The sequence below is a fragment of the Streptomyces sp. NPDC008125 genome, assembly GCF_042957125.1.
GTDB lineage: Bacteria > Actinomycetota > Actinomycetes > Streptomycetales > Streptomycetaceae > Streptomyces.
In genome coordinates this window covers 310,019-540,704 of the sequence record NZ_JBIBHR010000001.1, presented here as the reverse complement: position 1 = coordinate 540,704, position 230,686 = coordinate 310,019, and the positions used below count along the sequence as shown (strand labels likewise).

184 protein-coding genes, 1 pseudogene and 1 riboswitch (2 of these 186 cut by a window edge) are annotated in these 230,686 nt (G+C 71.2%); of the genes and pseudogenes, 123 read left to right on the top strand and 62 right to left on the bottom strand.

What is annotated here, in order from left to right; all coding sequences use genetic code 11:
* From ACFZAX_RS02230 to ACFZAX_RS02200, 7 genes are all read left to right on the top strand, one after another.
* Positions 1-1,577, top strand: the 3' portion of a protein-coding gene (locus ACFZAX_RS02230) for a DNA gyrase subunit B (protein ID WP_390958193.1). The gene continues 556 nt to the left of window position 1, outside the view; 1,577 of the gene's 2,133 nt are visible here — the last part of the coding sequence; its start codon lies off the left edge, out of view; the stop codon is at positions 1,575-1,577.
* 278 nt (positions 1,578-1,855) lie between these two features.
* Positions 1,856-2,383 carry a DUF1453 domain-containing protein gene (locus tag ACFZAX_RS02225; RefSeq protein WP_390958191.1) on the top strand — a complete coding sequence of 176 codons (528 nt, stop codon included), beginning with the start codon at positions 1,856-1,858 and terminating at the stop codon, positions 2,381-2,383.
* Positions 2,380-3,543: an ATP-binding protein gene (locus tag ACFZAX_RS02220; RefSeq protein ID WP_390958189.1), complete on the top strand. Its 1,164-nt coding sequence runs from the start codon at positions 2,380-2,382 to the stop codon at positions 3,541-3,543. The genes ACFZAX_RS02225 and ACFZAX_RS02220 overlap by 4 nt, the downstream gene beginning before the upstream one ends.
* Positions 3,540-4,253, top strand: coding sequence for a response regulator (locus ACFZAX_RS02215; RefSeq protein ID WP_390958187.1), 714 nt, complete (start codon positions 3,540-3,542; stop codon positions 4,251-4,253). The genes ACFZAX_RS02220 and ACFZAX_RS02215 overlap by 4 nt, the downstream gene beginning before the upstream one ends.
* 96 nt (positions 4,254-4,349) lie before the next feature.
* Complete coding sequence (locus ACFZAX_RS02210) at positions 4,350-4,826, top strand: DUF485 domain-containing protein (RefSeq protein ID WP_390958186.1); 477 nt, start codon at positions 4,350-4,352, stop codon at positions 4,824-4,826.
* Entirely contained in the window at positions 4,823-6,415 is a 1,593-nt protein-coding gene (locus ACFZAX_RS02205) for a cation acetate symporter (protein ID WP_390958184.1), read from the top strand. The genes ACFZAX_RS02210 and ACFZAX_RS02205 overlap by 4 nt, the downstream gene beginning before the upstream one ends.
* Positions 6,416-6,679: 264 nt before the next feature.
* Positions 6,680-7,699, top strand: coding sequence for a substrate-binding domain-containing protein (locus ACFZAX_RS02200; RefSeq protein WP_390958182.1), 1,020 nt, complete (start codon positions 6,680-6,682; stop codon positions 7,697-7,699).
* Between the two features lie 30 nt (positions 7,700-7,729).
* Here ACFZAX_RS02200 and ACFZAX_RS02195 read toward each other — a convergent pair whose 3' ends face one another.
* Positions 7,730-9,145, bottom strand: a complete 1,416-nt coding sequence (locus ACFZAX_RS02195) for a citrate/2-methylcitrate synthase (RefSeq protein WP_390958181.1) — start codon at positions 9,143-9,145, stop codon at positions 7,730-7,732.
* Between the two features lie 268 nt (positions 9,146-9,413).
* Between ACFZAX_RS02195 and ACFZAX_RS02190 the strand changes: the two genes are divergently transcribed.
* On the top strand, positions 9,414-10,631 hold the full coding sequence (locus tag ACFZAX_RS02190; protein ID WP_390958180.1) for a citrate/2-methylcitrate synthase: 1,218 nt from the start codon (positions 9,414-9,416) through the stop codon (positions 10,629-10,631).
* 37 nt (positions 10,632-10,668) lie between these two features.
* Entirely contained in the window at positions 10,669-11,871 is a 1,203-nt protein-coding gene (locus ACFZAX_RS02185; RefSeq protein WP_390958178.1) for a GTP-binding protein, read from the top strand.
* Positions 11,872-11,984: 113 nt separating this feature from the next.
* Here ACFZAX_RS02185 and ACFZAX_RS02180 read toward each other — a convergent pair whose 3' ends face one another.
* Positions 11,985-14,435, bottom strand: coding sequence for a DNA topoisomerase (ATP-hydrolyzing) (locus ACFZAX_RS02180; RefSeq protein WP_390958175.1), 2,451 nt, complete (start codon positions 14,433-14,435; stop codon positions 11,985-11,987).
* Between the two features lie 381 nt (positions 14,436-14,816).
* Between ACFZAX_RS02180 and ACFZAX_RS02175 the strand changes: the two genes are divergently transcribed.
* From ACFZAX_RS02175 to ACFZAX_RS02160, 4 genes are all read left to right on the top strand, one after another.
* Positions 14,817-16,184: an insulinase family protein gene (locus ACFZAX_RS02175; protein ID WP_390958174.1), complete on the top strand. Its 1,368-nt coding sequence runs from the start codon at positions 14,817-14,819 to the stop codon at positions 16,182-16,184.
* Positions 16,185-16,210: 26 nt separating this feature from the next.
* Complete coding sequence (locus ACFZAX_RS02170; protein WP_390958405.1) at positions 16,211-17,593, top strand: insulinase family protein; 1,383 nt, start codon at positions 16,211-16,213, stop codon at positions 17,591-17,593.
* A gap of 213 nt (positions 17,594-17,806) precedes the next feature.
* Positions 17,807-17,975, top strand: a riboswitch (cyclic di-AMP (ydaO/yuaA leader).
* Positions 17,976-17,987: 12 nt separating this feature from the next.
* Positions 17,988-18,752: a peptidoglycan DD-metalloendopeptidase family protein gene (locus ACFZAX_RS02165; protein ID WP_390958172.1), complete on the top strand. Its 765-nt coding sequence runs from the start codon at positions 17,988-17,990 to the stop codon at positions 18,750-18,752.
* Positions 18,753-19,006: 254 nt separating this feature from the next.
* Positions 19,007-19,702: an FCD domain-containing protein gene (locus ACFZAX_RS02160; RefSeq protein ID WP_390958170.1), complete on the top strand. Its 696-nt coding sequence runs from the start codon at positions 19,007-19,009 to the stop codon at positions 19,700-19,702.
* Between the two features lie 166 nt (positions 19,703-19,868).
* Here the strand turns inward: ACFZAX_RS02160 and ACFZAX_RS02155 are convergent, their stop codons facing one another.
* Complete coding sequence (locus tag ACFZAX_RS02155; RefSeq protein WP_390958167.1) at positions 19,869-20,150, bottom strand: HPr family phosphocarrier protein; 282 nt, start codon at positions 20,148-20,150, stop codon at positions 19,869-19,871.
* Positions 20,151-20,640: 490 nt separating this feature from the next.
* Between ACFZAX_RS02155 and ACFZAX_RS02150 the strand changes: the two genes are divergently transcribed.
* The 7 genes from ACFZAX_RS02150 to ACFZAX_RS02120 all read left to right on the top strand — a co-directional run bounded on the left by ACFZAX_RS02150 (position 20,641) and on the right by ACFZAX_RS02120 (position 30,864).
* The gene (locus ACFZAX_RS02150) at positions 20,641-23,601 is read left to right on the top strand and encodes a GNAT family N-acetyltransferase (protein WP_390958165.1); all 2,961 of its coding nucleotides are present in this window, start codon (positions 20,641-20,643) and stop codon (positions 23,599-23,601) included.
* Positions 23,602-23,659: 58 nt separating this feature from the next.
* The gene (locus tag ACFZAX_RS02145; RefSeq protein ID WP_390958163.1) at positions 23,660-24,283 is read left to right on the top strand and encodes a DUF5998 family protein; all 624 of its coding nucleotides are present in this window, start codon (positions 23,660-23,662) and stop codon (positions 24,281-24,283) included.
* A complete protein-coding gene (locus tag ACFZAX_RS02140) occupies positions 24,283-25,470 on the top strand; it encodes an alkaline phosphatase family protein (protein ID WP_390958161.1) in 1,188 nt (395 codons plus the stop codon). Before ACFZAX_RS02145 ends, ACFZAX_RS02140 begins: the two co-directional genes overlap by 1 nt.
* A gap of 62 nt (positions 25,471-25,532) precedes the next feature.
* The gene (locus ACFZAX_RS02135; protein ID WP_390958159.1) at positions 25,533-26,183 is read left to right on the top strand and encodes a thymidine kinase; all 651 of its coding nucleotides are present in this window, start codon (positions 25,533-25,535) and stop codon (positions 26,181-26,183) included.
* 798 nt (positions 26,184-26,981) lie between these two features.
* Entirely contained in the window at positions 26,982-27,932 is a 951-nt protein-coding gene (locus ACFZAX_RS02130) for a substrate-binding domain-containing protein (RefSeq protein ID WP_390958158.1), read from the top strand.
* Positions 27,933-28,203: 271 nt separating this feature from the next.
* Positions 28,204-29,742: an MFS transporter gene (locus ACFZAX_RS02125; protein ID WP_390958403.1), complete on the top strand. Its 1,539-nt coding sequence runs from the start codon at positions 28,204-28,206 to the stop codon at positions 29,740-29,742.
* 153 nt (positions 29,743-29,895) lie between these two features.
* The gene (locus tag ACFZAX_RS02120) at positions 29,896-30,864 is read left to right on the top strand and encodes an AsnC family transcriptional regulator (protein ID WP_390958156.1); all 969 of its coding nucleotides are present in this window, start codon (positions 29,896-29,898) and stop codon (positions 30,862-30,864) included.
* A gap of 72 nt (positions 30,865-30,936) precedes the next feature.
* Here ACFZAX_RS02120 and ACFZAX_RS02115 read toward each other — a convergent pair whose 3' ends face one another.
* Positions 30,937-31,713: a VOC family protein gene (locus ACFZAX_RS02115; protein ID WP_390958153.1), complete on the bottom strand. Its 777-nt coding sequence runs from the start codon at positions 31,711-31,713 to the stop codon at positions 30,937-30,939.
* Between the two features lie 252 nt (positions 31,714-31,965).
* Here ACFZAX_RS02115 and ACFZAX_RS02110 point away from each other — a divergent pair, with 252 nt between their 5' ends.
* A complete protein-coding gene (locus ACFZAX_RS02110) occupies positions 31,966-32,796 on the top strand; it encodes a rhodanese-like domain-containing protein (RefSeq protein ID WP_390958152.1) in 831 nt (276 codons plus the stop codon).
* 70 nt (positions 32,797-32,866) lie between these two features.
* On the opposite strand, the gene sepH is transcribed toward ACFZAX_RS02110, so the two are convergent.
* Positions 32,867-33,910, bottom strand: a complete 1,044-nt coding sequence (gene sepH / locus ACFZAX_RS02105) for a septation protein SepH (protein WP_390958150.1) — start codon at positions 33,908-33,910, stop codon at positions 32,867-32,869.
* A gap of 529 nt (positions 33,911-34,439) precedes the next feature.
* On the opposite strand from sepH, the gene ACFZAX_RS02100 reads away from it, so the two are divergent.
* Entirely contained in the window at positions 34,440-35,555 is a 1,116-nt protein-coding gene (locus tag ACFZAX_RS02100; RefSeq protein ID WP_390958148.1) for a hypothetical protein, read from the top strand.
* Between the two features lie 84 nt (positions 35,556-35,639).
* On the opposite strand, the gene ACFZAX_RS02095 is transcribed toward ACFZAX_RS02100, so the two are convergent.
* Complete coding sequence (locus ACFZAX_RS02095; RefSeq protein ID WP_390958146.1) at positions 35,640-36,956, bottom strand: D-arabinono-1,4-lactone oxidase; 1,317 nt, start codon at positions 36,954-36,956, stop codon at positions 35,640-35,642.
* 257 nt (positions 36,957-37,213) lie between these two features.
* Here ACFZAX_RS02095 and ACFZAX_RS02090 point away from each other — a divergent pair, with 257 nt between their 5' ends.
* On the top strand, positions 37,214-38,341 hold the full coding sequence (locus tag ACFZAX_RS02090; protein ID WP_390958144.1) for a ferrochelatase: 1,128 nt from the start codon (positions 37,214-37,216) through the stop codon (positions 38,339-38,341).
* A 91-nt stretch (positions 38,342-38,432) separates the two neighbouring features.
* The gene (locus ACFZAX_RS02085) at positions 38,433-39,233 is read left to right on the top strand and encodes an inositol monophosphatase family protein (RefSeq protein ID WP_390958142.1); all 801 of its coding nucleotides are present in this window, start codon (positions 38,433-38,435) and stop codon (positions 39,231-39,233) included.
* A 155-nt stretch (positions 39,234-39,388) separates the two neighbouring features.
* Here the strand turns inward: ACFZAX_RS02085 and ACFZAX_RS02080 are convergent, their stop codons facing one another.
* A complete protein-coding gene (locus ACFZAX_RS02080; protein ID WP_327178405.1) occupies positions 39,389-39,562 on the bottom strand; it encodes a hypothetical protein in 174 nt (57 codons plus the stop codon).
* Positions 39,563-39,943: 381 nt separating this feature from the next.
* Between ACFZAX_RS02080 and ACFZAX_RS02075 the strand changes: the two genes are divergently transcribed.
* From ACFZAX_RS02075 to ACFZAX_RS02060, 4 genes are all read left to right on the top strand, one after another.
* Positions 39,944-40,597 carry a response regulator transcription factor gene (locus ACFZAX_RS02075; RefSeq protein ID WP_275491683.1) on the top strand — a complete coding sequence of 218 codons (654 nt, stop codon included), beginning with the start codon at positions 39,944-39,946 and terminating at the stop codon, positions 40,595-40,597.
* Positions 40,598-40,605: 8 nt separating this feature from the next.
* On the top strand, positions 40,606-41,847 hold the full coding sequence (locus ACFZAX_RS02070) for an ATP-binding protein (protein WP_390958140.1): 1,242 nt from the start codon (positions 40,606-40,608) through the stop codon (positions 41,845-41,847).
* A gap of 406 nt (positions 41,848-42,253) precedes the next feature.
* Positions 42,254-42,550: a DUF4193 domain-containing protein gene (locus ACFZAX_RS02065; protein WP_003965732.1), complete on the top strand. Its 297-nt coding sequence runs from the start codon at positions 42,254-42,256 to the stop codon at positions 42,548-42,550.
* A gap of 12 nt (positions 42,551-42,562) precedes the next feature.
* Entirely contained in the window at positions 42,563-43,531 is a 969-nt protein-coding gene (locus ACFZAX_RS02060; protein WP_390958138.1) for a hypothetical protein, read from the top strand.
* Positions 43,532-43,579: 48 nt separating this feature from the next.
* Here ACFZAX_RS02060 and ACFZAX_RS02055 read toward each other — a convergent pair whose 3' ends face one another.
* Positions 43,580-44,068: a DUF3093 family protein gene (locus tag ACFZAX_RS02055; RefSeq protein WP_390958136.1), complete on the bottom strand. Its 489-nt coding sequence runs from the start codon at positions 44,066-44,068 to the stop codon at positions 43,580-43,582.
* A gap of 58 nt (positions 44,069-44,126) precedes the next feature.
* On the opposite strand from ACFZAX_RS02055, the gene ACFZAX_RS02050 reads away from it, so the two are divergent.
* The 11 genes from ACFZAX_RS02050 to ACFZAX_RS02000 all read left to right on the top strand — a co-directional run bounded on the left by ACFZAX_RS02050 (position 44,127) and on the right by ACFZAX_RS02000 (position 56,131).
* On the top strand, positions 44,127-44,711 hold the full coding sequence (locus ACFZAX_RS02050; RefSeq protein WP_390958134.1) for a hotdog domain-containing protein: 585 nt from the start codon (positions 44,127-44,129) through the stop codon (positions 44,709-44,711).
* Complete coding sequence (dut, locus tag ACFZAX_RS02045; protein ID WP_266709948.1) at positions 44,708-45,238, top strand: dUTP diphosphatase; 531 nt, start codon at positions 44,708-44,710, stop codon at positions 45,236-45,238. The genes ACFZAX_RS02050 and dut overlap by 4 nt, the downstream gene beginning before the upstream one ends.
* 1 nt (position 45,239) lies before the next feature.
* Positions 45,240-46,010, top strand: a complete 771-nt coding sequence (locus ACFZAX_RS02040) for a DUF3710 domain-containing protein (protein ID WP_390958132.1) — start codon at positions 45,240-45,242, stop codon at positions 46,008-46,010.
* Between the two features lie 595 nt (positions 46,011-46,605).
* The gene (gene kdpF, locus ACFZAX_RS02035; RefSeq protein ID WP_078075662.1) at positions 46,606-46,695 is read left to right on the top strand and encodes a K(+)-transporting ATPase subunit F; all 90 of its coding nucleotides are present in this window, start codon (positions 46,606-46,608) and stop codon (positions 46,693-46,695) included.
* Positions 46,696-46,701: 6 nt separating this feature from the next.
* Positions 46,702-48,366: a potassium-transporting ATPase subunit KdpA gene (gene kdpA / locus ACFZAX_RS02030; RefSeq protein ID WP_390958129.1), complete on the top strand. Its 1,665-nt coding sequence runs from the start codon at positions 46,702-46,704 to the stop codon at positions 48,364-48,366.
* Positions 48,363-50,489 (top strand): potassium-transporting ATPase subunit KdpB, encoded by a 2,127-nt coding sequence (gene kdpB / locus ACFZAX_RS02025; protein ID WP_390958127.1) that lies wholly within the window; start codon positions 48,363-48,365, stop codon positions 50,487-50,489. Before kdpA ends, kdpB begins: the two co-directional genes overlap by 4 nt.
* A 5-nt stretch (positions 50,490-50,494) precedes the next feature.
* Positions 50,495-51,163, top strand: a complete 669-nt coding sequence (locus ACFZAX_RS02020; RefSeq protein WP_390958125.1) for a potassium-transporting ATPase subunit C — start codon at positions 50,495-50,497, stop codon at positions 51,161-51,163.
* Positions 51,164-51,429: 266 nt separating this feature from the next.
* On the top strand, positions 51,430-53,973 hold the full coding sequence (locus ACFZAX_RS02015; protein WP_390958124.1) for an ATP-binding protein: 2,544 nt from the start codon (positions 51,430-51,432) through the stop codon (positions 53,971-53,973).
* Between the two features lie 100 nt (positions 53,974-54,073).
* Positions 54,074-54,766: a response regulator gene (locus ACFZAX_RS02010; RefSeq protein WP_266709955.1), complete on the top strand. Its 693-nt coding sequence runs from the start codon at positions 54,074-54,076 to the stop codon at positions 54,764-54,766.
* Between the two features lie 198 nt (positions 54,767-54,964).
* The gene (locus ACFZAX_RS02005) at positions 54,965-55,315 is read left to right on the top strand and encodes an OB-fold nucleic acid binding domain-containing protein (RefSeq protein WP_390958401.1); all 351 of its coding nucleotides are present in this window, start codon (positions 54,965-54,967) and stop codon (positions 55,313-55,315) included.
* Between the two features lie 3 nt (positions 55,316-55,318).
* Positions 55,319-56,131, top strand: a complete 813-nt coding sequence (locus tag ACFZAX_RS02000; RefSeq protein ID WP_390958122.1) for a DUF3159 domain-containing protein — start codon at positions 55,319-55,321, stop codon at positions 56,129-56,131.
* A 74-nt stretch (positions 56,132-56,205) separates the two neighbouring features.
* Here ACFZAX_RS02000 and ACFZAX_RS01995 read toward each other — a convergent pair whose 3' ends face one another.
* The gene (locus ACFZAX_RS01995; protein WP_390958121.1) at positions 56,206-57,057 is read right to left on the bottom strand and encodes a phytanoyl-CoA dioxygenase family protein; all 852 of its coding nucleotides are present in this window, start codon (positions 57,055-57,057) and stop codon (positions 56,206-56,208) included.
* 106 nt (positions 57,058-57,163) lie between these two features.
* Between ACFZAX_RS01995 and ACFZAX_RS01990 the strand changes: the two genes are divergently transcribed.
* Positions 57,164-58,255 (top strand): substrate-binding domain-containing protein, encoded by a 1,092-nt coding sequence (locus ACFZAX_RS01990; protein WP_390958119.1) that lies wholly within the window; start codon positions 57,164-57,166, stop codon positions 58,253-58,255.
* 124 nt (positions 58,256-58,379) lie between these two features.
* On the opposite strand, the gene ACFZAX_RS01985 is transcribed toward ACFZAX_RS01990, so the two are convergent.
* Positions 58,380-59,060 (bottom strand): NAD-binding protein, encoded by a 681-nt coding sequence (locus tag ACFZAX_RS01985; protein ID WP_390958117.1) that lies wholly within the window; start codon positions 59,058-59,060, stop codon positions 58,380-58,382.
* Positions 59,060-59,728, bottom strand: coding sequence for an NAD-binding protein (locus ACFZAX_RS01980; RefSeq protein ID WP_390958115.1), 669 nt, complete (start codon positions 59,726-59,728; stop codon positions 59,060-59,062). The genes ACFZAX_RS01985 and ACFZAX_RS01980 overlap by 1 nt, the downstream gene beginning before the upstream one ends.
* 491 nt (positions 59,729-60,219) lie before the next feature.
* On the opposite strand from ACFZAX_RS01980, the gene ACFZAX_RS01975 reads away from it, so the two are divergent.
* The 13 genes from ACFZAX_RS01975 (at position 60,220) to ACFZAX_RS01915 (ending at position 79,385) form a co-directional block, all read left to right on the top strand.
* Positions 60,220-62,268 carry an amino acid permease gene (locus ACFZAX_RS01975; RefSeq protein ID WP_390958114.1) on the top strand — a complete coding sequence of 683 codons (2,049 nt, stop codon included), beginning with the start codon at positions 60,220-60,222 and terminating at the stop codon, positions 62,266-62,268.
* Between the two features lie 253 nt (positions 62,269-62,521).
* A complete protein-coding gene (locus ACFZAX_RS01970; RefSeq protein ID WP_390958112.1) occupies positions 62,522-63,850 on the top strand; it encodes a TRAM domain-containing protein in 1,329 nt (442 codons plus the stop codon).
* A gap of 860 nt (positions 63,851-64,710) precedes the next feature.
* A complete protein-coding gene (locus ACFZAX_RS01965) occupies positions 64,711-65,682 on the top strand; it encodes an alpha/beta hydrolase fold domain-containing protein (RefSeq protein WP_390958110.1) in 972 nt (323 codons plus the stop codon).
* Positions 65,683-66,301: 619 nt separating this feature from the next.
* Positions 66,302-67,183, top strand: coding sequence for an alpha/beta fold hydrolase (locus ACFZAX_RS01960; protein WP_390958108.1), 882 nt, complete (start codon positions 66,302-66,304; stop codon positions 67,181-67,183).
* 338 nt (positions 67,184-67,521) lie between these two features.
* The gene (locus ACFZAX_RS01955) at positions 67,522-69,855 is read left to right on the top strand and encodes an FUSC family protein (RefSeq protein WP_390958106.1); all 2,334 of its coding nucleotides are present in this window, start codon (positions 67,522-67,524) and stop codon (positions 69,853-69,855) included.
* 258 nt (positions 69,856-70,113) lie between these two features.
* The gene (locus tag ACFZAX_RS01950) at positions 70,114-71,856 is read left to right on the top strand and encodes a pyruvate dehydrogenase (protein ID WP_390958104.1); all 1,743 of its coding nucleotides are present in this window, start codon (positions 70,114-70,116) and stop codon (positions 71,854-71,856) included.
* 127 nt (positions 71,857-71,983) lie between these two features.
* Positions 71,984-72,490, top strand: a complete 507-nt coding sequence (locus tag ACFZAX_RS01945) for a dehydratase (protein ID WP_390958103.1) — start codon at positions 71,984-71,986, stop codon at positions 72,488-72,490.
* Positions 72,487-72,861, top strand: a complete 375-nt coding sequence (locus ACFZAX_RS01940; protein WP_390958101.1) for a WhiB family transcriptional regulator — start codon at positions 72,487-72,489, stop codon at positions 72,859-72,861. The genes ACFZAX_RS01945 and ACFZAX_RS01940 overlap by 4 nt, the downstream gene beginning before the upstream one ends.
* A gap of 240 nt (positions 72,862-73,101) precedes the next feature.
* Complete coding sequence (locus ACFZAX_RS01935) at positions 73,102-73,965, top strand: alpha/beta fold hydrolase (protein WP_390958098.1); 864 nt, start codon at positions 73,102-73,104, stop codon at positions 73,963-73,965.
* Between the two features lie 74 nt (positions 73,966-74,039).
* Positions 74,040-76,967 (top strand): FAD-linked oxidase C-terminal domain-containing protein, encoded by a 2,928-nt coding sequence (locus ACFZAX_RS01930; protein WP_390958096.1) that lies wholly within the window; start codon positions 74,040-74,042, stop codon positions 76,965-76,967.
* 53 nt (positions 76,968-77,020) lie between these two features.
* Positions 77,021-77,866, top strand: a complete 846-nt coding sequence (locus ACFZAX_RS01925) for a fumarylacetoacetate hydrolase family protein (protein ID WP_390958094.1) — start codon at positions 77,021-77,023, stop codon at positions 77,864-77,866.
* Positions 77,867-77,946: 80 nt separating this feature from the next.
* Positions 77,947-78,384 (top strand): universal stress protein, encoded by a 438-nt coding sequence (locus ACFZAX_RS01920; protein WP_390958092.1) that lies wholly within the window; start codon positions 77,947-77,949, stop codon positions 78,382-78,384.
* A gap of 467 nt (positions 78,385-78,851) precedes the next feature.
* Complete coding sequence (locus ACFZAX_RS01915; RefSeq protein ID WP_390958090.1) at positions 78,852-79,385, top strand: MaoC/PaaZ C-terminal domain-containing protein; 534 nt, start codon at positions 78,852-78,854, stop codon at positions 79,383-79,385.
* 144 nt (positions 79,386-79,529) lie between these two features.
* Here ACFZAX_RS01915 and ACFZAX_RS01910 read toward each other — a convergent pair whose 3' ends face one another.
* Complete coding sequence (locus ACFZAX_RS01910) at positions 79,530-80,087, bottom strand: winged helix-turn-helix transcriptional regulator (protein ID WP_390958088.1); 558 nt, start codon at positions 80,085-80,087, stop codon at positions 79,530-79,532.
* A 135-nt stretch (positions 80,088-80,222) separates the two neighbouring features.
* Here ACFZAX_RS01910 and ACFZAX_RS01905 point away from each other — a divergent pair, with 135 nt between their 5' ends.
* Both ACFZAX_RS01905 and ACFZAX_RS01900 read left to right on the top strand, forming a co-directional pair.
* Positions 80,223-81,659, top strand: a complete 1,437-nt coding sequence (locus ACFZAX_RS01905) for an MFS transporter (RefSeq protein WP_390958087.1) — start codon at positions 80,223-80,225, stop codon at positions 81,657-81,659.
* Positions 81,660-83,101: 1,442 nt separating this feature from the next.
* Positions 83,102-83,527, top strand: coding sequence for an SsgA family sporulation/cell division regulator (locus tag ACFZAX_RS01900; RefSeq protein ID WP_390958085.1), 426 nt, complete (start codon positions 83,102-83,104; stop codon positions 83,525-83,527).
* Positions 83,528-83,562: 35 nt separating this feature from the next.
* Here the strand turns inward: ACFZAX_RS01900 and ACFZAX_RS01895 are convergent, their stop codons facing one another.
* Positions 83,563-83,832 (bottom strand): DUF2630 family protein, encoded by a 270-nt coding sequence (locus ACFZAX_RS01895; protein WP_390958400.1) that lies wholly within the window; start codon positions 83,830-83,832, stop codon positions 83,563-83,565.
* Positions 83,833-84,366: 534 nt separating this feature from the next.
* Between ACFZAX_RS01895 and ACFZAX_RS01890 the strand changes: the two genes are divergently transcribed.
* The 8 genes from ACFZAX_RS01890 (at position 84,367) to ACFZAX_RS01855 (ending at position 94,761) form a co-directional block, all read left to right on the top strand.
* Positions 84,367-84,858, top strand: coding sequence for a DUF1269 domain-containing protein (locus ACFZAX_RS01890; RefSeq protein ID WP_390958083.1), 492 nt, complete (start codon positions 84,367-84,369; stop codon positions 84,856-84,858).
* Positions 84,859-85,341: 483 nt separating this feature from the next.
* Entirely contained in the window at positions 85,342-86,067 is a 726-nt protein-coding gene (locus ACFZAX_RS01885) for an alpha/beta fold hydrolase (protein WP_390958081.1), read from the top strand.
* Between the two features lie 143 nt (positions 86,068-86,210).
* Positions 86,211-87,038 carry an alpha/beta fold hydrolase gene (locus ACFZAX_RS01880; RefSeq protein ID WP_390958079.1) on the top strand — a complete coding sequence of 276 codons (828 nt, stop codon included), beginning with the start codon at positions 86,211-86,213 and terminating at the stop codon, positions 87,036-87,038.
* Positions 87,039-87,195: 157 nt separating this feature from the next.
* Positions 87,196-87,774 (top strand): ferritin-like domain-containing protein, encoded by a 579-nt coding sequence (locus ACFZAX_RS01875; protein WP_390958077.1) that lies wholly within the window; start codon positions 87,196-87,198, stop codon positions 87,772-87,774.
* 234 nt (positions 87,775-88,008) lie between these two features.
* Positions 88,009-89,115: a helix-turn-helix domain-containing protein gene (locus ACFZAX_RS01870; RefSeq protein ID WP_390958075.1), complete on the top strand. Its 1,107-nt coding sequence runs from the start codon at positions 88,009-88,011 to the stop codon at positions 89,113-89,115.
* A 99-nt stretch (positions 89,116-89,214) separates the two neighbouring features.
* Entirely contained in the window at positions 89,215-90,612 is a 1,398-nt protein-coding gene (locus ACFZAX_RS01865; protein ID WP_390958073.1) for a CHASE3 domain-containing protein, read from the top strand.
* Between the two features lie 464 nt (positions 90,613-91,076).
* Complete coding sequence (locus tag ACFZAX_RS01860) at positions 91,077-93,941, top strand: LuxR C-terminal-related transcriptional regulator (RefSeq protein ID WP_390958071.1); 2,865 nt, start codon at positions 91,077-91,079, stop codon at positions 93,939-93,941.
* A gap of 175 nt (positions 93,942-94,116) precedes the next feature.
* Complete coding sequence (locus tag ACFZAX_RS01855; RefSeq protein ID WP_390958399.1) at positions 94,117-94,761, top strand: response regulator; 645 nt, start codon at positions 94,117-94,119, stop codon at positions 94,759-94,761.
* A 58-nt stretch (positions 94,762-94,819) separates the two neighbouring features.
* Here the strand turns inward: ACFZAX_RS01855 and ACFZAX_RS01850 are convergent, their stop codons facing one another.
* On the bottom strand, positions 94,820-95,185 hold the full coding sequence (locus ACFZAX_RS01850; protein WP_390958069.1) for a response regulator: 366 nt from the start codon (positions 95,183-95,185) through the stop codon (positions 94,820-94,822).
* A gap of 407 nt (positions 95,186-95,592) precedes the next feature.
* Here ACFZAX_RS01850 and ACFZAX_RS01845 point away from each other — a divergent pair, with 407 nt between their 5' ends.
* Together ACFZAX_RS01845 and ACFZAX_RS01840 are read left to right on the top strand one after the other, a co-directional pair.
* Positions 95,593-96,921 (top strand): helix-turn-helix domain-containing protein, encoded by a 1,329-nt coding sequence (locus ACFZAX_RS01845; protein WP_390958067.1) that lies wholly within the window; start codon positions 95,593-95,595, stop codon positions 96,919-96,921.
* A gap of 494 nt (positions 96,922-97,415) precedes the next feature.
* On the top strand, positions 97,416-98,597 hold the full coding sequence (locus ACFZAX_RS01840; RefSeq protein WP_390958065.1) for a helix-turn-helix domain-containing protein: 1,182 nt from the start codon (positions 97,416-97,418) through the stop codon (positions 98,595-98,597).
* A 138-nt stretch (positions 98,598-98,735) separates the two neighbouring features.
* On the opposite strand, the gene ACFZAX_RS01835 is transcribed toward ACFZAX_RS01840, so the two are convergent.
* Positions 98,736-101,039, bottom strand: a complete 2,304-nt coding sequence (locus ACFZAX_RS01835) for an NB-ARC domain-containing protein (protein ID WP_390958063.1) — start codon at positions 101,037-101,039, stop codon at positions 98,736-98,738.
* Between the two features lie 426 nt (positions 101,040-101,465).
* On the opposite strand from ACFZAX_RS01835, the gene ACFZAX_RS01830 reads away from it, so the two are divergent.
* From ACFZAX_RS01830 to ACFZAX_RS01820, 3 genes are all read left to right on the top strand, one after another.
* Entirely contained in the window at positions 101,466-101,756 is a 291-nt protein-coding gene (locus ACFZAX_RS01830) for a LysR substrate-binding domain-containing protein (protein WP_390958061.1), read from the top strand.
* 558 nt (positions 101,757-102,314) lie between these two features.
* Positions 102,315-105,227, top strand: a complete 2,913-nt coding sequence (locus ACFZAX_RS01825) for a GTPase (RefSeq protein ID WP_390958059.1) — start codon at positions 102,315-102,317, stop codon at positions 105,225-105,227.
* Entirely contained in the window at positions 105,220-106,977 is a 1,758-nt protein-coding gene (locus ACFZAX_RS01820; protein ID WP_390958057.1) for a GTPase, read from the top strand. The genes ACFZAX_RS01825 and ACFZAX_RS01820 overlap by 8 nt, the downstream gene beginning before the upstream one ends.
* 389 nt (positions 106,978-107,366) lie before the next feature.
* On the opposite strand, the gene ACFZAX_RS01815 is transcribed toward ACFZAX_RS01820, so the two are convergent.
* Positions 107,367-108,359, bottom strand: a complete 993-nt coding sequence (locus tag ACFZAX_RS01815) for a substrate-binding domain-containing protein (RefSeq protein ID WP_390958055.1) — start codon at positions 108,357-108,359, stop codon at positions 107,367-107,369.
* 345 nt (positions 108,360-108,704) lie between these two features.
* On the opposite strand from ACFZAX_RS01815, the gene ACFZAX_RS01810 reads away from it, so the two are divergent.
* From ACFZAX_RS01810 to ACFZAX_RS01800, 3 genes are all read left to right on the top strand, one after another.
* Entirely contained in the window at positions 108,705-110,429 is a 1,725-nt protein-coding gene (locus ACFZAX_RS01810; protein ID WP_390958053.1) for a discoidin domain-containing protein, read from the top strand.
* Between the two features lie 239 nt (positions 110,430-110,668).
* Entirely contained in the window at positions 110,669-112,003 is a 1,335-nt protein-coding gene (locus ACFZAX_RS01805) for a DUF1996 domain-containing protein (protein ID WP_390958051.1), read from the top strand.
* A gap of 20 nt (positions 112,004-112,023) precedes the next feature.
* A complete protein-coding gene (locus ACFZAX_RS01800) occupies positions 112,024-112,548 on the top strand; it encodes a DUF305 domain-containing protein (protein ID WP_390958049.1) in 525 nt (174 codons plus the stop codon).
* A 287-nt stretch (positions 112,549-112,835) separates the two neighbouring features.
* Here ACFZAX_RS01800 and ACFZAX_RS01795 read toward each other — a convergent pair whose 3' ends face one another.
* On the bottom strand, positions 112,836-113,612 hold the full coding sequence (locus ACFZAX_RS01795) for an IclR family transcriptional regulator C-terminal domain-containing protein (RefSeq protein ID WP_390958047.1): 777 nt from the start codon (positions 113,610-113,612) through the stop codon (positions 112,836-112,838).
* Between the two features lie 192 nt (positions 113,613-113,804).
* On the opposite strand from ACFZAX_RS01795, the gene ACFZAX_RS01790 reads away from it, so the two are divergent.
* The 17 genes from ACFZAX_RS01790 to ACFZAX_RS01710 all read left to right on the top strand — a co-directional run bounded on the left by ACFZAX_RS01790 (position 113,805) and on the right by ACFZAX_RS01710 (position 131,857).
* Complete coding sequence (locus ACFZAX_RS01790) at positions 113,805-114,950, top strand: cupin domain-containing protein (protein ID WP_390958398.1); 1,146 nt, start codon at positions 113,805-113,807, stop codon at positions 114,948-114,950.
* 2 nt (positions 114,951-114,952) lie between these two features.
* A complete protein-coding gene (locus ACFZAX_RS01785; RefSeq protein WP_390958045.1) occupies positions 114,953-115,780 on the top strand; it encodes a fumarylacetoacetate hydrolase family protein in 828 nt (275 codons plus the stop codon).
* Complete coding sequence (locus tag ACFZAX_RS01780) at positions 115,777-116,409, top strand: maleylpyruvate isomerase family mycothiol-dependent enzyme (protein ID WP_390958044.1); 633 nt, start codon at positions 115,777-115,779, stop codon at positions 116,407-116,409. Before ACFZAX_RS01785 ends, ACFZAX_RS01780 begins: the two co-directional genes overlap by 4 nt.
* A gap of 25 nt (positions 116,410-116,434) precedes the next feature.
* Positions 116,435-117,724 (top strand): FAD-dependent monooxygenase, encoded by a 1,290-nt coding sequence (locus ACFZAX_RS01775; RefSeq protein ID WP_390958396.1) that lies wholly within the window; start codon positions 116,435-116,437, stop codon positions 117,722-117,724.
* The gene (locus ACFZAX_RS01770) at positions 117,721-118,914 is read left to right on the top strand and encodes an acetyl-CoA C-acyltransferase (protein ID WP_390958042.1); all 1,194 of its coding nucleotides are present in this window, start codon (positions 117,721-117,723) and stop codon (positions 118,912-118,914) included. The genes ACFZAX_RS01775 and ACFZAX_RS01770 overlap by 4 nt, the downstream gene beginning before the upstream one ends.
* Positions 118,911-119,606, top strand: coding sequence for a 3-oxoacid CoA-transferase subunit A (locus ACFZAX_RS01765; RefSeq protein WP_390958040.1), 696 nt, complete (start codon positions 118,911-118,913; stop codon positions 119,604-119,606). The genes ACFZAX_RS01770 and ACFZAX_RS01765 overlap by 4 nt, the downstream gene beginning before the upstream one ends.
* Positions 119,606-120,358 carry a 3-oxoacid CoA-transferase subunit B gene (locus tag ACFZAX_RS01760; RefSeq protein ID WP_390958038.1) on the top strand — a complete coding sequence of 251 codons (753 nt, stop codon included), beginning with the start codon at positions 119,606-119,608 and terminating at the stop codon, positions 120,356-120,358. Before ACFZAX_RS01765 ends, ACFZAX_RS01760 begins: the two co-directional genes overlap by 1 nt.
* Positions 120,359-120,368: 10 nt before the next feature.
* Positions 120,369-120,977, top strand: a complete 609-nt coding sequence (locus tag ACFZAX_RS01755; RefSeq protein WP_390958036.1) for a TetR family transcriptional regulator — start codon at positions 120,369-120,371, stop codon at positions 120,975-120,977.
* Between the two features lie 350 nt (positions 120,978-121,327).
* The gene (locus tag ACFZAX_RS01750) at positions 121,328-122,302 is read left to right on the top strand and encodes a phosphotriesterase (protein ID WP_390958034.1); all 975 of its coding nucleotides are present in this window, start codon (positions 121,328-121,330) and stop codon (positions 122,300-122,302) included.
* A 52-nt stretch (positions 122,303-122,354) separates the two neighbouring features.
* A complete protein-coding gene (locus tag ACFZAX_RS01745) occupies positions 122,355-123,311 on the top strand; it encodes a phosphotriesterase (RefSeq protein ID WP_390958032.1) in 957 nt (318 codons plus the stop codon).
* A 12-nt stretch (positions 123,312-123,323) separates the two neighbouring features.
* A complete protein-coding gene (locus ACFZAX_RS01740) occupies positions 123,324-124,439 on the top strand; it encodes an FAD-dependent monooxygenase (RefSeq protein ID WP_390958030.1) in 1,116 nt (371 codons plus the stop codon).
* A 5-nt stretch (positions 124,440-124,444) separates the two neighbouring features.
* Positions 124,445-125,356 (top strand): alpha/beta hydrolase fold domain-containing protein, encoded by a 912-nt coding sequence (locus ACFZAX_RS01735; protein ID WP_390958028.1) that lies wholly within the window; start codon positions 124,445-124,447, stop codon positions 125,354-125,356.
* 37 nt (positions 125,357-125,393) lie between these two features.
* Positions 125,394-126,344: an MBL fold metallo-hydrolase gene (locus ACFZAX_RS01730; protein WP_390958026.1), complete on the top strand. Its 951-nt coding sequence runs from the start codon at positions 125,394-125,396 to the stop codon at positions 126,342-126,344.
* 5 nt (positions 126,345-126,349) lie between these two features.
* A complete protein-coding gene (locus ACFZAX_RS01725; protein WP_390958024.1) occupies positions 126,350-128,113 on the top strand; it encodes a CocE/NonD family hydrolase in 1,764 nt (587 codons plus the stop codon).
* A gap of 255 nt (positions 128,114-128,368) precedes the next feature.
* Positions 128,369-128,800, top strand: a complete 432-nt coding sequence (locus tag ACFZAX_RS01720; protein WP_390958023.1) for a hypothetical protein — start codon at positions 128,369-128,371, stop codon at positions 128,798-128,800.
* Positions 128,801-128,819: 19 nt separating this feature from the next.
* On the top strand, positions 128,820-131,153 hold the full coding sequence (locus ACFZAX_RS01715) for a hypothetical protein (protein ID WP_390958021.1): 2,334 nt from the start codon (positions 128,820-128,822) through the stop codon (positions 131,151-131,153).
* 29 nt (positions 131,154-131,182) lie between these two features.
* Entirely contained in the window at positions 131,183-131,857 is a 675-nt protein-coding gene (locus ACFZAX_RS01710; RefSeq protein WP_390958019.1) for a hypothetical protein, read from the top strand.
* Between the two features lie 120 nt (positions 131,858-131,977).
* Here the strand turns inward: ACFZAX_RS01710 and ACFZAX_RS01705 are convergent, their stop codons facing one another.
* The 3 genes from ACFZAX_RS01705 to ACFZAX_RS01695 form a co-directional block, all read right to left on the bottom strand.
* Positions 131,978-132,166 carry a DUF397 domain-containing protein gene (locus ACFZAX_RS01705; protein WP_390958017.1) on the bottom strand — a complete coding sequence of 63 codons (189 nt, stop codon included), beginning with the start codon at positions 132,164-132,166 and terminating at the stop codon, positions 131,978-131,980.
* A complete protein-coding gene (locus ACFZAX_RS01700) occupies positions 132,163-133,035 on the bottom strand; it encodes a Scr1 family TA system antitoxin-like transcriptional regulator (RefSeq protein WP_390958015.1) in 873 nt (290 codons plus the stop codon). The genes ACFZAX_RS01705 and ACFZAX_RS01700 overlap by 4 nt, the downstream gene beginning before the upstream one ends.
* A gap of 644 nt (positions 133,036-133,679) precedes the next feature.
* Positions 133,680-134,579 carry a helix-turn-helix domain-containing protein gene (locus ACFZAX_RS01695; RefSeq protein ID WP_390958013.1) on the bottom strand — a complete coding sequence of 300 codons (900 nt, stop codon included), beginning with the start codon at positions 134,577-134,579 and terminating at the stop codon, positions 133,680-133,682.
* A gap of 114 nt (positions 134,580-134,693) precedes the next feature.
* Between ACFZAX_RS01695 and ACFZAX_RS01690 the strand changes: the two genes are divergently transcribed.
* The 4 genes from ACFZAX_RS01690 to ACFZAX_RS01675 all read left to right on the top strand — a co-directional run bounded on the left by ACFZAX_RS01690 (position 134,694) and on the right by ACFZAX_RS01675 (position 138,712).
* On the top strand, positions 134,694-136,280 hold the full coding sequence (locus ACFZAX_RS01690; protein WP_390958011.1) for an MFS transporter: 1,587 nt from the start codon (positions 134,694-134,696) through the stop codon (positions 136,278-136,280).
* A gap of 51 nt (positions 136,281-136,331) precedes the next feature.
* Complete coding sequence (locus ACFZAX_RS01685; RefSeq protein WP_390958009.1) at positions 136,332-137,333, top strand: IS481 family transposase; 1,002 nt, start codon at positions 136,332-136,334, stop codon at positions 137,331-137,333.
* A 181-nt stretch (positions 137,334-137,514) separates the two neighbouring features.
* Positions 137,515-138,066: an ATP-binding protein gene (locus ACFZAX_RS01680; RefSeq protein WP_390958007.1), complete on the top strand. Its 552-nt coding sequence runs from the start codon at positions 137,515-137,517 to the stop codon at positions 138,064-138,066.
* A 325-nt stretch (positions 138,067-138,391) separates the two neighbouring features.
* On the top strand, positions 138,392-138,712 hold the full coding sequence (locus ACFZAX_RS01675; protein WP_390958005.1) for an STAS domain-containing protein: 321 nt from the start codon (positions 138,392-138,394) through the stop codon (positions 138,710-138,712).
* A 106-nt stretch (positions 138,713-138,818) separates the two neighbouring features.
* Here the strand turns inward: ACFZAX_RS01675 and ACFZAX_RS01670 are convergent, their stop codons facing one another.
* The 4 genes from ACFZAX_RS01670 to ACFZAX_RS01655 form a co-directional block, all read right to left on the bottom strand.
* Complete coding sequence (locus ACFZAX_RS01670) at positions 138,819-139,859, bottom strand: YncE family protein (protein WP_390958003.1); 1,041 nt, start codon at positions 139,857-139,859, stop codon at positions 138,819-138,821.
* Positions 139,860-140,162: 303 nt separating this feature from the next.
* Positions 140,163-140,603, bottom strand: coding sequence for an ATP-binding protein (locus ACFZAX_RS01665; protein ID WP_390958002.1), 441 nt, complete (start codon positions 140,601-140,603; stop codon positions 140,163-140,165).
* A 132-nt stretch (positions 140,604-140,735) separates the two neighbouring features.
* On the bottom strand, positions 140,736-142,796 hold the full coding sequence (locus tag ACFZAX_RS01660) for a phosphocholine-specific phospholipase C (protein WP_390958000.1): 2,061 nt from the start codon (positions 142,794-142,796) through the stop codon (positions 140,736-140,738).
* Positions 142,797-143,037: 241 nt separating this feature from the next.
* Positions 143,038-144,078 (bottom strand): LysR substrate-binding domain-containing protein, encoded by a 1,041-nt coding sequence (locus ACFZAX_RS01655; protein ID WP_390957998.1) that lies wholly within the window; start codon positions 144,076-144,078, stop codon positions 143,038-143,040.
* A gap of 100 nt (positions 144,079-144,178) precedes the next feature.
* Here ACFZAX_RS01655 and ACFZAX_RS01650 point away from each other — a divergent pair, with 100 nt between their 5' ends.
* Complete coding sequence (locus ACFZAX_RS01650; RefSeq protein ID WP_390957996.1) at positions 144,179-144,544, top strand: nuclear transport factor 2 family protein; 366 nt, start codon at positions 144,179-144,181, stop codon at positions 144,542-144,544.
* Positions 144,545-144,568: 24 nt separating this feature from the next.
* Here the strand turns inward: ACFZAX_RS01650 and ACFZAX_RS01645 are convergent, their stop codons facing one another.
* The 17 genes from ACFZAX_RS01645 to ACFZAX_RS01565 form a co-directional block, all read right to left on the bottom strand.
* Positions 144,569-145,819 carry an MFS transporter gene (locus tag ACFZAX_RS01645; RefSeq protein WP_390957994.1) on the bottom strand — a complete coding sequence of 417 codons (1,251 nt, stop codon included), beginning with the start codon at positions 145,817-145,819 and terminating at the stop codon, positions 144,569-144,571.
* A gap of 103 nt (positions 145,820-145,922) precedes the next feature.
* Positions 145,923-147,482: a DHA2 family efflux MFS transporter permease subunit gene (locus tag ACFZAX_RS01640; RefSeq protein WP_390957992.1), complete on the bottom strand. Its 1,560-nt coding sequence runs from the start codon at positions 147,480-147,482 to the stop codon at positions 145,923-145,925.
* A 184-nt stretch (positions 147,483-147,666) separates the two neighbouring features.
* Complete coding sequence (locus ACFZAX_RS01635) at positions 147,667-148,530, bottom strand: ATP-binding cassette domain-containing protein (RefSeq protein WP_390957990.1); 864 nt, start codon at positions 148,528-148,530, stop codon at positions 147,667-147,669.
* A 61-nt stretch (positions 148,531-148,591) separates the two neighbouring features.
* Complete coding sequence (locus ACFZAX_RS01630; RefSeq protein ID WP_390957989.1) at positions 148,592-149,512, bottom strand: sortase domain-bontaining protein; 921 nt, start codon at positions 149,510-149,512, stop codon at positions 148,592-148,594.
* Positions 149,513-149,669: 157 nt separating this feature from the next.
* A complete protein-coding gene (locus tag ACFZAX_RS01625) occupies positions 149,670-151,061 on the bottom strand; it encodes a hypothetical protein (protein WP_390957987.1) in 1,392 nt (463 codons plus the stop codon).
* A gap of 820 nt (positions 151,062-151,881) precedes the next feature.
* The gene (locus ACFZAX_RS01620) at positions 151,882-152,868 is read right to left on the bottom strand and encodes a hypothetical protein (RefSeq protein ID WP_390957985.1); all 987 of its coding nucleotides are present in this window, start codon (positions 152,866-152,868) and stop codon (positions 151,882-151,884) included.
* Positions 152,869-153,135: 267 nt separating this feature from the next.
* A complete protein-coding gene (locus ACFZAX_RS01615) occupies positions 153,136-155,697 on the bottom strand; it encodes a hypothetical protein (RefSeq protein ID WP_390957983.1) in 2,562 nt (853 codons plus the stop codon).
* Complete coding sequence (pstS, locus tag ACFZAX_RS01610) at positions 155,694-157,448, bottom strand: phosphate ABC transporter substrate-binding protein PstS (RefSeq protein ID WP_390957981.1); 1,755 nt, start codon at positions 157,446-157,448, stop codon at positions 155,694-155,696. Before pstS ends, ACFZAX_RS01615 begins: the two co-directional genes overlap by 4 nt.
* 83 nt (positions 157,449-157,531) lie before the next feature.
* The gene (gene pstA, locus ACFZAX_RS01605) at positions 157,532-158,824 is read right to left on the bottom strand and encodes a phosphate ABC transporter permease PstA (RefSeq protein WP_390957979.1); all 1,293 of its coding nucleotides are present in this window, start codon (positions 158,822-158,824) and stop codon (positions 157,532-157,534) included.
* An 86-nt stretch (positions 158,825-158,910) separates the two neighbouring features.
* Positions 158,911-160,008: a phosphate ABC transporter permease subunit PstC gene (pstC, locus tag ACFZAX_RS01600; protein WP_390957977.1), complete on the bottom strand. Its 1,098-nt coding sequence runs from the start codon at positions 160,006-160,008 to the stop codon at positions 158,911-158,913.
* 96 nt (positions 160,009-160,104) lie between these two features.
* Positions 160,105-160,500 carry a hypothetical protein gene (locus ACFZAX_RS01595; protein ID WP_390957976.1) on the bottom strand — a complete coding sequence of 132 codons (396 nt, stop codon included), beginning with the start codon at positions 160,498-160,500 and terminating at the stop codon, positions 160,105-160,107.
* 477 nt (positions 160,501-160,977) lie between these two features.
* A complete protein-coding gene (locus ACFZAX_RS01590; protein ID WP_390957974.1) occupies positions 160,978-162,228 on the bottom strand; it encodes a cytochrome P450 in 1,251 nt (416 codons plus the stop codon).
* Positions 162,229-162,334: 106 nt separating this feature from the next.
* Complete coding sequence (locus ACFZAX_RS01585; protein WP_390957972.1) at positions 162,335-163,702, bottom strand: cytochrome P450; 1,368 nt, start codon at positions 163,700-163,702, stop codon at positions 162,335-162,337.
* Positions 163,699-164,247, bottom strand: a complete 549-nt coding sequence (locus ACFZAX_RS01580) for an ATP/GTP-binding protein (protein ID WP_390958394.1) — start codon at positions 164,245-164,247, stop codon at positions 163,699-163,701. Before ACFZAX_RS01580 ends, ACFZAX_RS01585 begins: the two co-directional genes overlap by 4 nt.
* A gap of 85 nt (positions 164,248-164,332) precedes the next feature.
* Entirely contained in the window at positions 164,333-164,692 is a 360-nt protein-coding gene (locus ACFZAX_RS01575) for a DUF742 domain-containing protein (protein ID WP_390957970.1), read from the bottom strand.
* Positions 164,689-165,135 (bottom strand): roadblock/LC7 domain-containing protein, encoded by a 447-nt coding sequence (locus tag ACFZAX_RS01570; RefSeq protein WP_390957968.1) that lies wholly within the window; start codon positions 165,133-165,135, stop codon positions 164,689-164,691. Before ACFZAX_RS01570 ends, ACFZAX_RS01575 begins: the two co-directional genes overlap by 4 nt.
* The gene (locus ACFZAX_RS01565) at positions 165,132-166,727 is read right to left on the bottom strand and encodes an ATP-binding protein (RefSeq protein ID WP_390957967.1); all 1,596 of its coding nucleotides are present in this window, start codon (positions 166,725-166,727) and stop codon (positions 165,132-165,134) included. Before ACFZAX_RS01565 ends, ACFZAX_RS01570 begins: the two co-directional genes overlap by 4 nt.
* Before the next feature lie 941 nt (positions 166,728-167,668).
* Here ACFZAX_RS01565 and ACFZAX_RS01560 point away from each other — a divergent pair.
* Entirely contained in the window at positions 167,669-169,081 is a 1,413-nt protein-coding gene (locus ACFZAX_RS01560; protein ID WP_390957965.1) for an alpha/beta fold hydrolase, read from the top strand.
* 70 nt (positions 169,082-169,151) lie between these two features.
* Here the strand turns inward: ACFZAX_RS01560 and ACFZAX_RS01555 are convergent, their stop codons facing one another.
* Positions 169,152-169,940 carry an SAM-dependent methyltransferase gene (locus ACFZAX_RS01555; protein WP_390957963.1) on the bottom strand — a complete coding sequence of 263 codons (789 nt, stop codon included), beginning with the start codon at positions 169,938-169,940 and terminating at the stop codon, positions 169,152-169,154.
* Between the two features lie 541 nt (positions 169,941-170,481).
* On the opposite strand from ACFZAX_RS01555, the gene ACFZAX_RS01550 reads away from it, so the two are divergent.
* A complete protein-coding gene (locus tag ACFZAX_RS01550; RefSeq protein ID WP_390957961.1) occupies positions 170,482-171,564 on the top strand; it encodes a beta family protein in 1,083 nt (360 codons plus the stop codon).
* A gap of 97 nt (positions 171,565-171,661) precedes the next feature.
* Here the strand turns inward: ACFZAX_RS01550 and ACFZAX_RS01545 are convergent, their stop codons facing one another.
* The gene (locus tag ACFZAX_RS01545; protein WP_390957959.1) at positions 171,662-172,201 is read right to left on the bottom strand and encodes a MarR family transcriptional regulator; all 540 of its coding nucleotides are present in this window, start codon (positions 172,199-172,201) and stop codon (positions 171,662-171,664) included.
* Positions 172,202-172,247: 46 nt separating this feature from the next.
* Here ACFZAX_RS01545 and ACFZAX_RS01540 point away from each other — a divergent pair, with 46 nt between their 5' ends.
* Positions 172,248-173,198 (top strand): EamA family transporter, encoded by a 951-nt coding sequence (locus ACFZAX_RS01540; RefSeq protein ID WP_390957957.1) that lies wholly within the window; start codon positions 172,248-172,250, stop codon positions 173,196-173,198.
* Here the strand turns inward: ACFZAX_RS01540 and ACFZAX_RS01535 are convergent.
* Positions 173,177-173,358 (bottom strand): annotated as a pseudogene (locus tag ACFZAX_RS01535) (helix-turn-helix domain-containing protein); the annotation flags it as partial. The gene ACFZAX_RS01540 and the pseudogene ACFZAX_RS01535 sit on opposite strands and share 22 nt — an antisense overlap.
* Before the next feature lie 662 nt (positions 173,359-174,020).
* Here ACFZAX_RS01535 and ACFZAX_RS01530 point away from each other — a divergent pair.
* The 14 genes from ACFZAX_RS01530 (at position 174,021) to ACFZAX_RS01465 (ending at position 192,436) form a co-directional block, all read left to right on the top strand.
* Positions 174,021-176,789, top strand: a complete 2,769-nt coding sequence (locus tag ACFZAX_RS01530) for a cellulose binding domain-containing protein (RefSeq protein WP_390957955.1) — start codon at positions 174,021-174,023, stop codon at positions 176,787-176,789.
* A gap of 321 nt (positions 176,790-177,110) precedes the next feature.
* Positions 177,111-177,722, top strand: coding sequence for a hypothetical protein (locus tag ACFZAX_RS01525; protein WP_390957953.1), 612 nt, complete (start codon positions 177,111-177,113; stop codon positions 177,720-177,722).
* A 145-nt stretch (positions 177,723-177,867) separates the two neighbouring features.
* A complete protein-coding gene (locus ACFZAX_RS01520) occupies positions 177,868-178,863 on the top strand; it encodes an MBL fold metallo-hydrolase (RefSeq protein WP_390957952.1) in 996 nt (331 codons plus the stop codon).
* A 321-nt stretch (positions 178,864-179,184) separates the two neighbouring features.
* Positions 179,185-179,580, top strand: a complete 396-nt coding sequence (locus tag ACFZAX_RS01515; RefSeq protein WP_390957950.1) for a cell division protein SepF — start codon at positions 179,185-179,187, stop codon at positions 179,578-179,580.
* Between the two features lie 55 nt (positions 179,581-179,635).
* On the top strand, positions 179,636-180,829 hold the full coding sequence (locus tag ACFZAX_RS01510) for an ATP-binding protein (RefSeq protein ID WP_390957948.1): 1,194 nt from the start codon (positions 179,636-179,638) through the stop codon (positions 180,827-180,829).
* Positions 180,826-181,185 carry a MazG-like family protein gene (locus ACFZAX_RS01505; protein ID WP_390957946.1) on the top strand — a complete coding sequence of 120 codons (360 nt, stop codon included), beginning with the start codon at positions 180,826-180,828 and terminating at the stop codon, positions 181,183-181,185. The genes ACFZAX_RS01510 and ACFZAX_RS01505 overlap by 4 nt, the downstream gene beginning before the upstream one ends.
* A gap of 123 nt (positions 181,186-181,308) precedes the next feature.
* Positions 181,309-181,800: a DUF6099 family protein gene (locus ACFZAX_RS01500; RefSeq protein ID WP_390957945.1), complete on the top strand. Its 492-nt coding sequence runs from the start codon at positions 181,309-181,311 to the stop codon at positions 181,798-181,800.
* 158 nt (positions 181,801-181,958) lie between these two features.
* Complete coding sequence (locus ACFZAX_RS01495) at positions 181,959-182,885, top strand: TIGR03560 family F420-dependent LLM class oxidoreductase (protein WP_390957943.1); 927 nt, start codon at positions 181,959-181,961, stop codon at positions 182,883-182,885.
* Between the two features lie 36 nt (positions 182,886-182,921).
* Positions 182,922-183,932: a homocysteine S-methyltransferase gene (gene mmuM / locus ACFZAX_RS01490; RefSeq protein ID WP_390957942.1), complete on the top strand. Its 1,011-nt coding sequence runs from the start codon at positions 182,922-182,924 to the stop codon at positions 183,930-183,932.
* Between the two features lie 30 nt (positions 183,933-183,962).
* Positions 183,963-185,507, top strand: a complete 1,545-nt coding sequence (locus ACFZAX_RS01485; protein ID WP_390957940.1) for a 3' terminal RNA ribose 2'-O-methyltransferase Hen1 — start codon at positions 183,963-183,965, stop codon at positions 185,505-185,507.
* Positions 185,504-188,206 (top strand): polynucleotide kinase-phosphatase, encoded by a 2,703-nt coding sequence (locus ACFZAX_RS01480; RefSeq protein WP_390957939.1) that lies wholly within the window; start codon positions 185,504-185,506, stop codon positions 188,204-188,206. The genes ACFZAX_RS01485 and ACFZAX_RS01480 overlap by 4 nt, the downstream gene beginning before the upstream one ends.
* A 92-nt stretch (positions 188,207-188,298) precedes the next feature.
* The gene (locus tag ACFZAX_RS01475; protein ID WP_390957937.1) at positions 188,299-189,531 is read left to right on the top strand and encodes an arginine deiminase; all 1,233 of its coding nucleotides are present in this window, start codon (positions 188,299-188,301) and stop codon (positions 189,529-189,531) included.
* A gap of 129 nt (positions 189,532-189,660) precedes the next feature.
* Positions 189,661-190,671, top strand: a complete 1,011-nt coding sequence (argF, locus tag ACFZAX_RS01470; RefSeq protein ID WP_390957935.1) for an ornithine carbamoyltransferase — start codon at positions 189,661-189,663, stop codon at positions 190,669-190,671.
* A 292-nt stretch (positions 190,672-190,963) separates the two neighbouring features.
* Positions 190,964-192,436 (top strand): amino acid permease, encoded by a 1,473-nt coding sequence (locus ACFZAX_RS01465; RefSeq protein WP_390957934.1) that lies wholly within the window; start codon positions 190,964-190,966, stop codon positions 192,434-192,436.
* Here ACFZAX_RS01465 and ACFZAX_RS01460 read toward each other — a convergent pair.
* From ACFZAX_RS01460 to ACFZAX_RS01435, 6 genes are all read right to left on the bottom strand, one after another.
* On the bottom strand, positions 192,387-192,836 hold the full coding sequence (locus ACFZAX_RS01460) for an ATP-binding protein (RefSeq protein ID WP_390957933.1): 450 nt from the start codon (positions 192,834-192,836) through the stop codon (positions 192,387-192,389). The two genes, ACFZAX_RS01465 and ACFZAX_RS01460, sit on opposite strands and share 50 nt — an antisense overlap.
* A 354-nt stretch (positions 192,837-193,190) precedes the next feature.
* Entirely contained in the window at positions 193,191-194,324 is a 1,134-nt protein-coding gene (locus ACFZAX_RS01455; RefSeq protein WP_390957931.1) for an FAD-dependent monooxygenase, read from the bottom strand.
* A gap of 64 nt (positions 194,325-194,388) precedes the next feature.
* Positions 194,389-194,958 carry an ATP/GTP-binding protein gene (locus tag ACFZAX_RS01450; RefSeq protein WP_390957929.1) on the bottom strand — a complete coding sequence of 190 codons (570 nt, stop codon included), beginning with the start codon at positions 194,956-194,958 and terminating at the stop codon, positions 194,389-194,391.
* A gap of 5 nt (positions 194,959-194,963) precedes the next feature.
* Complete coding sequence (locus ACFZAX_RS01445) at positions 194,964-195,380, bottom strand: DUF742 domain-containing protein (RefSeq protein ID WP_390957927.1); 417 nt, start codon at positions 195,378-195,380, stop codon at positions 194,964-194,966.
* Positions 195,377-195,814 (bottom strand): roadblock/LC7 domain-containing protein, encoded by a 438-nt coding sequence (locus ACFZAX_RS01440; RefSeq protein ID WP_266710071.1) that lies wholly within the window; start codon positions 195,812-195,814, stop codon positions 195,377-195,379. Before ACFZAX_RS01440 ends, ACFZAX_RS01445 begins: the two co-directional genes overlap by 4 nt.
* On the bottom strand, positions 195,811-198,690 hold the full coding sequence (locus ACFZAX_RS01435; protein WP_390957925.1) for a nitrate- and nitrite sensing domain-containing protein: 2,880 nt from the start codon (positions 198,688-198,690) through the stop codon (positions 195,811-195,813). The genes ACFZAX_RS01440 and ACFZAX_RS01435 overlap by 4 nt, the downstream gene beginning before the upstream one ends.
* 322 nt (positions 198,691-199,012) lie before the next feature.
* On the opposite strand from ACFZAX_RS01435, the gene ACFZAX_RS01430 reads away from it, so the two are divergent.
* The 7 genes from ACFZAX_RS01430 to ACFZAX_RS01400 all read left to right on the top strand — a co-directional run bounded on the left by ACFZAX_RS01430 (position 199,013) and on the right by ACFZAX_RS01400 (position 206,465).
* The gene (locus ACFZAX_RS01430; protein ID WP_390957923.1) at positions 199,013-201,985 is read left to right on the top strand and encodes a Na+/H+ antiporter subunit A; all 2,973 of its coding nucleotides are present in this window, start codon (positions 199,013-199,015) and stop codon (positions 201,983-201,985) included.
* The gene (locus ACFZAX_RS01425; RefSeq protein WP_390957922.1) at positions 201,982-202,683 is read left to right on the top strand and encodes a Na(+)/H(+) antiporter subunit C; all 702 of its coding nucleotides are present in this window, start codon (positions 201,982-201,984) and stop codon (positions 202,681-202,683) included. The genes ACFZAX_RS01430 and ACFZAX_RS01425 overlap by 4 nt, the downstream gene beginning before the upstream one ends.
* The gene (locus ACFZAX_RS01420) at positions 202,680-204,332 is read left to right on the top strand and encodes a Na+/H+ antiporter subunit D (RefSeq protein WP_390957921.1); all 1,653 of its coding nucleotides are present in this window, start codon (positions 202,680-202,682) and stop codon (positions 204,330-204,332) included. The genes ACFZAX_RS01425 and ACFZAX_RS01420 overlap by 4 nt, the downstream gene beginning before the upstream one ends.
* A 26-nt stretch (positions 204,333-204,358) precedes the next feature.
* Positions 204,359-204,946: a Na+/H+ antiporter subunit E gene (locus ACFZAX_RS01415; RefSeq protein WP_390958393.1), complete on the top strand. Its 588-nt coding sequence runs from the start codon at positions 204,359-204,361 to the stop codon at positions 204,944-204,946.
* Positions 204,943-205,278 carry a monovalent cation/H+ antiporter complex subunit F gene (locus ACFZAX_RS01410; RefSeq protein ID WP_390957919.1) on the top strand — a complete coding sequence of 112 codons (336 nt, stop codon included), beginning with the start codon at positions 204,943-204,945 and terminating at the stop codon, positions 205,276-205,278. The genes ACFZAX_RS01415 and ACFZAX_RS01410 overlap by 4 nt, the downstream gene beginning before the upstream one ends.
* Positions 205,275-205,628, top strand: a complete 354-nt coding sequence (gene mnhG / locus ACFZAX_RS01405; RefSeq protein ID WP_390957917.1) for a monovalent cation/H(+) antiporter subunit G — start codon at positions 205,275-205,277, stop codon at positions 205,626-205,628. The genes ACFZAX_RS01410 and mnhG overlap by 4 nt, the downstream gene beginning before the upstream one ends.
* 90 nt (positions 205,629-205,718) lie before the next feature.
* On the top strand, positions 205,719-206,465 hold the full coding sequence (locus ACFZAX_RS01400; RefSeq protein ID WP_390957915.1) for a CDP-alcohol phosphatidyltransferase family protein: 747 nt from the start codon (positions 205,719-205,721) through the stop codon (positions 206,463-206,465).
* On the opposite strand, the gene ACFZAX_RS01395 is transcribed toward ACFZAX_RS01400, so the two are convergent.
* Positions 206,434-206,883: an adenylyltransferase/cytidyltransferase family protein gene (locus ACFZAX_RS01395; protein WP_390957913.1), complete on the bottom strand. Its 450-nt coding sequence runs from the start codon at positions 206,881-206,883 to the stop codon at positions 206,434-206,436. The genes ACFZAX_RS01400 and ACFZAX_RS01395 overlap by 32 nt on opposite strands.
* Positions 206,884-207,034: 151 nt before the next feature.
* Between ACFZAX_RS01395 and ACFZAX_RS01390 the strand changes: the two genes are divergently transcribed.
* From ACFZAX_RS01390 to ACFZAX_RS01380, 3 genes are read left to right on the top strand one after another with little or no spacing between them, the layout of a single operon-like run.
* The gene (locus ACFZAX_RS01390) at positions 207,035-208,297 is read left to right on the top strand and encodes a glycosyltransferase (protein ID WP_390957911.1); all 1,263 of its coding nucleotides are present in this window, start codon (positions 207,035-207,037) and stop codon (positions 208,295-208,297) included.
* The gene (locus ACFZAX_RS01385) at positions 208,294-209,982 is read left to right on the top strand and encodes a lipopolysaccharide biosynthesis protein (protein ID WP_390957909.1); all 1,689 of its coding nucleotides are present in this window, start codon (positions 208,294-208,296) and stop codon (positions 209,980-209,982) included. Before ACFZAX_RS01390 ends, ACFZAX_RS01385 begins: the two co-directional genes overlap by 4 nt.
* Positions 209,979-211,220 (top strand): hypothetical protein, encoded by a 1,242-nt coding sequence (locus ACFZAX_RS01380; protein ID WP_390957907.1) that lies wholly within the window; start codon positions 209,979-209,981, stop codon positions 211,218-211,220. Before ACFZAX_RS01385 ends, ACFZAX_RS01380 begins: the two co-directional genes overlap by 4 nt.
* Here the strand turns inward: ACFZAX_RS01380 and ACFZAX_RS01375 are convergent.
* On the bottom strand, positions 211,189-212,727 hold the full coding sequence (locus ACFZAX_RS01375) for a hypothetical protein (RefSeq protein ID WP_390957905.1): 1,539 nt from the start codon (positions 212,725-212,727) through the stop codon (positions 211,189-211,191). The genes ACFZAX_RS01380 and ACFZAX_RS01375 overlap by 32 nt on opposite strands.
* A 105-nt stretch (positions 212,728-212,832) precedes the next feature.
* On the opposite strand from ACFZAX_RS01375, the gene ACFZAX_RS01370 reads away from it, so the two are divergent.
* Positions 212,833-214,002, top strand: a complete 1,170-nt coding sequence (locus ACFZAX_RS01370) for a glycosyltransferase (protein ID WP_390957903.1) — start codon at positions 212,833-212,835, stop codon at positions 214,000-214,002.
* A 134-nt stretch (positions 214,003-214,136) separates the two neighbouring features.
* On the opposite strand, the gene ACFZAX_RS01365 is transcribed toward ACFZAX_RS01370, so the two are convergent.
* The 4 genes from ACFZAX_RS01365 to ACFZAX_RS01350 all read right to left on the bottom strand — a co-directional run bounded on the left by ACFZAX_RS01365 (position 214,137) and on the right by ACFZAX_RS01350 (position 219,248).
* Positions 214,137-214,778, bottom strand: a complete 642-nt coding sequence (locus ACFZAX_RS01365; protein WP_390957902.1) for an ATP-binding protein — start codon at positions 214,776-214,778, stop codon at positions 214,137-214,139.
* A gap of 99 nt (positions 214,779-214,877) precedes the next feature.
* On the bottom strand, positions 214,878-215,894 hold the full coding sequence (gene add / locus ACFZAX_RS01360) for an adenosine deaminase (protein ID WP_390957900.1): 1,017 nt from the start codon (positions 215,892-215,894) through the stop codon (positions 214,878-214,880).
* Between the two features lie 23 nt (positions 215,895-215,917).
* On the bottom strand, positions 215,918-217,690 hold the full coding sequence (locus ACFZAX_RS01355) for an adenine deaminase C-terminal domain-containing protein (protein WP_390957898.1): 1,773 nt from the start codon (positions 217,688-217,690) through the stop codon (positions 215,918-215,920).
* 91 nt (positions 217,691-217,781) lie between these two features.
* Positions 217,782-219,248 (bottom strand): cytosine permease, encoded by a 1,467-nt coding sequence (locus tag ACFZAX_RS01350; RefSeq protein ID WP_390957895.1) that lies wholly within the window; start codon positions 219,246-219,248, stop codon positions 217,782-217,784.
* 307 nt (positions 219,249-219,555) lie between these two features.
* Here ACFZAX_RS01350 and ACFZAX_RS01345 point away from each other — a divergent pair, with 307 nt between their 5' ends.
* Positions 219,556-220,680 (top strand): substrate-binding domain-containing protein, encoded by a 1,125-nt coding sequence (locus ACFZAX_RS01345; protein ID WP_390957893.1) that lies wholly within the window; start codon positions 219,556-219,558, stop codon positions 220,678-220,680.
* Positions 220,681-221,059: 379 nt separating this feature from the next.
* On the opposite strand, the gene ACFZAX_RS01340 is transcribed toward ACFZAX_RS01345, so the two are convergent.
* The 5 genes from ACFZAX_RS01340 to gmd are packed head-to-tail and all read right to left on the bottom strand — an operon-like array spanning position 221,060 to position 228,702.
* Positions 221,060-221,887, bottom strand: coding sequence for a glycosyltransferase (locus ACFZAX_RS01340; protein WP_390957891.1), 828 nt, complete (start codon positions 221,885-221,887; stop codon positions 221,060-221,062).
* The gene (locus ACFZAX_RS01335) at positions 221,884-222,630 is read right to left on the bottom strand and encodes a hypothetical protein (RefSeq protein WP_390957889.1); all 747 of its coding nucleotides are present in this window, start codon (positions 222,628-222,630) and stop codon (positions 221,884-221,886) included. The genes ACFZAX_RS01340 and ACFZAX_RS01335 overlap by 4 nt, the downstream gene beginning before the upstream one ends.
* The gene (locus ACFZAX_RS01330; protein WP_390957887.1) at positions 222,630-224,882 is read right to left on the bottom strand and encodes a LamG-like jellyroll fold domain-containing protein; all 2,253 of its coding nucleotides are present in this window, start codon (positions 224,880-224,882) and stop codon (positions 222,630-222,632) included. Before ACFZAX_RS01330 ends, ACFZAX_RS01335 begins: the two co-directional genes overlap by 1 nt.
* The gene (locus tag ACFZAX_RS01325; RefSeq protein ID WP_390957885.1) at positions 224,879-227,692 is read right to left on the bottom strand and encodes a LamG-like jellyroll fold domain-containing protein; all 2,814 of its coding nucleotides are present in this window, start codon (positions 227,690-227,692) and stop codon (positions 224,879-224,881) included. Before ACFZAX_RS01325 ends, ACFZAX_RS01330 begins: the two co-directional genes overlap by 4 nt.
* Positions 227,689-228,702 carry a GDP-mannose 4,6-dehydratase gene (gene gmd, locus ACFZAX_RS01320; protein ID WP_390957884.1) on the bottom strand — a complete coding sequence of 338 codons (1,014 nt, stop codon included), beginning with the start codon at positions 228,700-228,702 and terminating at the stop codon, positions 227,689-227,691. The genes ACFZAX_RS01325 and gmd overlap by 4 nt, the downstream gene beginning before the upstream one ends.
* Positions 228,703-228,817: 115 nt before the next feature.
* Here gmd and ACFZAX_RS01315 point away from each other — a divergent pair, with 115 nt between their 5' ends.
* Positions 228,818-229,801: an NAD-dependent epimerase/dehydratase family protein gene (locus tag ACFZAX_RS01315; protein ID WP_390957883.1), complete on the top strand. Its 984-nt coding sequence runs from the start codon at positions 228,818-228,820 to the stop codon at positions 229,799-229,801.
* 69 nt (positions 229,802-229,870) lie between these two features.
* Here the strand turns inward: ACFZAX_RS01315 and ACFZAX_RS01310 are convergent, their stop codons facing one another.
* A protein-coding gene (locus ACFZAX_RS01310) for an exopolysaccharide biosynthesis polyprenyl glycosylphosphotransferase (RefSeq protein WP_390957881.1) crosses the window boundary here: on the bottom strand, positions 229,871-230,686 show its 3' portion. Its footprint extends 738 nt past the window's final position; only the last 816 of its 1,554 coding nucleotides appear in the window; its start codon lies beyond the right edge, outside the window; it ends in the stop codon at positions 229,871-229,873.

The window sequence follows — 230,686 nt, the reverse complement described above, 5'->3', positions numbered from 1 at the left end:
CCAACGGGCTCCGCCGGACCAAGCGGGTACCCAAGGCACGCACCGGCACCAGGGTGCGGTACTGGGCGGACCGGCAGATCTTCCTCAAGGACGCCAAGCTCAACCTGGAGACGCTGTACCAGCGCGCCCGCCAGACCGCCTTCCTCGTGCCCGGCCTCACCATCGTCGTGCGCGACGAGCGGGGCCTGGACGGCGAGGGCAAGACCGAGGAGACGTTCCGCTTCGACGGCGGCATCAGCGAGTTCTGCGAGTACCTCGCCCAGGACAAGGCCGTCTGCGACGTGCAGCGGCTGACCGGGCAGGGCACCTTCAAGGAGACAGTTCCGGTCCTGGACGAGCGCGGGCACATGACCCCGACGGAGGTCACCCGCGAGCTGGGCGTCGACATCGCCCTGCGCTGGGGCACCGGGTACGACACCGTGGTCAAGTCCTTCGTGAACATCATCGCCACCCCCAAGGGCGGCACGCACGTGGCCGGATTCGAGCGCTCGCTGACCCGTACGGTCAACGAGGCGCTGCGTTCGGCCAAGCTGCTCAGGGTCGCGGAGGACGACGTCGTCAAGGACGACGCCCTGGAGGGCCTTACGGCGGTCGTCACGGTCCGCCTCGCCGAGCCGCAGTTCGAGGGGCAGACCAAGGAGGTGCTCGGCACCTCGGCCGCCAACCGGATCGTCGCCAACGTGGTGGCCAAGGAACTGAAGGCATTCCTGACCTCGACCAAGCGCGACGCCAAGGCTCAGGCCAGGGCGGTGCTCGACAAGGCGGTGGCTGCCGCCCGCACGCGCATCGCCGCGCGTCAGCACAAGGACGCCCAGCGTCGCAAGACGGCTCTGGAGTCCTCGTCCCTCCCCGCGAAGCTGGCCGACTGCCGCAGCGACGACGTGGAGCGCAGCGAGCTCTTCATCGTCGAGGGGGATTCCGCCCTCGGGACGGCCAAGCTCGCGCGCAACAGCGAGTTCCAGGCCCTCCTGCCCATCCGGGGCAAGATCCTCAACGTCCAGAAGGCATCCGTCTCGGACATGCTGAAGAACGCCGAATGCGGGGCGATCATCCAGGTCATAGGAGCCGGGTCCGGGCGGACCTTCGACATCGACGCCGCCCGCTACGGCAAGATCGTCCTGCTGGTGGACGCCGATGTCGACGGCGCACACATCCGCATCCTGCTGCTCACGCTGTTCCAGCGGTACATGCGGCCGATGGTGGAGGCGGGCCGGGTCTTCGCGGCCGTGCCCCCGCTGCACCGCATCGAGCTGGTCCAGCCGAAGAAGGGCCAGGACAAGTACATCTACACGTACTCGGACGGCGAACTGCGCCAGACGCTGGTGGACCTGCGACGCAAGAACATCCGCTTCAAGGACTCCATCCAGCGGTACAAGGGCCTGGGTGAAATGGACGCCGACCAGCTCGCGGAGACCACGATGGACCCCCGCTTCCGGACCCTGCGGCGGATCAACATCGGCGATCTGGAGTCGGCGGAGAAGGTGTTCGACCTGCTGATGGGGAACGAGGTCGCGCCCCGCAAGGAGTTCATCACGAGCTCGGCGGCCACTCTGGACCGCTCGCGCATCGACGCCTGAGCCGTTCGGATCGCTCAGCGCCTCTCCGTGGCAGTGCCTCTCAGGGGCGGTGCCTCTCCGGGACCAGTGTTGCTGAGGGCTCAGCGCCTCTCCACCCGTGGGTGGAGAGGCGCCTCTCCACCCGGGTTCCACCCGGGGGTCGATCCCCCGGTCGCTCTCGGTCCGTAGCGTCGAAGGCGTCCGATCTTTCCGTTCTGCGGAAGGGCGCCATGTCCGGCGTTGTCAGTTTTCTCAGTGTTCCCAGAGTTCTCCGTGTTCTCAGCGTTCTCGTCAGTTCTGTGATCGCCGCCGTTGCCGGCTGGGCGCTGGTGCGCCCGTTCTCCGCACGTCCGCTGTCGGCCCGGTGGCGGCTCCTTCCCGCCATCCTGGCGGTGCTGGCGCTGCGCGGCGGGTCATTGCCCGACGTGCGTCACCACACGCTCTCGGCGGAGGTGCTGGCGGCCGAGCTTGCCCTCGGACTGGTCCTCGGCGTCGGCTGGGAAGGGGCGTCCCGGGTCTGGCGTGAGTCGGACGGCACTGAGTGGTCCAGGGGCACTCGTGCCGCGGCCTTCGTCCGGGCGGGTGGTCTGGTGCACCGCGCCGCGCTCTGGGCCGCCGGGGTGGCCGCAGGGTTGGCACGGGGCAGTGACGGTCTCCTGCTTGCCTTGGCCGTGATTCTTCAGGCGCGAGGAGGAGCCCTGGCCTGGCGCCTGAAGCGCCTCCCGCCCGAGGCGGGACCCGCCGGGGGACCAGAGGGCAGATCGCCCGCCGTGATCCGTCCCGTCGACGGGATACGGACCACGGCCGCGGGAACGGTTCTTTCGTGACCGGGGTGAGCTGGACCTCCTGGCCCTCCCGCGAGGCGCTCATGCGTAAGCAGCGGTTGCCTGCCCGAGCCGTTCTGTCCCTCCTCGTCTGGGCGCCGGCGGCCGCAGGACTGCTCTGGGCGACGCTGAGCGACAGTCGGGCCGGTCCCGCCACACTCCCCGTCGCGCTCGTGGTGACGGCCTGCTGCGTCCTGGTGGCGCGGAGGTACCACCGGTTCACCGGGGAGCACCGGCTGTGGCCGTCATTGGCCCTGCTGCTTCTTCTGACGGGACTGGCGCTGGTCGCGTACGGGGCGGGTACGACGGCGCTCGCGATCGCTCTGTGGTGCGGCGGGACCGTCCTTGCCATGGCGAGGCTCCCACTCCGGGCGGCAGTGCCGGCTGCGGCCCTCACCCTGGCGTGCTTCGCGGTCCTGGTCGGCGGCGGGTGTATGACCACGCTGCTCACGGGTACAGGCCTCTGCCTGGGCGGCTACGTGACCCGGCTGGACGCGGAAGCGAGCGGAAGCGCTCAGAGGCTGCTCGCCCAGGAGCGGGCCGTCCGGGCGGCGGAGGCGGAGAGGGCGGCACTGGACGAACGTCCCCTGATCGCCTGGGAGATCCACGACGTGGTCGCGCACAGTCTGTCGGCCCAGATGGTGCATCTGGAGGCGACCAGACTACTGATCGAGCGTGAGCCCGCCGGCGCGTTCCGTGACCAGGTGCTCGAAAGGGTCGTTTCGGCCCGCTCGATGGCCCGGGAGGGGCTGACCGAGACGCGGCAAGCGCTCTCCGCGCTGCGGGGCGAGATGACACCCGTCGAGGAGTTCCTGCGGGACCTGGTCTCCACCGGACCGCTCGACCTCAGCATCGAGGGGCCTCGGCGGCCTCTGTCGGCCGGAGCCTCGCAGACGGTGCGGCGGGTGGCGCAGGAGGCCGTCACCCATATGCGCAAGCACGCCCCCGGGGCGCATGTTCGGATACGGCTGGAATATCTGCCGGACACGGTGACCTTGGAGGTGCGGGACTCCGGGGGAGGGGCACCGGACGAGGAGCTGACGACTGGTGGGCCGGGCTACGGTCTGACCGGAATGCGGGAGCGCGCCGAGGTCCTCGGCGGGACCTTGGAGGCAGGGCCGGGTGAGGAGGGCTTCGTCGTGAGTCTGCGGGTGCCGGCGTGAGCGCGCGGGTGGTGGTCGCCGACGACCAGGCGGCGGTCCGTGAAGGCGTGGTGATGCTGCTCGGGCTGCTGGGCGTCGATGTGGTCGGGGCTGCCAGGGACGGCGAGGAGGCGGTGGCGCTCGTCGCTGAACATGCGCCTGACGTGGTCCTGATGGACCTGCGGATGCCGCGCTGCGTCGGCGTCGAGGCGACCAGGCGGGTTCGCACGGAGTACCCCGGGACCCAAGTCGTGGTGCTCACCACCTTCGACGACGACGAGTCGCTCTTCGCGGCCCTGCGGGCGGGTGCGCGCGGCTTTCTCACGAAGGATGCGGGCGGCGAGGAGATCGTGCAGGCCATCGCGGCCGTGTTGTCCGGCGAAGCGGGTCTCTCGCCCGCCGTGCAGCGGCGTCTGCTGGAGCGTGTGGCCGCTGGGCCCGCCGCCGTCCCGCTGCCGTCGTCCTCCCGAAGCCGGGGCCAGAGCTCGGAGCAGGGCCAGGGCCGTGAGCTCCCCCTCGGGCTGACGCCCCGTGAGGCGGAGGTGCTGGTGCTCATCGCCGAGGGGCTTTCCAACGCCGAGATCGCACGTCGGCTGCACGTCTCGCACGCCACGGTGAAAACACATATCAACAACCTGTTCGCAAAGACGGGGGTGCGGGACCGGGCGCAGGCGGTGCGTTATGCATACGTACAGGGGCTCGCACGGGCACCTGGTGCAGATGTCACCTGAACAGGTGAAAGCGGTGCATGCCGCAACCGAGATCCACCCTGTCCGGACACTCTTGACCGAGCGGCCGAAAGGGCTCGCGGACAAGGGAGTTGTTCGGTGGAGAAGGAAGCAGGGCGGGAGGTCGCGGCGACGCGACTCGACGACCCGTGGTATGACGCGCTGACCCCCGGATGGGGCGAGCCGGACGGCACGGGGACGGCGACGAGCGACGCGCCGCCCGTACCCGAAGCTCCGCAGAGCGGCCACAGCGCTGCCGACATCTACCGAGAGGTCCAGCGGAGCGAGGCCTTCCGCGAAGTGCGCCGCAGGTACCGGAGGTTCGTCGCTCCGGCGACCTGTGCGTTCCTCCTCTGGTACCTCGCCTACGTGGTCGCGGCCACAGGCGCGCCCGGGCTGATGGCCCGTCCGGTAGTGGGCGCGGTAAACGTCGCCATGGTCGCGGGCCTCGGCCAGTTCCTCACCACCTTCCTGCTGACCTGGGCGTACGCGCGGCACGCGCGTCTCCGCCGGGACGGGGCGGCGCTCGAACTGCGCTGGGAGACACAGGAGCTGACGAGAGGGGTCGAGCGGTGAGCGGGGACCACCAGACACTCGCACTGGTGCTGTTCAGCACGTTCATCGCCATCACCCTCGGTATCACCACCTGGGTCGGTCGCACCCGCAAGGGTTCCGCCGAGGAGTTCTACACCGGGGGCCGGCTGTTCTCTCCTATGGAGAACGGTTTCGCCATCGCCGGCGACTACATGTCGGCCGCCTCGTTCCTCGGGATCTCCGGGCTGATCGCGCTCTTCGGCTACGACGGGATGCTGTACTCGGTCGGCTTTCTCGTGGCTTGGCTGGTCGTGCTGCTCCTGGTGGCCGAACTCGTGCGCAACTGCGGTCGTTTCACCCTCGCCGACGTGGTTGCCGCGCGTATGGCGGAGCGCCCCGTACGCACGGCGGTCGGCGCGTCTTCGGTGACCGTCTCCGTGTTGTACCTGGTCGCCCAGATGGTCGGCGCCGGCAGCCTGGTGGCCCTGCTTCTCGGCGGCACCAGCGGCGCCACCCGCTCCTGGACCGTGGTCGGGGTCGGCGCCCTCATGGTCGTCTACGTCTCACTCGGTGGCATGCGGGCGACCACCTGGATCCAGATCGTCAAGGCGGTCCTTCTCATGGCGGGCACGATCGCTCTCACCGTGGCCGTGCTGGTCCGATTCCACGGCGACGTCAACGCACTGCTCGACTCCGCGGCCGAACACAGCGGCCACGGGCAGGAGTTCCTGGCGCCGGGCCTCAAGTACGGCGGAAGCTGGACGGCGCGCTTCGACTTCATCAGCCTCGGGGTGGCGCTGGTGCTCGGTACGGCCGGCCTGCCGCACATCCTGTCGCGCTTCTACACCGTGCCGACAGCTCGCGCGGCCCGCCGGTCCGTCGTCTGGTCGATCGGTCTGATCGGCAGCTTCTACCTGATGACCATCGTGCTCGGCTTCGGCGCTGCCGCGCTCGTCGGGTCGGCGGCGGTCCGGTCCTCCAGCGAGGCCGGGAACACCGCGGTTCCTCTCCTCGCGCTGGCGTTGGGCGGCGGAGAGGGCTCCGCCGGCGGGACGATTCTCTTCGCCGTGGTCGCGGCCATCGCCTTCGCCACGATCCTGGCCGTGGTCGCGGGGATCACCCTCGCTTCCTCGGCCTCCGTCGCCCATGACCTCTACGCCTCGCTCCGCCGCCCGGGGGGCAAACCGTTCGGCGAAGTCGTGGTGGCCCGGGTGGCCGCCGTGGGGATCGGGGTGGTCGCCATCGGGCTCGGCCTGCTCGCCCAGGACCTCAACGTGGCGTTCCTCGTCGGGCTGGCCTTCGCCGTGGCCGCCTCGGCCAACCTGCCGGCGCTGCTCTACTCGCTCTTCTGGAAGAACTTCACCACCCGCGGGGCCGTCTGGTCCGTATACGGCGGCCTGGTCCCGGCGCTGGTTCTCGTGCTGCTCTCGCCGGTCGTCTCCGGTGGGCCCAACTCGCTCTTCCCCGGGCTCGACTTCCAGCTCTTCCCACTGGAGAATCCGGGTCTTGTCTCCATTCCGCTGGGATTCCTCGCCGGATGGATCGGCACGGTGACCTCCGCCGAGTCGCCGGACCTGGACAAGCACGCCGAGACCGAGGTCAGGTCGCTGACCGGAGCAGGAGCCGTGTGACCCGGACCGGCGTGACCTCATCTGATCCGGGGCGGTGTGGCCCGAGGCAGGCGGTGTGGCTTGAGCGAGGCAAGCCGACCGGAGCCGGTTGGCGTGAGCGGGACCGGCTGGTCCGAGTGGAGCCGGTGGGTCCGCGTAGAGCCGGTGGGTTCGCGTAGAGCCGGTGGGCCGCGTGGAGCCGGGCAGGGCGAGTGGAGCTGAGGAGCGGGTGAGGATTCCGCAGGCACGCAATCGGTTTGCGTGTCTTGCGCTAATCTTGCGCTCATGACGCGACGACTTGCTCAGGTGGCACAGAAGGTTGGGGTCAGCGAGGCCACGGTCAGCCGGGTCCTGAACGGTAAGCCAGGCGTCTCGGACGCCACCCGGCAGGCAGTGCTCTCCGCGCTGGACGTGCTCGGGTACGAGCGCCCGACCCAGCTGCGGGGTGAGCGGGCCAGGTTGGTCGGGCTCGTCCTTCCCGAGCTCCAGAACCCCATCTTCCCGGCCTTCGCCGAAGTGGTCGGCGGCGCCCTCGCCCAGCAGGGACTCACGCCCGTGCTCTGTACGCAGACCAAGGGCGGGGTCTCCGAGGCGGACTACGTGGACCTGCTGCTCCAGCAGCAGGTGTCGGGGGTGGTGTTCGCCGGCGGCCTCTACCACCAGGCCGATGCCGCACACGACCACTACAAGGTGCTCGCCGACCGGCGCATCCCCGTCGTCCTGATCAACGCGGCCATCGCCGAGCTCGGCTTCCCCGGTGTCTCCTGCGACGACTCCGTCGCGGTCGAGCAGGCGTGGCGGCACCTCGCCTCGCTCGGGCACGAGCGGATCGGCCTGGTGCTCGGCCCCAGCGACCACGTCCCGTCCCAGCGCAAGCTCGACGCCGCACGGCAGTTGGCCCGTGAGTACGGGGCGACGATCCCGGACGAACATGTCGCGCGGGCCATGTTCTCACTGGAGGGCGGTCAGGCGGCGGCTTCCCGGCTGCTCGACCGCGACGTCACCGGCATCATCTGCGGCAGCGACCCGCTCGCGCTCGGCGCGGTGCGCGCGGTCCGCCGCCGGGGACTCTCCGTGCCGCACGACGTCTCGGTGGTCGGGTACGACGACTCCGCCTTCATGAACTGCACCGAACCGCCCCTGACCACGGTTCGCCAGCCCATCGAGGCCATGGGCCGGGCGGCCGTCGAGCTGCTGTCCGTACAGATCGGGGGCAAGGCGGTGCCTTCGGACGAGCTGCTCTTCGAGCCGGAACTGGTGGTGCGCGGCTCGACCGCCCCGCCGCCGCGCGATAATTCACGCTGAGCTGTCGCTATTTTGCGCTCCACGGGCCGCTCATTCGAGGGGAGGGGCGGGCGCGTACGGAGCCGGGGCGGGCAGCGGCTGTGGTGGGGGCGGTCCGGCGTACTGGCCGCGGGGCCGCAGGCGCAGCGGCCGCTCCGCGTATTCCTCCAGGGCGTGCGCGATCCAGCCTGCCGTCCGGGCCACCGCGAAGATGGTCTCGCCCGCCTCCGCGGACATGCCCGTGGAGACCGAGAGCACGGCCAGCGCCAAGTCGATGTTGGCGTGCAGAGGTACGTTCCGTGCGGCGGTGGACACCACGTCGCGAGCCGCGGCGAGCGCCGGTGCAGCCCCCGGCATGTCCTCCAGGAGGGTGAACAGGACCCGGGCCCGGGGGTCCTCGCCGCTGTAGAGACGCTGGCCGAGGCCGGGGACGCGCCTCCCGGCCCGTAGGTGTTCGGCGACGACCGGTGCGGCTCCGCCCCGCTCCACGACCTCGCGGAGCATCCGGTGGGCTAGCCCGCTGGCCGCCCCGTGCAGGGGCCCCTCCAGTACCCCGAGCCCCGCCGAGACGACCGCGTACGGATGCGCGTGCGCGGAGGCCGCTACCCGGACGGCGAGGGTGGATGCCGCGAGGTCGTGGTCGATCAGCAGCGAGAGCGCGGTGTCCAGAACGGTGAGCGACGCGGCGTCGGCGGGCCGCGCGGTGAGCGCGGGCCACAACCGGGCCGCGATGCCGGGCCCGTCGTCACCGGCGGCGTCCGCGGTACCGGCCTCCGTGGCGCCGAGCGCGGTACCGCGATGCCCCGGGACACTCGGCCTTGCGGCGGCAGGGGCCGCGCCGCCTGCCGCGATGCCGGTCGCAGCACTGCTCGCAGCGCCTGGCATGCCGGTGGCTGGACGCAGTGCCTCCACCAAGGTCGGGATCAGGCCGCGGGCAGCGCCCAGGACCGAGGCGGGGGACAGATCGAACCGCAGCGGGTCCGCCGCCGACGCCGCGACGACGGCGACCCGCAGCCGGTCCGTCGTGCCACTGTGCGCGGGGAGGGCGGCCACGGCCTGCCGCGCCGCTGCCAGGGCCTGCGCCGGAGCGGAGAAGCGGACTCCCGGCCTGAGCTCGCCCGTCCACAGCCATTCGGCGAGCTCCTCGTAGCCGTGACGCAGGGCGAGTTCACACGCGTCGACGCCCCGGTAGTAGTACCGGTCCTGATCGATGAGGGTGATGCCGGTGCGGAACACCAGGTCGGCGCCGCCCACCGGGACGGGGTCGCGTCGGCCCGTACGCCGGGCCAGGGCCCGGACCTCGTCGGCGTCGAAGGTGCTGCCCCGCCCCCCGGGCGCGCGCACGCTGCTGAGCTGGCCACGGCTGACATAGGCGTACACCGTCTCCGGCTTCACGCCGAGCGCAGCGGCCGTCTCGCGTGTGCTGAGCCGTTCCGCGTCGGGCGGTTCCGCGTCGGACCGTTCCACGCTGGGCCGTTCCGCGCCGGCTCGTTCCGCATCGGCTCGCCCCGCGCCGGACCCTTCCGCATCGGGGCGACTCGCATCGGACCGATCCGTCTTGCGCCGTTCCGTACCGGCCGGGTCGAAGCGGCGTGCTCCTTGGTCCGTCATGTACTCACCGTATCCACTCTTCTCATATTGATTCAATCAATATTGACGCCAGGAAATCAAGCATGGATAGTCAAATCAATAGGCAGGAAGATGCGAGCAGGGACATCCGAAGAGGAGGCCGGCGATGCCGACCGGAACGACCCGCACCACCGAGACCCACAGCCCGACCGGGACCCGCAGTCACGCCGAGCCCCACACCCCCGTCCCGTCCGGTGTCCCGCGCGGTCTCGCGGGGGTCGTCGTCACCGACACGGCCCTGGGTGACGTCCGGGGGGCCGAGGGCTTCTACCACTACCGCCAGTACTCGGCGATCGAACTGGCGGAGACCCGGAGTTTCGAGGACGTCTGGTACCTGATGTTCCACGGCGAGCTGCCCGACGCCCCGGCCCGCGCCGCGTTCGCCGCGCGCCTCGCCGAACTGCGCCACCTCCCGGACGAGGTCCGTAGGGCGCTGCCCGCCATCGCCCGCGCCGGAGCGGTGTCGGGTCCGCTGGCCGGGCTGCGTACCGCGCTCTCGCTGCTCGGGGCCTCCGCCGGACACCGCCCGCTCTACGACATCGAGCCCGGCCGCCGCCGCGAGGACGCGCTCGCCGTCTGCGCCGCGGTGCCCACCCTGCTGACCGCACTGCACCGGCTCGGCGAGGGGCTCGACCCCGTCGAACCGCGCGACGACCTCCCGCACGCGGCCAACTACCTCTACATGCTCACCGGCGAGGTACCCGACCCCCTCCGCGCACGGGCCGTCGAGCGCTACCTCATCTCCACCGTCGACCACGGGTTCAACGCGTCGACCTTCACCGCCAGGGTCGTCGCCTCCACCGGCGCCGACATGACCGCTTGCCTGGTCGCGGCGGTCGGCGCGCTCTCCGGCCCGCTGCACGGCGGCGCGCCCAGCCGCGCTCTGGACACCCTGGACGCGATCGGCACCCCGGACCGCATCGACGGCTGGATCCGCGAACAGGTCCTCTCCGGCGCACGGATCATGGGCTTCGGCCACCCCGTCTACCGCACCGAGGACCCGCGTTCGCGCATGCTGCGGGGGATCGCCCAGGACTTCGGCGGACCGCTCGTCGACTTCGCCGTCGAAGTGGAGCGCCAGGTGGAAGCCATCCTCGCCGAGCTCAAGCCGGGCCGTGAGCTGCACACCAATGTGGAGTTCTACGCCGGGGTCGTGATGGAGCTCTGCGGGCTGCCACGGACGATGTTCACGCCCACCTTCTGCGCGGCGCGGGTGGTCGGCTGGAGTGCCAATATCCTGGAGCAGGCGGCGGACTCGAAGATCATCCGCCCGGCGGCCCGCTATGTCGGGACGCCTCCGCCGCAGCCGGTACCGGCCCCCTGACCGGCGGCTGCTCCACTCTTCGTGAGGATGGTCCGTCTTGCCCGCTTCGGCCACGCCGGGGGATGCCCGAGTCCCGCAGATCCCGGTCATCGTGCTCGCGGGCTTCCTCGGCTCGGGCAAGACCACGCTGCTCAACCACCTGCTCCACAACCGCGCAGGCAACCGGATCGGCGTGATCGTGAACGACTTCGGGGCCATCGAGATCGATGCCATGACGGTCGCCGGGCAGGTCGGCTCGACGGTCTCGCTCGGAAACGGCTGCCTGTGCTGCGCGGTGGATGCGAGCGAACTGGATTCCTATCTGGAGACCCTGACCCGGCCCGCCGTCCGCCTCGATCTGATCGTGATCGAGGCCAGTGGACTCGCCGAGCCGCAGGAGCTCGTACGGATGCTGCTGGCGAGCGAGAACTCCCGGATCGTCTACGGCGGGCTGGTGGAGGTCGTCGACGCGGCCGAGTTCGACCGCACCCGGGAGCGGCACCCGGAGACCGACCGGCACCTCGCCGTCGCCGATCTGGTCGTGCTCAACAAGACCGACCGGATCGACGGAGCCGAACACGACCGGCTGCGCGCCTCGGTCGCCGCGCTGACCGACCGCGCCGCCGTCGTCTCCACCGAGCACGGACGGATCGATCCGGCGCTGCTCTTCGACCCCGCGCTCCGCCCGGACACCGAACGGGCGGCCCGCCAGCTCACCTTCGAGGATCTGCTGGCCGAGGGCCTGTCGGCCGGGGAGGCGGACCCCGGCGATGCGGATCCCGGGGATGCGGGGACCCATGGCGGGGCCCATCCCCACGCCGCGTACCAGAGCGTCGAACTCTCCACCGGAACGCCCCTGGACCCCCGTCGCTTCATGCGGTTCCTCGACTCACGGCCGGAGGGGCTGTACCGGATCAAGGGCTTCGTGGACTTCGGCGCGGCCGATCCCCGCAACTCCTACCTGCTGCACGCGGTGGGCCGGTTCCTCCGGTTCGTACCGCGTCCGTGGGGCCGCGGCGAGCCGCGGCTCACCCAGCTCGTACTGATCGGATCGGGGTTCGACGCGGAGGCACTCCTGCGGGAACTGGAGGGGTGCCGGGTGTTGTTGCCGGACGACCCCGACCCGCTCGACGGCGAACCCGGGGCCGATCCCCGCGACGCGGACGAACTGGAACGCGCCATGTGGGGCGTGCTGCGTTACGTGGCCGACGACCGGCCCGCCGAACGGGGCGGGACGGACGCCGGGCCGGATCCGGCGTAGCGACGCGCGCGACGGGCCGGGCACACCTGCCCGTCCCACGTACGGCCGGAAGACGGGGGCAGGGGCCCGCCCCGCCGCACCCGTCTTCCGTACGATGCCGTCCGCTTCCTCTGTTACACCGGCCCTGCGATCGCGGCGACCGGGTCGGTCAGCGGGATGCCCGAACCGTCGCGGCGGGGGTCGGGTTCGGGCAGCCGGGCAGGGGTGCCGTTCTGCTGTGCGGCCCGGGCGGGCGTGGGGCCGGCCCAGGCGAAGACCAGCACGTCCTCACCCTTGAGGAACCGCTGGCACCGCACCCCGCCGGTGGCCCGGCCCTTGCGCGGGTACTGGTCGAACGGCGTGAGCTTCGACGTGAGCACCGAGTCGTCCAGCGTGCCGTGCGAGCCGGCCACGGTGAACACCGCCGCGTCCGCGGCCGGTTCGACCGCCGAGAAGGACAGCACCTCGGCGCCGTCCGAGAGTTTGATCCCCGCCATGCCGCCGGCCGCGCGTCCCTGCGGGCGCACCTGGGCCGCCGGGTAGCGCAGCAACTGCGCGTCGGAGGAGATGAAGACCAGGTCCTCCTCGCCCGTACGCAGCTCCACGGCTCCGACGATCCGGTCGCCCTCCTTCAGGGAGATGACCTCCAGCTCGTCCTTGTTGGCCGGGTAGTCCGGCACGACGCGCTTCACCACGCCCTGCAGAGTGCCGATCGCCAGCCCCTGCGAGGTCTCGTCGAGTGTGGTCAGGCAGACCAGGTCCTCGCCCTCCTCCAGCGTGAGGAACTCCGGGACCGGGGCCCCGCCCGAGAGGTTGGGTGCCGCGTGGGTGTCCGGGAGCTGGGGCAGATCGATCACCGCGACGCGCAGCAGCCGTCCGGTGGAGGTCACCGCCCCCACCTCGCCCCGCGCCGTCGCCGGTACGGCCGACACGATCACGTCGTGCTTCGCGCGCTTGGCGTCCTCGTCCTCGGCGACCGGGTCGGCGTTGGCCGTCCGGGCGAGCAGACCGGTCGAGGAGAGCAGCACCCGGCACGGGGCGTCCGCGACCTGCAGCGGCACGGCGGAGACCTGAGAACCCGCCGACTCCAGCAGCACCGTGCGCCGGTCGGTGCCGAACTTCTTCGCCACTGCGGCGAGTTCGGACGAGACGAGCTTGCGCAGCTCGGCGTCGGACTCCAGGATCGCGGTCAGCGCCTCGATCTCGGAGCTGAGCCGGTCGCGCTCGCTCTCCAGCTCGATCCGGTCGAACCGGGTCAGCCTGCGCAGCGGGGTGTCCAGGATGTACTGCGTCTGGATCTCGCTCAGCGAGAAGCGCTCCATCAGCCGCTCCTTCGCGGCCGAGGAGTTGTCGCTGTCCCGGATGATCCGGATGACCTCGTCGATGTCGACGAGGGCGACGAGCAGCCCGTCCACCAGGTGCAGCCGGTCGCGCCGCTTGGTGCGGCGGAACTCGCTGCGCCGGCGCACGACCTCGAAGCGGTGGTCGAGGTAGACCTCCAGGAGCTCCTTGAGCCCCAGGGTGAGCGGCTGTCCGTCGACGAGCGCGACGTTGTTGATGCCGAAGGACTCCTCCATCGGCGTCAGCTTGTAGAGCTGCTCCAGCACGGCCTCCGGCACGAAGCCGTTCTTGATCTCGATGACCAGGCGCAGTCCGTGCGAGCGGTCCGTGAGGTCCTTGACGTCGGCGATGCCCTGGAGCTTCTTCGACGAGACCAGGTCCTTGATCTTGGAGATGACCTTCTCCGGACCGACCGTGAAGGGCAGTTCGGTGACGACGAGGCCCTTGCGGCGCGGGGTGACGTTCTCCACGGCGACCGTCGCCCGGATCTTGAACGTGCCGCGCCCGGTGGCGTAGGCGTCCTTGATGCCGCTCAGACCGACGATCCGGCCACCGGTCGGCAGGTCGGGACCGGGGACGAACCGCATCAGCGCTTCGAGGTCGGCGTTCGGGTACCGGATGAGGTGGCGCGCGGCGGCGACGACCTCACCGAGGTTGTGCGGAGGCATGTTGGTCGCCATGCCGACCGCGATCCCCGACGCGCCGTTGACCAGCAGGTTCGGGTAGGCGGCCGGGAGGACGACTGGCTCCTGCTCCTGGCCGTCGTAGTTCGACTGGAAATCGACGGTGTCCTCGTCGATCGACTCCGTCATGAGGGACGTGGCGTCGGCCATCCGGCACTCGGTGTACCGCATGGCGGCCGGCGGGTCGTCGTTGCCGAGGGAGCCGAAGTTGCCGTGTCCGTCCACCAGCGGGAGCCGCATGGAGAACGGCTGCGCCATGCGCACCAGGGCGTCGTAGATGGACGCGTCACCGTGCGGGTGGAGCTTGCCCATGACTTCGCCGACCACGCGGGCGCACTTGACGTACCCGCGGTCGGGGCGCAGTCCCATCTCGTTCATCTGGGACACGATGCGGCGGTGCACGGGCTTCATGCCGTCGCGCGCGTCGGGCAGAGCCCGGGAGTAGATCACCGAGTACGCGTACTCGAGGAAGGAGCCCTGCATTTCGTCGACGACGTCGATGTCGAGGATCTTCTCCTCGAAGTCGTCCGGCGGCGGGGTTTTCGTGCTGCGGCGGGCCATCGCGGCTGCGACTCCTTCACAGATTCTGTCGGGCAACCTGAGGTTCTGACGCGGACCATTGTGGACCGCCCCGCCGACAGTGCCGACCTCGACCCGTCCCAAGCGCCCGGCCGGGACCCGCCGGGACGGCCGTTCCCACGGGTTCCCGGGCCGTCGCGGAGGCCGCACCGGGAGCCGCGCCGGAGACCCTGCCCGAGCCCGGAACAGGCGCTTCGGACCGACCCCCCGCACGCGGCGCCAGCACGACGCGTCAACATCAGTCGTCAAGAACAAACCAACGAGCACAACATCGAAGGAACGGGAACTTCGCCAGGTACCCGTGCGCTTGCTTACAGTGGCAGGTCTGGCAGAAAGTCCAGTACCGCGATCGAAGGGACGTACATGCCCATGGGTCACACGGCCACCGCACAGGCCGGCTCCGGCGGCCTGACAGCGACCGAGCACCGTCTGGCCAATGGCCTGCGCGTGGTGCTCTCCGAGGACCATCTGACCCCGGTCGCCGCGGTCTGCCTCTGGTACGACGTCGGCTCCCGCCACGAGGTGGAGGGACGGACCGGGCTCGCACACCTCTTCGAGCACCTGATGTTCCAGGGATCGAAGCAGGTCAAGGGGAACGGTCACTTCGAGCTCGTCCAGGGCGCCGGGGGTTCGCTCAACGGCACGACCAGCTTCGAGCGCACCAACTACTTCGAGACCATGCCGACCCACCAGCTGGAGCTCGCCCTCTGGCTGGAGGCCGACCGGATGGGATCGCTGCTCGCCGCGCTCGACGAAGAGTCCATGGAGAACCAGCGGGACGTCGTCAAGAACGAACGCCGCCAGCGGTACGACAACGTCCCGTACGGCACCGCGTTCGAGCGGCTCACCGCGCTCGCCTACCCGGAGGGCCACCCGTACCACCACACGCCGATCGGTTCCATGGCCGACCTGGACGCGGCGACGCTGGAGGACGCGCAGACGTTCTTCCGTACGTACTACGCGCCCAACAACGCGGTGCTCTCGGTCGTCGGTGACATCGACCCCGAGGAGACCCTCGCCTGGATCGAGAAGTACTTCGGCTCCATCCCGTCCCACGACGGCAAGAAGCCCCCGCGCGACGGCACCCTGCCCGGCACCATCGGCGGGCAGCTGCGCGAAGTGGTCCACGAGGAGGTCCCGGCCCGCGCGCTGATGGCCGCCTACCGGCTGCCGCACGACGGCACCCGCGAGGCGGACGCCGCCGACCTGGCCCTGACCGTTCTCGGTGGCGGGGAGTCCTCCCGGCTGCACAACCGCCTGGTACGCCGCGACCGTTCGGCGGTGGCCGCCGGGTTCGGGCTGCTGCGGCTGGCCGGAGCGCCTTCGCTGGGCTGGCTGGACGTCAAGACGTCCGGCGGTGTGGAGGTCGAGAGCATCGAGACCGCGGTCGACGAGGAGCTGGCGCGGTTCGCCGCGGAGGGGCCCACGCCGGAGGAGATGGAGCGCGCGCAGGCCCAGTTGGAGCGCGAGTGGCTGGACCGTCTCGGCACGGTCGCCGGCCGCGCCGACGAACTGTGCCGCTTCGCCGTGCTGTTCGGTGACCCCCAGCTCGCGCTGACGGCCGTGGGGCGTGTCCTCGACATCACCGCGGACGAGGTGCGGGAGGTCGCCGCGGCCACGCTGCGTCCCGACAACCGTGCCGTGCTGGTCTACGAGCCGGTCGAACCGGCCGACGAGACCGGTGCCGAGGACGGCGCGGACGCCGACGCCCACGAGGAGGCCGCCAAGTGAGCGACGCCGCCGTGACTGGAGTAGCCATGGACTTCCACCCGCAGCCCACCCCGGGCACCGCCCGCCCCTGGGCCTTCCCGGCCCCCGAGCGCGGCACCCTGCCCAACGGGCTGACCGTGCTCCGCAGCCACCGCCCCGGCCAGCAGGTCGTCGCGGTCGAGATCCACCTCGAAGCGCCGCTCGACGCCGAACCCGAGGGCCTGGACGGCGTCGCCACCATCATGGCGCGCGCCCTCTCCGAGGGGACCGACAAGCACAGCGCGGAGGAGTTCGCCGCCGAGCTGGAGCGCTGCGGCGCCACGCTCGACGCGCACGCAGACCATCCGGGCGTCCGGGTCTCGCTGGAGGTTCCCGCCTCCCGGCTGGCCAAGGCGCTCGGCCTGGTCGCCGAGGCGCTGCGGGCTCCCGCCTTCGCCGACAGCGAGATCGAGCGCCTGGTGGGCAACCGCCTCGACGAGATCCCGCACGAGCAGGCCAACCCCGCGCGCCGTGCCGCCAAGCAGCTCTCCAAGGAGCTGTTCCCGGCCACCGCCCGGATGTCGCGCCCGCGTCTGGGGACCGAGGACACCGTGCGGCGGATCGACGCCGCCGCCGTGCGCGCCTTCTACGACGCCCACGTCCGCCCCGCCACCGCGGTCGCGGTCGTCGTCGGCGACCTCACCGGCATCGACCTGGACGCCCTGCTCGCCGACACCCTCGGCGACTGGTCGGGCGACGCCGGCAGCCCCCGCCCGGTGGCGCCGATCACCGCGGACGACACCGGCCGCGTGGTCATCGTGAACCGTCCGGGAGCCGTGCAGACGCAGCTGCTCATCGGCCGTATCGGCGCGGACCGGCACGACAGCGTCTGGCCCGCCCAGGTCCTCGGGACGTACTGCCTCGGCGGCACGCTCACCTCGCGGCTCGACCGGGTGCTGCGCGAGGAGAAGGGATACACCTACGGCGTGCGCGCCTTCGCCCAGGTGCTCCGCTCCACGGCCGGCGGTCAGGACTCCGGCCCCGCCGGTGCGGCGATGCTGGCCATCAGCGGCTCGGTGGACACCGAGTCCACGGGCCCCGCGCTCGACGACCTCTGGAAGGTCCTGCGGACCCTCGCGGCGGACGGGCTGACGGACGCCGAGCGCGAGACCGCCGTGCAGAACCTGGTGGGTGTGGCCCCGCTCAAGTTCGAGACGGCCGCCTCCGTCGCGGCGACCCTCGCCGACCAGGTCGAGCAGCAGCTGCCCGACGACTTCCAGGCCCACCTGTACGCGCGGCTCGCCGAGACCGGCACGGTCGAAGCGACCGCCGCGGTGGTCAACGCCTTCCCGGTGGACCGGCTGGTGACGATTCTGGTGGGCGATGCGGCGCAGATCGCCGATCCGGTCCGTGCGCTGGGCATCGGCGAGGTGACGGTCGTCAGCGGCTGACCCGCCGCCAACCGAACGACCGGGCGCGCCCCGGCCACGACCCCGGTGGGAGAGATCCCGCCGGGGTCGTGGTGTTTGTCCACTTTGCGAGGAAGAGTGGCTGTCTGCCCTGTGGGATGCGCTACAAAACCCCCTGTCCGTTTGGTGATCGAAAGCGCCGCGGCCTAGCGTCGATCCGGCTGTCCGCCGACTGTGTACCGCACTCGCGGTGCCGGACAGTCATCGCCGAGTCCCCGTCAGGCGCGAGCCTGGGGAGCCGGGGACCCACGAAGTCCCTGGGGTGAATCGGGCACCCGCGTCTCGTGAGAGGTGCGAACGCCCGTAGGAGACCTTCCTGCTCCGAACCCGTCAGCTAACCCGGTAGGCGAGAAGGAAGGAAAGGACCCGCTCCTCCATGGCGTTCACCCGTGCCACCGGGACGCATCGTGCCCCGGGCCGTCTGACGCGCTCCACCGCCAGGTTCGCCGGCGTCGCTGCCCTCGCCGCCACCGGCGTCGTCGGCTCGATCGCCTCCCCGGCCCTCGCCGCCGACTCCACCGTCCCGTCGCCCGGCAGGACAGGCCTGATCGAGGCCGTGTCGCTCGGCGACTCCATCGCGGACCGGATAGCCGACCAGGCGGCGGCCCAGCAGCGTGGGGCCCAGGCCAGGGCGAAGGCCGAAGCGAAGGCGAAGGCGGAAGCCGCCGCACGGGCCAGGGAGGCCCGCGAGGAGAAGGCCCGCGCCGCCCGCGCCGCCGAGCGCGCCCGCCTGAACTCCTTCCACCTGCCCATCGCGGGCTCGTACATCAGCACCGGCTACGAGTCGAGCGGCTCGCTCTGGTCCTCCGGCAGCCACTCGGGCGTCGACTTCCACGCCGCCACCGGCACCCCGGTACTCGCCGTGGGCGCGGGGACGGTCGTCGAGGCCGGCTGGGGCGGCGCGTACGGCAACAACATCGTGCTGCGGATGACGGACGGCACGTACACCCAGTACGGCCACCTCTCCTCCCTCGGTGTCCTCGTCGGCCAGCGCGTCTCCTCCGGGGCGCGGATCGGCCTCTCCGGCGCCACCGGCAACGCGACCGGCCCCCACCTGCACTTCGAGGCGCGCACCGGCCCGGAGTACGGCACCGACATGGATCCCGTGGCGTATCTGCGGGCCCACGGCCTCACCGTCTGACCCCCGGCCGCCCCACGCGTCCGGTCCCGCGGTTCCGCCGTCCGACCGCCGTCGGACGCTCCTGATCGTCCCGAAGTCCCGGCCCGTGCCGGGGCTTCGGCATATCGCCCGAAACCCCTCCGGCCGCCGGCTCCGCAGGCAAAAGATATGTGCGAATTCCGGTACGCCATCGGAAATTCACTCAGATTGCAATAGAGTCACGGTGCAGGCTTCGATCGGCCGCGTTTCGCGGGGATTAAGGCGGAGGTTCGGACATGCGCATTCCCGCGCACTCGGTATGCACGGCAATCCGTGACGACATCGTCTCGGGCGTCTACGAACGCGGCAGCCGCCTGACCGAGGAGCTCCTGGCGAGACGGTACGGCGTCTCCCGCGTGCCGGTGCGCGAAGCGCTGCGGACCCTGGAGTCGGAGGGGTTCGTGGTCACCCGCAGACACGCCGGCGCCTGCGTCGCCGAGCCGACGGAGCAGGAGGCGGCCGACCTCCTGGAGGTGAAGCTCCTGCTGGAGCCGCTGGGCGCGGCCCGGGCCGCGCAGCGGCGCACCGAGGCGCATCTCAAGGTCCTGCGCGGACTGGTCAAACTGGGGCAGGAGAGGGCCCGCCGGGGCGAGGGGGAGGACCTGCGCTCCCTCGGTGGCTGGTTCCACGAGACACTCGCCCAGGCCTCCGGCAGCCCCGGCCTCATCGCGTTGCTGACCCAGCTCCGGCACAAGATCGCCTGGATGTACGCCGTCGAGCAGCCGGTCCGTCCCGTCGAGTCGTGGGCCGAACACGGCGCTCTCGTGGACGCGGTGGCCCGGGGCGACGCGGAGCGCGCCAGGGGGCTGGCCGTGCAGCACGCGGAGCGTTCACTGGCCGCGCACCGGCCGCGCCGCCCGGTCCGAGCGGTGAAACAGACCCGGGTGAGCACTTTGCAACATCCTGTAAACACCTCGGGTGCCCGTCATTAACAATCACGCCGTATACAAATAGCAGAGAGAATTGCAGGCGCTTTCTCGCGCTGTCGGAATTCTCGTCCGCACGGCTGCCCGAGAAATGACTGAGCCGCTCCGTCCGTAGGAACGGTGCGGCCCGGTCGAGCGAGGAATTCCGTCACGGGGTCCGGCGGAAGGGGGATCAGACCGTTTCCGGGAGTTCGTCGAGGCCCTCGGCGACCAGCTTGGCCAGTCGGTCCAGTGCGGCGTCCGCGCCCTCCGCCCCGGAGGCGAGCACGATCTCCTCGCCGCCCTCCGCGCCCAGTCCGAGAACCGCGAGCATCGACGCGGCGTTGACCGGGCTGCCGTCGGCCTTGGCGATCGTCACCGGGACCCCGGAGGCCGTGGCGGCGCGGACGAAGATGGAAGCGGGGCGGGCGTGCAGGCCTTCGGCCCATCCGACGTTGACGCGGCGCTCAACCATGGTTCTGCCCTTCGTGGATCTGCGATGTCCTGACCGGTAATTGATTTGTCTAGACCATTGTGTCATGGGGGCATGGGCCTGCGTACCCTCCCGGCGGCGGAGCCGCCCGGTGGGCTTCCCAGCCTGCCCCGGCACCGAATCCGCCGCGACCCGTGCCGGGCCGCGGCGATGCCCGTACGGCCCGGAGCGCCAACCTCGGACGCCGGCCCGGTGGCCGGCCGGAACGGTGGCCGAACAGCCGGTCGAACGATGCCCCTACGGCTGCCGGCCGGTGCCCCGGACGGTCCGTCGGACCGTGGCCGGACGGGTAACCGGACCCGACCGGACGAGCGGCCGCAGGGGCGGTCGGACGGACGACCGGAGGGCCGGTCCCGCGAGCGGTCGTGCAGGCCGTGGTCCGGCCGGCCGGCCACCCGTCCGTACACCCCGTCCGCGCGGGTCGCCCCGCGCGGACCCGTCCCGGAGCACGGGACCGCCGTACGCTTGGCCCATGCAGCCCACGCCGGAGCAGAGTCCGCATCACGCGTACCCCGACCACTGGGAGGCAGACGTGGTGCTGAGGGACGGCGGCACCGCCCGGATCGGGCCCATCACCCCGGACGACGCCGGACGGCTGGTCAGCTTCTTCGAGCAGGTCTCCGACGAGTCGAAGTACTACCGCTTCTTTGCCCCCTACCCCCGGCTCTCCGACCGGGACGTCCACCGCTTCACCCACCACGACTACGTCGACCGGGTGGGGCTGGCCGCCACGGTGGGAGGGGAGTTCATCGCCACCGTCCGCTTCGACCGGATCGACGACCGTGGCCGGCCCGCCTCCGCGCCCGCCGACGAGGCCGAGGTCGCCTTCCTCGTCCAGGACGCCCACCAGGGCCGCGGTGTCGCCTCCGTGCTGCTCGAACACATCGCCGCCGTCGCCCGGGAGCGGGGCATCCGCCGCTTCGCCGCCGAGGTGCTGCCCGCCAACACGAAGATGATCAAGGTTTTCCGGGACGCGGGCTACACCCAGCAGCGGAGCTTCGAGGACGGGTCGGTCCACCTCACGCTCGACATCGAACCCACCGCCGAGTCGCTCGCCGTGCAGCGCGCCCGCGAACAGCGCGCCGAAGCCCGCTCCGTCCAGCGGCTCATGGCCCCCGCCTCGGTGGCCGTGGTCGGCACCGGCCGCGCCCCCGGCGGAGTGGGCCGGACCGTGCTCCGCAACCTCCGGCACTCCGGCTTCACCGGGCGCCTGTACGCCGTCAACCACGCCTTCGCCCCCGAGCAGGCCGGCGTCGACGGGGTCCCCGCGCACCGCTCGGTGGGCTCCATCGGCGAACCGGTCGACCTCGCGGTCCTCGCCGTCCCGGCCGAACGGGTCCCCGAAGCCGTCGCGGACTGCGGCGAGCACGGGGTGCGGGGCCTGGTTGTCCTCTCCGCCGACTACGCCGAGCGGGGAGCCGAGGGCCGCGAGCGCCAGCGCGCGCTGCTGCGCCAGGCGCGCTCCTACGGCATGCGGATCATCGGTCCGAACGCCTTCGGTGTCATCAACACCTCCGACGCCGTCCGGATGAACGCCTCGCTCGCCCCCGAATCGCCCGCGCCCGGCCGTATCGGCCTCTTCACCCAGTCCGGCGCCATCGGTATCGCGCTCCTCTCCGGTCTGCACCGGCGCGGCGCCGCGCTCTCCACCTTCATCTCGGCCGGGAACCGCGCCGACATCTCCGGCAACGACTTCCTCCAGTACTGGTTCGACGATCCCGACACCGATGTCGCCCTGCTCTACCTGGAGTCGCTCGGCAACCCGCGCAAGTTCACCCGGCTCGCCCGTCGCACCGCCGCCGTCAAACCGGTCGTGGTGGTCAAGGGCGCCCGGCACAGCGGCGCCACCCCGCCCGGCCACGCCGTGCCCGTCAGCCGCATTCCCGACGCCACGGTCTCCGCCCTGATGCGCCAGGCGGGCGTGATCCTCGTGAACACCGTGACCGAGATGATCGACGCGGCCCTCCTCCTCGCCGACCAGCCGCTGCCCGCGGGCCCGCGCGTGGCGATCCTCGGCAACTCGGAGTCGCTCGGGCTGCTCACGTACGACGCCTGCCTCACGGAGGGACTGCGGCCCCGGCCACCCCGGGACCTGACCACGGCGGCCGGACCCGCGGACTTCCGCGTGGCCCTGGCCGAGGCGCTCGCCGACCCGGCCTGCGACGCGGTGATCGTGACCGCGATCCCCCTGGTCGGGGGCGAGGGCGAGCTGCAGAGCGGCGACGGGGAGGTGCTGGCGGCAGCCCTGCACGAGGCCGTGGCGGCCCGCACCGCCGGCCCGGCCAAGCCGGTGGCCGTCGTCCACCTGGAGATCGGCGGACTCGCCCAGGCGCTGGCGGCCACGGCGGGCACCCGCCCGCCAGAAGCGGCGCCCCGGGGCGACCGCATTCCCGGACACCCCGCACCGGACACGGATCCGGCGGTCACCCCGTCCTCCCGACCGGCCTCCGGTACGGCGGCGACGCGCCCGCCCGCCCCCGAACGGACGCCCGCCTCCGTACCGCCACCCGCCGCCGGATCGTCCGTGGAACCCGGGGCCCACACGCCCGCCCCCACCGGCCGCATCCCCGCCTACCCGGCCGCCGAGCGGGCCGTCCGCGCGCTGAGCGAGTCGGTCAAGTACGCCCAGTGGCGCCGCCAGGCAGCCGCGCCGGGCAGGGTGCCCGAGTTCCTCGACGACACCATCGACGAGCCCGGCACCGCCGCGTTCATCGACGCGCTGCTCGGCCCGGACCCCGACCCGCGCGGCCGTCCGCTCGGCCACGACGAGGCCCGGGGGCTGCTGGGCCGCTACGGCATCGACGTACGGGCCACGCTCCCCGCCCCCGACGCGGACGCCGCCGTGGCCGCCGCCGCCCTGCTCGGCTGGCCGGTCGCCCTCAAGACCACCGCACCCCATCTGCGCCACCGCGCCGACCTGGGCGGCGTCCGACTGGACCTCGCCGGGGAAAACGCGCTGCGCCGGGCGTACGGCGAACTCACCGAACTCCTCGGCAAACCGGCCGAACTCCAGCCCGTCGTGCAGTCCATGGCACCCCGGGGCGTCGACACCGTGGTGCGGGCCTCGATCGACGCCGCCGCCGGAGCCGTGCTCTCCTTCGGCCTCGCGGGCACCCCCTCCGAACTCCTCGGGGACATCGCCCATCGGCTGGTTCCGGCCACCGACCGGGACGCCGCCGAACTGATCCGCTCCATCCGCGCCGCACCCGTGCTCTTCGGCTGGCGCGGGTCCTCGCCCGTCGACACCCGGGCGCTCGAAGAGCTGCTGCTGCGGGTCTCCCGCCTGGTCGACGACCATCCCGAGGTGGTCTCGGTCACCCTGGAGCCGGTCGTGGTGGCCACGCAGGGGCTGACCGTCCTCGGTGCGAGCGTGCGGCTCGCCCCGCCTCCGGCGCGGACCGACCTCGGCCCCCGCCGGCTCCCGAACTACTGACCGGCCACCCCTCCCGGTAGCGTTTCCGGCGGTCACCGGGGCCCGTAAGATGGGGGTCATGGCAAAGACCGGTACGACGACCCAGGGGCTGCGCGCGGCGATCGAGCGCAGCGGCTACTACCCGGCCCTCGTGGCCGAGGCGGTGGAGGCCGCCGTCGGCGGGGAGCCGGTCGCCTCGTACCTCGTGCACCAGGAGACGACCTTCGACTCCAACGAGGTCCGGCGCCATGCCACGGTCCTGGTCCTGACGGACACCCGCTTCATCGTCAGCCACACCGACGAACAGACCTCCGAGACGGAGTCCCCGACGCCGTACGCGACGACCTCCACGGAGTCCGTGCACCTCGGCCGGATCTCGTCCGTCGTGGTGAGCCGTGTCGTGGCGGACCCCGAGAAGTACGTGCCCGGCTCGCTGCCCCGCGAGGTCGTCCTGACCATCGGCTGGGGCGCGGTCTCCCGGATCGACCTGGAGCCGGCCGCCTGCGGCGACCCCGACTGCGACGCCGACCACGGCTACACCGGCAGCTCCACCGCCGACGACCTCAGCCTGCGGGTCAGCGAGGCCGGCGACGGCCCGGACACCGTGCGGCAGACGCTCGCCTTCGCCCAGGCACTCAGTGAGGCCACGGCAGCCACGGCAGCCACGGCGGCCACGGCGGCCAACACGGCGACCAAGCGCTGATGGCCCAGCCCGCCTGGCAGGACCCCGTACTCCTCCCGCTCGACACCGCTCCCGTGCCCGAGTACGGCACCGGATCCCTCGCGGACCTGCTGCCGACCCTCGTGGCCGGGCAGGAGGTGCCCGGCTTCACCGCGTCGATCCCGGAGCTCACCCCGGCCGACCGCAACTGCGTCTTCCTGATCGACGGCCTCGGCTGGGAGCAGATCACGGCGCACCCGGACGAAGCCCCGTTTCTGCACTCCCTGCTGCCCACCTCGCGCGGCGGCACCGGGCGACCCATCACCGCGGGCTTCCCCGCCACGACGGCGACCTCCCTCGCCTCGGTCGGTACGGGCCTGCCGCCCGGGAAGCACGGACTGCCCGGGTACACCGTGCGTGATCCGGCCACCGGCGGGCTGATGAACCAGCTCCGCTGGAAGCCCTGGACCTCGCCGAAGGTGTGGCAGCCGTACCCCACCGTCTTCAGCCTCGCCGACGCGGCGGGAGTGCGTACGGCCCAGGTCTCGGCGCCCGACTTCGAACAGACCCCGCTGACCAAGGTCGCGCTCAGCGGCGGCTCGTTCCTGGGGCGTCTCGCCGGGGAAGAGCGCATGGACGTAGCGGCCCAGCGGCTCGCCGCCGGGGACCGCTCGCTCGTCTACACGTACTACAGCGAGGTCGACGGCGCGGGCCACCGCTTCGGCACCGACTCCGACGCCTGGCGCGGGCAGCTGATGTACGTGGACGGACTCGCCCGGCGCCTCGCCGAGCAGCTGCCGCCCCGCTCGGCGCTCTACATCACCGCCGACCACGGCATGATCGACATCCCGTTCGACGAGCAGTCGCGCATCGACTTCGACGAGGACTGGGAGCTTCGCGCGGGCGTCGCTCTGCTGGGCGGAGAAGGCCGCGCCCGCCACGTCTACGCCGTGCCCGGAGCACAGGCCGACGTCCTGACGGTCTGGCAGGAAGTGCTCGGCGAGCAGTTCTGGGTGGCGAGCCGGGAGGAGGCGATCGCCGCCGGCTGGTTCGGCCCCGAGGTCGACGAGCGCGTGTACGGCCGTATCGGTGACGTGGTCGCCGCCGCTCACGACGATGTGGTGATCACCGCCTCGTCCAACGAGCCGCACGAGTCCATGATGGTCGGGATGCACGGTTCGCTGACCCCGGTCGAGCAGCTCGTCCCCCTCCTCGAAGTCCGCACCTGACGCTGCCGCCCCACCGGCGCGCCCCACACCGTCCCCCCATGTCGAAAGGCGTTCGACCTCTCATGCCCGAGCTTGTGTTCTTCTCCGGAACGATGGACTGCGGAAAGAGCACGCTGGCCCTGCAGATCGGGCACAACCGGTCCGCGCGCGGCCTTCAGGGCGTGATCTTCACCCGCGACGACCGGGCGGGGGAGGGGAAGCTCTCCTCGCGGCTGGGGCTGGTGACGGAGGCCGTCGAGGCCGCCGACGGCATGGACCTCTACGCGTACGTCGTGAACCAGCTGTCCCAGGGCGGCAAGGCGGACTACGTCATCGTGGACGAGGCGCAGTTCCTGGCCCCGCAGCAGATCGACCAGCTGGCCCGGATCGTGGACGACCTCGGGATGGACGTCTACGCCTTCGGCATCACCACGGACTTCCGTACGAAACTCTTCCCCGGATCGCAGCGCCTGATCGAGCTGGCCGACCGACTCGAACACCTCCAGGTCGAGGCGCTGTGCTGGTGCGGCGCCCGGGCCACGCACAACGCCCGCACGGTGGGCGGCGAAATGGTCGTCGAGGGCGAACAGGTCGTGGTCGGTGACGTCAACCGTCCGGCCAAGGAGGTCGGTTACGAGGTGCTGTGCCGCCGTCACCACCGGCGCCGCACGACCTCCGCCGCGGCCCACGCGGGCGCGCTGTCGCCGGACGTCCTCCCGGTCAACCCGGCCTGACCCCGCAGTAGGCCGCGGCCCGGCAAGGAGTACCGGGCCGTTCTCCGGAGGATGGGTCGGACGGTACGGGGCGCCCCCTGACATGGCGGTCTGGAGCGGCGGGGCGCGAGCGCCGCAGGACTGGGGACGGGCCACGGATCTGGCACTCGACCCGCCGCGCGGAGTCGCGCCGATCCTGCCGGGCATGACGCGCGACGAGGTACTCGCCGCCGCGCCCCAGGCCCGGGGTGGACCCGGGGTGCTGCGGCGCCCGACCAGAAACTCGGCGGCCGTCTCCTGGACTCTCGACCACGTCGGTGTACGGGCACTGCTGGAAGGCGACGGGGCCCATGGCACCGCCGCCGAGCTGTGGTGGCCCGGCGAGGGCCGCACCTCGGGCACGCGCGTTCTGCTGGGGAAGGACGAGGTGTTCACCACCGCCGCCGCGGAGCTTTTCCGGCGCCCCGTCTCCCGCGCCCCGCCTCCCGCGCCCCGCCTCCGCGCCGACGCTCCGTCGTTCGGTGCCCGCCCCCGACCCCGCCGTTCGGCGCGCCCGTCGTTCGGTCCCGTGTCCTGCAAGCACACCTTGCGCGCCGCTCGGGGGTCGGCCGGGCCTTCCGCGCGTTACGTTGTGCGCCGCCGCCGGACGTCCGGGGCGTCCGGGCGACGGCATCGGCTCCTTTCGGCAGGTCCGCCCGGCGGCCCCGCCGTTCCCGGCCGTCCGGGCACGTCCCCGGCCCCGCCGGACCGTATGCCGGACCGGGACCGGCCGCGCGGCCCACCCCTCGTGCCTCCGCCCACCGCAGAAAAGGCCGAACCATGACTTCTTCGCCGCGCAGTGTCCCCGGTCGGCTCGCCGCAGCAGCCGCGCTGGCCGCCCTGGTCGCGGGGTGTTCCCCGGCCGACTCCGGTACGGGCGGGGACGACGGTTCGGCGACGATCGGCTTCGTCAACGGGGCCGACACCGTCTTCCACACCTGTCTGCGGAAGGCGATGGAGCAGTCCGCGCGATCCCGGAACGTCCACCTCGTCGTCGCCGACTCGCGGCAGAGCCCGGTCACCGAGCTCGCCAACATCGAAGATCTGATCGCACGGGGCGTGGACGCGCTGATCGTCCAGACCGTGGACGTGAACACCCTCGACGTGGACGTGGCCAAGGCGCGGGCCGCCGGGGTCCCGATCTTCCTCACCTCGGTGAACGCGGACGACCTTTCGGGGGTTCTCGGCGCGGTGGTCGTGGACCTCGGCCGGCTCGGCGCGCTCGACGCGGGGTGGGTGGAGAGGGACGCGGCGGGGCGGAACGTCAAGGTCGGGGTGATCGCCGGAGCTCCCGGGGCGGCCTCGGACCTGATGGTCGCCGGGTTCGAGCAGGCTCTTCCCGCCAACGCGAAGCTGGTCTCGGACCTCCCGGGGCTGTTCGACCCGGCCAAGGCCCGTGAATCCGCAGGAGACATGATCGAGGCCTATCCGGACCTCGACTACGCCTTCGTGGCGAACGAGGAGATGGCTCTGAGCGCCCGGCAGGTCTTCGACGCCGCAGGCGCCGACGTCAAGATCGTCACGGTCAACGGCACCGACGAGGGACTCGCCGCGGTGAAGGACGGGCGGCTCTCCGCCACGGTGGCCAATTCCGCGGCGGACCTGGGGAAGCTGGCCGTACGAAACGCTCTCGGTCTGATGGCGGGCGAGGCCGTCGAGAAGGTTGCCTCCGCACCGATCCGCCTCATCACCCGGGGGAACGTGGAGGAGGCGCCCGCGTACTGTTCCTGACGGTCCGGAGGGGGTCACCGGCGACGGGTCGGCGCGCCTCCGGCCCGAAGGCTGTCGGAGCCCCGGGAGATGTCGAGAATCCGGCATTCCGTGCCCGTGAACGTCGAGAATCCGGCTTCGGGGCCCATCGGCTGGCTCCGGAGAGGTTCCGTCCGCATAGTTCCGTCTGGCATCGACAGACAGCGGCGGGCGTCGCCGCAGAGGAGATTTCGTGAACAGCACACCCCGGACCGCCGGCCGCGCCCCCGACGGGCGAGCGGCCACACTGATCATGGCCTGCATAGGCGTGTTCGTGGCCTACTTCCCGGTCACGACGGTGTCGGTGAGCCTGCCCGTCATCCAGGGCGCACTCGGTGCCTCCACCTCGGACCTCTCCTGGGTCTCGGACGCCTTCGTCCTGCCCGTGGCCGCCCTGATCCTGACGGCCGGAGTCTTCGGCGACGTGCACGGGCGCAAGAAGGTCTTCCAGGCCGGGCTCGCCCTCTGCGCCGTCGGTGCCGCGGTCTCGCTCTGTGCCCAGTCGATCGCCGTGATCTGGGTCGGGCAGGCCCTGTCCGGGGCCGGAGCCGCAGCCCTGCTGCCGATGACCCTCGCCCTCATCAGCCACGTCGTCCCCGACCACCGCGAACGCGGCAAGTTCATCGGCCTGTGGACGACGTGCCTCATGGGGGCGCTCGCCGTCGGCCCGCTGATCGCCGGCACGATCACCGCGCACGCCCAGTGGCGGTGGATCTTCCTCCTGCCCATCCCGCTCTCCCTCGCCGCCATGGCCGCGGGTGCGCGTCTGCTCGACGAGTCCAGGTCGCCGTACCCCCGCAAGCTGGACTGGCCCGGCCAGATCACCGCGGCCGTGGCCATCACGGCTCTTGTCTACGGGGTCATCGAAGGCGGCGCCACCTCCTTCACCGAGCCGCAGGTCGTGGTCGCCCTGGCGCTCGCGGTGGTCGGCGGGACCGCCTTCGTGCTGGCGGAGCGCCGCAGCGACAGCCCGATGCTGGATCTGCGGATCTTCCGCAGCCCCGCCTTCACCGGCTCGACACTGGTGGTCATGATCAGCTTCCTGGGGCTGATCGGCTTCTTCTTCGTGCTCAGCCTCTACTTCGGCATGGTCCAGCAGCTCAGCACCCTGGAAGCGGGCCTGCGCCTGCTCATGGTCACGATCATGCCGATCCTGCTGGGCGCCGTCTTCGGCCGGCTCACCCAGCGGCTCTCGGCCCGCCTTCTCATCACCGGCGGGCTGCTGATCACCACCGTGGCACTCTGCACGCTGACCACGATCGGCATCGACACCACCTTCGCCTCGCTGGCCTGGCGGCTCGCCCTGCTCGGCATCGGCCTGGGCATCGCCTTCCCCTGCATCACGGCCACCGCGGTGGGCTCCGTGCCGCCGCACCAGGCCGGCATGGCGGCGGCAGGGAACAACGCCTTCCGCCAGGTCGGAGCCGCCCTCGGCCCCGCCATCCTGGGCGCGCTGCTGACCACCGAGGCCGTGGGAGCCCTCCCCGCACACCTGACCGATCAGGGGTTGACGGGGGTGACCGGCACCCGTATCACCGAGGCCGTCGACCGCGGCGGCCTCGAAGCCGTCGCCGGAATGCCGCTGGGCGCCGACACGGGGCGTGCCCTCCACGCGCTCTCGCTCTCCTTCGTGGACGGCCTCCATCTCTGCCTCGTGGTCTCGGCGGTCCTCATGCTCTGCGGCGCGATCGTCGCGGCGGTCACCCTGCGCCCCCGCGGGTCCGCACCCGCCGCCGGAAGCACTCGCGAAGGCGCCGAGGCAGCCGCGGGCGAAGCACGCGCCAACGCCTGACGAACCCGCGCGGCCCCTGGGCCCACCCCGGCCGGTACCCACACCGGGGGAACGCGTTCCCGCCCCCACCGGCATGTCCCGGACGAGCAGGCATGCTGTGGGGGCGGGCCGTCGAAGGGCCCGGACGGCAACGAGACGGAACGGAGAACGACGGTGGCCCTGCCCGACGCCCTGGACCTGAAGGTGATGCAGGCCCTTCAACTGGACGGGCGGGCCTCCTTCGTACGGATCGCCGAAGTCCTGGGCGTCTCGGACAAGACCGTCGCGCGCCGCTTCACCGGGCTCCGCCGCGACACCGGCTTCCGGGTGCTCGGGATGACCGACGAGACCAGGCTCGGGCGGCCGAGCTGGATCGTCCGGCTGCGCTGCACGCCCGATGCCGCGGAGCCGCTCGCCACCGCGCTCGCCCGCCGCGCCGACACCTCCTACATCGGGCTCATGTCCGGCGGCACCGAGGTCATGTGCGCCATGCGGCCGCGCACCCAGCAGGAGTGCGACGAACTCCTGCTCGGACGGCTGCCGCGCACCCCGCGCGTCGTCTCGGTCAGCGCCCACTGCGTACTGAACCCTTTCTACGGCGGCCCGTTGGGCTGGCTCAGCAAGATCAGCGCCCTGACCGCCGCGCAGGAGGAGGCGCTGCGGCCCGGACTCGGCGAGCCTCCCGCCGGGCCCGTGGCCCTGGACGGCGTGGACGAGGCGCTGATCGGCGTGCTCCGCCGGGACGGAAGGGCGCCGATGGCCGAACTCCAGAGCAGGACCGGCCAGTCCGAATCGGTGGTCAAGCGGCGACTGGACCGGCTGCGCCGCACCGGGGTCCTCTACTTCGACGTCGAGTACGACCACGAACCGCTCGGCCACGACGTGGGGGCCATGCTCTGGCTCACCGTGGCGCCGGGCGATCTGGTCAGGGTGGGGAGGATCCTGGCGGACCACCCCGAGGTGCGGTTCGCGGCGGCGGTCAGCGGTCGCGCGAACCTCGTCACCGCCGTCCAGTGCCGGACCACCCAGGAGTTGTACGCGTACCTGACGGATCGCATCGGCGCGATCCCCGGAGTGCGGGACGCCGAGACCGTGCTGACCTTGCGTCAGGTCAAAGCGCTGACCTACGACCCCCACCGCTGACCCGTCCCCGCCGCTCCGGGACCGTCGGGTCGTCCGGGACCGTCGGGTCGTCCGGGACCGACAGGCCGTCGGTCAGCTCTCGCCACTCCGGACGATGGTGAACACGGCGCCCTCCGGGTCCGAGACCGTGGCCAGCCGGCCGCTCGTCCCCTCGCGCGGCGGCTGGAGGATGTGCCCGCCGAGTTCGACGACCCGGGCGGCCGCCTCGTCGGTGTCCTCGACCTCGAAGTACGTCATCCAGTGCGGCCCCCGGTCGCGCGGCAGGGCGTGCCCGACTCCGTGCAGGGCCGCGACCGGACGGCCGTCCAGGTGCAGGGTCTGGTAGTCGAAGTCGGCCGAGACGACCGCCTGGGTCTCGTAACCGAACACCGCCTGGTAGAACTTGGCGACCGAGGACGTCTCCCGGGTGACCAGCTCGTTCCAGACCGGGGTGCCGGGAGTGCCCCAGAGCCGCGTCCCCGCGTGCCGGGCGGCCTGCCAGAGACCGAATACCGCCCCGTTCGGGTCGGAGGCGATGGCCAGACGGCCCGCCGGGCCCGCGTCGAGAGGGCCGACCGCCACCGTGCCGCCGCAGGACCGGATCGTCTCGGCGGTGGCGTCCGCGTCGTCGGTGGCGAGATAGGTCGTCCAGGCGATCGGCAGATGGCGGTCCGGGGGCAGCTGGCCGATACCCGCGATCTCCTCGCCCTGGAGCCGGCCGCGCACGTACGGGCCGAGCTGCTCGGGGCCGGGCTTGAACTCCCACCCGAAGAGCGCGCCGTAGAAGTCCTGGGTGGCGCTCAGGCCATGCACGATCAGGCTCACCCAGCAGGGCGTGCCGGGCATGCGCCGGGAGACAGCCTCGGTCATCGTCTTTCGCTCCTCGGACCATCGGTGGCCGTGCGGCGGATCGGGTCCGGTCCGCCGTCCAAAGGTGCGGTACGGCTCGTCAACGCTGTCCCGACCCGTCCCGATGCTCGCACCACCGGGGCCGGGAGACACACCGGCCGCGCCGCGCGTTCTCGGCAGAACTCGGCCGATTTATCCGCTACGACGGTTTTCATGTCCGCGTCCATGGGGACACCACACGCCGGGGCCGGTCCCTGCGCGAGGATGGCCCTCATGAAGCCCATCATCACCGCATCCGAATACGCGGGCGAGTCGGCGGGGCCCCGCCCGCCCGTGCTCCTCGACGTCCGCTGGCAGCTGGGCGGCCCCAACGGCCGGGCCGCGTACGAGGAGGGTCACCTCCCCGGTGCCGTCTACGTCGACCTGGACACCGAGCTGGCCGGACCGGCCGGAGCCGGTGGCGGCCGTCATCCGCTGCCCGACCCGGAGAGCTTCGGCGCCGCGATGCGCAGGGCAGGAGTCTCCCCGGACCGGCCCGTGGTGGTCTACGACGGCGGCCAGGGCTGGGCCGCGGCCCGCGCCTGGTGGCTGCTGCGCTGGGCGGGGCACGAGGATGTCCGGGTGCTGGACGGGGGGCTCGCTGCGTGGGACGGCGAGCTGTCCACCGACGTTCCACGCCCCCACGAGGGCGATTTCCGGCCGAAGCCCGGGGCGCTGCCGGTGCTCGACGCCGACGGTGCGGCGGCCCTGGCCCGGACCGGCCTCCTGCTCGACGCGCGCGCGGGCGAACGCTACCGGGGCGACGTCGAACCGATCGACCGGGTGGGCGGCCACATCCCGGGCGCCCTGTCCGCCCCGACCGGTGAGAACGTGGGCGAGGACGGCCGCTATCTGCCGGCCGGGCAGCTGGCCGACCGTTTCGCCGCCCTCGGTGCCTCCGGGAGCGGGGAGATCGGCGTCTACTGCGGCTCGGGCGTCTCCGGCGCCCACGAGGTGCTCGCCCTGGAGATCGCGGGCCTGCGGGCGGCGCTGTACCCGGGCTCCTGGTCGGAGTGGTCCTCCGACGAGTCGCGCCCGGTCGCGACCGGACCGGAGCCCCAGTAGACGGACGGCCGAAGGCCCGCACGCGCACCGCGGGGGGGCCTTCGACCGTCCGGGGCCAGCCCCGAGAGCCTCAGTCCTGCTTCTTGCGCCGGGTCCCGAAGACGATCTCGTCCCAGCTGGGCACCGCGGCCCGGCGGCCCGGGCGGACGCCGTCCGCCTCCGCCTGACGGTCGGTGGTCCCGGTGAGCCGGTCCCGGTGACCCGCGACGGCGCGCGGCATCAGCACGTCGGCGTACGCGGACCCGGCGCCCGCCGACGCGGCGGCGGCCGGCGGATCGTCCGCCGCCGGCTCCTCGGCGGCAGGTTCGATCGCCGCGGGCTCCGGCTGCGAGGGGCGCTCCGGTACGACCATGTCGCCCCGGAAGCTCGGTACCGCCTCCAGCAGGCTGGTCAGCGAATCGCGTTCGGCGGCCGTCGGGGCGGAGAACTCCTCCGGTTCGGCGTGCCGGTCCATCTGCCGGTCCAGGGCCCGGTCCAGCGGCCGGTCCCGGGGCAGCCGGGCGATCCTCGGTACGAACGGGAAGCTCGGCTCCGGAGCGGTGACGTCCGACTCACCGATGAGCGAGCGCGCCTCGTCGTCGACGGCCTGGACCAGCCGCCTCGGCGGGTCGTAGGTCCAGCTCGCGGAGTGCGGTTCGCCCGCGACGCGGTAGACCAGCAGTACTTCCCAGGTGCCGTCGTCGCGACGCCAGGAGTCCCACTGAACCGTTTCCTTGTCCGCGCCGCGCAGCAGCAGACGCTCCTGTACCGCGTCGCCGAGCTGGGGGCCGGTGTTCTCGCCGGGACGGCGTACGGGAGTCTTCCGGGCCCGCTCGGCCATGAAAGCGCGCTCCGCGAGCACGGGGCCCTCGAAGCGGCGGACACGGTCGACGGGAATCCCGGCGAACTGGGCGACCTCCTCGGCGGAGGCACCGGCTCGTATCCGGGCCTGGATGTCCCGCGGGCGGAGGTGGCTCTCCACCTCGATCTCGATCTGTCCGAGCCGCGCGCGGTCGTTGCGCACCGCGGCACGGAGACGCTCGTCGATCGGAAGCGTGTACTCCGTGCTGTCCGCAGCCTTGAGCACCAGTCGTGTGCCGTCGTTGGAGACGGCCACGACACGCAGTTCGGGCATGGGGACCTCCCGGGTGGTGCCTGCCGACGTCACGTGCGTCGCTGCTTCCGCTAGTCGAGTGTGGCCTGCCCGGGTGCAGCCTGCCACAACCTTGCCAAGTTGCCCGGCGTGTGTCGGGCCTTGGCCCTGGTACGCCTCCGTGACACGGTTACCCATGGTGACGCAGAACGACCGGTGCGGTCGCCCTGTGCAACGAGTCTCCGTGCGATGCGTCGGCGCCGCCGGTTCGAGTGCCGCCTTCGGCCCCCTCCCGCAGGACCCGGATCACCCTTGCGGGAGTCCGGCCCCAGGGCTCGTCACAGTACTCCATTCGGGCCACCGGGGTGGACCGGCACGCCGTCCGAGTTGTCGACGGGTGTCCTCGGCGACGCTGGTTGACGGCGGGCATGAGGGTGGACCTACCCAATCGCCGTCCGTTTGCCCCTGCCCCGTGTCCTGCTTCACAGAATCACCAGAAACGGAACTATCCACTCCGCACAAAGGTCTCTTCCTGTTGCAGGGTGGGAGAGATGTCAAGCAAGGGCTGGTCATGGTGCAGAAGCCGGAAAGAGACATAAAAACGAAGGAAAGGCGCATAGACCTGAATGTGCCGCAGGTCGCCGGCAGCGCCGTGGCCGCGGTCGCGGCCGCCGTGGCGGCCTCACAGCTGGGGGTGTACGGAACGATCCTGGGCGCGGGCGTGATGAGCATCGTCGCCACCTGCGGAGGCTCCGTCTTCCAGCACTTCTTCCGCCGCACGGGCGAGCAGATCCGCGAAGTCACCGTGCAGGTGACCAACCCGGGGGGCCGTCAGGTCGCCGTACGGACCCGCGAGACGACGCGAGGCCGCCGCGGTGCCACGTACGTCCCGGCAGGTGCCGACGGCGACCCCACCGGTACCCGGGTGATCGACCGTGCGCAGACGATCGACAGCACCCTGCTGACGGAGCGCACCCGGCTGATCGACCGCGCCCGGCCGTCCGACGCGGACCGGACGCGGATGCTCCGCCCGTCCGCCGCGGCGGACACGGACCGGACCCGGTTGTTGCGGGCCGTCCCCGCCACGGCGGGCGAGCCGGACGACGCCACCCGGCAGCTGCGGATCACCGGTCCCGGGCTGCCCCCGGGGGAGGGCGGACCGGACGAGGGGTTCTCGGCGGCGACCACCCACGGCACCGCCCGCCGCAGCCGGCGGAAGCCCGTCGTGGCGGCCGTCGTGGTCTTCGTGGTGTCGATGCTCGGGATCACCGGCTTCGAGCTGGTCTCGGGCAACGACCTCAGCGGCGGCAACGGTACGACCGTGGGCTCCGTCGTCCGGGGCGGCGACGCGCGCACGGCCGATCCGCGACCGCCGGCCGGTACGGAACCCGGCACCGGCGACGAACAGCCCGGTACCGGACCGAGTGGCACTCCCGGCACCGGCACCGGCACCGGTACCGGCCAGGACGGAGACGGCGCGTCGGCCCCCGCGACCACCGACGACGACGGCGCGTCCACCGTCCCCGCCCCCTCGCCGACCGACGGCGCCACCACCCCGGCGCCCTCGCGGACGCCGGCGCCCGAGTCGTCCGGCGACGGCGCGAGCACCGCGCCCGAACAGACCGCCGACGGCACCGGCACGGCCACCGAGGACCCGGCAGCCGGCGGCGACACCGGCGGGGAGTGATCGCACCCGTACCGGCTGCCGACGGAGCCCCGGCCGCCGCCCCGTGAGGGCGGCGGCCGGGGCTCCGTCCTGTGCGGCGGCCCGTCAGTCGCCCAGCACGCGCCGCAGATAGTCGTTGCCGAACACCCGGTCCGGGTCGAGCCGGTCGCGTACCGCCGTGAATTCGCCGAAACGCGGGTAGACCTCCGCGAGGTACGCGGCGTCCCGGGTGTGCACCTTGCCCCAGTGCGGGCGGCCCCCGTGCGCCGTCATGATCCGCTCGACCGCCGTGAAGTACGCCTGGTGGGGCGTGCCCCGGTAGAGGTGGACGGCGATGTAGGCGCTCTCCCGGCCGGACGCCGTGGAGAGGGCGATGTCGTCGGCGGGAGCGGTGCGGACCTCCACCGGGAAGCTGATCCGCAGCGGCGACCGGTCCACCATCGCCTTGACCTCGCGCAGCGCCGCCACGGCCGCCGCGCGCGGAAGGGCGTACTCCATCTCCACGAAGCGCACCCGGCGCGGGCTGGTGAACACCTTGTAGGGGATGTCGGTGTACGTACGGGCCGACAGGGCCCGGCTGGATATCCGGGCGATCGAGGGGATGGCCGCCGGGAAGGCCCGGCCCACCGAACAGGCCACCTGGAAGATCCCGTTGGAGAGGAGCTCGTCCTCGATCCAGCCGCTGATCCGGCCGGGCGGGGCGGTGGGGCCGGCGCTGCGGTTGTTGCGCTTGGTGTTGCAGTTCCCGGTGTGCGGGAACCAGTAGAACTCGAAGTGCTCGTTCTCGACGACCAGCTCGTCGAAGCCGGAGGTCACCGCGTCGAACGTCATCGGCTCCTCGCGGGCGGTCAGCAGGAAGACCGGCTCCACGGCGAAGGTGATCGCGGTGATCACGCCCAGCGCGCCGAGCCCGATCCGTGCGACCGCGAAGACCTCCGGGTTCTCCCGCTCGGAGCAGCGCAGCACCGTTCCGTCCGCGGTGACCAGCTCCAGGGCCCGGATCTGGGCGGCGATGGACGCCGAATCGCGCCCGGTGCCGTGCGTGCCGGTGGAGGTCGCCCCGGCGACCGTCTGCTCCATGATGTCGCCCATGTTGGTGAGCGACAGGCCCTCCCGGGCGAGAGCGGCGTTCAGCCGCTTGAGCGGAGTGCCCGCCTCCACGGTGACCGTCATCGCCTCGCGGTCGATCCCGCGGATGCCGGTGAGCAGGTCGGGGCGGACGAGCACCCCGTCGGTGGCGGCCGCCGCCGTGAAGGAGTGACCGGTGCCGACCGGTTTCACCCGCAGGCCGTCCTCGGCGGCCCGGCGCACGGCGGCGGCGAGCTCCTCCACGGAGGCCGGCGAGACCTCCCGTACCGGCCGGGCGGTGACGTTCCCCGCCCAGTTGCGCCACGCGGTCGTCGTCGCGTCGGTGCTGGTCATCTTCCCCACGCCTTCCCGTCTGCGCCGGCCCGCGAGGCACCGCAACCGGTGCGGCAAGGGCCTTCGTGGTGATCCGCCGACGGTGCGGCGGCCGGGCCCGGGGCAGGGAACGTCACGACCAGGAACGGCATGTTCCCGGCCAGTTGGAGGGGGATCATACTCACGGCCGCGGGGCGCGCCCGCCGCCCACCCCGCCCCGGCGGTCCGGGCGGATGTCGGTTGCGGTGCTCCCGCCGGCGGATGGCAGGATCGGAGCCATGTCCGATCTGCGCGATCCCGCTCCCTACGACGCCCTGCTGCTGCTCTCCTTCGGCGGCCCCGAAGGCCCGGACGACGTGGTTCCGTTCCTCCGGAACGTCACCCGCGGCCGGGGCATCCCCGAGGAGAGGTTGCAGGAGGTCGGCAAGCACTACTTCCTCTTCGACGGCGTCAGCCCGATCAACGGCCAGAACCGGGACCTCCTGGAGGCCCTGCGCAAGGACTTCGCCGACCACGGCCTGGACCTCCCGGTCCACTGGGGCAACCGCAACTGGGCCCCGTACCTGACCGATACCCTCCGCGAGATGACCGAGGCCGGACACCGTCGCATCCTCACCCTCGCGACCAGCGCCTACGCCTCCTACTCGGGATGCCGGCAGTACCGCGAGAACCTCGCCGACGCGCTGGAGACCCTGCGGGCCGAGGGTCTGACGGTGCCGCGCGTGGACAAGCTGCGCCACTACTTCAACCATCCCGGCTTCGTCCGGCCCATGATCGACGGAGTGCTCGCCTCGCTCGCGAGCCTCGGCGACGAGGAGCGCGCCGGAGCCCACCTGGCGTTCACCACGCACTCCATCCCGGTGTCGGCGGCCGACACCTCCGGGCCGGTGGAGGACCACGGCGACGGCGGGGCCTACGTCGCCGAGCACCTCGATGTCGCCCGGGCGATCGTCGGGGCGGTGCTTGAGGAGACCGGCGTCGCGTACCCCTGGCAGCTCGTCTACCAGTCCCGCAGCGGTGCCCCGCACATCCCGTGGCTGGAGCCCGACATCTGCGACCACCTGGAGACCCTGCACGGCGACGGCGTCCCGGCGGTCGTGATGGTTCCCATCGGGTTCGTCTCCGACCACATGGAGGTCCTCTACGACCTCGACACCGAGGCCACCGCCAAGGCCGCCGAGCTCGGGCTGCCCGTCCGGCGGTCCGCCACCGTGGGAGCCGACCCGCGTTTCGCCGCCGCCGTGCGCGACCTCGTGCTGGAGCGCGCCGCCACCGAACAGGGGTACCGCGTGGACCGCTGCGCGCTCGGCGCCCTCGGCCCCTCGCACGACCTCTGCCCGGTCGGCTGCTGCCCGGCGCGCGCGCCGAAGCCGGCCGCCGCGGGCGCCGACAGCCCGTTCTCCTGACCGCGCCGCCCCGGCCCGGACAGCCGGACGGGAACCGATCCGCCGTCATACCGCCGACGCCCGTGCCCGACCCCGACTTCCTGGGAGTACCGTGACCGACCCCCTGCTCGTCGAACTCCTCGACCTCGCGCGGACCGCCGCCACCCGCGCGGGCGCCCTGCTGCGCGACGGCCGCCCCGCCGACCTGGGCGTGGCCGCCACCAAGTCGAGCCCCATCGACGTCGTCACCGAGATGGACATCGCCGCCGAGAAGCTGATCACCGGCTACCTCTCCGAGCACCGGCCCCAGGACGGCTTCCTCGGTGAGGAGGGTGCGAGCCGTGAGGGCACCAGCGGCGTCCGCTGGGTCATCGACCCGCTGGACGGGACGGTGAACTACCTCTACTCCCTGCCGACCTGGGCGGTCTCCATCGCCGCCGAACTCGACGGCGAGCGGGTCGTGGGCGTGGTCGAGGCGCCGATGCGCGGCGAGACCTTCCACGCGGTGCGCGGCGGCGGCGCGTACGTGAACGGCACCGCGCTGCGCTGCCGCCCCGCGCCGCCGCTGGACCAGGCGCTCGTGTCGACCGGCTTCAACTACGTCACCACCGTCCGCACCCACCAGGCCGACGTCGCCCAGCGGCTCATCCCCCGGCTGCGGGACATCCGGCGCGGGGGCTCGGCCGCCATCGACCTGTGCGACGTGGCGGCGGGAAGGCTCGACGGCTACTACGAACGCGGACTCCACCCCTGGGACCTGGCCGCCGGAGACCTGATCGCCCGCGAGGCGGGCGCGCTCACCGGCGGGCGACCGGGGCTGCCGGCCGACGGTGACCTGACGGTCGCCGCCTCGCCGGGCGTCTTCGAGCCGCTCCAGGCCCTCCTCGAAGAGCTGGGTGCCTGGCACGACTGATGCCGACCGGGCCCGGATGCGCGAGAACGCCCGCCGGATCTCCTTCGGGAGGATCCGGCGGGCGTTCTCACGTGATGCGGGTGATCCGCGGGGGTGAGGCTCCTGTGCTGCGGCTCGGTGGTGCGTGCGGCTCCCGGGTGCGGGTCTTTCTCGGGTCAGACGGTGGTGGCGCCGGTCTCGACGCCGTGTTCGGCGGCGAGGCGCAGCAGATCGTCCAGTTCGCTCTGCTCGACGTCCGCGAGGAAGTCGTCGCCCGTCTCGCGGGCACGGGTGAGGTCGGACTCGGTCGTCCTGATGCGGTGAAGCAGACCTGCGGTGAAAGCGTCCATGAAGCGCCCCCTCGGCGTGGGTCGGTGGCACGGGGGTGTGCCGGGATGTCTCGGGCCTGGTCCCGAGTGCCGTCGGTCACGCGGCCCCTCCGGGAAAAGGGGCGGCAGTGGCGAGCCACTTACGTGGCGTGATCGCGGGTGTAAATGCGTCCTCCCCGAGCCCGCAGAGGGAGAAACCTCAACTCGCCCGCGAATATGCCCCCTTCTTCGATTCGTCTCGAACCCGCAGGTCGCCGTGGGTCGCCTTACCGCCGGTTTATGGGCGTTGCGTGCAGGATGGTCGCGAACAGTCGGCCCGACGTGCCCCGACAAGGGGCCGGCCGGGCCCTTCCCGGACGTGCGGAACGTCCGTGGGAACGACATCTGAGAAGGGACAGTGCCGTGCGCGTACTCGTCGTCGAGGACGAGCAGCTGCTCGCCGACGCGGTGGCCACCGGACTCCGCCGCGAGGCGATGGCCGTCGACGTGGTCTACGACGGAGCGGCGGCCCTGGAACGGGTCGAGGTCAACGACTACGACGTCGTGGTCCTCGACCGGGACCTGCCGCTCGTCCACGGGGACGACGTCTGCCGCAAGATCGTCGAGCTGGGCATGCCCACCCGGGTGCTCATGCTCACCGCTTCCGGGGACGTCAGCGACCGGGTCGAAGGACTGGAGCTGGGGGCCGACGACTACCTCCCCAAGCCTTTCGCCTTCAGCGAGCTGACCGCGCGGGTCCGCGCGCTGGGCCGGCGTACGACGGTGGCGCTGCCGCCCGTCCTCGAGCGGGCCGGCATCAAGCTCGACCCCAACCGCCGCGAGGTCTTCCGGGGCGAGCAGGAGATCCAGCTCGCGCCGAAGGAGTTCGCCGTGCTGGAGGTGCTGATGCGCAGCGAGGGCGCGGTGGTCTCGGCCGAGCAGCTGCTGGAGAAGGCCTGGGACGAGAACACCGACCCCTTCACCAACGTCGTACGGGTGACCGTCATGACGCTGCGCCGCAAACTCGGCGAGCCCCCGGTCATCGTCACCGTCCCCGGTTCCGGTTACCGGATCTGAGCGATCCGATGGCCACGTCCTCGACGCCGCTCCCGGCGCCCCCCAAGCCCACCTGGGACCCCAAGCAGCAGGATCCCACCTCGCCCTGGCTGCGTCCCACCATCCGGATACGACTGACACTCCTCTACGGCGGGATGTTCCTGATCGCGGGCATCGTGCTGCTCGCGATCATCTACATGCTGGCCGCGCAGGCCCTGCACGACGCGGGAGGCCCCGCCTTCCAGGTGTCCGGCACCAATGTCCGGATCTCCAGCCCGACGTGTCCGCAGCTGGCGGTCTCGCAGAACAACGACCAGCTCAACGACGGCATCAAGGCCTGCACGGCCTCCCAGCGCCAGCACGCGCTGGACAGTCTGCTGAACCGGGCCCTGCTGGCGCTCGTGGGGCTCAGCATCATCGCGTTCGCCTTCGGTTACGCGATGGCGGGCCGCGTCCTTTCCCCGCTCGGCAGGATCACCCGCACCGCCCGCAGGGTGGCGGGGACGGACCTGTCGCGCAGGATCGAGCTGGACGGACCGGACGACGAGCTCAAGGAGCTCTCGGACACCTTCGACGAGATGCTGGACCGCCTGGAGCGCGCGTTCACCGCGCAGCAGCGGTTCGTCGGCAACGCCTCGCACGAGCTGCGGACCCCGCTGGCGATCAACCGCACCCTGCTGGAGGTCCACCTCTCCGACCCGGCGGCCCCTCCTGAACTCCAGCAGCTGGGCAAGACGCTGCTCGCCACCAACGAGCGCAGCGAGCAGCTGGTGGAGGGTCTGCTGCTGCTCGCCAGGAGCGAGAACCAGATCGTCGAGCGGAAGCCGGTCGATCTGGCCGAGGTCGCCGACCGCGCCATCGACCAGGCACGCGCCGAGGCGGCCCAGAAGGGCGTGGAGATCCGCGGCGGGCGCGGGCCCGCCGTCGTCCAGGGCAACGGCGTCCTGCTGGAGCGGATCGCCCTGAACCTCGTACAGAACGCGGTGCGCTACAACGTCCCGGAGGACGGCTGGGTGGAGGTCACCACCCACTTCGGCCCCGGGCAGGCGCTGCTGGTGGTCTCGAACACGGGTCCCGTGGTGCCCGCGTACGAGATCGACAACCTCTTCGAGCCGTTCCGGAGGCTCCGTACGGAGCGGACGGGGAGCGACAAGGGGGTCGGTCTCGGCCTGTCGATCGCGAGATCCGTGGCGAGGGCCCACGGAGGCCGTATCATCGCGGAGCCCCGAGAGGGGGGCGGCCTCGTGATGCGCGTCACTCTGCCCGTCTGAAAAGCGTGACGAAGCGATCGGGGGGAGGGTCCATTGCTTTCGCTTTGAGCGGAATTTTCGTGATGCGTCCCCGGTTTGTCCCTGTGTGATCGATCACAGGGGCCTCAGGGGGTGCATCTACTCTCCGTGAGCTCCCACCGGGCGTAACGCCGGGAAACGCCCGGGTTTTCGGGGGGTGGTATCACGGGAAGTACACGGGGTGGCACCCGTGTAGCCCGGCATCCGGACCGTGTACGGTCCCCTTCGCCACCCAAGACGACCGCTCGGCAGCGGCCGGTTCGGGTGTCGATTGAGTAACAGACCTTGATGTGAGGCAAAATCTCCGCCTCAGGTCGGGCACAAGTCCGGCCTCTCACGCGTTACGTGCGCTGAGACACCCGCAGACACCCAAGAGGGGGAGAGCGACATGGCAACGGATTACGACACCCCACGCAAGACCGACGACGACGTCGATCAGGACAGCCTGGAAGAGCTGAAGGCACGGCGGAGCGACAAGACCGCGTCCGCCGTCGACGTCGACGAGTTCGACGCCGCGGAGGGCCTTGAACTGCCCGGCGCGGACCTGTCCAACGAAGAACTCGCCGTTCGCGTTCTGCCCAAGCAGGCCGACGAGTTCACCTGCATGAGCTGTTTCCTCGTGCACCACCGCAGCCAGCTGGCTCGTGAGAAGAACGGCCAGCCGATCTGCCGCGACTGCGACTGAGGCAGGCCCGCCGTGACAGGCGACAGACCGTTCCGGAAGCGGCGCTCACGGCGCAGTGAAGGGCCGGAGGCGAATGAGGGCGGTACGGGCCCGGCAGAAGGCTTGAGTGCCCCTGACGGGCGTCACAAGGCCCCGCACGACCCCTCCGGCACGACTGACGACGAGCGGGGCCATCCGGCCTCGCTCGAAGTGGCCCCGGCGGCCGGCCTGCCGGACGGGGCCGGACAGGCCGGGGAGACCGGCGACCAGGGGACCCCGGCACCCCGGGCGACCCTGACCGGGCCGCTGGACGCTTTGAAACGGGGAGTGCACAAGGGCGGGGAGAGCGCGAGGGCGGTCGCCGGACATCTGGCCGACCGGATCATCGACACGGCTCCCCGTGTCCCCGTGCGCGACCTCGCCACGCTCCGCCGCCACTTCCCGGGACTCGGTCCCGAGGAGATCGCGGACCGCCTGATCGCGGGCGCGAGCAAGGCCACCGCGGCCGTGGGCGCCGGCATCGGAGCAGCGGCCATGCTGCCCGTACCCCCTGCCATGCCGGCCGAACTGGCGGCGGAGATCACCGGGGTCGCCGCGATCGAGCTGAAACTCGTCGCCGAACTCCACGAGATCTACGGCAGGCGCCCTCCGGGCAATCTCACCCAGCGCAGCACCGCCTACCTCACGTCCTGGACGGAGGAGCGCGACGTCGACGTCACCCGCCCCGTCACGCTCAACGCGGCCCTGGGCGGCCAGATGAAACGCGAACTGCGCCAGCAGATCATGAAACGCATGGCGCGCGACCTGCCCAATCTCATCCCCCTGATGATCGGCGCGGCCGTGGGCGCGGCGATGAACCGCCGCGACACCAGGAAGCTGGCCGGGCACATCAGGAAGGACCTGCGGAAACACCAGGTCCCCTGGGACCGGCTCACCGCGCTTCCCGCGCTGGAGCAGCCCGCGGAGCCCACCGTCGTCCCGCCCGAGGCGGAGGGCCGCTGAGGGAGCGCCGGCCGCGCTTCCCTCGTCCCCGCTTCCCCCCTCGCGCGCTCAGTCCTGCGCCGCGACCGCTCGGTCCTGCGTCGCGTCCGGCGCCGTGGAGAGCGCCGCGATCAGAGCCTCCGGCTCGCGCGTCGAGAGGTAGAGATAGGGCGTGGGGTCCGCGGGGTCGGTCACCTTCACCCGCACCGCCGTCGGGATGTAGCCGCGCAGCAGCATGAAGGCGCGGGCGTCCGCCTTGTACGTGCGCCAGGCCCGGGCCTCCTCCGCGTCCAGCGCCTCGGCGTCCCCGAGCGCCGAAAGCGGGATCCGCGCCTCCCCGGCGACCAGGGAGTCCGCGACGACCCGGATGCGGACGGAGCCGTAGGAGCTGACCACGACCGCGGTCGCCGCCGTGCCGCCGACCAGCCCCGCGAGCAGGAACAGGCCGCCGAGCGGCAGGAGCATCAGCGCGCAGGCCACCCCCGCCCCGAAGGCGATGAGCCACCAGGTGCGGGGTGCGGTGAGGCGTTCGTCGAAGGGCGGTACGGAAGGCTGCATGGGAACAAGCTTGGCACGGCGAGATACGCGGTCGGGCTCGCGGGTAAGGTCTGCGCGTGTGAGTGGAACATCTGCAGCTCTGACACCCCCGGCCGACGCGGTGGCACCCGTGCGGCATCCCGACGCGCCCGCGCCCGGGCAGCTTCTCGGCTCGCACTACGAACACTGTTTCGGCTGCGGCGGCGGGCAGCCCCACGGGCTGCACCTCGCGGCCCGGGCCGGCGAGGGCGTGAGCGTGACCGCCGAGTTCACCGTCCGCCCCGAGCACCAGGGCGCGCCGGGTCTGGCGCACGGCGGGATGCTCGCGACGGCGCTGGACGAGACGCTCGGCTCACTGAGCTGGCTGCTGCGGGTCATCGCGGTCACCGGCCGGCTGGAGACCGACTTCTCGGCCCCCGTACCGGTGGGGACCGTGCTGCACCTGGACGCACGGGTCGTCGCCGTGCACGGCAGGAAGATCTACTCCACCGCCACCGGCCGGATCGGCGGCCCCGAGGGCCCCGTCGCGGTGCGGGCCGACGCCCTCTTCGTCGAGGTGAAGGTCGACCACTTCATCGACAACGGCCGCCCCGACGAGATCCGCGCGGCGATGGCCGACCCCGACCAGATCAAGCGTGCCCGAGCCTTCGAGGTGAACCCGTGACCCGCCCTCCCGTCGACGTCCTTCTCCGGCGCCTGGATCCGGAGGTCCCGGTTCCCGCGTACGGCCATCCCGGCGACGCCGGTGCCGACCTGGTGACCACCGAGGCGGCGGAGCTTGCTCCGGGGGAGCGCGCGGTGCTGCCGACCGGCGTCTCGATCGCCCTGCCGGACGGCTACGCGGCCTTCGTGCACCCCCGCTCCGGCCTCGCGGCCCGCTGCGGAGTAGCCCTCGTGAATGCCCCGGGGACGGTGGATGCCGGGTACCGTGGAGAGATCAAGGTGATCGTCGTCAACCTCGACCCGCGCGAGACCGTGCGGTTCGAGCGTTTCGACCGGATTGCCCAGTTGATCGTCCAGCAGGTCGAGAAGGTGCGCTTCCACGAGGTCGCGGAACTTCCCGGCTCGGCACGGGCCGAAGGGGGATTCGGGTCCACCGGCGGTCATGCCGCGGTGGACGGTGTCGGGGGCGGTATCACCCCGGGTGGGAACAACTACGCTTCGGTCGTATCCGACCGGGAAGGACAGTGACGTGTTCGGACGTCGCAAGAAGAGTGGTTCCGCCGAGGACGCGGTGGACGAAGCGCGCGAGACCGAGCAGGTCGCCGACGAGCTCGATGGTGCCGACGACGCGGTGAGCGCCCGTCGGACGAACCTTCCGCCGGCCCCGCGGCCGGACGGACCCTGGGACGTCTCCGAGGTCTCCAGGCCCGGCGAGGGCCGGGTCGACCTGGGCGGCGTCTTCGTGCCCGGAGTCGAGGGCATGGAACTCCGGGTGGAGGTGGCCGGGGACGCGATCGTCGCCGCCACCGTGGTGCTGCGCGACAGCGCGATCCAGCTGCAGGCCTTCGCCGCCCCCAAGAAGGAGGGCATCTGGGGCGAGGTCCGCGAGGAGATCGCCTCGGGCATCACCAAGCAGGGCGGGATCATCGACGAGGTCGAGGGTCCGCTCGGCTGGGAGCTGCGCGCCCAGGTACCCGTACAGCTTCCCGACGGGAAGAACGGCGTCCAGCTGGTGCGCTTCGTCGGCGTCGACGGGCCCCGGTGGTTCCTGCGCGGCGTGATCTCGGGCCAGGGCGCCGTGCAGCCGCAGGCCGCCGGCCTCCTGGAGCAGATCTTCCGGGACACCGTGGTCGTCCGTGGCGAGGGCCCGATGGCCCCCCGCGACCCGATCGTCCTGAAGCTCCCCAACGATGCCCAGATGGTGCCCGAGGGCGTCCAGCAGGAGGAGCAGGAGAGCTCCAAGTTCTCCGGCGGCATGGGCCAGCTCCAGCGTGGACCGGAGATCAGCGAGATCCGCTAGGGCGTGTATCGAAAGTCCCGCCTGTCCGACGGCGCCCGGCACGCACGCTCGCCGCGTTGTCGGGATCACCCCGATACATCCAGTATCGGGGCGACCCTCCGCCTTGCGATCGCACGCACCGGACGTCGCCGGACCCGCCCTCCGGGCGAACGGCGCCACTTTCGACACACGCCCTGGATCCGCTCGCGGTCCGCAGGACGGACGCACAGCTTTTCCAGGCAGCTTTCAGCAGCTTTTCAAGCAGCTTTTTCAGGCCGGTGGGCCGCACTCCCCGTGAACGGGGGTGCGGCCCACCGGTCTTTTCCCATGCTTTCGCGGTCGCGGTTCCTCAGGTGGTTTCGCGTGCCACCACGCGCCGCGGCGGGCCGGCCGTCAGGGGCGCGTATCGGCCACGTAAGGGCGCCGTCAAGGGAGCGCCCGTCCTCGTATGGAAGGCATCAACGGCGGCGTCGAAAGCGCCGGCCGGAGGTTTGCTCGTCACGTCCGAGAAACCGAACCTCATCTAGGAGCACACGATGGCCGACGTGGCCTTCGTCGTCACCACGATCGCGGTCTTCGCGCTGGTGGCCCTCATCGCCAGGGGGGTGGCGAAGCTGTGACTGCCGAGAACATCGTCGGCCTCGTCGTGGCCGTCGCCCTGCTGGGCTACCTCGTCCTCGCCCTTCTGTACCCGGAGAGGTTCTAGCCCGCCATGAGTCCCGTCCTTGCCGGTGTGCTCCAGCTGCTCGCGATGATCGTCGCACTGGGCCTCGCCTACCGCCCCCTCGGCGACCACATGGCCCGCGTCTACTCCTCCGACAAGCACCTGCGTGTCGAGAAGTGGATGTACCGGGCCATCGGCGCCAACCCGGACACGGAGATGCGCTGGCCCGCCTATCTGCGCGGCGTCCTCGCCTTCTCCGCGGTGAGCCTGCTCTTCCTCTACCTGCTCCAGCGGCTCCAGGGCAGCCTGCCCGGTTCCCTCGGATTCGTCTCGATCGACCCGGACCAGGCGTTCAACACGGCGGCGTCCTTCGTCGCCAACACCAACTGGCAGTCGTACTACGGCGAGCAGGCCATGGGCCACGTCGTGCAGACCGGCGGCCTCGCGGTGCAGAACTTCGTCTCCGCCGCCGTCGGCATGGCCGTCGCCGTCGCGCTCGTCCGCGGCTTCGCCCGGTCCCGTACCGGTGAGCTCGGCAACTTCTGGGCCGACCTGGTCCGTGGCACCGTCCGCGTCCTGCTGCCGATCTCGGTGATCGGCGCGCTGGTGCTGGTCGCGTGCGGCGCCCTCCAGAACTTCTCCGGCATCCACGACGTCGGCCAGTTCATGGGCGGCTCGCAGCAGTGGAACGGCGGAGCGATCGCCTCCCAGGAGGTCATCAAGGAGCTGGGCACGAACGGCGGCGGCTACTTCAACGCCAACTCGTCCCACCCCTTCGAGAACCCCGACGGCTTCACCAACCTCTTCGAGGTCTTCCTGATCCTCGTCATCCCCTTCGCGATCACCCGCACCTTCGGGCGGATGGTCGGCTCGCTCAAGCAGGGTTACGCGATCCTCGCGACGATGGGCATCATCTGGGTCGGCTTCACCGCCCTGATGATGTGGACGGAGTTCGCCCACCACGGCCCCGCGTTCGACATCGCGGGCGGAGCGATGGAGGGCAAGGAGAACCGATTCGGCATCGGCGGCTCCTCGATCTTCGCGGTCGCCACCACGCTCACCTCCACCGGTGCGGTCGACTCGTTCCACTCCTCGTTCACCGGCTTCGGCGGCGGCATCACCATGCTGGGCATGCAACTCGGCGAGATCGCGCCGGGCGGTGTCGGCTCCGGCCTCTACGGCATGCTGATCATGGCGATCATCGCCGTCTTCATCGCCGGTCTGATGGTCGGCCGCACGCCGGAGTACCTCGGCAAGAAGATCGGCACCCGCGAGATCAAGCTCGCGGCCTGCTACATCCTGATCGTCCCCGCCCTGGTGCTCGGCTTCACCGCCGTGGCGATGGCGCTGCCCACCCCGCCGGACTCCATGACGAACTCGGGCGCCCACGGCTTCTCCGAGATCCTCTACGCCTACACCTCCGGCGCCAACAACAACGGCTCCGCCTTCGCGGGCCTGAACGCCGACACCCAGTGGTTCAACACCACCATCGGTCTCGCGATGCTCCTCGGCCGGTTCGTACCGATGGTCTTCGTGCTGGCCCTCGCCGGCTCACTGGCCGAGCAGAAGCCCGTACCGGAGACCACCGGCACCCTCAGCACCCACAAGCCGCTCTTCAGCGGCCTCCTGGTCGGCGCCATTCTGATCGTCACCGGCCTGACCTACTTCCCGGCCCTGGCCCTGGGCCCGCTCGCCGAGGGGCTGGCGTCATGACCACCCGAACCCCGCAAGAGGACACGATGTCCCCCCTCACCACGGCCCCCGCGCCGCACCCGGACGAACAGGCGGACCCCAAGCCGGCGGCCCGCGTCGGCGGAGGGTTCTTCGACCCGAAGCAGCTGCTCACCTCCTTCCCCGAGGCGGTCCGGAAGCTCGACCCCCGGGTGATGGTCAAGTCCCCGGTCATGTTCGTCGTGCTGATCGGGTCGGTCCTCACCACCGTGCTCGCGGCCACGGACCCCACCGACTGGTTCGGCTGGGCCATCACGGCCTGGCTCTGGCTCACGACGATCTTCGCCAACCTGGCCGAGGCCGTCGCCGAGGGCCGGGGCAAGGCGCAGGCCGACACCCTGCGCAAGGCCAAGACCGACACGATCGCCCGCCGGCTGGAGGGGCCGCGCGAGGAGCGCGTCCCCGGCACCGAACTGCGCATCGGCGACCTGGTCGTCTGCGAGGCCGGCGACATCATCCCCGGCGACGGTGACGTCGTCGAAGGCGTCGCCTCCGTCGACGAGTCCGCCATCACGGGCGAGTCGGCCCCGGTGATCCGTGAGTCGGGCGGTGACCGCAGCGCCGTCACCGGAGGCACGAAGGTCCTCTCCGACCGCATCGTCATCAAGATCACGACGAAGCCGGGCGAGACCTTCATCGACCGGATGATCAACCTGGTCGAGGGCGCGGCCCGGCAGAAGACGCCGAACGAGATCGCGCTGAACATCCTGCTGGCGTCGCTGACGATCGTCTTCCTGCTCGCCGTCGCGACCCTGCAGCCGTTCGCGGTCTACGCGGGCAGCAAGCAGTCGATGATCGTGCTGGCCGCTCTGCTGGTCTGTCTGATCCCGACCACGATCGGTGCGCTGCTCTCGGCGATCGGTATCGCGGGTATGGACCGCCTGGTGCAGCGCAACGTCCTGGCCATGTCCGGCCGGGCCGTCGAGGCGGCCGGTGACGTGTCGACGCTGCTGCTCGACAAGACCGGCACCATCACCCTCGGCAACCGCCAGGCCGCCGAGTTCCTCCCGGTCGCCGGGGTGACCGAGGCGGAGCTCGCGGACGCAGCCCAGCTCTCCTCGCTCGCCGACGAGACCCCCGAGGGCCGCTCGATCGTGGTCCTCGCCAAGGACCGGTACTCGCTGCGCGAACGCCACCGCGGTGAGCTGGCGCACGCCGCCTGGGTCGAGTTCACCGCCCAGACCCGCATGTCGGGCGTGGACGTGGACGGCCGATGTGTCCGCAAGGGCGCGACCGGCTCGGTGGTCGCCTGGGTCGAGGAGCGCGGCGGCACCGTCGCCGACGACGCCCAGGCGCTGACCGACCGGATATCGCAGGCAGGCGGCACCCCGCTGCTCGTGGCGGTCGACGACGCCGACGGTGCCCGTGTCCTGGGTGTGGTGCATCTGAAGGACGTGGTCAAGGAGGGGATGCGGGAGCGGTTCGACGAGCTGCGCCGGATGGGCATCCGTACGGTGATGATCACCGGGGACAACCCGCTGACCGCGAAGGCGATCGCCGAGGAGGCGGGGGTCGACGACTTCCTCGCCGAGGCGACGCCCGAGGACAAGATGGCCCTCATCAAGCGGGAGCAGGCGGGCGGCAAGCTCGTCGCGATGACCGGCGACGGGACGAACGACGCCCCCGCGCTCGCCCAGGCCGACGTCGGCGTGGCGATGAACACGGGCACCTCGGCCGCCAAGGAGGCCGGGAACATGGTGGACCTGGACTCCAACCCCACCAAGCTGATCGAGATCGTCGCGATCGGCAAGCAGCTCCTGATCACCCGGGGCGCGCTGACGACGTTCTCGATCGCCAACGACGTCGCGAAGTACTTCGCGATCATCCCGGCCATGTTCGCGGTGGTCCACCCCGGGCTCGACAAGCTCAACATCATGCGGCTCGACTCCCCGCAGTCCGCGATCCTGTCCGCCGTCGTCTTCAACGCGCTGATCATCGTCGCGCTGGTGCCGCTCGCCCTCAAGGGCGTCCGCTACCGCCCGGCCGGCGCGGACAGCATGCTCCGGCGCAACCTCGGGGTGTACGGCCTGGGCGGCCTGATCGCCCCGTTCATCGGCATCAAGATCATCGACCTGATCATCTCCCTCATCCCCGGAATCGGCTGATCGGCATGAACACCTCCGTAGGAAACACGACCCGGCTGCTGCTGGCCGGTCTGAGGGCCCTGCTCGTCCTCACCCTGGTCTGCGGCGTCATCTACCCGCTCGCGGTCACCGGTGTCGCCCAGGCGCTCTTCTCCCGCCAGGCCAACGGCTCCGAGGTCAGCAGCGACGGCAAGGTCGTCGGCTCCGAGCTGATCGGCCAGCGCTACGACCTGCCCCTCAAGGACGGCCAGGAGACGGCGGACCCGGACCTCACATGGTTCCAGCCCCGCCCGTCCAACGGCCTCGGCAGCAACAGCGTCAACACCCAGTACAAGATCATCCTCTCCGGGGCGACCAACCGCTCCGGCGACAACGAGGACCTGATCGACTGGGTCACCGCCGCCAAGGCCGCAGTCGTCAGGGACAACTCCGTCGCCGGCCACCCCGTCCGCCCCGACGACGTGCCGGCCGACGCCGTCACCTCCTCCGGCTCCGGCCTCGACCCGGACATCTCCCCGGAGTACGCGAAGCTCCAGATCCGCCGCGTCGCCGAGAAGAACCACCTCGGCGTCGACCAGGTGACCAAGCTCGTGGACGACCACACCGGCGGACGCGTCCTCGGCTTCATCGGGGAACCCCGCCTCAACGTCCTCCAGCTGAACATCGCGCTGAAGGAACTCGTCAACGCCGGCTGACGCCGTCGGCACCTGCTCCGGGGCCCGGCGGAGCCCCGGAACCGCCGCGTGTCCCGCCCGTCCCTCCTCCCCGGGACGGGCGGGACACGCGGCGTCGTGGCCGCCGGGCGCTGCGTCGTGAGCGGGACACGCGGTGCGACGCATCAGGGTTGCGTCAATACGCGCACTCTTCTCAACCACCATCCGAAATGCCCGGATCTCCGGGAGTAGCGTCGTCAGTGGCTGCCGCACGGGCCGCAGCCCGAGCAAGAGAAGACAATGGGGCCATGGCACGCGGCAAGCTTCGTATCTACCTGGGGGCGGCACCCGGCGTCGGCAAGACCTACGCCATGCTCTCGGAGGCCCACCGGCGCATCGAACGGGGGACCGACTGCGTCGTCGCCTTCGTCGAGCACCACGACCGGCCCCGTACCGAGGTGATGCTGCACGGCCTCGAACAGATCCGGCGCCGCGAGATCGAGTACCGCTCGGCGGTCTTCACCGAGATGGACGTGGACGCCGTACTGGAACGGGCTCCCCAGGTCGCCCTCGTGGACGAACTCGCCCACACCAACGTCCCCGGCGCCCGCAACGCCAAGCGGTGGCAGGACGTCGAGGAACTCCTCCAGGCCGGCATCGACGTCGTCTCGACCGTCAACATCCAGCACCTGGAATCGCTCGGCGACGTGGTCGAGTCGATAACCGGCGTGCGGCAGCGCGAGACCGTCCCCGACGAGGTCGTCCGCCGCGCCGACCAGATCGAACTGGTCGACATGTCGCCCCAGGCGCTGCGCCGCCGCATGGCCCACGGCAACATCTACAAGCCCGACAAGCTCGACGCGGCCCTCTCCAACTACTTCCGCCCCGGCAACCTCACCGCCCTGCGCGAGCTGGCCCTGCTCTGGGTCGCCGACCGGGTGGACGAGTACCTCCAGCAGTACCGGGGCGAGCACAACATCAGCTCCACCTGGCAGGCCCGCGAACGCATCGTCGTCGGACTCACCGGCGGACCCGAGGGCCGCACCCTCATACGCCGCGCCTCCCGGATGGCCGCCAAGGGCTCCGGCAGCGAGATCCTCGCCGTCTACATCGCCCGCAGCGACGGCCTCACCTCGGCCTCGCCCAAGGAGCTCACCGTCCAGCGGACCCTGGTCGAGGACCTGGGCGGCACCTTCCACCACGTCATCGGCGACGACATCCCCGCCGCCCTCCTCGCCTTCGCGCGCGGGGTGAACGCCACCCAGATCGTCCTCGGCTCCAGCCGCCGCAAGGCCTGGCAGTACATCTACGGCCCCGGCGTCGGCGCGACCGTCGCCCGTGAGTCCGGGACCGACCTCGACGTCCACATCGTCACCCACGACGAGGTGGCCAAGGGCAGAGGACTGCCCATCGCCCGGGGTGCCCGGCTCGGCCGCGCCCGGATCATCTGGGGCTGGCTCGTCGGCGTCGGCGGCCCCGTCCTCCTCTCCGTCCTGCTGCGCAGCATGGAGGACGGCCCCGGGCTCGCCAACGACGTCCTGCTCTTCCTCTTCCTGACCGTGGCCGCCGCTCTGCTGGGCGGCCTGCTCCCGGCGCTCGCCGCCGCCGCCGCCGGGTCCCTGCTGCTCAACTACTGGTTCACCCCACCGACCCACACCCTCACCGTGCAGGACCCGGAGAACATCGTCGCCATCGTGATCTTCTTCGCGGTGGCGGTGTCGGTCGCCTCCGTGGTGGACCTGGCGGCGAGACGTACCCACCAGGCGGCACGGCTGCGCGCGGAGTCGGAGATCCTCTCCTTCCTGGCCGGCAGCGTGCTGCGCGGCGAGACGACCCTGGACGCCCTGCTGGAACGGGTCCGCGAAACCTTCGCCATGGAGTCCGTCGCCCTTCTGGAACGGCAGAACGACGTCGAACCGTGGACCTGCGCCGGTTCGGTCGGGCCCAGCCCGGTGACCCGGCCCGACGACGCCGACGTGGACATGCCGGTCGGCGACCACATGGCGCTCGCGCTCTCCGGCCGGGTCCTGCCCGCCGAGGACCGCCGGGTTCTCGGCGCGTTCGCCGCCCAGGCGGCCGTCGTGCTCGACCGCCAGCGGCTGGTCGGCGAGGCCGAGAAGGCCCGCAGGCTCGCCGAGGGCAACCGCATCCGGACCGCCCTGCTGGCCGCCGTCAGCCACGACCTGCGCACCCCGCTCGCCGCCATCAAGGCCGCCGTCAGCTCGCTGCGCTCCGACGACGTCGCCTGGTCCGAGGACGACGAGGCCGAACTCCTCGAAGGCATAGAGAACGGCGCCGACCGCCTGGACCACCTCGTCGGCAATCTGCTCGACATGTCCCGCCTCCAGACCGGGACCGTCACCCCGCTGATCCGCGAGATCGACCTCGACGAGGTGGTCCCCATGGCGCTCGGAGGCGTACCCGAGGGGAGCGTCGGGCTCGACATCCCGGAGACCCTGCCGATGGTCGCCGTCGACCCGGGCCTGCTGGAACGGGCCGTGGCCAACATCGTCGAGAACGCCGTCAAGTACAGTCCGGACGGCACACCCGTCACCGTGGCCGCCAGCACGCTGGGCGACCGCGTCGAGCTCCGGGTCTCCGACCGAGGCCCCGGCGTCCCCGACGAGGGCAAGCGGCGGATCTTCGAGCCCTTCCAGCGGTACGGCGACGCCCCGCGCGGTGCCGGGGTGGGCCTCGGCCTCGCGGTCGCCCGGGGATTCGCCGAGTCGATGGGCGGCACCCTCGACGCCGAGGACACCCCTGGCGGCGGCATGACCATGGTGCTCACCCTCAAGACGGCGGCCGACCACGTACCCGCGAGCCCGGACCTGTCCCCGCAGGTCACCTCGTGACACCCGAGGTGTGCGGGACGGCTGAGGGGTCCGTCACGCCCCCGACATCCGCGTGCAGCAGACTCTCTTCTCCCTACAGCAGCAGAAAGGCAGGACCGCGATGACCCGGGTGCTTGTGGTCGACGACGAGCCGCAGATCGTACGCGCCCTCGTGATCAACCTGAAGGCGCGGAAGTACGAGGTCGACGCCGCGCCCGACGGGGCCACCGCCCTCCAGCTGGCCGCCGCCCGCCACCCCGACGTGGTGGTGCTGGACCTCGGCCTTCCCGACATGGACGGCGTCGAGGTCATCCGGGGGCTCCGGGGCTGGACCCGGGTGCCGATCCTGGTCCTCTCCGCCCGGCACACCTCGGACGAGAAGGTGGAGGCGCTGGACGCGGGCGCCGACGACTACGTGACCAAGCCCTTCGGCATGGACGAGCTGCTGGCCCGGTTGCGGGCCTCGGTCCGCCGGGCCGAGCCGGTCGGCCAGGACGGTGCCGACGACGTGGTGATCGTGGAGACCGAGGGCTTCACCGTCGACCTGGCGGCCAAGAAGGTCCACCGCGACGGCCGTGACGTCCGCCTCACCCCCACCGAGTGGCACCTGCTGGAAGTCCTGGTCCGCAACAGCGGCCGGCTCGTCAGCCAGAAGCAGCTCCTCCAGGAGGTCTGGGGCCCCTCCTACGGCACCGAGACCAACTACCTGCGGGTCTACATGGCCCAGCTCCGGCGCAAGCTGGAGGCGGACCCCTCGCACCCCCGGCACTTCGTCACCGAGCCGGGCATGGGCTACCGCTTCGAGCGCGGCTGAGCCCGTCGTGCGGGGTCGTGCACCCCACGCGGCCGAGCCTGTCGTACGGGGTCGTACACCCAGGGCCATGCACTCGTCCGAGTGAGATTTCCGGAGCCCCCGAGTAGCTCGCGGGACCGGTACTCTTCGGGTATGAGTGCTGTTCCTCGATTCGACAAGGCCGGGAAGTCGGAGCGGTCCGCCGGACGCTTCCGCCGCATGCTCGACCGCCTCTCCAGCTCCCAGGAGGACCTGGAGTCCGAGGAGCTCCAGGAGGACGCGCACGCGTCGGGGTGCACCCGCATCTCCGAATGCTCGGACCGCCAGATCGTCAAGGTGGCTGGTACGTTGCGGACCGTCACCCTGCGACCGCGTGCCGGAGTGCCCGCCCTGGAGGCGGAGCTCTTCGACGGCACCGCGCCGCTGGACGTGGTCTGGCTCGGCCGTCGCTCCATCGTCGGCATCGAGCCCGGCCGCCGGCTCATCGTCTCGGGCCGGGTCGCCGTGAGCCACGGGCGCCGGGTGCTGTTCAACCCCACATACGAATTGCGACCGCTCGGCAAGGAGTAGCCGGTGACGTCTGACGACAAGCCGACGCACGACGGGGACCGTACCCCGCACACGGACCAGCAGGACGCGGCGAACAAGGCGGTCACCGAGGCCGCCCTCTTCGAGGCGTTCGGAGGGGTCCGGGGAATGGTGGAGACCGTCCTGCCCGGACTGCTCTTCGTCACCATCTTCACCGTCAACAAGAACCTGCACGTCTCGGCCATCGCGGCGCTGGCGGTGTCGCTGCTGCTGGTCGTCGTGCGGCTGGTCCGCAAGGACACCGTCAAGCACGCCTTCAGCGGTGTCTTCGGCGTGGCCTTCGGTGTGGTCTTCGCGATGATCACGGGCAACGCCAAGGACTTCTACCTCCCTGGCATGCTCTATACGCTCGGCCTGGCGCTGGCCTACCTGATCACCACCCTCGCGGGAGTCCCGCTGATCGGGCTGATCCTCGGCCCGGTCTTCAAGGAGAACCTCTCCTGGCGGACCAGGAACCCCGGCCGCAAGCGCGCCTACGCCAAGGCCAGCTACGCCTGGGGTCTCATCCTGCTCGCCAAGTGCGCGATCCTCTTCCCGCTCTACTGGTGGGCCGACACCACGCAGCTCGGCTGGGTGCTGATCGGGCTGAAGATCCCGCCGTTCCTGCTCGCGGTGTACCTCACCTGGGTCTTTCTGGCCAAGGCGCCGGCCCCGATCGACGTCTTCGCCGAGATGGAGGCCGCCGAGCAGGCGGAGAAGGACCGCGAGGCGGAGCGCGAGGCGGAACGCGAGCGCGAGGCGGAGGCCGAGAAGGCCCGGGGCGCGGAGGCCGCGGCGGCGCGGAACTACGACGCCTGAGAGCAGCGGCACCCACCCTCCCCGAAGGTGGCGGACACGTCCTGTGTCCGCCACCTTCGGCGTTCCGGGAGCTTTCAGGCGTCGCCCATGACCAGGCCCTCGATGGTGTGCTTCTGGGTCACGGGCACCAGCACGTCGACGACCGCGCAGTCGAGGTGGCGCCGGACCCGCTCGGGCAGGCTCTCCCAGTACGGCCGGGTCGCGGCGGTGTCGTGCCGCTCGCCGTTCGACGCCTCCGGGCCGTCGACGCCGAGGACCAGCACGGGGCGCGGTTTCGCCGAGTGGTTCGTGGTGCCGCGGTGGACGGTCAGCGCACTGCGGGCCGAGATGTCGCCGCGCTTCGGGTACTTGCGGACGGCTCGCTCCTCGTAGCGCGGATAGTGGGACCGGGGCGGGAACATGCCGTGGCCGAACTCCGGGCTGTCGTCCCACTGGGTGCCCGGGGCTATCTCGAAGGGGCCCATGTCCTCCTCGGTGTCGACGGCCGTCACGTTGAAGGCGAGCGAGGTCAGCCGCCGCTCGGCCCGGGTCTCCTCAGGCATGGGGAAGTCCCGGTGCCACGGCTGGTTGACCGCGCCTTCCATCGGTACGTCGAAGCCCAGCTCGACGATCCGGTAGTCGGGGCCGAGCACGGCCTCGCACACGGAGCGCACCCACGGATGCTCGACGAGGTCGACGAAGCCGCGCAGCTGCTCGGGGTGGATCTCCACGTAGTAGCGGTGCGGGCCGCGTCCGACGGCGCCGCCGGGCCGCCCGAGCGCCTCCTCGAAGGCCACCTCGATGTCCTCACGGAGCCGGTCGGTCCACTCCGGGGTGAACGCTCCCTTCCGCGCGGTGATGCCGTCCGTGTACAGGGCCTCCACGTCCGATGACACGTCGACGTCGAGGCCGGCCGTCGCGGTGCGGGGATGGGCGTGCCGGGTCATGGGTGCCTCCTGAGGGTCGTACGGCGTGCGCCGGTGGACTGTCCGGCAGTTTTACATCGTTGATTGCAACGTGGCAACAGGGGTGGAGGTGTGCCACGATGTCGGAGTGAGCAGCAGCCTGAAGGACGTGGCCCTCCGCGCCGGGGTTTCCCCGCGCACGGTGTCGAACGTGGTCAACGGCTCCGCGCCGGTCGCGGAGCGGACCCGCCTGCGGGTGCAGCAGGCGATCGACGAGCTGGGGTACCGGCCGAACCTCGCGGCGCGCAGCCTGCGGGCCGGCCGTACGGGCATCATCGGCCTGGCCATCCCGGAGCTGCACTCGCCCTACTTCGCCGAGCTCGCCGGCCTGCTGGTGGAGGAGGCCCAGCGGCGGTCCTGGACCGTGATCATCGACCAGACCCTCGGCGACGCCGAGGCCGAGCGGCGTCTGCTGACGGGGGACGGGGGACGTGTGATGGACGGACTCGTCATCAGCCCCTGGGCTCTGGAAGCCCGGGACCTCACGGCCACCGCCCGCGCGCTGCCCGTCGTCCTGCTCGGCGAGCGCAGCCCCGGCGGGCTGGCGGACCGGGTCGCCGTCGACAACGTCGCCGCCGCGGACGAGGCCACCACCCATCTGCTGGAGCGTGGCCGCCGCCGTATCGCCGCCATCGGCCTCCAGCCGCACCTGGAGAACGGCACGGCCCAGCAGCGGGCGGCGGGGTACCGCCGGGCCCTGCGGCGGGCCGGGATCGAGCCCCGCCCCGCGTGGGAGCGCCCGGTGACCGCGCTGCACCGGAGCGACGGGGCCCGGGCCATGGCGGAGCTGCTCGACGGGGGCGAGGGTGGCGGTGGCGGCCCGGACTCCGGATTCGGCTCCGGCTTGAGCTCCGGTTGGGGCGCCGAGGCTCCCGACGCGGTGTTCGCGTTCAGCGACGAGCTGGCCCTGGGCGCCCTGCACACGGCGCACGCGCGGGGCGTACGCGTACCGGAGGACCTGGCGATCGTAGGGTTCGACGACATCGAGGACGGCCGGTTCAGCCACCCGGGCCTCACCACCGTCTCGCCGGACAAGCGCCAGATCGCCGCGCGGGCCCTGCAGTGCCTCGCCGACCGCGTCTACAGCCCCCGCAACGAGCTGCCCGCCTCCGACCTGACGATCCCGCACCGGCTGGTCGTCCGCGGCAGCACCGGCGGCCCCGGGGCGCACGCACGCTGACGGAAGCCGGTGCGCGCGGGGTCTCCGGTACGGGAAAGGGCCGGGACCGAGTGCGTACCACTCGGTCCCGGCCCTCGGCCGCTCCGGCTCAGTCCTCGGCCGGTGCGGCCGACGCCGCTCCGGCTCAGTCCTCGGCCGGTGCCCCTCGGCGTACCGACAGCAGGTCCTCGAGCTGCTCCTCGCGGGCCTGCGCGGCCACGAACAGCAGCTCGTCTCCGGCCTCCAGCGTCTCCTCGGGGCTGGGGGTCAGCACCCGCGTACCCCGGATGATGGTGACCAGGGAGGTGTCCTCGGGCCACTCCACCGCGCCCACCTGCGTACCGGCCACCGCCGACTCCGGGGGCAGGGTCAGCTCGACGAGGTTGGCGTCGCCGTGGCTGAAGCGCAGCAGCCGGACCAGGTCGCCGACGCTCACCGCCTCTTCCACCAGCGCCGACATCAGACGCGGCGTGGAGACCGCGACGTCGACGCCCCAGGACTCGTTGAAGAGCCACTCGTTCTTGGGGTTGTTGACGCGGGCCACGACCCGCGGTACCCCGTACTCCGTCTTCGCGAGCAGCGAGACGACCAGGTTGACCTTGTCGTCACCGGTCGCCGCGATCACGACGTTGCAGCGCTGGAGCGCCGCCTCGTCGAGCGAGGTGATCTCGCAGGCGTCCGCGAGGAGCCACTCGGCCATGGGGACCCGCTCCACCGAGATGGCGGTGGGGGCCTTGTCGACGAGCAGTACCTCGTGCCCGTTCTCCAGCAGCTCGGCCGCGATGGAACGGCCCACCGCGCCGGCGCCGGCAATCGCCACGCGCATCAGTGACCGCCTTCCTCGGGGCCCTCGGCGAAGGCCGCCTCGACCTTCGCGACCTCGTCCGTACGCATCATCACGTGGACCAGGTCACCCTCCTGCAGCACCGTCTGGGACGAGGGCAGGACCGCTTCGCCCAGTCGGGTGAGGAATGCCACGCGCACCCCTGTCTCCTCCTGGAGCGTGCTGATCTTGTGACCGATCCACGCCGCCGAGGTGTGCACCTCCGCGAGCTGCACACCGCCGCTCGGGTCGCGCCACAGCGGCTCGGCGCCGGACGGCAGCAGCCGCCGCAGCATCTGGTCCGCGGTCCAGCGGACCGTGGCCACGGTGGGGATGCCGAGACGCTGGTAGACCTCCGCGCGGCGGGGGTCGTAGATGCGGGCCGCGACGTTCTCGATGCTGAACATCTCGCGGGCCACCCGGGCGGCGATGATGTTCGAGTTGTCTCCGCTGCTGACGGCGGCGAAGGCACCGGCTTCCTCGATGCCCGCCTCGCGGAGGGTGTCCTGGTCGAAGCCGACTCCGGTGACACGACGGCCACCGAACCCGGAACCGAGGCGTCGGAACGCCGTGGGGTCCTGATCGATCACGGCGACCGTGTGCCCCTGCTGTTCCAGGGTCTGCGCGAGAGCGGCTCCGACTCGCCCGCAGCCCATGATGACGATATGCACCCTGTGCCTACCTCGCAGTCCTGGTCGTCCGGCTGACCTGCGAAAACACTGTGCTCACAACTCTCTCTCGGCTTGCCGGGCAAAGAAACGGGGCAACCACGTCCGTCGTTGCCCGGAGATGAGCTTAAGCGGCATCCCCGCGCCCGCTTCACCCGAGTGTGCGTTCGGCCCGGCGCCTCGGCAAAGGCGGAGCGCGCACCGGTGCAAGACGAGCGAAAGCGGCAGTAAAGGCGGAGTAAAGACAGGGAGCGCGAGTGGGTGGAGCGGGTCCGGAGCGCGGCGTGACGGTGAAAAGCGCGGCAGTACCGGGCGGAACGGGCACGCAAGGGTTACCCAAAGCGGCGAAGTGGACGCAATCAGTCACATCGGCTGGAGAAAGCGCAAGGATTTCGTTAAGGATTTTGCGAACTTTTCCGCTGATCGCAGGAGAATGGGGTGCCACGCGGTAGCGGGGGGCGCCGGGCCTTCGAGCAACGCTTACGATCCTCTGCGTGTCCAAACTGACCGACGTGCCCAAGCGGATCTTGATCGGACGGGCCCTGCGCAGCGACAAGCTGGGAGAAACGCTCCTCCCCAAGCGCATCGCCCTCCCCGTCTTCGCATCCGACCCGCTGTCCTCGGTGGCGTACGCCCCGGGAGAAGTTCTCCTGGTGCTCTCCATCGCGGGCGTGTCGGCGTACCACTTCAGCCCGTGGATCGCGGTCGCCGTCGTGGTCCTGATGTTCACGGTCGTCGCCTCGTACCGGCAGAACGTCCACGCCTACCCGAGCGGCGGCGGCGACTACGAGGTCGCCACCACCAACCTCGGCCCCAAGGCCGGGCTCACCGTCGCCAGCGCGCTGCTCGTCGACTACGTCCTCACCGTCGCCGTGTCGATCTCCTCCGGCGTCGAGAACCTCGGCTCCGCGATCCCGTTCGTCGTCGAGCACAAGACCCTCTGCGCGATCGCGGCGATCGTGCTGCTGACACTGATGAACCTGCGCGGGGTGAAGGAATCGGGGAAGCTCTTCGCCATCCCGACCTACCTCTTCGTCGTCGGCGTCTTCGTCATGATCGTCTGGGGTGCCTTCCGCGGGCTGGTCCTCGGCGACTCCATGCACGCGCCGACCGCCGACTTCACGATCAAGCCCGAGCACGGGGGGCTGGCCGGTTTCGCGCTGGTCTTCCTGCTGCTGCGCGCCTTCTCGTCCGGATGTGCCGCGCTCACCGGCGTCGAGGCGATCAGCAACGGCGTTCCCGCTTTCCGCAAGCCGAAGAGCAAGAACGCCGCGACGACCCTGCTGATGATGGGCCTGCTGGCCGTCACCATGTTCTGCGGCATCATCGCGCTGGCCATGGTCACCGACGTCAAGATGGCCGAGAACCCGGCGAAGGACCTGTTCCACAACGGCTCCTCGGTCGGCTCCGGCTTCGTCCAGGACCCGGTGATCTCGCAGGTCGCCGCAGCCGTCTTCGGCGACGGTTCCTTCCTCTTCGTCGTCCTCGCCGCGGCCACCGCCCTGGTGCTCTTCCTCGCGGCGAACACCGCCTACAACGGCTTCCCGCTGCTCGGCTCGATCCTCGCCCAGGACCGCTACCTGCCGCGTCAGCTGCACACCCGCGGCGACCGCCTCGCCTTCTCCAACGGCATCGTGCTGCTGGCCGGCGCGGCCATCCTGCTGGTCTGGATCTACGGCGCGGACTCCACCCGCCTGATCCAGCTCTACATCGTCGGCGTCTTCGTCTCCTTCACCCTCAGCCAGACGGGCATGGTCCGGCACTGGAACCGGCACCTGCGCACCGAGAAGGACCCGAACACCCGCCGCCACATGATCCGCTCGCGGGCCATCAACACCTTCGGCGCCTTCTTCACCGGCCTGGTGCTGGTCGTCGTCCTCGCCACCAAGTTCACCCACGGTGCCTGGGTCGCCCTGCTCGGCATGGTGATCTTCTACGGAACCATGACCGCGATCCGCAAGCACTACGACCGCGTCGCCCGCGAGATCGCCGCCGACGAGACCCCGTCCGACGAGACCGTCCGGCCCTCCCGCGTCCACGCGATCGTCCTGGTCTCCAAGCTCCACCGCCCCACCCTGCGCGCCCTCGCCTACGCCAAGCTGATCCGCACGGACCACCTGGAGGCCCTCTCCATCAGCGTCGACCCGCAGGAGACGAAGGCGCTGCGCGAGGACTGGGAGCGGCGCGGCATCAACGTCCCGCTCAAGATCCTCGACTCCCCGTACCGCGAAGTGACCCGCCCGGTCATCGAGTACGTCAAGGGGCTGCGCCGGGAGAGCCCGCGCGACGTGGTGAGCGTCTACATCCCCGAGTACGTGGTCGGGCACTGGTACGAGCACGTGCTGCACAACCAGAGCGCGCTGCGGCTCAAGGGACGCCTGCTCTTCACGCCCGGCGTCATGGTCACCTCCGTGCCGTACCAGCTGGAGTCCTCCGAGGTCGCGAAGAAGCGCGCCCGCAGGCGCGCCGAGTGGTCCGCCCCGGGCTCCGTCCGGCGCGGACCGGTCGAGCGCCGGCCCAAGGAGCAGGCGAAGAAGCCCTGAGCGGGGGAGGGGCGGCCCGGGCGCAGTTCCGGATGCTGTTGGCGAATTCCATCGGGCGCAGTTCCGGGGCCGCCCCTTCTCCCGGCCTGGCCCCTCCGTGGCGTGGTGAACGGCCGGACGACTCCCACGTAGACTGGTGGGCTGTTGTCCGGCCGCGTGCGTAGGGGCCGGATCGTCGCCCGGCTTCCGCTGCGGAGTACCGCCCGCGACTGTCGCACCCCTGTTCGTCCCCCGATCTCTGGAGCTCCCCCTCATGCCGAACGAATCCACGTTGTCGCTGGTCGGGGAGGAGTACGAGGTCGAGGTCGGCCCCGTCGCGCACGGAGGCCACTGCATCGCCCGGACCGACGGAGGCCGGGTGCTCTTCGTACGCCACACGCTCCCCGGCGAGAAGATCATCGCCCGCGTCACGGACGGCGACACCGACTCCCGCTTCCTGCGCGCCGACGCCGTCACCGTCATCGAGCCGTCGAAGGACCGCGTTCCGGCGCCGTGCCCGTACGCCGGTCCCGGCATGTGCGGCGGCTGCGACTGGCAGCACGCCAAGCCGGGCGCCCAGCGCCGGCTCAAGGGAGAGGTCATCGCCGAGCAGCTCCAGCGCCTCGCGGGCCTCACCCCGGAAGAGGCCGGCTGGGACGGCACCGTCATGCCCGCCGAGGGCGACAAGCTCCCCGCCGGCGAGGTGCCCGCCTGGCGCACCCGTGTCCAGTACGCCATCGACGACGAGGGCAACGCGGGTCTGCGCAAGCACCGCTCCCACGAGGTCCAGCCGATCGACCACTGCATGATCGCCGCCCCCGGCGTCTCCGAGCTCGGCATCGAGAAGCGCTCCTGGCCCACGCTGGCCGCCGTCGAAGCCATCTCCGCCACCGGCTCCCACGACCGCCAGGTCGTCCTCACCCCGAAGCCCGGCGGCCGGCTCCCCCTGGTCGAGCTCGACAAGCCGGTCTCCGTCCTGCGCGTCGAGGAGCACGACGGCGGTGTCCACCGCGTCCACGGCCGCGCCTTCGTCCGCGAGGTCGCCGACGACCGCACCTACCGCGTCGGCTCCGGCGGCTTCTGGCAGGTCCACCCGCAGGCCGCCAACACCCTGGTCCGCGCCGTCATGCAGGGCCTGCTGCCCCGCAAGAGCGACACGGCCCTCGACCTCTACTGCGGCGTCGGCCTCTTCGCCGGTGCCATCGGCCAGCGCATCGGCGAGAAGGGCGCGGTCCTCGGCATCGAGTCCGGCAAGCGTGCCGTCGAGGACGCCCGCCACAACCTGAAGGACCTCGACCGGGTCCGCATCGAGCACGGCAAGGTCGACCAGATCCTCCCCCGCACCGGCATCACCGAGTGCGACCTCATCGTCCTCGACCCGCCCCGCGCCGGCGCCGGCAAGCAGGTCGTCAAGCACCTCTCGGGGCTGGGCGCCCGCAAGATCGCGTACGTCGCGTGCGACCCGGCGGCGCTGGCGCGGGACATCGCGTACTTCCGGGACGGGGGATACAAGGTGCGGACGCTGCGGGCGTTCGACCTGTTCCCGATGACGCACCACGTGGAGTGCGTGGCGATCCTGGAGCCGGTGAAGAAGGACGACTGACCTGCAGGTTTGGGGTCGCACGTTATGTGCGGTGTGCGCGTTACGCGCGATATCTTGACGCGGAAATGACGCCCTCCGAGGCATCTTGACGCTCATTCGACGTCCAGGCCCTGGCCCCGGGGGAGGGCGGTGGTGCGCCCGGCGTGGTGGAGACGCTCCCTCAACCCCGCAAGATCAACCCGCTCGACGTCCACGGTCCTCGCAGCTCCCACAGATCGCGGGTGGTGCGAGGGCTGTTGGAGCCCAAGCCGCGCCGGGCCGTCGAGGAGGCCGGCGCCAGGCTGCTGTTCGTAGGCCGGGGCAGGCGCGGACTCCCGCCGCGGCCCGGACGGTGCGGTATCCGTTCGTCCGTAGGTGTTCCGGCGCCCATTGAGACGAATCGGTCTGGGTCCGCGCTCGTCGGCGTTGGGTGAGTGACCTGGTGGGGGTTGCGTGGACCAGGTCACCGGCTGGTTCAAAGCCCCGCACGTCCGCTCCGTCCTCGATGAGTGCATCCCGTGCTTCCTGATCAACACGCAGGTGGCGCTGGAGCTCAGCAGTCGGTGCCCTCGCGGACGACGGGGCGTGGGCAGGTCCAGGAGACAGCCGATGGACTGATCGTCGAGATGCGGTGAGCGCCGGATGGGACGGCCGCCCCCTGCGGACGCGGGGACGACCCGCAGATCGCACGGCGTGCCAGAAGGCGGGCGGGTGTCGGCTGGGTGGTGCGTGGCCGTACAGCCTCCCGTGGCGACTGGAGGCGTTTTGGGCGCTCTGTACGCACAGCGAGTGCACGCACAGAAAACGTCCGGCATTACGTCACTTCTAGGGTCAGGAGCAGCACAACGAATCACACGTACCGATCACCACAGGAGTCACCCATGTCCCACGGAGTCGAGCGGGTCCCGCCGGTACTGGAACCCGCCGCCCAGGCGTTCGCCGAGGCCACCGACGTCCCGCCCTACCTCGCCGACCTCGGTCCCGTCGAGGGCCGCAAGGCTGTGGACGAGGTCCAGTCGGGCGACATCCAGAAGCCGGAGGTCGACGAGGAGTGGATCACCGTGTCGGGCGGTCCCACAGGCAGTGTGCGGGCCCGGATCGTCAAGCCGGCCGGCACCGACGGTGTCCTGCCGGTGATCCTCTACATCCACGGTGCGGGCTGGGTCTTCGGTAACGCCCACACCCACGACCGGCTGGTCCGCGAGCTCGCCGTCGGCGCCCGCGCCGCAGTGGTCTTCCCCGAGTACGACCTCTCGCCCGAAGCCCGGTACCCCGTCGCCATCGAGCAGAACTACACCGTCGCCCGGTGGATCGTCGAGCAGGGCGCCACCAAGGGCCTGGACGCCGCACGCCTCGCCGTCGTCGGCGACTCGGTCGGCGGCAACATGGCGGCCGCCCTGACCCTGATGGCCAAGGAACGGGGCGACGTCCCCCTGGTCCAGCAGGTGCTGTTCTACCCCGTCACCGACGCGAACTTCGACACCGCTTCGTACCACCAGTTCGCGACCGGGTACTTCCTGCGCCGCGACGGCATGCAGTGGTTCTGGGACCAGTACACGACCGACGAGGCCGAGCGCGCCCAGATCACCGCCTCCCCGCTGCGCGCCACCACCGAGCAGCTCGCCGGGCTGCCGTCGGCGCTGATCATCACGGGCGAGGCCGACGTGCTGCGCGACGAGGGCGAGGCTTACGCGAACAAGCTCCGCGAAGCCGGCGTTCCGGTGACCGCCGTACGGATCCAGGGCATCATCCACGACTTCGTGATGCTCAACACCCTGCGGGAGACCCACGCGGCTCAGGCCGCCATCACCCTCGCCGTCACCACCCTGCGCACCGCTCTGCGGACCGGCTGACCCGCACGCGTCGCCCGCCGTCGGCCGGCCGGAAGGATCGCGGCATCCTTCCCGTGAGGGCCGCCGTGTGACGGGTCGACGACCGGACCGCGCCACGCCTCCGCGGCGTCTCCTCGGGGCGTCACGCGCCAGGCGCGGACGGGCGGGTGCCCGCCGCCCGCCTGCATTCCTCCCCTCGGGGCCGTGGCCGGCCATCCGCGTCGGACAGGCCGGACTCGCCGGCCATGGCCCGGAGGGGCCCCGCCCCCCGCCGGTGCTCGACGGCGGCCGCGGTTGGACCAGGCCCTCCCCCTGCCCCGGCCGTCCTGCCGCTCAGCACTTCGACGGCCACGCCCGGCCATGCGTGGACACCACCTGACCGGGGCCTGCCGAAGTAGCCCTCCTACGACGGACGCGCCCGGCCATGCGTGGACACCACCTGACCGGAGTCTGCCGAAGTGGCCCTCCCCCCTCTCGGACCACGCGGCGCGCACATCACGCGGCGCGCATGCCGCGTCCGGTGACAGCCGTGCCCCGGGCCGGGCCGACAGGCCTGACACCGACTCACCGAACCGACGACGGACCCCGCGTCTCGCGGGCGTCCACTCGTACTCACCGCTTTCTGCAGGAGACACAGACCATGAACCCTCGTTCCCGACGTACCCTCGTCGCCGCGCTCACGGCCGTCTCGGCCGGGTCGCTCGCGTTCGCCGTCCCCACCACCGCCGCCCCCCGCACCCCTGCGGCGGCCGGCGCCACCAGTGCCCCCAGTGTCAAGGCCGCCGCCAAGCCGACCATCGTGCTGGTGCACGGCGCCTGGGCCGACGCCTCCAGCTGGAACCCGGTCATCTCCCGCCTCCAGCACGCCGGCTACACGGTCTACGCGCCGCCGAACCCGCTGCGCGGCGTTGCCTCCGACGCGGAGACCATCGCCGACTTCGTGTCCACCATCCCCGGCCCGGTCGTCCTGGTCGGCCACTCCTACGGCGGCATGGTCATCACCAACGCGGCCACGACGCTGCCCAACGTCAAGGCTCTGGTGTACGACGACGCCTACATCCCCGACAAGGGCGAGACCGTCTTCCAGATCAACTCCGCCCAGCCCGGATCCTGCGTCAGTGTCGACCCCTCGCTGTTCCTCAACCTCGTGCCCTACCCCGGTGCGGCATCCGGGGATGCCGACGCCTACCTCAAGACGGCTTCGGGACCCTCCTACAAGGGGTTCGACAAGTGCTTCGCCAACGGGGTGCCCAGCGCCCAGGCGAGCCTGCTCGCGGCCGGTCAGCGCCCGTTCGCGGTGAGTGCGGGCTCCGAGCCCTCCGGTGCTCCGGCCTGGAAGACCCGGCCCTCCTGGGCTGTCGTCGGCACCCAGGACCACGTCATTCCCCCCGCCGAGCAGCTCGTCATGGCCAAGCGGGCCGGATCCCACGTCGTCAAGGTGCCGGCCGGTCACCTCTCCCTGATCACCCACCCGGGCACGGTCGCGAACACGGTCATCGCCGCCGCCCGGGCCACCGGCTGATCAGCGTCTGCCGCCACCGGACTCGGTCGACGGACCCGCGCGCCGCCGCGGGCGACGGCCGCGCGCCGGTGGTGACCGCTGCCCACCCGGTGGCGCGCACCGTGAGTGTCACCGGGCGAGCAGTGTGACAGGCCGTCCGGGTCGGCCGGGCGAGCTGCCGGCCCGGAGACCCGGCGAGGCGAGGACCTCCGTGTGCAGCGGTTCAGGACCGCACGCGCACGGAGGTCCTCGCGCACCCCGGCGGTGCCCCGCCGCAATCCCTCAGGTGCCCGTCACGGACAGAGGACGGAGCCTCCGTCCGTGACGGGCACCTGCCGACGCTCGCCAAGGAGCCACCTGTGACCGTCCTGGACTCGCTGAGCACCCGTGACGCAGGTCTGGCCGCGCTGCGCCGGTCGGGCCGCGCCGCGATCGTGGTGCCCGGCCTCTTCGCACTGGGTACGGAGGTGCTCGGCAACTCCACGGTGGCGATGTTCTCCGCGTTCGGTTCGATCGCCCTTCTGCTCTTCGTCGATTTCGGCGGACCACTGCCCGAACGGCTGGCCGCGCAGGCCTCGCTCGTCGTCGCCGGAGCGGCGTTGGTGTGTCTGGGCACCCTGACAGCCGAACCGGTGTGGCTGGCAGCCCTCATCATGGGGCTGGTCGCGTTCGGCGTCCTGTTCTCCGGTGTCGTCAGTTCGGTGATCGCCGGTTCGGCCACGTCGTTGCTGGCGGTTTTCATTCTCGCGGTCATGGTGCCCGGACCCGTGGCGTCTCTTCCCGACCGGTTGGCCGGCTACTCGATGGCGGGCGCCGCGTCCTTGATCGCCATCGTTCTTCTGTGGCCGACGCCCGCACGGGAGCCGCTGCGACACGCGATGGTGCGGTCCTGTGCCCTGCTCGCCGACCGGCTGCGTGCGGAAGTCGAGTGCGGGCGGGGCGACTTCGGTGGGGACGGCCGAGCGGCCCTGGAAAAGCTGCTGGCCGAATCGTCCACCGCGGTGGCGGCGCTGCGCACCTCCTTCTTCGGGACTCCCTACCGGCCGACCGGACTGACCACGGCGACGCGCATGCTCGTCCGGCTGGTCGACGAGGTGGTGTGGCTGGAGGAGATCCTCGACCGGAACCCGTTGAACGGTTCCACCTCCCCTCCCGACGCGGTGGTGGGCGACGTCATGCGGGCGGCGGCGGAGCTGCTGGGGATGGGAGCCGCCCGACTCGACTCGCTCGGTGGTGACTTCGCCGATCCGGCGCCGGCGCGGCAGCGGCTCCGGAACGCTTCCGCGGCCATGGAACGCGCGCTGCTGCACACCCCGCCCGCGAAGAACCCGAAGGGGGCGCGGCAGCGGCGGTCGGCCGTCGCGGGATTCATCGGATCGCTCGAACCCAGTTTCCGCGCGCAGGAGATGAGCTCCCTCATCCTGTCGATCACCGAGAACATCGAGTCCGTCGTCGCCGCACGGGATCGCCGGTGGTGGCAGCGCGCGCTCGGCCGCCGGCCGGCGAACATCTCGTCCGCCCTCTCGTTGGCGCAGGAACGGGCCGGAGCCCACGTCGAGCTCCACTCCGTCTGGATGCACAACAGCGTCCGCGGCGCCTTCGCCCTCGGCCTGGCCGTACTCATGGCCGGGCTCACCGGCGTACAGAACTCGTTCTGGATGGTTTCCGGCACCATGGCCGTCCTTCGCTCCAACGCGTTGCTCACCGGTCAGAACGCACTACGCGCACTGCTGGGCACGCTGGGCGGCATCGTCGTGGGCGGAGGGCTGATATTCCTCCTCGGCTCGAACCACGTGATGTTCTGGGTTCTGCTTCCGCCTGCCATCGTCGTCACTGGAATCGCGCCTGCGGCCATCTCCTTCGCCGCCGGTCAGGCAGGGTTCACCGTCGCCCTCCTCATCCTGTTCAACATCATCGCTCCGGAAGGGTGGACGATCGGGCTGGTGCGCTTCGAGGACATCGTTCTCGGCTGCGCCGTGAGCGTCGGAGTCGGCCTGCTGTTCTGGCCCCGGGGGGCCGTGTCCGCCCTTGGCCAGGCCCTGGCCGAGGCGTTCGAGGAGAGCGCCGACTACCTGCGCCGTTCCATCGAGTACGGTCTGGGCCGGGGCGACGAGCTCACGCCGTTCGCCCCAGCGCCGGAGGAGGAGCAGCGCGACGCCGCGGCGGCGGCCCGGAGACTCGACGACGCCTTGCGCGGCTTCCTCGCCGAACGGGGCACGAAAAAGATCGCGTTGTCGGACATCACCGCACTGATGACGGCGGTCGCCGTTCTGCGACTGACGGCGGACGCCGTGGTCGAGCTCTGGGACCAGGACGACGTGGCGCCGGCCGTCGACGACCGTGCGGCGCGGGCCGAGATTCTCCGTGGCGGCTTGCTGGTCTGTTCCTGGTACCAGGAAGCGGCGCGGGCCCTGTCGGGCTACGGCGAAGTGCCTCCGAGGAGGCCACGGGACAACGACGCGGACGAGCAGGTGATCGACGTGGTACGCCGCGAACTCGTCGACGACCACGGTCGGAGCACGAGCACGGCGATCCGGCTGATCTGGACCGCTGACCACATCGCGGTGGCGCGGCGGCTCCAGGGATCGGTAGCGGGCCCGGCACTGAGGGCCGCTGCGTCGCAGCGCCGGATGAAGGTGTGGGCGGTGCGTTGCGGCGGTGGGAGAAGGCCCCCGCACACCCCGCACATGTGACAGGCGCCTGCGCACGAGCCGCCGGCCGGCGTTCCGGCAGGGGCCGGGCGGTACGCGGCCCGGGAGACAGGGCGCGCCTCGCACACGCTTCGACGCCGTCGACGTCTCCGCGGACGACCTGGCGGAGGGTTCGACAGCCTGGCCAGGACAGGGCGGCTGTGCGCTCAGAGTCCTCGTGAGGTGCACGGAAGGCAAATCATCGCGTTATGCGCTTATTAGCCTGGTTCAGCCCGATGATCGATCTGGGTAGGGAGTGAAGTGACCAAGCAGAGCGTTGCTGAGCAGTACGTCGATCTTCTGGCCCGTGCTGGAGTGCACCGCATGTACGGCGTGGTGGGCGACAGCCTGAACCCCGTGGTCGACGCCGTCCGACGACACCGCTCCCTGGAGTGGGTGCAGGTGCGGCACGAGGAAGTCGCGGCGTTCGCGGCCGGTGCCGAAGCGCAGCTCACCGGGAAGCTCGCCGCCTGCGCGGGATCGTGCGGGCCGGGCAACCTGCATCTGATCAACGGCCTCTACGACGCCCACCGGTCGATGGCCCCTGTCCTCGCCCTCGCGGCGCAGATCCCCAGCGGCGAGATCGGCACCGGGTACTTCCAGGAGACCCACCCGGACAGGCTGTTCGCGGAGTGCAGCCACTATTCGGAACTGATCTCCTCCCCCCGTCAGATGCCCCGAGTGGTCCAGACGGCCATCCAGCACGCCGTGGGCCGACGCGGAGTGTCAGTGGTAGCCCTGTCGGGCGATGTCGCCGACGAGGACGCTCCCAGCGGGGGAGTCGAGCTGACCGTACCGCTGGACCGGCCCTCCGTTCGGCCGCCCGACCATGAACTCGCGCGACTCGTCGAGATGGTGGACGCCGCGGACAAGGTCACACTGTTCTGCGGCAGAGGCGTGGCCGGCGCCCATGCCGAGGTGATGGCTTTCGCCGAGAAGATCAAGTCCCCGGTGGGACACGCGCTGCGTGGCAAGGAGCACATCCAGTACGACAACCCGTTCGACGTCGGCATGTCCGGCCTGCTCGGCTATGGCGCCGCGTACGAGGCGATGCACGACTGCGATCTGCTGATCCTGCTCGGCACCGACTTCCCGTACTCGAACTTCCTGCCGCGGAACGTCAAGACGGTCCAGATCGACATACAGCCCGAACGGCTGGGCCGCCGGACACAGTTGGAGCTCGCCGTCTGGGGGGACGTGGGCGAGACGCTGAAGTGCCTCACGCCGGCCGTGCGGGAGAAGAAGTCGCGACGGTTCCTCGACCGGATGTTGCACAAGCACGTCCAGAGCCTGGAAAAGGCGGTCGGCGCGTATACGAGGAACGTCGAGTCGTTCACCCCGATCCACCCCGAGTACGTGGCGTCGGTGCTGGACGAAGTGGCTGCCGACGACGCGGTGTTCACGGTCGACACCGGAATGTGCTGCGTCTGGGCGGCCCGTTACATCACCCCCAACGGCCGTCGCCGCGTCCTGGGTTCCTTCGTGCACGGCTCGATGGCCAACGCTCTGCCCCAGGCGATCGGCGCCCAGTTCCTCGACCGCGGGCGGCAAGTGGTCTCCCTCTCCGGTGATGGCGGATTCTCCATGCTCCTGGGCGACTTCCTCACCCTCGTGCAGTACGACCTGCCGGTGAAGGTTGTGGTCTTCAACAACTCCTCGCTGGGGATGGTCGACCTGGAGATGATGGTCGACGGCCTGCCTCCGCACGGGACCACCTACGCGCACACGAACTACGCGGCCATCGCCACAGCGGCCGGTGCTCGCGGCATCCGGGTGGAGAATCCGGCTGACGTTCGCAGCGCTCTGCGTGAGGCGTTCGCGCACGACGGGCCGGCCCTGGTGGACGTGGTCACCGACCCGGACGCGCTCGCCGTCCCACCCAGGACGACCGCCGAACAGGTCAGCGGCTTCGCTCTGTCGGCGGGCCGTGCCGTCCTCACCGGTGGAGTGGGGCGGATGGTCCACGTCGCCCGGACCAATCTGCGCAACATTCCGCGACCGTGAGCGCGTGAGCGCGTGAGCCGGGCACACCCGGAGGGCAGCAGTCCTTGCTGTTTCGACATCACGACATCACGAGATCACGACATCACGACGGCACGTCGCCCGGTCATCGGAACGAGAGGGAAAGCACATGAGGACCGTAAGAAGAACCCGGAGGGTCGCGTCCGTTCAGCTCCCCCTCGATGCCGCCGCCCACCTGACCGTGTCGGTCGAGGTGATGGACCGCCTCACAGTGGGCGACATCCTCAGAGGGCCGAGCCGTACGCTCACCCGCGCTCGCGCCGAAGGTTTCCACCTCATGGCCGCGGGTGGTCATGACGTCCGGTACGGAGGCGAGGGGGACGTGCGTCGAGGAGAGGCTGAGCCGGCGGTCCGCGGTGCGAACGAATCGCGTTTCGCCACGCTCGCGTGCGTCACCTTTCCGCATTCGACAAGCGAACTCTCCGTCGGTCTCGTGGAGGCGTCCTGCCGGTTCCTGGCAGAGGTGCGCCCCGGGGACACCCTGCGCCCGCGACTCATCGTCACCGGCCTCGCCTCGCAGGACGGAGAGAGTTTCCTGACCGCTCGGTCCGCGATCCATGACCAGGTCGGCAATCTGGTCTTCTCCGGGCAGCACAAATATTTCCTGCGGAGATGACTCCGCGTGCCGCGCCGCGCAGTGCGGCGCCGTCAGGTGTTTGGCCGCGACGTTTCGTCGTACGTCCCGACGACGGCTCCCTCCATTCGGACGAGAAGCCGGAGGAGAGAAAAGTGAAAGCACATGCACGGCCGCTTGCCAGTGTGTGGGAGTGGCAGGCCCGAGCGGCCTGCCGAGGGATGAAGGATTCCGTCTTCTTCTCTCCTTCGGACGAGAGGGGAAACAGGCGACGGCGCAGGCAGGAGGGTGCTCGCGCCGTCTGCCGGGCCTGCGCGGTGAAGCTGGACTGCCAGTCCTTCGCCGAGGCTTCTCGTCAGCGCTACGGCGTGTGGGGAGGCATGACGGAGAGGGAGCGCCGGGGTCAGGAATAGGGAGGTGGAGCCGGCGCCGTTCGCGCGCGTCGAGTACCGGAGGTCGCAGAGAAAGTCCTGCCCGAAGGCGACGAGGGCGACGAGGGGACTGGGCGTCCGAGGGCGACGAGGGGACTGGGCGTCCGAGGGTGCCGAGGGCGCTGAGGGAAAGGGACGTGTGCTCTCACGGACAAGTCGGCGCAAGGACTCTGTACAGAATTGGACCTGTTCCGAAATCCATGACGAGGCAGGACGACTTCCATGAACATCACCCATCACACGGCAGTTCTCAACGGAATCAACCAGCATTGGGTCAGTGCGGGACAGGGGCCGCCGGTCTATCTTTTGCACGGATTCCCGCAGACCTGGTACGGCTGGCGCAAGCAGATTCCGTCGCTGGCGGAGAAGTACACCGTGATAGCTCCGGATCTCCGCGGCTACGGGGACACGGAGAAGCCCGCATCGGGTTATGACAAGCGCACGATGGCCAAGGACGTCGCGGCCCTGATGGACCACCTGGGACACGAAAAGGTCGCGCTGATCGGCCACGACCGCGGTGCGCGCGTGGGGACGCGGTTCGCGAAGGACTTCCGCGACCGCGTCGACCGGTTCGTCGCCATGGACAACATCCCGACCAGGGTCATTGCGGACACCTACGATGTGGCTCTCGCGCGGCAGGGGTATTGGTTCTTCACCTTTCTTCAGGTTCCCGATCTGCCGGAAGCCCTGATCGCCGGCAACGAGGAAGCCTGGCTGACGTACTTCTACCGCAGCTGGTCCTACAACCCGGACATGCTGACGGCCGAGGAGATCGACGTCTACGTCCGCGCCTACCGGCAGCCGGGGGCGGTCCGGGGCTCCTGCATGGACTACCGGGCGGCTGCCGAGGACGTGGCCCAGGACCGCGAGGACCAGGACCAGCTCATCGACTGCCCCGTGCTGACCATCTGGGGCGAGAACTTCAGCGCGGTCGGAGAGGCGTACGACGTCCTCGACGTGTGGAAGGGCATGGGCCGTGATGTCCGCGGAGTCGCCATTCCTCAGTGCGGCCACCTCTGTCAGGAAGAGCAGCCCGAGGTGGTCAACGCCGAGCTCCTGGCCTTCCTGGACGGCTGGAGCGGCTGAGAGCCGACTTGACCGCGCCCGACACCGCTGGGCGACGACACCGAACCACGACATGGAAGGAAAAAGGTAACCCTATGCCGTTGCTCGATCCGAAACCGGGAATGCTCCGTCCCCACACGACTTCGGGGCCGTCGGTCGACAGGGTTGCCGACAGCCGGGCGTCCGGCACCCCGGACGTTCTCCGGGACGCCCTCGCCGCTCGACTGGGCGAGCACAAAGTGCTGCACAAGATCTCGGACCTGGTGAGATACGCGTCGGACGCGAGCCCGTACCGGCTGATTCCGCGCGTCGTCGTCATCGCCGAAACCGTCGACGACGTGGCAGCCGTGCTGCGATTCGCCCGCGAGAACCGCCGTCACGTCGTCTTCCGCGCTGCGGGCACATCCCTCAACGGTCAGGCTCAGGGGGACGACATCCTGGTGGACGTACGCCGCGACTGGACCGGAGTAGAGGTCCTCGACGGCGGCGACAGGGCCCGGATACGGCCGGGGACCACGGTGGGCCGGGCCAACATCACGCTCTCCCGGCACGGCCGGCTCATGGGCCCCGACCCGGCCAGCTCCAGCGCGTGCACCGTCGGCGGCGTCGTGGCCAACAACGCTTCCGGGATGACCGCCGGCACCACCCGCAACTCCTACCGGCTGCTCTCGTCCCTGACCGTGGTGCTGCCCTCGGGGACGGTCGTGGACACCGCGGCCCCGGACGCCGAGGCGCGTTTTCGGGCGGCGGAGCCGGAACTGTGCGCGACCCTGCTCGCGCTGAAGGGCGAGATCGAGCGGGACAGCGCGCTCGTGGCGCGCATCCGCGCCAAGTACGAGCTGAAGAACACCAGCGGCTACCGGCTGGACGCGTTCCTCGACGGCTCCGACGCGGTGGGAATCCTCAGGGGCCTCATGGTCGGCTCGCAAGGCACCCTCGGCTTCATCGCCGAAACCGTCTTCCACACCGTTCCGCTGGACAAGAAGACCTGCACGGCGCTCCTGTTCTTCCCCGATCTGCCCGCCGCCGCAGCCGCCGTGCCGCTTTTCAACCACGCCGGAGCCCGTGCCGTGGAACTGATGGACGGCAACACACTGCGCGCCTGCGCCGAAGTCCACGGAGTACCGGACGACTGGCGGAACCTGCCGCAGGACACCGCCGCACTGCTGGTCGAGTTCCGTGCCGCCTCGGAAGAGGATCACCTCGCCGACCAGCGCGCTGCCGCAAGCGTCGTCGCGGGGCTGCACCTGGTGGCGCCGGTGCCCTCGGTGACCAACAGCTTCGTGACCGACCCCCGCCTGGTGCACACCTACTGGCACGCCCGCGAGGCGTTCATGACGGCCGTGGGAAAGGCCCGGCCCACGGGCACGACGCTGATCACCGAGGACTTCGCCGTCCCGCCCTCGCGCCTGGCCGAGGCGTGCGAGGCGCTGTCGGAGATGCAGCAGCGCTACGGCTACGCCGCCGCGGTGGCCGGCCACGCCGCCCACGGCAACCTGCACTTCCTGCTCGCCTTCGACGCCGCACGGCCCGACGACGTCGAGCGCTACGCGGCATTCATGGACGAGTTCTGCGGCATGGTGATCGACCGGTTCGACGGCTCCCTCAAGGCGGAACACGCTACCGGCCGGAACATGACCCCGTTCCTGGAGGCGGAATGGGGCACTCTGGCCACGGAGATCATGTGGCGGGTCAAGCAGGCGTTCGACCCGCACGGTGTGCTCGCTCCGGGGGTCGTACTGAACCGTGACCCCGGGGCGCACCTCCAGCACCTCAAGACCATCCCCACCATCGAGGCCATCGCCGACCCCTGCATCGAATGCGGCTTCTGCGAGCCGGTGTGCCCCAGCCGTGATCTGACGACGACGCCCCGGCAACGCATCGTGCTCCGCCGCGAGATGATGCGCCAGCCGGCCCAATCGCCCGTCGCGGAGAGTCTGCTGGAGTCGTACGGCTATGACGCCGTGGACACCTGCGCGGGCGACTCGACCTGCAAAATCGCCTGCCCGGTGGGGATCGACACCGGAGCGATGATGAAGCAGTTCCGGCACCGGCGGCACGGCCCTCTCGCCGAACGGAACGCCGAACGGGTCGCCGAACACTTCGGCGCCGTGGAGTCGTCCGTGCGCGTGGCCCTCGGCGCCGCGGAGCACGTCGACGACCGGCTCCTGCACGGTGCCACCTCCCTCGCCCGCAAGGTGGTCACATCCGATCTGGTGCCGGAGTGGATCAACGCGATACCCGGGCCCGCTCCCGCGCACCTGCCCCGGACACGACGGGAAGGCGCCGCAGCCGTCTACTTCGTCGCCTGCGTCAACCGCATCTTCGCGGGACCCGAGGGCGGGGAGGAGCTCCCGCTGCCGGAGGCCGTCGTCAGGCTCTCCGAACGGGCGGGGCGGCCCCTCTGGGTTCCCCCGGACCTCGCCGGCTCCTGCTGCGCGACGATCTGGCACTCCAAGGGATACGACGACGGCAACGCCTTCATGGCCAACCAGACCGTCGAGCAGGCCTGGGAGTGGACGGACGGCGGCAGGCTTCCCCTCGTCGTCGACGCCTCCTCCTGCACCCTGGGCATCGGGCACGAGATCGTCCCCTACCTGACGCCGGAGAACAAGCGCAGACACGAGCAACTCGACGTGGTCGACTCCCTGGTGTGGGCCGCCGGCGAGCTGCTGCCCCACCTCACCGCGTCGCAGAAGGTCGACAGCGCGGTCATCCACCCCACGTGTTCGATGAGGCACCTCGGCGACGTGGAGCAGCTGGACGAGCTCGCGAAGTTCGTCGCCCACGAGGTGAGCGTCCCCGTGTACGCGGAGTGCTGCGGCTTCGCCGGGGACCGCGGCATGCTCCACAAGGAGCTGACCGAGTCGGCCACCGCCCACGAGGCAAAAGAGGTCCTGGCGGGCAGTTACGACGCCTACCTTTCGGCGAACCGCACCTGCGAGATCGGCATGGAGCACGTCACGGGCCGTCCGTACCAGTCGGTCCTGCTGCTCCTCGAACGCGTCACCCGGCCCGTCTGACCCTCTCACCCGATCCGGGCCACCCTTCCGAAGAGCCAGTACATGGAGAGTTCATGCGTATCGCCAACCTGTCCGGACGACTGATCCTCGTCTCGCACGACCGGGCCGTGGACGTGCACGAAGCCAGTGGCCACCGGTTCTCACCCGAGCCCCAGGCGATCTACGAACGCTGGGACGAGCTCCGGACGTGGGCCGCGGGTGCGGACCTCGGCACGGGAACCCCCTTCGACCCCGCCGATCTCGGCGCTCCGGCTCCGGCACCGCGCCAGCTGCTCGCCATCGGTCTCAACTACCGCGAGCACGTCGCCGAGGCCGGATACAGCACGCCCGAAGGCATGCCCCCCGTCTTCACCAAGTTCACCAGCAGCATCACCGGCCCGGTCACCGACGTGGTGCTGCCGGAGGGAGGCAACACGGACTGGGAGGTGGAACTGGTCGTCGTCATCGGCCGTCATGCCCGGCACGTGCGGGCGGCGGACGCATGGGGCCACGTGGCCGGACTGACGATCGGTCAGGACCTGTCCGAACGCGTTCTGCAAATGAGCGGGCCCGCGCCGCAGTTCAGCCTGGCGAAGTCCTACCCGGGCTTCTCGCCCATGGGCCCCTGCCTGGTCACCCCCGACGAGTTCACCGACCCCGACAGCCTCGACCTCACCTGCAGCATCAACGGCGAGCGGGTGCAGCACGGCTCCACGCGGCAGCTCATCTTCCCCGTGCCGGCTCTCGTCGCGAAGCTGTCGGCAGTCCTGCCCCTGGCGCCCGGGGACGTCATCTACACCGGTACGCCGTCGGGCGTCGGACTCGGCCGTACGCCCCAGCGGTGGCTGAAGGCGGGCGACGAACTCGTCAGCTCGATACACGGAATCGGCGAGCTGCGGCAGCGGCTGCTGGCCGCCTGATCCGACCTTCGCGGACGCCCTACCGCGCAAAGCCGCGTCCCCGCTGATGTTCACCCACGTTCGAAGAGGTTCACAGGCTCATGTTCCCTCGCATTCTCGTTGCCGTCGATTCCACTCCGGCACGCCACACCTCCGTCACCATGGTCGGCGAGCTGGCCCGACTCACCGGGGCCACGGTCAGTGTTCTGCACGTGGTGGCGACCGCGGCGGAACTCGCTGCCGTGGTCCCGCTGGAGTCCGACTCGGAAGCCGGGGCCGTCCTCGACGAAGCCGTCTCCGCGCTGCGGGACATGGGGGTCTCCGCCGAAGGCACCCTCGCCAACGCCCTGACGACCGAGGTCTCCGCCGCCATCTCGTCCGCCGCTGCCGAGTTCCAGGCCGATCTGCTGGTCCTCAGCCCTCATCGGCACGGACTGTTCGCGGCGCTGTTCAACCCTCGCGTCAGTGACGCAGTCGTCCACGGCAGCCGTATCCCCGTGCTCCTGACTCCCCGGGACGGCGGGAAGGGCCGGAGTTGAGAGGCACTGCGGGCGCGGGCGACGCACCGTGTCCGCTCGACGGTCCCCTCGTGCCTGCCGGTCGCGGCACGCACTCACGCCGTGGGTGCCCACGAGCTGTTCAGCAACCGGACGCACTCCAGGGAGCGTTCGCCCGTCATCTGGACCCCCCGCTCTTTCGGGGCACACCCGTCCCGACTCGACGTGTGAGGAAAGAGGCGGATTCCCCGAGCGAACGGGATCACGGTGCACGGGGGTCCGGTGCGGGTCTCCGACCCGGACCGGCCGCCACACGGTCGTGTCGACCGGAGCGGACGGAATCGGGAATCCCGCATCACTCGCGTCGCGTGGCACCACCGCCCACTTCGGCGGCAGCGCCGACTCCACCAACATCGATCCGGACCAGCTCACTCTGCGGACCACAGCGCGGCAATGGAAGCGCGCCTGGTGCCCAGTCATGTCATTCACCTCGAAGAAGGGACAACCTGATGGATCGGCTCAGCGGGGAACGGACCGCGGCGGCATCGGACGCGTTCGATCCGGACGCCTTTCTCGTCGTTCCGGCGAGGACGTTCGAGGATCTCCGGGTGGGTGAGGTCTTCCGTGCCCCCAGCCGCACCCTGACGGACGCTCACGCCGCCGCGTTCCAGACGGTCTCCGCGGACAATCATCCGGTGCACTACGACGCGGAGTGGGCTCGTCGGCACGGGCATGCCGCACCGGTGGTCCACGGATTGCAGGTGCTCGCCTTCACCGCTCCCGGCGCCACGCTCTTCCCACATTTCATCGGTGAGGCCTTCATCGCCTTCCTGGAGCTGTCCTGCACCTTCCTGGAGGAGGTGCACTCGGGGGACACGCTGTATCCGGCGCTCACCATCACCGGACTCGAGCACAAGGGCGACGACGGGGTCGTCATCACCGCGGCGACCATTCACAACCAGCGAGGCGAACTCGTGCTCTCGGGACGGCACACGTACCTGCTCCGGCGTCAGCCTTCCGGGGAAGAGCCCGCGCGCCCCTGACGCCGGTCGACGGCGGCGTACGTGCTGACGGTGTGCGGGGGAGGAGCACCCTGCTTCCCCGCCCGCCCCATGACGTGGCCCGAGCCCTGCCCACGAAGGAGTGGCGGGTCCCGGGCCGTGCGCCCGCACCGGCACCACCCGGGCCTACGACGTGGGCCGAGGGGACGGCTCCGTCGTGACGGCGGCTGTGGCCACCGGCTGCAGGAGCCGCTTCGGACGCAGCAGCGCCCGGCTGACCGCATCCGCAGGGTCCGGATCCAGCCCGGGCCCCGGCAGCATCTCGACATCCGCGGGGTGCACGGCCCTCCCGCACGCGGGACATTCGCCGTACGGTCCGAGCTCGGTGCCGCAGTCGGCGTGCCGGAAAATGCGCATGGGCAGCACGTCGTAGTTCTCGCGTCCCCACGTCGACAGGCCGCGCAGAACCGGCCACAGGGCGATGCCGCGTTCCGTGACGACGTATTCGTCACGGGGCGGGGACTCCTGATACCGGCGCTTGTCGAGGAGGCCCTCCGCCGTGAGCGACTGGAGGCGGTTGGCAAGGACAGCGCGAGGGACGCCGAGGTGGACGAGGAAGTCGTTGTAGCGCCGGACGCCGTAGAGGGCGTCCCGCACCACCAGAAGCGTCCATCGCTCGCCCACGACCTCCAGCGCCCGGGCGATCGAGCACTCCTGGTCCGCGTAGTCCCTACCCAATGCCATGTCTCCACTGTAACCAACGCAACGCCAGTCGGTTCAATGATTGAACCTGTGGTGTTAACCTCACTTCGAAGTTCAGTGAATGAACTTACGCGCGTACGCGCCGCGTCATCGCGGCCCGGGAGGGACGGACAGCTCATGAACGGCACCGATGCCGGCACCCAGGAGAAAGCGGCCGACGGCTACGCCCTCGCCGTCGAGCGGGCCAGCGGCAGACGCCACCCCGACGCGCGCCGGCGCCCGGGCATCACCCTCGCCGTGACCAGTGCCGCCACCGCGGTTGCCCTGATGACCTACACCGCGCCGATGGTGACCCTCTCGGAGACGGCGTCCGACCTGCGCACTCCGCTCTCCGCCCAGGCGTGGCTGCTGAACGGCGCCCCGCTGGGCCTGGCCGCTCTGCTGCTGGTCGGAGGCAGCCTCGCCGACGACTTCGGTCGCCGCCGGATCTTCGTCTCCGGCACGTTCGCTCTCGGCCTGGCGACGGCTCTGGGCGCGCTCGCCCCGTCGACCGCGCTGTTCACCCTGGCGCGCATCGCGCAGGGAGCCGCCAGCGCCGCGCTCCTGGCGAGCAGTCTGGGACTGATCGTCCACGCCTACTCCACCCCGCAGGGCAGAATCCGTGCCACCGGTGTGTGGGGAGCATTCGTCAGCGGCGGTATCGCCGTGGGGCCGCTTGTCGCCGGTTCGATGCCCTCCTGGCGCCTCGCGTACGTGGTGCTGGGTGTCGCCGCGCTCGTCGTGGCGGGATGCGGGCTGCGGGGGCTCTCGGAGTCGCGCTCTCCGCGCCCCGGGCGGACCGACGTCGTCGGCGCCCTGGCCTTCGCTGCCGCGCTGGTGGCACTGGTGGCGGCGCTGACTCTGGGCCGGGACGGCTGGGTACGGACCCCCGTCGTCCTTCTGCTGGCCGGAGCGGTTCTGCTGACGGCCGTGTTCGCCCTGGTGGAACGGCGGGTGACGACACCGATGATCGATCTGGCGCTGCTGCGTCGACCACTCTTCCTGGCTTCGTCCGTCGGCGGACTGTTCACCGGCCTCGCGGTGATAGGCCTGTTCAGCTTCCTGCCCACGCTGCTCCAGCAGGCGCTGGGACTGTCGGCGATCAGTACGGCCTGGCTGTTCCTGCTCTGGTCGGGCATGTCCTTCGTGGTCGCGCTCCTGGCGCGCCACCTCGGCGGACGCCTCTCGCACCGCCACCAGATGGTCGTCGGCTTCGTTCTGCACGCGGCCGGAACGCTGGGGATGCTGGGCGCGGTGGGCTCCGGTTCCTGGACGCGCCTGTTGCCGGGCCTGCTGGTGGCAGGGGTGGGCAGCGGCCTGCTCAATGCCGCGCTGCCGCTGTTGGCGGTCGACTCGGTGCCGGTGGCCCGCGCGGCCATGGGTTCGGGGGCGCAGCAGTCCTTCCGCTATCTCGGGTCGTGCGCCGGCGTGGCGCTGACGATCGCGCTCACCGCGTCGGCCCACGACATGGCCGGGGGAGCGAACGAGGCGATGGTGGTGTCGGCAGGTCTGGCACTGGTGGCCGCGCTGGGCATGGCTCTGCTCCGGGAGCGGGGAAGGGCGGCGTCGAACTGAGGCCGACGGGCCGTCCCGTGGCCGAGCAGGGCTCCGCCCTCCTCCACGGGGCGGCCTTTCGGGCCGGCGACCCGCATGCCGCCGCAGGTGAGGCTCACCCGTCAGCCCGGCCAGGCAGCCAACCGCCGTCCCCAGCCCGGCGGGCGCCACCACGCCGTGCGCGCTCACGGGAACGGTCCGCGGTGTCCCTGGTTCTCGTCTCCACTCCCGTCCGGCGGGTCAGCCGCCGGATCACGCCCGGCTGTTCGTCACGCGGGCGTCGACGGGCCGGAGCGCGCCGCGTTCTCCGACGCGGACGGCCGGGACGAGGGCCCCTCGGTCGGGAGTGCTTCGAGGAGTTCGACTGCCAGCACCGCCAGGAGGCCGGCAGCTCGGTGGGCCACGAGTCGACCGCCGGCCGATCGACCGAAGGCGTCGTCGCTGGCGAACCCGACAAGGAACCTGGAGGCCAGAGCCGCGACGCCTGCTCGTCCGGATACGTGCGTCCCCGTCAGGCGGTGCAGTTGTCCTCTGTGGACGCCGAGGTAGGAACACGGTATCCGGAAGAGCCGCAACGCCCTCTCGCCGGGGATGGCCCGTGGCGGCTGGGTACCGACGAAAAGCACATCACCGGCTTTCATGGTGATGAGCGGGTTGCGTGGCGCCGGCACCACGCCGTCGGCGATGCACACGGCCACGTACAGGTTTCCCCCGCGATGCCGCACCGGTCCGGGCAGAACTGTTCGGTGCGCGGAATCGATACCGGAGATCCGGGGGCGTCGGGTCTCCGGCCTGCCCGAGAAAGTCGAGCCGATCATGCCATTCTCCAGTGGTGCTGTTCGTTGTCCGGCGCATGGGTGATGCGCACCAGGAGCGTGTGTGAGGCCGCTGTCTCCGCGTTCGTGAAGGGATGACTCAGAGGTCGTGGAAGCCGTGCGCACCGTCAACTCCGGCGCCGGAGAAGGCGATGGGGGCGGTGGAAGGAAATCCGTTCCGTACTCGTTCCACGACGATCCGGAAGATTCTCAGGCTGTTCTCGTGGAGCTCGAAAAAACATCGGCCATCGAACGGCCACGGCCACACGAGTACGGCTGGTCCGGTGGTGTCGCACGGCGACCGGAGAACAGGCGGATCGCATCCTGATGCGAGACGAGGTCCACTCGCTCCTGCGGAAGATTATTCGCCGAGGAAGTCTGCCTGGAATCCTACTCCGACTCCGGCCAGGAGTGTCAGCGCACCTCTTGGCCCTTTCGCCCTCGGCAGGTTGGCGTACACCGTGACGCAAGGCTGCCCCGCAATCCGGCACGCACCAGGGATGACGGGACAGCCCTTCTGTGCGGCCCCCCCCCTCGCCGGCGTTCCCTCAGAAGCAAGGGCAGATGCGCCGAGCGACAAGGAGCCGCGCGTTCGGCTTTCTATGGTGACGACTGGAAGACCACGTACCCGCTTCTCAGGAGACCACCATGAGTCATCCGCTCACACGGGCCCAGTCCGATGTCACTGCTTTCGTGAGTATCTCGGAGGACCGGCGCGTGCCTCTGCCCAGTCGACTTCGTTACGAACCGACGGACCCTTATGCCGTCCGCCTGTCCTTGGGAGTGCCGACGCTCGGACCGGTCGTCTGGGTCTTCGCGCGCGAGTTGCTGTCCGAGGGATTGCGTCGGCCCAGCGGCATGGGAGACGTGATGGTCTTTCCCCGGCACCGCTGCCTTCCGGACACCATGCGCATAGTCCTGCGGTCCCGCGAGGGCGCCGCCATGGTGGAAATTCCGGCATCAGCGGTAGCGCGTTTCCTGAAAGACTCCTATGAGCTGGTGCCTCCGGGTGCCGAAGGCGCGTACATGGACGTCGACAGCGGAATCGCGCAGCTCACGGGTCGCAGCAACTGAGTGGTTCCGGTCGGGCCGGGAGGCCGCCGCACCGGTCAGGACAGGTAGTGCTCCACCTGGGAGGCCGGTCGTACCCGAGTCTCGTCCGGGTCCTCGCCGGCAGCGGCGCGTGCACGACGCTGCCTCAGGAGATCCCCACACCGGTCGAGTTCCGCCTCCAGGTCCGACAGACGGGCGTGCTCGAACGACTGATCGATCAGACCGGCCTTCAGCCCTTCGCGCAGTGCCTTCTCCTCGCCGATCATCGTAGTGATACGGCCGAGGATCTCGGTTTCGTGATCAGTGCTCGCCTGACGTTCCGATATCGGTTCTGCCTTTCGACGGGTGATTTCCTGCGGTTCTCCGAGCTTGCCCCGTCCTCGGCCCGGCACGGCGTACCTATTCGCTCCAAGGCAAGATCTGTGCACTGCCCGGCAGGTTGTCGCGCAGGTCCTTGCTCACGGCGGACCAAAGACGATGTCCGCCCTCGACGAGGGGAGCTTCCCGCCCTGCGAGCCCTCCGCCCCCTCCGCATATGGCAGGAGAACCAGAAACGACGAGTCCGGAAAGCCGCGTTCGAGATGCGGCCGCCGGACCTCCGGCACCGGCGAAGCGCCGCTCGAACCGCGACCATTCTTCCGGCCGGATCCGACGGATACCCCCCCGGCACCACCTGCACCCCTCAACCACGCCTCGCCCCGGGACGTGCCAGATCTCCGGCGCGGCAGGATACCGCCCGGCTTCTCGTGCCGCTCAGCGCACGAGTGTGTGCCGAGACCGCACGGTAGGTCTGTTCGTGCCGCAGCGGTGGATTCCGTGCCTTTTCATGGGAAGCGCAGAGGTCAGGTTTCGGAAAGGGCATGCAGATGGCCACGTTGACGGTCTGGAAATTCGACGCGCCGGAGAGCGCGTCGCAGGTGGAGAGGACACTCCTCGGTCTGCAGAAGCAGGAACTGATCACGGTGGTGGACGCCGCCACGGTGAGTTGGCCCGTGGATGCGAGGAAGCCCAGAACCAAGCAGCTCACCGACCTGGTCGGGGCGGGCGCCTTGTCCGGATCCTTCTGGGGCCTTCTTTTCGGTCTGATCTTCCTGGTGCCGCTTCTCGGCGTCGTCATCGGGGCGGCCGCGGGCGCTCTTGGTGGCAAGCTGAGTGACGTCGGCATCGACGACGACTTCATCGAATCCGTGAAGTCGCAGGTGACTCCCGGCACTTCCGCGCTCTTTCTGCTGACGCGGGACGAGGTGCTCGATCGGGTGAGGGAGAGCCTGCCCCCGGAGCACGCCGAGCTGATCCGCTCGAATCTCGACCGGGAGCAGGAAGCCAGGCTGCGTGAGGTGTTCGAAGACTGACCGGCTTTCAGGAACCTGAAGGCCCCGGGGCGCGAAGACCGCCACGGCTTCCGCCTCGGCCGTGCCGCCTCCGTCATTCCCGTGAGCATGGCAGGTGGGGCGCTCACGGACAGAGCCCGGGCGCGAAGAGGCAAGTCCCTTGCTGATGCGTTCAGTACGTTTGCAGGCATACCCGCGGCATGCGCCTGGGGCGTGTGTCGAAAGTGGCGACGTCCGCCCATGGGCCGGACAAGCAGGACTTTCAGAACTCCTCAAAAAGGACCCGGTGCCGAAAAGGCCTGGGGTCGCGGGGCCGGGGCGTGCCCCCCATCGGCACGCCCCGTCACGGGGACCAGGTCCGCTTCCGGTTGCTCCGACGGGAGATCCGGATGGTGCCGGACCATCGGCCGGCTCCGGGTCCCCGTGCTTCGACCGGACTCGCTGAACCGAGTTCGTCGAACCGGTCGCACTGAACCGATTTCACAAAGAGAAATGAGACCCGTCATGTCGCGTACACAGAAGCCGACCGTCGTTCTGGTGCACGGTGCCTTCGCGGACGCATCCAGCTACTCCGCTGTCATCCCTGAGTTGCTCAAGAGGGGGCTGAAGGTCGTCGCCCCGGCTGTCCCCAATCGCAGTCTGATCGGGGACGCCGCGTACGTCGCCTCGGTGGTCCGCCAGATCGACGGCCCGGTGGTGCTGGTAGGCCACTCCTACGGTGGTGCGGTGATCACGGTGGCCGGCGTGGAGGAGAACGTCGAGGCGCTGGTCTACCTGTCGGGTTACGCGCTGGAGGTCGGCGAGAGCCTGGGCGAACTGCAGGGCCGGTTCCCGGATTCGGACCTGGCGGCAGCCCTGGTGTACAAGCCGTTCCCCGTCGAGGGTTCCGACACTCCGGGTACGGACGTGTCGGTGGAGACCGACAAGTTCCCGGCGATCTTCGCGGCGGACGTGGACCCGGAGCTCGCGAAGGTCCTGGCTGTCTCGCAGCGACCGCTGGCCGCACAGGCTTTCGCGGACGTCGCTCCGGCCGCGGCGTGGAAGACGAAGCCGTCCTTCGGCCTGGTGTCGTCCTCCGACCACACGATCAACCCCGATGTGGAGCGCTTCGGCTACGAGCGCGCCGGCATGACCACCATCGAGGTCGACTCCTCGCACCTGGTCATGCTCGCGCACCCCAAGAAGGTCGTCGCCTTCATCGAGGAAGCCATCGACGCCACCTCCGAGTAAGGGTTTTCCCGCAATTCCGCGGAACTCCGTCGGCATATTCCGGCACGGTCCGAGGGCCCTGCCCCCGGCTCGCCCGCGGCCATCGCGGGCGAGCCGTCCCGAGTAGAAGGACAACGATGAATTCACCGATCTCGCGTCGCACCATGACTCTGTCCGCGGTGGCCGGCGCGGCCGCCCTCGGCGCCACCGGCGTCGCGCACGCGGCTCCACGGGATACGCCGGCCGCCGCCAAGGAGCCCGCGCGCGGGAAGCGGCTCCCCACCATCGTGCTGGTGCACGGCGCCTTCGTCGACGCTTCCAGCTGGACCCCCGTGGTGCAGCGGCTGCAGCGGCTGGGCCACCGTGTCGTGGTTCCGCCGAATCCCCTGCGCAGCGTGTCCGGTGACGCCGCCTACGTGCGCAGCGTCCTGGACGGCATCGAGGGCCCGGTCCTGCTGGCCGGCCACTCCTACGGCGGTTCCGTCATCAGCCGTGCGGCGGTCGGCTCCGCCCAGGTCAAGGGGTTGGTCTATGTCGCGGCCTTCGTCCCGGACGTCGGCGAGAGCGCTGCCGCGCTGAGCGACAAGTTCCCGGGCAGTTCGCTCGCCGCGACCACGGTGGTCCAGAAGTACCCGCTGCCCGGTGGCGGTGTCGGCGACGAGCTCGTCATCGCACAGGACCTCTTCCCTCTGCAGTTCGCGGCCGGAGTCGACGAGGCGACCGCCCGGACGATGGCCGTCGGACAGCGCCCGATCACCGTGTCGGCCCTGAACGAGCCGGCCACCGCTGCGGCCTGGAAGACGCTGCCCGTGTGGTACCTCATCGCCACCGAGGACCGGAACATCCCGCCGAAGGCGCAGCGCTGGATGGCCGCGCGCGCCAAGGCGCACACGGTCACCGTGCAGGCACCGCACGCGGCCGCGGCCAGTGCCCCGCGTGCCGTCGCCGATCTGCTCGACGAGGCGGCGCGCGCCGTCGCCGCCGGGCACTGACCACGCACCGCCGGACCGCGGAGCGCGGCCGGTTCCGTGACGACGGCGCCCTTGTCGGGCTCTCCCGTGCCGGCCACGTCGGCGGTAAACCCCCTCTCGTGCCACTCGCCGGGCGGCCCGGCTCGCCGCCCCCATCGACGCCATCAGGAGGCGAACCATGACCACCACCGCGGACCAGGCGCTCGGCAGTCAGCCGAAACTGCACCAGAAGGGCTCTCTGATACAGGAGTTCGGGACGGTCAGGCAGTATCCGATCGGCCTGTCCTACGACGCCCGGATGTTCTCCTGCCAGCGGCTCAACAAGTGCCTGGCGGACACCTCGATCCTGTACGGCCTCTACAAGAAGAGTCACTGGCTGATGCGGGGTGCGACCTTCCACCAGCTTCACCTGCTGCTGGACAAGCACGCCGGAGAACAGCTCGAACTGATCGACACCCTCGCCGAGCGCGTGCAGTCGCTGGGGGGTGTCGCGGTGGGCGACCCCCGGCACGTCGCCGAGATCTCGTCGATCCCGCGGCCCCCGGACGGTGTCGAGGAGGTACCGGCGATGCTCTCCCGTCTGTTGGAGGCGCACGAGACGATCCTCATCGAGGCTCATGACGCTGCCGCCCGCGTCAACGGGACGGGCGACGACGGCACCAACGACGTGCTGGTGTCGCAGATCATCCGGACCGGCGAACTCCAGGTGTGGTTCCTCGCCGAGCACCTGGTCGACACCCCTCTGGTGCGCGTCTGACCGGACGCGGAGACCTGCGGCATACCGGTCGGCCGTCGTCGGCCGACCGGTATCGGCGTGCCCAGCACAGAGTCGTGCCCAGCACAGAGATGTGCCCAGCACAGAGTCTTCCGGTGAGCTGCAGAGAGTAGATCGCGCGTTCGTGTGAGGTGCGGGCCCGTGGAACTCGGCAGGGTGTCCGTAGACCCTCGCCGAGAGCGGAAACGCGGCGTCGCCTGGAACGGGAGAGAGCTGATGGAAGCCGGTTGCACCACTGAGTCCGTGCCGGGACACAGAAGATCGGTCCACTTGCGAGATGCCTTGTCGCGGGTGTTCCCCGCGACGGACATTTCCGTCCCCCGCCAGGAATGCCGGGGGTCCCTGAGGATGTCCCGGCTGGGGCCGGTACAGGCCGTCACCATGCAGGGAGTCACCACGCAGGACGACTCCGTGCGGGTATGCCGGCTCGCTCAGCCGACGGCCTCGCAGCGTGACGAGGCTCTGCTGGTCGTCATCCCGGTCCAGGGGGCCGTCGCTGTCGACCAGGGTCACGGAGTCATCCGGGTGAGCCCCGGCGCCACCGTCTTCTGCGACCTGTCCCGTCCGATGCGTATCGACTTCTCCGGGTCCTTCCACGCGACGTGCCTCATCGTGCCGAAGTGGCTCGTGAGTCTGACGGAAGACGAATTGCGTCGGCTGACGGCGAAGCCCATCCACGCGGACACGCCGTCAGGTTCGCTGTTGCTGCCTCTGCTGACCCAACTGGCGAACACCGCACCGGCTCTGTCCTCGGGTACCGGCGAGGCACTCGTGAGCAATGTCGTCGACCTCATCTCCGTACTGGCCGGTGAGTGGCTGCGTGAGGCGACGGACGAAACACCCGAGGCCGCACGCCAGTTGTTGTCTCGAATCCAGGAGTACATCGATCAGCACCTGGGCGATCCGGACCTGTCTCCGGAGGCCATCGCCCAGGCGCACCACATCTCCGTGCGCTACCTCCACAAGCTGTTCCAGTACGAGGACATGACGGTCAGCCGATGGGTCCGACGCCGTCGCCTGCACGCGTGCCGCCGCGAACTCGCCCGCCGCACCCGCACGAGCCAGACCATCGCCGCGGTGGCCCGCGGATGGGGGTTCACCAGCTCTGCCCACTTCAGCCGTGCGTTCCGGACGACCTACGGCATGTCCCCGGCCGAGTGGCGGGGCTTGGTCCGTCAGAAGCCCGGAGCGCGGGTGTCCCGTCCTGCGACCGGGAAGGCCGGGACCGTCGTCGGACCGGTGCCACGTGAACCGGGGCTCCACCCGGCCGAGGTCCTTGGCGGCGGGCTCGTGGAGCGGCCAGGGGGTGTCCGGCGACAGTGAGGGCCGCTCCGGTCAGCACGATATTCGGACGTTTTTTCCCTTGCACGCTGATGCATTGCACACTGTGACCGTCTCCATTCTTCGATCGGCAGGCGGGCCATGTACAAAGACCGGGATCGTAGGAGCCGACGTCTGGGGCTGACGAGCTTCACCGTCGCCGCGAGCAGTCTGCTCGCCCTGCTGATCGGTGTGGGCTTCGCCGTCCTGCTCTGGGCCGTCGCCGACTCCAACAGCGCTACTTCGGACCGACGCGCCTCCCGGGCCGAACTCGTCGAAGCCGGCGTCATGGAACAACTGCTCGTCGACCTGGAGACGGGGCAACGCGGTTACATCATCACCGAGCGTGAGGACTTCCTCGCTCCGTGGGTGGCGGCGCGCAAGGCGCTGCCGGAGGAGACGAGACGGTTCACCGAGGGCGCCACCTCCCCGGAGCAGCGGCGTGCCGCCGAGCGGATCGCACGAGGGGTGCAGGCCTTCCTCGACGGCTATTCGATCCCGCTGGTCGAGATGGTTCAACGCGGCGACTCCCACGCCGTCGACCCGAAGCAGACGGCCCAGGGCAAGGACGACGTCGATGAACTGCGGGCGCAGTTCGACACCTATGTCAAGGATGAGCGCAAGAAGCTGGCGGCGCGTGAGGACACCGCCGCGGCCAACAGCCGTCGGGCCGTGCTCGCCGCCGCGCTGGGGCTCGCGGCATCGACGGTGGTCGTGGCAGTCTTCACGGTGCTCCAGCACCGCGCGGTGGTGAGGCCGGTGCGTGGTGCCGCAGCGGCGGCGCGGGAACTGGCGAGCGGTGACCTGACCGTGCGGGTCGCTCCCAGCAAGGTGGCGGAGATCGGGACGCTGGGCAGCTCCTTCAACAGCATGGCGGCCTCCCTCCAGGAGAGCCGCCGCCGCATCATGGAGAACACCGAGGCCGTGCACCGCCGTACGGCCCGGGATCTGCACGACGGGGCACAGCAGCGTCTGGTGAGCCTGATGATCGGGCTGCGCCTGGCGAGGGAGCTTCTTCCGGACACGGAGGCGTCCGCGGCCGAACTCCTGGACCGGTCGATCGACAACGCGCAGACCGCCATCGACGAGCTGAGGGAACTCGCCTCGGGGATCTACCCCTTGGTGCTGACGGCCAAGGGCCTGGTCGCGGCCGTGAGAGACCTGGCGCACCGGTGCCCGGTGCTCACAGTCGTCGAGAGCGAGGACGAGCGCAGGATCTCCACGACGGTCGAGGCGAACGCGTACTTCGTCGTCGCAGAGGCCGTGACCAACGCGGTCAAGCACGCCCGGGCGTCCCGGATAGACGTCTTCATAGCCTTCGGCGACATGCTGCGGATCGACGTCTCGGACGACGGCATCGGCGGCGTCGACTCGGCCACCCCCGGCAGCGGGATGGCCGGGCTGGCGGACCGGGTGGCCGCCTTCGACGGCAAGCTGACCATCGACTCCCCGTCCGGTGGCGGCAGCACCTTGCAGATCAGGATTCCCCTCCCTGACTGAGTTCCGACCGAGTCCGGACCGAGTCCGGACTCGGTCCGGTGTCTCCGTGCCGCGCCGGGGGTCGGGCCGTGCGGGACCGGGCGGTGTCGGGACCTCCCCGGAGCCCGCCCCACGCCGCCGCCCGGGGGGACGGTCCGGACCGTCTGCGGAGCGGGCGGCGCCGGTGGTACAGCGGGTGCGGGTCGCAGCGCGTGCTGTACCGGGTCGAAGCGCTCACGACTGTGGGGTTCTCCCCACAGTTTCCCCGGGGTGCGCCCCCGTGCACGTCTCAGGTGTCCTTGACAGCCAACGGGCCTGGAGATGGCCGAGTCTTGGGTCACGACCGAGGACACCGACCGTGCCGCCAGACCGATGGCGAAGAACAAGGCTGCCGCTGGTCACCGGCCCGGCGGCAGCTCGCCGACGGAGACGCTCCGGACTCGGCGCCGCCCGGCCGCACGGCTCATGTACCACTGGAGACTGCCATGATCCTGGCCACTGACATCCTGCCGACGACGACCGGTGCCGCGGACCGGGCTCCCGCGACGACCGGGCGTCCGCACCGTCCGGTGGGGGAGCGACTCCGCGAGTCGGTGCTGAGGCTCGTGCACAACGACGAGGGCGGGGTGCGGTGGGTCGAGGGCTGCGCCGGTTCCGGGAAATCCCACGCTCTGGCCCGCGCCGCCGAGGAAGCCAGGCTGGCCGGGGCCCTCGTGCTGTACGGAAAGGGTGTCGCCGGCCCTGGGGTGCCGCCCCTGACACCCCTGCTGGAGGCCCTCGCTCACACGCACGCGGCCGGGAACAGTGGGTCCGACGCCCCGCACCCGGCGATCCGGCGGGCCGAAGACTGTCTCCGGGACTTCGCAGGCGGACAGCCGGTCGTCTTCGTCCTCGACGACGTGGAGTACTGCGACGGCCTGACCCTGCTCGCCGTGCGCACCCTCACCGAGCGGCTCGCCGGGCTGCCGTTGCTGTGGCTCCTGGCCGCGCGGACCTCGCACGACGTACCGGCCGTCACGTCGCTCCGCCACGACCTGCTCACCGGTGGGGCCACGACCGTCGAACTGCGCCCTCTTCTCCCCGGAGCCGTGGACGCGCTGGTGGGGGAGCTGCTGGGGCCGCGGGCCGAGACGGCACAGCCGTACCTTCCGCTGCTGGGGGGCCTGCCGGGAGCTGTCCGCCATCTGTGCGCCCTGCTCAGGGCAGGGTCCGGCCCGGAACGGGACGACGACGCCGCGCCGGACCGGGTGGCCGGAGCTGTCATCGCCCGAAGGCTGGAGCAGTTGACGACCAGCGCGAAGGATCTCGTGCTGATCGCTTCCGCCCTCGACGACGGCACCGGCGTGGGCGTCCGGCATCTGTGCGGCATGCTCGGCCGCGACGAAGCCCTGTTGCTCCCCCCGCTGCGAGAGGTGCTGGCGACCCAGCTGATGCGAGCGGACCGGGGACATCTCAGCTTCTCGCACCCCCTCGTGCGCGAGACAGTGAGGGCCACGCTGCCCACGCCCGTCAGGCACTCCGTCTGCCGACGCTCGATAGGCCTGCGGCTGGCGGAGGGAGCTCCGGCGGCGTCCCTGGCGGCCGGCATCGCCGAGGTCGCCGAGACAGGTGACGAGCAGGCCATGCGCATCCTCCGGGCCGCGGCCCTGGAGGTGGCGCCCTTCGCGCCGGCCGTCGCCGCGACCCACCTGCGCAGCGCGATGCACCTGAGCCGCGCCGCACCTCGCCGACGGCTGCGGCTGGCGGCGCAACTGGTGCCGGTGCTGCGGGAGACCGGAGAGACCGACGAAGCGCTCGCCCTGGCCCGCGACATCCTCCAGACACCGCCCGACCCGGTCACTCACGCGCGGGTGTGCCTCGAAGCGGTTCGCACGGGTGGTCCCTTCCCGGTGCCCGAGGCCGAAGCCCACGTGCGCAGGGCTCTCCACCACCCCGACGTTCCTCAGCCGGTGAAGGACCAGCTCGTGACGGTGACCTCGCTGAGAGGTCTGTTGACCGGCGGGTCCGACGGGGGGCTGGACGCCACCGGACCCGCCCGCCGGACATCACCTGGGTCCACGCACCCGGTGAGCGCCCTCACGCGCCGGACACTGCGGTCGATGAACGCCGGTCGGCGGCACCGGTGGGAGGAAGCCCTCGGGCACAGCGAGGCGGTGCCGCCGATGATCGCCGAACTGGACCCGTCGTACGGGCCCGAGCTGCCGGAAGCGGTTCTGTCGATGGCCTGGCGGGCGACGCTCCTGGGACTGACCGGAGCGGGCCGCGCCGCTGCGGAACTGGTGGACGGCGGTCTGGCGGACTCCGAAAGGAGGGGCCGGCAGGCACGCCTTTCCTTGTGGCGGACCGCCCGCGCCCGGCTTCTGCTGGACGCGGGCAAGCTGTCGGACGCCGCCCGGGAACTCATGGCGGCCGGGACCGGGCCGCGCTCTCCGGGTGTCCTCGCGGCGGGGGAGACGGTCCGGGTGTGCACACGGGCCCGAGTCGCTCTCCATACCGGCGACAGCGCCGTCATGGACGAGTGTGCGGACGTCGCGGACGGCTACCTCACGAGTAACGACCCGCAGCTCCGGCGAGCCGGCGCGTGGATCCGCCTCTTGGCCGCGGACTACAGGTCCGAGACTCTCGCCCCCCACCACCTCCGCGCGGCTGCCGCCCACCTGCGCTCCGGCTTCGTCCACGCCAGCTGCATCGACGCGGGGGACGTGGTCCTGCTGACGGAGGCGGCCCTCGCCGCCGGGCAGCGGGAGGTGGCCGTCGACGCGGTGGATTTCTCCGTGGAGCGTGCCAGGCTCAATCCCGGACTGCCGCTCTGCGCCGCCGCGGCAGCACATGCGCGAGGCGTCCTCACACGCGGTGCCGACCTGCTCGTCGAGGCAGCGGAGCTCCACGGCGAGGCACGCCCCCTGCTGCGGGCGCGTGCGCTGGAGAGCGCGGCGGAGTGCGCCGCTCCGGACGGCGCGCGTACCGCCCCGTCCCTCGCCGGGGAGGCGCTCCGCCTCTACGACGACTGCGCCGCCGCACACGACGGGCGACGCGTGCGCGCCAGGATCAGCGAGCTCGCCGCCCGGCCACTGGCCGCCGCGCGCACCCCGGCCGTGGCGGACACCCCCTGGCGCGGGCTGACGAGATCGGAACTGGGCGTCGTACGACTGGTCGCCCACGGTGCCACCAACCGGGAGGCGGCCCAGCGGCTCTTCGTCTCCCCGCACACCGTGAACACCCATCTGCGCCACGCCTACGAGAAACTGGGCGTGCGCTCCCGAGCCCAACTGGCTCGCCTGTACGCGCGGGAAGTCGACGGCGGTACCTCCGCCCGACCCCTTCCGGCCACCGACGCCCGGCCCCGATGACGTGTGGCGCCCGGCCGGCACGCACGCTCGCCGCGTTGTCCGGATCACTCCGCCGCATCCAGGATCGGGCGGCCCCCGCCGTGCGGTCGCACGCACCGGACGCCGCCCGGCCCGGCCCCCGGCCGAACGACGGCAGTTCGACGGCGCACCCTAGGATGAGTGCATGAGGCAACCACTGCGAGCGGTGCTGGGGGAAGACCAGCCGATCATGCGCGAAGGCATCGCCACGATCCTGCGCAAGGCGGGTATCGATCTGGTCGCGGCCGTCGACAACGCCGTGGACCTGGTGCACGTTGCCGACACGTACCTCCCCGACGTGGTGATCACCGACATCCGGATGCCGCCGAACCTCCAGGCGGACGGCCTGGAAGCCGTTCTGAAGATCCGTGCCGATCGGCCGGAGACCCCGGTCATCGTCCTGTCCCAGTTCCTCGACGCGTCCTACGCGCTCGATCTGGTGGGAGACGACCCCAGAGGAGTCGGCTACCTCCTGAAGGAGAAGGTGGCCAGCCCCCAGATCATCATCGACGCGGTCGAGCGGGTCGTGGCCCGGGACTCGGCACTCGACCCGGACGTGATCTCGGCCCTTCTGGGGCGCAAGCGTCCGCACGACCCGCTGGCCGCGCTGACACCGAAGGAGCACCAGGTCCTGGCGCTGATGGCCGAAGGCCATTCCAACACGGGTATAGCCGAGCAGCTCGTCGTGACCGTCGCGGCCGTGGAGCGGCACGTGACCGGCATCTTTCTGAAACTGGGTCTGAGCCAGGGAGCTTCGGGGCACCGGCGGGTGCTGGCCGTACTGCGTTATCTCGGGCAGTAGTCCACCGGAGAGCGTGCCGGGGGGCCGAGACGGCGGAGAGCGCGGAACGGAGCAGGTGTCAGTGTGCCGAGCGAGCGAACAGTCCCGGCAGATCGGCGTCGAACAGCATGTCCTTCGTGACGAAGGCTTCGATTCCCGCGCTCACCAGTTCCTCCCGCGGCAGGTACAGCTTGTCGGTGGAGGTGAGTACCACGCGGGGCCGGTCGCCCTCGTCGGTCAGCTGCCGAGCCACGCTGATCCCGTCGACGTCGGGCAGGTGGAGATCGAGCAGCAGGCCGCAGGGGCGATGGGCCCGCACCGCGGCCAAGGCCGAGGCGCCGTCACCGGCTTCCGCCACGACACGAAGACCCCGCGACACCAGCAGTCTGGCGGCCATGTCGCGAAAGCCGGGGTCGTCGTCGGCCACGACGATGTCGATGCACATGACCCCAGCATGCGTACCACGGCGGCAGCCGCACCATAGGGGGTTCCCTACAGTTTGTGCACCTTCCTGCGGGACGGTCCCTCCGGACGGCAGATCACCCCGGCCGACCCCGCGGACCGGCCGAAGACGACCGGCTCGCAGACGGCCCGGGGAAAGCCCGGCCTTGATCGTGTCACGAGCTCATGGCGCCGGACCATCGTCGTCGCCTACCGTGTTGTCGCCCTTTGAGCGGTGGTGCGAGTGCCGGGGGCTGGGCCGGGGCTGGGCCGTGGGTGTGGCTGCCGCGTGCTCGGGCTCGTCCGCGGAACGGCGACGGCGGACTGCTCGTACGAGCGCGTCACGGAATGCCGGTGCTCGGACGGGGCGGTTACTGATCAATATGCGTACGCCGTGGGGAAAGGGCATGCGTGAGCACAGCGAAAAGAGAGAGATCGGCTTTCGGCAGTGCCTTGCGGGACATGCGGCTGGCTGCCGCGCTGACCATCGAGGGTCTCGCCGAGGCGTCCGGTGTGAGCGTGCGCGCCATCGGTGATCTGGAGCGAGGACTGCGTACGGCTCCGCAAGGGCGCACGGTGGTCGCGCTCGCGGAGGGGCTGGGTCTGACCCGGCCCGACCGGGAGCGTCTGCTGGGAGCCGCTCGTTCCGGGCGCAGCGAGGGGTACAGCCCGGTCGGGGTGCAGGTGCCGCCCAGCGCCATGAACGACTTCGTCGGTCGTGACCGGGAACTCGCCGGGCTCGCCGAGCTGGGGGAACAGGTCGCCGGAAGTGCCCGTTCGGCGGTGGTGGCGATGTCCGGGGCCCCCGGGGTCGGCAAGACGGCCCTCGCACTGCAGTCGGCCCGCCACCTTGCCCGGTACTTCCCGGACGGCCAACTGGTAGTGCGGTTGCGCGGCCTGGACAGGGACGCGCCGGAGCCGACCGAGATCATGCAGGCTGTGCTCCGAGCGCTTCGGGTGAGCGACCGGGACTTGCTGAAAGCCGGTCCGGAGGGCTGTCCCGAACTCTACTGGCAGGTGCTGGCGGAGCGACGCCTGCTTCTGGTGCTGGACGATGCCCGCGACGAGGCGCAGGTACGCCCGCTGCTACCCGGTTCCGGCGGAGGCATGGTGGTCGTGACCAGCCGTCGCATGCTCACCGGGCTGGAGAGTGTGCGACGCCTCCCGCTGGGGGAGCTCGACGCACGCGAGGCCGCCGCGATGCTGATCACGATGATTGGCGCGGAGCGGGCGGCGGCGGATCCCGGCGCCCTGGAGAGGATCGTTCGGTACTGCGGGTTTCTGCCGCTCGCCCTCAGAGCTGCGGGCGACCGCCTCACTCGCCCGGGGTTGTCGCTGAGCAGGTTCGCCGACCGACTCGCCCCCGAGGAGCGACGCCTGGGCGCTCTGACCGCGGGGGACGGAGGGGTCGCGGCTGCCTTCGGGCTCTCCTACCGCCGGCTCACTCCCACCGCCGCTCGCCTGTTCAGACACCTTGCGCTGGTTTCCGGACGCGACATCGATCCCGTATGTGCCGCCCACCTGGCCGGGCAGCATCCGTTCGAGGCCGAGAACACCCTGGAGGAACTGGTGGAAGCGGGTCTGCTGGGTGTGGAAGGCGATCGCTACCGGCTCTCCGACCTGCTACGGCTCTACGCTGGTTCGCTGTTGACCGCGGAGGAGAGATCGAAGGACGCCGACGGCGCCGGTACCGCCCCGCGTGATCGGCTCCGGCGGACGGCTGTTGTCGACGGCCGCTGACACGGCAGGCACGCGGTCGTCCATGTCCCCGCAGGAACCGCACGTCAGGTGGTGTACGTGAGGGCCGTGATCCGGCAGACTCTCCTGGTACGACCCTTCCCGGGGTCCCGCGCCTCTGTCGGCGCCCCGCGGTTGCTTCTCAGCACCGTGGTGAATCCACGTCCCGCGGTGATTCCTTCGCCGTGTGCCCGATGGCCGTCTTCGTGCGGCATTCCGGCAGGCAGGCCCTCGACGTGACCCGCGTTCCCTCGCGTGGCCTGTTTCTGCCTCTCTTCTGCCTGGAGTGCCCACGGCCCGGCTGGTTGGCTGGTCGCAGCGGGGGACCGGGCCGCAGCGCCGCCGTCCGGATCTGTCGTGGGGGCTTCCTCCCCACGACACGACATCCGCACCGACCGGGCGAAACCCCGCTACTTGCGAGGGGGCGAGCATCTGCCGAGCCCGTGCGCGCGGGTGTCCGCAGTCCCTGCCGGCACGCATGACGAGAGGAGAACCGGATGAGTATCGTGCTGACGACCGCTTCCGTGCCCGAGGAACGCAGACTCGCCTACTGGCGCGAGGCGATCGAGCGGGCGCTGGTGCCCGTGGCCGTCGCTCTGCCCGGGGACCGCCCTTTCGAAGGCCACATCGTCTCCCACCGGGTGGGAGAGGTGCGGGCCACCCGCGTGGAGGCCGACGCGTACCGGGTCAGCCGGACGGCGGCCCACATCACGCGCTCGCCAGAGCCGTTCGTGGCCGTCGCTCTCCAGACGTCGGGCACGGCGATCCTCACCCAGAACGGTGACCAACAGGTCGTCGCGAACGCTGGTGATCTCTTCGTCTGGGACACGACTCGCCCGTACTTCCTGGACTTTCCCGGGCGTTTCTCCACGCACATCGTCCACATCCCGCGCCGCATGCTGGGACTGCCGGGCGAGGATCTCCGCTGCGTCACCGGCAGTGTGTTCCGAACGGACCAAGGATGTGCGGCGGTCCTCAAGCCGTTGCTCGCCATGATCATCTCCTCGGTGCAGGCGTTCTCTCCTCCTGCCGCGAACGGTCTGGCCCACTGTCTCGCCGACGTCTTCGCCGCCCTGGTCGCCGAAACCACCGAGGACGCGGCGTCGGGGGGCCCGAACGCGCGGCACCACATGGTGCAGCGGGTTCGTGAGCACGTCGACGAGAACCTTGCCGATCCCACCCTGTCACCGGAGTCCGTCGCGAAGGCGCACCACATTTCGGTGCGCTATCTCCACCGGCTCTTCGAGGGTGAGGACACCACGGTGGGTCGACTCATCCAGCGGCGCAGGCTGGAGGAGTGCGCGCGGGAGCTGGCCCGCAACGGCCGGACGGCGTCCTCCGTCTCGTCCATCGCCCAGCGCTGGGGTTTCGTCAACCCCACCCACTTCAGCCGGGTTTTCCGGGATGCGTACGGTCTGCCGCCCCGCGAGTGGCGCATGATGCGTCTGGCGGCGGAAGACAGCGGCATCAGGGCCAAGCAGTCCGCTGCCGTCGCCCCGCCGCGCTTCCCCGGGGCGCCCGCACAGGCGGCCGTCGGAGGCGACCGTCCGGGCCGGCCGGGTACGTACGCGAGCGGCTTTCTGTCACGCGTGCCGCTCGAGTCGGGCCGGAACGAGGCGACACGGCGCACGGGCGACTCCGGACGCGAGCGCGAGTCCTCGGGGTGCGGAGCGGGATGACGCGGTCGCGGTGGCCGCCGAAGCGACTCCTGTGACGATTGCGCCGACCACGCCCCCACGCTCCCCACGGCCGGACACGGCTGAGAAGGCGTGGGGGCCAATCGTGCGGGGCGGGGCCCACCCCGAGGCGCACGACCCCTAATCGCTCTCCGGGGAGTCCAGAAGAGCGAGCTGTGCGTGCGCCTCATCGACTCGGGGGGGCGCCGCGTCGGAGCCGAGTGCGAGGCATGCGAGGAAGGTTTCCCGCGCTTCGGTCACGCGTCCGGCGGAAACGAGGACGCGTCCCAGATGGACGAGATGGACGCTCATGAGCCAGTAGTTGCCGGATTCCCGGCAGATGCGCACCGCGCTCCGCAGGTTCGTGAGGGCCTCTTCCTCCCGCCCCAGCAGCGCGAGACTTCTGCCGGTACCGGAGAGGATGTTGAGGCGTGATGATCTCGCGACATGGGGTTCGATCAGGTCGTCGGCCTCTTCGAGGAACGCATGGGTGTGCTGGAACGAGGTGAAAGCGGCTTCGGCGTCCCCAGCGGCCAACAGGTTGATGGATCGGGCGTGGTGAGCCTGGAGACTGCCATGGATGTCACCGGCGGACGCGAAGAGACCGGCAGCGTGGTCGCAGTGACGTGCGGCTTCGCGGTGCTGCTTCACAGTGGCGTGTCCCCACGCGAGGTAGTAGTGCGACCACCCCTGCTGGGATACGTCACAGGCTTCCTCTGCGGTCGCCAACGCCTGGCCGGAAAGGGCGAGGCTCTCGGCGGGGCGGCCCTCGCAGACGAGTGCGGCCCAGGCGCAGTAGTTGAGCTGAGTCGCTTCAGCGGCCTTGTCGCCCAGAGCCTTGGCGCTGCGTGCGCCCAGGTCGAACACCTCGGGCCAGTGACCCCAGAAGATCCACTGGTCGGAGAACCAGTGGAGGGACTCGGCCACCTCCACCACCAGCGCATGATCGCCCTGGTCCGCCGCAGCGCGCAGCGCGGTCAGCCAGTTCACCCCTTGCGTCTGCAGCCAGGTATGGGCCATGTCCGCCGAAGAGAGATCCACCAGCCCTTGCCAGTCCGCGGAAGGCGCACCGAAGCCCGGTTCGAACCAGCGGCCGGCGACGATGGTGGTCTCCAGCAGCCAGCGGTACAGACCGGCCCGGATGCGTTCCGGTTCCCCGACAGGTTCGTCGGCCCGGAGACGGGCGTCCGCGTACAGACGGAGCAGGTCATGCAGCGTGAAGCGGTTGCCATGGGTTCCGAGCAGCCCGGTCTCGACCAGTTCCTCCAACGTGTCCTCCACCGAGGGAAGACTCTGTCCGAGCAGTTGCGCGGCGCAGGCCGATCCCGCGTCGGGGCCGGGAACCAGGGCGAGGCGTCGGAAGAGGCGGGCGGCGTCCGGCGTGAGCTGACGGTAGGAGAGGTCGAACGCGGCCGAAACCCGCCTGTCGCCGGCGACCAAGGCGTCCAGCCGGCGTTCCGCCACGTCCAGTCGGTCGGCCAGCCTGCGGACGGTCCAGCCGGTTCGTGTCGCCAGCCAGCTTCCCGCCAGGCGAAGGGCGAGCGGGAGATACCCGCACTGTCGAGCCACGTCGTCGAGCGCCGAAGACTCGAGGGACGCGCGTCGCGTTCCGATCATGGCGGTGAGGAACGCGACGGCCTCGTGGGGGAGGAGTTCCCCCAGTACGAGCCGGTGAGCACCGTGCAGCCCCGTGAGCATGCGTCGGCTGGTCACCATGACCATGGCTCGGCCGTGCGCAGGAAGTAGTGGCCGCACCTGGATCTCGTCCCGGGCATTGTCCAGGACCAGAAGGCAGTGCTTCTTGGAGAGGAGGTCCTGGTACAACGCGGCGTGCCCCTGGGGGGCGACTGCGGAGAGATCCTTGTCCGGCACTCCGAAGCCCTTGCAGACGCTCAGCACGAGCTCGGCCGTCGATGCCGGCGCCTCACTCATACCGCGTAGGTCCAGGACCATCCTGCCGTCCGGGAAACGCGCCTCCAGCTCCTGCGCGGCGTGCAGGGCGAGGGTGGTCTTTCCCGCACCGGGCGGACCCGACAGTGTCACCACTACCGGACGGTCCGACTCCTGGCCCGGCGTCAGGTCTTTCTGCCCCGTCCGGTCCGTCTGCCCCGAGACCAGAGCCATCAGCGAGGCCAGCTCGTGCTGTCGGCCGACGAAGTCGTTGATACCGCGGGGAAGGGGGCGAACGGCGACAGAACTGTGCGCGCCCACAGCGCCTCGCCGCGCCGCTGCGAGGAGACGGCCGCTCCGGGCCTCGTCCAGTCGAAGGCCTTCGGCGAGGGCGGCGACCGTCCGTCGTTGCGGCGCCGCACGCCGTCCCCGTTCCAGATCGCCAATCCCCCGGAGGCTCACCCCCGAGGCTTCGGACAGGCCCTTCATGGTCATATGGGCGTCCAGTCGCAGCTGCCGCAACAACGTCCCGAACTCCTGGACCTGCCCGTTCACCGTCGACCCTTCACTCCGTGGCTGTCATGCCCGCGCTACTGCGCCCTGCCCTTGAGTGACACATTCTTGCCTGTTCGGACACGATCCCCGGCAGGGGGTCGCGCTGGTGCGTCGCCCGCGGGTAGGCCGCCACCGCGGCTCGGACGCCGACGGGCCGGATCAGCCGGTCGTTCCCGGGTGCGCACCGATGGACACGTTCGTCCCCCAAGGAGCGCGCCGCTCCCCGCGTACTCCCGCGTACTCCCGCGTACTCCCGCGTACTCCCGCGTACTCCCGCGTACTCCCGCGTACTCCCGGACGAGTCACGACGGTCCCGCCGTCGTGACGCTCGGGGACAACGCACGCGGCACGCAGAGGAAAGTCGTGTTCCGGTGCGACGGATACGTTCTGTCCCGGCGCTCGCGGCTTTCACCTCGGACGGCCCCGTTGCCGCATCAGGCCCGGGGAGTCGAGGGGCTGAGCGCGCGCACCCGTCGGTACGCCCGCCACAAGGACCGGGTGGCCACCGTCTTCGAGGTGAACGACATCGTCGCGGCGGCCGAACTGGTCCGCAACGACCTGGGCCTCTGCATCATGCCCAGGTCGGTCGCCGACCGGTTCCCCGACCTCCGTCAGTACCGCATCCGTCGGCACGCGCCCACCTGGAAGGTCATGGTGGTACGCCCGCCCGGGGACCCGTCGCCCGCCGTCGCCGCTCTGCTCCGTCATCTTGCCTGACGGCGGCGCCTCTTCGGTCGCCTCGTATCCAGGGCGGACAACGTGTTCGTGTGAACTGCGGAACCCCGCGGTGAACTTGCTCCGCTTCGACGGACACCATGGGCGCGGCCGTGGGCGTCGACGTGATGGCGGTGGCCCCATGCCGTCGCATCGGCTTGCCCCGGAGCGCGGGCAAGCCGCAGCAGTGGTTGACGACCGACCAGGAGCAGAGCATCGTCGACGAACTGCCCGCCCCTGGACCATGACGTTCGTTTGACGCCCAGGGCAACCGCACGCCGGCCGACGAACCAAAAATGCGCTCCGACCGTGCTTTTCTGTGATTCGTACAGGCTGACATCATTCCGATGACGCACCACAAGGACTGCGTCGCGATCCTGGAGCCGGTCGCGAACCCTGCCTGACCTGCGGGTTTGAATGGTGTGCGGGGCGGGCGTAACGAGCGTTGTCTTGACGCTGCAATGACGCCCGCGACGCTCCCGGGCTCAGGTACCACCGCCCTCATGAGGAGTAGTGATGCAGGACCGGGTGGGGAACGACAGAACGAGCCTCAGAGCCGAAATGCTTTCGTTCCTGCTCGAACCGTTGGGAGTGGACGCCCTGTTCGGGGCGGCCGCTCTCCAGCGCTTCGCCGAGGACGTGGGCGCGGTCGCCCAGGCGTGCGGGCTCGCCGGCCTGCCGCCGTCCGGGAGCACTCTCCCGTGGGTGTGCGACGCGGTGGCCGCCTGCGTCGAGCAGCACGAACTGGTCCGTCTGACAACGGCGGGAGGCCGGACGCCGGTGCGGGACGGGGGAGGGGTCCTCCGGGAACTGAAGCAGCTCGAAGGGGTGCGGACTCACCTCGGTGCGCTGGAAGATGTGCCGGTGGAAGCGCTTCGGGCGGACGCCGCGACGGTGGCGGCCGCGGAACGACTGTTGACCGAAGTCCTTGAGCCGTGCCGTCGTGCGGACCAGGAATGGCCCAAGGAGATCCTGCGCTCCATCCGTGAGATCGACATGGAACCCCTGCTGGCCGACCTGGCTCGTCGATCAGGCGGCCGGAAGGCGGCGGAGGCGCGTGAGCTCGTGCTCGGACGCAGTGTCACGGCGGCCCGGGAGCTACGGAACCGGGAGCTGGTGCCACTGCTGGAGAAGGTGCGGGACCTCGTTGCCGCGGAGGAGTCGTACGAGGCGTTCCTGTCCGAGCGGCCGCAGTGGTGGCGTTGGCTCGCCCCGGACACGCGGTCCGGGCTCAGACCGGATCGACGCGACGCACTGCTCTGGGCGATAGAGGCCCGTGACACCGGTGTCGTGTCCGGAAGCACGGTGGACATGCTCGCGGACCACGGCGTGCGGGCGGTGATCGAGCAGGGGCTCACGGCGGTGCCCGCGAACAGAGTCGTGTTCACGGCCCCGCCCGCCACGAGCTCGGCTGCAAGGATCACGGCAGGGTTGCGGGCGGTCGCCTCCCGGACCGGCATCAAGGAGCTGCGGGCGTTCGAGTCCTGGTACACGAGAAACGTCGCGTCGTTCGATCGCGTGGCGGCGGCCATGGACCTGAGGCGAACCGAACCGCACCTCGGTGAGGCTCTTGAGGCCCTGGTCGGCGAGCTCGCGTCCGGGGCGGTGGACACGAGCCGATCAGCGTACCGGGACATCCAGACCGGTCTCCGGGAGGCGGCCGAGGCCCATCTCTCGCGTACGTCGTACTCCTCGCACGCGATCGAGAGCGAGGACCTCGTCGACGTCATCAGCCGCATCGGGGAGCTCGAACGTGAAGTGCGCGAGGCCGTACGGGTCATGCCCCCGGCGAAAGGCAGGCTGCGCGTGGCCATCGCCGGACGAACCAAGTCGGGGAAGACCACGCTCCGCAAAGCGCTGACCCGCGACGCGGACCGGACCGGGATCGGGCGAGGGGCGCACCGCACCACGCGGGAGTCCTCCGCGTTCCACGTCGGCTCCGTGACGTATCTCGACACGCCGGGCTTCGCCGCGAAGGACGACGACCTCGACGCCACGCGCGCTCGGGCCGCGTGCGACAGCGCCGACGCGGTGATATGGAACTACGCCGACACGCTGCGCGAAGAGGAGGCGGCCGAATTGCAGCGGCTCCTCCGCGCGGGTAAACCCCTGCTCGCTGTCGTCAATGTGAAGGGGCGGGTCGACGAACCGCACCGTCTCCAGCGGTTCGCCGAGAATCCGGAAAGAGAGTTCGCGTCGACGGCCGGTCACACCGTCCGGATCGAGCAGGTCTCCAGAGCGGTCGACGCCGCGCCACCCGTTGTCCTCCCGGTCCACTCCGGTGCCGCGCACGAAGCGTTGTCCACCAGGGACCGGGCACTGGGCGACAAGGCCCTCCGGGCGAGCAGGCTGCCCGAGCTGGAGCGGTCCCTCACCCGGCTCCTGGCCGAGCGCGCGATTCCGCTTCGCGCGGTCCGGCTGGCAGAGGAGGTACGGGCGCCGGTCGCCGCGTTCCACGACCGGCTGGTCGGGGAACTCCCCGGGATCGATCTCGCGCTCGGCGCACTCGAACGCTCTGCGTCGCGTGACCGGGCCGCGGTGGTCAAGGCTTTCCGGACAGCGGACCAGGGCACGCGCGACCGGCTCGAAGCCCAGCGTCACCGCGCCAAGGAACGGTTGTCCGATGTGGTGCGGGACTTGGGCGGCGTGGATCACGCGCAGCGGTGGAGCGACTTCGTCACCGGTCTGGAACTGGAGGGACTCCTCTTCGGCCTCGCGGACGAGTTCGAGCGGGAGGCGCGGAAACGGGGGATGCTTCTGCGCATACGCGCGGGCGCTCACGAACATCAGGACGACGCGCAGCCGCGTGTACGACCGCGTCCGAACCTGAAGGAGAAGGCCGTGAGCCTGGGCACAGCGGCAGCCAAGGGAATGGCGACAACCCTTGTGAGGTCCGTCGCCGCCAAGGGGATCCCCAAGAAGCTCGCGGTCCCTCCTCCCGCGGCGACAGCGGTGTACGCGGTGGAGATCCTGGCCGGAGCCTTGAAATCGGTGAACAGCGAACTCGATCGCGCGCGGCGGGCCAATGACAGGTGGACCAGCGCGACCACGATCCAGGCCGAGGCATCCCTCGACGAGCTGTTCGACGGGCTCGCGGCGTGGTCGGCCCGGATCACCGATCACGCGACGGCTCACGTCGACGCCCGGTTCCGAGCGCGGTCCGCGGACATCAGCGGCACGCGGGAGCGGTTCGAGCGGCTCTGCCGGCTGCGGCCGGTCGTGCGGTCCGCTCTCGACGCGAGCGACCTCGTCCTGGCGCGCCGTCTCCTGACTCTCGCGGGCGGGGACCCGGCAGCGATCCGTCTGGCACGCCGAATGCCGGGAGTCGAGCTTCGTGTCTGGACCGACGCGCCCCGCGTCGCCGACGTACGGGCTCGTCTGCAGCAACAGTTCGTGGACGTCCTCCCCGAACGGATAGGGATCCGCACGGATTCCGGAAGCCTCGGCACCCGCGAAGGAAACACAGATGACTGACGGTAATTCCATGGACGCGCCCGGGAACGACGGGGATCCGCATGCCCCCGTACTCGCTCTGATCGCACGGGCCGAGGAAGTTCTGGACGCCCACCCTCGAACGCGCGGCCTGACCGCGAGCCTGCCTCGTGCGGACATGAGCCCGCTGCGCATCGCGCTCATGGGTCCGTACAGCGCGGGGAAGTCCATGCTCGTCGCGGCGTTGCTCCGGCTCCCTGCGACCGCTGTCGGCGAACTCGTCGACGCGGCGCCCAAGACGCACGAGCCGACGCCGTACGCGTGGAACGGGGTGCAGCTCGTCGACCTGCCCGGGACTCTGTCGGGTATCGACGCGCACTCCGACGCGGCACGACGTGGCGTGCGCGGTGCGGACGCGCTGATGATCGTGACGACGAGCGAACTGCCGGGTGAAGCGGAGACCGAGGCGATTCTCCGGACGCTCGACGCCGACGGGTTCGCCGACCGGTGTGTGGTCGTCGTCAACAAGATGAACGCCGAGAACAGTGATCGCGACGTCGTCCTGGACGAGATGCGCGGGCGCCTCGGATCCTTCGCCGACCGTGTGCCGATCGTCCTGGCCGACGCACGCGACTACGTCGACGCGGTCAATGATCCCGCTCTCCCGGCCGCTCAGCGTGAGTCGCTTTGGGCGGAGAGCGGTATTGATCCCCTCAAGGGCGAGTTGCGGAGGATCATCGCGCCCGGTGTCAGCGGTGTCCGGCCCAGGGCGCAAGCCTTCGAACTCATCCGAGTACTGGAGGACGCCGAGCGGCAGTGGGTGCTGAACGGCGAGGAACTTCGTGCCGTGGAGACCGCGAAGAAGGGCGAGGAGTCGATCGCGCGGGCCAGGGAGCGTGCACTGAGCGGCCTGGAGAGGGAGAGCGAAGCCGTCGCCTCCAGGATCACAACGGCCGGTGACCGGGCCGCTTCCGGTGTCTCGGAGAAGGACGGTGCCGTCCCCGGCCACGTCGCTCGTGCCCTGCAGGACGAACTGGAGTGTGCGATCGCCGAGTTCGACGCGAGATTCGACACGTTGGTGAGGGCGGAGTTCGACGCCCTGGTCGCCGAGTACGGAACCGGTGTTCCCGAGCCCGAATCCTGGGTGAACGACCTCGAAGCACCCGACCCGACGGTGGACGCGTCCTCGGTCGACGCGTCCCCGGACGACACGTCACCGCTGACGCATGGGGTCAAGGAAGCGGCGAAGAGAGCCGCGAAGGAGAGCGCGGCGAAGGCCCATCAGCTGCTCGGGAAGATCGCGGACGGTGGCACCGGGCCGGGAAGCGCGGCCTCCGCCGTCGTGGAGAAGCTCAGCAGGAACAGGGTGGGCCAGAAGGTCCTCGACGTCGGCGGGAAGGTCTCCAACGGGGCGGGGAAGTTCAAACCGTGGGGGAGGACCAAGGCAGTCGGCAAGGTGGCCGGCGCGGCCGGCAAGGCGCAGTGGGCGCTGGCGGTCATAGGGCCGCTGATGGACCTGTCCGGCGTTGCGCGTGACCAGAGCGAGTGGATGGGGGTCAACAAGCGGCGGAAGCAGATGAGGAAGCACTTCGACGAGGAAGCACGCGAACAGCGGACCTTTCTCACCGCCGCCGGCGAGCGGTATCTGAGCGAGTGGATCGACGAGGTGGAACGGTCGCTCGACGGCCTCACGGAGCCGGGCTCAAGAGTCGAAACGGAGCGCGAAGCGGCCCTGACAGCGATCAGGAACCTCCGGGGCGAGGCCGAGAAGCTCGTCGGACCGACCCGCTGACCCGACGGTCCGACGTCCAGCGGTGAACACGGCCCCTCACCGCCACCTCCCGAAAGGTGGCGGGCCGCTCTCCGCCCCGTACAAGCACGTGGCCGGCAGCGAGGCCGGTTCGCTGCGCGATCGTCCCTCACCGTGCTCGCCCGCCCCGCCGCACCGGGAGAACACCGAGTTCGGGGAGGTCGGCCGTCCGACCGATCGGTTGACCGTGAAGCCATCGGCACCGCTGCGGGACCGGGTGCGCCACCGGTTCGACCGGCCGCCCGGAAGTGGTCCGCTGTTGCGCGCAGTTGACCACCACCAGCCCCCTCTCCAGCAGTCCGGCGCGATGAGCGATGAGGTTCTGGGGCCTCGTCCCGGATGCGGGGCCGCTGGAAAGGCGTGCCGGGGGATCAGGTCGATTCACGCACCACGAGTTCGTTCGGCATGATCACCGGTGTTGCGGGGCCGCCGTCGATCAGACCGAGGAGCAGGTGGACGGCGGCGGTCGCCTGGTCGGCCATCGGGCTGCGTACCGAGGTCAGAGCGGGGCTGGTGTAGGCCGCGGCTTCTATGTCGTCGAAGCCGATGACCGCCACGTCGTCGGGGACGCGCCGGCCCGCCCGGTGAAGGGTGCGCAGGGCTCCGATCGCCATCAGGTCGTTGGCCGCGAACACCGCGTCGAGGTCGGGGTCGTCCTCCAGGAGTTGCCGCATGGCTTCGGCGCCGGAGGTTCTCGTGAAGTCGCCCAGTGCCACGATGGAGCGCCTGCCGGTGTCGCGCAGGGTCCGACGGTAGCCGTCGAGGCGTTCGCGCGCCTCGTACAGTTCGAGCGGCCCGGTGATGGTGGCGATCCGGCGCCGTCCGCGCTCCAGGAGGTGACGCACGGCCAGTGCCGCTCCGCCGGTGTTGTCCAGCGCCACGTACGGCACGTCCTGGGCGGAGGTGCGGTTGAAGGACACGACGGGCAGGCCCTGTCGCGCCAGTGCGGCCGGCAGTGGATCCGTACCGTGCAGGGCGACCAGGAGCACACCGTCCACGTGTCCGCCGGCGATGTAGCGCACCACCCTGGTCCGGCTCCGGTCGGACTCCGCGAGCATGAGCACGAGCCGTTTGCCCGCCTTCTCGAGCTCTCTGCTGACGGCCCGTACCACGGCGGAGAAGAGGGGGTCGTCGGAGACGACTCCCTGAGGCGGGTCGGAGACCACGACGGCGAGGGTGTCCGTGCGGCGGGTGACGAGGTTGCGTGCCGTGCCGTTGGGCACGTAGCCCAGTTCGTGGACGGCACGCATGACGACGTCCCGGATCTGCGGGGCGACCGTCGTCTCGCCGTTGATGACACGGGAGACGCTCGATTTGGAGACGCCCGCCCGGGCGGCGACCACTTCGAGAGTGGGGCGTCTCATGCGGGTCCGTCCCCTGTGCCGCCGCACGGGGCCCTGTGCGGGGCGGGTTCTCTCATCGGGGCGACCTCCGGCTCTGCGTCGTGGCGATGGGAGCAGCGTATCCGCAGGCCGGAGTGGCACGGGCGGGGTCCGGGCGCGTCCCGCTCGGCGCCGCCGCCCTGTCGGACGCCGTGGCGCAGGGCTCCTGAGAGACCGTTCCCCCGGCTTCTCCCAGGTTGTGGCGGTGCGGTTTTTTCGAGGTGGGAGATGTATTGACAGTCCTCGCACGCCCCTCCATCCTCCCTTCCAGGGAGCGTTCCCCGGCTCCCGCGCCCTTCCCCCCTCCCCCCACTCGAGGAGTCGCCCGTGCACACGCTGCTGCGTCGATTCGCCTTACTTCTGGCTCTCGTGGCCTCGACTCTCGCTCTCACCGCGCTTCCCGCCCCTTCCGCCCAGGCTGCGGAGGTCCTGCTCTCGCAGGCGAAGCCCACGACCGCTTCAAGCACCGAAAACCCCTTCGGCGCGCAGAGCGCCGTCGACGGCGACCCCGGGACGCGCTGGTCCAGCGGCTTCGCGGACCCGCAGTGGATCCAGATCGACCTCGGAGCCAGTGCCGGGATCAGCCGGGTCGTCCTCAACTGGGAGGCCGCCTACGGCAAGGCGTTCAGGATCGAGGCGTCGAGCGACGCGGTGAACTGGACCGTCCTCCACCAGACGGCCACGGGCACGGGCGGCGTCCAGAACCTGGCCGTCTCCGGTACCGGCCGGTACGTGCGCATGTACGGGACGCAGCGCGCCACGCAGTACGGCTTCTCCCTGTGGGAGTTCCAGGTCTACGGCACCGCCGGCACCGGCAACCCCGGTGGCGACGCCGGGCGGCTCCTCTCCTACGGCAGGCCGGGCGCCGCTTCTTCCTCCCAGGGCGACTCGAACTGCTGGGAGTGCACGCCGGCCAGGGCTTTCGACCGGGACCCGGCCTCCCGCTGGGCCACGAGCCCCACCACGGGATGGACCGATCCCGGCTGGATCTCCGTCGACCTCGGCGCCACGGCACAGATCGACAAAGTGGTCCTCCAGTGGGACCCCGCCTACGCCAAGTCCTTCCAGATACAGGTGTCGTCGAACGGAGCCGACTGGACTCCGATCTATTCGACGACGTCCGGCACCGGCTTCAAGCAGACGCTCGCCGTCTCGGGCACCGGCCGTTGGGTGCGCATGTACGGAACGCAGCGCGCCACCCCGTACGGCTACTCGCTGTGGGAGTTCCAGGTGTACGGCACGGGTGGCGATCCGATACAGGCTCCGCCGCTGCCGAGCGACCCCGCGAACCCGCCGCGGCTCGTGTGGAGCGACGAATTCGACGGCGCGGCCGGCGGCAGGCCCGACTCGTCGAAGTGGAGGGCCGATCCGGGCGTCGGACCCAACAACGAGCTGGAGTACTACACCGATCAGCGCAACGCCGCACTGGACGGGGGCGGGCACCTGGTGATGGAAGCGCGCAAGGAGACCACCGCCGGGGCGTCGTGCCCGACCGACCCGTTGAGCGGCAGCACCACCTGCCAGTACACCTCGGCGCGGATGAACACCGGTGCGACCTTCCAGTTCACCTACGGACGCGTCGAAGCGCGCATCAAGGTTCCCAAGGGCAACGGTCTGTGGCCCGCCTTCTGGATGATGGGCGCCGACTTCCTGACGGGCCGCCCGTGGCCGTACAACGGCGAGGTCGACATCATGGAGATCCTCGGCAAGGACGTGAAGACCGCGTACTCGACCGTCCACGCGCCCGCGTACAACGGCGGAGGCGGCATCGGCTCGCCGTACACACTGCCCGGGAACGCCGACTTCTCCGACGACTACCACACCTGGGCCGCCGACTGGAACAGCAGAGGCATCACCTACAGCCTCGACGGCCGGACCGTCTTCACCCTCGACAAGGACCAGGTGGAGCAGACACGCGGGCCGTGGATCTTCGACCACGCGCACTACCTGATCCTCAACCTGGCGGTCGGAGGCGACTGGCCGGGCCCGACGGACGCCGGAACCCCGTTCCCCTCCAAGATGCTCGTCGACTACGTGCGGGTCTACCAGTAGCCCTGGCGCTGCTGCCCTCCCGTGTCCGTGATGCTCCCGGGCCGCTCCACCCGTCGCGTGTCGCACGGGGCGGCGGCCCGGGCCACCCCGGTCACGCCGGGGCACGGGCCGCTGACCGGCTCCGTCTCCCCGCGTCACCGTGCTCCGTCCGGAAGCAGGTCTTCACCCCTCGGTCTTCACCCCCCAGCCCGTGAGGAAGTGACATGCGCAGATCTCCCGTTCCTCTGTACACACTGTTGGTGAGCGCTCTGGTGGTCGTGCTGACCGCCGCGTTGAGTCTGACCGTCTCGGCCCCCCAGGCGCAGGCCGCGACGGTCACGGTCCAGGCCGAGTCCTACGCGGCCCAGTCGGGCGTCGCCCTGGAGGCGACCGCGGACACCGGCGGCGGGCAGAACGCCGCGTTCCTCGCCGACGGCGACTGGATGCGCTTCGACAACGTCGACCTCGGCGGGGCCGGCCGGCTGACGGTCTCGGCCCGGGCCGCTTCCGCCGTCGGCTCGGGCACGGTGGAGCTCCGCACCGCCGCACTGACCGGACCACTGCTCGCCGTCATACCGGTCTCCCCGACCGGCGGTTGGCAGAACTGGTCCACCCTGACCACCGAAGTCACCACCCATCCCACCGGCGCGCAGACGGTGTTCGCCGTGCTGCGCGGCACGCCACCCGGCGACTTCGTCAACATCAACTGGTTCTCCTTCGCCGGTGCGGGAGACGGCGCGGCGGCCGGCTGGGTCCCCGTCGACCAGGCCAAGTGGAACGCGCAGCTGGCGCAGTTCCGCGCGATGACACCGGCCGCCGTGCCCGCGACCACGGTCCGGGTACCGGAGTTCAACGCCACCTGCACCTACAGCCACTCCAAGCCGGACGACCCCATCGTCCTGCCGGGACTGCCCGGCGCGTCCCACATGCACAGCTTCTTCGGCAACAAGAGCACCGACGCGTTCTCCACCCCCGAGTCGCTGCAGGCCAGCACACCGACCAGTTGCACCCCTGCCGTCGACCTCTCGGCCTACTGGATCCCCACCCTCTACGAGGGCGACAGGGCCGTCGAACCGGAAGGCATGATCGTCTACTACGGTTCCCGCCTCACCGATCCCACGGCGACCGTCCCCTTCCCGCAGGGATTCCGCATGATCGCGGGCAGCGCCAAGACGCAGACACCCACCCCGGCGGGATCACCCGGCCAGTTCTGGTGCGCCGGCCAGGGCGGTGAGACCGGACGGAGTGCCGACGGCAACTGGCCCGTGTGCGCCCCGACCGCCCACCTCACCCACCAACTGGTCTTCCCCGACTGCTGGGACGGCAAGAACCTCGACAGCCCCGACCACAAGTCGCACGTGGCGTTCACGTACGACGGCAAGTGCAGCGGCGCCTACCCCGTCGCCATCCCCAACCTCTCCTTCGTCACCAGCTACCCGACCAGCGGCGGCGCCGGCGGCTTCCGGCTGGCTTCCGGCATGGCATCGTCCATCCACGGCGACTTCTTCAACGCCTGGGACAACGCCGCTCTCGGCCACCGGGTGAAGGACTGCATCAACCAGAAGGCCAAGTGCAACTCCGCCGGCACGTTCTGACCCTGGGGTCGGCTTGCGTCGTGGCTCTGGCGCTTCCGGCTGTCGGCTGCACCGCGCAGCCGACAGCCGGAGCGTCGGCACCGGCCTTCAACGCCACCGACAGCGCGTGGATCCTCCTGATGATCCCCATGGCCGAGCGCGCGCGGCTCCTGACCGACCTGGCGCCCTCCCGCACGACGGACCCGGCCCTGGCCGCCCTGGCGGCGGACACCGGCGCGACACTCCGCGCGGACCTGCGCCGCTTGCGCGCGGTGCTGCGGCTCTCGGGCGTCCCCGACACCCATCCGCACGAGGGGCACGACATGCCGGGCATGGTCAGCCTCGACACCCTGCGGAAGGCGGCCGACGCGAACGGCCCGGCGTTCGACCGGATCCTCACCGACGCGCTGCGCGCCCACTTCTCGCAGTCCGGGATGCTCTGTACCGGTGAGCGAGCCCGAGGCCGGGCGGACCCGGCGAAGGACCTGGCCGCGGCCCTCACGAAGAGCACGGCCGCAGCGTCCGCCCGGCTGGACGAGCTGCGCGGGGCACAGCCAGGGGTGTGACCGCACAGGTCGACGGGGCCGTGTCCGTCCCCTGACGGCCGGGAGGAGGTGCCGTGGGGAAGCGGGCGAGCGCGTCGGCACCTGTACGAGCCCGCAGGGCCTGGCGCGGCAGCGCCGCGCCCACGCCGACGAGCCGCTGGTCGCCGTTCCCGGGCCTGTCCGGAGGACCTGCACGGTCGGGGGCAGCGCCGCCACGGCGGACCCGGCGGCGACCAGGGCGGCTTTGGCGGTGATCAGCCGCTTGCGGCCGGACAGGTCGCCGAGCGCGCCCGGAGGTGCGCCGCGCCTCACCCGCCGGCGGTCAGATCCGCCTCCAGCGCGCGGGCCGCACCGGAGAGGGTGGCGATCAGGGGCCGCAGGTCGTGCGGGTCGTAGCGCACGCTCGGCATCGAAACCGACAAGCCTGCCACCGCTGCCCCGTCCCGGTCGTGCACCGGTACGCCGACGGCGACGAGCCCGCGTTCGGACCGTTCCTGGTTGACGGCGAAGCCGTTGCGACCGATGAGGTCGAGCTCGGACCGGAGCCGCGTCAGGTCCGGCCGGTCGGCGGGGCGGTCCTGGTAGCGCGAGGCGGAGTAGACATCCGCCAGCTCGTCGTCGTCGAGCGCGGCGAGCAGGAGCAGCCCTGCGGTCGTGCGGTGGGCCGGGAACACCATGCCCTCCCGTGATCCGACCCGCAGCGCCTGCCCGCTCTCCGCGCTGGCGATGAACCGGGCGGTGTCCCCGGTGCGGACGGTGAGGTTCACGGTCTCGTCCAGGAGATCCACGAGCCGGTGCAGGTGGGGGAGGGCCGCGGCCCGTAGGCGGGACACCTGGGACTGCGAGTGCGCCGCGAGTTCGAGGACGGGTCCGGCCCGGTAGACGCGGTTCTCGTCCTGTACGGCGAAGTCCCGATAGACGAGCATCGCCAGCAGCCGGTGGGCCGTCGACCGGGCGACCCCCAGCCGCTCCGCGACCCGGGAGACGGTCGTACCGCCCTCCATCTGCAGCATGGTCGCCACCCGAAGGGCGTGGTCGACACTCACGATGGGGTACGGCGGGGGCGTCTTGAGTGGCTTGTCCACGTTGTCTCCGGGTGCGGTCCTCGGGTGCGGTACGCCTGCGGACTGATGATTCTGCTCTCCAGAATCTACATGTTCTCTCTGCGGACCACGGCGCACGCTGAGGCCGTGACCCAGTCCTCCCCCGCCCCAGAAGGCGCACCGGGCGACGTCCACGACGGCATCCGAGATGCCGCCCGAGACGCCGCGCAAGGCATCGCTCCCGACATCGGTCCGGGCTCGCCGGTCCGACTCCACGCCGTCGCGGCCGAAGGGCAGCCCGATGTCACCCCGGCGCTCGAAGAGCTGTACCGGGGCTTCGAGCAGGAACTGCTCGTCCCGCTGTGGACCGAGATCGGCGATCTGATGCCGGCCCACCCGCGTTCCCGCGCCGTACCGCACCTGTGGCGGTGGCAGCGGTTGCGCGAACTGGCGGCACGGGCCGGTGACATCGTGCCGGTCGGGCGGGGAGGTGAGCGGCGCGCGATCGCGCTGGCCAACCCCTCCCTCGGCGGGAGGCCGTTCGCGACTCCGACGCTGTGGGCGGCCATCCAGTACCTGATGCCCGGCGAGGACGCACCCGAGCACCGCCACACCCAGCACGCCTTCCGGTTCGTCGTCGAGGGCTCGGGCGTGTGGACGGTCGTCGGCGGCGACCCGGTCCCGATGAACCGCGGCGACTTCCTCCCGCAGGCCGGCTGGAACTGGCACGCCCACCACAATGCGACCTCCGCGCCGATGGCCTGGATCGACGGCCTGGACATACCCTTCCAGTACGCCACCGAGGCCCAGTTCTTCGAGTTCGGCCGCGACGCGATCGGTGACGCCGAGCGGGCCACGCCCGAGCGGTCGCGCTCCGAGCGGCTGTGGGGCCACCCCGGCCTGCGCCCGCTTTCGGCGGCTCCGGCCGCGCCGGGCAGCCCGCTGCTGTCGTACAAGTGGGAGTACACCGACGCCGCGCTCGCCGACCAACTGCTGCTGGACAGAGAGGGCTTCGGGGGCGCCGTCGAGCCCGGCCACGCCGCGGTGCGCTACTCGGACCCGCGCGACGGCTCCGACGTACTGCCGACGATCCGTGCGGAGTTCCACCGGATCGCCCGGGGGACCGAGACCGCACCCGTGCGCGAGACCGGTTCGTCGGTCTACCAGGTCTTCGACGGCTCCGGCGTCGTGACCGTCGGCGGCACCTCCTGGACGGTGACACGCGGCGACCTGTTCGTCGTCCCCTCCTGGGAGCCCTTCTCGGCCCGGTCCGAGGCCGGTACGACCGACTCCGACTCCGGCGGCCTCGACCTGTTCCGCTTCTCCGACGCGCCCGTCTTCGAGGCGCTCCAGCTCCACCGCACCCAGAAGGACACCTGACCATGAAGCTCGCCACCCTCCGTACCGCCGACGGCACCCGGGCGGTCCGCCTCGACGGTGACGTCCTCGTCGACCTCGGCCGCGCCGACCTGGGCGAGCTGTTCGCCGAGGCCGGCTGGCAGGACAGGGCCGCCGCCGCGACCGGCGCCACCTACCCGGTCGAGAACGCCGACTTCGCGCCGGTCGTGCCGAACCCCTCCAAGGTCATCTGCGTCGGCCACAACTACACCAACCACATCAAGGAGATGGGGCGGGAGCTGCCGAGCCACCCGACCTTGTTCCCGAAGTACGCCGAGACCCTGTTGGGCGCCGGTGACGACATCGTCAAGCCCGCCGAGACCGAGGCGTTCGACTGGGAGGTCGAATTGGCCGTCGTGATCGGCACGCGGGTCCGCCGCGCCGACGAACAGCAGGCCGCCGAGGCCATCGCGGGCTTCACCGTCATGAACGACATCTCGCTGCGGGACTGGCAGTTCCGCACCGTCGAGTGGACCCAGGGCAAGATCTGGGAGGCCACCACCCCGGTCGGCCCCTACGTCGTGACCCCCGACGAGGTCGGCGGTGTCCGCCCCGCATTGGAGGTCAGGACGGTCGTCGACGGTCAGGTCATGCAGCAGGACGACACCGGCACGCTGCTGTTCGACCCCGTCCACCTGGTGCGGTACATCTCGACCGTCATCACCCTGAACCCGGGTGACATCATCGCGACCGGCACCCCGGCCGGGGTCGGCAACGCCCGCGATCCCCAGGTTTTCCTCCTCCCCGGCCAGACCGTGGTCACCGAGATCGACGGACTGGGCGCCTGCGTCAACAAGGTGGTCGCGGCATGACGGCCAAGTCCGGAACGCTCGCCGAGATCCGCACCTGGGCCCGGACGGGCACGCGACTGGTGCTCGACGCCGTCGCCGGCCTGGACGAGGCCGGCTTCACCGCTGACAGTGCGCTGCCCGGCTGGACCCGCAAGCACCTCGCCGCGCACGTCGCCGCGAACGCCGACGCGCTGTGCAACCTGGTGCGCTGGGCGGCCACCGGCGTCGAGACACCCATGTACGCCTCCCCGAAGGAGCGCGGCGCCGGGATCGCCAAGGGCCCCGCCCTCTCCGCCGACGAGCTGCGCTCCTGGCTCGCGGCCTCCGCCCGCACGCTCGACGAGGGGCTCGACGCCCTCACCGAGGAGCAGTGGCACCACGAGGTCGTCACCGTGCAGGGCCGTACCGTCCCCGCCACCGAGCTGCCCTGGATGCGGTCGAGGGAGACCTGCGTGCACGCCGTCGACTTCGGCACGGGCGTCTCGTTCGCCGACCTCCCGGAGGGCTTCCTCACCGTCCTGGCCGGGGAGATCCGCGCCAAGCGCGGACTGACCGGGCTTCCCGACGGCCCCTTGCCCGAGGTCGCCGCCTGGCTGGCAGGCCGTCCCCACTCGCTCGCCGACGCCCCCGGGCTCGGCCCGTGGCTCTGAGGAGCACCTCGTGTCCAACCCGGATGTGATCATCGTCGGCGGTGGCATCGGCGGCCTCGGCGCCGCGTTCTCCCTGACCCGCCAGGGCCTCGTCGTCCGTGTGCTGGAAAGGGCCGCCGCATTCGGCGAGGTCGGCGCCGGCATACAGCTCGCCCCCAACTGCACCCGCATCCTCGACGACTACGGCCTTCTGGACGAGGCCAAGAGCCTCGGTGTCGTCCCGGACACCATGGTCATGCGGGACGCCGTCGACGGCGGCGAGCTGACCCGGCTCGACCTGCGCGACCTGGAGAAGCGTTACGGCTACCCGTACCTGGTCATCCACCGCAGCGACCTGCACGGCCTCCTGCTGCGCGCCTGCAGGCGCGGCGGCGTCGAGCTGGTCACCGGCGCGGAAGCAACCTCGTACGAGAACACCGGGGCGGGCGCCCGGGTGACCCTGGCGTCCGGCGCCGTCCACGAGGCCGGCGTCGTGATCGCCGCCGACGGCCTGCACTCCGTCGCTCGCGGGCTGCTCGTCGACGACGAGCCCGTCTCCTCCGCCTACGTCGCCTACCGGGGTACCGTCCCCGCCGATCTGCCCCGGGCGCGGTCCGTCGACCTCGGCGAGGTCGTGGTGCACGTGGGACCACGCTGCCACTTCGTCCACTACGGCCTGCGCGGCGGCGAACTGCTGAACCAGGTCGCGGTCTTCGAGTCGCCCAAGGCACTCGCCGGCCTGGAGGACTGGGGCACGCCCGACGAACTCGACGCCGCCTTCGCGGGGACCAGCGACTTCGTCCGCGACGGCCTCGGATTCATGTGGCGCGACAAGTGGTGGCGGATGTTCGACCGTGACCCCGTCATGAAGTGGGTCCACGGCCGGATCGCTCTGCTCGGCGACTCCGCGCACCCGCCGCTCCAGTACATCGCGCAGGGCGCGATCATGGCCGTCGAGGACGGCTGGGTGCTGGGCGAACACGTCGCCCGCAACCGGACCGAGGACGACACGGTCGACTGGACCGCCGCGCTCGCCGCCTACGAGGCCGTACGCCCGGAGCACTGCCGCCGCGTGCTGACCACGTCCCGCGCCTGGGGGGAGTTGTGGCACCTCGACGGGGCCGCCCGCGAGCAACGCAACGCGATCCTGCGCGCCCGTGACACCCACGACTACTCCTTCACCGACTGGCTGTACGGTCCCACCGCACTGACCCCGGACGAGGAGCCCCCCATGTTCGCGCCGATACCGCTCTCCTCGGCGGCCGTCGAGGACACCGGAGCCACGACGGCCGCCCGGGGCGGGGCGCTCACCGCGGCGGGGAGCGGTGCGAAGTGAGCGACGCCTACCTGTACGCGGCGACCCGCACCCCCTTCGGCCGGTTCGGCGGAGCGCTGGCCGGCGTACGCCCGGACGACCTCGCCGCCGCCGCGCTCACGGGCCTGCTCGACCAGGTCCCGGACCTCGACCGTGCCGCGATCGGTGACGCGGTGTGGGGCAATGCCAACGGCGCCGGCGAGGACAACCGCAACGTCGGCCGCATGGCCGTGCTGCTCGCCGGGTTGCCGGTGAGCGTGCCCGCCACCACCGTGAACCGGTTGTGCGGCTCCGGTCTCGACGCCGCGATCATCGCCTCGCGCACCCTGGAATCGGGTGACGCGGACATCGTCGTCGCGGGCGGCGTGGAGTCCATGACCCGCGCGCCCTGGGTGCTGCCCAAGCCGGACCGCGCCTTCCCCGCCCGGGATGTCACCGCCGTCTCCTCGACCCTGGGCTGGCGGCTGGTCAACCCCGCGATGCCCGAGGAGTGGACGGTGTTGCTGGGTGAGTGCAACGAACTCCTCCAGGAGAAGTACGCGATCTCCCGGGAACGGCAGGACGCCTTCGCGGCACGCTCCCACCGGCTCGCGGCCCGCGCCTGGGACGAGGGTTTCTACGACGATCTGACCGTGCCCGTCGCAGGCCTCACCCGCGACGAGAGTGTCCGCCCCGACACCACACCGGAGAGGCTGGCGGCGCTGAGGCCGTCGTTCCGCCCGGACGGCACGATCACGGCCGGCAACGCCTCCCCGCTGAGCGACGGCGCCTGCGCCCTGCTGCTGGGCACCGCCGCGGCGGCCGACCGTATCGGCCCGGACCCCGTGGCCAGGATCGCCGGACGCGGTGTGCACGCCGTCGACCCGCGGATGTTCGGCCACGCCCCCGTGGTGGCCGCCGAACGGGCGCTTCGCCGGGCCGGAATCGGCTGGGGCGACGTCGGAGCCGTCGAGCTGAACGAGGCGTTCGCCGTGCAGGCGCTGTCCTGCGTGGACGCCTGGGGCGTCGACCCCGAGATCGTCAACACCCGGGGCGGCGCCCTCGCGCTCGGGCATCCGCTGGGCGCCTCGGGAGGCCGGCTCCTCGGCACCCTGGCCAAGGTGCTGCGGGAGCGGCGCGAACGTTGGGGCGTCGCGGCCGTGTGCATCGGGGTGGGCCAGGCACTCGCCGTCGTCCTGGAGAACGTCGGTGACGAGGTGGGTACCGCATGAGCCGGACGATCACCGCCCGGACGACCGACGAGGCGGTGGCGGGCGTCGAGGACGGCTCGACGGTCCTGGTGGGCGGCTTCGGTCTGGCGGGCATGCCGTTCGACCTGATCGACGCGCTGATCCGGCAGGGCGCCGAGGAGCTGACCGTGGTGTCCAACAACGCCGGCAACGGTGACGTGGGCCTGGCGGCCCTGCTCAGGGCCGGCCGGGTGCGCAAGATGGTCTGCTCCTTCCCCCGGCAGAGCGACTCCTACGTCTTCGAGGAGCTGTACCGGACCGGGCGGGTGGAGCTGGAGGTGGTCCCGCAGGGCACCCTCGCCGAGCGGCTGCGGGCCGCAGGCGCGGGCATCGGCGCCTTCTACAGCCCGGTCGGCGTCGGCACCCCGCTGGCCGAGGGCCGGGAGACCCGGGAGATCGACGGACGCGCGCACGTCCTGGAACTCCCGATCAAGGGGGACCTCGCGCTGATCTCCGCCCACCGGGCGGACGCCCTGGGCAACCTCGTCTACCGCAAGACCGCCCGCAACTTCGGCCCGGTGATGGCCATGGCCGCCACCACGGTCGTGGCCCAGGTCGCCGGCATCGTGCCGGTCGGAGGGATCGATCCGGAGGCCGTGGTGACGCCCGGGATCTTCGTCGACCGGATCGTACGGGCCGAGGCCCGCCGGCTCACCGTGCAAGGAGCCCGCTGATGACCACCACCGTCGTGGAGCGGACGGACCGCGGCCCGCTCACCACCGACGAGCTCGCGGCCCGGATCGCCCGTGACATCTCCGCCGGCTCCTACGTCAACCTGGGCATCGGACAGCCGACCCGCATCGCCGAGCACTTGCCGCTGGATGCCGGGATCGTGCTGCACACCGAGAACGGCATGCTCGGCATGGGCCCGGCGGCGACGGGCGACGCGGTGGACCCCGACCTCACCAACGCCGGCAAGGTGCCGGTCACCGAACTGCCCGGGGCGGCCTACTTCCACCACGCCGACTCCTTCGCCATGATGCGCGGCGGGCACCTCGACGTCTGTGTGCTCGGGGCGTTCCAGGTCTCGCACCACGGCGACCTGGCGAACTGGCACACCGGCGACCCGGACGCCATTCCCGCCGTGGGAGGCGCGATGGACCTGGCCGTCGGGGCACGGAGGGTGCTGGTGATGATGAAGCTGTTCGCCCGCGACGGCACCCCCAAACTGGTGCCCGCGTGCACGTACCCGCTGACCGCCGCGTCCTGCGTGGACCTCGTCTACACCGATCACGGCGTCTTCGAGCCGACTTGCGACGGGGTCCGCGTGCGCGAGACGTACGGCATCTCGGTGGCCGAGCTGCGCGAGCGGCTGTCCGTCGAGCTCCTCGTCCCGCACCGGGAGGCGGGCGGGGGGCGGGTGGGCGCACGGGCGGTGACGCCCGCGCATCCGCCCGCCCGACGGGGAGGGGCATGCACGGCCTAGGATCTCCGGCATGGCGAACCTCCGACAGGCACAGAAGCAGATGACGCGCCGCCTCCTGCTGGAGTCCGGGCTCGAACTGTTCACCTCGAAGGGCTACGCCGCCACCACGGTCGACGACATCGCGACCGCCGCGGGCACGACCCGGGTGACCTTCTACGCCTACTTTCCCTCCCGCAGCGATCTGATGAAGGCGCTCATCGGCGAGCAGCTCAACGAGGCGCTCCAACGGGTCCGTTCCCCCGAGCACGGTTCGACGGCCCAGGACCTGGTCGCCACCGTGGCCGACGGCACGCCGGAGGCCATCGGCGCCTGGCTGCGGACCACCGCCGACAGCTGGCCCGGAATCCGGCCGATCATCCGGGTGGGCAGGGACGCCGCGGCGGTCGACCCGGAGCTGAGGGACCTGGTGGAGCGGTGGCTGGAGGAGGCCATCAGCGACATCGAGGACGGCCTGACACGGGCCGGACGCCTCGCCCCGCACCAGCGCCGCTTCCGGGGGGCGCTGGCCATGGCCGAACTGGACTACGTCGCTCAGCACTGGGGCAGCACCGACTGGAAGCTCACCCGCGAGCAGGTGCTCGACGAGCTGAGCGCCAGCTGGGTACGTCTCCTGACCTGACCTGGCGCGTACCAGGTTCCCGTCCGGTCCACGTTCTCCGTGTTTCCTGCGCCGTTTTCCCCGCGCCGTCCAGGCGGGCACCGATCGCGGGGGAGAGCCGGTCGCCGTCCGGCAGAGTTGTCATGCACCTGTTCAAACGGGCGGTGTCGATGTCTCGCGCCCCCCGTGCCGGCCCCGCTTTCCCGGCCTCCGTACGTCGACTCGGTGCTCTGATTCTCGGCGTTTAAGCAACACTCAGACCATTGTTTTTTCTAGCCGTCCATTTCATTGACGTCATGTAAAGCGAATGGTTACGGTGACGGCAGCCACAGGGTGCGGCGCTGCACCCCCACAGGACACGTGAGGCAAGCATGAGCGTGAACAGCACCATCGTGAACACCGTCCTGGGCCCGGTGCCGGCCGACGATCTGGGCGTCGTCTCGGTCCACGAGGCGCTGCTGTCGGTGCTGCCGGGAGCCGAGTACGCCTTCGACGTCACCGTCGACCGGGCCGGGATCTTCGAGACGCTCGCCGAGAAGCTGCGCGACTTCCGCGCCCACGGCGGCGGCACGGTCGTCGACAGCACCGGGATGTTCCACGGTCGCGACGTCCGGCTCTACGAGGCGCTGTCCCGCGCGACCGGGGTGCACATCGTCGCCTCGACCGGACAGGGCCCCGAGGAGCTGCTCGGGGGTTACTTCCTCACCCCGCAGACCAACCCGCCGTCCCCCTGGCCCGCCGAGAAGTTCGCCGACCTCTTCGAGCGCGAGGTCACCGAGGGCATGGTGGTCCCGCGCGTGGAACGCCGCGGTCCCGCCGGGCTGATCACCACCGCGGTCACCCGCGCGGGCATGACCGCCACCGACGAGAGCCTGTTGCGAGGCGCCGCCCGCGCCGCCCTGGCCACCGGCACGGCCCTCTCCTTCCGGTACGGCCGCGACGCCGTGACCGAACTCGATGTCGTACTGGACGAGAAGGTGCCGGCCGACCGGGTGGCCGTCGGCGGTCTGGACCGCAGGGACGCCGTTGCCGCGGGCGCACCCGCCGACGTCGTCGACCGCGGCGCACACGTCGTCCTCGACCACGTCGGTACCGAGGACGACGAGCACCTCACCGACGCCGAGCGCGCCGCCCTGGTCGCCGGACTCGTGCGCGCCGGGCACGCCGGGCGCGTCCTGCTCTCCGCCGGTGCGACCGGGGTGGCCGAGGGGCACCCCGCGAACGGCGTGGCGTACAGCCACGTGCTGACCGCCTTCGTACCGCTGCTGACGGCACAGGGCGTCGGCGAGGACGACGTGCGGCGCATCCTGCGGACCAACCCGCGCGATTTGCTCGCGGTGCGCTGAGCACGCACGCCCGCCCGAACGACCGTCAAGAACTCTTTCGAAGGTGAGTGTTGTGTCGCGAGTGAACACCGTCCTGGGCCCGATTCCAGCCGAGGAGCTGGGCTTCGTGGCGATCCACGAGCACATCGGCTACGGCATGCCCGGCTCCGAGCTGGACACGCGATGGTGGAAGACGCCCGAGGAGCGGTACCAGGAGACCGTCCCGAAACTCCGCCGCTTCCACGAGCTGGGCGGCGGCACCTTCGTCGACGCGACCGGCATCTGCAACGGCCGTGACACCGACTACTACCGGTCGCTGTCGGCGAAGACCGGCGTCCACATCGTCGCCTGCACGGGCTTCGTCGGCGGCGACACCGCCCTGCCGCACTTCGCCCGCGCCGACGTCGACTACCTGCTGCGGCAGTTCGTCCACGAGATCACCGTCGGCATCGGCGGCACCGGCGCTCTCGCCGGAGTCATCAAGGTCGGCGTGAGCCGGGGCGGACGCATGACCGACCTGGACAAGCGCATCTACCGCGCCGCCGCCCGCGCCGCGCTCGCCACCGGCGTACCCGTCCTGACCCACCTCGCGATCGACGCCGAGAACGCGATCGCCATCTTCGACGAGGAGGGCCTGCCCCTGGACCGGGTCCTGTTCGGGCACGTCGACGACGGGGTGAACGCCGACAAGACCCGTGACGTCTGGATCGCCGACCAGGGTGGGCGCATCGGCTTCGACACCTTCGGCTACGAGACCGAGCTGCCCGACCCGCCGTTCTGGGCCCGCCCCCGCAAGGAGCGGCTGGACCACTTCCTGCGGTTCACCGACGGAGGCCGCCGACTGAAGCAGGTCCTCGCCTCCGCCGACGCCAACTGCAGCCCGCTCGGCTGGCCCGGCGTCGAGGGGCACACCGTGAACTACCTCTTCGAAGACCTCGTCCCCGACCTCCGTGAGGCAGGTCTCGACGAGGCCGCCATAAGGACGGTCTTCGTCGAGAACCCCGCCGACTTCCTGACCATCCAGAAATAGAGAGAACCGACGATGCAACTCTCAGACATCAAGAACCTCAGGATCGCCGTGGTCGGGGCGGGGTACGGCGGCGCCGCGGCGGCCAAGGCGCTCAGCCTGCTCGGCGCCCGCGTCGACGTCTACGAACAGGCGAGCCGGATCGGCGAGGTCGGCGCGGGCATCGGCCTGCGTCCCGCGACCATGAACCGCTTCCGCGCGTGGGGAATCTTCGACACGATCGCCGAGGTGAGCTCGCCGAGCGACTACTTCGAGATCCTCACCGCCACCGGCGACCCGATCATGAAGGAAGCCTGGCCGGCCGCGGGCGAGCAGACCCGTACCCATCTGATCCACCGCGGTGACTTCATCGACGCCCTCCTGGGCGTGCTCCCCGACGGTATGGTGCACCTCGGCCACCGACTGGAGTCCGTCCGGGACGAGGGGGACCGCTCCCTCCTCACCTTCGCGGGAGGCAGGACCGTCGAGGCGGACCTGGTCGTGGGCGCCGACGGCATCAAGTCGGTCGTCCGCCACCGACTGTTCGGCGGGAAAGGCCCCGTCTTCTCCGGCGAGCACGCCTACCGGACGGTGATCTCCGTCGACGACGCCCAGGGCATGGTCGTCGACGACAACCTCCGTATGTACATCGGCCGCGGTACCAAGATCTACCTGCTGCCGCTGCGCCACCGGGGCCAGGTGTCGTTCGACGCCACCGCCCTGAATCCCGACGGCACCTGGGCGCCGAGGGTCGCCAAGGACGACCTTCTCGCGACCGTCGCGGGCTTCGACGAGCGTCTGGTCGACATCGCGCGCGGCCTCGACATGGACGCCGTGAACGTCCGGGCCGTCTACGACATCGACCCCGTCGACACCTGGCACTCGGATTCGGTCGTCCTGGTGGGCGACGCCGCTCACTCGATGCTCCACCACCAGGGCCAGGGCGCGAACTCGGCCATCGAGGACGGCGGGGCGCTCGCCGACGCCCTGCTGCGGGCGGATTCCCCGAAGGAGGCGCTGGCCCTGTACCAGGCAACCCGCAAACCGGTCACCGACGAACTGCAGCGCATCTCGCGCCAGGGCTGGACCGAGGAAGAGATCAGCGACGTCTTCCCCGGCCAGAAGCCCACCGCAGAAGCCCCGAAGGAGTGACGGCCGTGCCCCTGCACCCCGAGATCGCCCGCATCCTCGCCTCCCTCCCCGCCCCGCCCGACGGGCCGCTCGACCCGGTCGCGATGCGCCTCGCGGAGGAGTCGCAGGTGCCACCCGTCGAGGGCCGCACGCCGCTGTACGCGGTGGACGACGTCATGGCGAAGACGTCCGCCGGCGGGATACCGGTGCGCGTGTACACCCCGGACGAGGCCGGTACCCACGGGCTGCTGGTCTACTTCCACGGCGGCGCGTTCTTTCTCGGCAGCCTGGAGACCCACGACCACGTGGCCCGCTCGCTGGCGAAGGAGACGGGGCTCAGGGTCGTCTCCGTCGACTACCGCCGCGCGCCCGAGGCGCCTTTCCCGGCCGGACTCGACGACTGCTACGCCGTGACCCGCTGGGCCGCCGAGCAGTACGGGGACGGGACGACTCTGGCCGTTGCCGGTGACAGCTCCGGAGGCACCTACGCCGCCGCGGTCGCGGCCAGGGCGCACGACGACGGCTTCGACCGGATCACCCACCAGATCCTCTACTACCCGTCGCTGGACCTGGACTTCGACGAGGACCGGTACCCCTCGCTGCGGGAGAACGCGGTCGGCTACGGCATCGAGACGGCCGGGCTGAGGCCGTTCAACGCCTTCTACCTCGACAGCGGCGCCGACCCGGCCGATCCGCTGGTCTCCCCGGTCAAGCGGAGCGACCTGAGCGGGCTGCCCCCGGCCCTCGTCGTCACTGCCGAGTTCGACCCTCTGCGCGACGAGGGCGAACTCTACGGCCGCCGTCTGCGGGAGGCCGGTGTACCGGCGACGGTGAGCCGGTACGCGGGCGCGGGTCACGGGTTCGTCCAGCACTTCTTCTGGCTTCCCGAGTATTACCGGGTCTTCACCGAGACCCGCGCGTTCCTCGACGGCCACTGAACCGCCCGCCGCCACCCACACGTTCGGAAGGAGGACCATGACCCACGACGTCACCGTCCACCCTCTGGTCTCGCCCTGGGGACGCTTCGGTCTGTACAGCTTCTACATCGACGCTCCCGAACCGGCGATCGTCGACACCGGGATCGCCGGCTCGCCCGCCGAGGGCATGGCCCCCGCGCTGGAGGCGCTCGGCCGCCGTATCGAGGACGTGCGCTGGATCTTCCTGACGCACGGCCACATCGACCACGTGGGCGGCGCGCACGCCCTGTGGGAGCTCACCGGCCGCCGCGCCCGGGTAGTGATCCACGAGGCCGACGCGCCGCTGCTCCGCTCCCGGCGGGCGCACGTGGACGAGTACCTCGCGGGACGCGGAAGGTACCTGGACGACCCCGGGGGAGAAGGGAAGGTGACGGCTGCCACGCAGGCCGTCATCTCCGGGGAGATGGAGCCGTCCCTGCTGGTCAGAGGCGGCGAGACGCTCTCCCTCGGTGGCGACGTCACTGTGTCGGTGCACGCTCTTCCGGGCCACACCCCCGGGTCGGTCGCCTATGTCGTGGACGGGCAGCGCTCGGTGTTCACCGGCGATGCCGTCCAGGTGCACGGGGCCGCCAACGGCTTCCCCGGCTACACAGACCCGGCCGCCTACCGCGCCAGCCTCGAACGCCTGCGGGACGAGGTCCGGCCCCGCCGCCTCTACCTCGGGCACCCCTATCGCCGCGCCGACGGCACCCCGTACGGCGTCGAGCTCGACGAGGCGCAGGCGCGGGAGGCCATCGACCAGAGCCTCGCCGTGGAGCGACGCGTCACCGACGCGGCCTGCGGCTGCCCGGCGGCCGGCCCGGAGCATTCCGACTCTCCCTACGCCCCGTTCGCCCGCGTGGCCGAGGAACTCGGCTACACCGGCGACCCCACGCTCGAACCGTCGCCGTTCTTCACCTCGATGCACGGCTACCGCACGCGCAGCCGCCATACGCAGCACAGGAGTTGACACCCATGAACGACTTCCGCACGATTCAGGCCGGCCGGCAGTCGATCGCCGTCCGCAAGGATCTCCGGGTGCCGATGCGCGACGGCGTCACGCTGGCGGCCGACACCTACAGTGCGGTGGGCGACACGCCGCGCCCTGCCCTGGTGGCGCTCAGCCCGTACGGCAAGGAGCTCCAGGCCCTCGCCCTCACCACGCCTCCGCAGCGCCGCCCCAGCCCGATGTGGGACGGCTGCATCGAGGCGGGCGACATCGGGCGCGTCGTCGAGGAGGGCTACGTTCACGTCATCGGCGACCTGCGCGGCTCGGGTGCTTCGGAGGGCGAGCACATCGGCAACTACAACGCCGGAGGCGTCCCGCTCGGGCAGGACGCGTACGACTTCGTCGAATGGGTCGCGGCCCAGCCGTGGTGCGACGGCAACGTCGGCATGATCGGCATCTCCTACTTCGGGACGATGCAGGTCCTGGCGGCGGCGGAGCGCCCGCCGAGCCTCAAGGCGATCTTCGTCAGCGGCGGCCACTTCGACTTCTACGAGACGACGTACCACGGCGGCGTCATGTGGTTCATGCCGCGCGCCGCCCGTGAGGGCCGTGGCGGCGACTCCGGCTGGGCGTTCACCGACGGCGTCAAGTCCCGCATGCTGGAGGCGTTCTCCTCCGAGGAGATACGCGAGAAGGTCGCAGAGCGGCTTCGGGACCCGGACGTGGCCGCCTGGCCCAACCTGGTCCATGCGCTCAACTACCCGAAGAACCACGAGGCGTGGTTCGACATCGTGATGAACGAGGTGGACGGCGACTGGTACGAGGAGCGCAACCCCATCACTCTTGCCCCGCGCGTGGACATCCCGGTCTGGCTCCAGATCGACCAGGGCCGGGGCTGGACGATGGACGGCACCATCGAGCTGTACCAGGCGCTGAAGGGTCCGAAGAAGCTCGACATCGGCCCCTACCCCCCGATGCAGTCGCGCCCCTTCGTCGAGGAGCACGACAAGATGTTCCGCTGGTACGAGTACTGGCTCAAGGGCATCGACAACGGGGTCATGGACGAGCCGGCCGTCAGTGTCCACGTCGAGGGCTCCCGGCAGATCGTCACCGGGACGCAATGGCCGCCGAAGCAGGTCGAGCACCGGTCGCTGTACTTCCGCCCGCGCCGGAAACTCGCCTACGAGCCCGAGCCGATGGGCGCCGAGCACGCGGCCCCCGACGGCTTCTACCAGGCGCCGCTCACGGTGACCGACCAGGTGGAGATCCTCAGCTGGAGCACCGCCCCCTTCACCGGGCCCACCGAGCTGATGGGCCAGGGCGCGGCGCACCTCTTCGTCGAGATCGACCAGCCCGACACCAACTTCATCCTGCGCATGTGGGACGAGGCGCCGGGAGGCGCACGGCAACTCGTCACCTCCGCCTACCTCAAGGCATCGCACCGCGAACTCGACGAAGAACGCACCACCGACGGCGACCCGCACCACCCGCACACCCGCGCGGTGCCCGTCGAACCGGGGAAGATCGAGGAGTACGTGCTGCGGGTCTACCCGTTCGCGGCCGTGTTCCTGCCCGGCCACCGGCTCGTCGTAGAACTCTCCAACGACGAGCCGCTCGCCGACGAGCACAACGCGCTGCTGCCGCCTGACGCCTTCCACCTGCCGGTGGGCCGGCCGGTCACCCACAAGATCTACCGCGACGCCGCACACCCCTCCCGGCTGGTCCTGCCGTTCACCACGGCGGCCGTCCCCGGAGCGGCGCGGCAGGAGCGCGGGACACGGAACACCTGACAGGGGCGCGCGGTGCGGCGCGCGCCCCGACACGACGGCCGGTGCCACCCCGAACGGGGGCACCGGCCGCCGTCGTGTTCGCGTACACCGGCGACGCCCGCGTCCCCCGGCGGGTAATCGGTCGCTTTCGTCCGGAGTCCAGGGAATCCTCACCAGACACCCAGGACCCCGCGTTGATGCAAACGATACGGTGACTGCGTCGGTGGTCGCGGGAATACGGTGGAGCGGCCTGCCCGGATGGACTTGGGGGAATTCGTGACGTTCGAGCAAGAATGGGCCGAGATACGTGCGGCGGCGGCCCAGCGGACCGCCATGCAGATCGACAGCATTCCGGCCGACGGTGGCAGTGGAGGCGGTGGCAGCGGCGACCTGGTGGTCAATGACGACGAGCTCGGCGCCATCGGCAACGAGGCTTTCGGGCTGCGGAACCGGCTGACGAAGGAGGGCAACATCGCCCGTGATTCGACGGCCGAGGCGGCGACGGCGCTGACCAGCGGGAACTTCACGTGCGGTGCCGCCGTGCTGAAGGTGCACGACGCCTGGCAGAACCACCTGAAGACGCTGCTGGATTCCTGTGCGCAGATCTCGAACCACCTCGATTACACCAAGGCCCAGCACGCCAAGGACGAGGCGAGGATCGACGGGGATCTGACGAAGATATCCGTGCTCACGGAATACATGAACTAGGGCTCGGGGGAGCACGCACATGCTGAAGTACGAGGACATAGTCGACGCCCCGGTGGCGAAGCTGAAGGCCGCCGCCGACGACTGGTCGGAGATGGCGGGAAAGCTGGACAAGCTCGCCGCCGACGCCACCAGCGGGATGAAGGCCAAGGCGGACGGGGCGTCCTGGGAGGGCGTCAACGCGGGGGTCACCAAGGAGTTCATCGGCAAGACGGCGAAGGAGTTCTCGGACGCCGCGGCCGAGGCCAAGGGCGTGAAGGCGGTCCTCGAAGACGGCTGCGCGGCCATCAAGAAGGCCAAGGACGAGCTGGTCGCCATCCGGGACCACGACGGTCCGGCGGCGGGCGTCAAGGTGGACGGCAGCGGCAAGGTCGCGGCGAAGAACCCGCTGTCCGAGAGCAACGCGGCCCGGCACGACCCCGACTACCCCGACCTGCTGAGGCAGGAGAGGGAGAACATCGCGTCGTGGCAGAAGAAGATCGACCTCATCGTCGACAACTGCAACGACGACGACCTCGCCTTCAAGAACTCCCTCGACGCCAACTTCGGTGACCGCAAGGACTTCAGTGCCCCGAAGTACACGAAGCTGGACCAGGAGGAGGCGGACCGCGCCGCCGCCCTGGCCGCCAAGGGCCGGGACATCACGCACACCGAGCTCCAGCAGCTCAACGAGCTTCTGAAGGACAACAGTTCGTCGGTGGAGTTCTCCAAGGACTTCTACCAGAAGCTCGGCCCCGAGAAGTCGCTGGCGTTCTTCGGCCAGCTCTCCACGGACACGTACGAGTACGGCAAGGTCGACCCGGAGCGCCTCAAGGACGTCCAGGAGCTCCAGAAGAACCTCGGCCTCAACCTGGCCACCGCCTCGCACGACAAGGAGTTCACCGACAAGTGGGGCCCGGAGCTCCGCAAGTTGGGTACCGAGCGCATTCCGCTGGCCAAGAACGACTACAACGGGCCGTTCGGATACCAGCTGCTCGGCGGCATCATGCGGTACGGGAACTACGACGCGAAGTTCCTCAACCCGATCGCCGAACACGTGGCGCAGCTGCACCAGAAGGACCCGTACATGTTCGCCGACAACAAGGTGGTGAACAGCCCGTTCAAGAACCCGTTCAACCCCTCCGGTGAGAACGGGGCGGGGTACGACCCGGTCTCCGCCATGCTGGAGGCGCTCGGCAACAGCCCCGACGCGGCGAAGCACTTCTTCGCGGACGACCCGACGGCCTACAACGAGGACGGCACGGTCAACACCGGCGCCAAGGCCAACCTCGGCAAGGGCATCGACAACTACCTCGACTTCTTCGGCAACGAGAAGTGGGAGTCCTTCCCCGACGTCAACTCGCTGGACGACAAGGAGCTCAAGGCGTCGCTCGACCAGATGCCCGACGCTCTCGGCCACGCCCTGGAGGCGGCGACGCTCGGCTACCCCGACGGGCAGCCGGACGGCAGCGTGGTGCGGGACGAGGACAACGTCAAGGTCATGCAGGACGTCATGGAGAAGTACGGCGCGGACCCGAAGCTCCTCAAGAACAACGGGGCGATGTCCGACAGCCTGGGCACCATGGGCGCCGGCTACATCGACGACATCAACTGGGCGTTGGACAAGAACAGTCCGGACTCCCCGTTCGCCCCGGGGGATGGCAAGGGCGCGCACCTCACCTTTGCGGACAGCTTGAGCGACGACGAGGGACGGAGCACCACCCGGAAGTTCCTCAGCACTCTGGGCCAGCACCCGGACGCGTACGCGACGGTGTCGACGGCGGAGCAGGTCTACACCCGCAGCGTGCTGGAGGGCCAGGTGGCCCCGGACGGGACGATCGACAAGGGCGCCGCCCGGGCGACCGTGCACGTGGGTGCCGAGCTGCAGGGCATGCTCGACCAGTCCCGGGCCGACCAGGTGGAGGCGACGAACCTCAAGACCCACGAGGAGTACGAGAAGGCGGTCGCCAAGCGTTCGGGCTGGGTCGAGTTCGGGGCCGCGGCGGGCGTCGCGGCAGGCGTCGCCTTCCTGCCCGCCACCGCAGCCGTCGGTGCGGCGGCGGTGCTCATCCCGCTGGCGACCGACACCGCCAGTGGTGCCGTCGAGCAGGTCATGGGCCAGATGGTCGGCGACTTCTCCGACAACTCGGTGGACGCGAACGCGGACAAGCTGGACGACCTCACCCGGGAGGAGAAGACCAAGATCTACTCCGGTGGTGAAAGCATGGCCGAGTCCCCGATGGAGGAGTTCATGCGGAACAACGGCATCGCCACCGACAGCGAGTTCGGTCAGGACCTGAAGGAATCGATGCGGATCGGTTACGGGGTCGGCAACGACCGGGAGAACCAGCAGGGCAACGACCCCGAGACCGACTGATGTCGGTGGACGGCCGAGTACACAGAAGGATGCGGATAGTGATCAGTCGTAGGTCAGCACGCGGAGGGCTCCTCGCGGTGGCCATGGCCGGCCCGTTGTTTCTCGGGGCCACCGGCTGTGGCGGAGACGAGGACCCGGCTGCGAAAGCGGCCGACAAGGCGGTTGCGGGGACGGAACTCTGCGGCGGCAACGCCATGTCCGCCGACGCGGCCAAGGCGCTGAAGGTGATCACGGGGGAGTCGCGGCTGGAGGCCTCGGCGAAGGAGTACTCGATCGCGAAGGCCGGGAGCGCACTGCGGGAGAAGTTCATCGCCGAGGGTGCCGGAACGGGGGACATCTGCCGTGTCTTCACACCCGTCGGTACGCCCGAGATCCAGCTCAGGATCACCTGGAATCTGGAACACGGCGCCCCATCGGGCGACATGGGGCCGGAATACACCGAGTTGAAGATGGGCGAGTCGGCCTGGACCACGCCCGACAAGGCGCTCATCGAGTTCGCGTGCCGGAGCGACAAGCTCGCCGGATCGAACCCGGCCCACATCTCGGTCGAAGTGGAGCGCTGGGGGATGCCCAAGGACATCGATGACGAGAGCGGGGCGTTGAAGGACGCCTACGCGACCGTGACCCACTCCGTCTCCGTGGCCATGGCCAAGGAGCTGGGTTGCGCGGAGAACGGCGGGCTCCCCGCGCAGGTCGTGCTGTAGCGGGGGCAGCCGGAAACGAGCGCGATCGAAGGCGGCCCTTCCTGCCCGCAGGAGGGGCCGCCTGTTGTCTGCGCACGCGGCGCCCCGCGAGGACGTGCGGTCCGGCCCGGGGCGCGGGGCTCAGCGCTGGGCGGCGTAGGTGACGAAGTCGCGCCATGCGGTGGGGGAGAGAGCGAGCTCGGGGCTGCGCTGGTCCTTGGAGTCACGGACGTGGATCGCCTGCGTTCCCTTGGCCACCTCGACGCAGGCGTCACCATCGGAACCGCTGTAGCTGCTCTTGAACCAAGCTCGTTCGTCGATGCTGCTCATAGCGCTCCTCGCAGTTGCTTCAGCAGGTCCCTGGAGTCCTCGGAGTTGAGGGCCTGTGAGCGCAGTTTGGCATACCGCTGGAGGGTGATGCTGACCTCCTTCGGGTCTGAGATCAGCATGCCGCCACGCTGTCCCTCCGCATAGCCGAACCATTTGTTGGCGTGCGACTCCAGCAGCATCAGCGGGCCGTCGAAGCCCGCATGATCCGGCTGGTAACGCGGCATGATCTGCAACTCGACGTTGAACTGGGCCGAATGTTCCAAGAGGCTGTCGAGCAGCTCCCGCATCACGTCAGGGCCTCCGGTACCCCTCTCGACAAGCGCCTGTTCGATGATGAAGCTGAATGCGATGGGCGGCCTGCGCTTGAACAGGTGCTGGCGCTCCAACCGGGCCATGACCTGCTTGGCCACTTGTTCCTCGTCCTTCACCGGCGGCACGCTTTCTGTGACCGCCCGCGCGTACCGCTCGGTCTGGAGCAGTCCGGGAATCACACGGCACTCGTAGGTCCACAGGGTCACCGCTTGAGCCTCCAGCCGCGCCCACTGCCGGAACCAACTCGCCAGACCCGCTTGCCGCGACAGATGCGGTACGGCTCTCCGCAACGCACCCGTGTTCCCGAACACCGGCTCCGCGCCCTCCACGAAGTCGGCGTCCGGCATCCGGCGGCCCTGCTCGATCGAGGCGACCGTGTGTTTGGAGAACCCCACCCGGTCGGCGAACTCCTCGCGGGTGAGGCCGCTGTGCTCCCGCAGGGCCTGGACGAACGCGCCGAACGTACGCAGGCTGTCCGACGCCCCCGGATCGGCACCCGAGCCCACACCTCCCGCCGCCGTCCCCGCAGCGCCGTCGTCCGTGTTCTCGTAGGCCACCCTTGGCCACCTTTCGCGCGCACCCGCCCCGCCGTACCGCTTCTGACTGTGCTGTACCTCCACGCGCGACCGCCACCGAGCGTGTGCGTGGGGCGTCACAGCGTACGTGGGGCGAGGGTGGCGAATCCTGCGGTTCGCCCGAAGTGGGAGGCCGACATGGTGCGCCCCGCTGCCCCCTCAGGTCCTGGAACTCGGGCCCCGGAGCTCGGGGTTCGCGGCCTGAGCTTCGAGCGTCGCCGTCCGGTCTGTCACTCGTACGGGGGGTTGGCAAGAGGCTGCGGGCCGACGCTTGAGCTTCGGGATTCGGGGGTCGGGGCGCGAGATCCGGGATTCGAGCGGTGTTGTACATCCGGGAGGTAGGCAGGGGTTTTTGGGAACCCTCCCTACCTCCCCTCCCCGTCGCGGCCAGCAAGTATGAATCATCGTGAGCGAGTTGCGGCGGAGAGTCACGCCTGCTTACGGTGCGGTGCCCCCAACGAAACGATCCCGACGCGGTGTAACAGCACCGGGCCGGGGTCTCACCAAAGATCGACAACCAAGAAGGACGATCTCGTGGCTATTTAGCACCTTAGCTGTTGTGAGTCATGACGTTGTTGACGCCTGCGAGGGGGGCGCGGAGAGAGGGTGGTGCCGGTCGGTGCTGGTTATCTCTCTTCGGTCCTCGTCCTGGGGCGCGAGGGGAGTATGCCGGGGGAGGCGGTGTAGCTGCCGAGGAAGAGCAGGGCCTCCTCGGCAGGACTTCCGGGCGGGGCCGTGTAGATCACGAGGAGGTGGTGTGCGGCGCCGGGGACCTGGAAGGTCTCGTAGTTGAGGGTTATGTCTCCGGCGGCGGGGTGCCGGAAGCGCTTTGGTCCGTGGGTCTTCTCGTGCACATGGTGGCTGGCCCACAGCTTGCGGAAAGTTTCGCTGCCCAGGGCCAGTTCGCCGATGAGGCGCACGAGTTGCGGGTCGTGCGGTCGGCGTCCGGCTGCCATGCGCAGCATGCCGACGGTGGTACGCGCGGCCTCGTCCCAGTCGAGGTGGATCTCGGGGGCGTCCGGGTCCAGGAAGACGCGCCGGGCCATGTTCCGCTCGTCTGCCGGTAGGTTGGGAAAGTCGGCGATCAGCGCGGCTGCGAGGTGGTTCCAGGCCAGGACGTCGTTGCGGTCGTTCATGATGACGGCAGGGGCCGTGGGGATGGACTCGACGACCTGCCGCAGGGCAGAACGCAGCACGTCGCCCCGTCCGGTGATCGTTGTCGTCGCGCCGGCACGGCGGGGTGGTCGGGCCAGGTCGTACAGGTGGGCGCGTTCGGCGGGGCCGAGCATCAGTGCCCTGCCGAGTGCGTCGAGGACCTCGTCGGAGGGGTGATCGGCGCGCCCCTGTTCCAGGCGTACGTAGTAGTCGGTGCTGAGTCCGACGAGTTCTGCGACCTCTTCGCGGCGTAGCCCGGGCACGCGGCGGCGGCTGGTTGCCGGCAGGCCCACGTCTGCGGGTGTCACCAGGGCTCGTCGGACCCGAAGGTAGTCGCCGAGACTGTTGACGATCTTGCTCGTGCTGGCCATGCGCTCCAGTATGCGGGTGTGGCCGAAGGGTGCGGCGGCCAAAGGGTAGGCCTGTCAGTCCCAGGGAAGCGCGGTCCCTTCATCCGCTGGTGGCCCGGGCGAAGGATCGAGTGCATGTCGACTCACTCTCTCCTCGACGGCTCACGCCGACCCGATCCGGATCACACGCCCAGCGGTAGCAGTCCCGGAGCCGACCCGTCACCGGGACCTGGCCCGGTCCGGCTGGGGGACGACGGCGGGCGCGGCTACTGGCCCATGGTGGTTGCGGTCGCGTCCGCCAGCATGATGCTGCCGTTCTCCGTGACCGGGGCCGCGATGGCCCTGCCGAGCATGGCGGCACACCTGGGCTCTTCGGTCGGTGCCGCGCAGTGGATGCTGAACACCTTCAACATCACCTTCGCTGCCCTGCCGCTGGCAGCCGGCAGCATTGCGGACCGGTTCGGCAGGCGCCGCGTGCTGCTGACCGGCATTGCGCTGGTCGGCCTGCTGTCCCTGTTGATCGCGCTGGCTCCTTCGATGGCCGTGGTCGATGTGGCCAGGGTGATCCAGGGATGCGGGGCAGCGGCGATATTGGCCTCGGGAGCGGCGGTGCTGGCCCACTCCACCTCCGGACGACGCCGCCAGTTGGCCTTCGGGATCCTCGGCACCTCCTTCGGCACGGGCCTGGCGATCGGACCGCTGGTCGCCGGGGCCCTGGTCGAAGCGACCGGCTGGCGGTCGGTATTCCTCCTGGTCGCGGCCATGTCCATACCCGCATGGCTGTGCGCGACCCGGGCCCCGGAATCCCGCAATCCCAACCAGCCTGCCCTCGACGTGGCCGGGCTGGTCACCTTCACCGCCGGGCTGGCCTGTCTGTCTTACGCCTTCGTTCAGGCCGGGGTCGCAGGCTGGAGCGCGCCGAGCACCTTGCTGATGCTCGCCGCGGCCGCGGCGCTGGTCGCCCTGTTCACCGTGGTGGAGATCTGCCTGGCCGACCGTGCGATGTTCGATGTCCGCCTGTTCCGCAGACCCGAGTTCGTCGCGGTGGTCTGCCAGCCCTTCACGGTCACCCTCGGCTTCGTCGTCTTGCTGGTCTACCTGCCCGCCTACCTCCAAGGCGTCGCCGACCGCACCATCTTGGCCAGCGGTCTGCTCCTGCTGCCGATGACCGCCCCGGTCCTGCTCCTGCCGCTGGCCGCCAGCCATCTGGCCGCGCGCACCTCCGTGCGCACGGTCCTGACCGGCGCTTCGGTGCTGATCGTGGCTGGAGCCCTGCTCCTGGCGACCCTGCACAGCAACGGCTCATGGCTGGAGCTGGCCCTTCCCTTGCTCCCCTTCGGCGCGGGAGTCGGTCTGGCATTCGGGGTCATGGACAACGCGGCCGTCAGCACCGTCCCGGTCGAGAACGCCGGAACCGCGGCAGGCATCTTCAACACGATGCGCATCACCGGCGAGTCCGTCGCCGTCTCCGGCGCCGCAGCCCTGCTCACCACCCTCACCGCCACCCGATTGAGCGGCAGCGGCCTCCCCTCCGATTCCGCCACCCGAATCGCCGGACAAGCCATCCAAGGCCAGGTGGCCGACGTGCATCGAACGGTCCTGGCCGCAGGATTCACCAGCGCATTCCACACACTCGGCCTCGTCCTCGCCGCCCTGTCCGCGCTCGGCGCGGTCCTCACCTACCTCGCACTCGCACCCCACCGAGCCGTCAGGCGCCACTGAGCAGCCATATCCCGCCACACCGCACCACGCCCGCCGACCAGAAAGACACCCGTGCCCCATCGCAATGCTCCGTTGTCCGTGGAGGGACGCCGACGGCTCGTCCAGCGCTGCCAACACCGCCCGATCGCTCACGTCGCCGCCGAAATGGGAATCTCCCGTGCCTGCGCCAGCAAGTGGGTCAACCGGTATCGGCAGTTCGGCGAGATCGGTCTCGAAGACCGATCCAGTGCACCGCGTCGCCAGCCCACTGCGACACCCGCCGAGGTAGTCAGCCGCATCGAAACGCTCCGTCGAGAGCGCAAGTGGTCAGCCCGCCGGATTGCCTTCGAGCTGGAAGGTGAGGGCATCACCCTCAGCTGCCGCACGATCACCCGTCACCTGGATCAGCTCGGCCTGAACCGGCGCAGGTTCATCGACCCTTCAGGGCAGACCAACCGGGAACCCCGAGTGATCACGGCGCGTCGGCCCGGTCACATGATCCATGTCGACGTGAAGAAAGTAGGCCGCATCCCTGAAGGCGGCGGATGGCGGATACATGGTCGAGGAAGCGCCGAAGCAAAGGCTGTCGAGCGTCGCAAATCGAAGGGTTCCCGAGCTGGTTATGTGTACCTCCACTCAGCAGTCGACGGCTACTCCCGCCTTGCCTACACCGAAGCACTCCCGGATGAGAAGGCCGCCACGGCAATCGGGTTCATGCACCGGGCGCGGGTGTTCTTCGCCGCACACGGCATCGTTCACTTCCAGCGAATCGTCACCGACAACGGGGCCTGCTACCGCGCGAAGGACTTCGCAAAGGTTCTCCACGGTGCCCGGCATCAACGGATTGCCCCCTACACCCCTCGGCACAACGGCAAGGTGGAGCGGTACAACCGCATCCTGGCCGAGGAGTTCCTCTATGCCCGGGTCTGGACATCCGAACAACAGCGAGCCGACGCGCTGGGCGTATGGAACGTCCACTACAACTACCACCGCCCGCCCACCGCCGCAGGGGACCGGCCTCCAGCATCCAAGCTTCGCACGGGCGTAACCAACGTCGTGGCCTCATACACTTAGCTCTGCCCCGCCCACGCCCGCAGCCTCCCGCCCGTTGCGCACCCCGTGACGAAGCGATGCGAAAGCGTGCCCCGGTGTTCCGTCCGAAGTCGCGTACCGGCGGCCCGGAGGGTACGTACGCCGAGGTGGAGTACGCGCGTCGCCGCTGGTGAACGGGGTCGGGCGGCGCCATCGTGGGGGCATGACTCCACCGCTCGTCCCCGCGACCGGCCACGCGCCGCTCGCCGCCCCGGCGCTCGTACAGCGTTTCAGCTCCACCCCGCGCGGCGCCCGCCTCGCCCGCCGGCTCGTGGTGCACCAACTCGACGTCTGGGGCGTACCGTACGGCAGTGACGCGTCGGACACCGCGGCCCAGCTCGTGGCGGAGCTCACGGCCAACGCCGTCACGCACGGACACGTTCCCGGCCGCGACTTCGAGATCGCCGTGGACATCACCACGGAGAGCGGCGGCCGGACCTTGCGCATCGCGGTGTCCGACGCGCGGGGTGAACTCCGGCCTCCCGCGCCGGACATGCCACCCCCGTTCATTCCACGGCCGGCGGAGAGCGGCCGGGGCTTGCTCCTGGTGAAGGCGCTCGCCGACCGATGGGACGTCGTCGACCGTCCGTCCGTCGGCAAGACGGTCGTGGCCGAGCTGGACCTGCCGCCGGGCACCGGCCAGGGGGGATTGAGGGAACGAACGGCGGCCGAGGGCCGCTCCACCTGGGACCGCACCGGACCGCCGGCCCCATGACGGCCGGAGAGGTGCGCATCCGCGCGCACACCACCGTCGTCGGTGTCCTCGGCGCTCCGATTCTGGCGCGCGACAGGGGCAGGCGGCTCACGCCGGAGTGTCCGGATGCCCGTTGCCGCGAGGGAGCGTCGCCGTTGCCGGGAGGGAGGGTCGCATCCCTTGGTCGGGGCGTGCGGCCGGAGGAGGCGGTGGAGCTCGCGCCGGGCGACGTGAGGGCGGAAGCCCTGCCGGGCATGCCCACCCGGCCGTGGTTCGTCCGGCTGCCCCGGCAGGACACCGGCCCCTCGTGACCTCTCGTCACACATGCTCCGGGCATACTTTTTCCATGGAGAAACCCGACCTTCGACACACCGCGTCAACGCCGGCATCGGTCCTTGCCCCTCGCGGTGAGCTGGACCTCGACTCCCTCGGTCCGCTGACAGCTCAGATCGAGGCCGCCGTCGACGCGCACGAAACGATCATTCTGGACGCCGGCGGGATCACCTTCGCCGACTCGTCGTTCCTGAGGCTGATCCTCACCACTCACGACCGTGCCGATCTTCGCATCGCGAACCCGTCCCCCACCGTGGACCGGCTTCTCCGGATCGTCGGTGCCGACGCCTTCCTCCACCTGTACCCCACCCTCGACGCAGCACGAAACGCCTGAGCACACCGGCGGGCCGGCCACGGAGGCGAGGCGCACCCGGTCCGGGAGCGGCGGAGGTACCGACGGGCCGGGGACACGCGGGCGGGGCCCCGGCCCGTCGGCATGCTCACGTGGGGATCACGTGCAGGACCAGGGTCGCGGGGTCGTCGCGGGTCAGTGCGAACAGCCGGGAGCCGTCGGGGGACCAGATCAGACCGTGCGGCCGGAGTTCCGAGCCGGTGCCCGGGGCCAGGTCGATGATCCGGGACGGTGTGTCGGCGCCGGGCCGGAAGAGGTAGATGTCCTGGCCGTAGGCGTTGTCGACGCCTGCGGCGATCTCGCCGGTGACCGAGACCGAAGCCGCCGTCGGGTAGGTGGTCGTGGGGTACGTGTGCACGAGGGCGAGGTCGCGCAGCCGGAAGGCCAGGTGGTTGTACGGGGCGCCCCCGACGACGAAGAGCGTGCTCGCGTCCGGGCTGAACGCCAGGTCCCAGATGCTGCCGATTCCACCCGGGTTGTCCTGTGTCGTCTTCACGACGGGCTTGCCCGAAGTGACGTCGTACACCGTCACCGTGGACGACGACACGTACTGCTCGGCGGCCACGAGCGTCCCGGGCGCGGACGGCGAGGAGAGCAGCATGGGCGGCCCGCCCCAGGTGCTCTCCGGCACCTGCGCGAGACGTACCTTCGGTGTGGCGCCGGTCAGGGAGAGGGAGCCGATGTTGCTGTCCCAGTCGGCTCCGTAGCTGAACCACAGCGTGTCGCCGACGAGAGCCACGCGCCGGGGGGCGGTACCGGTGCCCGTGCCGTAGCGGGACCTCTCCCGGTAGGTGCCGGTGTCGACGGCGGCTATCGCGTCGCCGCCGCTCAACGCGACGTACAGCGTGCGGGAGTCCGGGGACAGGGCGAGGTCCGCCGCGCCGGGCTTGTTCGTGAGGGTCTTCAGGACCGTGCCGTCGAAGTCGGTGACCAGCACGGAGCTGGTGACGATGTCGGCGATGTAGAGCCTGTGGTGCACGGCGTCCACGGCCATGTCGGCGTGCCACGTGATCGGCAGCACCGTGGAGGTCGGCCCCGGCGTCGCCGAGACAGGGGTGGCCGCACCGGCCATCGATAACAGCAGAAGGGCCAATGCGCCGAACAGGGCTCTGAAGCGGGGGCGTCTCATCGGGTGGTCGTCCTCATCTGTCGGGCGCCGGTGAAAGGGGCACGTGCGCAGGAGCGGGGCACGCGCGGGAACACCTGCACCGCGTACCCGCGCGTGTCCCGCTCATGTGCGTCCCGCCCGCGCGTCCAGGTCGTGCCTCCGGTCGTGCCTCCGACATGCCTCCAGGGCACGCGAAGGCACCTCGCCGCGCCTGCGCCGGCCACGCCGACGACCGTGACCACGCCGGTGGCGGTGTCCACACCGCAGAAGGCGCCGGTGCGGATCGGCAGCGGATCGCTTCGCGTCTGATCCGGGCGGCTTCGTTCAGCTGACCTCTCCGCCGTGACGGGGTTTCGGAGCCCCGGGAGGTACGAAGCACGCGGTGACGGTCTTGCCGGACGTCTGCGGGTGGGTGGTCCAGTCGTCGGCGAGGGCGTCGACCAGTACCATTCCACGCCCTCCGGCCCGCGTGACGTCTTCTGCCTTCTTGGTGGGCGGAAGGGGGTCGGAGTCGTGCACACTCACATGCAGGCAGTGGCTGTCCCAGGTCAGAACGAGTTGGGCATCACTGTGTGCGTGCACGTGTGCGTTGGTCACGAGTTCGGAAACGCTGAGCAGGATCGCGTCCACCGTCTCGGGCGCGTTCTTGGTCCACTCCAGGGACGTGAGGTGCGCGCGCGTCCATTGACGGCCGGCCCGCACGCCTTGCGACACCGGAAACGTCTGAGCCCATCCCATCGCGCGCAGCGAGGTGTCCTTCGTCATCGCTCCCCCTTGTTCGGCCTTTTTCGTCCGTCTACCCCCACTTTCGACTCATCACTTCCCCACGGGTCCCCGACCGTGTGACTCTTCCCCGGCGTCGGCCCGTCGCAGGGGCGCCGACGCCGGGGAAGCGGGTCATACGGTCCTGATCGCCGGGTCCGAGACCCCCGGGGCGCCGGTCTCCACGTGACCGGCGAAGCGGCGCAGGAAGGTGGCGTCGGCGTCCGAGACGACCTGGACGTCGTACCAGCGGGAGGTCGCCCGCAGGTCGAGGGTGTGAGTGACGGTCGCGCCCGGCTTGACCTTGAAGGTCTGGGCCGCCCCGCCGTAGGCGTTGGTCACCGTCAGGTTGACGGCCTTCGTACCGGAGTTGGTCAGGGTGAGCTTCAGGCTCCCGCCCGCCGCGACGTGGCGTGCGGTGACCTCGGGGCCCGCCTTCGCCGCCGGGCCCCGCCAGGTGCGCAGGAAGCCGTTGGGGCCCCAGACCGTGAGGTCGATCCGGTTGCCGGTGGAGCCGCTGGTGCTCCAGGTGTCCGAGAGGGTCTTGCCCGCCTCGACGGTGTACGGCCAGGGGCCGTCCGTCCGGTTGCCCGAGGTGCTGTGGAAGTGGGCGCCGAGCGTGGGACCGGCGGAGAAGGTGAGGGTGAACGTGCCGGTGGAGACCGTGGCCCGGCCGTCCACGTACGGGCTGTAGCCGAGGGCGCGGGTCGGTTTGGAGCCCGCCTCCTGCTTCGGGAGGGCGGCCAGGGCCGGCGGGGTCGGGTGGAAGGACGGGTGGCGGTTCTTGTCCGCCGGTACGTACCCGTCCGTGGAGGGAAGCGCGGCGGGGGCCCTGTCCGCCCTGGTGAAGTCGAAGGCGGAGGTCAGGTCGCCGCAGACGGCGCGGCGCCACGGCGAGATGTTGGGCTCGCGCACCCCGAAGCGCCTCTCCATGAAGCGGATCACCGAGGTGTGGTCGAAGGTCTCGGAGCAGACGTAACCGCCCTTGCTCCACGGCGAGACCACGATCATCGGCACGCGCGGGCCGAGACCGAACGGGCCCGCCGCGTAGTCCGCGCCACCCGCGTACAGGTCCTTCGACACGTCCGCCGTGGACAGGCCCCAGGCGGACGAGGCCGGCGGATACGGCGGGACCACGTGGTCGAAGAAGCCGTCGTTCTCGTCGTAGGTGATGAACAGGGCGGTCTTCGCCCACACCGCCGGGTTCGAGGTCAGCGCGTCCAGAACCTGTGAGATGTACCAGGCGCCGAAGTTCGTGGGCCAGTTCGCGTGCTCGCTGAAGGCCTCGGGGGCGGCGATCCAGGAGACCTTCGGGAGGGTCCCGGCGGTCACGTCCGCGCGCAGCCGGTCGAAGTACGTGCCGCCCGACTTGACGTCGGTGCCGGTGCGGGCCTTCTCGTAGAGCGGGCTCCCGGGCTGGGCGTCCCGGTAACTGTTGAAGTAGAGCAGGGAGTTGTCCCCGTAGTTGCCACGGAAGGCGTCGTTGATCCAGCCCCAGGACCCGGCGGCGTCCAAGCCGTCGCCGATGTCCTGATAGATCTTCCAGGAGATCCCGGCCGACTCCAGCCGCTCGGGATAGGTCTTCCAGCCGTAACCGGCCTCCTGGTTGCCGAGGACCGGGCCGCCGCCCGTACCGTCATTGCCGGTGTGGCCCGACCACAGGTAGTAGCGGTTGGGGTCGGTGGCTCCGATGAAGGAGCAGTGGTAGGCGTCGCACACGGTGAAGGCGTCGGCGAGCGCGTAGTGGAACGGGATGTCGTTCCGCGTCATGTGCGACATGGTGGTGGCCGTCTTGGCCGGCACCCACTTGTCGTACTTGCCCTTGTTGTAGGCCTGTTGGCCACCCGACCAGTCGTGGTTCAGGCCCTCCAGGAACTGCATTCCGAGGTCGTCCACCTGCGGGTTGAACGGAAGGACGTCCTTCGTCCCGTCGGACTGGTGGAAGACGGACTTTCCGTTGTCCTGGAGCACCGGCCGGGGGTCCCCGAAGCCTCGTACCCCCTTCATCGCCCCGAAGTAGTGATCGAAGGAACGATTCTCCTGCATCAGTACGACGATGTGCTCGATGTCCTGGATGGTTCCGGTACTGCCCTGGGCCGGAATGGCGGCGGCCCTCGCGATGCTCTCGTTCAGCATCGTGAGGGCCGCGGTACCACCGGCGATCTGCAAGAACCTGCGACGGTCCAGCTCTGTCATGGGTGACGACTCCGGGGTGAGGGGGGAGGGGCGGTGCGGGGCGCCCCAAGAACAGCGGTCTCTCCTTACGGGGCGGGGGCGGGTTCGTGACACCACGCCGTACGGCCGGCGAACGGAGTCACCGCAGCCGCACCGCAGGGCTCGCCGGCCGTGCCGCTCCAGCTCGGCACGCACCAACTCGCCGACAGCCACCGTGCCCCCGCTCGTCGACGCCGCCCGCCGACGGGCCGGCCGGCAGTGATCAGCATGGTGCAGCAGAGACGCCGCCGCCACCACCTGCGGAGCGCGCACCGGAGGGCGAACGCTGCCTCTTCCCGTTGATGCGGCGCTGCCCGTCCGACGTGTCGTCGTCCCGTGCGCCCGTGCCCGGGGCGGCGAACGACTCCCGTGCGCCCGTGCCCGGCGCGGCGAACGACTCCCGGCAGTGCGCGAGGAGTTCGCGCAGCGCGGGGCTCTTGGCGGGCGCGGCCACCAGGGCCAGTACGGCAGGGGTGTCCGCGTCGGTGAGAGGCACGGTCACCAGCCCCGGCCGCCCGGCCACCATGGACGCGGAGAGCACCGCCACCCCCAGGTCCCGCTCCGCGAGCCGCATCACCGCGTCCGGTGCGGCGGCCCCCAGGGACACCGTGGGCGTGAGCCCCCGGGCGGCCGAGACCTGGTCCAGCACGGTGCGGATGCCGGTGCCCGTGGGCAGGCAGATGAGCGGATGAACGCACAGCTCGGCGAGGGTGACCCCGTCGGCCGCCCGTGCGGCGAGCGGGTGCCCGGGCGGGACGGCCGCGACGATCGGCTCGCTGATCACCTCGTGCCCGTCCAGGTCCTCCGGCGCCCGGCCCGCCGCGCCGATCAGCGCGAGATCGACGTCCCCCTCGCGGACCCGCTGGACCAACCGGTCGGAGTCGTCCTCGACGAGGCCGATCTCAACGCCCGGGTAGGCCAGATGGAAGGTGGACAGCGCCTCGAAGAGCGGCTCCACCGTGCACGCCGTCACCATGCCGACCACCAGCCGGCCCCGGACCAGCCCGTTCATCTCGTCCACCGCGTGCCGCAGCGCCTCCACGGCGTCGAGCACCGCGCGCGCGTGTCCGAAGGCCACCTCGCCCACGGCGGTCAGACCCGCGCTGCGGCCCGAGCGGTCGATGAGGGTGGCGCCGAGATCGTGCTCCAGCTGACGGATCTGGGCGCTGATCCCGGGCTGGCTGATGTGTACGCGCTCGGCTGCCCGGGTGAAGTTGGACTCTTCGGCCACGGCGAGAAAGTACTTCAGCTGTCTGAGTTCCATAACCTTTGATTATAGGGGTGGTTGAGATGATTGATTGGACTTCTTCCACGTCCCGGCAGGACCATGAGAAGGCAGAGATCACGTACCGGAAAGGAACGTCGTGTCCGAGAACGAGAAGGCCCGGAAGCCTGAGGACCTCACCCGCCTGTTCGTGGAACGCGCCAACGCGGGGGACGCCGCCGGACTCGCGGCGCTCTACGAGGAGGACGCGGTGATGGCGTACCCGCCCGGCAGCACCACGGCCGGCCGGGAGGCGATCCGGCAGCTGTGGGAGCAAGTACTCTCCCACGGCCCGAAGTTCGAGGCGGAGGAACCGCTCCCGACCCTCGTCGTCGGTGACATCGCGCTGACCTCCACGCCCCCGAAGGACGGATCCGGTGCCCGCGCCCAGGTGGTCCGGCGCCAGGCGGACGGGAGTTGGCTGCGCATCATCGACCAGCCGGAGTTCCGTCCGCCGGCCGGCTGAGGAGCGTGTGCGAGGGGCTCGGGATCAGCTCCCCTCCACCGCTGCGCCGGTGCCCAGGGGTGCCCGGTGTGCCGTACCAGCGTGGGCCCGGCGTACCGCCGGGCCCATCGCCGTACCGGCGGCCAGGAAGAGCCCGCCGAGCACCAGCCAGCCGGTGAAGCCCCAGGAGAGGATCAGGGTGGTGAGCAGCAGCGGCCCGATCAGGCGTGCGACTGCGGTCCCGGAGCCGTAGAAGCCCTGGTACTGGCCCTGCTTGTCGGCCGGAGCGAGCCCGAAGCCGATCTCCCACGAGCCGGACCCGAGCAGCATCTCCCCGAGGACCTGGATCACCGCCGCCGCCAGCAGCAGCGCGCCGGCCGCCCACGCCGAGGTGCCCAGGGACGAGCACGCGAAGACGAGGCAGGCCAGCAGCAGGACGCAGCCGGCGTGCCGGACCGACCGGGACGCCGAGTCCAGGCCGGTCACCCGGGACGCGATCCGCACCTGGAAGAGCACCACGCTCACGGTGTTGACCACCAGCAGCGCGGAGACGGTCCACCCCGGAGCCTCGGTGCGCCGCACGATCCAGAGCGGCAGCGCCACGCTCAGCAGCGGCATGTAGAGCAGCATGACCATGTTGAGCAGGGACACCACCGCGTACGGCCGGTCCCGCAGGACCGCCAACCGGCGCTCGCCCGCCGGCCGTTCGGTGTGCGCCGCTCCCTCGGGGGCCGGCAGGCGGTGCAGGAGCAGGGCCGAGACCAGGAAGCTGAGCGCGTCCAGCGCCAGCGCGGTCACGTAGGCACTCGTGGTGTCGAGTTGCAGGGCGACTCCGCCGAGCGCCGCACCCAGGGCGAGTCCCGCGTTCACCGTCGACTGGAGGTGGGCGCGGGTCTCCGTACGCCGGGCGGGCTCCACCAGGGCCGCGAGCAGGGCCTGCCGGGCCGCCGCGAGACCGCACTGGGCGCAGGCGTACACGCACACCGCCACCAGGAACGCCGGGTAGGCGTGCACGAAGAGGAAGGAGGCGACCGCCGCCCCGGTGACCAGGGACATCAGGACCGCGACCCCGCGTGGGCCGCGCCGGTCGGCGAGGTGCCCCAACGGCACTCCGGCCACCGCTCCGAGTGCCCAGCCCAGCGTGAGCGCCGCGCCGATCGCGGTGGGGGAGAGCCCGACGACACGGTTGAAGTAGAGCGCCGACACCACGTAATAGGCGCCGTCACCCACCGAGTTGGCCAGCTGGGCCAGGGCGAGCTTCCTCGGCGCCCCTGCCGGAGGGATGATCCGTCTCATGCGCATGCGATTCCTCTCCGATGCCGCAGGTCGTGGCCCGCGTCGCGGTGAAGTCTGCGCCCTGGAGCGGCCGGGCGACACCGGATCGGAGGCTGGACGCGGTTCACCCGAGGCCGATCCGGGCGGAAGGCGAAGCTTCGGGAACCGCCTTCGGCTGCCGCGCGCCCTGGAAGTCGGCCGCCCGGATGAGCAGCAGGGACACCACGCCGCCCACCAGTGCGAGGCCCGCGGAGAGGGCGAGAAGGGTGTTCAGCCCGTCGACGTACCCCGTCACGGCGAGCCGCTCGACGGTCCCCCGCCGCGCCTCGGGGACCAGCGCCGCGGCCCGGTCGATCTCGCCGCCCCGTACGAGGAAGACGATCCGGTCCGTGCGGTCACCGACGCCCGGTACGCCCGCCAGGCCGTCGTGCACCCGGTTGCCGATGACGACGGCGAAGGTGGAACCCAGCACCGCGACCCCCGCGCTCACCCCGAGCTGCCGGAACGTACCGCTGATGCCCGAGGCCATCCCGGAGCGGGAGAAGTCCACGACGCCCACGGCGGTCGAGGCGAGCGGCGGGTTCACCAGCCCGGCGCCGAACCCGCCCAGCACCAGCCCGGGGAGGAAGTGTTCCCAGCCGGAGCGTGCGCCGACCCCGCCCATCAGCAGGAGACCGGCGCCCACCAGGAGCAGCCCGACGCCGATCAGGAAGCGGGGCTGAACCCTGGCGCCGAGCCGGCCCGCGAGCAGCGAGGCGAGGAGCATCGCCAGCGAGGCGGCCAGCAGACGCACGCCCGTCTCCAGCGAGGAGTACCGGAGCACTTCCTGGAAGTGCACGGCGAGGAAGAGGAACATCGCGAACAGCGAGCCGTTCATCGCGAACGCCGCGACGGACGCGCCGACGAAGGTCGGGATACGGAACAGCCGCAGCTCGAACATCGGCTCCGCCACCCGCGCTTCGACGACGAGGAAGGCCGCCAGCAGCACCCCGCCCACGACGAGGGAGGTGAACGCGCGGGAGTCGCGCCAGCCGCCCTCGCCCGCGCGGATCAGGCCGTAGCCGAGGGTCGCGAGCCCCGAGGTCAGCAGGGCGAACCCGGGAAGGTCGGGCCGGCGGGCGAACGGTGAGCGGGACTCGTCCACCCGCAGCACGACGATCAGGACGACCAGGACGCCGACAGGCACGTTGACCAGGAAGACCCCCCGCCAGCTGATGCCGCTGGAGATCAGCCCGCCGGCGACCGGGCCGATCGCGGAGGCGAGTCCGGTGACCATGCCCCACACGCCGAACGCCGTGCCGCGCTCCTTGCCCTCGAAGCTGCCCGCGAGCAGCGCCAGTCCGGTCGCGAACATCACCGAGCCGCCCATGCCCTGGAAGATCCGGGCGAGGACCAGCATCAACGGGGACTGCGCCAGGCCGCACAGGAGGGAGGCGAGCGTGAAGAGGACGACACCGAGGGCGTAGAGGCGTCGGCGCCCGAACCGGTCCGCGAGGGTCCCGCTCGTCAGCAGCAGGGCCGCGAGCGCGAGGGCGTATCCGTCGATCACCCACTGGAGGTCCGAGAACCCGGCGTTCAGGTCCTCCTGCACGTCGGGCATGACGACGTAGACGACGGTGGTGTCCAGCAGGAGCATGAACGTCCCGCCGCACACCCCCAGCAGCGTCCACCACTTCTTCTGCATCTGCGCGCTCCTTCTGCTCGTCGGGCGGACGGAAAGCGCCGCCGGACGGGAATCCGGCGGCGCACTCTCGTCCCCGCGTTCATGCTCGCGAGCGGGGAGTCAGAAGTCCAAGAGCTGGTTTTTCGCGATGACCGAACCTCTGCTTATGGTGGACGGTTCCGAACAGGCCGTGGCGTGCCGCGGCTCAGCCGAAGCGCCCGTTGACGTAGTCGGCCGTACGCGCGTCCCGGGGGGAGGCGAACATGGCCTGGGTGTCGCCGTGTTCGACGATGAGGCCGGGCGTGCCCTGCGAGGCGAGGAAGAACGCGCAGGTGTCCGAGACACGGGCGGCCTGCTGCATGTTGTGGGTGACGATGACGATGGTCACCTCCGACTTCAGCTCGGCGATGGTCTCCTCGATACGGCGCGTGGACGTCGGGTCGAGCGCGGAGCACGGCTCGTCCATCAGCAGGACGCGGGGGCGCACCGCGAGGGAGCGGGCGATGCACAGGCGCTGCTGCTGGCCGCCGGAGAGCGCGCCGCCGGGTTGGCGCAGCCGGTCCTTGACCTCCCGCCACAGCCCCGCCTTGGTCAGGCACTCCTCCACCAGGTGGTCCCGGGCGTCGCGGCCGGCCTTGATGGCGTTGAGCTTGAGGCCCGCGAGGACGTTGTCGTACAGCGACATCGCGGGGAACGGGTTGGGCTTCTGGAACACCATGCCGATGTTGCGGCGGGCCTGCGTGATGCGGCGGCCCCGGTCGTAGATGTCGTCGCCGTCCAGCAGCACCCGCCCGGCCAGGGAGGCCGAACCGATCAGCTCGTGCATCCGGTTGAGGATGCGCAGGAACGTCGACTTGCCGCAGCCCGACGGGCCGATGAGGGCGGTGACCTGGCGGGCGGGCATGGTCAGCGAGACCCGGTCCAGGACCTTGTGGTCGCCGAACCACGCGGAGATCTCTTCGGCTTCCAGGGTGGCGGGACCCTGACCGCGGATGACACGCGGCTGGATCAGGGTGTCGGTGACGTCGTCGCGGCCGACGGCCGCGCCGGTCGTGTCGGTGGTGGTCATGGTGACTCCAGAAGGTACGGCGAGGTGATCTGCGTGTACGTGGGCGTGAACGGCGGTGCGGTCAGAGAAGGTTGGGCAGCAGGGCGGTCAACGCCCCGGCGTCCGCGATGCCGAGGGCGGCGAGCAGCGGTGCTCCGCAGGCCCAGGTCTGCCAGCGTCCCCAGACGCGATGGGCACCCACGGTGAGCAGGGCGGCGACGAGCAGGGCCTGCGTCCACAGGAACACCTGGAGCCACGCGTCCTGCTCGCCCTTCAGCGCCTGCTCGGGCTCGGTGATCCAGCCGGTGCGCAGCACGCGCGGCGGGCTGGGCTGGACGGGAGTGACGAGCTTGGCGTCGACCCGCAGGGTGCCGGAGGGGGTGTACGGTCCGCCGGTCGCGGTGATCAGGGTCAGCCGTCCCTCGCCGGAGGCCAGGGGGGCGGGGAGCGGGTCGCCCGCCCGGCGGACACCGGTCACCTCGTAACTGACCTTCGCCTGGCCGGTGGTCACCTCGATCCGGGAGCCGGCCGGCAGGTTGTGCAGGCCGCCGAAGGGCCCGCCGTACCCCCATTGGCGGCCCATCACGATGGAGGTGCCCGCCTGGCCCGGCAGCGGGGTGTCGCGGCGGTGCCCGGGGCCCGACATCAGCACGGTGGAGGTGGTGCCCTCCGCGACGACCTCCTCCACGTCGAGCACGGGGATGCGCAGCAGGGCGACGGGGGCGCCGGATTCGAGCGCCTTGCCGTCGAAGGTCTGCTGGCCCACCGGGGCCGTACCGAGGGCGAGTTGCTCCCGCAGATCGTCGTGGGCGACCTGCTGGTCGCGGGCGTGCTGGAGGTGGCCGACGACGGTGAGGTTCGCGGCGAACCCGAACAGCACGGCGGCGAGCACGCACAGGGCGGCGCCGGTCACGGCGAGGCCGGGCCGGGAGGGTGCCGCGGCCGGGCGGGGCGGCTTCTGGTCGGGCGGTGCGGCCGGGGGCGGCGGTGCGAGCACGGACACGATGGGTGCACTCCTGGTCGACGGTTCGGGGAGAGGTGGGGTGGTCGGCGCGACGGCCTCCGCCCGGAACGCGGGGACCTCCTCCGCGCCGCCGGGCCCGGACCGTCACATGAGGCGGCGGCCCGGGCCCGCGGCGGACGGGTCGGTCAGGGACGGATCAGTGACGCGGGGCACCGAAGCGGAGCATGCCCCTGCGGCGTACGTGGACGACGAGGGCGGCGCCGGCGGCGATCAGGGCCAGGCCACCGAATGCGGCCGTGCCGAGCTGGGCGCCGGTGGAGGCGAGTACCCCGCCGGAGCCGGAGTCGGTGCCCAGGCCGCCGCCGTCCGATCCGCCCGAGCCGGAGCCCCCGGTGTCGGAGCCGCCGGTGGAGGCGTCGGGGCTGGTGGTGTCGCTGGGGTCGGCGGTGGGGCTGTCGGTCGGGTCGTCGGTCGCGCCGGCGCCCGTGGTGAACGCGAACTCGACGCTCTGCCCGCCGGACGCGTCCTCCGCCAGCGTGAGGGTGTGGTCGCCGTCCTCGATGTCGTCGGGGACGGTGAACGCGTACTCGTTGACCGTGCCCTCCGCGTCCGCGGTCGCGTCGGCCAGGGCGGTGCCGCCGTCGAGGTCGGCCTTGACGGTGGCCGACGCCGTGAATCCGTGCGCGGTGATCTTCAGGGTGTCACCGGGCTCCAGCGCGGGGTCGGCTTCGAGGGTGTTGCCTTCGGAGTCGGTGACCACCAGGTCCTCGGACCCACCGGGGGCGGGAGTCGTGGGGGGCGGGGTGGTGGGGGTGTTCGCCTCCAGGAAGCTGAGGTAGCCGTCCGACTCGGACGGCGCGTACGACTGGGTGTCGGTGGGCGCGAACGCCAGATGGAAGTAGGACGAACCGCTCGTCGCCGGCGCGGTGAGGGTGAACTCTGCCTTGCCGTCCACCACATCGGCTTCCCCGATCGTCACCGGTTCCGCGGTCTCGGTGGCCTTCGCCCCGAGCGTCACCCGCCCGGCCGCGCCTTCCGGCGCCACGTTGGCGACCAGGGTGTACGCCGTGCCCAGCTCGGGCTGGGCGGGAACGCTGGACAGTGTGATGCCGGTGGTCTTCTGCTCCAGGACCGACCAGGAGTCCCCCTCGACCTCGATGAGGACGGTGAAGGCGGGTGCGTCCGCGGCGTTCAGGCCGCAGTTGAGACCGATGGTGTAGACGCCGTCGAGCGACGCGTCGGGGATGGCGTTGAGGAGACGCTGCTTCAGCGTGGGATACGGAAAGCCCACGTTGTCGGCCAGGGTGCCGGAGAAGGCCTCCGTCGTGCTCGGGACGGACTCCAATTTGGCCAGGTTCCCGGCGAAATCGGTGCCGGGAATGTCCACGGCCAGTGCGGAGGCGACGGTGTCCGCCGGGCAGGGGCCGTCCGTCTCGACGCGCGTGACCAGGAGAGGAGTGTCGATGCTGCCGCTCGACGGGGTCAGCTTGAGCGAACCGATGGTGGTGAACGCGTGTGCTTGCGTCGCCGAGGCGAGGACGGCTGCCAGTGCCGCCAACAGCAGGGCACCACTCATCAGCAGTGCCACAGGGGATCTCAGTGGTGTTGGACGGTTCATGGGCGATTCCCCCCAGGGTTTCGATGGATGGATGGAAGGTCGTTCGGGGCAGGTCGTCGACACGCCGTCGTTCGGCCGGACGCCGGGCCGGGCGGCGTCCGGTGCGTGCGCTCGCAAGGCGGAGGATCGTCGTCGTACGGGCGTACGAGGGTGATTCCGGCGACGTGGCGAGCGTGCGGGCCATGCGTCGCCCGGCAGAAGGCGGTGTGGAGCCACGGCCTGGTTGAGGCCGGTCGGCCCGGTGCCGCCGCAGGCGGTGCCGAGGGTGCCGAAGCCGTAGGCGGTGATGGTGGAGGTGGCGGCGCAGACCTTGGAATCAGGACCGTGTTGCCGAGGGCATGCACGACATCGTCGGTCGTGTCCGAGCCGACGCCGGCCAGGACGCGGTACTCGCCGGCCGCCGGGTCCGCGGCGGCGGTCGGAGCGGTCGGGGCGCCGAGACCGAGCGCCGGCGTGACGACGACCGTGCGGGCGCGGAACAAGACCTTCACGTGCTCTCCTTCGCGGGTGTCTTCGCGTGACCGGACTGTCGAGGCCCGGGCCGCGGGGAATACGCCTGGGAGCCGGGCACCCCTAGGGGTGCCCGGCCGTGGTGCTGGGCGGTGCGGTGTGACCAGGGCGTGTGTCGAAAGTGGCGCCGTTCGCCCGGAGGGCGGGTCCGGCGACGTCCGGTGCGTGCGATCGCAAGGCGGAGGGTCGCCCCGATACTGGATGTATCGGGGCGATCCCGACAACGCGGCGAGCGTGCGTGCCGGGCGCCGTCGGACAGGCGGGACTTTCGATACACGCCCTAGTTCAGGCCCGTGATCGCGGTCGCGCCGCAGGCGGTGCCGAGGGTGCCGAAGCCGTAGGCGGTGATGGTGGAGGTGGCGGCGCAGACCTTCGAGGTCGATCCGACGAAGGTGGACGCGATGGTGGCGTCGCTGAGCTTCGCCGTGGGGACGACGTTGTAGACGTCGCGGGTGTAGGTGAAGCCGGAGTTGAGGGCGCCACCGCTGATGGGCGAAGTGCCGTTGACCTTGATCAGGGCGGTGGAGCCGTGGATGTCGCTGACGGTACCGGTGGCCTGGGCGATGTACTGGGCCACCGAGTACGGGGCGATGTCACCGGCGGTGTTCAGGGCGACGCCGTTGTTCTCCTGGACCGTCTGGTCGACGCAGGAACCGACCTGCGCGTCCGTCAGGCCGAGCTTCTCCAGGAAGAAGGAGCGGGTGCCCGAACCGGTCTGGGGGAGCAGCGGGGTGAGGGTCACGCCGTTGAGCGTGGTCGTGGTGCACTGGTAGACGGCCTTCAGCTGCGCCGTGGTGAGGTCCTGGGCGCCGGCGGCGTAGAGCGCGCTGTCGGTGCGGACCGCGACGGAGACCGCGTCCTTGGCGAAGGGGATCCAGGTCAGGGTGGTGCCCGCCGTCTTGATGCCACGGGAGGAGCGGGCGAAGTCGATGCAGTTGACGGTGGTGTCGGCGACGTCTGCGGCGAGAGCGGTGATACCGGCGGAGGAGCCGTTGGGCCGGTTGACCACACAGTTGCTGGCGCGGGTCTTGATCGTCGCCGTGCCGGTGGCGTCGTAGGAGGCGATGATCTTGCTGCCCGAGGAGTTCAGGACCGTGTTGCCGAGAGCGTTCACGACGTCCTGGGTCGTGTCCGAACCGACACCTGCCAGGGTGCGGTACTCGGCGGCCGGCGGGTCGGCGATGGCGGCCGGGGCGGCGAAGGCGCCGAAGGCGAGAGCGACAGCACCGACGACGGCACCGGCACGAACACGAGACGTGACGTTCACTGTTTTCTCCTCCGTGGAAACGGATTCCATGTGTACGGATGGCAAGGAAGGGAGCAGTGGAGCAATCCGGATTTCATTGCTTCCGGCCCGTCGGCCGGCGGTGCCAACACTTCCCGATCGGGACGCGGGCGGCCACAAATCCGAGGGGCGGATCAGATGAATGGATTGTTTCCTGCGCCACCCTTGGAGGTTCCGGGTGTGCTGCCGGGAAATCGCGCCTTCTCGGAGAGGAATTGATCCGGGAAGGCGCGAATCACCGCACCGCTCTCAGCGGACCCCGGCTGCCTCCGTCCCTCCCCGGCGGGTGGAGAGACGCAGCAGGAGAGGTCCCGACAGTGAGGCCGCGCCTCCCAGGACGAGCACGCCGAGCACCACCCAGCGGACCGCGCCGAGCAGTTCGGAGGGGGTGGTGCCGGACCCGGCCGTGGCCGTGGTGGCCCCTCCCGCGGCGGCGGTGCCGCCCGCCGCCGCGGCCCCGGACGCCGCGGACGTTCCGGACGTTCCGGATGTTCCGGTGGACCCGGACGTCCCTGTGGCGCCGCCCGTCGAGCCGGACGAGGCTGATTCCGTACCGCCGGTGCCGTGGCCGCCGCCCGAGGTGGTGCCGCCGGCGCCCTCGCCCGAGGAGCCACCGTCCGCCGAGGTGCCGCCTTCGGCGACCACACCCTTCTCCAGCGCGGTCGCCGCCGCGAGCGCCTGGGTGCGCAAGCTTTGCGGCAGCGGGGCGTACCCCGCCGGCAGTTCACCGGGTGCGGTGCCGGGCGTCTGCCCGTCACCCGCGGCGTACCGGATGACCCTCGCGTAGTCGGTGCGGGCCTCTGCCGACTGGTCCGTGGAGGCGGCCGCGTAGACGACCGAGGTGAGCGGGTAGGCACTGCCGCGTGCCTTGGCGGGATCGGTCGTCTTCACTCCCGGGACGGCGGAGTCCGGCATCTGCGTGACCGCCTTGAGCATGGTGGCGGTCGTCGGCTTCACGAAGGTGCCGTCGGCGTTGGGCAGGGCCGCCACGTCCAGGAGGTACCGCTCGGCGGAAGCGGTGTCCGCGATACCGATCTCATGAGCGTTGTTCAGCTCGGGACGCGTACCCGACAGCGCGAACTGCGTCGTCGCGTTGCAGATGAACGCCAGCCCCGAGTAGCCCCGCCGGATCTTCAGCGCGGCACTGTGCATGTCATTGGCGTACGGCACGAGATCCTGGCTGCCGTAGTTGACGCCCTCGCACTGGGTGGGGGTCGCGGTGGCGTCGCTCTTCGGGTAGTAGTCGAAGGGCTCCTCGGTCAGATCCAATTCCTTGTAGCTGGTGTTGAGGTGCATTCCCCAGGGGTCGGGCTTCCCTTCGAGGAATGCGCGGGCGTCGTCGTTCTGAATGATGTAGCGCCATAGAAGACGCGCGGTGTCGGAATTCTCCAGACCCACGACAAGCCCGTTCGGTGCCTCTCGCCCGGCGGTGATCTCAGGATTCAGCTGAAGGAATTCCGGGTCGGCCGCGATCCGGACGGGGTTGCCGGCGACGGTATCGGGTTCGGGCTGGCCGAAGATGCCCATGCGTACGTTCTCCACGTACGACTCCGTCAGCAGCTTCGCCAGAAGCCGCTGGTTGAGCCGAAGCCGGCTCACGTGGTGGGAGTCCGTGCCGCTCTCGTAGTTCCAGAGGAAGCCGATCGTGAGGCCGCTCACCGCGACCGGTGCGTGCACCAGGGGTGCGCCGTCGCCGTCGGAGTCGACCGGGTCCACCGTGAAGGCGAGGCCGGGCGAGGTGTCCGTGGGCGCGGTGATCGCCGAGCGGGCACTCTCCTCGCCGGCCTGGGTGAAGGTGAACCGATGGGTCCCGCCGACGCAGAGCTTGCTCTGCCACGAGGTCATCGCGTCGGTGACCAACTCGGATCCGATGGTGCGCCGCTCGGGCATGTCGGCGGCGCAGTTGTCACCCACGGGCAGGAAGTCGAGCCGGAACACCAGGCGCTGGTCCCAGATCGTCCGGCTCAGCGCGCTGGCCGCCTGCGGGTCCGCCGAGGACTGCGCCGCTCTTCCGTCCGGGTTGTGTTCGCCGCGCGGCACCGCGACGAGCCAGCACGGCTGGACCGCGCCCGCGGCGTCGCGGCGCGCGCCGCAGCCCAGGTGCGGGGACTCCACGGCGGTCCGCACCTCGAAGGAGGCTTCGCCCGATCCCTCGGAGTCGTTCGGCAGCCAGGCGAGGGTGTTGGTGTCTCCGCCGGTGAAGTAGGTGTAGTCGTAGGCGTCGGTCGTCGTCGCGCCGCTCACCGGCCGGAAGGGCACGAACTTGCCCGAGGACATCGGCTCGTCGGGGAGGCCCTCGTAATCGCCCTCCGCGCGATCGTTGTCCGTCGTCGGCTGGAGCATTCGGGTGGAACCGGGCGTATAGGTCACCGTCGCCCCGAACTCGCACTGCTCGCGCGAGGGCCCGGCGTCCGGATCGTCACCCCAGCACTGCATGAGCTGCATGAAGTTCTGGGCCCTCTCCGTGGTGGCCGGGGCGGCACCCGTCCAGGACACCTTGACCGCCTGGCCCCGAAGGTTCTTGGTCTGACTGACCGTCACCTTCAGTTGTGAGAAGTCGTCGTACGCGCCCTTCTTGCCGGTCTCCGTCACCGCGGAGCTCCGCTGCTCGGCCGCGCTCGCGGGAGTGTCGCCTCCCGGCGGGACCGGAAGGACGGCAAGGACGAGGGCGGCCGTCAGCGCACCCATGCCCGCCATCACCCGGCGCCCGGCCGGTGCGGTCCGTCCAGGCATCCGTACCCGTGCGCCACGCATGAACGGCTTCCTCTCCTTCAGGCCCCTGGCGCGCGGGTCCGTGGTCGTGGCGCTCATGCCGTGTCCCCTCTGCGCCGTGCGCGGGCGGCCATGGTCCGTGCGGTCAGCGGGGGTACGACGACCAGCGCGACGAGCAGCAGTGCGGAGAGAGCCATCAGCGCGCCGCGCAGCCCGAGGCCGCTGCCCGAGGCGAGGGTGACGGGATTGGCGACGACCGAACTGTCCCCGACGACCGCGGAGCCGGTGATCACTTCACCGGTGTCGGGGTCGACCGTGGTGCCCGCGGTGCCCGTGGTTCCTTCCGCACCGCCCGTGGCGTCTGCGGTCGCGTCGGGCTGTCCGTCGCCGTCCGTGGCCGCGCCGCCCGTGCCCGCGGTCCCCGAGCCCTGGCCGCCGGTGGAGCCACCGGCCGTCGAGGTGCCGCCCGTCGAGGTCGTGGTGCCGGTCGTGCCGCCCGCGGAGGATCCGCCGGAGCCGGAGGCGCTGGGCTTGACCGGGGTCGTCCTGGTGTCACCCGCGGTGCCGGTGGTGCACTGCGTGGGGCCCTGCTTGTCGCACGCCTTCGGCTGGGGCGCCTTCTTGGCCAGGGTGTTGGTGCCGTCGCTGGAGAAGGTGGGGTTGCGGCACTTGTTGATGTCGATCGCGGAGGTGGGGGCTCCGGGCACCTTGCGCAGCTGGTCGAAGCCGGCCTGCACGAGGTTCTTCGGGAGCGGCGAGTAGCCGAGCTCCTCCGCCTGCTGCTGGCCGTCGCAGAGGAAGTAACGGCCGAACGTGCCCAGGGAGTTGCCCTTGCCCTTGGTGAAGCCCGCCTCCTCCTTCGTCGGCAGGATCATGTAGCTGTAACTGGACAGCGGGTAGGTGCGGTCGTCGTTGTTGCGGTAGACGCCGTCGAGGATCTGGGTGAGGTAGGAGGGGCTGCTCCTGTCGGTGTTGATCTTCGCACCGAGCAGGCCGACGGCCACGCTGGCGGCGGTCGGTTCGACGTAGAAGCCCGACTTGTTGAGCACCTTGGCGACCGGGAAGCCCGTCTTCAGGGCGTAGGAGTACTCGACGTACGTGATCGCGCCTTCGCCGGACGTCTGCCGCACATGGCCGGCGACACCGTTGGAACCCGATTTGGCGATCATCGAACTTCCGCCCAGGAGCGGGTAGTTCGAGGTCATTCCGCAGCCGCTGCCGCGGCCGGTCTTCTGGCAGTAGGCGTTCCAGACGGACGTCTGCTCCTTGGCCAACCAGGTGGTGAACTGGGCGGTCGTCCCGGAACCGTCGGAGCGGACGACGGGGATGATCTGGCGGGCGGGCAGGGTCAGACCTGGGTTGTCGGCCTTGATCGCGCCGTCGTTCCAGCGGGTGATCGTCCCGGTGAAGATCTTCGCGATGACCGGGCCGGAGAGCCGCAGGTTGGTGACCCGCTTGCCGTTGATCTTGAGGTTGTACATGAACGAGGTACCGCCGGCGACGATCGGCATGTAGGCGTAGCCACGCTGCGGGGGCGAGTCGCGAACGCCCTGCTCCGTCAGCCCGTACGGGATCTCGGAGACGGCGAAGTCCACCACGTTGTTGCGGAACTGCTCACGTCCCTGGGAGGAACCGTTGTCGGTGAAGTTGACCGTCATGCCGAAGTTGGCCTTGACGTTGCGGACCCACTGGGTGACCGCGTTGGCGCTCCAGGTGGAGCCGGAACCGGTGATCTTCGCGTACGAGGCGGCTTCGGCAGAGGGTGCCCGGACGGCCGAGAGCGCGCCGAACACCAGCAGCAGGGCCAGCAGCATCACCCCCGGACGGGCGGGGGCGGTGGCGGGTCTCACGATGAACTCCTTGGCGGCGTGCGGGTGCGCGGCACGCGGGTTCGGGGGGAGCGAACAGGGGTGATGGCCGGACACGGCGCGCGTCACGGTGTCGTGGGGCGGGCGTTCGGACCGGGACCCGGGCTGGGACCGGCGGACGGCTCGGCGGGGCGTACGGAGCCCCGGGCCGCGAACCGCGCCGCGTCCCGGCGGGAGGCGGTGACACGGCGGTGCTCCTGGCCGCGCGAAAGCTGCCCGGGGCCGCGTCCGCCCAGCACCCGGGCGACGACGAACAACAGCAGCACCAGGGCCATGAGCAGCGCGGCGGTACCGAATCCGCGCGAGATCATGTTCGGCTCGGGCGAGCGGACGAAGGTGAACGTGGCCAGCGGCAGCGACACCATCGGCCCGGAGAACGGGTCCCAGTTCATCTCGGCGGTGAAGCCCGCGGTGAGGAGCACCGGCGAGGTCTCGCCGATGCCCCGGGCGGTACCGAGGATGACCGAGGTCGTCAGCCCGGAGCGGCAGGTCGGCAGGATGACGTGCCAGACCGTCCGCCAGCGGGAGGTCCCCAGCGCGTAACTGGCCTCACGCAGGGTGCCAGGAACCAGCCGGATGACGACGTCGGCGGCGCGGATCACGATCGGCAGCATCATCACGGAGAGCGAGAGCGCCGCCGCGAAGCCGGAGCGGTCCATGCCGACTGCGAGGATCACGGTGGCGTAGATGAAGAGACCGGCCACGATGGACGGCAGCGCGGTCATCGCCTCGACCACCGTGCGCACGAAGCGGGCGAAGGGGCCGGGCACCTCGTTGAGGAAGACCGCGCACACCAGCCCGATGGGCACGGTGACCAGCAGTGCGATGGTGATCATGATGAGCGTGCCCACGGCCGCGTGCAGCGCGCCACCCACCGACAGCGGCTCCAGCGGACCGGCGAACCGCATGTCCTCGGTGAAGAAGTTGAGGTGCGCCAGCGCCTTGCGGCCCTCGAAGAGCGCGTAGACGACGACGTACACGAGGATCGCCACCAGCAGCAGTCCGAGCGAGCGGATCACGGCGGCGGCGACCCGGTCCACGACCGCCGGGCCGTCCTCGTCCAGCGAGACCACCAGGGCGTACAACCCCAGGAAGAGGACGTACGCCACGACGACGAACCCGACCACGCCGTTGAACGGGGTGAGCCGGGCGAAGACGAGCCAGGTCAGCGAGAGCGATCCGGCGGCCGAGCCGAGCAGGGCGTACAGGTCGCCGGCGCGCAACGGCGTCAGGGCCCGCCGCCGCTCGCCGGCGGGGTCCTTCGTACGGGCGGGCCCGGGCAGGACGGTACGGGGCGCGGCGCCGGGAGCCGGGTCCGCGCCACCGGACGCGCGGGGCGCTTCAGGGGCCAGGGTCATGGTCGGAACGCTCATTTCTGCGGACTGGGGCCGGGCGCGGACTGCGGGGACCGCGCGGCCGGAGGGGGTCGCGCGGAAGGCGGGGCTCAGGCGTCGCTGGACGCGCCGGAGCGGCTGCGGGCGACGATGGACGATGCCGCGAAGTTGACGATCAGCGTCATGACGAACAGGGCGAACCCGGCCGCCATCAGCGCCGACATGCCGAACTCGCCGGCCTCGCCGTAGCGGAGGGCGATGAGCGAGGAGACCGAGCTGGTGCCGGCCTGGAGCACGTGCCACTGCACGTCGAAGGTGAGCGAGATGACCATGAAGACACCGATGGTCTCGCCCAGTGCACGGCCGAGTCCGAGCATCGTGCCGCCGATGATGCCGCCCTTGGCGAAGGGCAGGACGACGCTGCGGATCATGCCCCAGCGGGTCGCCCCGAGGGCGTAGGCACCCTCCCGTTCGCCGGCCGGGGCCTGCGAGAAGACCTCGCGCATGATCGAGCAGATGATCGGCGCGATCATCATCGCGACGACCAGCCCCGCGAGCATCGACGACGAGGTGTAGACGCTCGGCGGCGAGAGCGGGTCGTCCGGGTCGGCGCCCTCGACGCCGAACACCGGTATCCAGCCGAGGTAGGTGGCGATCCACCGCGCGGTGGGCACCACCTTGTCCTGGAGGAAGAAGAAGCCGAACAGGCCGTACACCACGGACGGCACGGCGGCCATCAGGTCGACCACGCTGATGAGCGTGCGGCGCAGCCTCGGCGAGGCGTACTCGGAGATGTAGAGCGCGGAACCGAGGGCCAGTGGGAACGCGAAGCCGATCGCGATCAGGGCGATGAGGATCGTGCCGACGAGCACGGCGGCGATGCCGAAGTTCCCCGCGTCGGGGGCCCATTGGGAGGTCGTGAGGAAGGACCAGCCGGCGTCCGCCAGGGCGAGCCGGGCCCGGGCGAAGAGGAACCCGCCGACGAGGAGCATCACCAGCAGGACGAGGGTTCCGCAGGAGCGGGCGACCGTACGGAAGACCTTGTCCGGCAGGCCGGGGTCCGCGTACAGCCGGCGCGGAACGTCGCCGCCCGCCGCCGCCGGAGCGGCGGGCGGGCCGGCGACGGGACCGGCGGACGGATCGCCGTCAGCGCTTCCGTGGAGGACGCCGTCGTCCGTCAGGCGTCTGGATCTTTTCAGCGAAGGCACGCCCCGACGCTCGACCGATCCGGTGGACGGACACGTCCTGAGAGGTGAACGAGAGGGGCCCTGGGGGCAACATCGACATTCCTGGCATCGTTCCCATCAAGAGTTACCCCAGAACGCCTCCTCTTCCACCTTCAACCCGGGCAACATCGCGCGAAACCGGTCGTAGGCGGAGCGGCAGGTGGCATGCCGCTCGTAGGCCCTCGGCGAGACGGCCACCACGGTGCCCGACCTGTCCCGCAGCACCCAGACCCAGCCGCCGCCCCCCTGGCGGTGCTGGATCCCCCCGGAATGGTGCGCGTGCGCGGCGCACAGCTCGACGAACGCCGCCCTGCACCGCGCGTGCGAGCCGAACGACACTCCCGCCACCGCCATCGCCCGGCCGTTCGACGCGACCAGCCGCCAGCCGTACCCCCCGTGCGTGTCGATGTCTGTCTGACATCGCGTGCCCGTCGCACCGGCGGCCGATCCCGCCGCCTCCTTCGGCTGTTCCATGCCCCACCCCCTGCCGCCCCTTCACAGAAAAGACCGCAGGGTACGCACCTGCGTGGGCGGCAGAGGCAATCTACTGAGATGCGGGGAACCATGGAGAGGCAAAGGAGACCCCAAAGGTCACGATTCATGACGCGGTAACCATGCGGCCATGCTGGGGAAATCACCCGAGACCGCCCCTTCCGCGCGGGAGTGCGCCGGGGCCGGAGAGGCGTGGGCGGTACGCGGCCGGGCGGGGCGGAATGGGGCCCTCCGGATTGTTTTCCCGGGCCGGAAGTGCGGGTTCGTCCACGGAGTCACCCCGGGGCACGCCTGGGCCCTGGGCACGCCCTTGCGCGAGAGCTGCCCGCACTTCCGGTGCGGGAGGCGGGTCGGAGCCGTACAGGAAGGTGCGTGGGGGAACGCGTACGAGGCGGGCGGGGGCACCTGGTGCTGCCCCCGCCCGCCTCGTACGCCTCCGCCCGCCCCCGTGCGTCCGGCTCAGCCGTGCAGGCGTACCGGCAGTTTCTGCACGCTGTTGCCCACGAAGGAGGCGTGCCTGGGCAGTTCGGGCTCGGGCACGGCCAGATCGAGGTCGGGGAAGCGGGTGAACAGCTGCTCCAGCGCCGCCGTGCCTTCCATCCGGGCCAGCGGAGCCCCCATGCAGTAGTGGGCGCCGTGGCCCAGCGAGAGGTGCCGGGCCTTGCTGTCGCGGGTGATGTCGAAGCGCGCGGCGTCGGGACCGTGGGCGTCCGGGTCGCGGCCGGCCGCCGAGTAACCGGCCAGCACCGGCGTCCCCTTGGGGATCACGGTGCCGTCGAGCTCCAGGTCGCGCGTCGGGTAGCGGAACGGGAAGTAGCTCACCGGACTGTCCCAGCGCAGCGTCTCCTCCACCACGTCCTCCCAGCTCGCCCCGCCCGCCAGGACCAGGGCGAGCTGGTCGCGGTGGGTGCAGAGCGCCCGCACCGCGTTGGTGATCAGGTTGAGGGTCGTCTCGTGCCCGGCGATGATCGTGAGCATCAGGGTGCCGAGCAGCTCCTGCGGGGCCAGCCGGTCACCGTTCTCCTCGCGGGCCGCGATCAGCGCGGTGGTGAGGTCGTCCCCCGGCTCCTCGGCCCGGGCGGCGGCGACCGCGCCCAGTACCTCCACCATCTCCCGGTTGGCGGCCATCGCCTCCTCCGGACCGATGTCCGTGGCGACGATCTGGTTGGACAGCCGGTGCAGCCGGTCGTGGTGTTCGGGCCCCACGCCCAGCAGTTCGCAGATGACACCCATCGGCAGCGGCAGCGCGAAGTGCGTCCGTAGATCGGCGACGCCGTCCCCGGCCGCGGCGGCGGCCTCCAGACCGTCCAGCAGCGAGGCGGTCAACGCCTCGATGCGCGGCCTGAGTTCCTCCACCCGGCGCGGGGTGAACGCCTTGCTCATCAGGGACCGCAGCCGCCGGTGGTCGGCGCCGTCGGCGGTCGTCATCCCCTGCACGGTGGCGAACGTCTTCAGCGGCCAGCCGTCCGCGATCTCACCGGCCTGGAGCGCCGCGAAGTGCGCCGCGTTCTTCGCGACGTCGGGGTGCTGGAGGAACTCCTTGAGCGCGTCGTGCCCCAGCACCGCCATGCCCTCCACCTCACCGGGCAGGATCACCCCGGTGACCGAGGAGCGCTCCAGCAGCCGGGCGTTGGCCGCGTGCGGGCAGCCGCCCGCGGGGTCGAGGCGGTACGGCCCGTCGGCCGCGGAGTTCACCGGTGACGTGTTCAACAGAGCTCTCCAGGTTCGGGGATGAGTGGTCGCGGGGCGGTCCGCCGTGCTCCGCGAAGGGCGGTTCCGGGGCGGGCCGTCGGCGTGGGGCGGCGGCGCGGGTCCGTCAGGACGGCACGGCCGAGGACGGCCGGGGCACGCCGGTGCTCCAGTGCGCCGTCCGGGCCGGCGCGAGGTCCCTCGCCGAGTGCGGGGTGACCTCCCCCTGCGGCAGCTGCGGCGTGCCGAACCGTACCGGGAGCGCCCCCAGGCCCTTGCTCCAAGGAGACTTGATCCACTCCAACTCCGATTCGGGCACGGCGAGTTCCAGATCCGGCAGCCGGTGCCGGATGGTGTCCACCGCGGTCCGGGTGATCAGCCGGGCCGGGTCCTGCGCGGGGCAGGTGTGCGGTCCGGCGCCGAACGCCAGATGGGAGCGGTTGCCGACCACCGGCGCACCGTCGGCCGGCAGGATCTCCGGGTCCGCGTTGGCCGCCGCGAGGCCCAGGATCAGCATGTCGCCGGTACGGATGTCCTGTCCGCCGAACCGCATGTCGCGGGTGGCGTAGCGGGCGGGGAAGTTCTGGGTGGGCGGGAAGCGCCACAGCACCAGGTCGAGCGCGTCGTCCACGCTCAGGTGGCCGCCGGCCAGCGAGGAGCGGAACGCCGGGTCGCACAGGAGGATGCGCAGCGTGGTGGCGATCCAGTTCACCGTGGTCTGGTTGCCCGCGACGAACATCACCACCAGGTTGTGCAGCACCTCCTCGTCGGTGAGCTCCGCCGGGTGGTGCAGCAGCGTGGAAGTGATGTCCTCGCCCGGCTCGCGCCGCTTCTCCTTGATCAGCCCGTAGAGGATGGCACCCATCCGGCGGCTGGCGTCCGCCGAGCCGCTGGTGGCGGAGACGGTGCCCGCGACGGCCTCCACCAGCTCCCGTCCGGTGCGGTCGTCCAGCCCGAGCAGTCCGGTGATCACCCGCAGCGGCAGCGTACGGGCGTAGTCGGCGACCAGGTCCGCCTCGCCCCGCGCGGCGAAGGAGGCGATCAGCCCCTCGGCGGCGGCCCGGACGCTGCGGCGCAGCTCGTGGCCGTTGATCCCGGCGAGCCCGTCCGAGACGGCCGCCCGCATCCTGCGGTGCTGCTGCCCGTCCGCGAAGAGCAGCGCGGGGCGCCAGCCGACCATCGGGAGGATCGGCGAGTCGTCGGGCACCCGGCCTTCGCGCAGCAGACGCCAGTGGCGCGGGTCGTGCGAGAAGTCCCCCTCGTCGCGGGTGAGCTTGAGCAGCTCGCGGTGGCCCAGCACCAGCCAGGCGTCGATGCCCGGAGCCACGGAGACCGGGGCGACCGGTCCATGCGCGTCGCGCATCTGTTCGTACAGCAGGGTCATCCGGTCGCCGTCGAGGTCCGGCCCGTACAGCGGGGTCGCCGTGGACACGGCCGGGGCGGTGGGCCAGGGGCACCGGGCGGCGGAACCGGCCGGGGAATGCGGGGTGCTCATGAAGGCTCCGTGGCGACATGGATGAGGTGGCTGACGAGGGCGATCAGGGCCCGGATCGACGACTCCTCGTCGCGCGCGTCGCACAGGACCAGGGGAGTCCCGGGCAGCAGGTCGAGCGCGTCGCGCAGATCGTCCGTGTCGTGCAGAGGACTGCCGGGGAAGACGTTCACGGCGACGGCGAACGGCAGATCCAGATCCTCCAGGTTGCCCAGCGCGTCGAAGGAGGCGGTCAGGTCCCGGGTGTCGACCAGGGCGAGCGCCCCCAGCGCGCCCTTGGCGAGGTCCCGCCAGGCCGGCAGGAACCGCTGCTGACCCGGCGTACCGAACAGGTAGAGCACCAGGTCGCCGTCGACGGTCAGCCGGCCGAAGTCGAGGGCGACCGTGGTGGTCGTCTTGCCGCTGTCCACGACGGTGTCGACCCGGGCGCCGGCCTGGGTCATCGCGGCCTCGGTGAAGAGCGGCTCGATCTCCGAGACGGTCCCGATCAGCGTGGTCTTGCCCACCCCCAGCGGGCCGACGACCAGGATCTTCGCCGCCCCGGCCACGCTGGACGCGACGTACTTCCCGGAGGAGGGGCGGGCGGGGTTCACCCGGCCGGGAGCGGGTGGCGGACCGGCCTCGACGAAGGCTTCAGATACGGCTTTCGAGACCATCGAGGACCTTTCTGAGCATGGTCACATCGGCGCGTTCGGCCGCGGGAATGGGAGGACGGGTCACGATCAGCCCCCACTGGACGAGATCGGCGAGCAGCACCTGCACGACCGAGGGCGGCTGGCGCAGGTGCGCGGCCACTTCCGCGACCGAGATGAGCCCCTCGCAGTGCGTCAGGATGGCGAGGTGCTCCGGCTGGAGGGACGCCGGGAACGCCGCCTCCGTGGCCATCACCAGCGACTCCCAGGACAAGGGCTCGGCGCCGGACTCCGCACGGCCGCGGGTGATGACGTAGGGGCGTACCGCCGAGGCTCTCGGCTCCTCGGGCCGTCCCGTCATGACGACGCGATGGCCTGATCCCGCGGCAGACTGCTCAGGTGCGCGCCGATCTTCGCCACCAGCAGCTGCATTTGCTGGGCCACCAGACCGACGTCCGCCTCCAGGTCCGTGGCGACACCCAGGTGCGCGCCGACCCCGGCATGGGTGAACAGGACGAACCCGTGGTCCGACTCGAGCATCAGCTGGCGCAGCCCCACACCGGAGCCGAAGAGCAGGGTCGTCGTGGAGCGGCCCGTCATGGTCATCGCCGCACAGGCCGCCGAGAGCGACTCCGCCTCGGCGACGCTGAGACCCGATACCGGGCCCTTGAGGTTCTCCGCGGACGCGTGGCCGAGACGCAGGCCGTCCTCCGAGACGACGACCGCGTGCCGGACGCCGGGGATCTCGGTGAGCGGGCGGAGCATCCAGCCCAGGTCGGGGAGTCGAGTGATGGTTCCGGTCACGACCGGCCTCCGTGCTGCTGGTTCGGGGTACTGGGCAGAGACGGTTCGCCGGACGGCGCCGCCTCGGGTTGATCGGTGGACGGCCGGGGCCGCGCCTCGTTGGCGCCGAGGGCGGCGCGTCCGCGCAGGGTGCCGGAGACCACGCTGGCGATCGACGCGCGGGCCGCCTCCGGCGTCCACGGTGCGGCCTCGGGGGCGGACCGCGCCGGGGGCACCGAGTGCCGGGCCGCCCGCGGCGGCACGGCGTCCGCCGTACGGGCCGGACCCCGCCGGCTGCGGCGGCGGGGGAGACCCGCGGTCTGCGGGCCGTCCTCCGAAGCCGGTTCGGCCGGGACGAGGCCGCCGTCCCGGGTGCCCGGCCGGGTGTGCTCCGCGTACTCGGAGCTCCCGGCGTACACGTCGTGCTCGGCGTCCCCGGCCGGTCGCGGCTCTTCCCGCACCGGGAGTTCCGGGGACTCCGGGCCGCCTTCGGGCCACGCGTCCGGACGCCGGTGCGCCGGGACGCGCACCGCCGGCTCGGTCAGCAGCCGGAACGGTACGAACATCACGGCGCGGGTCCCGCCGTACGCGGACGTCCCGCTCAGCTCCACGTTGAAGCCGAGCTCGCGGCTCCACCGGCCGACACAGGCCAGACCGAGCCGGGGCACCGCACCCAGCCGGGTCAGGTCCAGGTCGTCGTGCAGCTGGCCCCGGGCCTGCTGCAGCACGTCCGGCGGCATGCCGAGCCCGGCATCGTCGATCTCGACGACCGCCCCGGCACCCACTTCCCGCACACTGACGATGACCTGGGAGCGCGAGGGCGAGAACACCGTGGCGTTCTCCAGGAGTTCGGCGATGGCGTGCATCAGCCCCTCGGCCGCCGGAGGCGCCGCGTACAGCGTCTGCCCGCCGTGCACCTCGATCCGCCCGAACTCCACGATCCGCGACTGCGCGCCGCGTACGCAGTCGTACAGCGAGACCGGACGGGTTTCCCGGCGCGCGGGCCAGATGCCGCACATCACCAGGAGCGTCTGCGCCTTGCGGGTCATCTGGGAGGCCGCGTGGTCGGCCTTCATCACCTCGGCCATCAGGCGGGGATCGTCCAGGGAACGTTCCACCTGGTCCAGCACCTGCTGCTGCACCGTGGCCATCACGTGCATGGTGCGCGCCACCGACTCGAAGGCGGCCATCACCGAGTCGCGCAGGACGCGCTCGCGGTGCACCGCCTCGTCGGAGCCGAGGACGTCCACCACCAGGTCGAGCGACCGGGCGAACTCCTCGCCGGTCTCACGCCGTTGCCACAGTGGACCCGGCGCGCCGTCCGCCCGCTGCCCGGTGCGCAGCAGTTCGGTGATGGCCGGTACGCGCACCTGGGCGAGGTGCGCCACTTCCGCGTCCCGGGCGGCGGCGAGCGCCACCGCCTCGGCGCGCCGGGCACGCTCGGCGTTCAGCTTCCGGGTGAGCAGCACCACCGGGGCGATCAGCAGCACGGCGACCGCGACACCGCCGGCCGCCAGCACGCGCCGGGCGTCGCCGGTGACGACCAGGGCCGACACCGCGCAGCCGGCCGCGAGTACGGCGGCGGTCGACCAGACCACCGCGGGGCGGAGCACGGTCCCGTACCTCGGCCGGTCGGTCCGCTTCGCGGGGCGCGCTCCGCGGGCCGGCGGCCTCACCACGTCGGCCTCGCCCCGATGGCCTTGCAGAACACAGCGCCAGCCACGAGGAATGGACCCTTCCAGGACACGTCGAACTCCCTTGCGAGATCAAAGGCATGCAGAGCCTAGACCAAACGGTCTGATTTCCAAGGGGGGTCAGGAAGACTGATCGTCAAGATCGCAACAGTTATGGCGACTTGTCGCACACGTTCTTCCGGACTTCGAGATGTCGGAGGGGCGCCGCTCCTCGTGCCGCCTCTCGTGCCCGCTCATGAGCCGGTCCACCAGCGGCGATGGACCGGCCGGGGGACGAGGGCGGGTGGCGGCGCCCGCCTGGGCGGCGCTCCCGGCACGGGAGTTCCCGGCGGCATCACCCGATACCACTGGGAACTCCACGTACGAGCCGCATTTCCGGCCGGCTTTTTCCGGCCGCTCCTTCCCGTACCGGGTGGCCGGGCAGGAGCGGCCGTCACGGGCGGGGCTGCGTCTCCTTCGTCGCCGTGTACCTGGCGGCGGCCTCGATCAGGTCGAGGACGGCGCGGGGGCGGGAGCCCTCTGAAGGGGGGCGGGCCGATGGTGGTGGAGGCGTGTCCCAAGGAGCCCGGGGCCGGCTCGGGCCCGGGCGCTCGGCTTTTCCCGCGCGGGCGGGGTGGCGCGATCCGGCGCGCGCAGACGTCTTGTCACTGAGTGACACGCGGACCTACTCTCCAGTATGACTCGCCGGTAACCAGCGTGTTCCCGAGGGTTTTTCGGGCTTGGCACACCCCTGTCCGGCCCGGAACCCGCGCAGTATCCCCAGTGCACACCCCGGTGCGGGATCAGGGTCCCGGTGCCCCCACGGCACGAGCCGCCGGTAGCGAACTCTCGTCCTTCCCCCGAACCGAGGAGTGAGCCGCATGGAACGACCGAGCAGCGCCCGTCCCCCTCACACGTCCCCACCGGCGAGCCGCCGCCGGACCGCCCGTCCGCCCCGGCGCGGCATCGTGGGGGTGATCACCGGGCGCGTGCTGGCGGCCGGACTCGCCGCAGCTGCCTGCCTGGGCGCCCAGACGCTTCCCGCGTCGGCCGCCACCGCTCCGGTGGTCTCCCGGGGCGTGGAGATCCCGGCCTTCTACACCCCGCCCCAGACCCTGCCCGCGGGGGACGGCGCGCTGGTGCGTACCGAGCCGCTCAAGCTGGCGCTGAGCCTGCCCAGCCTGGGCGGCCCGCTGCCGGGCAAGGCCACCCGGCTCATGTACAAGTCCACCGACTCCAACGGTTCCCCGGTGGCCGTGACCGGCGCCTACATCGAACCGACGGCCGCGTGGAAGGGGAGCGGACCGCGTCCGCTCGTCGCCCTGGCGCCCGGCACGATGGGGCAGGGCGACCAGTGCGCGGCCTCGCTGGGCCTCCAGAACCCGATCACGCTCAACGGCGACACCGTGTCGATCGGCTACGAGGACCTCTCCGTCTACCGGCTGCTGGCCGCCGGTACCGCCGTGGTCGTCACCGACTACGCGGGCCTCGGAGCCACCGACCGGCTGCACACCTACGTCAGCCGGGTCGACGGTGGCCACGCGCTCCTGGACGCCGCCCGCGCGGCGCGCGGGGTGAGCGGGGCGTCCGTCACCGCCGCCTCACCTGTGGGGCTCTACGGCTACAGCCAGGGCGGCGGAGCCAGCGCCTCGGCCGCCGAACTCCAGCCCACCTACGCACCGGACGTGAAACTGGCCGGCGCCTACGTCGGCGCGCCCCCGGCCGACCTGGCCGCCACCATCAAGGGGATCGACGGCAGCGCCCTGGCCGGCGCCCTCGGCTGGTCCCTGAACGGCTTCCTCCAGAGCGACCCGTCCCTCCAGCCCCTCGCGGACGCCCAGATCAACGCGGCCGGCAAGGCGGCCCTCGCGGACCTCTCGACGATGTGCATCGGCGACGCGCTCTTCGGGTACGGCTTCAAGAAGAGCAGCTCCTGGACGACCAGCGGCAAGTCCCTGAGCCAGCTGGTCGAGTCGATCCCGCAACTCAAGGCGACGCTCGACGCCCAGCGCATCGGCAACCTCAAGCCCACCACCCCCGTACGGGTGGCCACCGGCATCCAGGACGACATCGTGCCGCACGCCCAGGCGCGCCAACTCGCCGTCGACTGGTGCCACAAGGGCGCGAACGTCACCTACGACGCCGTCATCCTCCCCAACCTCGGCGACAAGATCGTCACCAACCACCTGGTCCCGCTCCTCACCGACCAGGGCGACGCCATCTCCTGGCTGACCGACCGGCTGGCCGGCAAGTCCGCGAGCTCCAACTGCTGGACCATGCCGCTGCAGCCCTGACCCCGCACCGAAAAAACCGAGGGTCCCCCCGCCCCGCGCGGAGGGACCCTCGATCGTGCCGCCCGGAGCGTCAGGGCTTACGGGCGACGAGCCCCCACTGGTCGACGCCGGGGCCCTCGGGCTCGCCCTCGGGGCGCCAGAACGTGATGGAGAGGAACCCGGGGTCGACCAGCTCCAGCCCCTCGGCGCAGCCGGTGATCTCCTCGGGCTCGCGCACCAGGTAGGGCGGGTTGTCGCCCGAGTCGTACGCGTCCTGGGCCGCGAGGGTCTCCGGGGTCTTGATGGTGTCGCAGATGACCAGGTAACTGCCCGACGGCATGCGGGACATGTACGACTGGACCACCTTGATCCCGTCGTCGGGGAGCAGGTGCCCCAGCGTCGACAGCAGCAGCACCGCCACCGGCTGGGTGAGGTCGAGGGTCTTCGCCGCCTCGTCCACCACGGCGTCCGTGTTGGTGAGGTCCTCGTCCACGAAGGCGGTGGCGCCCTCGGGCGAGCTGGTCAGCAGCGCCGCGGCGTGCACCAGCACGATGGGGTCGTTGTCCACGTAGACGATCCGGGAGGACGGATCGATGGCCTGCGCGACCTGGTGGGTGCTGTTCTCCACCGGCAGCCCCGTGCCGACGTCCAGGAACTGGCGGACGCCCAGACCGCCGAGGTGGCGGATCGCCCTGGCCTGGAAGGCGCGCGAGGCCTTCGCGATGGCGGCCGTCGCCGGGTAGGCGGCGGTGACCGCGTCCGCCAGCTCCCGGTCGACGGGGTAGTTGTCCTTTCCGCCCAGCCACGCGTTCCACACCCGAGCGGAGTGGGGTATGTCGGCACGGATCTTCTTGCGGAACTCAATGTCGTCAGGGGCCATCGGAATCTCCTACTCGCGCTTCAACGGGTGCAGTTGGCCGGAAGATGACCGGCTGCCCGCACGGCATGACCGTACCTCCACGTGCACCGTGCGCGCGTGTGCCCCCGGGAACCCGTGACCGGAAACGAGTCACGCCTGGTGAAAGGGTGTGTGACGGGCCATCGCGCCGACGGTGCGGCGACCCGCGCGCCGGGGGAACGGGGGCAGGAACCGGAACCGGGTGCGGGGAACGGGGGCAGGAACCGGAACCGGGTGCGGGGAACGGGGGCAGGAACCGGAACCGGGTGCGGGGAACAGGGGCAGCAACCGGAACCGGGAGGCCTCGCGCGCCCGCTCGTGTTCGATTCGGCCAGAGCGTCCGGTTCGGCCCCCTTTCGCGGCCTCAGGACGCCGAGGACCCTTCCCGCAGGAGAACCGTGCCGACGGCGCCCGGGAGCGATCCCCCTGGCGGGGAGAGCCTCCTCGGTACGCACGCGTACGAACGAGCCGCGCCGCCGGAACGGCCGCCAGGGATCGCAGGACCGTCCCCAGGGGAGCCGCCATGCCGAGACTTCTGTACGTTCCCGTACTTCCGGTGCGCAGCCACGCCGCCCGGGCCTACCGCGATCTGCGGCCCGCCGTCCGGGACGGTGTCACCCCTCTGTGGAGCCTGCCGCCCCATCCCGGGGGGCGGGGCGCCTCGCTGGCCGCGGCCGTCCGGAGGGAGGTCGCCGAGGTGAGCCGGGTCCAGTCCGGGGGCCCGGCGTGGCTCGACGCCCCCTTTGCCGACGAGACGCAGATCGACGTACTCGCCGAAGTGTTCGCCGCTTACGTGGAGTTCGGCGCGTTCCGGCCGGTGACCGGGCCGCTGAGACCCCCCGCCCAGCAGGGCGCGGCGATCGCGACGGCGGCGGAGCACGGGCGCCCGCTCGGCCTCCGGGTGCCGGTGCCCGGCGAGTGGGACCACGGGCTCACCGAGGCGGTGGCCCGGCTGGTGGCACGGGCCGGCCGTGCCGTGGAGCTCGACCTGCTGGTCGATCTCGGCGGTGTCCTCGCCGACCGGCCCGGCGCGCCCAAGGAGGCGCTGCGCGCCCTCGACGCCCTGCTCCCGCTCGCCGACTGGCGCTCCGTCGTCACCATCGGCGGAGGATTCCCGCAGGTGACGGCCGAGATGCTGCACCGGGGCGTACGGGAGGAGCCCCGCAGGGACTGGCAGGCCTGGCAGGAGATACGGCGGCACCCCGGCGGCCGGCTCACCGCCCTCGGGTTCGGGGACTACGGGGTCCAGCCGGCCGCCGCCCTCGCCCGCCCGTACCTGCCGGACCGGAGGGGCGGCGGGCCCGACTGGGGATACCTGCGCTACACCACGGACCGGACCTTCGCGCTGGTGAAGGTCCTGCGCAGCGGACCGGACCGGGCGAGGGCCAACCGTGAGGCCGCGCGCGCACTCCTGAGGCTGCCCGACTTCCGTGGCGCGCTGGCCAGTTCGGGGGAGTGCTGGCTGCGCGACTGCGCCCGCTCACTGACCCGCCCCGCCGTGCGCAACGGCTCGGACGGCCCGGGTACGGGCAACGCCGCCACCTGGCTGCGGGTCGGCAACGTCCAGCACATGACCCATGTGGTGCGGAGCCTGGCCGAGGCGTGAGAGGCCCGGTCCGCTCAGGCCTCCGGGTCTCAGCTCCGGCGCGCGGGGCTCAGCTCCGGCCTCCGGGTCTCAGCTTCGGCCTCCGGGTCTCAGGAATTCAGCTCCGGCCGTCGCCGCGCGGGGCCTCCAGTTCGGCGAGCCACGCGGTGAGAGCGCCTTCCAGTGCCTCGGTCCGTGCCGGGGGCAGCGCGGCGAGGAGGCGCCACTCGTTGTGCATGTGGTCGGTGAACGCCCGGTCGATGAGTTCCCGTCCCGGCACGGTGAGGGCGACGACCCGGCCCCGGCCGTCCCCGTCCCCCCGGCGTCGGGTCACCAGCCCCGACCGCTCCAGCCGGTCGATGCGCTTGGTCATCGCCCCGGTCGTCACCATCGTGTGCGCCGCCAGCTCCCCGGGGGCCCGCTCGTACGGGGCACCGGCCCGGCGCAGCGCCGCGAGGACGTCGAACTCGCCCTCGCTGAGACCGTACCGCTGGTACACCACGCACAACTCCCGGGTGAGCAGGGCCGCGAGGCGGTGCAGGCGCCCGATCACGGCCTGCGGGCCGACGTCGAGGTCGGGGCGCTCGCGGCGCCAGGCGGCCTGGATGCGGGCCACGTGGTCGGGAGGCGGGTCCTGGTGCTCGTGGGGCTGCTGCATGACCCCACCCTAGTGAGTAGCTTCCTGGGAAGCTAATATACCTTCCATGGAAGCCAATGTGCGAGGCCTGGCCATCGCCGCCGTGGCGCCGGTGGCCTGGGGCACCACCTACTACGTCACCCGCCACTACCTCCCCGCCGGAGACCCGCTCTGGGGAGCCGCCCTGCGCGCCCTGCCCGCCGGAGTCCTGCTCCTGCTTCTCGCCCGGAGCCGGCCCACCGGCGCCTGGTGGTGGCGGTCCGCCGTGCTGGGGCTGTTGAACACCAGTGCCTTCTTCGTGCTCGTCTACATCGCCGCCCAGCGCCTGGCCACCAGCTCCGCGTCGATGGTGATGGCGCTCTCCCCGCTGGTCATGACGGTGATCGCCTGGGCCCTGCTCGCCCAGCGCCCCCGCGTCGCCCACCTGGCCGGCGGCGCGAGCGGGCTCGCCGGGGTGGTCCTGATGATGTGGGGGCGGACCGGAGGCGGCGGTACCGGCGGCCTGATCGCGTCCGTCTCCGCCATGCTGGTCTCCTCCCTGGGGTACGTACTCTCCCAGCGCTGGAGCTCCGGCGCCGGAGTCCTCGCCACCACCGCCTGGCAGCTCTGCTTCGGCGGGGTGCTCCTGCTGGCGGTGGCGGCCGTACGCGAGGGGGCGCCCCCACCACTGGACCGCCGGGCGCTGCTGGGGTTCGGTTACGTCACGCTCGTCGCCACCGCCCTCGCCTTCCTCGCCTGGTTCGCGGCCCTGCGCCTGCTGCCCGCCGCCACGGTCGGCCTCGTCGGCCTCCTCAACCCCGTCACCGGCGTCCTGCTCGGCACACTCCTGGCGTCGGAGGGCCTCACCCTCCGGCAACTCGCCGGGATGGCGCTGATCCTCGCGGGCGTGCTGCTCGGACGGCCGGGCAGGGCGGCCGTCGAGCCCGAAGTGCCGGCCGCTTCCGATCCCGCCCCGGGAAAGGGCCGCCCGCGGGAGCGGCTTCGAGGCGGGACGTGTCAGCTGAAGGCGCGGCGGTAGGTCTGCGGGCTGACGCCCGTGGTCTTCCGGAACCGGTCGCGGAAGGCGGTGGGCGAGCCGAAACCGACCTGAACGCCGATGCGTCGACCACATGGCGTGTGGTCTCCAGGAGATGCTGGGCCTGGCGGACGCGTGCGCGGTGGAGCCACAGGAGCGGGGTGAGGACGGCAATGACGCGCATGGCGAGAAGTCACCCGAACCTCGGTGGCCATGACGCGGCCTCACTGCCCCGAGTCCGGCGGTTCGGCCGGCTCAGGGCCTTACCCAGCGTCATGGCGCTATCCCCTTGAAAGGTGTCACTCGTGCCACTGGGGCGCGGGCGTGGTCGAGCACCGGGGCGGCGGCGCCCGTGGCGGGTACGGCGTCAGTCGCTGAGCGGTTCCGGCCCGCGCGCGTCATCCGCCGGACCACCTCGGAAGGAGCGGGCGGCTCCGCCTCGACGGGGACGTTCCGGTCGTCGATGCCGACCAGGACGGGTGCATCCTCGATCTCGAACCCGATGTGACGAGGCGTCGGCGTCCCCGATTCGGACACTCGGACGACTCCCCGGTGTTCCTCCTCGCCGGGGGGCCGGCGAGCTGATCGGCATCCCATCAGCCCGGTCGCCGGGCCGCCCCGCCGCTGCGCCGGTCCACGCCCGTCCACCACCTCGGTACCGGACCGGTTCGAGTGCCTGACCCTATTCATCCGATGACCTCATGTCCCACCCCTTCTCCGCGATGCCGTGCGCCGCTACCATCGGGCTGCGCTTGGGAGCGCTCCCACCCCCCGCATCGGCCCACTGCCACCCGTGTGGCGGTCCAGCTCGGAGAGGACTTTTCCGTGCGCTTGAGAGCCAGACCCTTTGCTGCCCTGCTGGCGGTGTTCGCCCTGTCAGCAGGCCTGTCGGGCATCGCCACCCCCTCGGTGGCGCAGCCCCGAACGTCGGGAACCGCCGCCGCCACGGCGGAAGCATCCGATCTGTCGTCGGCTGCCACCCTGGCGGCGGACTCGTACACCTGGAAGAATGTCCGTGTCGACGGCGGCGGTTTCGTCCCCGGCATCGTCTTCAACCGGAGCGAGAAGAACCTCGCCTACGCCCGTACCGACATCGGCGGCGCCTACCGTTGGGACCAGTCGGGCAAGCAGTGGAAGCCGCTGCTCGACGCGGTGGACTGGGACCACTGGGGCTACACCGGTGTGGTGAGCCTCGCCTCCGACCCGGTCCAGCCGAACAACGTCTACGTCGCCGCCGGTACGTACACCAACGACTGGGACCCCAACAAGGGCGCGGTGCTGCGCTCCACCGACCGGGGCGCCACCTGGACGACGTCGGTGCTCCCCTTCAAGCTCGGCGGCAACATGCCCGGGCGCGGGATGGGTGAGCGGCTCGCCGTCGACCCGCACAAGAACTCGGTGCTCTACCTCGGCGCCCCGAGCGGCAACGGCCTCTGGCGCTCCACCGATTCGGGCGCCACCTGGTCGAAGGTCACCTCCTTCACCAACCCCGGAAACTACTCCCAGGATCCGACCGACACCAGCGGCTACGGCAACGACAACCAGGGCGTCACCTGGGTGACGTTCGACGGGCGCGGTGGCAGTTCCGGTACGGCGACGAAGAACATCTACGTCGGGGTGGCGGACAAGGACAACACCGTCTACCGCTCCACCGACGCCGGTGCCACCTGGTCGCGGATCGCCGGACAGCCCACCGGCTACCTGGCGCACAAGGGCGTCCTGGACGAGGGCACCGGCTACCTCTACCTCTCGCTGAGCGACACCGGCGGCCCGTACGACGGGGGCAAGGGGAAGATCGCCCGCTACGACACGGCCACCGGCACCTGGCTGGACGTCAGCCCCGTCGCCGAGGCCGACACGTACTACGGCTTCAGCGGTCTGACCGTGGACCGGCAGAAGCCCGGCACGCTGATGGCGACCGCTTACAGCGCCTGGTGGCCGGACACCCAGATCTTCCGGTCCACCGACAGCGGTGCGACCTGGACCACCGCCTGGGAGTACACGAGTTACCCCACCCGTTCCACCCGCTACACCCAGGACGTCTCCTCGGTGCCCTGGCTCACCTGGGGCGCCAACCCCTCGCCGCCCGAGACCAGTCCGAAGCTCGGCTGGATGACGGAGTCGCTGGAGATCGACCCGTTCGACTCCAACCGGATGATGTACGGCACCGGGGCCACGCTCTACGGCACCGAGAACCTCAAGAACTGGGACACCGGCACCCAGTTCAAGATCACGCCCATGGTGAAGGGGATCGAGGAGACGGCCGTCAACGACCTGGCCAGCCCGCCCTCCGGCGCCCCGCTGCTCAGTGCGCTGCTCGACGTCGGCGGCTTCCGGCACACGAATCTCGACGCCGTGCCCGCGATGATGTACACCTCGCCCAACTTCACCTCCTCCACCAGCCTCGACTTCGCCGAGGCATCGCCCAACACCGTGGTACGCGTGGGTGACGCGGACGCCGCGCCGCACGTCGCGTTCTCGACGGACAACGGCGCCAACTGGTTCGGCGGCTCCGACCCCTCGGGCGTCACCGGCGGCGGCACGGTCGCGGCGGCTGCGGACGGCAGCTCCTTCGTCTGGAGCCCCGCGGGCACCGGGGTGTACCGCACCACCGGCTTCGGCTCGTCCTGGACGGCCTCCACCGGCATCCCGGCCGGCGCCACCGTGGAGTCGGACCGCAAGAACCCGAAGAAGTTCTACGGCTACAAGTCCGGTGTCTTCTACGTCTCCACCGACTCCGGCGCCACCTTCACCGCGAAGCCGTCCACCGGCCTCCCGGCCGAGGGCAACGTCCGGTTCAAGGCCGTCCCCGGCACCGAGGGCGACGTCTGGCTGGCCGGCGGCGCCACCACCGGTACGTACGGCCTGTGGCACTCCACCGACTCCGGCGCCACCTTCACCAAGTTGTCCAACGTGGCGCAGGCGGACTCGATCGGGTTCGGCAAGGCGGCCCAAGGTGCCTCGTACCAGACCCTGTTCACCAGCGCGAAGATCGGCGGGGTGCGCGGCATCTTCCGGTCCACCGACGCGGGCGCGAGCTGGACCCGCATCAACGACGACGCGCACCAGTGGGGCTGGACCGGCGGGGCGATCACCGGCGACCCGCGGATCTTCGGCCGGGTGTACGTCTCCACCAACGGCCGCGGCATCCTCTACGGCGACTCCGCGGCCGGTGACACCGGCACCACCGACCCGGGCACCGACCCCGGTACGGACCCGGGCACCGACCCCGGTACGGACCCCGGGACCGACCCCGGCACCCCCGCCGGCGCGGCCTGCAAGGTGACGTACAAGATCACCAACCAGTGGTCCGGCGGCTTCCAGGGCGACGTCACCCTCACCAACACCGGCGACACGGCGATCGACGGCTGGAAGCTCGCCTGGAGCTTCCCCGGCGGCCAGCAGATATCCCAGGCGTGGAACGCGACGGTCCAGCAGACCGGCACCGCGGTGACGGCCACGGACGCCGGCTGGAACGGCAAGCTCGCGGCAGGATCGTCGGCGTCCTTCGGCTTCACGGGCAGCTGGTCCGGGAGCAACGCCGCGCCGAGCGCCTTCACTCTGGGAGGCAAGAGCTGCACCCTCGGCAGCTGAGGTGAGCGTCGCTTCCGCGTGTACCTCTGCGCGGAAGCGACGCTTCCCTTCACCTCACACAGAGCGCGCGGCTGCGCGGGTGCCCCCTGACGGGGCCCTGTCGCCGGTGGTGGCCGACCTGGGCAGCCGGCAGGTGCCGCTCATCGACGACCTGCCGGCCGGCATCCGCACCAGGGGGCCGGGGGGGCCTCCACCTGGGCCGGCTGCCGGCGCGGGAGTGGCGCGAGGGGGGCGCTTCGAACAGTGCGGGAGGGGCGTGACTGCTTCTCGTACAGGGGCGTGACTGGTTCTCGTACAGGTTCGTGGACCATACTGCCCGCCGTGGAGCAGAGCATAGAGTCCAAGACGAAGCCCGAGTTCGCCGCTGGAACCGACCCGGCGTACATCCCCGGCCTGACGGCCCCCGTTCCGGCACGGACCGGGGACGAGGAGGTGGCCGGCGCCCCGGCGGAGGCGGCAGCCGACGACGCCGGGATCATCCAGGACGCCGTCCCGGCCGAGCCTTCCGCGACCACCGCCACAGGGGTGGACGAGGAACCGGAGGAAGCCGCCGCGGAGCCCGCCGCGTCCGGTACGGAGCCGACGGCCGCCGACGCCGACGAGTCCGGTGACGGTGATGCGTCCGCCGATGCCGACGAGCCCGGTGCGCCGGTCTTCGAGATCAGCGACCGGCGCGGGTCCATCCGCGTGGACAAGGCGGGGATCCGGTTCACGCTCGACGACCAGGAGGCCGAGTTCGCCTGGTCCGAGGTCTCCGCCGTCGAGGCGAGGACAGCCGGCATGGCCCGCCGGTTCACCCTCACCGTCCACGTCTCCTCACGCCGCTGGTTCAACGCCGAGGTGGTCGCGGAGAGCCGGAAGCGGCTCAAGGAGTGGCCGGAAGAGCTCGACGTGGTCCTGGACGCCTACTTCGAGGAGTCGGAGGAGTCCTGACACGGAACGGCGATCGGGAACGCCTGATTCCACCACCAGGAGGGCCGGGAAGCCGCGGAGGCCACCCGGCCCTCCGTCACGCGTGGGTGTGGTTCTCCCCGCTGGGGCGTACGACCCCTCCGGGGCGCGCGGCATAATCGCGACCATGTCGAACATGGGTGGGGACGTCGTCGACCTGGGCCGGGGGCTGTACGTCTGGCTGCCGCCGGAGAGAGGCTGGGGGCTGGCCAACTGCGGTCTGCTCGCCTCGCCGAAGGGAGCGTTGTTGATCGACACCCCCTACGACCGCGCGCTGGCCGGGCAGTTCCTCGCGGCGAGCCAGGCACGGCTGCCCGAGGGCGTGTCGATCGACCGGGTGATCGTCACCCACGCCAACGGTGACCACTTCTGGGGCGCCGGGGTCGTACCGGACGCCGAGATCATCGTCACGCGCGGGGCCCGCGAGCACATCCACTTCGAGCCCACCCCGCAGCAGCAGCACTCCCTGATCGCCTCCGGCGACCCGGAGACACCTCTCGGGTCCTATCTGGCCCGGCACTTCGGGCCCTTCGACTGGTCGGGCACCGAACCCGTCGTGCCGACCACGTACTTCACCGGCGAACTCGAACTGACCCTGGACGGCCACCCGGTACGGATCACGGCGCTGCCGCCCGCGCACACCACGGGTGATCTGATCGTCCATCTGCCGGACCACGGAACGGTGTTCACCGGAGACGTGATCTTCGGCTCCACGCCCGAGCGGCCGGGTGACCACCCGTGCCACTGGGCCGGCCCGCTCGCCCACGTGATCGAGGCGTGCGAACGCGTCCTGGCCACCGGCGCGAAGACGATCGTGCCGGGCCACGGACCCCTGCTCGGCCCGGCCGGAGTCCGTGACCACATCGACTACCTCGGCCACGTACGGGCACGCGCCCACGCCTGCCACGCGGCCGGAATCCCCGCGCCGGAGGCGGCCCGCCGGATCGTCGCCGAGGGCCGCCACCCCGAATTGGGCCTGCCCGAGCGGCTGGCCGTGACGGTCGGCACCGAATACCGGCATCTGGACGGCACCGAGCAGACGGGCGTGTTCGAGGTGATGTTCGAAGTCGCCTCGCTGGCAGAGGACATCGAGCGGGGGCTCGTCGGCCCGTCCCGCAGCTGATCCCGCACCCGCGCACGCTGTCGGCCGACCGCCCCGTCGAGGGCGGGGACATCCGTCCCGGCCCCGGCCGGTCCGCCCCGCCGAACCCCCGCCCCGGCCCGTCCGTCCGTCCCCGCGCAGGGCGACTGGATCGGCCCTGGCCTCTCCGGCTACGTTGATGCCGCGGCCAGAGCCGATCCGGTACACGGCGGAGTCGATCCGGAGGATCGGATTCCCGGCCGTGTCGCTGGTGGGCCGAACGGGTGAGGAACGAGAGGATTGGCCGATGAACAGCGAGCGCAGCCGGCGCACCGTCGACCGGCACACGGACGAGGTGACCCTGTGAGCAGGTACGACAGGTACGACGCCACCGACGCCCAGTGGGAGGGCCTGGCGCAGGTGGTGCCGCTGCGGGGCCGCAACGAGTGGCCGTCACGGGTCGATCATGACGCGATGGTGCAGGACAGGGCCGAGGAACAGCGCCGACTGGTCGTGCTCCGGGTCCAGGTCTTCTCCGACGCCCGCGAGGTGGCCGAGTACCTCGTCGCGCAGATCCCGGTCCTGCTGGACCTGACGGCGGCCGAGACGGACGTGGCCAAGCGCATTCTCGACTTCAGCAGCGGCGTCGTCTTCGGACTCGGCAGCGGCATGCACCGGGTGGACCGGAACGTCTTCCTCCTCGCGCCGATCGGCATGGAGGTGGAGGGGGTGACCCCGGCGGGCATCCCTCAATCGTAGGAAGCTCGTCCGGGCAAAACGGTTCGCCCGCCGGAGCCGTGCGTACGGTCCCGGCATGACCACCACAGCCCCTCCTCCGAGCACCACCCGCGTCTGCCCGCCCCGCGCCGCTCCCGACGCCACGGCCCGGCCCGTCCGCCCCGTCGTCACCGAACTGCGGCTGGCCGCCTTCGCCTCGCACTGGCGCCGAACCCTGCCACTGGGGCCGCTGACCCTGCTCACCGGCCCCAGCGGCAGCGGTACCTCGTCCGCGCTGCGGGCCTATGAGGCGCTGGCCCGCCTCGGCGCGGGCGACGCGCTGGAGGAGGTGTTCCCCGACCCCGTCTCCTGCGTGCCCGAGCGCGCGGCGGCCGACGCCGAGGGCAGGCGCGGGTTCCGCATCGGCTGCACCGTGGACGGTCCGGCGGGGCCGGTCAGGCTCGACGTGGCGGTCCAGGCCGAACCCTCCCTGCGCATCGTGGGCGAGCGGCTCACGGCGGGCGGGCAGACCCTGCTCAGCACCGCGCTGCGCGACCCGCGCCGCCCGACCGTACAAGCCGCCTGGCACACGGCGGGCCAGGTGCCGGTGACCCGGGCCCCCCTCCCGGACGGCCGTCTCGCCACGGCGCTGCTGCCGCTGCGGGTGGCCGGCATCACCGAGGGCCAGTTACGCGTCCTCGCCGCCGCCGAGCAGGTGGTGGTGGGCCTGCACTCCGCCTTCCCCTGCGATCCGCTGCCCCGGGGCATGCGCGGACCGGCCCGCGCCGGGGAGGGGCGGCTCCGCCCCGGCTGCGACAACCTCGCCGCGGTGCTCGCGCGGACCCGTACGCAGTGCGCGCAGCGGCACGCCCGGCTGGTGTCCGCCGCGGCGGCGGGGTGCGCGGGTCCGGTGACCGCGCTGACCACCCGGGACCTGGCGGACGGCACGGTGGAGGCTCTGGTGGGGCGCGGCGCCGGGCGTACCACCCCGATCGGACGCCTCGGCGACGGCGAGCTGCGCTATCTCGCCCTCGCGCTGGTGCTGCTGACGGGGCCTCATGTGCTGGAGGTGAACACACCGGACGAGATCCCCTGGGCCATGCGCGCCCTCACCGTGCTGACGGACGGGTTCGACCGGGGGCTCGACGGGCGCCAGTCCGGCGAGTTGATCCGGCTCGCCGCCGGGATCTGCGCCGACGGGCACCTGCGGATGATCGGCACGGTGGGGGAGTCGGGGGCGGCTCTGGCCGGCCGGGTCGATGGCGCGACAGTGGTAGACCTGTCCGGGTGAACGAACTCGATGTGGCACAGCTCCAGCGGCGGCTCGCCGCCTTCGCCGAATCCAGACAGTGGGGCCAGTACCACACCCCCAAGAACCTGGCCGCGGCCCTCAGCGTGGAAGCCTCCGAACTGCTGGAGATCTTCCAGTGGCTGACCCCGGAACAGGCCGCGGCCGTGATGAGCGACCCGGGGACGGCGCACCGGGTGGAGGACGAGGTGGCCGACGTCCTCGCCTACCTGCTGCAGTTCTGCGAGGTGCTGGGAGTGGATGCGCTGGCGGCGCTGTCGGCGAAGATCGACCGGAACGAGACCCGTTTTCCGGTGCCCGAGGGGCCCGGGGCCCCTGAGCATCACTCTTCGGAGTGATCGACTTATCCACAATCGCCTTCGTATCCACAGATTTCCGAATTCCTCTGTCCTTTCGGTACCGCCTCACTCACTGTGGGTAATGGACTGAGTGACCGGGTTTTTACAGTGACGGGGGATCGGATGGAAGCGGAACGACTGGTCGAGATCGGGCGGCGCGCGCTGGCGGAGAGCCGGGGCGCGGCGGACGTCATGACCGAGGCGTGGCAGGCTCAGGCGCTGGCGCGGGCCATCGGCGGCCGGCTGGCCGTCGCCGGGCCCGCCGAGTTACGCGGTGACGCGCGTGGGCTCGGTGAGATCGGTGGGAGGGACTGGTCCGCGCCGGATTCGCCGGTGTATCTGCCCGGACAGGCGCGTGCGGCCCGCCTTACGGAGGTGGCCGACGTGTCGCGCACCCTCGACGGGCTGGCGCTGCTCCTCGGCGAGGCGGCCATGGCGCTCGTCGGGGTCGCCTGCGACACCGGCGAGGACACCCTCTACTGGCAGTGCATCGAGGCGATAGACGCTGCCGACGAGTCGATGGACCGGGTGCGGGGCATGCTCGGCCGCCTCGCCGAACAGGCGCGGGAGCGGGCGAGGGAACGGGACGGTCCGTACGGCGCGATCCGGGGATAGGGCGTTCGCCAGGGTCGTGCCGGGCTCGGGGACCCGAGCGGTGGCAGGTGGTACCGCGCGGTGCCGGGGACGGCGACCCCGGTCCGGACGGCCCGTGCGAAGGCGGCGCGGAGGGAGCCGCGCGAAGGGAGCCGGGCGGAAAGAGGCAGGATGGAACCATGGATCTGCGCATTTTCACCGAGCCCCAGCAAGGGGCGAGCTACGACACCCTGCTGACCGTCGCCAAGGCCACCGAGGACCTCGGGTTCGATGCCTTCTACCGCTCCGACCACTACCTCCGCATGGGGGCCGGTGACGGCCTGCCCGGCCCGACCGACGCCTGGATCACGCTGGCGGGCCTGGCCCGCGAGACCAAGCGCATCCGCCTCGGCACGCTCATGACGGCGGGCACCTTCCGCCTTCCCGGCGTGCTCGCCATCCAGGTCGCCCAGGTCGACCAGATGTCCGGCGGGCGGGTCGAGCTGGGGCTGGGCGCGGGCTGGTTCGAGGAGGAGCACAAGGCGTACGGCATCCCCTTCCCGAAGGAGAAGTTCGGACGCCTGGAGGAGCAGCTCGCCATCGTCACCGGCCTCTGGGCCACCGAGATCGGCGAGACCTTCAGCTACGACGGCACCTACTACCAGCTCACCGACTCGCCCGCACTGCCCAAGCCGGCCCAGCCCAAGGTGCCGGTGCTGATCGGTGGACACGGCGCGGTCCGTACCCCGCGGCTGGCCGCGCGGTACGCGGACGAGTTCAACATCCCGTTCGCCTCGCTGGAGGACACGGAGAAGCAGTTCGGCCGGGTGCGGGAGGCCGCGAAGGCGGCCGGGCGCGGACCCGACGACCTGGTGTACTCCAACGCCCTCGTGGTCTGCGTCGGCAAGGACGACGCGGAGGTGGCCCGCCGGGCCGCCGCCATCGGCCGGGACGTGGAGGAGCTGAAGGCCAACGGCCTCGCCGGTTCGCCGGCCGAGGTGGTCGACAGGATCGGGCAGTTCGCGGCGGTCGGGTCCTCGCGGATCTACCTCCAGATCCTCGACCTCGACGACCTGGACCACCTGGAACTGATCTCCTCGCAGGTCCAGTCGCAGCTGAGCCGATGAGCCGGTAGGTAAAGCGGAGGAGGAGAAGGAGTACCTGTGCGTCCCGTCCGCGGATCTCTCGCCGACGCCCTCGCCGAGGGCCCGGTGGTGCTCGACGGAGGGCTCTCCAACCAGTTGGAGGCCCAGGGGTGCGAGCTGTCGGACGCGCTGTGGTCGGCGCGGCTGCTGGCGGATGCGCCCGAGCAGATCGAAGCCGCGCACACCGCGTACGCACGGGCGGGCGCACAGGTACTCACCACCGCCAGCTACCAGGCGACCTTCGAGGGGTTCGCCCGCCGGGGGTTCGGACACCGCCGGGTGCGGGAGCTTCTCGGACGGAGCGTGGAGCTGGCCCGCCGCGCGGCCGACCACGCGGGACGCGAGACCTGGGTGGCCGCCTCCGTCGGGCCGTACGGGGCGATGCTCGCGGACGGCAGCGAGTACCGGGGCGGGTACGGCCTCTCCGTCCAGGAGCTGGAGCGCTTCCACCGCCCCCGGGTGGAGGCGCTGGCCGCGGCCGGGCCCGACGTACTGGCGCTGGAAACGGTGCCGGACACGGACGAGGCGCGGGCGCTGCTCCGGGCGGTCGCCGGCACCGGAACCCCGGTGTGGCTCTCGTACACCGTCGCGGGCGGGCTGACCCGGGCGGGGCAGCCGCTGCGGGAGGCATGCGCGCAGGCGGCCGGGAACGATCAGGTGATCGCGGTCGGCGTCAACTGCTGCGACCCCGCCGAGGCCGACGCCGCGGTCCGGTGCGCGGCGGAGGCGACCGGCAAGCCGGTGGTCGTCTACCCCAACAGCGGGGAGCGGTGGGACGCGCGGTCACGCCGGTGGACCGGCGCGAGCACCTACGGCGGCCCGGAGCGGGTCCGTACCTGGACGCGGGACGGAGCGCGGCTGGTCGGCGGCTGCTGCAGGGTCGGTCCGGAGCAGATCACCGCGCTGGGCCACGCCCTGGGCCGTGCGCCGGAGACGGCCGGAGACACGGACGCCCCTGCGGACGCGCGCGGGGACGCCTCGGGCGGGCGCCGGGCGCCGGGCGCCGGGGGCGCGGAAAATTCCTGGTGAGGAGAGGGCAGCCCGCCCATACTCGGACAGGTGTTCATGACGATCAGTACGACCGGCACCCCCGAACGCCCTGCGACCGACCTCGGTTTCCTGCTGCACAAGCATCCCGGGAAGGCGCAGACGTTCTCCACCTCGCACGGCACGGCGCACGTCTTCTACCCCGAGGCGTCCTCCGAGCGGTGCACGGCCGCGCTGCTGCTGGAGATCGATCCGGTGGCACTGGTCCGGCGCGGCAAGGGGAAGGGGCGGGGCGGAGCTCCGGACGCGGCGCTCGCGAGTTACGTCAACGACCGCCCGTACGCGGCCTCCTCGCTGATGTCGGTGGCCATGACGACCGTCTTCAAGTCGGCGCTGCGGGGTGACTGCCGGACCATGCCCGACCGGGCCGGCGCACCGCTGCCGCTGCGGATCGAGGTGCCCGCCCTGCCCGCGCGGGGCGGTGCCGAGCTGGTGGCGAAACTGTTCGGGCCGCTCGGCTGGTCACGGGTGGAGGCGGAGCCCGTACGGCTGGACGGACGGTTCCCCGAGTGGGGCGACTCCCGTTACGTACGGCTCGTCCTGGAAGGGGAGCTGAGGCTCTCCGACGCGTTGCGCCAGCTCTACGTCCTGCTGCCGGTGCTCGACGACGCCAAGCACTACTGGGTGGCGCCGGACGAGGTGGACAAGCTGCTGCGGGCCGGTGAGGGATGGCTCGCCGCGCACCCGGAGCACCGGCTGATCACCAGCCGTTACCTCTCGCGCCGTTGGGGGCTGACCCGCCAGGCCGAGCAGGCGCTGGAACTCGTCCGCCTCGCCGAGTCCGACGACCTCGACGTGGAGAGCGTGGACAACGCGGTGGACGAGGCCACGGACACCCCCGAGCGCCCGGTTCCGCTCGCGCAGCAGCGGCGCGAGGCGATCCTGTCCGCCCTGCACGGTGCCGGGGCGGCACGGGTGCTCGACCTCGGCTGCGGGCAGGGGCAGTTGGTCCAGGCGATGCTCAAGGACGTGCGGTTCACCGAGATCCTCGGGGTCGACGTGTCGATGCGCGCGCTCACGATCGCCGCCCGCCGGCTCAGGCTGGAGCGGATGGGCGAACGCCAGGCCCGCCGGGTCGCGTTGCTGCAGGGCTCCCTCACGTACACGGACAAGCGACTGCGGGGGTACGACGCGGCGGTGCTCAGCGAGGTCGTGGAACACCTGGACCTCCCGAGGCTGCCCGCGCTGGAGTACGCGGTGTTCGGCTCCGCGCGCCCCCGCACGGTGCTCGTCACCACGCCGAACGTCGAGTACAACGTGCGCTGGGAGACCCTTCCGGCCGGGCACGTCCGCCACGGTGACCACCGGTTCGAGTGGACCCGGGCCGAGTTCCGCGACTGGGCGGACGGCGTGGCGGACCGCTACGGCTACTCGGTCGCGTTCACCCCCGTCGGGCCGGACGACCCCCAGGTGGGACCGCCCACCCAGATGGCGGTGTTCACGACGGCCGAGGGCGACACCGCGAGTCGCAGCGCACACGAGAGCAAGAACCGGAGCGAGAACGACAACACGAGCCAGAGCGAGAACGAGAGAGCGAAGGAGGCGAAGGCGGCATGAACGGCACCACTGACAGCAACGGCGACAGCAACAGCGACGAGAACCTCACCACCACTGACACGACCACCAGCACCACCGACACCACCACCACCACCACTGACACGACCACCACCACCACCGACACGACCACCACCACCGACACCGCCACCGGCCGTACGCCCGTCCGGCTCCGTACCCTGCCAGTGCCCGACCTCTCCCTCGTCGTACTGATCGGGGCCACCGGCTCCGGCAAGTCGACGTTCGCGCGCCGCCACTTCAAACCCACCGAGGTCGTCTCCTCGGACTTCTGCCGCGGCCTGGTCGCCGACGACGAGAACGACCAGAGCGCGAGCGCCGACGCCTTCGACGTGCTCCACTACATCGTCGGCAAGCGCCTCGAAGCGGGCCGGCTCACCGTCGTGGACGCCACCAACGTCCAGTCCGAGGCCCGCCGCAAGCTCGTCCGGCTGGCCCGGGAGTACGACGTGCTGCCGGTGGCCGTGGTGCTCGACCTGCCCGAGGAGGTCTGCCAGGCGCGCAACGCGAAGCGGCCCGACCGGGCGCACATGCCGCGCCACGTCGTCCAGCGCCACCGGCGCGAGCTGCGCCGTTCGCTGCGCGGTCTGGAGCGCGAGGGCTTCCGCAAGGTGCACGTGCTGCACACCGAGGAGGAGGCCGACCGGGCGACCGTCGAGCGCGAGCGCCGGTACAACGACCTGCGCCACCTCACCGGCCCCTTCGACATCATCGGCGACATCCACGGGTGCAGCGGTGAACTCGAGTCCCTGCTCGCCAAGCTCGGTTACACGGACGGCAGCCACCCCGAGGGGCGCACGGCGGTCTTCGTCGGCGACCTCGTCGACCGGGGACCGGACAGCCCCGGGGTGCTGCGCCGGGTGATGTCCATGGTCGCCTCGGGGGACGCCCTCTGCGTGCCCGGCAACCACGAGAACAAGCTCGGTCGCTACCTCAACGGCCGCAAGGTCCAGCACACCCACGGTCTGTCCGAGACCATCGAGCAGCTGGAGCGTGAGGACGACTCCGACCCGGAGTTCCGCACGCGGGTGGCGGAGTTCGTCGCGGGGCTCGTCAGCCACTACGTGCTCGACGGCGGCGACCTGGTGGTGTGCCACGCCGGGCTGCCCGAGAAGTACCACGGCCGCACCTCCGGCCGGGTCCGCTCGCACGCCCTGTACGGCGACACCACCGGCGAGACCGACGAGTTCGGCCTGCCCGTGCGCTACCCGTGGGCCGAGGAGTACCGCGGCCGTGCCGCCGTCGTCTACGGCCACACCCCCGTCCCCACGGCCTCCTGGGTCAACAACACGCTCTGCCTGGACACCGGGGCCGTCTTCGGCGGCAAGCTGACCGCGCTGCGCTGGCCGGAGCGCGAAATCGTCGACGTCCCCGCCGAGAAGGTCTGGTACGAGCCGGTCAGGCCGCTGGCGACCGAAGCGCCGGGCGGCAGGGAGGGCCGACCGCTCGACCTCGGGGACGTCCACGGCCGCCGGATCGTGGAGACCCGCCACATGGGCCGGGTCTCGGTGCGCGAGGAGAACGCGGCCGCCGCGCTCGAAGTGATGAGCCGGTTCGCCGTCGACCCCAGGCTGCTGCCGTACCTCCCGCCGACCATGGCGCCGACCGCCACCTCCCACGAGGACGGCTACCTGGAGTACCCTGCCGAGGCGTTCGCGCAGTACCGGGCGGACGGGGTCGCCACGGTCGTGTGCGAGGAGAAGCACATGGGTTCGCGGGCGGTCGCCCTGGTCTGCCGGGACGCCGGGGCCGCCCGTGAGCGGTTCGGTACGGACGGGCCGACCGGCGCGCTCTACACCCGCACCGGGCGGCCGTTCCTGGACGACGCGGAGCTGACCGAGACGCTCCTCGGCAGGATCGGGGCCGCCGTCACCGCGGCGGGGCTCTGGGAGGAGTGGGACACCGACTGGGTCCTGCTCGACGCGGAACTGCTGCCCTGGTCGCTGAAGGCGGGCGGACTGCTGCGCTCCCAGTACGCCGCCGTGGGCGCCGCCGCCGGTGCCGCCCTCCCGCCGGCCCTCGCCGCGCTGGAGGCCGCTGCGGGCCGGGGCGTCGACGTGGCCTCTCTCACCGGGCGCCAGCGGGAGCGGGCCCACGACGCCGCGGCGTTCACCGAGGCGTACCGGCGCTACTGCTGGAACACCGAGGGGCTGGACGGCGTGCGGCTCGCACCGTTCCAGGTCCTCGCGGTGCGGGGGCGTTCGCTCGCCGCCGAACCGCACGACGCGCAGCTCGGGTGGCTGGACCGGCTGGTCGAGCACGACCCGACCGGCCTGCTCCAGGTCACCCGCCGGCTCGTCGTCGACACCGGCGACGAGACGTCCGTCCGCGCGGGCGTCGACTGGTGGCTGGAGATGACCGGAAGCGGCGGCGAGGGCATGGTCGTCAAGCCGCTCGGCGCTCTCGTACGGGACGCCGAGGGGCGGCTCGTGCAGCCGGGCGTCAAGGTGCGCGGCCGGGAGTACCTCCGGATCATCTACGGCCCCGAGTACACCCGGCCGGCCAATCTGGAGCGGCTGCGCTCCCGGTTCCTCGGCCACAAGCGGTCGCTGGCGCTGCGGGAGTACGCGCTCGGTCTGGAAGCGCTGGACCGGCTGGCCGGGGGCGAGCCGCTCTGGCGGGTCCACGAGGCGGTCTTCGCCGTCCTCGCGCTGGAGTCCGAGCCGGTCGACCCCCGGCTGTGACGCACCGCTGTGACGTACCGCTGTGACGCACGCCCCGCGATCGGCAGGCCGTTCGCGGGGTGAAGGGCGTGCCGCCCGGTGAGGATGAGGACATGGGATTCCATGTCGACTCCGAGGCCGGGCGGCTGCGCCGCGTCATCCTGCACCGCCCCGATCTGGAACTGAAACGGCTCACCCCGAGCAACAAGGACGCGCTCCTCTTCGACGACGTGCTCTGGGTGCGCCGCGCCCGGCAGGAGCACGACGGCTTCGCCGACCTGCTGCGCGACCGGGGCGTCGAGGTCCACCTCTTCGGCGACCTGCTCCGGGAGGCCCTGGGCGTCCCGGTGGCCCGCCGACTGGTGCTGGACCGGGTCTTCGACGAGAAGGAGTACGGCCCGCTGGCCACCGAGCACCTGCGCGCGGCCTTCGAGGAGCTGACCCCGGCGGAGCTGGCCGAGGCGCTGGTCGGCGGGATGACCAAGCGGGAGTTCCTGGACCGGCACGCCGAGCCGGTCTCGGTCCGCTTCCACGTCATGGAGCCGGACGACTTCCTGCTCGGCCCACTGCCCAACCACCTCTTCACCCGGGACACCTCCGCCTGGATCTACGACGGGGTCTCCATCAACGCGATGCGCTGGCCCGCCCGGCAGCGCGAGACCGTCCACTTCGAGGCGATCTACCGCTACCATCCGCTCTTCACCGGCCCCGACGCCGGTGTCTTCCACCACTGGTCGCAGGGACAGCACGACTACCCGTCCACCATCGAGGGCGGGGACGTGCTGGTGATCGGCCGGGGCGCGGTGCTCGTCGGGATGAGCGAGCGCACCACCCCGCAGGCGGTCGAGATGCTGGCGCGCGGGCTCTTCGACGCCGGTTCCGCGCACACGATCGTCGCGCTGGACATGCCGAAGCGGCGGGCGTTCATGCACCTGGACACCGTGATGACGATGGTCGACGGCGACACCTTCACCCAGTACGCCGGACTCGGCATGCTCCGCTCGTACACCATCGAGCCGGGCGACGGGCCCCGTGAGCTGAAGGTCACCGACCATCCGCCCGAGCACATGCACCGGGCCGTCGCCGCCGCGCTCGGGCTGGACACGATCCGCGTCCTCACCGCCACCCAGGACGTCCATGCCGCCGAGCGCGAACAGTGGGACGACGGCTGCAACGTGCTGGCCATCGAGCCCGGGGTGGTCGTCGCCTACGAGCGCAACGCCACTACCAACACCCATCTGCGCAAGCAGGGCATCGAGGTGCTGGAGATCCCGGGCAGCGAGCTGGGACGGGGCCGGGGCGGCCCCCGGTGCATGAGCTGCCCGGTCGTACGCGATCCGGTGTAGCGCCGCCGCACGGCGGTTCCCCCGAGGAGGCGGGTCCATCCGCAGCTCTGTATAGCGATGCATTGCCTCGTATACACTTCCAGAGTTACGGTACGCCGAAGATCCCCGTCCGACCCAGGAGCAAGAACCATGGCCATAGACCTCGCAGGCCGTCACTTCCTCAAGGAGCTCGACTTCACCGCCGAGGAGTTCCTCGGGCTGGTCGAGCTGGCCGCGGAACTGAAGGCGGCCAAGAAGTCGGGGAGCGAGGTCCAGCGGCTGCGCGGCAAGAACATCGCGCTGATCTTCGAGAAGACGTCGACCCGCACCCGCTGCGCCTTCGAGGTCGCCGCCGCGGATCAGGGGGCGTCCACCACGTACCTGGATCCCTCCGGTTCGCAGATGGGGCACAAGGAGTCCGTACGGGACACGGCACGGGTGCTCGGCCGGATGTTCGACGGCATCGAGTTCCGGGGCGACAGCCAGCAGGCGGTCGAGGAGCTCGCCGCGTACGCCGGTGTCCCGGTCTTCAACGGCCTCACCGACGACTGGCACCCGACCCAGATGCTGGCCGACGTCCTCACCATGGCCGAGCACACCGCCAAGGACATCCGGAACGACGGCTTCGCCTTCGCCTACCTCGGTGACGCCCGCTTCAACATGGGCAACTCCTACCTGATCACCGGCGCGCTGCTCGGCCTGGACGTGCGGATCGTGGCGCCCGAGGCGTACTGGCCGCACCAGGACATAGTGGCGCGGGCCCGGGAACTGGCCGCCGGCAGCGGGGCGAAGATCACCCTCACCGAGGACATCGCCGAAGGCGTGGCCGGCAGCGACTTCGTCGCCACCGACGTCTGGGTCTCCATGGGAGAGCCCAAGGAGGTCTGGGCCGAGCGCATCGCCGCCCTCGCCCCGTACACCGTGACCATGGACGTGCTCCGCGCCACGGGGAACCCCGGCGTGAAGTTCCTGCACTGCCTGCCGGCCTTCCACGACCTCGGCACCGCGGTCGGCCGGGAGATCCACGCCGTGCACGGGATGACCGAGCTGGAGGTCACCGACGAGGTCTTCGAGTCCGCCCACTCGGTGGTCTTCGACGAGGCGGAGAACCGGATGCACACCATCAAGGCGGTCCTCGTCGCCACGCTCGCGGGCGCCTGAGCGCACGTGAGGGGAACGCTCACGGGCGCCCGGGCGGAACGCCCGCGGGCACCCGAAGCGCACGAGGAGCGAGCCCCTTGTCCCGAGTGCATGGTGATGCATCCAATGGGGTGAACATGCGCGTCGGCGGCTACCATGGTCCGTCTCGTCGGGGTCCGAGCTTGCAGGCTCGGGCCCCCTTGCCATGTACGGCACAGCCCCCCACGGCGTGCCGCGCCCCCCACGGCGCCGCACCCCCGCGGTGCGCCGTGCGTGGTCCCCCCACCGCACCACCAGAGAAGAGAAACGCCGCATGAGCGCGCAGCGCACGATCCGGCCGGGCCCACCCAGCTCCGGGCCGCGCCGCAAGAGCCCCGAACAGCTGGTCGCCGAGTCCGGTGCGGATCTTGAGGGGCACGGCCTCAAGCGCACCATGGGCCTGTTCCAGCTGGTCTGCTTCGGCATCGGCGCGGTCGTCGGCACTGGTATCTTCGTCGGGCTCTCGGACAGCGTCGCGGAAGCCGGCCCCGCGATCGTGATCTCGTTCGTCCTGGCGGCGATCACCTGCATCTTCACGGCGTTCTCCTTCGCCGAGCTGGGCGGTGCGATCCCCGTCTCCGGCAGCTCCTACTCCTTCGCCTACGCCACCTTCGGCGAACGCACCGCGTTCCTCGTCGGCGGCTGCCTGCTGCTGGAGTACGGCGTCTCGGTCTCCGCGGTCGCGGTGGGCTGGAGCCAGTACGTCAACGAACTGCTGCACAGTCTCTTCGGGGTGCAGCTGCCCGAGGCGCTCTCCGGCGGCCCCGCCGACGGCGGCGCCGTCAACCTGCCGGCCGTCCTGGTGATCGCCATGGCCGCGGCGCTCCTCGTGCGCGGAGTCCGGGAGAGCGCGACCGCGACCGCCGCGATGGTGGTCCTCAAGATCTCGATCCTCGTCGCGTTCTGCGCCATCGCCTTCACCGCGTACAGCCACGACAACCTGTCGCCGTTCGCGGGCAGCGGCATCTCCGGGATCACGTCCGGGGCCTCGCTGGCCTTCTTCTCGTACATCGGCTTCGACGCGATCACCACCGCCGGTGAAGAGGTCAGGAACCCCCGGCGGAACATCCCCGTCGCGATCATGATCTGCCTCGGCCTGGTCACGCTGCTCTACTGCGCGGTCGCCGTCGCCGCCATCGGGGCGCTCGGCCCGGATCGGGTCGCCGACACGCCCGCCGCCCTCTCGGCCGTGGTCAACCAGGTCACCGACTCCACCGTGGGCGGCGGCATCGTCGCGTTCGGCGCGGTCGTCGCCATCGCCTCCGTCGTGCTGGCCGTGATGTACGGCCAGACCCGCATCCTCATGTCCATGGCCCGGGACGGACTGGTGCCGAGGATCTTCGAACGGGTCTCGCCGAAGACCCACACCCCGGTCGCCAACACCTGGATCGTCGCCGCCGTCTTCGCGGTCCCGGCCGCCTTCTCCTCGCTCGACGCGGTGGTGAACCTGACCACCATCGGCACCCTGGGCGCGATGGCCGTCGTCAACCTCGCCGTCATCCAGCTGCGCCGCCGCAACCCCGGACTGAAGCGCTCCTTCCGGGTGCCGCTCTACCCGGTCAGCCCGATCCTGGGCGTCGCGTTCTGCCTGTACCTGATGTACGGGACCGGCTGGGAGGCCTGGGCCGAGTTCGCGGGCTTCCTGGTCGCGGGCTCCCTGCTGTACTCCTTCTACAGCCGGAGCCGCTCGCGCCTGGTCAGCTCAGCGGAGCAGGACCCGGCTGGGCAGGCACCACCGGCAGCGTGAACCAGACCGCCTTGCCGTGCTCCGTGGTGCGGTGACCGCAGGCGGAGCTGAGGGTACGGATGAGCAGCAGGCCGCGCCCGTGCTCCTGCCACGGGTCCGGCATGGTGTCCGGGCCCGCCGCGGCCAGTCCACCCGGCGGCTCGGGGTCGCGGTCGTGGACCTCCACCTGGCAGCCGGTCGGCAGCAGCTCCACCACCAGCTCGATGGGCTCGTCGCTGTCGGTGTGCTCGACGGCGTTGGTGACCAGCTCGGCGGTGAGCAGCTCGGCGGTGTCACTGTCCGGGGGTGCTTCGATGTCGTTGAGCGCGCTGCGGACGAGGGCGCGGGCGATCGGCACGGCCGCGGTCGTGTGCGGCAGCTCGATGCGCCAGGAGGCGGGTGCGGGATCGACGGGCGGCAAGACGTCTTCCGTTCGGGTCGCGGGATTCCTTGCGCGGAAGCCGTCGGGTGGCAGAGGGACCGTCGTGGGGTGCGCGCGGCCGTCCACGTCGGGATGGCTTCCGTGTTCCAACCTACGGATCGGGACGTCCACGTACAGGGGCCACCCGACCGGTATGAAAAGGACTTTCGGGCCACACTCTCACGAACCGCCCGACCCGTGGCTGTGAGGACAGTCACTCTACGCGGCACCGGGTGGTGCCCGTACACCCCGTGGGGCCGAAGACGCGCGCTTCCGGGGGCCGGACGCGGGTCGGGGCCCGGCCGTCCGTGCGGACGACCGGGCCCCGTCGGGCGTCGGGTGGGACAGGGCGGATCAGTAGGGCTTGACCAGCACGTGGGCCGCGCCCGGGATGCCGATCTTCAGGAGCTCGTCCTCCTCGGGCGTCGTCGGACTGCCGGTCTCCTGCTTGAGGACCGCCCGCGACAGGCTCTGCACGAACATCGCGCGAGGCCTGCGCCGGGCCTCCCACGCGGCGAGCGCCGCCGGGACGTCCGCCTCGGCGTCCAACGACCGCGCCAGCACCAGGGCGTCCTCCACGGCCATCGCCGCGCCCTGCGCCAGCTGCGGTGCGCTGGCGTGCGCGGCGTCGCCGGCGAGCACGATCCGGCCGACGTGCCAGGGCTCCTCGACGGTCACCTGGGAGATCCGGGAGTACACCACGGCCGCCGGGTCGGTGACGTGCTTCACCGCCTCGGCCACCGGCCCGCCGAACGCGGCGAGCCGCTCCGCCAGCTCCTCGTGGGCCCGCTCCGGGTCCGGCCGGAAGTCCGGCTCCTCGCCGAAGACCGCGCCCAGATACATCAGCTCGTCGGTGATCGGGGTGAGCAGCGCCTTGGCGTCCTCGTTGCCCGCGCTCATCACGACCCCCTGGACCTCCGGCAGCCGCGGCACGGTGACGCGCCAGTTGGCGAAGCCCGTGTACTCGGGGGTGTACGTGTCGCCGTACAGCCGGTTCCGGAGCGGGGAGCCGATGCCGTCGAAGCCGACGACCAGGTCCCAGCGGGCGGACGAACCGTCCGAGAGGGTCACGTCGACCCCGGCGCCGTCGTCGGACAGCTCGGTGATCGTCGTGCGGTAGGAGACGGACGCGCCGGCGGCCGTCGCGGCCTCGGCGAGAATACGGGCCAGCTCGGGCCTGGGTATGCCGTTGTTCGAGGGGGCGTCGTCCATGCGCGGCTGCGGGATCTTGGCCAGCGGGGCGCCGGTCGGGTCGCAGATGGTGAGGATCTCCCACTCGAAGCCCGCTTCGAGGCAGGCTTCCAGGGCGCCGATCTCCCGCATGACGTGCAGGGCGTTGGACGGCTGGATGATGCCGACGCCGAGAGCCTCGACGCCGTCGCGCACTTCGGCGACCTGGACGGTGTGACCGTTCCGGGCGAGCGCGGTGGCCAGGGTGAGGCCGCCGATCCCGCCGCCGTGGATCAGTACGCGCAGGGGTGTTGCCATGTCTGTTCTCTTTCCGAGGAGGTCGAGGGGTTCAGGAACGGGGGACGGCGCGGGCCGCACGCGGTCAGCCGACCGCCGCCGGCAGGGCCATCAGGTGGTCGACCAGGGCCAGCAGCACGTCGCGGCCGAAGGACCGCTCGCGTACGTCCCCGACGAGGAGGGGGACGTGCGGGTCCAGGTCGAGCGCCGCGCGGATCTCCCCCGGGCTGCGGGTGTTGTGCCCGTGGAAGCAGTTGATCGCCACCACGAACGGGATGTCCCGGCTCTCGAAGAAGTCGATCGAGGCGAAGCTGGTGTCCAGCCGGCGGGTGTCGGCGATGACGACACCGCCCAGGGCCCCGTTGACCAGGTCGTTCCACATGAACCAGAAGCGTTCCTGGCCGGGCGTGCCGAACAGGTAGACCACCAGCTCGGGACTGACCGTGATGCGGCCGAAGTCCAGCGCGACGGTCGTGGTGCTCTTCTGGCCGACACCGGCCAGGTCGTCCACGCCGATGCTGGCCTTGGTCAGGAACTCCTCGGTGCGCAGCGGGGCGACCTCGCTGACCGCGCCCACCAGGGTGGTCTTTCCGACGCCGAAGCCACCGGCGATGAGTATCTTGACGGCGCTGGGCGCCGTTTGAGGCGTTGTCATCTTGCTCAGAGTCTCCGGAGTCCGTCACGTACGGCGGCCAGCAGGCCCATGTCGGCCCCGCCGGAGGCCCGTGCCACCGAGAGCGGGGCGCGGGCCAGCAGCAGGCCCTGGGAGACCAGATCCGCCAGCAGGATCTTGGTCACCGAGATCGGCAGGTCGAGATCGGCGGACACCTCGGCGACCGCGGCGGGGTGCACGCAGCGGTCGAGGATCATGCGGTGTTCCGGCTGGAGCCGGCCCGGCCGCAGCGGCGCACCGTGCTCGTCGCGCGTGTCGTGCACGGTCGTCAGCACGGTGATGAGGGTGAAGTCGTCCCGCTCGGGAGCGGTCCGGCCCCGGGTGATCGTGTACGGGCGCACCATGGTGCCCGCGCCGTCGTCCTCATAGGCGTCGATCTCGTCGTCGTCCCAGTAGGGCGTCACACCCGCTGCCCGTCCCCGGTGCCGAAGGCGTCGAACTCGCCGCGCACGGGCGCGGTGAGCTTCTGGCCGACCTGCTGGACCAGGTTGTGCATGGCGAGCGACATCACCTCGGCGTCCACCTCCTGCGAGGCGACGACGGCGAGGTGGGTGCCCTGGCCGGCGGTGATGATGAAGAGCCAGAGGTCGGCCAGCTCCACGATGACCTGGTGCACCGTGCCGCCCCGGAACAGCTGGCCCACGCCCCGGGCGAGGCTCTGCTGCCCGGTGCAGATCGCGGCGAGCCGCTCGGCGTCGGACCGGTCGATGGTCCGCGAGTGGCTCACGACCAGTCCGTCGTCGGACAGCAGCACGGCATTGACGGTCTCGGCCACCGAGTCCACCAAGCCGTCGAGCAACCAGTCGAGGTCCTGGAGCGTGGCCGTTGTGCGTGTCATGACCGTTCTTCTCTCGGGTTGAGGGGCGAAGGGGGAGGGGGAGTCTGCGCGGACGTCCCGTCGGCCGAGCGCGCCTCGCGCGACCGCCGCTGGAACGCTCCGATCGCCGCACCCGCACGCCGGGGAGCGGGCCTGAGCAGGGGGTTCTCGTCCCAGCTCGGGGTCCTGGGTGCGGCGGCCGGACGGCCCGCCGCGGGGTCGACCCGCAACTCGTCGACCAGGCTGGCCTGCCGGACCCGGCGGGGGAGCGGGGGCTCCGAACCGGGTGCCGGGGTGTCCTGGCCGGGCGGGAGCGCCGGATGGCCCAGGACCTCGGGCTGCCGGTCGCCGCCGTGGGCGTGGTTCCCGTACGGCGAGGTGTCCGCGTCCGGGGCCGCGTAACCGCCGGGGTACGGCTGCTCCTGGTACGGCTCCTGGTAGGCGGGACCGGGCTCCGGGAACCGCCCGGCGTGCGGGTCCTGGTCCGGGAAGCCGTGCCCCGGAACCGGGTACTGCCCTGCCGCCGTCATGTACGGCTGTTCCTGCTGGGCCGGGTACTCCTGGTCGCCGGGCGCGTAGGGGGCCGAGGGCCCGTACGCCTGGTCGCCCGGACCGTAGGGCGGCCGGTCGCCGGAACCGTAGGAGCCGTCGAGGGTGCCGTACGACTCCTGCGCGGGGGCGTAGGAGGTGCCGGCGTACGGCTCCGGTCCGTACGGCTCCTCGGGGGCGGCGTACGCGGGTTCCGGGACGGTGTACGTACCCGACTGGACCGGCCGGTCCGTGTCCGGGGCGGCGGGGGGCCGGGCCTCGGACACGACGGGGGGCGCGGACCGCTGGGAGCGGGCGGCGGCGTGGTCGACCAGGGCGGTGACCCCGGCCATCGCCCGGCCCTGAACGCGGGACGGCAGCGCGCCGGTGGAGGCGGGGGCCTCCTCGCGTACGGGCTCCGGCGCGGGGGCCGCGGACACGGCGGCGACCGGGCGCCCGGTCGGGTGGGCGACCGTGAGCTCGTCGGGCACGAGGACGACGACCCGGGTGCCGCCGAACGCCGACGAACGGAACTCCACCCGCAGGTCGTGCTGGTGGGCCAGGCGGGAGATCACGTGGAGGCCGAGCCGGATGTCCTCGGAGTGGGCGAGCACGTCCATCCGGGGCGGCCGGCTCATCAGCTCGTTGGCTTCCGCCAGTTGGTGCTCCTCCATGCCGAGTCCGCGGTCCTCGACCTCGATGGCCAGACCGCGGCTCACCTTCGCGGCGCGCACCTCCACCGGGCTCGGCGGCCGGGAGAACGCCAGCGCGTTCTCGATCAGTTCGGCCAGCACGTGCGAGACCGGGCCGACGGCCCGCTCGGAGAGCCAGGGCGTTCCGTCGAGGTCGAGCACCACCCGCTGGTAGTCCTGCACCTCGCCCTGGGCGGAGCGCATGACGTCCAGCAGCGGAACGGGCTTGCGCCAGCGCCGGTGCGGGGCGCCGCCGGCCAGGATGACCAGGTTCTCCTCGTACCGGCGCAGACGCGCGGTGAGGTGGTCGAGGTCGAAGAGGCCGTCGAGCACCTCGGGGTCCTCGTGCTTGCGCTCCAGCTCGTCCAGCTTCTTGAGCTGCTGGCCGATGAGCTGCTGGGTGCGGCGGGCGATGCGCTGGAGGAGACGCTCGAACCCGCGGTGCTGGTCGGCCTGTTTGACGGCGGCCGCGAGCGCGCTGGTCCGGGCGAGGTTGAGCGCGTCGCCGAGCTGGGTGATCTCGTCGCCCGCCTTGCCCTTGCGGTCCGACTCGATGGCGCGGGCCTCGGCCTCGACATCGATCTTCTCGCCCTGGCCGAGCCGTTCGACGACGTCCGGAAGGGTGCGTTCCAGCTCTTCCGCGCGGTCCTGGAGACGCTTGATGCGGCGGCGCAGGTTACGCGTGAGGCGCCAGGTGGTCAGGACGACCGCGATCACGGCGAGCAGGCCGACGACCGTGGTGACCACCATCTTGACCAGCAGCGACACGATGGTGTTCTTGCCGATCGAGACCACCAGCGAGGTGCGGTGTTCGAGCAGGCCCACCAGTTGGGGGGTGACCCCGTCCATCGTCGAACGCCAGGACTTCTCCGAGGCCGCGATCCGGACGAACCCCTTGGAGTCGGCGTCGCGGGGCGCGAGGATCTGCGACTCCAGCTTCGTCTTCGTCTTCCAGGCCTCGCCCCCGGCCATCTTGTTCCACATCGCCCGCTCGTCGGCGGGGAGGTTGGGGAGCACCTTGGTGGAGTACTGGAAGGACTGGCCGGTGATCTCCTTGCGCAGCTCCGCGAGATCGGCCGTGCTGAGCTTGCCACCGGACCAGCCGCGGGCCAGCAGCGCGTCCGAGCGGGAGACCATCTCCTTGACCCAGAAGAGGTCCACCAGAGGCGCGGACGCCGTGGTCACCTCGCCGTTGTCCACCTGGCTGAGGGCGGCGAAGAGCTGGAGGTCGACCGCGATGAGGTCGGTGTAGTAGCCGTAGACGACCGCCTGCTGTTCGTCGTCGCCCTGGTCCACCAACGTCCGTTGGGCGGGCAGCTGGTTGATGGACTCACGGGCCTTGCCGACGGCCTCGCGCACCTTGGACGGGGCGCTGTCGGCGGAGATGTCCGAGACGGACTGGAACGTCTCGATCGCCTGGTCGGTGAGCTTGCGCTGCCGCTGGAGTGCCTCCTTCGGAGCATCGGGATCGGCCAGCGCCTCTGCGCTGAGCCGCCGTTCCTCCTGCAGGTTGTAGTACACGATGTTGGACGGCTGGCCGGCCTTCTGGGCCAACTGCCCCTGAGCTGCCTGACGCTGGAAGTCGAGCAGGGTTTGACCACTGGTGACCGCCCAGAGGGCCGCGAGGGCGATGCCGGGGACGATGGCCAGGATGAGCAGGGCAGTCCGCAGCGACATGGGGGTCGAGTCGGTGCGCCGAGACGCGCGCGTGCGCAGGGCATTCTCCTTGACGTGGGTGACGGTCTCACGACCAGTCAATTCCGTTGAGAACTTCGACACATAGATACTAGGCACAGTGAAAAAATGAAGAGAAAGTGGGCTCACATGAACAACACCGGTCCCACATATCCCTCACACGCGTAGGTCCGGCGCGGAGGCGCCTGCGGGGACCGCCCGGGTGGACATGGGGCGTCGCCGCACCTCGTGCGGCGTGCCGGTCGGGTGAACCCCGCCGGGGGATATATCCATACTCAGTGCCTCATTCTCCGGACACCCCGCTGTGATCGCGCTCGTCCTCTGCCACTTCGCCCTGGCGGCCTGCGCCGGTCCCCTGGTGCACCGGCTGGGCAGCCGTGCGTTCGTGGTGCTCGCGCTCCCCCCGGCCGCCACCACGGTGTGGGCCTTCACGTTGTGGACGAGCGCCGCCGACGGACGGGCCGACACCTGGTCCTGGAACTGGATCCCCGCGTACGACGTCTCCGTCGACCTGCGGCTGGACGCACTCGCCGAGCTGATGGTGCTGCTCGCCGCCGGGGTCGGCACCCTCGTGCTCCTGTACTGCGCCTCGTACTTCGCCGACGACACCCCCCAACTGGGGCGGTTCGCCGGGAACCTGCTGGCCTTCGCCGGCGCCATGCTCGCGCTCGTCCTCGCCGACGACCTGATCACGCTCTACGTCTTCTGGGAGCTGACCACCGTCTTCTCCTACCTGCTGATCGGGCACACCAGCGAGAAGAAGCAGAACCGCAGATCGGCGCTCCAGGCCCTCACCGTCACCACCTTCGGCGGACTCGCCATGCTGGTCGGGTTCCTCATCGTCGGCCGGGCGGCGGGCACTTACCGGATCTCGGAGATCGTCGCCGACCCGCCCACCGCCTCCGTCGCCGTCCAGGTCGCCGTCGCGCTGGTCCTGGCGGGCGCGCTGTCCAAGTCCGCCGTCTGGCCGTTCTCCCTCTGGCTGCCCAACGCCATGGCCGCCCCCTCCCCGGTCAGCGCCTACCTGCACGCCGCCGCGATGGTGAAGGCCGGCGTCTACCTGGTGGCCCGGCTCGCCCCCGCCTTCGCCGACGTGCCCCTGTGGCGCCCGGTCGTCCTCGTGCTCGGCGCCGCCACCATGCTGCTCGGCGGCTGGCGCGCACTGCGTCTGCACGACCTCAAACTCGTCCTCGCCTACGGCACGGTGAGCCAACTCGGCTTCCTCACCCTGCTGGCCGGGGACGGCACCCGGGACGCCGCTCTCGCCGCCGCCGTGATGATCCTGGCGCACGCCCTGTTCAAGGCCCCGCTCTTCCTCGTCATCGGCATCGTCGACCACGCCACCGGCACCCGCGACCTGCGCCGCCTCTCCGGCGTCGGCCGTTCACTGCCGCTCGTGTGCGCCGTCGGCGTGCTCGCCGCCGCCTCCATGGCCGCATTTCCCCCGATGCTCGGATTCGCCGCCAAGGAAGCCGCGTTCGAGGCACTCCTGCACGGGGACACCGCCGACCTCTGGACCCTCGCGGCCGGCGTGGCGGGTTCCGCGCTCACCACCGCGTACACCCTCCGGTTCGTCTGGGGCGCCTTCTTCCGCAAGCCGGATGTCGCGGACACCCCCGTCCACCGGGTCTCCGCCGCCTTCCTCGCCCCGCCCGCCGTGCTCGCCGTCACCGGGCTCGTGCTCGGCCCCGGGGTCGGATGGACGGACCACCTGTTCGACCAGTACGCCGACGAGTTCCCCGCCACCGCGTACCCCTACCACCTCGCGCTCTGGCACGGCTTCGGCACGGCGCTGCTGCTCTCGGCCCTCGCCTGGGCGGGCGGCGCACTGCTCTTCGCCGCCCGGACCCCCGTCCGTACGCTCTCCCGGCGCATCGCCTGGCCCACCGCGGACAGCGTCTTCGGCCACCTCCTGCTCGGCCTGGAACGCCTCGCCCTCCAGATCACCGGTCTGGTGCAACGCGGCTCGCTCTCCGTCTACCTCGCCACCACCCTGCTGGTCCTGATCGCCGGACAGCTCGCGGTCCTCGTCACCGACCGCCCCTGGGACGACGCGACCGCACCCCGGCTCTGGGACTCCCCGCTCCAGGGCGCGCTGGCCGTGCTCACCAGCGCCGCGGCCCTGCTCTGCCTCACCGTGAGCCGCCGCATGAAGGCCGTGGTGCTCGCCGGGCTCACCGGCTACGGCACCGCGCTGCTCTTCGTCGTCCAGGGTGCCCCGGACCTGGCGCTGACCCAGTTCTGCGTGGAGACCGTCTCGATGATCGTCTTCGTGCTGGTGCTGAGGCGGATGCCGGTCCACTTCCAGGAGAGCGTCAGTTCCTGGCGACGGGCCGTACGCATCCCCGTCGCCCTCGCGGCGGCAGCCACGTCCGGGGTCGCCGTCTGGGTCTCCGCCGCCGCGCGCACCGCCGAACCGGCCGGTGCGGCCATGGTGGAGGAGGCCGCGAGCCACGGCCTCAAGGACGTCGTCGCCACCATCCTGGTCGACCTGCGCGCCTGGGACACCATGGGCGAGTCGGCGGTGCTCGCCGCCGCCGCGGTCGGCGTCACCAGCCTGATCTACCTGCACCGCAGGAGCGAGCAGCCACCCGCCTCCGGCGGGGAGCCCCCCGGCCGGACCGCGCCCGCCGCAGTCGTACCGGTCGGTGTCCCGACGCTCAAGGCGTCCCCGGCCCCCGGCACCGCCTGGTCGCTCTCCCGTGACAGCGAGGGGCTCACCGGACTCCCGCAGGGCGACGAGGGCGCCCCCGAACGCGACTGGCTCGCCGCGAGCTCCACCCTCGCCCCCGAACACCGCTCACTCGTCTTCGAAGTGGTGGCCCGGCTGCTGTTCCACCCCGTCCTGGTGCTCTCCGTCTACCTCCTCTTCTGCGCGGAGAACATGCCGGGCGGCGGGTTCGTCGCCGGACTGGTCGGTTCCGTCGCCCTCATCACCCGCTACCTCGCGGGCGGCCGGTTCGAGCTCGCGGAGGCGGCGCCGCTGTCCCCCGGACTCATCACGGGCATGGGCCTGTTCCTGTCCACCGGCGTCGCCCTGCTCGGACTCTTCGACGGCACGGTGCTGCACGCCTGGACCTACCACGGACACCTGCCGGTCCTCGGCGACTACCACCTGGGCACCTCGGTGCTCTTCGACTGCGGGGTCTACCTGCTGGTCCTCGGAGTCGTCCTCGACATCGTCCGCGCCCTCGGCGCGAAGATCGACCGGCAGATCGAACGGGCCGCCGCCCCGAGGCACCATGGCCCGGCCGAGGCGGGGGGCGGCGCCCGGTGACCGTCAGCGCCTCCCTGCTCGCCACCGCCGTCGTCCTCTGCGCGGTCGGCGGCATCCTCATGCTCACCCGGCCGCTGACCCGCATCCTGCTGGGCGCGGTGGTCATCGGCAACGGCATCAACCTCCTCGTGCTCTCCGGCACCGGCTCGGCCGGCGCGGCGCCCCTGCTCTACGGCGTACCGCTGCGCGAGGTCACCGACCCGCTGCCGCAGGCCATCGCCCTCACCGCGATCGTCATCACCCTCGCCACCACCGCGTTCCTGCTCGCCATGGCCTACCGCAGCCACCAGCTGACCGGCACCGACGAGGTCCACGACGACCTGGAGGACCGGCGCATCGCGCTCCGCGCCGAAGTACGCGGCGAACGCGCCCAGCTCATCGAGGAGTACCGGACCGGGGACACCCCCACCAGCGAGGAGCGCACCCGCTACCTCGCGGAACGCCGCCGCCTGCGCCACCGGCTGCGCGCCGACCGCGCCCTCCAGGCCCGGGGCCGGGACGCGACCGGTGACCTCTGGCACGACGTGCTCGGCGCCGACCCGGAGGACTACGCGGAGGCCGCCGGTAGTCGCCCGCCCCCGGAGGACCCCGCGCACCGCCCCCGCCCGGGAGAGGACTCCTCGGGCCGCTCGGACCCGGGAGACGGCCCCCCGCACCGCCCCCGCCCGGGAGACGACCACCCAGGAGACGCCGGATGAACGCCCTCGTCCCGCTGCCGGTGCTGCTGCCGCTCTGCGCCACCGGACTCAGCCTCGCCTTCGGCACCCGCCTCAAGCGCTTCCAGCGCTTCATCAGCGTCGCCGTGCTCACGCTCGTCCTCGGGCTCTCCGCCGGGCTCATGGCCGCCACCCAGTCGGAAGGGCCGCTCTCCGTCCACCTCGGGGACTTCGCCCCGCCGCTCGGCATCACCCTGGTCGCCGACCGGCTCTCCGCCCTGATGCTGACGGTCTCCTCGGCCGTCACCCTCTGCGTGCTCGTCTACTCCCTCGGACAGGGCATGGCCGACCGGGACGAGGAGACCCCCGTCGCCGTCTTCCACCCCGCCTACCTCATCCTCGTCGCCGGGGTCTCCTGCACCTTCCTCGCCGGAGACCTCGTCAACCTCTACGTCGGCTTCGAGATCATGCTCGTCGCGAGCTTCGTGCTGCTCACCCTCGGCGGCACCGGGCCCCGCGTGCGCGCCGGATCCACCTACGTGATCATCTCGCTCTTCTCCTCGATGCTCTTCCTCACCGCCATCGCCATGACCTACGCGGCGACCGGCACCGCCAACTTCGCCCAGCTCGCCCAGCGGCTTCCCGAACTCCCGCTCGGAGTACAGACTTTGATCCAGGCGATGCTGCTGACGGTCTTCGCCGTCAAGGCCGCTGTCTTCCCGCTCGGCGCCTGGCTCCCCGACTCGTACCCCACCGCGCCCGCGCCCGTCACCGCCGTCTTCGCCGGGCTGCTCACCAAGGTCGGCGTCTACAGCATGCTGCGCACCGAGACACTGCTCTTCCCCGGCAACCGGGTCGGCGACCTGCTGATGGCTCTCGCCCTCGCCTCGATGATCGTCGGCATCCTGGGCGCCGTCGCCCAGACCGACCTCAAGCGACTGTTCTCCTTCACCCTGATCAGCCACATCGGCTACATGATCTTCGGTATCGGCCTCGCCACCCGCCAGTCCTACGGCGGCGCGATCGTCTACGTCACCCACCACATCACCGTGCAGACCACGCTCTTCCTCGTCGCCGGTCTGATGGAACGCCGGGGCGGCACCACCGAGCTCACCCGGACCGGCGGCCTCGCCCGGGCCGCCCCGCTGCTCGCCGTGCTCTACCTCGTGCCCGCGCTCAACATGGCGGGCATCCCGCCGTTCTCCGGATTCATCGGCAAGCTCGGCCTGATGCGCGCCGGTGTGGCCGACGGCAGCGTCTGGGCCTGGCTCCTGGTGGCCGGCTCCACGGCCACCAGCCTGCTCACGCTGTACGTGATGGCCAAGGTCTGGAACCTGGCGTTCTGGCGCGACGCCCCGCCCGGACAGGCGCTCGACGGCACCGTCCTGGAGGCCGACTCCGACGAGGACGACGACGCCGACGAGGGGCCGGACCGCATGCCCGGCACGGGCGACGAGCCGGTGAGCCGGCTGCCCGGACCGGCCGGACGCGCGTTCGCCGCCACCCTGCACGGACGCGCCATCACCACCACGACCCGGCTGCCCCGCACCATGGTCGCGGCCACCGCCGCCGGAGTCGCGATCAGCCTCTCCTTCACCGTCTTCGCCGGACCGCTGACCACCTACACCGACCGGGCCGCCGCCGAACTCCTGCGGCGTACCCCCTACATCGAGGAGGTGCTCGGCCGGTGAGCCGCCGATTCCCGCACGGGCCCGGAATGCCACCGCTCAGCGTCACCCTGGGCAGGAGCGGGCGCCGTGTGCTCGACCTGCCGCTGATCGGCTGGCTCACCCTGATCTGGGTGATGCTCTGGTCCACCCTGACCTGGGCCAACGTCCTCATCGGGGTGGTCGTCGCGGTGGCCGTCTGCCTGGCCTTCCCGCTGCCCCGGGTCGACCTCGGGCTGCGGCTGCACCCCTGGGGCATCCTGGTGCTCGCCGGCTACCTGCTCTACGACATGGTCACCTCCGGGGTGAAGGTGGCCGGGCAGATCTTCGCCCGCGGGCCGCACCGGGCCGCCGTCATCGCGGTGCCGCTGCGCTGCCGGAGCGACCTGATGCTCGCCGCCACCGCCGTCGCCGTCTCCAACGTGCCGGGCGGCGCCATCGTCGAGGTGCGCCGCTCCACCGCCACCGTCTTCCTGCACGTGCTCGACGCCGACAGGCCCGCCGAACTCGAAGCCGCCCGGCGCTCGGTGTGGCGGATGGAGGCCCTGGCCGTACGGGCCTTCGGGACGCGGGAGGAGATCAACCGGGTCGCGGAGCCGCCGCCTTCCCACCCGACGACCGGGAGCACCCCCGCATGACCACGACCGAGAACGTCGACCGCTGGCTGCTGTACGTGGCGGTGGCGATGATCGTCGTCGCCGGGCTGCTGCTGCTCGCGCGCATCCGGCGCGGACCCTCGATGCTCGACCGCGCGCTCTCGCTCGACGTGTGCGCGGCCCTGATCATCGCCGGGCTCGGCACCCGCGCGGCTCTGGTCCGCGACACCTTCTACTTCCCGATCATGCTGGTGCTGGCCTTCCTCGGCTTCACCGGGTCCGTCGGCATCGCCCGCTTCATCGCGGTACGCGACCGGCCGCGCCCGCGCCGTCGGCCGGACCGCCCCACCGGCACGAAGGAGATGGGACCGTGACCGTCTGGCTCACCGTCGTCGACACCGCCGGCGCCGTCGCCATCCTGCTCGGCGCGGCGACCTGCCTGCTCGGCACCTTCGGCATGCTCCGGCTGCCCGACGTGCTCTCCCGCAGCCACGCGGCGACCAAGCCGCAGACCCTCGGCATCCTGCTGGTGCTCATCGGGGTGGCGATGCGGCTGCGCAGCGGGATGGACCTCGCGACCCTCGCCCTGATCCTCTTCTTCCAGATGATGACCGGCCCGGTGGCCGCGCACCTGGTCGCCCGGTCCGCGTACCGGACCGGCCAGATCGACCACGACGACCTGCTCTTCGACGACCTGGACACGCAACTCACCGAGGAGCGCTGATGCTTGGCTCGCCCACGCCTCTTCGGCGCGGTACGCCCGGATACAGAACCGTGTCATGATGCGGGTCAACTGCCGGACGCTGGGGGGCGTATGGGAAGCACGGGTACGGTGCTGCGCGAGTTGCGCGGGGCACAGAAGACGGCCAAGGGCGTCTCGCTCTACTCGCGGTACGTGAACAGGCCCGCCGGCCGGGTGCTCGCGGCGGCTGCCTTCCGGGTGGGTCTGACACCCAACCAAGTCACCCTGGTCAGCGCCGCGTTCACCTTGGCCGCAATCGCGGCCCTCGCGCTCGCCGGCCCCTCGTGGCTGCTCGGGGCGCTCGTCTGGGCCGGACTGGTGGTGGGCTTCGCCTTCGACTCCGCCGACGGCCAGCTCGCCCGGCTCACCGGACGCGGCGGCCCGGACGGGGAGTGGCTCGACCACGTGGTGGACTGCGCCAAGATGATCCTGGTCCACACGGCCGTACTGATCTCCCTCTACCGCTGCGACGACTACAGCGTCGGCGAACAGCGGTCGGAGACATGGCTGTTGCTGCCGCTGGGCTTCCTCTTCACCGCCGTCCTCACCTTCTGCGCCGGACTCCTGCGCGAACAGCTGGGCAGGGCGGCGCAGCGCGCGGGCGCCCCCGCCACCGCCCCCGCCGGACCGGTCTCCCCGGTGCGCGCCGTCGCACTGCTCCCCGCCGACTACGGAGTCTTCTGCCTGGTCTTCCTGCTGCTCGGCGAGCCCACGGCCTTCCTGGCGGGGTACGCGGTGCTCGCCGTCGTGCACGCACTCTTCCTGGCGGCCTTCCTGGCCAAGTGGTTCAGGGAGCTGAGAGCGCTCCGGGCCGCGTGACGAGGACGTCCAGCGCCTTGCGCAACTGGGTGCTGGACGTGTGCACCGTGTACGGGAAGTAGACGACCTCCACACCGACTTCGGCGAAGTCGCGTTCGAGCCGATCCCCCTTCTCCGTACCCCGCCAGTCGTCACCCTTGAAGAGCACGTCGAAGCGGACCTGCTGCCAGGTGTCGATCTTCTCCGGCACGGTCTCCACGAAGGCGGCGTCCACATGGCGGATGCTGCGGACGATCTCCAGTCGCTCCCGCAGCGGGATCACCGGCCGATGGCCCTTGGCGAGCTCGGCCATCTCGTCGGAGACGACCCCGGCGACCAGGTAGTCGCACTGACTGCGGGCATGACGAAGGATGTTGAGGTGACCCACGTGGAACAGGTCGTACACGCCCGGCGCGTAACCCACCCTGTGCTGCACCATCCGTTCTCTCCCCCCAGGTGAACGTCATGTGCTGATGTTTCCAACGACCTTACTGTGAAGAACACTTGTGCAACCCGTGAACGGATAAGCTCGACGCGGGGCTGTTCCCTCGGGGAACAGGGGGCCGTTCCGGGGGGAAGGCGATCGTCCGATGTCCGCTGCCGCACCACACACGCCGCTGCACGACCGCAGAATCCTGGTGGTCTCGACCAACTACGCGCCGGAGCTGACCGGCATCGGCCCGTACGCCACCCAGCTCGCCGAACACTGGGCGGCCACGGCCGCGCGCGCCGACGTGCTCACCGGGATGCCGCACTACCCGTCGTGGCGGACCGACGCGGAGTACCGGGGTGTCTGGCGTGCCACGGAGGAGCGCGAGGGAGTCCACGTCCACCGCCGGCGCCACTACGTACCGCCCCGGCAGACCGCGCTGCGCCGGGGACTCTTCGAACTGACCGTCCTCGGCCACGGACTGCTCGCCCCGCCGCCCGGCCGCCCGGACGCAGTCGTCGCCCAGATGCCGAGTCTCGCGGGCGGGGTCGTCGGCGCCCGGATCGCCCGCCGCCACCGCGTCCCGTACATCCCCGTGGTCCAGGACCTGATGGGCGCCGCCGCCGCCCAGAGCGGCATCCGGGGCGGCGGCAGGGCCGCGTCCGCCGCGGCGGCGGCCGAGCGGTACGCGCTGCGCGACGCGACGCTGGTCGGCGTCATCCACGAGAGCTTCGTGCCCGGCGTGACCGCCCTCGGCGTCGATCCCGCCCGTATCCGGACCGTCCCCAACTGGACCCACGTGACCGGACCCACGGCCGACCGGGCGGCCACCCGCGCCCGTCTCGGCTGGCACCCGGACACCCCCGTGCTGCTCCACTCGGGGAACATGGGGCTCAAACAGGGACTCGACGTGCTCGTCGACCTCGCCCGGCTGGCTCCCGACGTCCGGGTCGTCCTGATGGGCGACGGCAACCAGCGCGAGGCGCTGCGCGCACGGGCGGCCCTGCTGGACAACCTCGACTTCCTGCCGCCCGCCGCCGCCGAGGACTTCACCGACGTCCTCGCCGCCGCCGACGTCCTCGCCGTCACCCAGCGCGCCTCCGTCCTCGACATGTCCGTCCCCTCCAAACTCACCTCCTACTTCGTCTCCGGCCGGCCCGTCGTCGCCTCCGTGGCCGACGGGGGCGGCACCGCCGAGGAGGTCCGCCGCTCCGGCGCCGGTGTGCTGGTGCGGCCCGAGGACCCGGCCGCCCTGCTCGCCGCCGTACGCGAGCTGGCCGCCGACCACGCGGAGGCCGGCCGGCTCGGCGCACGCGGAGCCACGTACGTCGCACAGCACCTGAGCCGCGAGGCGGGGCTCGCCCGTTTCGACGCCCTGCTCGCCGAGGCACTCGGGAACGCACAAGGGAGCACACGCCGATGACCCATCCGATCCGCCCCCTGGACGACCAGGACGAGCCGGCGCTCCTGCGCGACCAGTTCCGCCAACTGCTGCGCTACCGGAGTCTGCTGGCCACCGGGGTGCTCCTCGGGCTGCTCGGCGGCGGCTACCTCGCCGTCGCGGGCGACGAGACCTGGTCGGCCACCGGCGAGGTGCTGGTCCGCTCCGCGACCGCGGACCCCTTCGCCACCGGGGCCTCCGCCGACAAGGGCATCAACATCGGCTCCGAACGCCAGACCGCCGTCAGCGACACCGTCGGCACCCTCGCCTCCCGCACCCTGGCCGCCAAGGGCGACAAGGTCTCCTCCCGCGACCTGCTCGCCGGGCTCCAGGTCACCAACCCGCCGAACACCCTCACCCTCCGGTTCGCCTACACCGGCGCCACCCCGCAGCAGGCGCGCGACCGCGCCGAGGCCCTCGCCACCGCCTACCTCGCCAACCGGAAGCAGCTCACCGAGGACAGCATCGAGAACATGGCGAACGGCTACCGCGCCCAGCTCAAACCGCTGGAGGAGAAGCGCGACCAGCTGGAGGAGCAGATCGGCGTCTCCACCGCCGACGACATCACCAGCGCCCGCGCGAGCCTCATCGTCTCCATCTCCGGACTCAGCCAGAAAATATCCGAGTTGAAGGCACTGGACGCCACCCCCGGCTACCTCAACAAGAAGCCGGTGACGCCCACCGCGCCCACCGGCGCGAGCCTGCCGCTCCTCCTCGGCCTCGGCGGAGTCGTCGGCCTCGCCCTCGGACTGCTGCTCTCCTGGGTCCGCCTGGTCTTCGACCCGACCGTACGCTCCACCCACGAGCTGGTCCGCTCGCTCGGCGCTCCCCTGCTCGGCACCCTGCCCAGGGAGCGTGGCGCGTCCGCGGGCCTGCTCGCCATCGGCCGCGGCGGCAGCCGGCTCGCCGAGGAGTACCGCGCGGTGGCCTTCCGGCTCGCCTACGACCCCGCCTTCGCCGACAACCGCCGGCTGCTGGTCACCGCCCCGCGCGGGGACGACTCGGCCGCCACCGCGGCGGCGGCCAACGTCGCCGCCGCCTTCGCGGAGATGGGCCGCGACGTCCTCCTCGTCGAGGCGGACCTGCGGACCCCGTCCCTCGCCCACGACCTGGGCCCGGCGGTCAGCGAACCCCGGCCCCGGTGGGCCTCGGACGACAAGCGCGGCTGGCCCGCCGGCAGCCGTACCAACGTCGACGTGCCCGGCTCCGGCGCCTTCGCCCTGGTGGCGGGCGCCCCGGTGGACAACGTCCCCCGCGCCCTCACCTCGGCCCCGGTCGGCCGGATCGTCGCCGAGGCGGACGCGCCCGGAGCCGTCGTCATCGTGCTGGCCCCGCCCGTCCTCTCGTACGCCGACGCCGTCGCCCTCGTGGACCGGGTGGGCGGCGTCATGATCGTCTGCGACCCGCGCGAGGTGCACCGCAGCGACCTGGAACGCATCCGCGAGGTCGTCGGCGCGGCGGGCGGCCACCTGCTCGGGGTGCTCCTGCACCCCGGACGCACCCGGCGGGCCCGCAAGGAGCAGAGGAAGCACCAGAAGTCCGCCGGACGGCGGGGCGGCGGCGGCCAGGGGCCCGAACCCGAAGAGGCCGAACGGCCGGAGATCACCGGCGACCCGGCGGAGACGATGGGGCTGCGCACCTTCACCGTGCCGCCCGCCCGCCGGTGAGGGCCCGCGGCGCGGTCGTCAGCTCCGTCGCGGACCAGGGGGTCGCCGCCCTCACCAACATCCTGGTGCTGGTCGCGGCGGCCCGGCTCTCCACGGTGGCCGGATTCGCCCGGTTCTCCGCGGTCTACCTCGTCTTCACCGTGCTGCTCGGCGTCTTCGGCGCCTACACCGGCCAGCCGCTCGTCCTCACCCGGGGAGGCGAGGCGGCCCGCGACGCCTGCCGCTCCGCCGTCGCCTTCGCCCTGCTCGCGGCGGCCGTGCTCGGCGCCGTCCTCGCCGGCGGGGCTCTGCTCGTCCCGGGGGACACCGCCCGCGCCCTGGTGGCGCTCGGACTCGTCCTGCCGGTCGTCCTCGGCCAGGACGCGATGCGGTACGCCTTCTCCACCCTCCGGCTGCCGCACCTCGCCCTCGCCGCCGACCTGCTCCGCCTCGCCTGTGTCCTGGGCGCGCTGGGGGCGCAGAGCCACGGGGCGGGGGCCGGTCGGCTGGTCGCCGTCTGGGGGCTCTCCGCCCTCCCCGCGCTGCTGCTCTCGGCCGTCCTGCTGCGCAGCCGCACCGCCGGGGCCCGCACCGACGTCCGTCCGTACCTGCGGCGCGGTCACCTGGGGCAGCGGTTCGTCGTGGAGTTCGGGGTCGGCAACGCCACCAGCCAGCTCTCCGTGCTCGGCCTCGGCACGGCCGGCAGCCCGCTCGTGGTGGGCGCCCTGCGCGGCGCGACCACCCTCTTCGGGCCGCTCAACGTCCTGTTCACCTCCGCCACCAGCTTCGGCCCGCCGCTGCTCTCCCGGGTCGGCGACGAGCGGCGCCGGATACGGGCCACCGCCGCGCTCGCCGGGGTGCTCGCCACGACCGCCGCGCTCTGGGCCACCGCCCTCGCGCTCCTTCCCGACAAGGCCGGCGCCCAACTCCTGGGCGACACCTGGTCGTCCGCCGCCGCGCTGCTGCCCGCGACCGGCAGCCAGTACGCGGCCATGGCGGTCGGCACCTGCGGACTTCTCGCCCTGCGGATGCTCGACCCGCGCACCACGCTCTCCATCCAGGTGGTGTTCTCGCTCGCCGCCGTCGTCTTCCTGATCGCCGGTTACGCGGCTGCCGGGATCACCGGCGCCGCCTGGGGGCTCTGCCTGGGCTCCGTCTGCAAGGCCGTCGCCACCTGGACCCGGGTCGCCAGGTTGCGGCGCGCCGACGGGGCCGGAACGGGCGCCGTCAGCGCGACCGCTGTTCGCTCCGCTCCGTGAACGTGGTGACGAACGCCAGACAGAGCGCCGCGATGGCGAGCTTCCCCACCGACTGGAGGAGCGGTCCGCGCAGCAGGATGAAGGTGTAACCCGCCACCAGCGGCGCCGCGATCGCCAGCACGCTCCCCGGCCCGGGCCCGGCCCGGGTGACCGCGAGCGCGTACCGGCGGTCGGTGCGCGCGGCGACGTACCCGATCAGCGCGAGACCGCCTGCCATCCCGGCCGGACCGAAGTCCACCCAGAACTCGGTCCACAGCGGGGCCGAGAGGTTGGTCATGTTCATCCCCATCCACTGCCCCACCCGGACCCCGGTGTCCTCGGGTTTCCCGCTCCACACCGCACGCGGCACGAAGAAGAGCGCCGAGCCGGCGAGTTGGCGTCCGTACGTGTGACCCCGGGTGCCCACCCAGGCGATGGTGTTGGCGAACATGACCGTCTGGTCGTAGTCCTTCGTCGCCAGCGGCTCGAAGGCCGAGGCCGACTGGACCGGCCGGTACCCCGAGTCGTCGTACCGGAACCGGTCCGCGTACGGGAAGAGCACCAGCGCCCCCACCACGCCCAGCGCCAGCACCGTGCGGTACACCGCCGCGCTGCTCGGGAACGCCGTGAAGAGCAGCGAGACGAGCACCGTGAGGAACCAGTAACGCGCGTTGGAGATGGGGTTGTTGACGATGAGGTTCAGCGCCAGCAGCGCGGTCCACGCCAGCACCGTCGACGGCGAGCGGCGAGCCCGGCGCGAGGTCACCAGACGGCGCGTCCAGAAGAGCAGGGCCAGCAGCGCGGGCACCGTGCCGAAGCCCTTCAGGAACGCCGAGCCGACGTTCGACTCGGTCGAGGCGACCCCGCTCTGGGCCACCGACGCGCTGATCTCCTGCCGGCTGCTGAAGAAGATCGCCGGCCCGCCCAGCTTCACCACGTAGTACCCGCTCGCCGCGAACGCCACCAGCAACAGCAGCCGCAACCGGGTACGGCTCGCGATGGCGGGCCGGCCGTGCCGCGACCGGGAGGAGGGGGTCCGGCGCCGGAGCGGGCGACGCGAGGCCAGCAGCGCGCCCAGATCGAACGCCGAGCACCCGACCAGGACCATCGCGGTGGCCGTCACCAGATCCGCGCGCGGCCCCACCAGAGGAGTCGGCGTCTGCCCGATCACCGCCTGCGCCAGCGGCGCGACACCCATCGCGATGTACACGAACATCCAGAACACGCCCTGGAGCAGCCGTCGCCGGGTGGAGAGGATCATCGTCGCCAGCCGGGCGCCCGCATAGCAGGTGAGGACGAGTTGCAGCCAGAACACGGTGTCCCGGTCGCCCGTACCGGGCTGCGCCGCGATCACCGCGGGCAGGAAGACGACCAGGCCAAGGATCAGCGGCACCGCCAGCGCACGCGACAGCATCGCCCAGGCGAGCGGCCTCGTCACGGGTTCCAGGGTCCGCCGGACCGCGGACGCACGGGCCCGGCGGGCTGCGTCGGCCTTCGCGGCCGGAGCCGTGTCGTACACGGACGTCATGCGCCCCCCGTTCCGTGGACCTGCGAACACCTTAACGAATCAAGCCACTTGAGGGGACGCGATGACTACTCTGTGAACAGCCGGCCGAGGTTGAGGGGAACCCTGGTGAAAATCCTGCACGTCGTCACGCTGCACACCCCGGACCACGCGTTCGGCGGGCCCACCCGAGTGGCGCTCAACCTCTCCAAGGTCCAGCGGGCGGCCGGTGACGACGCGCGCGTCATGGCCCTGGGCGACGGCTTCGGACCCGGCGAACTACCCAAGGAGATAGAGGGAGTTCCGGCGCTTCTCCACCGCGCCCGGCACGTACTGCCGATGTTCGAGGTCAGCGGGATCACCTCCCTCGCCCTGCTGCGCGCCGCCCGCCGCGCCATGCGCGACGCCGACCTCGTCCACGTACATCTCATGCGCGACCTGGTGACCCTGCCCGTCGCCCTCCTCGCGCTCGCGACCCGCACCCCGCTGGTCGTACAGACCCACGGCATGATCGACCCCACCGAGAAGCCGGTGGCCAAGCTGACCGACCTGCTCGGCGTACGCAAGGTGCTGCGCGAGGCCGACGCCGTCCTGCACCTCACCGAGACGGAGCGCCTCGACGTCAACGCGGTGGCCGCGCCCGTCGCGCTCACCCGGACGGTCCGGCTGGTGAACGGGGTACGCCCCCAGGACCGCAAGCCGGCCCGCGAGCCGGGCCGGCCGCCCACCGTCCTCTTCCTCGCCCGCGTCCAGGAGCGCAAGCGCCCCGAGGACTTCGTCGCCGCGATGCCCGCCGTGCTCGCCCGGCACCCCGACGCGCGCTTCGTGCTGGCGGGCCCGGACACCGGGGCGCTGGCGGGCACCCTGGCCCTGGCGGAGAAGCTCGGCGTCACCGGCTCCCTCGACCACGTCGGCCCCCTCGGCCACGAGGAGGTCCTGGCGGCGGGGCGCGAGGCGGACGTCTACGTGCTCCCGTCGATCGAGGAGCCCCTCGGGGTGTCGGTCCTGGAGGCGATGTCGGTCGGCACCCCGGTCGTCATCACCCGCACCTGCGGCCTCGGCCCGGACGTGGCCAAGGCCGGGGCGGGCCGGGTGATCGACAGCCGGGTCGGCGAGGACGCGGCCAACGCCGCCAAGGTCGCCGAGGCCGTCCTCGAACTTCTGGAGCCGGAGGCCGCCGCCGAGGCCGGCAAGGCCGCCTGGGACCTGGTCAACGCCGACTTCACCATCGACGTGGTCACCGCCACCCTGCGCCGGACCTACGAGGACGTGGTCGGGCGGCGGACGGGTCGCGGCTGACCGCCCTCGGAGGGCCCGGCGGTCGCCGAGGTGGCGGATCGACGGGAAGCATCGGACACCGCCTGGTGGCACGGTCTCAGGAGGCGATCCGGCCTGGCCGTCGCGGCCCGGACGGGCAGGGGTGGGGTGAACCGTCAGCCGGTCCGGAGGTCGCGCACCTCGACGGTGAGCCGGGGCCACGGTCGCTCGAACGCCTCGGCGGAGAGGAAAGCGGTGCGCAACTCCGCGCAGGGGCGGAAGCGGACGGTGGTGCCCGTGGAGCCGGGGAAGCCTGCGGTGTCGGTGGTGCCATGGCCGGTGGCCGGTGTCAGGTCCGTCACCGGGACCCCACGTTCGTAGCGTTGCGTCCAGGCGCCGTCCGCCCGCCGGTTGGCGTGGACGAGCCACTCGCTGAGCGCCGCCACCACCGACATCCCGCGTCGCGGCTGCCCGTCGGGGAGCGTCTGCGCGCCGGGGTGGTCGAAGAACCGGAGGTCCTTGGTGGCCATGACCGGCTTCTTCACCGGGCGGCCCCGCGCGTCGAGCCGGGTGTCCGTCCCCCGCCCGTCGTCCGCGACGGAGACCGAGCCGTCCGGGTGGAGGGTGACCGTGCAGCGCCCGCTTCCCCGGTCCTCCGCCTCGTCCGCCGCATAGGCGATCACCTCCAGGATCAGATGGCCCGAGCCGCCGGGCGCGAACACGGCCGGATCGCTCCGGACCTCCGCGAGGTGGGCGTGGTCCACGGTGCTCGCCCAGTCGTGGGTGGTGTTGCGCCAGGGCCCGGGGGACGTATCCATGGGGGGATTCTCCCCTCCGGGCGGACCCGGGTGCCACTGACCGGGCGAACACGGGTGAGGGGCCCCGAAGCCGGCACCTCTCACCCGTGTTCCTCCCGATCAGCCCTGGTACGCGTCCAGTTCGGCGAGGAAGCTCTCCCGTACCGAGGGCGCCGCCCACGAGATCCCGATGGCGTTCCGCTGGAGGAGGACCAGCTCCTCGTCCGAGAGGGCGGCGGGGCCGCGCAGCGCCGCGAGGTTCTCGGAGACGTACCCCGGGAAGTACGCCGGGTCGTCGGAGTTGACCGTGACCTTGACGCCCCGGTCGAGGAGCGCGCGGATCTCGGCGGCCTTGAGGCCGTCCGTGACGTGGGAGTTGGAGATCGGGCAGACGGTGAGGCCGATGCCGCGCTCGACGATGCGGGCCACCAGCGCGGGGTCCTCCAGGGCGTTGACACCGTGGTCGATGCGGTCGACCCCGATCTCGTCCAGCACCTGGCGGATGTGCTCCGTGGAGTTCTGCTGGTCGACGTCGCAGTGCATCGTCAGCCGGAAGCCCTCGGCGCGCGCCCGGGCGAAGACCTCGCGGAACTTCACCGGCGGGTTGCCGGCCTCGTCGGAGTCCAGGCCGACGCCGATGATCCACTCCTTGTACGGCAGGGCCTGGACGAGCGTCGCCATCGCGAACTCGGCCTGGAAGTCCCGCAGGAAGCACATCACCAGACGGCCCCGGAAGCCCGTCGCCCGCTCGGCGTCGTCCAGCGCGCGGGTCAGGCCCCGGACGACGGTGTCGAAGGCGACACCGCGCGCGGTGTGGGCCTGCGGGTCGAAGAAGATCTCCGCGTAACGGACGTTCTGCGCGTGCGCCTTGGCCGCGTAGGCGGCGGCCAGGTCGTAGAAGTCCGCCTCGGTGCGGAGCACGGACATGCCCTCGTAGTAGACGGCGAGGAAGCCGGGCAGGTCGTCGAAGTCGTACGCCTCGCGCAGCGCGGCCTCGTCGGCGTACGGCAGCTCGACGCCGTTGCGGCGGGCGAGGGCGAACTTCAGTCCGGGCTCCAGCGTGCCCTCGATGTGCAGGTGCAGTTCGCACTTGGGCAGACCCGCGACGAAGGGGTCCACGGTGACGGTCTCGGTCATGGCGATCTCCTCGGTGGGACAGGTCACTTGGCGGCGGGGAGCAGGATGTCGACGACGTCCTGGGTGTGGTAGCTGACGACACCCAGGTCGGTGACGGCGTACTCGGGGATCGCGGTGATCTCCAGGAAGATCAGGTAGCCGAACGCCGAGGGGAGTTCGCAGCCGAGTGCGCGGGACGCCGCCTCCAGGCGGTCCTCCGCGTCGGCCATCTCCTCCGGGGTGAGGTCGGCGACGATCCCGGCCACCGGCAGCGGCAGGAACTCCTTGATCACGCCGCCGTCCACGACGACCTGGCCGCCGCCGTGCTCGGAGAGGTGGTTCACCGCCAGAGCCATGTCGGCCCGGTCCGCGCCGACGCAGACGATGTTGTTGTCGTCGGGGGCGGCCGACGAGGCGATGGCGCCCGACCGCAGCCCGAAGCCGTTGATCATCGCGGTGACGGTGCCGCCGCCGGTCTTGCCGTACCGCTCGGAGACCGTGACGTACAGCGCGTCCTGCGCGAGGTCGGCGCGGACCGTGCCGTCGACCACCGGCAGCGTCATCTCGACGCCCTTGCGGACGAACGGGACGGTGCGGTCCATCTCCACCACCAGCACGCGGGCCTCGTCGCCCTCGGCGGCGATGCCGACGCCCTCCGGCGCGAGCGGCGCCACCCGGAAGGCGGGGGAGAGCGCCGGGGTGCGTACGGGCGGCTGCGGGGCGCGCAGGGTGCGGCCGTTCTCCGCGACCAGCTCGCCGCGCGCGAACACGCGCTCCACCTGGAACGACTCGGGGGAGTCGACGATCAGGACGTCCGCGAAGCGGCCGGGCGTGATCGAGCCGACGAGGTGGTCGATGCGGTACATCTCGGCGCAGTTCAGGGTGGCCATCTGGATCGCCTCGACCGGGCGGACACCGGCCTTGATCGCCATCCGGACCAGCTTGTCGAGGTGGCCCTCGCGGATGATGTCGGCGACGTGCATGTCGTCGGTGCAGAACCCGACGTGCCGGGACTGGGCGCCGAACTCGGTGACGGTGCGCACGTTCTCGTTCATGAAGTGCGCGACCGAGGACTCGCGGATGAGCAGCGACATGCCGGCCCGCAGCTTCTGCAGGGCCTCCTCGGCGGTGTAGCTCTCGTGGTCGAGGCGGACGCCCGCCGCCGACAGCGCGTTGATGGTGGTCTGCGCGGCCATCGGGGCGCAGCCGAAGACCGGCAGCCGGTTGCGGTGGGCGAGTTCGAGGGCGCGGAGCACCTTCTCGTCACGGTTGAGGACGAACTCCGCGACCGTCTCCCAGACGCCGAAGCACTCGGCCCAGCCCTGCGTCTCCTCGTGTTCCTCGGGCCCGAAGGAGAATCCGACCGTCGTCTCGGGCAGGGTGTACGGCGTCTTGAACGGGGCGCCCCAGAAGATCTTCATCGGGCTCGCGTCGGCCTCCCGCAGCGCCTCGCGGACCCCTTCGAGACCGGCGACGACAAGGAACTGGTCGAGACCGGAGATCACCGAGGTGGTGCCGAAGCGGACCGCGGCGTCGGCGAACATCGTCACCGAGAGCTTGGAGCACTCCAGGTGGAGGTGGCCGTCGATGAGTCCCGGGGTGAGGTACTTGCCGGTGGCGTCGACGATCTCGGTGCCGGGACCCTCGTACGCGCTGACGTCACCGGTGGCGGCCACGCGCTCGCCGGTGATCGCGACGTCGGCGGGGTAGATCTCGCCGGTGTGGACGTTGACGAGCTGCCCGCCCTTGATGATCCGGTCGGCCTTGACGACCCCTTCGGAGGCGTCGATGAGGCTGCGGAGGCTGGGGTGATTCATGGGGTTCGCTCCAGGGCGCGTACGAGAGGTGGGGGAGAGGGCAGGTGCGGGGGTGCAGGTGCGAGGGGTGCGGGGGCCGGGCGTCCGGGCTTCAGGCGTCCAGGACGAGCTCGGCCTCGGCGCGTACGGTGCGGCGGGCGAGCAGCCAGTACACGACGCCCGCGACGAGGGCGCCGGCGAAGACCGACAGGTCCAGGCCGCCTGCCGCGTCGGAGAGGGGGCCGACGAACACCGTGGAGTCGACCCAGAGCACCGCCGCCCCGAAGCCGAGGAGCACCGCGATCAGTCCGGCCGGGCGCACCCCGCCCTTGTGCCAGTAGATGCCCTTGGTCCCGGTCTCCCGGGGGAAGAGCGAGGGCACGTGGTAACGGCCGCGGCGCAGCGCCCAGTCGGTGAGGTAGACGGCGGCCCACGGGCCGAGCCAGAGCACGATCAGGCTCAGGAAGTCGGACAGCAGGGTGTAGAAGTCCGCGGAGAAGACGGCCCACAGGGTGATCGCGGTGCACAGGGTCAGGTCGACGAAGACGACCATCCAGCGCTTCACCGGGAGGCCGACGGCCAGCAGGTTCAGGCCGGAGGAGTACATGTCGGTGGTGTTCACCGCGAGCAGCGACACGATCGCCAGCAGCAGGTACGGGGTGACGAACCAGCCGGGCAGGACCTCCGGGAGCCCCGAGATCGGGTCGGCGGCGTTGGTGGTCGCGGTGGCGACCGCGGCGCCGAGGACCTGCAGCGCGATGTTGGGCACCATGCCGCCGAGCGCGGCGCAGGTGAACACCTTGCGGGGCGCGGCGCCGGCCGGGAGGTAACGCGAGTAGTCACTGCCCATGTCGGCCCAGGACAGCCCGCCCGAGGCGGTGACCATGGCCAGGACCAGGGAGATCGTCACCAGCGAGGGGGCGGAGCCGTGCGTGGCGAAGTCCGCCTTCGGGAAGACGAGGAACGCCATGACGACGAACATGGCGGCGAAGATCCAGGCGAAGTACTTCTGCACCTTCATGATCAGGTGGTAGCCCGACAGCGGCAGGAGCATCTGGAGCCCCGCCGCGATCGCGATCGTCACCAGCTTCAGCGGGGTGCCGGTGGAGATGCCCGCCTGCTCGAAGAGGGCGAGGCCGGCGAGCACGATGAGGACCATGCCGCCCGCCTCGAAGCCGACCAGCATCACCCAGCTCAGCAGTGCCGGAAGCCGTCCGCCGTTCGGCCCGAAGGAGGCCCGGGAGACGGAGTGCGTGGAGGTGCCGGTGCGCGGGCCCTGGAGGCTGGTCAGGCCCGTCACGGTGAAGCCGAGGACGTTGCCGACCACGATCAGCGCGACGGCGTACCAGAACGAGAGGCCGAAGGAGACGACCAGCGCCCCGTAGACGACGGTGAAGACGGTGGTGTTCGTACCGGCCCACAGCCCGAAGAGGCGGCCGGGACCACCCTGGCGTTCGGCGGCGGGAACGGCGTCGATACCACGTCGCTCGACCGTGAAGACGGACGTCGGGGACGCCTGGGCGGCGTGGTCGGCGTGGTCGGTGGATCCGGGCGGGGCGGTGGCGGTGGCCTCGGCCATGGTCGGCAGACGTCCTTTGCGGACTTGCGTCCCGGCCTGGAGGGACGGGACGAGGGATGTACGGGGAGCCCGGACGAGCCGGGTGACCGCACGACGGTGTGCGGAGCGGAGCGAAGGGGGCGGAGCGGAAGGGGGCGGAGCGGTACGGCGAGGGCCGCGCGGCGCGGTTCGGGCGGGGGGACCCGGCGCGCCGCACGGTTGCCAAAACGTTTTGGCACCACCCCGCAAGGAAGTGCGCAAACGTTTTGGCAATGGTCCGGACCGTACTGCCTAAACGTTTTGGCGGTCAACCGGTAAGCTCGCCGCCATGTCAGACGTCACAGGGCCGGACCCCCGCGGCACCTCGCACGAGCCCCGCACCCCCGGCCCTGCGGAAACGGGCGCCGCCGCGAAGACGGCCGGTGCGGCGAGGACCACCGGCCCCGCGAAGGCGGGCGGGCTGCGCGAGGTGGCCCGGCGTGCCGGCGTCTCGGTCACCACCGCCTCGCACGCCCTCAACGGCGTCGGCCGGGTCGGCGCCGAGACCCGCGAGCGCGTGCTCGCGGTCGCCGCCGAGATCGGCTACCGCGCCAACCCCAATGCACGGGGGCTGCGCGGCGCCCGCACCGGACTGCTCGGCCTGACGCACCGCTCCGCCGTGGAGGGCGGCGTCACCGACATCGAGTACTTCGTCAAGATCGTCAACGCCGCCACCTGGACGGCGATGGCCCACGACTACTCCCTCGTACTCGTCCCGCCCTCCCTCGACGGCCGCCCCTTCGAGTCGCTGCCGCTGGACGGGACGATCGTCATCGACCCGCTCACCGACGACCCGCTGCTCACCCGGCTCTCCGGCATGGGCGTCCCCGTCGTCACCACCGGCCGCGACCTGGCCCGCAAGGACGCCTTCCCCTGGGTCGACAACGAGCTGTCCACCTGCGCCCTCGCCGCCTTCGACCACCTCGCCGCCACCGGCGCCCGCCGGATCGGGCTGCTGACCGGATCGACCGGCCAGTCCTACGACGAGGACGCGGCCGGCGCCTACCGCGACTGGTGCGCCCGCACCGGGAACCCGGTCCTGATGGACCGCGCGGAACCCGGCACCGACTCCACCGACGCCGCCCGCCGCCTCCTCGACCGGCCGGACCGCCCCGACGCGCTCTACGTCGTCATGGAGAAGTTCGGGTTCGCCACCCTCGCCGTCTGCCGTGAACTGGGCCTCGGAGTACCCGAGGACGTCCAGATCGTCGTCGGCGCCGACGGCGAGTTCGCCCGCAGCGCCCGCCCCGCGCTCACCGCGCTCGACCTGGCGCCCGAGGAGATCGGCAAGCAGGCGGCGCAGCTCCTGATAGAGCTCGTCCAGGGCGGCGGCGCGGTGACCGGGGACCTTCCCCGGCATCGGCTGGTTCCGGCCACGCTGCTGCGGAGGGCCTCGACGCGGGAGCCTTCCTGAGCCCTTCGTCACTTCGAGACCACCGGCGAGGCAGGGAAGCGTATGGCGAACGACCACCTACCCCTTGGCGGGCCCTGATGGCGAAAGTCGAACCGGAGCGACACGGGCGCGTTCTGTCGGGTTTCCACGAGGGGTACTTCGTGAGAATCCACCACGACTCCGAGGAAACCGGCGGGTTCTACATCCACCTGCTCGACGACCTGTCCGCACCGACGGACGGGGGCGACCACTGGGTGGCGGACAGAGCGGAGCTCGAGTCGTTCGTGGAGGCTTCCCAGTGGGAGATCGCATGGGCACCCGGCACGCGCGGGCGGCCCAGGCACCCCCCGAGGGCCGCGCGGATCCCGCGCGGCCCTCGGACCTCTTGACCATGCGGGGCTCATCCCCGAGGCGTCTCCCGCGACTTGAGCGCGATCTGCCACCGGTAGAAGCTCATCGCCAGGGCGAAGTCCAGCCCCGCCCGGCCGTCCAGGAAACCGCGCCGGTAGACGTACATGTACGCGAACGACACCAGCGGCTTGAACGGCGCCTTGTGGAACAGCTGGCCCTGGCGGGACTTGACCCGGCGGACCTGCTCCTTGACGTCGGGGTGGTGCTCCAGCCACGCCTCCCAGTCGGAGTACCGGTTGTGGCGCTCGAACCACGCGGTCACCGGGTCGAGGTCCTGGTGCTCGATCGGGTTGCGCAGCGCCTGGGCGGAGTCGGCGACGGGCTGGTAGTGGCCCTCCACCTCGCCGATGCCGGGGGCCGCGAGGTCGCCGACCTCCGGATAGGCGCAACGGGTGCGGTCGGTCAGGGAGCGCTTGCGGATGGTGTAGCCGTGGCGCAGCCGCTTGCCGGAGAACCAGTAGCCGAGCGGGATGTCGTACGCGGCGGGCTTCGGCGCGGCGGGGTCGGCGAAGATCGCGCGGAGTTCGGCGAGCAGCCCGGGGCTGAGGCGTTCGTCGCCGTCGAGGACCAGAATCCAGTCGATGTCGGTGCGGACGTTCTCCAGGCACCACTGCTTCTTGCGGGGGTGGCCCCCGTCCCAGGTGTACTCGACCACCTCGGCGCCGCACGCGGCGGCGATCTTCGCCGTGTCGTCGGTGCTGTGCGAGTCCACCACGACGACCGCCTCGAAGTGGCCGAGCACGGAGTTGACCGCCTCGGCGATGTTGAGGCCTTCGTTCTTGGTGGGGATCGCCACGGCGATGGGCAGCTTGCTCAACTCTTGTCTCCTTCGGGCAGCCAGGCGTAGCAGCCTGTGGAGGTGAAGGTGCGGGTGGCTGCGGGGAGGGTGATCCGCACCGGTCGACCGCTCGCGGAGGAGCCCTGGCCGAGCACCTTGCCTCCGGCTCCCTCGGTCCGCCAGGCGCAGGCGGGGGTGGGCGACACCGAGCGGTAGGTGCCGGGGCGCAGTTCCTTGCCGGTGTGGGTGCCGTCCGCGTAGCCGAGCGCGGCCTCGTCCACGAGATCCTGGTGCCCGGTGCACAGATGGGCCACCGCGGAAGCGGCGTCGGGCACTTCGCCGGTGACGATCGAGCCGACCGCGATCCGTCGGTCGGCCTTGACCAGGAAGTCGAGCTTGTCGCAGGTCTCCTGGCCCGTCTGGAGGACGGCGGCCGGGTCCATGCCCTTGGGCACCCGGTCGGTGAGGTACTCCTTCTCCTTCTTGGTGAACGTGCCGGTGGCGGGCGTGAGTTCGTCGGTGGGGATCTTGGGGCCGGTGGCGTCCGGTGCGGGAGCCGCGTCCGCCCCGGACGCTCCGGACGCTCCGGACGCCCCGGAAGCTCCGGACGTGGGGACGTCGGGCGGTGCGGCGGCCGAAGGCCCCGCGACGGAGGGCCCGGAGGCCGCGGGGCGTGGTGCCGCCGCGGCCTCCGGGTCGTTCCCGTCGTGGGACGAGCCGCACGCGGCCAGCGCCGCCGTCAGGACGACGACGGCGGCGCCGGCCAGGAGCGGGTTCCTCATCAGCCCGTCCTGAGGGCGTAGTGCGCGGCGATCTGCGTACCGCTCAGCGCCGTCGGGTAGACGGCGGTCTCGTCGAGCTGACCGGCGAAGAAGGCACTGGCCGGGGCGGACGGCCAGCCGCTGAGGGTGTCGCCGCCGACCCGCCAGTACCCCTCGAAGTTCTGGTTGGTCCTGTAGGAGGAGTTGGAGGCCCGCAGCACGCCGTCCACGTAGAGCGCGACGCCCCCGGTGCCCTGGGTGGCGACGACGTGGTGCCAGGTCCCGTCGTTGTAGGTGGCCGGGGTGGTGATGGTGCGCGTGGAGCCGTCGTGGACGCCGAACACCAGCTTCCCGTCGTTGGTCATGTAGACGTGCTTGTCGTAGTTGGTGCTGTTCTGCATCGTCAGGTTGCCGAAGCCGATGAGCTTGCCGCCCTTGGTCGTGGTCGTCCTGAACCAGGTCTCGACCGAGAAGGCGCCCGGCTTGGCGTGCCGGCGGTTGCTGTACGCGTACTCGTCGGTCCCGTTGAACCCGATGGCCGTGGAGGCGCCCGCGATGGCGGCCGGGGTCTGCCGGTAGGACGGGGCGTTGCGCAGGAACCCGTTGTCCAGCCCCGCCCCGGTGTCCGCCGCGAAGGTCGAAGTGCCCTCGTCGTAGCGCCAGTACAGCGAAGCGCCGTCGGCCAGCACCTTCGCCGGGTACGCCTCGGCCGCCGAGGCCACGGTGGCCGACAGGGCGGGGGATTTGGCGCTGGTGTTGGTGCCGTCGCTCGCGGTGACGCGGTACGAGTGCGTCTCCCCGGCGGCAACGGCCGTATCGGTCCAGCGCAGTTGCGGCCGGTCCCAGAAGAGCGAGCTGCCCGTCGTGGTGTACACCGGGGTGGTGGCGCCGTCCTTGTAGATCCGGTAGGTCAGCAACCCGTCGTCGGTGTCGGAACTGGTCTGCCAGTTGACCTCGACCTGTCCTGGCACGACGGTGGACAGCTGCACGTTGGGCACCCACGGGGCGCCCGTGTCGGGGCCGTCCGCGAACCGGGTCAGCCCCTGCTGCGCCGCCCCGTTGACGGTGGTGAACTCGCCGCCCACCCAGAGGTAGTGGTGGCCGCCGGTGTCCGTCTGCGCCATCACCCGGGGGCCGACCGGCTCACCGATGCCGTCGTTGGTGTCCGGGAACCACGGCAGCAGCTTCGGGTCGTCCACCGACTGCGCGAGCAGGTGGTGGCGCGGCTGGTCGGAGAACTCGCCCATGCTGGCGCAGTCGTGGGCGTGGCTCCCGCTGTAGAGCACGCCCGAGTGGACCAGCACGGCCTGGGTCGCGCCCAGGCAGGTGTCCCGCCACCGCTGCTGGAAGTCGTCGAGGTCCAGGGCGATGCGCCCGTCGAACACCCCGCCGCCGGTGCCCTCGTTGGCCGTGTAGAAGCCGGTCGCGTCGGTGGTGATGTCCTGCACCGTGGAGGTGTTCGGGATGAAGCCCGGATAGGCGGTCGTCACCGCCCCGGTGGTGGCGTCCACCACGGCCAGTGCGTGCGAGGAGGTGCCGTTGACGGTGAGGAAGTCGCCTCCCAGAAACACGTGTTGGCCGTCCGGAGCCACCTCGACCGCGCGGGCCACCTCATCGGCGTTGGCGGTGAACGGCAGCAGGGCGGCGCCGGTGGTGACCGCCGCGAACTTCTGGCGGGTCTGGCCGCCCACGCTGTTGAAGTCACCGCCGAAGTACACGGTGTCGTCGGTGACGGCGATGGCCCGGACGGTCGCCGAGACGGCGATCTTGAAGTCGTTGCGCGGGGTGCAGGTCGCCGTGTCGATCGCCACGATGTTGCTGACCCCGACGCCGTTCACCGAGCCGAACTGCCCGCCCGCGTACAGCGTCGCGCCGTCCGGGGAGAGGGTGAGGGCCCGCACGGTCGCGGTGCCCGAGGAGAGCGTGAACGACAGGGAGCAGCCGTTCGGCGCGCCGGTCGCCGCGTCGAAGGCGGCGAAGTTCACCGCGGGGGACTCCGAGGTGCCGGCGGCGGCGTCCGGTGGGCGCACCGTGGAGAAGGTGCCGCCGGCGTAGACCGTGTTGCCGGTCGCGGCCATCGACCAGACGATGCCGTTGGTCTGCCAGGTGGAGAGATCGTCGGCGGTGATCGACACCGGCGGCGTCAGCGAGGCCGCCGGAGAAGTCCCGACCGCGGTCGCGGTCAGGGCTCCGCCCAGCAGGCAGAGAGCGGCGGAAGCGGCGCGCTTGCGGCCACGTCCGGCGGATCTCCGCCCCGTACGTCCGTTCATCATTCAGCTCCGAAGGTGAGAACGAGCTGCGGCCGGTAGGCCGCGGTGGTGACCTCGCCCGACCAGATACGGAGGCTGTCCGTACCGGTGTTGGTCAGGGCGAGTGATGTGGCGGAGCCGAGGGCCCCGCCCAGGGCCGACGCGTCCAGCGCCACCGAGTAGTCGGTGGACACGGCATTCGCGCCGGTGATGGTCCCCAGCGCGGTCGCACCGAGCGCCGGCCGGGTGTTGTAGGTGACCGTCGATTCGGTCCAGGCGCCGGTGACCGGTACCACCTGGTGGCTCTCGGCGGAACCCGCCGTCGAGTCGGAGGAGGTGCGGAAGTCGATCCGGGCGCCCTTGAGCACCTGTCCGGCGGGGGCCGCCGGCAGGTCGTACCGGAGGTAGCCGACGTACGCGGTGGTGCCCCGCGAGGCCAGCTGGGTGTCGTCGTAGTTCGTGTTCGGGGCGACGCCGTTGACGTACGCGTCCTCCACCGGGGTGAGCGTGACCGTGGTGTCCTCGCCGCCACCCCCGTCGCCGGGTACGGGCGGAGCGTCCGCGAGGTCGTGGTGCTCGGCGACCTGCGCCGCCGTCAGGGCGGTCGGGTAGACCGCGGTCTCGTCCACCTGCCCCGCGAGGTACGTACCGGTCGGACGGTTCGGCCAGGCGTTGTTCATCGCGTCCCCGCCGACCCGCCAGTACCCGTCGTACGAACGGTTCCCGGTCGCCGCGTCGGTGCCGGCCACCGCGCCGTCCACGTACAGCACCATCCCCGCCGGCCCCTGTGTGGCGACCACGTGGTGCCAGGTACCGTCGTTGAAGCTGCCGGGGGTGGTGATGGTCGGCCGGGTGCCGCTGCCCCCCGTCTGGACCCCGAAGGCGATCCGGCCGTCGTCCGTCAGGTAGACGATCTTGTCGGAGATGGTGCTGGTGTGGCCCGTGGCGAAGCCGATGTTGTTGCCGAAACCGACGATCCGGCCCCCGGTCGTCGAGGACGTACGGAACCACGTCTCCACCGAGTACGGCGACGCCGAGGTGGAGTGGTGCAGCCGGTCGCTGTAGACGTACTCGTCCGTCCCGTTCAGGCCCAGCGCGGTCGAACCGGCCACCGCCCCCGCCGCCCGGTACGTCGGCGCGTTGGCGTACACGCCCCCGTCGCGCCCGTCCGAGGCGTCCGCGGCGAACGCCCCGCCCGCCTCGTCGTACCGCCAGTACAGCTCGGCACCGTCCGCCAGCACCTCCTCCTGGTACGGGGACGCCGAGGAGGCCGCGGTGACGGAGGCGGCGGCGGACTGGGCGCTGGTGTTGGTGCCGTCGCTCGCACTGACCCGGTAGGAGTACGTCTGCCCGGCCACCACGTCCGTGTCCGTGAAGGTCAGCTGCGGGCGGCTGAAGAACAGCGAGGAACCCGTCGTGGTGTACACCGGCGACGACGTGCCGTTGCGGTAGACCCGGTAGGTCAGCGAGGAGTCGTCGAGGTCGAGCGAGGAACGCCAGTCGACCCTCACCCGTCCCGCCCGGGGCGAGGAGACGCTCACCACCGGTACGGCGGGCGCACCCGTGTCCGGAGAGTCCGCGAACCGGGTCAGCCCCTGCTGGGACGAGCCGTTGACGGTGGTGAACTCGCCTCCCACCCAGAGGAAATCACGCCCGTCCCGGCTCGATACGGTCAGCGCGCGCGGCCCGACCGGCTCGCCGATGCCGTCATTGGTGTCCGGCAGCCACCCCAGCATCGCCGGACCGTCCACCGACTGGGCGGTCAGATGCTTGCGCACCTGGTTCGGGAACTCGCCCATGGTGGAGCAGTCGTGCACATGGCTGCCCGCGTACAGGACGCCACGGTGGACCCGGAGCGCCTGGGTGGCGCCCTGGCAGGTGTCGCGCCAGCGCTGGCCGAACCCGTCCAGCTCCATGGCGATGCGCCCGTCGAAGGAGTTGCCCCCCATGCCCTCGCCCGCGACGTACCAGCCACCGGACGCCTGGTCCGTGACGATGTCCTTGACGACCGCGGACGCCGGGACGAAGCCGTTCGGGTAGGTGTGGACGAGCGCGCCGGTGGCCGCGTCCGTCACCGCGAGCGCGTGCGTCGCGGTGCCGCCCACCGCGGTGAAGTCGCCGCCGATCAGCACCGAGGCACCGTCCGGGGTGACCTTCAGAGCCCGCCCCGGGTCGTCCGCGTCCGGGTTCCACGCCGTCAGCGCGCCGGCCGGGGTCACCGCCCCGAAGAAGCGCCGGGCGCTCCCGTCGACCGTCTGGAAGTCACCGCCCGCGTACACCGTGCCGTCCGCCGCCACGTCCAGCGCCCGCACCGTCGCGCTGAAGTTCGGCGCGAAACCGGAACGCACGGTGCAGTCCGCGGTGTTGACGGCGACCAGCCCGTTGGTGGTGGTGCCGTTGACCGCGTTGAACCAGCCACCCGCGTACAGCGTCGACTTGTCCGGCGAGAGCGCGAACGCCCGTACCGTGGCGGTGCCGCCGCTGCGGGTGAAGGAGAGCGAGCAGCCGGCCGGAGCCCCGGTCACCGCGTCGAACGCCGCGAAGTTCACCGCCGCCGCCGAACCCGTGCCACCCGCCGCCACCCCGGCGGGCCGGGTCTGCGAGAAGGTGCCGCCCGCGTACACGACCCCGTTCGCCTCCGCCAGCGCCCACACGATGCCGTTGGTCTGGTAGGTGGACAGGTTGTCGGCGGTGAACCCGACCGGCGCGGTCAGCGCGGCGGCCGGCGGAGCACCCGCCGCCGAGGCGGAGAGCGCCCCCGCGGCCAGCGCCAGCGCCGTCGCGCCCACGCCGCCCCGCCGCCACCGGGCGCCGGGGCGGCGTGGCCCGCTCACCGGTCCACCCGCACGGCCGCGCCGCTGAGCTGTGTCTCCAGCAGCCGGACATCCGCGTCGACCATGATGCGCGCCAGCTCCATGGACCGCACCTCCGGCTTCCAGCCGAGCAGCTCCTCCGCCTTGGAGGCGTCACCGATCAACGCGTCCACCTCACTGGGGCGTTCGTACTTCGGGTCGTACCGCACGTGCTCGCGCCAGTCCAGACCGGCGTGGTCGAAGGAGTGCTCCAGGAACTGCCGGACGCTCACCCCCTCGCCGGTCGCCACCACGTAGTCGTCCGGGGTGTCGCGCTGGAGCATCCGCCACATCGCGTCCACGTACTCGGGGGCGTACCCCCAGTCGCGGACCGCGTCCAGATTTCCGAGGTGCAGCCGGTCCTGGAGTCCGGCCTTGATGCGGGCCACCCCCCGGGTGATCTTGCGGGTCACGAAGGTCTCGCCCCGGCGCGGGGACTCGTGGTTGAAGAGAATGCCGTTCACCGCGAACATTCCGTACGCCTCACGGTAGTTGACCGTGGACCAGTACGCGTACACCTTGGCCACGCTGTACGGGCTGCGCGGGTGGAACGGAGTCCCCTCGTTCTGCGGGGGAGGGGTGGAGCCGAACATCTCGGACGAGGACGCCTGGTAGACGCGGGTGTCGATGCCGCTGGCACGCACCGCCTCCAGCAGCCGGATCGCGCCGAGTCCGGTGACGTCCCCGGTGTAGAGGGGCGCGTCGAACGAGACCCGGACGTGCGACTGGGCGCCGAGGTTGTAGACCTCGTCCGGCTGGATCTCGCGCAGCAGGTTCACCAGCGCCACACCGTCGGAGAGATCCGCGTGGTGCAGCACGAAGGAGCGGTCCGCTTCCTCCGGCCCCTGGTAGATGTGGTCGATGCGCTCGGTGTTGAAGCTCGACGAGCGGCGTATGAGCCCGTGGACCGTGTAACCCTTGTCGAGCAACAGCTCGGACAGGTACGAGCCGTCCTGTCCGGTCACACCGGTGATGAGTGCGGTCTTGGCCATGACTCCCCCCTTCTGTGGTCGCCTGAACGGCGTTTGTTACCCCGATATTGCGTACATTGCGTGGTGTGCGGTGAAAAGGTCACGGTGCCGAGTTCCCACTGGCACAATCCGAGCCATGACGACTGATCTCCCCGGCCTTCCTCAGGAAGCCGATCGCCCTCTACTGCGCCCGGGCGCACGCATATTCGTGGCGGGTCACCGCGGTCTGGTCGGATCCGCGGTGGTCCGCCGCCTGACCGCGGACGGCCACGAGGTCCTCACCCGCGGCCGCGACCTCCTCGACCTGCGCGACGGTGCGCGGACCGAGGCGTATCTGAAGGACGTCCGCCCGGACGCCGTCGTCCTGGCCGCCGCCAAGGTGGGCGGGATCATGGCGAACAGCACCTGGCCGGTGCAGTTCCTGGAGGACAACCTCCGCATCCAGCTGAGCGTGATCGCCGGCGCCCACGCGGCCGGCACCGAACGGCTCCTGTTCCTCGGCTCCTCCTGCATCTACCCCAAGCACGCCCCCCAGCCGATCAGCGAGGACGCGCTGCTCACCGGTCCTCTGGAACCGACCAACGAGGCGTACGCGCTCGCCAAGATCGCCGGAATCGTGCAGACACAGTCGTATCGGAGGCAGTACGGCGCCTCGTACATCAGCGCCATGCCGACCAATCTCTACGGCCCCGGGGACAACTTCGACCTGGCGACCTCGCACGTCCTGCCCGCGCTCATCCGCCGCTTCCACGAGGCGAAGCGCGACGGGGCGCCCACCGTCACCCTGTGGGGATCCGGCACCCCCCGCCGCGAGTTCCTGCACGTCGACGACCTGGCCGCGGCCTGTGCCCTCCTGCTCGCCTCGTACGACGGTGACGAGCCGGTCAACGTCGGCTGCGGCGACGACCTCACCATCCGCGAACTCGCCGAGACCGTGAAAGAGGTGACGGAATACCAGGGAGACATCTCCTGGGACACCTCGAAGCCCGACGGCACCCCCCGCAAGCTGCTGGACGTGGCGCGCCTGACCTCCCTCGGCTTCGCGCCGAAGATCCCGCTGCGGGACGGCATCGCCGGGACCTACGCCTGGTGGCGCGAGCGGGACGCCGCTCTCGGCTGAGCCGGACGATCGGGTGCCCCGCCGTGCGCGGGGCACCCGGACCGCTTGCATCGTCTTCACTCCGGCCTCTCAGTAGGCCCCGCGGCCGTCGGTGACGGCGCGCACCGTACGGGCCAGCAGGTTCACGTCGGTGGAGACCGACCAGTTGTCGACGTACCAGAGATCCAACGAGACCGACTCCTGCCAGGAGAGATCGGACCGGCCGCTGACCTGCCAGAGGCCGGTCAGCCCCGGTTTCACCGCGAGCCGTCTCCGCTCGCGGTCGTCGTAGTCGGCCGCTTCCTCGGGAAGCGGAGGACGCGGACCTACCAGGGACATGTCACCCCGCAACACGTTGAAGAGCTGCGGTAGTTCATCGATCGAGGTGCGCCGCAGAGCTCGGCCGATCGCGGTCACCCGGGGGTCGCGGCGGATCTTGAACAACGGGCCGTCCACCTCGTTGGCCCCGGTCAGCTCGGCTTTGCGGGACTCGGCGTCGACCACCATCGTGCGGAACTTCCACATGGTGAAAGGCCGGTCGTGCCGCCCGTGCCGAATCTGCCGGTGGAAGACCGGCCCGCGCGAGGAGAGCCGCACGCCCAGCGCCACAGCCAGCAGCAGCGGGGCCAGCAGCACCAGCCCCAACACCGCGCCGGACCGGTCCAGCACCGTCTTCAGCGTCGGCTGCGGCCCCCGCCGCAGCGGCGGGGTCACGTGCAGCAGGGTCATCCCGGCCACCGAGGCCGGCCGGACCCGCGTGGGGGCGATGCCGGTCAGCGCGGAGAGCACGCAGAGTGCCATGTCCCCGTCGTGCAGCCCCCAGCCGAGCCGGCGCAGCCGCTCGCCGCAGAGAAGCGGCCCGGGCGCCACCAGGACCAGGTCCACGTCGTACGCGTACGCCCCCGC

Coding starts and splice junctions, on each gene's coding strand:
- ACFZAX_RS02200 (WP_390958182.1), top strand. CDS start 6,680: ATGACGCGACGACTTGCTCAGGTGGCACAGAAGGTTGGGGTCAGCGAG.
- ACFZAX_RS02190 (WP_390958180.1), top strand. CDS start 9,414: ATGCCGACCGGAACGACCCGCACCACCGAGACCCACAGCCCGACCGGG.
- ACFZAX_RS02180 (WP_390958175.1), bottom strand. CDS start 14,435: ATGGCCCGCCGCAGCACGAAAACCCCGCCGCCGGACGACTTCGAGGAG.
- ACFZAX_RS02175 (WP_390958174.1), top strand. CDS start 14,817: ATGCCCATGGGTCACACGGCCACCGCACAGGCCGGCTCCGGCGGCCTG.
- ACFZAX_RS02170 (WP_390958405.1), top strand. CDS start 16,211: ATGGACTTCCACCCGCAGCCCACCCCGGGCACCGCCCGCCCCTGGGCC.
- ACFZAX_RS02165 (WP_390958172.1), top strand. CDS start 17,988: ATGGCGTTCACCCGTGCCACCGGGACGCATCGTGCCCCGGGCCGTCTG.
- ACFZAX_RS02160 (WP_390958170.1), top strand. CDS start 19,007: ATGCGCATTCCCGCGCACTCGGTATGCACGGCAATCCGTGACGACATC.
- ACFZAX_RS02155 (WP_390958167.1), bottom strand. CDS start 20,150: ATGGTTGAGCGCCGCGTCAACGTCGGATGGGCCGAAGGCCTGCACGCC.
- ACFZAX_RS02150 (WP_390958165.1), top strand. CDS start 20,641: ATGCAGCCCACGCCGGAGCAGAGTCCGCATCACGCGTACCCCGACCAC.
- ACFZAX_RS02145 (WP_390958163.1), top strand. CDS start 23,660: ATGGCAAAGACCGGTACGACGACCCAGGGGCTGCGCGCGGCGATCGAG.
- ACFZAX_RS02140 (WP_390958161.1), top strand. CDS start 24,283: ATGGCCCAGCCCGCCTGGCAGGACCCCGTACTCCTCCCGCTCGACACC.
- ACFZAX_RS02135 (WP_390958159.1), top strand. CDS start 25,533: ATGCCCGAGCTTGTGTTCTTCTCCGGAACGATGGACTGCGGAAAGAGC.
- ACFZAX_RS02130 (WP_390958158.1), top strand. CDS start 26,982: ATGACTTCTTCGCCGCGCAGTGTCCCCGGTCGGCTCGCCGCAGCAGCC.
- ACFZAX_RS02125 (WP_390958403.1), top strand. CDS start 28,204: ATGGCCTGCATAGGCGTGTTCGTGGCCTACTTCCCGGTCACGACGGTG.
- ACFZAX_RS02115 (WP_390958153.1), bottom strand. CDS start 31,713: ATGACCGAGGCTGTCTCCCGGCGCATGCCCGGCACGCCCTGCTGGGTG.
- ACFZAX_RS02110 (WP_390958152.1), top strand. CDS start 31,966: ATGAAGCCCATCATCACCGCATCCGAATACGCGGGCGAGTCGGCGGGG.
- sepH (WP_390958150.1), bottom strand. CDS start 33,910: ATGCCCGAACTGCGTGTCGTGGCCGTCTCCAACGACGGCACACGACTG.
- ACFZAX_RS02100 (WP_390958148.1), top strand. CDS start 34,440: ATGGTGCAGAAGCCGGAAAGAGACATAAAAACGAAGGAAAGGCGCATA.
- ACFZAX_RS02095 (WP_390958146.1), bottom strand. CDS start 36,956: ATGACCAGCACCGACGCGACGACGACCGCGTGGCGCAACTGGGCGGGG.
- ACFZAX_RS02090 (WP_390958144.1), top strand. CDS start 37,214: ATGTCCGATCTGCGCGATCCCGCTCCCTACGACGCCCTGCTGCTGCTC.
- ACFZAX_RS02080 (WP_327178405.1), bottom strand. CDS start 39,562: ATGGACGCTTTCACCGCAGGTCTGCTTCACCGCATCAGGACGACCGAG.
- ACFZAX_RS02070 (WP_390958140.1), top strand. CDS start 40,606: ATGGCCACGTCCTCGACGCCGCTCCCGGCGCCCCCCAAGCCCACCTGG.
- ACFZAX_RS02065 (WP_003965732.1), top strand. CDS start 42,254: ATGGCAACGGATTACGACACCCCACGCAAGACCGACGACGACGTCGAT.
- ACFZAX_RS02055 (WP_390958136.1), bottom strand. CDS start 44,068: ATGCAGCCTTCCGTACCGCCCTTCGACGAACGCCTCACCGCACCCCGC.
- kdpA (WP_390958129.1), top strand. CDS start 46,702: ATGAGTCCCGTCCTTGCCGGTGTGCTCCAGCTGCTCGCGATGATCGTC.
- kdpB (WP_390958127.1), top strand. CDS start 48,363: ATGACCACCCGAACCCCGCAAGAGGACACGATGTCCCCCCTCACCACG.
- ACFZAX_RS02020 (WP_390958125.1), top strand. CDS start 50,495: ATGAACACCTCCGTAGGAAACACGACCCGGCTGCTGCTGGCCGGTCTG.
- ACFZAX_RS02015 (WP_390958124.1), top strand. CDS start 51,430: ATGGCACGCGGCAAGCTTCGTATCTACCTGGGGGCGGCACCCGGCGTC.
- ACFZAX_RS02010 (WP_266709955.1), top strand. CDS start 54,074: ATGACCCGGGTGCTTGTGGTCGACGACGAGCCGCAGATCGTACGCGCC.
- ACFZAX_RS02005 (WP_390958401.1), top strand. CDS start 54,965: ATGCTCGACCGCCTCTCCAGCTCCCAGGAGGACCTGGAGTCCGAGGAG.
- ACFZAX_RS01995 (WP_390958121.1), bottom strand. CDS start 57,057: ATGACCCGGCACGCCCATCCCCGCACCGCGACGGCCGGCCTCGACGTC.
- ACFZAX_RS01985 (WP_390958117.1), bottom strand. CDS start 59,060: ATGCGCGTGGCGATTGCCGGCGCCGGCGCGGTGGGCCGTTCCATCGCG.
- ACFZAX_RS01970 (WP_390958112.1), top strand. CDS start 62,522: ATGCCGAACGAATCCACGTTGTCGCTGGTCGGGGAGGAGTACGAGGTC.
- ACFZAX_RS01965 (WP_390958110.1), top strand. CDS start 64,711: ATGTCCCACGGAGTCGAGCGGGTCCCGCCGGTACTGGAACCCGCCGCC.
- ACFZAX_RS01960 (WP_390958108.1), top strand. CDS start 66,302: ATGAACCCTCGTTCCCGACGTACCCTCGTCGCCGCGCTCACGGCCGTC.
- ACFZAX_RS01945 (WP_390958103.1), top strand. CDS start 71,984: ATGAGGACCGTAAGAAGAACCCGGAGGGTCGCGTCCGTTCAGCTCCCC.
- ACFZAX_RS01940 (WP_390958101.1), top strand. CDS start 72,487: ATGACTCCGCGTGCCGCGCCGCGCAGTGCGGCGCCGTCAGGTGTTTGG.
- ACFZAX_RS01935 (WP_390958098.1), top strand. CDS start 73,102: ATGAACATCACCCATCACACGGCAGTTCTCAACGGAATCAACCAGCAT.
- ACFZAX_RS01930 (WP_390958096.1), top strand. CDS start 74,040: ATGCCGTTGCTCGATCCGAAACCGGGAATGCTCCGTCCCCACACGACT.
- ACFZAX_RS01925 (WP_390958094.1), top strand. CDS start 77,021: ATGCGTATCGCCAACCTGTCCGGACGACTGATCCTCGTCTCGCACGAC.
- ACFZAX_RS01920 (WP_390958092.1), top strand. CDS start 77,947: ATGTTCCCTCGCATTCTCGTTGCCGTCGATTCCACTCCGGCACGCCAC.
- ACFZAX_RS01915 (WP_390958090.1), top strand. CDS start 78,852: ATGGATCGGCTCAGCGGGGAACGGACCGCGGCGGCATCGGACGCGTTC.
- ACFZAX_RS01910 (WP_390958088.1), bottom strand. CDS start 80,087: ATGGCATTGGGTAGGGACTACGCGGACCAGGAGTGCTCGATCGCCCGG.
- ACFZAX_RS01905 (WP_390958087.1), top strand. CDS start 80,223: ATGAACGGCACCGATGCCGGCACCCAGGAGAAAGCGGCCGACGGCTAC.
- ACFZAX_RS01900 (WP_390958085.1), top strand. CDS start 83,102: ATGAGTCATCCGCTCACACGGGCCCAGTCCGATGTCACTGCTTTCGTG.
- ACFZAX_RS01890 (WP_390958083.1), top strand. CDS start 84,367: ATGCAGATGGCCACGTTGACGGTCTGGAAATTCGACGCGCCGGAGAGC.
- ACFZAX_RS01885 (WP_390958081.1), top strand. CDS start 85,342: ATGTCGCGTACACAGAAGCCGACCGTCGTTCTGGTGCACGGTGCCTTC.
- ACFZAX_RS01880 (WP_390958079.1), top strand. CDS start 86,211: ATGACTCTGTCCGCGGTGGCCGGCGCGGCCGCCCTCGGCGCCACCGGC.
- ACFZAX_RS01875 (WP_390958077.1), top strand. CDS start 87,196: ATGACCACCACCGCGGACCAGGCGCTCGGCAGTCAGCCGAAACTGCAC.
- ACFZAX_RS01870 (WP_390958075.1), top strand. CDS start 88,009: ATGGAAGCCGGTTGCACCACTGAGTCCGTGCCGGGACACAGAAGATCG.
- ACFZAX_RS01865 (WP_390958073.1), top strand. CDS start 89,215: ATGTACAAAGACCGGGATCGTAGGAGCCGACGTCTGGGGCTGACGAGC.
- ACFZAX_RS01860 (WP_390958071.1), top strand. CDS start 91,077: ATGATCCTGGCCACTGACATCCTGCCGACGACGACCGGTGCCGCGGAC.
- ACFZAX_RS01850 (WP_390958069.1), bottom strand. CDS start 95,185: ATGTGCATCGACATCGTCGTGGCCGACGACGACCCCGGCTTTCGCGAC.
- ACFZAX_RS01840 (WP_390958065.1), top strand. CDS start 97,416: ATGAGTATCGTGCTGACGACCGCTTCCGTGCCCGAGGAACGCAGACTC.
- ACFZAX_RS01825 (WP_390958059.1), top strand. CDS start 102,315: ATGCTTTCGTTCCTGCTCGAACCGTTGGGAGTGGACGCCCTGTTCGGG.
- ACFZAX_RS01820 (WP_390958057.1), top strand. CDS start 105,220: ATGACTGACGGTAATTCCATGGACGCGCCCGGGAACGACGGGGATCCG.
- ACFZAX_RS01815 (WP_390958055.1), bottom strand. CDS start 108,359: ATGAGACGCCCCACTCTCGAAGTGGTCGCCGCCCGGGCGGGCGTCTCC.
- ACFZAX_RS01785 (WP_390958045.1), top strand. CDS start 114,953: ATGAAGCTCGCCACCCTCCGTACCGCCGACGGCACCCGGGCGGTCCGC.
- ACFZAX_RS01780 (WP_390958044.1), top strand. CDS start 115,777: ATGACGGCCAAGTCCGGAACGCTCGCCGAGATCCGCACCTGGGCCCGG.
- ACFZAX_RS01765 (WP_390958040.1), top strand. CDS start 118,911: ATGAGCCGGACGATCACCGCCCGGACGACCGACGAGGCGGTGGCGGGC.
- ACFZAX_RS01760 (WP_390958038.1), top strand. CDS start 119,606: ATGACCACCACCGTCGTGGAGCGGACGGACCGCGGCCCGCTCACCACC.
- ACFZAX_RS01755 (WP_390958036.1), top strand. CDS start 120,369: ATGGCGAACCTCCGACAGGCACAGAAGCAGATGACGCGCCGCCTCCTG.
- ACFZAX_RS01750 (WP_390958034.1), top strand. CDS start 121,328: ATGAGCGTGAACAGCACCATCGTGAACACCGTCCTGGGCCCGGTGCCG.
- ACFZAX_RS01740 (WP_390958030.1), top strand. CDS start 123,324: ATGCAACTCTCAGACATCAAGAACCTCAGGATCGCCGTGGTCGGGGCG.
- ACFZAX_RS01730 (WP_390958026.1), top strand. CDS start 125,394: ATGACCCACGACGTCACCGTCCACCCTCTGGTCTCGCCCTGGGGACGC.
- ACFZAX_RS01725 (WP_390958024.1), top strand. CDS start 126,350: ATGAACGACTTCCGCACGATTCAGGCCGGCCGGCAGTCGATCGCCGTC.
- ACFZAX_RS01715 (WP_390958021.1), top strand. CDS start 128,820: ATGCTGAAGTACGAGGACATAGTCGACGCCCCGGTGGCGAAGCTGAAG.
- ACFZAX_RS01710 (WP_390958019.1), top strand. CDS start 131,183: ATGCGGATAGTGATCAGTCGTAGGTCAGCACGCGGAGGGCTCCTCGCG.
- ACFZAX_RS01705 (WP_390958017.1), bottom strand. CDS start 132,166: ATGAGCAGCATCGACGAACGAGCTTGGTTCAAGAGCAGCTACAGCGGT.
- ACFZAX_RS01695 (WP_390958013.1), bottom strand. CDS start 134,579: ATGGCCAGCACGAGCAAGATCGTCAACAGTCTCGGCGACTACCTTCGG.
- ACFZAX_RS01690 (WP_390958011.1), top strand. CDS start 134,694: ATGTCGACTCACTCTCTCCTCGACGGCTCACGCCGACCCGATCCGGAT.
- ACFZAX_RS01680 (WP_390958007.1), top strand. CDS start 137,515: ATGACTCCACCGCTCGTCCCCGCGACCGGCCACGCGCCGCTCGCCGCC.
- ACFZAX_RS01675 (WP_390958005.1), top strand. CDS start 138,392: ATGGAGAAACCCGACCTTCGACACACCGCGTCAACGCCGGCATCGGTC.
- ACFZAX_RS01670 (WP_390958003.1), bottom strand. CDS start 139,859: ATGAGACGCCCCCGCTTCAGAGCCCTGTTCGGCGCATTGGCCCTTCTG.
- ACFZAX_RS01665 (WP_390958002.1), bottom strand. CDS start 140,603: ATGACGAAGGACACCTCGCTGCGCGCGATGGGATGGGCTCAGACGTTT.
- ACFZAX_RS01660 (WP_390958000.1), bottom strand. CDS start 142,796: ATGACAGAGCTGGACCGTCGCAGGTTCTTGCAGATCGCCGGTGGTACC.
- ACFZAX_RS01655 (WP_390957998.1), bottom strand. CDS start 144,078: ATGGAACTCAGACAGCTGAAGTACTTTCTCGCCGTGGCCGAAGAGTCC.
- ACFZAX_RS01645 (WP_390957994.1), bottom strand. CDS start 145,819: ATGAGACGGATCATCCCTCCGGCAGGGGCGCCGAGGAAGCTCGCCCTG.
- ACFZAX_RS01640 (WP_390957992.1), bottom strand. CDS start 147,482: ATGCAGAAGAAGTGGTGGACGCTGCTGGGGGTGTGCGGCGGGACGTTC.
- ACFZAX_RS01635 (WP_390957990.1), bottom strand. CDS start 148,530: ATGACCACCACCGACACGACCGGCGCGGCCGTCGGCCGCGACGACGTC.
- ACFZAX_RS01615 (WP_390957983.1), bottom strand. CDS start 155,697: ATGAGCGCCACGACCACGGACCCGCGCGCCAGGGGCCTGAAGGAGAGG.
- pstA (WP_390957979.1), bottom strand. CDS start 158,824: ATGACCCTGGCCCCTGAAGCGCCCCGCGCGTCCGGTGGCGCGGACCCG.
- ACFZAX_RS01595 (WP_390957976.1), bottom strand. CDS start 160,500: ATGGAACAGCCGAAGGAGGCGGCGGGATCGGCCGCCGGTGCGACGGGC.
- ACFZAX_RS01585 (WP_390957972.1), bottom strand. CDS start 163,702: ATGAGCACCCCGCATTCCCCGGCCGGTTCCGCCGCCCGGTGCCCCTGG.
- ACFZAX_RS01575 (WP_390957970.1), bottom strand. CDS start 164,692: ATGACGGGACGGCCCGAGGAGCCGAGAGCCTCGGCGGTACGCCCCTAC.
- ACFZAX_RS01560 (WP_390957965.1), top strand. CDS start 167,669: ATGGAACGACCGAGCAGCGCCCGTCCCCCTCACACGTCCCCACCGGCG.
- ACFZAX_RS01555 (WP_390957963.1), bottom strand. CDS start 169,940: ATGGCCCCTGACGACATTGAGTTCCGCAAGAAGATCCGTGCCGACATA.
- ACFZAX_RS01550 (WP_390957961.1), top strand. CDS start 170,482: ATGCCGAGACTTCTGTACGTTCCCGTACTTCCGGTGCGCAGCCACGCC.
- ACFZAX_RS01545 (WP_390957959.1), bottom strand. CDS start 172,201: ATGCAGCAGCCCCACGAGCACCAGGACCCGCCTCCCGACCACGTGGCC.
- ACFZAX_RS01540 (WP_390957957.1), top strand. CDS start 172,248: ATGGAAGCCAATGTGCGAGGCCTGGCCATCGCCGCCGTGGCGCCGGTG.
- ACFZAX_RS01520 (WP_390957952.1), top strand. CDS start 177,868: ATGTCGAACATGGGTGGGGACGTCGTCGACCTGGGCCGGGGGCTGTAC.
- ACFZAX_RS01510 (WP_390957948.1), top strand. CDS start 179,636: ATGACCACCACAGCCCCTCCTCCGAGCACCACCCGCGTCTGCCCGCCC.
- ACFZAX_RS01500 (WP_390957945.1), top strand. CDS start 181,309: ATGGAAGCGGAACGACTGGTCGAGATCGGGCGGCGCGCGCTGGCGGAG.
- ACFZAX_RS01495 (WP_390957943.1), top strand. CDS start 181,959: ATGGATCTGCGCATTTTCACCGAGCCCCAGCAAGGGGCGAGCTACGAC.
- ACFZAX_RS01480 (WP_390957939.1), top strand. CDS start 185,504: ATGAACGGCACCACTGACAGCAACGGCGACAGCAACAGCGACGAGAAC.
- ACFZAX_RS01475 (WP_390957937.1), top strand. CDS start 188,299: ATGGGATTCCATGTCGACTCCGAGGCCGGGCGGCTGCGCCGCGTCATC.
- argF (WP_390957935.1), top strand. CDS start 189,661: ATGGCCATAGACCTCGCAGGCCGTCACTTCCTCAAGGAGCTCGACTTC.
- ACFZAX_RS01465 (WP_390957934.1), top strand. CDS start 190,964: ATGAGCGCGCAGCGCACGATCCGGCCGGGCCCACCCAGCTCCGGGCCG.
- ACFZAX_RS01455 (WP_390957931.1), bottom strand. CDS start 194,324: ATGGCAACACCCCTGCGCGTACTGATCCACGGCGGCGGGATCGGCGGC.
- ACFZAX_RS01450 (WP_390957929.1), bottom strand. CDS start 194,958: ATGACAACGCCTCAAACGGCGCCCAGCGCCGTCAAGATACTCATCGCC.
- ACFZAX_RS01440 (WP_266710071.1), bottom strand. CDS start 195,814: ATGACACGCACAACGGCCACGCTCCAGGACCTCGACTGGTTGCTCGAC.
- ACFZAX_RS01435 (WP_390957925.1), bottom strand. CDS start 198,690: ATGTCGCTGCGGACTGCCCTGCTCATCCTGGCCATCGTCCCCGGCATC.
- ACFZAX_RS01420 (WP_390957921.1), top strand. CDS start 202,680: ATGAACGCCCTCGTCCCGCTGCCGGTGCTGCTGCCGCTCTGCGCCACC.
- ACFZAX_RS01415 (WP_390958393.1), top strand. CDS start 204,359: ATGCCACCGCTCAGCGTCACCCTGGGCAGGAGCGGGCGCCGTGTGCTC.
- ACFZAX_RS01410 (WP_390957919.1), top strand. CDS start 204,943: ATGACCACGACCGAGAACGTCGACCGCTGGCTGCTGTACGTGGCGGTG.
- ACFZAX_RS01400 (WP_390957915.1), top strand. CDS start 205,719: ATGGGAAGCACGGGTACGGTGCTGCGCGAGTTGCGCGGGGCACAGAAG.
- ACFZAX_RS01395 (WP_390957913.1), bottom strand. CDS start 206,883: ATGGTGCAGCACAGGGTGGGTTACGCGCCGGGCGTGTACGACCTGTTC.
- ACFZAX_RS01390 (WP_390957911.1), top strand. CDS start 207,035: ATGTCCGCTGCCGCACCACACACGCCGCTGCACGACCGCAGAATCCTG.
- ACFZAX_RS01385 (WP_390957909.1), top strand. CDS start 208,294: ATGACCCATCCGATCCGCCCCCTGGACGACCAGGACGAGCCGGCGCTC.
- ACFZAX_RS01375 (WP_390957905.1), bottom strand. CDS start 212,727: ATGACGTCCGTGTACGACACGGCTCCGGCCGCGAAGGCCGACGCAGCC.
- ACFZAX_RS01365 (WP_390957902.1), bottom strand. CDS start 214,778: ATGGATACGTCCCCCGGGCCCTGGCGCAACACCACCCACGACTGGGCG.
- add (WP_390957900.1), bottom strand. CDS start 215,894: ATGACCGAGACCGTCACCGTGGACCCCTTCGTCGCGGGTCTGCCCAAG.
- ACFZAX_RS01355 (WP_390957898.1), bottom strand. CDS start 217,690: ATGAATCACCCCAGCCTCCGCAGCCTCATCGACGCCTCCGAAGGGGTC.
- ACFZAX_RS01350 (WP_390957895.1), bottom strand. CDS start 219,248: ATGGCCGAGGCCACCGCCACCGCCCCGCCCGGATCCACCGACCACGCC.
- ACFZAX_RS01345 (WP_390957893.1), top strand. CDS start 219,556: ATGTCAGACGTCACAGGGCCGGACCCCCGCGGCACCTCGCACGAGCCC.
- ACFZAX_RS01335 (WP_390957889.1), bottom strand. CDS start 222,630: ATGAGGAACCCGCTCCTGGCCGGCGCCGCCGTCGTCGTCCTGACGGCG.
- ACFZAX_RS01330 (WP_390957887.1), bottom strand. CDS start 224,882: ATGATGAACGGACGTACGGGGCGGAGATCCGCCGGACGTGGCCGCAAG.
- gmd (WP_390957884.1), bottom strand. CDS start 228,702: ATGGCCAAGACCGCACTCATCACCGGTGTGACCGGACAGGACGGCTCG.
- ACFZAX_RS01315 (WP_390957883.1), top strand. CDS start 228,818: ATGACGACTGATCTCCCCGGCCTTCCTCAGGAAGCCGATCGCCCTCTA.